The organism is Sphingomonas panni (genome assembly GCF_022664435.1).
In the GTDB taxonomy this organism is placed as follows: Bacteria; Pseudomonadota; Alphaproteobacteria; order Sphingomonadales; family Sphingomonadaceae; genus Sphingomonas; species Sphingomonas panni.
The window spans coordinates 1-230,686 of record NZ_JAKREU010000003.1 but is presented as its reverse complement, the minus strand read 5'-3'; the positions used below and the strand labels follow the sequence as shown (position 1 = coordinate 230,686).

The 230,686-nt window shown below is 66.6% G+C and carries 185 protein-coding genes, 3 tRNA genes, 2 pseudogenes and 1 riboswitch (1 of these 191 cut by a window edge); of the genes and pseudogenes, 94 read left to right on the top strand and 96 right to left on the bottom strand.

What is annotated here, in order from left to right:
* The 3 genes in view from MF609_RS08045 to MF609_RS08035 are tightly spaced (at most 22 nt apart) and all read left to right on the top strand, a layout consistent with a single transcriptional unit that may run on beyond the window.
* A protein-coding gene (locus tag MF609_RS08045) for an MFS transporter (protein WP_242415793.1) crosses the window boundary here: on the top strand, positions 1-30 show its final stretch. The gene continues 1,203 nt to the left of window position 1, outside the view; only the last 30 of its 1,233 coding nucleotides appear in the window; its start codon lies beyond the left edge, outside the window; its stop codon occupies positions 28-30.
* A gap of 22 nt (positions 31-52) precedes the next feature.
* A complete protein-coding gene (locus tag MF609_RS08040) occupies positions 53-1,063 on the top strand; it encodes a sugar phosphate isomerase/epimerase family protein (RefSeq protein WP_336944476.1) in 1,011 nt (336 codons plus the stop codon).
* An 11-nt stretch (positions 1,064-1,074) separates the two neighbouring features.
* A complete protein-coding gene (locus MF609_RS08035) occupies positions 1,075-1,449 on the top strand; it encodes a C-glycoside deglycosidase beta subunit domain-containing protein (protein ID WP_242415791.1) in 375 nt (124 codons plus the stop codon).
* A 257-nt stretch (positions 1,450-1,706) separates the two neighbouring features.
* On the opposite strand, the gene MF609_RS08030 is transcribed toward MF609_RS08035, so the two are convergent.
* The 4 genes from MF609_RS08030 to MF609_RS08015 form a co-directional block, all read right to left on the bottom strand.
* Positions 1,707-3,032 (bottom strand): MFS transporter, encoded by a 1,326-nt coding sequence (locus MF609_RS08030; RefSeq protein ID WP_242415790.1) that lies wholly within the window; start codon positions 3,030-3,032, stop codon positions 1,707-1,709.
* A gap of 140 nt (positions 3,033-3,172) precedes the next feature.
* Positions 3,173-4,867, bottom strand: a complete 1,695-nt coding sequence (locus tag MF609_RS08025) for a GMC oxidoreductase (RefSeq protein WP_277991132.1) — start codon at positions 4,865-4,867, stop codon at positions 3,173-3,175.
* The gene (locus tag MF609_RS08020; protein ID WP_242415789.1) at positions 4,867-5,496 is read right to left on the bottom strand and encodes a gluconate 2-dehydrogenase subunit 3 family protein; all 630 of its coding nucleotides are present in this window, start codon (positions 5,494-5,496) and stop codon (positions 4,867-4,869) included. The genes MF609_RS08025 and MF609_RS08020 overlap by 1 nt, the downstream gene beginning before the upstream one ends.
* A 176-nt stretch (positions 5,497-5,672) precedes the next feature.
* Positions 5,673-6,341 carry a TetR/AcrR family transcriptional regulator gene (locus MF609_RS08015; RefSeq protein WP_242415788.1) on the bottom strand — a complete coding sequence of 223 codons (669 nt, stop codon included), beginning with the start codon at positions 6,339-6,341 and terminating at the stop codon, positions 5,673-5,675.
* A 129-nt stretch (positions 6,342-6,470) separates the two neighbouring features.
* Here MF609_RS08015 and MF609_RS08010 point away from each other — a divergent pair, with 129 nt between their 5' ends.
* The 8 genes from MF609_RS08010 (at position 6,471) to MF609_RS07980 (ending at position 13,864) form a co-directional block, all read left to right on the top strand.
* The gene (locus MF609_RS08010) at positions 6,471-7,574 is read left to right on the top strand and encodes an LLM class flavin-dependent oxidoreductase (RefSeq protein ID WP_242415787.1); all 1,104 of its coding nucleotides are present in this window, start codon (positions 6,471-6,473) and stop codon (positions 7,572-7,574) included.
* 5 nt (positions 7,575-7,579) lie between these two features.
* Positions 7,580-8,146 carry an NADPH-dependent FMN reductase gene (locus MF609_RS08005; RefSeq protein ID WP_242415786.1) on the top strand — a complete coding sequence of 189 codons (567 nt, stop codon included), beginning with the start codon at positions 7,580-7,582 and terminating at the stop codon, positions 8,144-8,146.
* On the top strand, positions 8,143-10,488 hold the full coding sequence (locus MF609_RS08000) for a glycoside hydrolase family 3 protein (RefSeq protein ID WP_242415785.1): 2,346 nt from the start codon (positions 8,143-8,145) through the stop codon (positions 10,486-10,488). The genes MF609_RS08005 and MF609_RS08000 overlap by 4 nt, the downstream gene beginning before the upstream one ends.
* A gap of 61 nt (positions 10,489-10,549) precedes the next feature.
* The gene (locus tag MF609_RS07995) at positions 10,550-10,792 is read left to right on the top strand and encodes a hypothetical protein (protein ID WP_242415784.1); all 243 of its coding nucleotides are present in this window, start codon (positions 10,550-10,552) and stop codon (positions 10,790-10,792) included.
* A gap of 64 nt (positions 10,793-10,856) precedes the next feature.
* On the top strand, positions 10,857-10,979 hold the full coding sequence (locus MF609_RS19890; RefSeq protein ID WP_277991131.1) for a hypothetical protein: 123 nt from the start codon (positions 10,857-10,859) through the stop codon (positions 10,977-10,979).
* A gap of 146 nt (positions 10,980-11,125) precedes the next feature.
* Complete coding sequence (locus tag MF609_RS07990; protein WP_242415783.1) at positions 11,126-11,899, top strand: sugar phosphate isomerase/epimerase family protein; 774 nt, start codon at positions 11,126-11,128, stop codon at positions 11,897-11,899.
* A gap of 65 nt (positions 11,900-11,964) precedes the next feature.
* Positions 11,965-12,921: a sugar phosphate isomerase/epimerase family protein gene (locus MF609_RS07985; RefSeq protein WP_242415782.1), complete on the top strand. Its 957-nt coding sequence runs from the start codon at positions 11,965-11,967 to the stop codon at positions 12,919-12,921.
* A 19-nt stretch (positions 12,922-12,940) separates the two neighbouring features.
* Positions 12,941-13,864, top strand: a complete 924-nt coding sequence (locus MF609_RS07980; RefSeq protein WP_242415781.1) for a sugar phosphate isomerase/epimerase family protein — start codon at positions 12,941-12,943, stop codon at positions 13,862-13,864.
* A gap of 230 nt (positions 13,865-14,094) precedes the next feature.
* On the opposite strand, the gene MF609_RS07975 is transcribed toward MF609_RS07980, so the two are convergent.
* Positions 14,095-14,171 (bottom strand) — tRNA-Pro (locus tag MF609_RS07975).
* Between the two features lie 164 nt (positions 14,172-14,335).
* Here MF609_RS07975 and lepA point away from each other — a divergent pair.
* The 6 genes from lepA to MF609_RS07945 all read left to right on the top strand — a co-directional run bounded on the left by lepA (position 14,336) and on the right by MF609_RS07945 (position 19,924).
* The gene (lepA, locus tag MF609_RS07970) at positions 14,336-16,144 is read left to right on the top strand and encodes a translation elongation factor 4 (protein ID WP_242416007.1); all 1,809 of its coding nucleotides are present in this window, start codon (positions 14,336-14,338) and stop codon (positions 16,142-16,144) included.
* Between the two features lie 616 nt (positions 16,145-16,760).
* Positions 16,761-17,069 carry a phasin family protein gene (locus MF609_RS07965; protein ID WP_242415780.1) on the top strand — a complete coding sequence of 103 codons (309 nt, stop codon included), beginning with the start codon at positions 16,761-16,763 and terminating at the stop codon, positions 17,067-17,069.
* A gap of 37 nt (positions 17,070-17,106) precedes the next feature.
* Complete coding sequence (modA, locus tag MF609_RS07960; protein WP_242415779.1) at positions 17,107-17,865, top strand: molybdate ABC transporter substrate-binding protein; 759 nt, start codon at positions 17,107-17,109, stop codon at positions 17,863-17,865.
* Positions 17,865-18,554, top strand: a complete 690-nt coding sequence (gene modB / locus MF609_RS07955) for a molybdate ABC transporter permease subunit (RefSeq protein WP_242415778.1) — start codon at positions 17,865-17,867, stop codon at positions 18,552-18,554. The genes modA and modB overlap by 1 nt, the downstream gene beginning before the upstream one ends.
* Complete coding sequence (locus tag MF609_RS07950; protein ID WP_242415777.1) at positions 18,544-19,164, top strand: ATP-binding cassette domain-containing protein; 621 nt, start codon at positions 18,544-18,546, stop codon at positions 19,162-19,164. Before modB ends, MF609_RS07950 begins: the two co-directional genes overlap by 11 nt.
* Positions 19,165-19,222: 58 nt before the next feature.
* On the top strand, positions 19,223-19,924 hold the full coding sequence (locus tag MF609_RS07945) for a hypothetical protein (RefSeq protein ID WP_242415776.1): 702 nt from the start codon (positions 19,223-19,225) through the stop codon (positions 19,922-19,924).
* Here MF609_RS07945 and MF609_RS07940 read toward each other — a convergent pair.
* The 3 genes from MF609_RS07940 to MF609_RS07930 are packed head-to-tail and all read right to left on the bottom strand — an operon-like array spanning position 19,915 to position 21,310.
* Positions 19,915-20,334 (bottom strand): hypothetical protein, encoded by a 420-nt coding sequence (locus tag MF609_RS07940; RefSeq protein WP_242415775.1) that lies wholly within the window; start codon positions 20,332-20,334, stop codon positions 19,915-19,917. The two genes, MF609_RS07945 and MF609_RS07940, sit on opposite strands and share 10 nt — an antisense overlap.
* The gene (locus MF609_RS07935; RefSeq protein WP_242415774.1) at positions 20,322-20,771 is read right to left on the bottom strand and encodes a hypothetical protein; all 450 of its coding nucleotides are present in this window, start codon (positions 20,769-20,771) and stop codon (positions 20,322-20,324) included. The genes MF609_RS07940 and MF609_RS07935 overlap by 13 nt, the downstream gene beginning before the upstream one ends.
* A complete protein-coding gene (locus tag MF609_RS07930) occupies positions 20,768-21,310 on the bottom strand; it encodes a hypothetical protein (RefSeq protein WP_242415773.1) in 543 nt (180 codons plus the stop codon). Before MF609_RS07930 ends, MF609_RS07935 begins: the two co-directional genes overlap by 4 nt.
* 170 nt (positions 21,311-21,480) lie before the next feature.
* Between MF609_RS07930 and MF609_RS07925 the strand changes: the two genes are divergently transcribed.
* Positions 21,481-23,958 carry a PhoX family protein gene (locus tag MF609_RS07925; protein WP_242415772.1) on the top strand — a complete coding sequence of 826 codons (2,478 nt, stop codon included), beginning with the start codon at positions 21,481-21,483 and terminating at the stop codon, positions 23,956-23,958.
* A gap of 64 nt (positions 23,959-24,022) precedes the next feature.
* Here MF609_RS07925 and MF609_RS07920 read toward each other — a convergent pair whose 3' ends face one another.
* Positions 24,023-26,263 carry a TonB-dependent receptor family protein gene (locus MF609_RS07920; RefSeq protein WP_242415771.1) on the bottom strand — a complete coding sequence of 747 codons (2,241 nt, stop codon included), beginning with the start codon at positions 26,261-26,263 and terminating at the stop codon, positions 24,023-24,025.
* A gap of 487 nt (positions 26,264-26,750) precedes the next feature.
* Between MF609_RS07920 and MF609_RS07915 the strand changes: the two genes are divergently transcribed.
* The 3 genes from MF609_RS07915 (at position 26,751) to MF609_RS07905 (ending at position 28,785) form a co-directional block, all read left to right on the top strand.
* Positions 26,751-27,050: a PadR family transcriptional regulator gene (locus tag MF609_RS07915; protein ID WP_336944462.1), complete on the top strand. Its 300-nt coding sequence runs from the start codon at positions 26,751-26,753 to the stop codon at positions 27,048-27,050.
* Entirely contained in the window at positions 27,047-27,673 is a 627-nt protein-coding gene (locus MF609_RS07910) for a hypothetical protein (RefSeq protein ID WP_242415770.1), read from the top strand. The genes MF609_RS07915 and MF609_RS07910 overlap by 4 nt, the downstream gene beginning before the upstream one ends.
* A gap of 62 nt (positions 27,674-27,735) precedes the next feature.
* Positions 27,736-28,785 (top strand): alpha/beta hydrolase, encoded by a 1,050-nt coding sequence (locus tag MF609_RS07905; protein ID WP_242415769.1) that lies wholly within the window; start codon positions 27,736-27,738, stop codon positions 28,783-28,785.
* Positions 28,786-28,836: 51 nt separating this feature from the next.
* Here MF609_RS07905 and gspD read toward each other — a convergent pair whose 3' ends face one another.
* The 5 genes from gspD to gspG form a co-directional block, all read right to left on the bottom strand.
* A complete protein-coding gene (gene gspD, locus MF609_RS07900) occupies positions 28,837-30,882 on the bottom strand; it encodes a type II secretion system secretin GspD (RefSeq protein WP_242415768.1) in 2,046 nt (681 codons plus the stop codon).
* Between the two features lie 11 nt (positions 30,883-30,893).
* Positions 30,894-31,673 (bottom strand): type II secretion system protein N, encoded by a 780-nt coding sequence (locus MF609_RS07895; RefSeq protein ID WP_242415767.1) that lies wholly within the window; start codon positions 31,671-31,673, stop codon positions 30,894-30,896.
* Positions 31,670-32,062 carry a type II secretion system minor pseudopilin GspI gene (gene gspI / locus MF609_RS07890; protein WP_336944565.1) on the bottom strand — a complete coding sequence of 131 codons (393 nt, stop codon included), beginning with the start codon at positions 32,060-32,062 and terminating at the stop codon, positions 31,670-31,672. Before gspI ends, MF609_RS07895 begins: the two co-directional genes overlap by 4 nt.
* A gap of 98 nt (positions 32,063-32,160) precedes the next feature.
* Positions 32,161-32,661: a prepilin-type N-terminal cleavage/methylation domain-containing protein gene (locus tag MF609_RS07885; RefSeq protein WP_336944461.1), complete on the bottom strand. Its 501-nt coding sequence runs from the start codon at positions 32,659-32,661 to the stop codon at positions 32,161-32,163.
* A 56-nt stretch (positions 32,662-32,717) separates the two neighbouring features.
* Positions 32,718-33,203, bottom strand: a complete 486-nt coding sequence (gene gspG, locus MF609_RS07880; protein ID WP_277991129.1) for a type II secretion system major pseudopilin GspG — start codon at positions 33,201-33,203, stop codon at positions 32,718-32,720.
* A gap of 34 nt (positions 33,204-33,237) precedes the next feature.
* On the opposite strand from gspG, the gene gspL reads away from it, so the two are divergent.
* From gspL to glsA, 5 genes are all read left to right on the top strand, one after another.
* A complete protein-coding gene (gene gspL, locus MF609_RS07875; RefSeq protein WP_242415764.1) occupies positions 33,238-34,323 on the top strand; it encodes a type II secretion system protein GspL in 1,086 nt (361 codons plus the stop codon).
* Positions 34,320-34,817, top strand: coding sequence for a type II secretion system protein GspM (gene gspM, locus MF609_RS07870; protein WP_242415763.1), 498 nt, complete (start codon positions 34,320-34,322; stop codon positions 34,815-34,817). The genes gspL and gspM overlap by 4 nt, the downstream gene beginning before the upstream one ends.
* Positions 34,814-36,295, top strand: a complete 1,482-nt coding sequence (locus tag MF609_RS07865) for a GspE/PulE family protein (protein WP_419723071.1) — start codon at positions 34,814-34,816, stop codon at positions 36,293-36,295. The genes gspM and MF609_RS07865 overlap by 4 nt, the downstream gene beginning before the upstream one ends.
* Positions 36,296-36,476: 181 nt before the next feature.
* Complete coding sequence (locus MF609_RS07860; RefSeq protein WP_242415762.1) at positions 36,477-37,703, top strand: type II secretion system F family protein; 1,227 nt, start codon at positions 36,477-36,479, stop codon at positions 37,701-37,703.
* 142 nt (positions 37,704-37,845) lie between these two features.
* Positions 37,846-38,763, top strand: a complete 918-nt coding sequence (glsA, locus tag MF609_RS07855) for a glutaminase A (RefSeq protein ID WP_242415761.1) — start codon at positions 37,846-37,848, stop codon at positions 38,761-38,763.
* 190 nt (positions 38,764-38,953) lie between these two features.
* Here the strand turns inward: glsA and MF609_RS07850 are convergent, their stop codons facing one another.
* On the bottom strand, positions 38,954-40,282 hold the full coding sequence (locus MF609_RS07850) for an amidohydrolase (RefSeq protein WP_242415760.1): 1,329 nt from the start codon (positions 40,280-40,282) through the stop codon (positions 38,954-38,956).
* Between the two features lie 370 nt (positions 40,283-40,652).
* On the opposite strand from MF609_RS07850, the gene uvrB reads away from it, so the two are divergent.
* The 3 genes from uvrB (at position 40,653) to MF609_RS07835 (ending at position 44,115) form a co-directional block, all read left to right on the top strand.
* Positions 40,653-42,857 carry an excinuclease ABC subunit UvrB gene (gene uvrB / locus MF609_RS07845; RefSeq protein ID WP_242415759.1) on the top strand — a complete coding sequence of 735 codons (2,205 nt, stop codon included), beginning with the start codon at positions 40,653-40,655 and terminating at the stop codon, positions 42,855-42,857.
* A gap of 212 nt (positions 42,858-43,069) precedes the next feature.
* Entirely contained in the window at positions 43,070-43,594 is a 525-nt protein-coding gene (locus MF609_RS07840; protein WP_242415758.1) for a hypothetical protein, read from the top strand.
* Positions 43,594-44,115, top strand: coding sequence for a hypothetical protein (locus tag MF609_RS07835; protein ID WP_242415757.1), 522 nt, complete (start codon positions 43,594-43,596; stop codon positions 44,113-44,115). Before MF609_RS07840 ends, MF609_RS07835 begins: the two co-directional genes overlap by 1 nt.
* A gap of 477 nt (positions 44,116-44,592) precedes the next feature.
* Here the strand turns inward: MF609_RS07835 and MF609_RS07830 are convergent, their stop codons facing one another.
* The 4 genes from MF609_RS07830 to rpoB all read right to left on the bottom strand — a co-directional run bounded on the left by MF609_RS07830 (position 44,593) and on the right by rpoB (position 55,248).
* Positions 44,593-45,375, bottom strand: coding sequence for a formate/nitrite transporter family protein (locus MF609_RS07830; protein ID WP_242415756.1), 783 nt, complete (start codon positions 45,373-45,375; stop codon positions 44,593-44,595).
* Between the two features lie 57 nt (positions 45,376-45,432).
* On the bottom strand, positions 45,433-46,506 hold the full coding sequence (locus tag MF609_RS07825) for a DUF5694 domain-containing protein (protein WP_242415755.1): 1,074 nt from the start codon (positions 46,504-46,506) through the stop codon (positions 45,433-45,435).
* A 189-nt stretch (positions 46,507-46,695) separates the two neighbouring features.
* The gene (gene rpoC, locus MF609_RS07820; protein ID WP_242415754.1) at positions 46,696-50,976 is read right to left on the bottom strand and encodes a DNA-directed RNA polymerase subunit beta'; all 4,281 of its coding nucleotides are present in this window, start codon (positions 50,974-50,976) and stop codon (positions 46,696-46,698) included.
* A 126-nt stretch (positions 50,977-51,102) separates the two neighbouring features.
* A complete protein-coding gene (gene rpoB / locus MF609_RS07815) occupies positions 51,103-55,248 on the bottom strand; it encodes a DNA-directed RNA polymerase subunit beta (protein ID WP_242415753.1) in 4,146 nt (1,381 codons plus the stop codon).
* Positions 55,249-55,573: 325 nt separating this feature from the next.
* Here rpoB and MF609_RS07810 point away from each other — a divergent pair, with 325 nt between their 5' ends.
* The 3 genes from MF609_RS07810 (at position 55,574) to MF609_RS07800 (ending at position 57,568) form a co-directional block, all read left to right on the top strand.
* Entirely contained in the window at positions 55,574-56,746 is a 1,173-nt protein-coding gene (locus tag MF609_RS07810) for a hypothetical protein (protein WP_242415752.1), read from the top strand.
* Positions 56,747-56,819: 73 nt separating this feature from the next.
* Entirely contained in the window at positions 56,820-57,341 is a 522-nt protein-coding gene (locus MF609_RS07805; protein WP_242415751.1) for a DUF2975 domain-containing protein, read from the top strand.
* Complete coding sequence (locus MF609_RS07800; protein ID WP_242415750.1) at positions 57,341-57,568, top strand: helix-turn-helix domain-containing protein; 228 nt, start codon at positions 57,341-57,343, stop codon at positions 57,566-57,568. The genes MF609_RS07805 and MF609_RS07800 overlap by 1 nt, the downstream gene beginning before the upstream one ends.
* Positions 57,569-57,583: 15 nt before the next feature.
* Here the strand turns inward: MF609_RS07800 and MF609_RS07795 are convergent, their stop codons facing one another.
* The 3 genes from MF609_RS07795 to rplJ form a co-directional block, all read right to left on the bottom strand.
* Positions 57,584-58,678, bottom strand: a complete 1,095-nt coding sequence (locus tag MF609_RS07795; protein ID WP_242415749.1) for a TonB family protein — start codon at positions 58,676-58,678, stop codon at positions 57,584-57,586.
* 214 nt (positions 58,679-58,892) lie between these two features.
* Positions 58,893-59,270 (bottom strand): 50S ribosomal protein L7/L12, encoded by a 378-nt coding sequence (rplL, locus tag MF609_RS07790; RefSeq protein WP_055758810.1) that lies wholly within the window; start codon positions 59,268-59,270, stop codon positions 58,893-58,895.
* A gap of 48 nt (positions 59,271-59,318) precedes the next feature.
* The gene (gene rplJ, locus MF609_RS07785; protein WP_242415748.1) at positions 59,319-59,834 is read right to left on the bottom strand and encodes a 50S ribosomal protein L10; all 516 of its coding nucleotides are present in this window, start codon (positions 59,832-59,834) and stop codon (positions 59,319-59,321) included.
* Between the two features lie 378 nt (positions 59,835-60,212).
* Between rplJ and MF609_RS07780 the strand changes: the two genes are divergently transcribed.
* Positions 60,213-60,956 (top strand): copper homeostasis protein CutC, encoded by a 744-nt coding sequence (locus MF609_RS07780; protein WP_242415747.1) that lies wholly within the window; start codon positions 60,213-60,215, stop codon positions 60,954-60,956.
* Positions 60,957-60,979: 23 nt separating this feature from the next.
* Positions 60,980-63,871 carry a beta-galactosidase GalA gene (gene galA, locus MF609_RS07775; RefSeq protein ID WP_242416003.1) on the top strand — a complete coding sequence of 964 codons (2,892 nt, stop codon included), beginning with the start codon at positions 60,980-60,982 and terminating at the stop codon, positions 63,869-63,871.
* A 162-nt stretch (positions 63,872-64,033) separates the two neighbouring features.
* Here galA and MF609_RS07770 read toward each other — a convergent pair whose 3' ends face one another.
* The 8 genes and pseudogenes from MF609_RS07770 to MF609_RS07740 form a co-directional block, all read right to left on the bottom strand.
* Positions 64,034-65,932 carry an alpha-L-fucosidase gene (locus MF609_RS07770; protein WP_242415746.1) on the bottom strand — a complete coding sequence of 633 codons (1,899 nt, stop codon included), beginning with the start codon at positions 65,930-65,932 and terminating at the stop codon, positions 64,034-64,036.
* Positions 65,929-68,397: a hypothetical protein gene (locus MF609_RS07765; protein ID WP_242415745.1), complete on the bottom strand. Its 2,469-nt coding sequence runs from the start codon at positions 68,395-68,397 to the stop codon at positions 65,929-65,931. Before MF609_RS07765 ends, MF609_RS07770 begins: the two co-directional genes overlap by 4 nt.
* Positions 68,394-70,688, bottom strand: coding sequence for a GH92 family glycosyl hydrolase (locus tag MF609_RS07760; RefSeq protein ID WP_242415744.1), 2,295 nt, complete (start codon positions 70,686-70,688; stop codon positions 68,394-68,396). The genes MF609_RS07765 and MF609_RS07760 overlap by 4 nt, the downstream gene beginning before the upstream one ends.
* Positions 70,685-73,267: a glycoside hydrolase family 3 C-terminal domain-containing protein gene (locus tag MF609_RS07755; RefSeq protein ID WP_242415743.1), complete on the bottom strand. Its 2,583-nt coding sequence runs from the start codon at positions 73,265-73,267 to the stop codon at positions 70,685-70,687. Before MF609_RS07755 ends, MF609_RS07760 begins: the two co-directional genes overlap by 4 nt.
* Entirely contained in the window at positions 73,264-73,989 is a 726-nt protein-coding gene (locus MF609_RS20055) for a glycoside hydrolase family 2 protein (protein ID WP_422920701.1), read from the bottom strand. The genes MF609_RS07755 and MF609_RS20055 overlap by 4 nt, the downstream gene beginning before the upstream one ends.
* A gap of 894 nt (positions 73,990-74,883) precedes the next feature.
* Positions 74,884-75,783 (bottom strand): annotated as a pseudogene (locus MF609_RS20050) (glycosyl hydrolase 2 galactose-binding domain-containing protein); the annotation flags it as partial.
* Between the two features lie 92 nt (positions 75,784-75,875).
* Complete coding sequence (locus MF609_RS07745) at positions 75,876-78,164, bottom strand: beta-N-acetylhexosaminidase (RefSeq protein WP_242415741.1); 2,289 nt, start codon at positions 78,162-78,164, stop codon at positions 75,876-75,878.
* 139 nt (positions 78,165-78,303) lie between these two features.
* Positions 78,304-81,027, bottom strand: a complete 2,724-nt coding sequence (locus tag MF609_RS07740; protein WP_242415740.1) for a TonB-dependent receptor — start codon at positions 81,025-81,027, stop codon at positions 78,304-78,306.
* A gap of 425 nt (positions 81,028-81,452) precedes the next feature.
* Here MF609_RS07740 and MF609_RS07735 point away from each other — a divergent pair, with 425 nt between their 5' ends.
* From MF609_RS07735 to nagE, 5 genes are read left to right on the top strand one after another with little or no spacing between them, the layout of a single operon-like run.
* The gene (locus tag MF609_RS07735; RefSeq protein ID WP_242415739.1) at positions 81,453-82,247 is read left to right on the top strand and encodes a GntR family transcriptional regulator; all 795 of its coding nucleotides are present in this window, start codon (positions 81,453-81,455) and stop codon (positions 82,245-82,247) included.
* Between the two features lie 31 nt (positions 82,248-82,278).
* Positions 82,279-83,337 (top strand): SIS domain-containing protein, encoded by a 1,059-nt coding sequence (locus MF609_RS07730; protein ID WP_419723070.1) that lies wholly within the window; start codon positions 82,279-82,281, stop codon positions 83,335-83,337.
* Positions 83,334-84,461 carry an N-acetylglucosamine-6-phosphate deacetylase gene (nagA, locus tag MF609_RS07725; protein WP_242415738.1) on the top strand — a complete coding sequence of 376 codons (1,128 nt, stop codon included), beginning with the start codon at positions 83,334-83,336 and terminating at the stop codon, positions 84,459-84,461. The genes MF609_RS07730 and nagA overlap by 4 nt, the downstream gene beginning before the upstream one ends.
* A 59-nt stretch (positions 84,462-84,520) precedes the next feature.
* Entirely contained in the window at positions 84,521-87,025 is a 2,505-nt protein-coding gene (gene ptsP / locus MF609_RS07720; RefSeq protein ID WP_242415737.1) for a phosphoenolpyruvate--protein phosphotransferase, read from the top strand.
* Complete coding sequence (gene nagE / locus MF609_RS07715) at positions 87,022-88,695, top strand: N-acetylglucosamine-specific PTS transporter subunit IIBC (RefSeq protein ID WP_242415736.1); 1,674 nt, start codon at positions 87,022-87,024, stop codon at positions 88,693-88,695. The genes ptsP and nagE overlap by 4 nt, the downstream gene beginning before the upstream one ends.
* 6 nt (positions 88,696-88,701) lie before the next feature.
* Here the strand turns inward: nagE and MF609_RS07710 are convergent, their stop codons facing one another.
* Positions 88,702-88,875 carry a hypothetical protein gene (locus MF609_RS07710; protein WP_242415735.1) on the bottom strand — a complete coding sequence of 58 codons (174 nt, stop codon included), beginning with the start codon at positions 88,873-88,875 and terminating at the stop codon, positions 88,702-88,704.
* On the opposite strand from MF609_RS07710, the gene MF609_RS07705 reads away from it, so the two are divergent.
* On the top strand, positions 88,862-91,861 hold the full coding sequence (locus MF609_RS07705) for a TonB-dependent receptor domain-containing protein (RefSeq protein WP_242415734.1): 3,000 nt from the start codon (positions 88,862-88,864) through the stop codon (positions 91,859-91,861). The two genes, MF609_RS07710 and MF609_RS07705, sit on opposite strands and share 14 nt — an antisense overlap.
* Before the next feature lie 61 nt (positions 91,862-91,922).
* On the opposite strand, the gene MF609_RS07700 is transcribed toward MF609_RS07705, so the two are convergent.
* Together MF609_RS07700 and hemW are read right to left on the bottom strand one after the other, a co-directional pair.
* On the bottom strand, positions 91,923-92,918 hold the full coding sequence (locus MF609_RS07700) for a glycosylasparaginase (RefSeq protein ID WP_242415733.1): 996 nt from the start codon (positions 92,916-92,918) through the stop codon (positions 91,923-91,925).
* Positions 92,919-92,982: 64 nt separating this feature from the next.
* Positions 92,983-94,143, bottom strand: coding sequence for a radical SAM family heme chaperone HemW (gene hemW / locus MF609_RS07695; RefSeq protein ID WP_242415732.1), 1,161 nt, complete (start codon positions 94,141-94,143; stop codon positions 92,983-92,985).
* 20 nt (positions 94,144-94,163) lie between these two features.
* On the opposite strand from hemW, the gene MF609_RS07690 reads away from it, so the two are divergent.
* Positions 94,164-94,727, top strand: coding sequence for a CAP domain-containing protein (locus MF609_RS07690; RefSeq protein ID WP_242415731.1), 564 nt, complete (start codon positions 94,164-94,166; stop codon positions 94,725-94,727).
* A gap of 16 nt (positions 94,728-94,743) precedes the next feature.
* On the opposite strand, the gene MF609_RS07685 is transcribed toward MF609_RS07690, so the two are convergent.
* The 4 genes from MF609_RS07685 to rph all read right to left on the bottom strand — a co-directional run bounded on the left by MF609_RS07685 (position 94,744) and on the right by rph (position 96,864).
* Positions 94,744-95,049, bottom strand: coding sequence for a VOC family protein (locus MF609_RS07685; protein WP_336944562.1), 306 nt, complete (start codon positions 95,047-95,049; stop codon positions 94,744-94,746).
* Positions 95,050-95,193: 144 nt separating this feature from the next.
* The gene (locus tag MF609_RS07680; RefSeq protein WP_242415729.1) at positions 95,194-95,409 is read right to left on the bottom strand and encodes a hypothetical protein; all 216 of its coding nucleotides are present in this window, start codon (positions 95,407-95,409) and stop codon (positions 95,194-95,196) included.
* 112 nt (positions 95,410-95,521) lie between these two features.
* Entirely contained in the window at positions 95,522-96,151 is a 630-nt protein-coding gene (rdgB, locus tag MF609_RS07675; RefSeq protein WP_242415728.1) for an RdgB/HAM1 family non-canonical purine NTP pyrophosphatase, read from the bottom strand.
* On the bottom strand, positions 96,148-96,864 hold the full coding sequence (gene rph / locus MF609_RS07670) for a ribonuclease PH (RefSeq protein ID WP_055791268.1): 717 nt from the start codon (positions 96,862-96,864) through the stop codon (positions 96,148-96,150). Before rph ends, rdgB begins: the two co-directional genes overlap by 4 nt.
* Before the next feature lie 118 nt (positions 96,865-96,982).
* Between rph and MF609_RS07665 the strand changes: the two genes are divergently transcribed.
* The 5 genes from MF609_RS07665 (at position 96,983) to MF609_RS07645 (ending at position 102,315) form a co-directional block, all read left to right on the top strand.
* Positions 96,983-97,483, top strand: coding sequence for a DUF6438 domain-containing protein (locus tag MF609_RS07665; protein WP_242415727.1), 501 nt, complete (start codon positions 96,983-96,985; stop codon positions 97,481-97,483).
* A 176-nt stretch (positions 97,484-97,659) separates the two neighbouring features.
* Positions 97,660-98,697 (top strand): heat-inducible transcriptional repressor HrcA, encoded by a 1,038-nt coding sequence (gene hrcA / locus MF609_RS07660; RefSeq protein WP_242415726.1) that lies wholly within the window; start codon positions 97,660-97,662, stop codon positions 98,695-98,697.
* A 16-nt stretch (positions 98,698-98,713) separates the two neighbouring features.
* Positions 98,714-99,271, top strand: coding sequence for a nucleotide exchange factor GrpE (locus MF609_RS07655; protein WP_242415725.1), 558 nt, complete (start codon positions 98,714-98,716; stop codon positions 99,269-99,271).
* A 47-nt stretch (positions 99,272-99,318) separates the two neighbouring features.
* On the top strand, positions 99,319-102,051 hold the full coding sequence (locus tag MF609_RS07650; protein WP_242416001.1) for a [protein-PII] uridylyltransferase: 2,733 nt from the start codon (positions 99,319-99,321) through the stop codon (positions 102,049-102,051).
* A 39-nt stretch (positions 102,052-102,090) separates the two neighbouring features.
* Positions 102,091-102,315, top strand: coding sequence for a hypothetical protein (locus MF609_RS07645; RefSeq protein WP_242415724.1), 225 nt, complete (start codon positions 102,091-102,093; stop codon positions 102,313-102,315).
* A gap of 17 nt (positions 102,316-102,332) precedes the next feature.
* Here MF609_RS07645 and MF609_RS07640 read toward each other — a convergent pair whose 3' ends face one another.
* The 4 genes from MF609_RS07640 to MF609_RS07625 form a co-directional block, all read right to left on the bottom strand.
* Positions 102,333-102,779 (bottom strand): DUF1003 domain-containing protein, encoded by a 447-nt coding sequence (locus tag MF609_RS07640; protein WP_242415723.1) that lies wholly within the window; start codon positions 102,777-102,779, stop codon positions 102,333-102,335.
* 410 nt (positions 102,780-103,189) lie between these two features.
* Positions 103,190-103,723 carry a translation initiation factor IF-3 gene (gene infC / locus MF609_RS07635; RefSeq protein ID WP_242415722.1) on the bottom strand — a complete coding sequence of 178 codons (534 nt, stop codon included), beginning with the start codon at positions 103,721-103,723 and terminating at the stop codon, positions 103,190-103,192.
* Positions 103,724-103,786: 63 nt separating this feature from the next.
* On the bottom strand, positions 103,787-105,799 hold the full coding sequence (gene thrS / locus MF609_RS07630; RefSeq protein WP_242415721.1) for a threonine--tRNA ligase: 2,013 nt from the start codon (positions 105,797-105,799) through the stop codon (positions 103,787-103,789).
* Between the two features lie 87 nt (positions 105,800-105,886).
* The gene (locus MF609_RS07625; RefSeq protein WP_242415720.1) at positions 105,887-106,687 is read right to left on the bottom strand and encodes a hypothetical protein; all 801 of its coding nucleotides are present in this window, start codon (positions 106,685-106,687) and stop codon (positions 105,887-105,889) included.
* Positions 106,688-107,169: 482 nt separating this feature from the next.
* On the opposite strand from MF609_RS07625, the gene MF609_RS07620 reads away from it, so the two are divergent.
* Positions 107,170-109,167, top strand: coding sequence for a glycoside hydrolase family 3 protein (locus MF609_RS07620; protein WP_242415719.1), 1,998 nt, complete (start codon positions 107,170-107,172; stop codon positions 109,165-109,167).
* Positions 109,168-109,518: 351 nt separating this feature from the next.
* On the opposite strand, the gene uxuA is transcribed toward MF609_RS07620, so the two are convergent.
* The 4 genes from uxuA to MF609_RS07600 form a co-directional block, all read right to left on the bottom strand.
* Positions 109,519-110,697, bottom strand: a complete 1,179-nt coding sequence (gene uxuA, locus MF609_RS07615) for a mannonate dehydratase (RefSeq protein ID WP_242415718.1) — start codon at positions 110,695-110,697, stop codon at positions 109,519-109,521.
* Between the two features lie 45 nt (positions 110,698-110,742).
* Positions 110,743-111,003: a hypothetical protein gene (locus tag MF609_RS07610; RefSeq protein ID WP_242415717.1), complete on the bottom strand. Its 261-nt coding sequence runs from the start codon at positions 111,001-111,003 to the stop codon at positions 110,743-110,745.
* A gap of 302 nt (positions 111,004-111,305) precedes the next feature.
* Complete coding sequence (locus tag MF609_RS07605; protein WP_242415716.1) at positions 111,306-111,896, bottom strand: DUF1826 domain-containing protein; 591 nt, start codon at positions 111,894-111,896, stop codon at positions 111,306-111,308.
* The gene (locus MF609_RS07600) at positions 111,893-113,128 is read right to left on the bottom strand and encodes a GTP-binding protein (protein WP_242415715.1); all 1,236 of its coding nucleotides are present in this window, start codon (positions 113,126-113,128) and stop codon (positions 111,893-111,895) included. The genes MF609_RS07605 and MF609_RS07600 overlap by 4 nt, the downstream gene beginning before the upstream one ends.
* Positions 113,129-113,274: 146 nt before the next feature.
* On the opposite strand from MF609_RS07600, the pseudogene MF609_RS07595 reads away from it, so the two are divergent.
* Positions 113,275-113,370, top strand: a pseudogene (locus tag MF609_RS07595) (GTP-binding protein); the annotation flags it as partial.
* A gap of 92 nt (positions 113,371-113,462) precedes the next feature.
* Here the strand turns inward: MF609_RS07595 and MF609_RS07590 are convergent.
* The 6 genes from MF609_RS07590 to MF609_RS07565 all read right to left on the bottom strand — a co-directional run bounded on the left by MF609_RS07590 (position 113,463) and on the right by MF609_RS07565 (position 127,468).
* Positions 113,463-115,025: an alkaline phosphatase D family protein gene (locus MF609_RS07590; protein ID WP_242415714.1), complete on the bottom strand. Its 1,563-nt coding sequence runs from the start codon at positions 115,023-115,025 to the stop codon at positions 113,463-113,465.
* A 23-nt stretch (positions 115,026-115,048) separates the two neighbouring features.
* Complete coding sequence (locus tag MF609_RS07585) at positions 115,049-117,313, bottom strand: TonB-dependent receptor (protein ID WP_242415713.1); 2,265 nt, start codon at positions 117,311-117,313, stop codon at positions 115,049-115,051.
* Positions 117,314-117,975: 662 nt separating this feature from the next.
* Positions 117,976-121,359, bottom strand: a complete 3,384-nt coding sequence (locus MF609_RS07580; protein WP_242415712.1) for a glycosyl hydrolase 2 galactose-binding domain-containing protein — start codon at positions 121,357-121,359, stop codon at positions 117,976-117,978.
* Complete coding sequence (locus MF609_RS07575; RefSeq protein ID WP_242415711.1) at positions 121,356-122,657, bottom strand: sugar porter family MFS transporter; 1,302 nt, start codon at positions 122,655-122,657, stop codon at positions 121,356-121,358. The genes MF609_RS07580 and MF609_RS07575 overlap by 4 nt, the downstream gene beginning before the upstream one ends.
* Complete coding sequence (locus tag MF609_RS07570) at positions 122,654-124,156, bottom strand: tryptophan halogenase family protein (protein ID WP_242415710.1); 1,503 nt, start codon at positions 124,154-124,156, stop codon at positions 122,654-122,656. The genes MF609_RS07575 and MF609_RS07570 overlap by 4 nt, the downstream gene beginning before the upstream one ends.
* Before the next feature lie 228 nt (positions 124,157-124,384).
* Positions 124,385-127,468 carry a TonB-dependent receptor gene (locus MF609_RS07565; protein WP_242415709.1) on the bottom strand — a complete coding sequence of 1,028 codons (3,084 nt, stop codon included), beginning with the start codon at positions 127,466-127,468 and terminating at the stop codon, positions 124,385-124,387.
* A gap of 330 nt (positions 127,469-127,798) precedes the next feature.
* Between MF609_RS07565 and MF609_RS07560 the strand changes: the two genes are divergently transcribed.
* The gene (locus MF609_RS07560; RefSeq protein ID WP_242415708.1) at positions 127,799-128,107 is read left to right on the top strand and encodes a hypothetical protein; all 309 of its coding nucleotides are present in this window, start codon (positions 127,799-127,801) and stop codon (positions 128,105-128,107) included.
* Between the two features lie 176 nt (positions 128,108-128,283).
* Here the strand turns inward: MF609_RS07560 and MF609_RS07555 are convergent, their stop codons facing one another.
* Positions 128,284-130,242, bottom strand: a complete 1,959-nt coding sequence (locus MF609_RS07555; protein ID WP_242415707.1) for an ATP-dependent nuclease — start codon at positions 130,240-130,242, stop codon at positions 128,284-128,286.
* Between the two features lie 206 nt (positions 130,243-130,448).
* Between MF609_RS07555 and MF609_RS07550 the strand changes: the two genes are divergently transcribed.
* A complete protein-coding gene (locus MF609_RS07550; protein ID WP_242415706.1) occupies positions 130,449-130,745 on the top strand; it encodes a hypothetical protein in 297 nt (98 codons plus the stop codon).
* 166 nt (positions 130,746-130,911) lie between these two features.
* Complete coding sequence (locus MF609_RS07545; RefSeq protein ID WP_242415705.1) at positions 130,912-131,718, top strand: coiled-coil domain-containing protein; 807 nt, start codon at positions 130,912-130,914, stop codon at positions 131,716-131,718.
* 51 nt (positions 131,719-131,769) lie between these two features.
* On the opposite strand, the gene MF609_RS07540 is transcribed toward MF609_RS07545, so the two are convergent.
* The 8 genes from MF609_RS07540 to MF609_RS07505 form a co-directional block, all read right to left on the bottom strand.
* Positions 131,770-132,237, bottom strand: coding sequence for a hypothetical protein (locus tag MF609_RS07540; protein ID WP_242415704.1), 468 nt, complete (start codon positions 132,235-132,237; stop codon positions 131,770-131,772).
* Positions 132,238-132,364: 127 nt separating this feature from the next.
* Positions 132,365-132,985 (bottom strand): hypothetical protein, encoded by a 621-nt coding sequence (locus tag MF609_RS07535; protein ID WP_242415703.1) that lies wholly within the window; start codon positions 132,983-132,985, stop codon positions 132,365-132,367.
* Between the two features lie 142 nt (positions 132,986-133,127).
* A complete protein-coding gene (locus MF609_RS07530) occupies positions 133,128-134,006 on the bottom strand; it encodes a 3'-5' exonuclease (RefSeq protein ID WP_242415702.1) in 879 nt (292 codons plus the stop codon).
* Between the two features lie 57 nt (positions 134,007-134,063).
* Positions 134,064-134,600, bottom strand: a complete 537-nt coding sequence (locus MF609_RS07525; protein WP_242415701.1) for a hypothetical protein — start codon at positions 134,598-134,600, stop codon at positions 134,064-134,066.
* A gap of 90 nt (positions 134,601-134,690) precedes the next feature.
* A complete protein-coding gene (locus tag MF609_RS07520) occupies positions 134,691-135,626 on the bottom strand; it encodes an AAA family ATPase (protein WP_242415700.1) in 936 nt (311 codons plus the stop codon).
* Positions 135,626-136,240, bottom strand: coding sequence for a hypothetical protein (locus MF609_RS07515; protein WP_242415699.1), 615 nt, complete (start codon positions 136,238-136,240; stop codon positions 135,626-135,628). Before MF609_RS07515 ends, MF609_RS07520 begins: the two co-directional genes overlap by 1 nt.
* Before the next feature lie 84 nt (positions 136,241-136,324).
* A complete protein-coding gene (locus MF609_RS07510; RefSeq protein WP_242415698.1) occupies positions 136,325-137,140 on the bottom strand; it encodes a ribonuclease H-like domain-containing protein in 816 nt (271 codons plus the stop codon).
* A 47-nt stretch (positions 137,141-137,187) separates the two neighbouring features.
* A complete protein-coding gene (locus tag MF609_RS07505; protein WP_242415697.1) occupies positions 137,188-137,823 on the bottom strand; it encodes a hypothetical protein in 636 nt (211 codons plus the stop codon).
* 1,433 nt (positions 137,824-139,256) lie between these two features.
* On the opposite strand from MF609_RS07505, the gene MF609_RS07500 reads away from it, so the two are divergent.
* The 5 genes from MF609_RS07500 (at position 139,257) to MF609_RS07480 (ending at position 150,513) form a co-directional block, all read left to right on the top strand.
* Positions 139,257-141,329, top strand: coding sequence for a S8 family serine peptidase (locus MF609_RS07500; protein ID WP_242415696.1), 2,073 nt, complete (start codon positions 139,257-139,259; stop codon positions 141,327-141,329).
* A 23-nt stretch (positions 141,330-141,352) separates the two neighbouring features.
* A complete protein-coding gene (locus MF609_RS07495; RefSeq protein ID WP_242415695.1) occupies positions 141,353-141,931 on the top strand; it encodes a hypothetical protein in 579 nt (192 codons plus the stop codon).
* Between the two features lie 572 nt (positions 141,932-142,503).
* A complete protein-coding gene (locus MF609_RS07490; RefSeq protein WP_242415694.1) occupies positions 142,504-146,985 on the top strand; it encodes a HEAT repeat domain-containing protein in 4,482 nt (1,493 codons plus the stop codon).
* A gap of 275 nt (positions 146,986-147,260) precedes the next feature.
* Entirely contained in the window at positions 147,261-148,955 is a 1,695-nt protein-coding gene (locus MF609_RS07485; RefSeq protein WP_242415693.1) for an RNA-directed DNA polymerase, read from the top strand.
* Positions 148,948-150,513: a DNA polymerase gene (locus MF609_RS07480; RefSeq protein ID WP_242415692.1), complete on the top strand. Its 1,566-nt coding sequence runs from the start codon at positions 148,948-148,950 to the stop codon at positions 150,511-150,513. The genes MF609_RS07485 and MF609_RS07480 overlap by 8 nt, the downstream gene beginning before the upstream one ends.
* 211 nt (positions 150,514-150,724) lie before the next feature.
* Here MF609_RS07480 and MF609_RS07475 read toward each other — a convergent pair whose 3' ends face one another.
* Together MF609_RS07475 and MF609_RS07470 are read right to left on the bottom strand one after the other, a co-directional pair.
* Positions 150,725-152,761, bottom strand: a complete 2,037-nt coding sequence (locus MF609_RS07475) for a site-specific integrase (RefSeq protein WP_242415691.1) — start codon at positions 152,759-152,761, stop codon at positions 150,725-150,727.
* A gap of 146 nt (positions 152,762-152,907) precedes the next feature.
* Positions 152,908-152,981: transfer RNA gene (locus MF609_RS07470), tRNA-Gly, on the bottom strand.
* Between the two features lie 131 nt (positions 152,982-153,112).
* Here MF609_RS07470 and MF609_RS07465 point away from each other — a divergent pair.
* A complete protein-coding gene (locus MF609_RS07465) occupies positions 153,113-154,453 on the top strand; it encodes an FAD/NAD(P)-binding protein (protein WP_242416000.1) in 1,341 nt (446 codons plus the stop codon).
* Positions 154,454-154,521: 68 nt separating this feature from the next.
* Positions 154,522-155,820, top strand: coding sequence for a dicarboxylate/amino acid:cation symporter (locus tag MF609_RS07460; RefSeq protein ID WP_242415690.1), 1,299 nt, complete (start codon positions 154,522-154,524; stop codon positions 155,818-155,820).
* Here MF609_RS07460 and queA read toward each other — a convergent pair.
* A complete protein-coding gene (queA, locus tag MF609_RS07455) occupies positions 155,812-156,840 on the bottom strand; it encodes a tRNA preQ1(34) S-adenosylmethionine ribosyltransferase-isomerase QueA (RefSeq protein ID WP_242415689.1) in 1,029 nt (342 codons plus the stop codon). The two genes, MF609_RS07460 and queA, sit on opposite strands and share 9 nt — an antisense overlap.
* Positions 156,841-156,859: 19 nt before the next feature.
* Complete coding sequence (locus MF609_RS07450; protein ID WP_242415688.1) at positions 156,860-157,558, bottom strand: peptidylprolyl isomerase; 699 nt, start codon at positions 157,556-157,558, stop codon at positions 156,860-156,862.
* A gap of 250 nt (positions 157,559-157,808) precedes the next feature.
* Here MF609_RS07450 and petA point away from each other — a divergent pair, with 250 nt between their 5' ends.
* The 6 genes from petA (at position 157,809) to MF609_RS07420 (ending at position 162,572) form a co-directional block, all read left to right on the top strand.
* Complete coding sequence (gene petA / locus MF609_RS07445) at positions 157,809-158,393, top strand: ubiquinol-cytochrome c reductase iron-sulfur subunit (protein ID WP_242415687.1); 585 nt, start codon at positions 157,809-157,811, stop codon at positions 158,391-158,393.
* 11 nt (positions 158,394-158,404) lie between these two features.
* Positions 158,405-159,715, top strand: coding sequence for a cytochrome b (locus MF609_RS07440; RefSeq protein ID WP_242415686.1), 1,311 nt, complete (start codon positions 158,405-158,407; stop codon positions 159,713-159,715).
* 10 nt (positions 159,716-159,725) lie between these two features.
* The gene (locus MF609_RS07435; protein ID WP_242415685.1) at positions 159,726-160,592 is read left to right on the top strand and encodes a cytochrome c1; all 867 of its coding nucleotides are present in this window, start codon (positions 159,726-159,728) and stop codon (positions 160,590-160,592) included.
* Positions 160,589-161,140: an adenine phosphoribosyltransferase gene (locus tag MF609_RS07430; RefSeq protein WP_242415684.1), complete on the top strand. Its 552-nt coding sequence runs from the start codon at positions 160,589-160,591 to the stop codon at positions 161,138-161,140. The genes MF609_RS07435 and MF609_RS07430 overlap by 4 nt, the downstream gene beginning before the upstream one ends.
* Positions 161,141-161,218: 78 nt before the next feature.
* A complete protein-coding gene (locus tag MF609_RS07425) occupies positions 161,219-161,407 on the top strand; it encodes a hypothetical protein (RefSeq protein ID WP_242415683.1) in 189 nt (62 codons plus the stop codon).
* Between the two features lie 418 nt (positions 161,408-161,825).
* Positions 161,826-162,572: a peptidase gene (locus tag MF609_RS07420; RefSeq protein WP_242415682.1), complete on the top strand. Its 747-nt coding sequence runs from the start codon at positions 161,826-161,828 to the stop codon at positions 162,570-162,572.
* Positions 162,573-162,580: 8 nt separating this feature from the next.
* On the opposite strand, the gene MF609_RS07415 is transcribed toward MF609_RS07420, so the two are convergent.
* The 12 genes from MF609_RS07415 to MF609_RS07360 form a co-directional block, all read right to left on the bottom strand.
* Positions 162,581-163,039 carry a MaoC family dehydratase gene (locus MF609_RS07415; protein ID WP_242415681.1) on the bottom strand — a complete coding sequence of 153 codons (459 nt, stop codon included), beginning with the start codon at positions 163,037-163,039 and terminating at the stop codon, positions 162,581-162,583.
* Between the two features lie 66 nt (positions 163,040-163,105).
* Positions 163,106-164,371 (bottom strand): alkaline phosphatase family protein, encoded by a 1,266-nt coding sequence (locus MF609_RS07410; protein ID WP_242415680.1) that lies wholly within the window; start codon positions 164,369-164,371, stop codon positions 163,106-163,108.
* A 43-nt stretch (positions 164,372-164,414) separates the two neighbouring features.
* Complete coding sequence (ychF, locus tag MF609_RS07405) at positions 164,415-165,515, bottom strand: redox-regulated ATPase YchF (protein ID WP_242415679.1); 1,101 nt, start codon at positions 165,513-165,515, stop codon at positions 164,415-164,417.
* 65 nt (positions 165,516-165,580) lie between these two features.
* Positions 165,581-166,165, bottom strand: coding sequence for a TIGR02466 family protein (locus MF609_RS07400; protein ID WP_242415678.1), 585 nt, complete (start codon positions 166,163-166,165; stop codon positions 165,581-165,583).
* Positions 166,166-166,203: 38 nt separating this feature from the next.
* Positions 166,204-167,094, bottom strand: a complete 891-nt coding sequence (locus tag MF609_RS07395) for a CE1 family esterase (RefSeq protein ID WP_242415677.1) — start codon at positions 167,092-167,094, stop codon at positions 166,204-166,206.
* Between the two features lie 410 nt (positions 167,095-167,504).
* Positions 167,505-168,368 carry an AraC family transcriptional regulator gene (locus tag MF609_RS07390; RefSeq protein WP_242415676.1) on the bottom strand — a complete coding sequence of 288 codons (864 nt, stop codon included), beginning with the start codon at positions 168,366-168,368 and terminating at the stop codon, positions 167,505-167,507.
* 212 nt (positions 168,369-168,580) lie between these two features.
* Positions 168,581-169,147 carry an aminoacyl-tRNA hydrolase gene (gene pth, locus MF609_RS07385; RefSeq protein WP_242415675.1) on the bottom strand — a complete coding sequence of 189 codons (567 nt, stop codon included), beginning with the start codon at positions 169,145-169,147 and terminating at the stop codon, positions 168,581-168,583.
* Positions 169,148-169,516: 369 nt separating this feature from the next.
* Positions 169,517-170,194, bottom strand: coding sequence for a 50S ribosomal protein L25/general stress protein Ctc (locus tag MF609_RS07380; protein WP_242415674.1), 678 nt, complete (start codon positions 170,192-170,194; stop codon positions 169,517-169,519).
* A gap of 268 nt (positions 170,195-170,462) precedes the next feature.
* Positions 170,463-171,320, bottom strand: coding sequence for a TraB/GumN family protein (locus MF609_RS07375; RefSeq protein WP_242415673.1), 858 nt, complete (start codon positions 171,318-171,320; stop codon positions 170,463-170,465).
* Positions 171,317-171,763, bottom strand: coding sequence for a hypothetical protein (locus MF609_RS07370; protein ID WP_242415672.1), 447 nt, complete (start codon positions 171,761-171,763; stop codon positions 171,317-171,319). The genes MF609_RS07375 and MF609_RS07370 overlap by 4 nt, the downstream gene beginning before the upstream one ends.
* Positions 171,747-171,947: a helix-turn-helix transcriptional regulator gene (locus MF609_RS07365; RefSeq protein WP_242415671.1), complete on the bottom strand. Its 201-nt coding sequence runs from the start codon at positions 171,945-171,947 to the stop codon at positions 171,747-171,749. The genes MF609_RS07370 and MF609_RS07365 overlap by 17 nt, the downstream gene beginning before the upstream one ends.
* Positions 171,948-171,954: 7 nt before the next feature.
* The gene (locus tag MF609_RS07360; RefSeq protein WP_242415670.1) at positions 171,955-172,128 is read right to left on the bottom strand and encodes a hypothetical protein; all 174 of its coding nucleotides are present in this window, start codon (positions 172,126-172,128) and stop codon (positions 171,955-171,957) included.
* 214 nt (positions 172,129-172,342) lie between these two features.
* On the opposite strand from MF609_RS07360, the gene MF609_RS07355 reads away from it, so the two are divergent.
* From MF609_RS07355 to MF609_RS07340, 4 genes are all read left to right on the top strand, one after another.
* On the top strand, positions 172,343-173,209 hold the full coding sequence (locus MF609_RS07355) for a glycine--tRNA ligase subunit alpha (protein WP_242415999.1): 867 nt from the start codon (positions 172,343-172,345) through the stop codon (positions 173,207-173,209).
* Positions 173,206-175,434, top strand: a complete 2,229-nt coding sequence (gene glyS / locus MF609_RS07350) for a glycine--tRNA ligase subunit beta (protein WP_242415669.1) — start codon at positions 173,206-173,208, stop codon at positions 175,432-175,434. Before MF609_RS07355 ends, glyS begins: the two co-directional genes overlap by 4 nt.
* A gap of 101 nt (positions 175,435-175,535) precedes the next feature.
* Positions 175,536-178,196, top strand: coding sequence for a pyruvate, phosphate dikinase (gene ppdK / locus MF609_RS07345; protein WP_242415668.1), 2,661 nt, complete (start codon positions 175,536-175,538; stop codon positions 178,194-178,196).
* Positions 178,193-178,399 carry a hypothetical protein gene (locus MF609_RS07340; protein WP_242415667.1) on the top strand — a complete coding sequence of 69 codons (207 nt, stop codon included), beginning with the start codon at positions 178,193-178,195 and terminating at the stop codon, positions 178,397-178,399. Before ppdK ends, MF609_RS07340 begins: the two co-directional genes overlap by 4 nt.
* A 40-nt stretch (positions 178,400-178,439) precedes the next feature.
* Here the strand turns inward: MF609_RS07340 and MF609_RS07335 are convergent, their stop codons facing one another.
* Positions 178,440-179,048 (bottom strand): NAD(P)-dependent oxidoreductase, encoded by a 609-nt coding sequence (locus MF609_RS07335; protein WP_242415998.1) that lies wholly within the window; start codon positions 179,046-179,048, stop codon positions 178,440-178,442.
* Between the two features lie 50 nt (positions 179,049-179,098).
* Between MF609_RS07335 and MF609_RS07330 the strand changes: the two genes are divergently transcribed.
* Entirely contained in the window at positions 179,099-179,518 is a 420-nt protein-coding gene (locus tag MF609_RS07330; RefSeq protein ID WP_242415666.1) for a winged helix-turn-helix transcriptional regulator, read from the top strand.
* Positions 179,519-179,594: 76 nt separating this feature from the next.
* On the opposite strand, the gene MF609_RS07325 is transcribed toward MF609_RS07330, so the two are convergent.
* The 8 genes from MF609_RS07325 to MF609_RS07290 all read right to left on the bottom strand — a co-directional run bounded on the left by MF609_RS07325 (position 179,595) and on the right by MF609_RS07290 (position 187,372).
* The gene (locus MF609_RS07325) at positions 179,595-180,131 is read right to left on the bottom strand and encodes a hypothetical protein (RefSeq protein ID WP_242415665.1); all 537 of its coding nucleotides are present in this window, start codon (positions 180,129-180,131) and stop codon (positions 179,595-179,597) included.
* 87 nt (positions 180,132-180,218) lie between these two features.
* Positions 180,219-181,211, bottom strand: coding sequence for a type II secretion system F family protein (locus tag MF609_RS07320; protein ID WP_242415664.1), 993 nt, complete (start codon positions 181,209-181,211; stop codon positions 180,219-180,221).
* Between the two features lie 4 nt (positions 181,212-181,215).
* Positions 181,216-182,193, bottom strand: coding sequence for a type II secretion system F family protein (locus MF609_RS07315; RefSeq protein ID WP_242415663.1), 978 nt, complete (start codon positions 182,191-182,193; stop codon positions 181,216-181,218).
* Between the two features lie 17 nt (positions 182,194-182,210).
* On the bottom strand, positions 182,211-183,500 hold the full coding sequence (locus MF609_RS07310; RefSeq protein ID WP_242415662.1) for a pilus assembly protein CpaE: 1,290 nt from the start codon (positions 183,498-183,500) through the stop codon (positions 182,211-182,213).
* Positions 183,500-184,153, bottom strand: coding sequence for a CpaD family pilus assembly lipoprotein (locus MF609_RS07305; RefSeq protein ID WP_242415661.1), 654 nt, complete (start codon positions 184,151-184,153; stop codon positions 183,500-183,502). Before MF609_RS07305 ends, MF609_RS07310 begins: the two co-directional genes overlap by 1 nt.
* 11 nt (positions 184,154-184,164) lie before the next feature.
* Positions 184,165-185,814 (bottom strand): type II and III secretion system protein family protein, encoded by a 1,650-nt coding sequence (locus MF609_RS07300; RefSeq protein WP_419723069.1) that lies wholly within the window; start codon positions 185,812-185,814, stop codon positions 184,165-184,167.
* Positions 185,814-186,854 (bottom strand): Flp pilus assembly protein CpaB, encoded by a 1,041-nt coding sequence (gene cpaB / locus MF609_RS07295; protein WP_242415660.1) that lies wholly within the window; start codon positions 186,852-186,854, stop codon positions 185,814-185,816. Before cpaB ends, MF609_RS07300 begins: the two co-directional genes overlap by 1 nt.
* A gap of 44 nt (positions 186,855-186,898) precedes the next feature.
* The gene (locus MF609_RS07290; protein WP_242415659.1) at positions 186,899-187,372 is read right to left on the bottom strand and encodes an A24 family peptidase; all 474 of its coding nucleotides are present in this window, start codon (positions 187,370-187,372) and stop codon (positions 186,899-186,901) included.
* A 47-nt stretch (positions 187,373-187,419) separates the two neighbouring features.
* Here MF609_RS07290 and MF609_RS07285 point away from each other — a divergent pair, with 47 nt between their 5' ends.
* The 4 genes from MF609_RS07285 to MF609_RS07270 all read left to right on the top strand — a co-directional run bounded on the left by MF609_RS07285 (position 187,420) and on the right by MF609_RS07270 (position 191,379).
* Positions 187,420-188,379, top strand: a complete 960-nt coding sequence (locus MF609_RS07285; RefSeq protein WP_242415658.1) for an alpha/beta fold hydrolase — start codon at positions 187,420-187,422, stop codon at positions 188,377-188,379.
* On the top strand, positions 188,376-189,470 hold the full coding sequence (locus MF609_RS07280; protein ID WP_242415657.1) for an NAD(P)/FAD-dependent oxidoreductase: 1,095 nt from the start codon (positions 188,376-188,378) through the stop codon (positions 189,468-189,470). The genes MF609_RS07285 and MF609_RS07280 overlap by 4 nt, the downstream gene beginning before the upstream one ends.
* A gap of 73 nt (positions 189,471-189,543) precedes the next feature.
* Positions 189,544-191,121, top strand: coding sequence for an aldehyde dehydrogenase (NADP(+)) (locus MF609_RS07275; protein ID WP_242415656.1), 1,578 nt, complete (start codon positions 189,544-189,546; stop codon positions 191,119-191,121).
* A gap of 114 nt (positions 191,122-191,235) precedes the next feature.
* The gene (locus MF609_RS07270) at positions 191,236-191,379 is read left to right on the top strand and encodes a hypothetical protein (RefSeq protein ID WP_242415655.1); all 144 of its coding nucleotides are present in this window, start codon (positions 191,236-191,238) and stop codon (positions 191,377-191,379) included.
* 345 nt (positions 191,380-191,724) lie between these two features.
* Here MF609_RS07270 and MF609_RS07265 read toward each other — a convergent pair whose 3' ends face one another.
* Genes MF609_RS07265 through ispH form a run of 4 tightly spaced genes read right to left on the bottom strand, consistent with a single transcriptional unit; the run spans position 191,725 to position 194,757 of the window.
* Positions 191,725-192,390, bottom strand: a complete 666-nt coding sequence (locus MF609_RS07265) for a spermidine synthase family protein (RefSeq protein WP_242415654.1) — start codon at positions 192,388-192,390, stop codon at positions 191,725-191,727.
* Entirely contained in the window at positions 192,387-192,854 is a 468-nt protein-coding gene (rnhA, locus tag MF609_RS07260; protein ID WP_242415653.1) for a ribonuclease HI, read from the bottom strand. Before rnhA ends, MF609_RS07265 begins: the two co-directional genes overlap by 4 nt.
* A complete protein-coding gene (gene thrB / locus MF609_RS07255) occupies positions 192,851-193,804 on the bottom strand; it encodes a homoserine kinase (RefSeq protein WP_242415652.1) in 954 nt (317 codons plus the stop codon). The genes rnhA and thrB overlap by 4 nt, the downstream gene beginning before the upstream one ends.
* Positions 193,804-194,757 (bottom strand): 4-hydroxy-3-methylbut-2-enyl diphosphate reductase, encoded by a 954-nt coding sequence (gene ispH, locus MF609_RS07250; RefSeq protein ID WP_242415651.1) that lies wholly within the window; start codon positions 194,755-194,757, stop codon positions 193,804-193,806. The genes thrB and ispH overlap by 1 nt, the downstream gene beginning before the upstream one ends.
* 160 nt (positions 194,758-194,917) lie before the next feature.
* Between ispH and MF609_RS07245 the strand changes: the two genes are divergently transcribed.
* From MF609_RS07245 to MF609_RS07220, 6 genes are all read left to right on the top strand, one after another.
* Complete coding sequence (locus MF609_RS07245) at positions 194,918-195,568, top strand: hypothetical protein (RefSeq protein WP_242415650.1); 651 nt, start codon at positions 194,918-194,920, stop codon at positions 195,566-195,568.
* A 333-nt stretch (positions 195,569-195,901) separates the two neighbouring features.
* Positions 195,902-195,990: riboswitch (glycine riboswitch) on the top strand.
* 163 nt (positions 195,991-196,153) lie between these two features.
* Positions 196,154-197,359, top strand: a complete 1,206-nt coding sequence (gene gcvT / locus MF609_RS07240; protein WP_242415649.1) for a glycine cleavage system aminomethyltransferase GcvT — start codon at positions 196,154-196,156, stop codon at positions 197,357-197,359.
* Positions 197,360-197,374: 15 nt separating this feature from the next.
* Positions 197,375-197,746 (top strand): glycine cleavage system protein GcvH, encoded by a 372-nt coding sequence (gene gcvH, locus MF609_RS07235; RefSeq protein ID WP_242415648.1) that lies wholly within the window; start codon positions 197,375-197,377, stop codon positions 197,744-197,746.
* 146 nt (positions 197,747-197,892) lie between these two features.
* Entirely contained in the window at positions 197,893-199,251 is a 1,359-nt protein-coding gene (gene gcvPA / locus MF609_RS07230) for an aminomethyl-transferring glycine dehydrogenase subunit GcvPA (protein WP_242415647.1), read from the top strand.
* Entirely contained in the window at positions 199,248-200,822 is a 1,575-nt protein-coding gene (gene gcvPB, locus MF609_RS07225; RefSeq protein WP_242415646.1) for an aminomethyl-transferring glycine dehydrogenase subunit GcvPB, read from the top strand. Before gcvPA ends, gcvPB begins: the two co-directional genes overlap by 4 nt.
* A gap of 84 nt (positions 200,823-200,906) precedes the next feature.
* A complete protein-coding gene (locus MF609_RS07220) occupies positions 200,907-201,758 on the top strand; it encodes a formate/nitrite transporter family protein (RefSeq protein ID WP_242415645.1) in 852 nt (283 codons plus the stop codon).
* Positions 201,759-201,760: 2 nt separating this feature from the next.
* Here the strand turns inward: MF609_RS07220 and MF609_RS07215 are convergent, their stop codons facing one another.
* Positions 201,761-202,666, bottom strand: coding sequence for a DMT family transporter (locus MF609_RS07215; RefSeq protein WP_419723068.1), 906 nt, complete (start codon positions 202,664-202,666; stop codon positions 201,761-201,763).
* A 462-nt stretch (positions 202,667-203,128) separates the two neighbouring features.
* Here MF609_RS07215 and MF609_RS07210 point away from each other — a divergent pair, with 462 nt between their 5' ends.
* On the top strand, positions 203,129-204,661 hold the full coding sequence (locus MF609_RS07210; RefSeq protein ID WP_242415644.1) for an aminoacyl--tRNA ligase-related protein: 1,533 nt from the start codon (positions 203,129-203,131) through the stop codon (positions 204,659-204,661).
* 369 nt (positions 204,662-205,030) lie between these two features.
* On the opposite strand, the gene MF609_RS07205 is transcribed toward MF609_RS07210, so the two are convergent.
* Positions 205,031-205,489 (bottom strand): DUF3597 domain-containing protein, encoded by a 459-nt coding sequence (locus MF609_RS07205; RefSeq protein WP_242415643.1) that lies wholly within the window; start codon positions 205,487-205,489, stop codon positions 205,031-205,033.
* Between the two features lie 106 nt (positions 205,490-205,595).
* Here MF609_RS07205 and MF609_RS07200 point away from each other — a divergent pair, with 106 nt between their 5' ends.
* From MF609_RS07200 to MF609_RS07190, 3 genes are all read left to right on the top strand, one after another.
* Positions 205,596-207,830 carry a ribonuclease R family protein gene (locus MF609_RS07200; RefSeq protein WP_242415642.1) on the top strand — a complete coding sequence of 745 codons (2,235 nt, stop codon included), beginning with the start codon at positions 205,596-205,598 and terminating at the stop codon, positions 207,828-207,830.
* Complete coding sequence (locus MF609_RS07195) at positions 207,827-209,353, top strand: DUF389 domain-containing protein (RefSeq protein WP_242415641.1); 1,527 nt, start codon at positions 207,827-207,829, stop codon at positions 209,351-209,353. The genes MF609_RS07200 and MF609_RS07195 overlap by 4 nt, the downstream gene beginning before the upstream one ends.
* A 69-nt stretch (positions 209,354-209,422) precedes the next feature.
* Positions 209,423-210,691, top strand: a complete 1,269-nt coding sequence (locus tag MF609_RS07190) for a methyl-accepting chemotaxis protein (protein WP_242415640.1) — start codon at positions 209,423-209,425, stop codon at positions 210,689-210,691.
* Between the two features lie 173 nt (positions 210,692-210,864).
* Here the strand turns inward: MF609_RS07190 and MF609_RS07185 are convergent, their stop codons facing one another.
* Positions 210,865-212,643 carry an ABC transporter transmembrane domain-containing protein gene (locus tag MF609_RS07185; protein ID WP_242415639.1) on the bottom strand — a complete coding sequence of 593 codons (1,779 nt, stop codon included), beginning with the start codon at positions 212,641-212,643 and terminating at the stop codon, positions 210,865-210,867.
* A 217-nt stretch (positions 212,644-212,860) separates the two neighbouring features.
* On the opposite strand from MF609_RS07185, the gene MF609_RS07180 reads away from it, so the two are divergent.
* Positions 212,861-214,093, top strand: coding sequence for a polyhydroxyalkanoate depolymerase (locus MF609_RS07180; protein ID WP_242415638.1), 1,233 nt, complete (start codon positions 212,861-212,863; stop codon positions 214,091-214,093).
* A gap of 63 nt (positions 214,094-214,156) precedes the next feature.
* Here the strand turns inward: MF609_RS07180 and MF609_RS07175 are convergent, their stop codons facing one another.
* Positions 214,157-214,636 (bottom strand): pyridoxamine 5'-phosphate oxidase family protein, encoded by a 480-nt coding sequence (locus MF609_RS07175; protein WP_242415637.1) that lies wholly within the window; start codon positions 214,634-214,636, stop codon positions 214,157-214,159.
* 139 nt (positions 214,637-214,775) lie between these two features.
* Between MF609_RS07175 and MF609_RS07170 the strand changes: the two genes are divergently transcribed.
* Positions 214,776-214,850: transfer RNA gene (locus MF609_RS07170), tRNA-Gln, on the top strand.
* 230 nt (positions 214,851-215,080) lie between these two features.
* Complete coding sequence (locus tag MF609_RS07165) at positions 215,081-215,488, top strand: hypothetical protein (RefSeq protein WP_242415636.1); 408 nt, start codon at positions 215,081-215,083, stop codon at positions 215,486-215,488.
* Positions 215,489-215,649: 161 nt separating this feature from the next.
* On the opposite strand, the gene MF609_RS07160 is transcribed toward MF609_RS07165, so the two are convergent.
* Together MF609_RS07160 and rtcR are read right to left on the bottom strand one after the other, a co-directional pair.
* Positions 215,650-215,892: a hypothetical protein gene (locus tag MF609_RS07160; RefSeq protein WP_242415635.1), complete on the bottom strand. Its 243-nt coding sequence runs from the start codon at positions 215,890-215,892 to the stop codon at positions 215,650-215,652.
* A 545-nt stretch (positions 215,893-216,437) separates the two neighbouring features.
* Positions 216,438-218,030, bottom strand: a complete 1,593-nt coding sequence (gene rtcR / locus MF609_RS07155; protein WP_242415634.1) for an RNA repair transcriptional activator RtcR — start codon at positions 218,028-218,030, stop codon at positions 216,438-216,440.
* 257 nt (positions 218,031-218,287) lie between these two features.
* Between rtcR and MF609_RS07150 the strand changes: the two genes are divergently transcribed.
* The 3 genes from MF609_RS07150 to rtcA are packed head-to-tail and all read left to right on the top strand — an operon-like array spanning position 218,288 to position 221,373.
* Positions 218,288-219,514: an RtcB family protein gene (locus MF609_RS07150; protein WP_242415633.1), complete on the top strand. Its 1,227-nt coding sequence runs from the start codon at positions 218,288-218,290 to the stop codon at positions 219,512-219,514.
* 51 nt (positions 219,515-219,565) lie between these two features.
* Positions 219,566-220,363: a nucleotidyltransferase domain-containing protein gene (locus MF609_RS07145; protein ID WP_242415632.1), complete on the top strand. Its 798-nt coding sequence runs from the start codon at positions 219,566-219,568 to the stop codon at positions 220,361-220,363.
* The gene (gene rtcA / locus MF609_RS07140; RefSeq protein WP_242415631.1) at positions 220,360-221,373 is read left to right on the top strand and encodes an RNA 3'-terminal phosphate cyclase; all 1,014 of its coding nucleotides are present in this window, start codon (positions 220,360-220,362) and stop codon (positions 221,371-221,373) included. The genes MF609_RS07145 and rtcA overlap by 4 nt, the downstream gene beginning before the upstream one ends.
* Positions 221,374-222,025: 652 nt before the next feature.
* Here rtcA and MF609_RS07135 read toward each other — a convergent pair.
* Positions 222,026-223,129: an aldo/keto reductase gene (locus MF609_RS07135; protein WP_242415630.1), complete on the bottom strand. Its 1,104-nt coding sequence runs from the start codon at positions 223,127-223,129 to the stop codon at positions 222,026-222,028.
* Between the two features lie 95 nt (positions 223,130-223,224).
* On the opposite strand from MF609_RS07135, the gene MF609_RS07130 reads away from it, so the two are divergent.
* The 5 genes from MF609_RS07130 to MF609_RS07110 all read left to right on the top strand — a co-directional run bounded on the left by MF609_RS07130 (position 223,225) and on the right by MF609_RS07110 (position 230,550).
* The gene (locus MF609_RS07130) at positions 223,225-224,112 is read left to right on the top strand and encodes a LysR family transcriptional regulator (protein ID WP_242415629.1); all 888 of its coding nucleotides are present in this window, start codon (positions 223,225-223,227) and stop codon (positions 224,110-224,112) included.
* A 289-nt stretch (positions 224,113-224,401) separates the two neighbouring features.
* Complete coding sequence (locus MF609_RS07125; protein WP_242415628.1) at positions 224,402-224,941, top strand: RNA polymerase sigma factor; 540 nt, start codon at positions 224,402-224,404, stop codon at positions 224,939-224,941.
* A complete protein-coding gene (locus MF609_RS07120; protein WP_242415627.1) occupies positions 224,925-225,866 on the top strand; it encodes a FecR family protein in 942 nt (313 codons plus the stop codon). Before MF609_RS07125 ends, MF609_RS07120 begins: the two co-directional genes overlap by 17 nt.
* A 199-nt stretch (positions 225,867-226,065) precedes the next feature.
* Positions 226,066-228,879: a TonB-dependent receptor gene (locus MF609_RS07115; protein WP_242415626.1), complete on the top strand. Its 2,814-nt coding sequence runs from the start codon at positions 226,066-226,068 to the stop codon at positions 228,877-228,879.
* A gap of 24 nt (positions 228,880-228,903) precedes the next feature.
* Positions 228,904-230,550 (top strand): FAD-dependent oxidoreductase, encoded by a 1,647-nt coding sequence (locus MF609_RS07110; RefSeq protein ID WP_242415625.1) that lies wholly within the window; start codon positions 228,904-228,906, stop codon positions 230,548-230,550.
* Positions 230,551-230,686 lie beyond the last annotated feature (136 nt).

Here is a 230,686-nt window from a genome sequence, read left to right as displayed (position 1 = left end):
TCGACCGCCGCTGCGCCGGCGGTCGCCTGATCCCACCCTCATATCCAGGACGATGGTCATGACGATCAAGCGGGGCGTCAGCCTCTACAGCTATCAGAACGAAACCTTTCTCGGCAAAATGACGCTGGAGGACTGTATCCGCACCAGCGTCGAGCTGGGCGCGCCGGGAATCGAGGTGATCGGCGAGCAGAGTTTCTGGGGCTGGCCCGAAGTCGGCGTCGCCGACGAGAAGATTGCCGAATGGCATCAGCTGCTCGCGAAACATGGTGCGGTGCCGGTCGCGCACGACTTCATGCTCGATTACAAGCGCTACAAGGGGCGCGAGATGCCGTTCGACGAACAGGTCGCAAACATCCGCAGGGATATCGACTTCGGCGCGCGCCTGGGCGTGAAGTACCTTCGTGCGCTGGTTTCGATCGCGCCCGACGTGCTGGTCGCCGCCGCGCCCTATGCCGAGGAAAAGGGGGTCAAGCTGCTGATCGAGGTGCATGCCCCGCTTCATTTCGACCATCCCTGGATCGTCCGCCATGCCGAGGCTTTCGAAAAGTCGGGCAGCGATGCGCTCGGCTTCCTGCCCGACATGGGCATGTTCCTCGCCGCCTTTCCGCCGGTGTGGAAGGAGCGTTTCATCCGCAACGGCGTGCCGCAGCACATCGCCGACTATATCGTGCAGGCCTATGACGACCGCGTGCTCAGCGAATATGTCATCCTGAACGTGCGCGACATGGGCGGCACCGGGCCGGCGCTGGGCATGGCCGAGACGCTGCGCCACAACGCGGCGTACGAACCGAAGCGGATGCTCGATTACATGCACCGCATCCACCACATCCACGGCAAATTCTATCAGATGGATGCGGATCTGGTCGAACCATCGATCCCCTATGACAAGATCGTGGGAGTGCTGAAGCAGGGCGGCTATGACGGCTATATCTGTTCGGAATATGAGGGAAATCGCTGGATCGAGGACGCGCACGAAGTCGACTCGGTCGAACAGGTCCGCCGTCATCAGGAGATGCTGAAAGCCCTGATCGACGCTCCCGCCACCAACGCCATCGCCGCTTGAAGGACGCCGACATGTTCGACAACAAGATGATCGTGGACGACAGCCTGAAGGCCACCGATGACGGCTTCAGCATCGAGGCGCGGCTGCCCTATTATCGCGGCCTTGGCCTTTCGATGATTGAGAATGTCGCGGTGAGCGTCGATGGCGAGGCGGTGCTGCGCGAGGACATCACCGTAACCCTGCGCGGCCGGACCTGGACGCTCGACCAGATGGAAAGCGAATATGGCGACCGCTGGAATTTCGGCGAGAAGGCGGTGGTCGGCGTGAAGCGCGCCGGCGGGCTGGCGGCGGGCGAGCATCGCATCGAGCTGGCCGAGACGATGCGGATTTCCTACCTGCCGTTCGTGCCTACGACGAAGGATGCGAAGACGCTGACGCTGCGCTGACAGGGATTGGCGGAGCGGAAGAGGGGGGCGGTGTCCGAGAGGATGCCGCCCCTTCTGTACGTGGCCGTCGCGATGCCGCGCGGGTTGCGATGACGTGGCAACCGCCGCCCCACTGAGGTAGCCCCGCGCAGGCGGGGGTCCAGAGCCGAACACAACTATGGTTGCGCCTCTGACTCTGGACCCCCGCCTGCGCGGGGGTACGTCAATGCGGGGCAATCGAATGCTCGGCCACTCGCGTACCGTTCGAATAGCCCGGATCAGGCTGACCGCGCGATCGCCGGATAGCGCGCGATCACCGCCATCTGTGCGACCAGGCACGCGACGATCGGCGCGTAATAGAGCCAGCGCAGGCCGGAGACGACCTCCGCGCCGCCCTTGCCCGGCACATAGCCGATGCCGGCAAGGCCGAAGGCGATCAGCGCGCCGCCGAGCGCCATGCCGATCTTGGTCGACAGGCTGATCCCCGACGACAGCAACCCTTCGTTGCGGGTGCCGGTCAATTGTTCGTGATACTCGATCGACTCTGCCGCCATGGCGAAGATCGCGGTCATGGTGATGCTGAGCAGCACCGAGCCGAGCAGGTACAGCGTCAGGAAGCCGGCGGTCGATCCTTCCACCAGCGGCAGCGCGGCGAACAGCGGCAGTGCGGCCAGCAGCGCGATCAGGTTGCCGCGCCGCATCCCCAGCCGTTTGAAATAGGGCGGGGCGATGACCGATCCGATCAGCAACGTGCCCGACACCGCCGGCAGCAGGATCGAGATCATCCACGGCTTGCCCAGCACGTTGATCGCGAAGAACGGCGTGATCGCCAGCACCGCGCCGAAGCGGACGAAGTTGAGCAGCGCGAACAGGAACACCGTGTTCCATGCCCGGTTGGCGAGCATCGCGCGCACCTGCGGCCAGATCGCCTGTCCGCTCGGCGGTTCGACGGCATGGACCTGTTCGGGACAGCGCAGCAGGTTGAGCGTGGTGAGCGTCGTGACGAGGCCGAACAATCCGCCGACGATCAGGAAACCCAGTCGCTGGTCCCCGCCGCCCAACGCGCCGACCAGCGGCATGGTCGCGGCAGTCGCGACGATGACCGAGATCGCGGTGCCGGCGGCGCGCAGGCTGCCCAGCGTCAGCCGCTCGCCCTGGCGGTTGGTCATCATCGGCAGCAGCGCGCCGTACGGGATGTTGATCGCCGAGAACAGAATGCCGAGCAATGCGAAGGTGCCGATCGCCCAGACCAGCCGGCCGCTTTCCCCGACCGGCGGCATCCAGAAGGTCGCGGCGCATAGCAGCCCGAACGGGATTGCCCCCCATTTGAACCACGGCCGCGCCCGCCCGCTGCGCCCGTGCGTGCGGTCGACCAATATCCCGATCACCGGGTCGATCGCGGCATCGGCGAGACGCGACACCAGCAACAGCGTTCCGACCGCTGCCGCCGGCAGCAGCGCGACATCGGTATAGTAGAACAGCAGGAACGCCCCCACCATGTTCCACGACAGGCCGAACCCGAAATCGCCGAGCCCGTAGGCGAGCTTCGCCGACCCCCGGAGCGGCGGCGAAGCGGCGGGAAGCGTGTCCCTTACCCCCTCCATGACGTCAGATCCCCGGCGCGTTGCGGCCGCGGTCGGCAACGAACGGCCCTTCGATACAGGCGGTACGGTACATGGTCATTCACTCCGGGCGGTACCGACGCTGCGGCACCTGGCGGGATGTGCCCGCTAGCAGATCGGAATCAGAGCGCGCCTTCCTTCAGCATCGACACCGCGGTCGCACAGGCCCGCGCGGTCAGCGCCATATAAGTCAGCGACGGGTTCTGGCAGGCCGAGGACGACATCTGCGCCCCGTCGGTGACGAACAGGTTGGCGACGTCATGCGCCTGGCTCCACTTGTTCAGCACGCTGGTCTTCGGATCATGCCCCATCCGCGCGCCACCCATTTCATGGATCGCCGATCCGCCGGGGCTGGGCTGGTCGAGGCCCATGATGACATGGCCGCCGGCGGCGGTCAGCATCGCGGCGGCCTCCGCCTTCGCCTCGGCCAGCGCGGCATGTTCCTGCGCTCCATGTTCGAATGCGATGCGCAGCGCGGGCAGGCCGACCGAGTCCTTCACGACGGGGTCGAGGGTGATGCGGTTGGTCGCACGCGGGACCGAATCGGCAAAGGCGACCAGCACCATCCGCCACGGACCCGGCTCCCGCAGGCCGTTCTTGTAGTCGGCACCGATCCCGGCGTCGCGCTTGCCCCGCGTCCACGCCGCGCGGAACGCCCCGCCCTGATAGGAAAAGCCGCGCGAATGCCCCTTGCCGTCGATGGTGTCGAGGTTGCGGAAGCGGGGGATGACGACGCCGGTCGGGCGGTTGCCGAAATAGGTGTGCCCTTCGAACCCCGGCATGATCGCGATGCCGGCGACCGTTTGCGCATGGTCCATGATATGGGTGCCGAGCACCCCGCTCGAATTGGCGAGGCCGTTCGGGTTCGCCTCGGTCGCAGAGCGCAATAGCACGCCGACGCTGTTGAACGATCCCGCGTTCAGGAACACGATCCGCGCCGTCGCGCGCTTGCGCTCGCCGCTTTTGGTATCGATGAAGCGCACGCCGGTCGCGCGGCCGGTAGCGGGGTCGTGCTCGATCGCCTCGACCGCCGCATCGGTGATGAGCGTCAGGTTGCCGGTCTTCTGCGCGGCGGGCAGGGTCGAGCTCTGCGTCGAGAAATAGGCTCCGTAGGAACAGCCGCGCGGACAGATCGAACGATATTGGCACGCCGCGCGCCCCTGCTCGGGCTTGGCCTGCGTCAGGTTCGCATTGCGTCCGATCGTCAGCCGCCGGCCCGGCCAGCGTTCGCCGATCACCGACCGGACATGTTCCTCGACCGGGTTCAGCGCCATCGGCGGCAGGAAGCGGCCATCGGGCAGCTGCGGCAGCCCCTCCGCCATGCCGGCCACGCCGACGAATTCCTCGACCTTGTCATACCAGGGGGCGACATCGGCATAGCGGATCGGCCAGTCGGTGCCGTGGCCGTCGCGGCGATTGGCGTCGAAATCATAGTCCGACCAGCGATAGCATTGGCGGCCCCACGCCAGCGACCGGCCGCCCAGTCCATGGCTGCGCCACCAGTTGAACTGCGTGTCGCCATCGGTCGTGTAGGGATTTTCACGGTCGTTGACGAACCGGTCCTGGGTGAATTCGGTGAAGTGGCGGTTCTTGCGCTGGACCGCATAGTCGGTCTCGTACAGCGCGGCATCGCCCAGGCCTCGGAACTCCAGATCCCATGGCGCCTTGCTTTCGTTCACATAGCCCGCGCCATGTTCGATCATGGCACCGCGTTCGAGCATCAGGACCTTCAGCCCCGCCTCGGTCAGCTCCTTTGCCGCCCAGCCGCCGGTAATTCCCGATCCGATCACGATCGCGTCGAACAGTGCATCGCTCATCAGCTGAACTCCACCGCGGTCCAGTCGCTCGACCACGCGCGGCTGCCGGGAACAAAGGGAAGGTCCGGTTCCCATTTTCCGGGGACCAGTTCATATTGCAGCTCGCGCGAGCCGCCGGTTTCGGAGGTGTAATAGGCGGTGAGGATCAGCGCCTTCAGCTTCTTCCACGGCGATTCGGGGGCGTCGCGGTCGGTTTCGGCGAAGGCCGCCTGGTCGACCGCCGCGACGGCGGCCATGCGCCGGGCGGGGCTGGCACCCAGGAAATCGCCCCTGGCACTGGCATCGAGCTGCCATTCCAGCCAGTCGAGATAATCGAGCGTTCCGTCGCTGCGCAGGTGGCGGGTGACCGTCACCGGCAATGCCGCACTGGACGCCGGGGCGCGGGTGCCGTCCAGGCCGTGGGCGAGCGCGAGGATGACGAAATCATGCGCGCCGATATCGCCCGCGCCGGGCGTTGCGGTGCGCGGGATCACGGCCTGCGCCGTTTCGCGCAAGATCGCCCGCTGGCGATCGCTGACCGTATCGGACGTGTCGGTCGCCCGTACCACGGCGACGGGCAACCCCACCGCCAGCGCAAACAACGCCGCCCCGCCCAGCGTATCGCGCCGGGTCCAGCCCCTGTCGGCCATGACGCTCCTCATCCTTCGCTCATGCCGCTTGTCACGGTCATAATTAGAACTTTGGTTCTATTAACCGAGCATCAGCGAGCGGGCAAGAGCAAAGGCGATCGATGCCGGCAAAAGGATATGCACGGCCGAGCGGCGGCGGCAGCGCGCGGGCGGTCGCGCGCTGCCCGTCGGGTGAATCAGCGCGCCGGTCGCTGGCCTTTGGACGCCGTCGACAGATAGGCGGCCAGCATGTCGCCCAGATCGTCCTTCAACTGGTTCCAGTCGCCTTCGCCCGCCGCGTCCAGCGACGAACCGAAGCCCAGATAGCGGGCGATCGCGGCGTAGACGATGCGAAACCCGGCATTGGCGGCATGGCGCGGATCGGCATGGCGGATTTCCGCTTCGCAGGTCAGCAACGCGCCGATTACCGCGTCGCTGGTTCGCGAATAGCTGCGCTTGCCGATCGCGGCGATGACGGGGTCGCCGCTCGCCCGCAGCATCAAGGGCCGCATGACCGCCGCATAGCGCCGCAGCACGTCGGCGATCGCCTGTACCAGGTCGTGGACCATGTCGGTCAGGTCGCCACCGCGTTCCTGCACCGCCGCGACTGCCGCCAGCATGTCGGTGTCGACCCGCTCCAGCACGCGAAGCTGCACGACATGGACCAGATCGTCCTTGCTGTCGAAGCGGCAATAGATCGACCCGATCGACACCTTGCCGTGTTTGGCCACCTCGTTGAGCGTGAATTCGTCCGATCCACGCTGTGTCATCAGCTCTTCGGCGGTGGTCAGCATCCGTTCGAAGCTGGCCTTGCTGCGCCCCTGCTGCGGTGCGCGCGCCTTCGCCATGATCGTTTCGATATCCATTCGACACCCCATTGACAGCGGCCCGAGCGGCGGCATATCAAAATACAAGTTCTAATTTCAGTTTAGTCCACCCGGCAACGGGCGGCAACCGCGCACCGGGACAATCGGGCGCGAAAAGGGAGAGGTCGGATGCGTTTCTCGGTGTTCCTCAATGCACGCTCGATGGCGCCGGAACAGGACCGCGCGCTGATCCATCACCTGACGAATCATGCCGAACGCGCCGCCGCGCTCGGCTTCGATGCGCTGTTCCTGCCCGACCATCACTTCAACGGTTATATGCCGATCGCCAGCGACAGCTATATGTTCGCATCCTATCTGGCGGCGAAATTCCCGCACATGCATTTCGGCTTTTCGGTGACGTCGGTTCCGCTGCACCACCCGGTCCGCTTCGTCGAACGCATCAACATCCTCGACCAGCTGACCGACGGGAAGCTGCTGGTCGGCGTCGGATCGGGTACGACGCCCGAGGAGATGATCGGCTTCGGCGTCGATTATCGCGATGCCGGGGCGATTTCCGAAAAGAACCTCGCGCTCGCCGAACAGCTTTGGGCCAAGACGATGGACGACCCGGCGGTCGAGATCGACAACGGCCCGCACCAGGGCCGCGTGCTGCAACGCATCGCCCCTGCCGCCTATAGCGAGGGTCATGCCCGGTTGATGCCGGTCGCGATGAAGGAATCGAGCGCGCGGCGCGCCGCCGAGAATGCCTGGCCGGCCTTCATCCCGGCCTTTACCCCGCCGCAGATCGGCGGCACCGAACCGATGAAGCATGTGGCCAAGTTCTTCGGCATCTATCGCACGATGCTGGAGGCGGCGGGCCACAGTGCCGACAAGATCGCCCGCGCGCTGGACTGGACCACGCATACCTATCAGCTGGTGCATCTCGCCGACAGCGACGAACAGGCCCGCGACGAGATGATGGCGATCCTGCGCGCCTATCAGGACGCGATCGAGCGTGAGGCCGAATTCAACGCCCGCGCCGAATCGAACGACGCGAACAGGAAGACCGATCGCACACCCAATGCGCTGACCGAGGACTGGATCGGCACCTGGTGCCTGTACGGTTCGCCCGAAACGGTGGTCGAGCATCTCAAACCCTATGAAGAACTGGGCATCGGCAACATCCTGTGCGGCACCACCACCGGACCGCTGACCGACGAACGGCTGCGCCTGGGCGACCAGACGCTGCGGCTGCTGTCGGAAAAGGTCATGCCCGCGTTCAAGAAGGCGTAAGGGCGATGACCCGGCATATCGTGGGGATCGGCGGTACGTTCCGCCCGCGTTCGTCGAGCGAGATGCTCGTGCGCGCCGTGTTGAACGAATGCGAGCAACTGGGCGCGCGGACGACGATGTTCGACGGCCCGGCGCTCGCGGCGCTGCCGCACTTCAATCCGGAACGCCCCGAGCGGACGCCCGAACAGGCGGCCTTCGTCGCCGCATTGCGTGACGCGGACGCGCTGGTGATCGGCACGCCGGGTTATCATGGCGGGGTGTCGGGCGTGGTCAAGAACGCGATCGACCTGCTGGAGGACCTGCGCGGCGACGATCGGGTCTATTTCGACGGGATGCCGGTCGGGCTGATCGTGTCGGCGGCGGGATGGCAGGCCGGTGGCGTCACGCTGGCCGCGCTGCGCGGCATCGTCCACGCGATGCGCGGCTGGCCGACCCCGGCGGGGATCGCGATCAACTCGATCGCGCAGAAGCCGTTCGGCGGGGCCGGCGAACTGGCCGATGCCGGTATCGCCGGACAGGTCGCGACGATGGCGCGGCAGATCATGGCATTTCGACTGGAGGCGGTGGCATGAGCAAGCTGACGCTCGAAGAGGCGGCCAGCCTGACCGCAGGCGCGGCGATGTGGCGGACGGTCGCGATCCCGCATGCGGACGTGCCCGCGCTGCACCTGAGCGACGGCCCGATGGGCATCGCCAGCGGTCGGGTGGACGAACGCGACGTGGCGCGGCTGTCGCCCTGCGCCACCGCGCTCGGAGCCAGTTTCGATCCGGCGCTGATCGAACGCGTCGGCGCGCTGGTCGGCGGGGAGGCGGTGCGCTGCGGCGTCGACATGGTGCTGGCCCCCAACGTCAACCTCGCGCGCAGCCCGCTGGCGGGACGCGCCTTCGAATATTATTCCGAGGACCCGTTGCTGACCGGCATTGCCGGGGCGGCATGGACGCGCGGGTTGCAGTCGACCGGCACCGGCGCCTGCCCCAAGCATATGGTGTGCAACGACAGCGAAACCGATCGCGACCGGATGAATGCGGTCGTGGACGAACGGACGCTGCGCGAAATCTACCTGTTGCCGTTCGAATTCTGCGCGGCGGCCGGGGCGGGGGCGATGCTGACCGCCTATAACCGCGTGAACGGGACATGGTGCGCCGAACAGGGCCATGTCTCGACCATCGTGAAGCAGGAATGGGGCTTTGACGGTCCGCTCATTTCCGACTGGTTCGGCACGCATTCGACGGCAGGCAGCCTGAACGGTGGGCTCGACCTGGAGATGCCGGGGCCGGCGCGCTTCGTCGGTGCGAAGGCGGTCGGCGCGGTCGAGGCCGGCGAGGTGTCGGCCGACCGCGTGGCCGACGCCGCCGACCGCGTGGCCCGCGCCGCGCGGCGGTGGACCGGCGCCAAGCGTCCGCCGACCGAGGATGCCGATGCGCTGCTGGTCGAGGCGGCGGCGGCGGGCATGGTGCTGCTGCGCAACGAGGGCGAGCTGTTGCCGCTGGTGCCCGGTCGCGACGCGCGGATCGCGGTGATCGGCCCGAACGCGGCCGCCCCCTGCTATCAGGGCGGCACCTTTGCCAAGATCGCGCTGTCGCCCGACGCGGCACGTCCGCTGGAGGCGATCGTCGAGCGTTATGCCGGGGTCGAGGTGGTGTACGAACCCGGCGTCGATCCGCAGCCGCGCCTGCCGTCGATGCCGGTGGCGTCGATCGACGGCGAAGGGCGGGGGATGACCATCGACTATTTCGCCGATCCCGATCTGGGCGGCGAACCGATCTACAGCGAAGTGCGCGACACCAATTCGCTGGTGTGGTTCGTCGGCGTGCATGACGAAGGGGTGTTCGACCGCCCGGCCGCGGTGCGGGCTTCCGGCTGGTTCACCGCCGAAGCCGATGGCCCGCACCGTTTCTATGTCGGCGCGACCGGCGCGGTGCGGATGACCGTCGACGGCCGGGTCATCCTCGACCGGGCCGAGCGGATCGCGGCATCCGACGTCATGGGGTCGCTGAAGCGCGGCGATGCCGACAGCGCGGAAGTTATGCTGACCACCGGGCAGCGGGTGCGGGTCGAGGTCGCGTTCACCTATGACGGCGCTCGGGTCCATGGGCTGTGGTACGGGGTACGCGGGCCCGACAGCGCGGCGGCGATGCTGGCCCGCGCGGTCGACGCGGCACGTTCCGCCGATGCGGTGGTGCTGATCGTCGGCGAAACGTCGGATTCTAGCGTCGAGAGCAAGGACCGGCCCGACACCGCGCTCGCCGCCGAACAGGTGGCGCTGATCGATGCCGTCTGCGCGGCCAACCCGCGCGTCGCGATCGTGGCGAATATCGGCCATGCGTTCGATGCGCGCTGGGGCGAACAGGCCGCGGCATTGCTGTCGGCCTGGTATCCGGGGGAGGGCTTCGGCCCGGCGCTGGCGGCGGTGCTGTCGGGGGATCGGGAACCGGGCGGGCGCCTGCCGGTCACGCTGGCGCGCAGCGAGGCGGACTATCCCGCGCTGGCGCTGACCCCCGACGACAGGGGCGACCTCGCCTATGATGACGGCGTGCTGGTCGGCTATCGCGGCATGGCCGCACGCGGGGTCGCGCCGCTCCATGCGTTTGGTGCGGGGCGGGGCTATACCCGGTTCGACTGGATCGCGGCGGAAGCGGACGGCGGCGACGTGCTGGTCACGATCCGCAATGCCGGCGACCGCGCGGGCAGCGAGGTCGTGCAGCTCTATCGCCACGATCCCGAATTCGCGCTGGTCGGCTTTGCCAAGGTGCATCTGGGCGCGGGCGAACAGGCGGTGGTCCGCGTGACGCCCGAGCCGCGGCTGTTCCGGATCTGGCGCGACGATCGCTGGACGCAGCTCGACGGCCCGGTCCGCCTGAGCGTCGGTCCGGCGAGCGATCGCATGTCGTTCACGATCGACACCGACCGCTGAACGACGACGGTCCGTGCGCCGGCACGGCGGCGCACACGAACATGTGCCTTGGGAGAGACCGATGGCCTGGGTGTCCGAGATAGGTTTCGTCGCAGATGCCGTTCCGCATGGGGCGGCGGAGCGCCGCTGCCGTGTCGATATGTGGGGACTGGCCGAACTCCCGGGCGATGGCGGCATGGCCCATATCGCGGCCCACTGCGCCGACGAGGAATATCTGGCCCGCCTGCGCAGGGATGGCGCGCGCCGGCGCGCCGGTGCCGGATATCGGCTGCGCGTGGTCGAGGAGCGATCGCTGCACCGGTAGCTACAGGTAGATGAGGACACCGTATCCGCAGAAATAACGTGGGACGGCTTTACAGGAGAGAGACATGTTGCACCAATCAGGCAAGCATCCGGGACGTCGCTTCGACAACCTGCGTTGTTCGGCGATGGAGATAACTACCCTGACGATTTTCGTCGGATCGTTCTGGCTGGCGGGAATCCTGTTCTGATCGGTAGCGGCGGTGCGGCGCGAAGGTTGCCGCGCTTGCAAATCGCGTCGAACGTCGTAAACACTATCATACAAAATAGCGGAAATGAGTCCGCCAGGCATACGGATGCGACGCGCATCACGGGGCCGTAGAATGGGAAGGGTCCTATGTCTGCGGTCTACCAACTATCTACCTGTATCGAATGGCAGTTTGCCGAAGCAGGCGACCTTGCCGCGCGATTGCGCGCCGCCAGGGACGCCGGGTTCGACCTTGCCGAGTTTCATCTCTGGCGGGACAAGCCGATCGAGGCGATGGCCGAAGCATTGGCCGATACCGGCATGCGGCTGACCAGCCTGTGCGTCGATCCGCGCAAATCGATCGTCGATCCGGCAGAGCGCGACGCGATGGTCGCTGCCGTGCGCGAGACGATCGAGGCGACGGCGATCCTCGGCAAGCCCAACCTGATCGTTGCGTCGGGCTTTCGCGTCGACGGGCTGAGCGAGGAAGCGCATTTCGCCAACGCCGTCACCGCGTTGCGCGCTGCCGCTGACGCGGCGGAGGAAGCGGGCGTGATGCTGCTGCTCGAACCGCTCAACACCCGGTTGTTCGCGACCATGTATCTGGTCAGCACCAAGCTCGGCCTCGATCTGGTCGAAGCGGTGAACAGCCCGAACCTGCGCCTGCTCTACGACATCTGGCACAGTGCGGTGATGGGGGAGGACATGGAGGCGGTGCTTTCCGGCCGCATCCATCTTGTCGGCCATGTGCAGGCCGCCGACATGCCCGACCGCAACGAACCCGGCACCGGCACCCTCGATTGGGCCGAGGTCATGCGGACCCTGCGCGCGGTGGGATATGACGGGGCGATCGGCCTCGAATATTTCCCGACGATGCCGATGACGCAGTCGCTGGACCAGTCCCGGCGGATGCTCGCCGACTGAGACCGACGGGCTGAACGCCCATTTCCGGCGCGAACGACCGCGCCCCTCCATTGCGGAACCTATCCATGCACAGCGATCAATTCGCGGTCAGCCTAGACCTTATCAACCGGCATTACTCGGAACCCAATCGGAACCGGTACGAAAGCAAGTATTTCTGGGAGGAACTCTACCCGCTGATCGGCGCGGCAGGGTTCCGCTCGATCGAAATCCCCTATGAGCCGGTGTGGCAGTTCGGCGGGCGCAGCGGCGTGCCGATGAATCGCTACTGCATCAACACGAAATACGCGAATGCCGACAATTATCGCGCAGCATTGGCGAGGGGGGACATCGACCGGGTCAGCGGCGTGACGTTCGATCCGAACCTGTTCATGCGCAACGCCAACCTCGACTTCTATTTCGGGGCGACCGGCCATTTCGCGGGCGAGGCGCTGGCCCATGCCGCCGATCTGAAGGCAGCATATTTGGCGATCAGCCCGTCGGCCTATTACGGACGCATCCTACACTATCATCCCCATCTGGAGGACGAGTTGGGGGCGTTCACCGATCGGGTGGCCGACCTGCTGGGCGGTCTGGCGGCGAAGGCACGGGCGGCGGGCGTCACGCTGGTCCTGCGCAACGAATATTGGAGCGTGTTTCGTGGCGAACGCATCCTGCCGCTGCTCGAACGGCTGCCGGAGGACGTGAAGCTGGACGTCGATACCGCCAGCCTGACGATTGCCGGGATCGATCCGGCCGCGTTCATCACCGCGCAGCGTGACCGGATCGGGTGCGTGCATCTGACCGACACGGCGTTCGTCGACAAGGCGGAGACGTGGAAGACGCCCAACCCGGAATTTCCCGAACACCGCGCGACGCAGGTGTTTCGCGATCCGGGAACCGGCACGGTCGATCTGCCGGCCATCGTCAGCCTGCTCGATCGGATCGGCTATGCCGGACCGGTCATTTGCAGCGCCCGCCAGACGCGCGACCCATTCCGGGCGTTGCTGCGCACGCGCGCGCTGCTCAGCCACCTACAGAATTAAGTCGGACGGAGTCTCCGCCATGCCCAATATCCGCTATGCCAACATGTCTCACTGGAAGACCATTCCGTATCGGAAGATCGATAATTTCCGCGAATTCTATTACGAGGACAAGACCAACACGGCCTATTATTCGGATTGGGAAACGATCCTGAAATATCAGGTGGCGCTCGGCTTCGACGGGATCGAGATCGCGCCATGGGATCTGGCCGACATCCTGCCCCTGTTCGGATCGCCCGAAAATTTCACGGCCTTCGCCAAGGAACGCGGGGTCGAGGTGATCGGCATGTTCCACGGCGCGCACGCCTCGCACCAGGCCGACCATTTCGAGGAAGCGGTTCGTTCGGGGCGTGAGGCAGTCGATACCATCGTCAAGTTCGGCGGCCGCTACATGAACACCTGCCCCACGCAGAATTATTACGGTTCGGGTCCGCTGACCCGCGAAGAGGTGCAGCAATGCGCCAAGGTGATGAACGAGATCGGCCGCTATGCGACCGATCACGGGGTCAAGATCGGCCTGCACAACGAGTTCTTCTGCGCGATCAATCTGCCCAACCATCGCGAACTGATCGAATCGACCGATCCGCGCTACGTCCATTATTGTCTCGACACGGCGCAGGTGGCGATCATGGGCGAGGATCTGCTGACCTTCTATCGCGACTATCGCGACCGGATCAGCACCTTCCATTTGAAGGACACGGCATCGGAACGGCAACCCGACAGCGTGCGCTATGCGCAGGACCCGGAAATCACCGATGACGGAACGCGCTGGTTCTGGGAACCGGGGCTCGGGAACCTCGACCTGTCGGGGCTGTACCGGATGCTGAAGGAGGATCAGTTCAAGGGCTGGATGTCGATCGAATATGACGGGTCGCCCGATCTGCTCGCATCGATGGCGCTGACCCGCCACCATCTCGATACGGTATTGCGGCCGATCTACGACTGACCGGTTGGGGAGCGGGCGGCTTCCACACTGCTCCCCTTCGCTATGGCGTCACGCGCCACCGCGAGATCGACACCATCGGTGACGTCCGGCTCACCCGACTCGTCCATGCGAGGCCGGGTCTGAAGACGTGGCGTCAACCGATGCGCGGTGCACCAGCGATGTGAGCGGGGGCACCGGACCGACACCGGCGTAATCTTTTGGGGAAGCCGCCTGAAACGGCGGAAATCCAATGGTCGGGGAGAGAGGATTCGAACCTCCGGCCCCTGCCTCCCGAAGGCAGTGCTCTACCAGGCTGAGCTACTCCCCGACGGAGTATCGACCGGGCCGTTTCGGGCACCTGCCGTTGCTTGGAGGCGCGCCTATAGCGCTCGGATTCCGGGTCCGCAAGCGGGATTCGTACATGGGTCTGTTTGGCTTTGGCGGGGAAGCTGCTAGGGGCGCTTGCATCCTACTCTTTCCGAATGTGTGACCGTGGCCACTCCGCTCGACAAACTGCGCAATTTCTCGATCATCGCCCATATCGACCATGGCAAGTCGACGCTGGCCGACCGGCTGATCCAGCGGACCGGCGGCCTCGCCGAGCGCGAGATGTCGGCGCAGGTGCTCGACAATATGGACATCGAGAAGGAACGCGGCATCACCATCAAGGCGCAGACCGTGCGTCTCGAATGGAAGGGCCATGTCCTGAACCTGATGGACACGCCGGGCCATGTCGACTTCGCGTATGAAGTGTCGCGCAGCCTCGCGGCGTGTGAGGGCGCGCTGCTGGTGGTCGATGCGGCGCAGGGCGTCGAGGCGCAGACGCTGGCGAACGTCTACCAGTCGATCGAGCATGATCACGAGATCATTCCGGTCATCAACAAGATCGACCTGCCCGCCGCCGAGCCGGAACGGGTGAAGACCGAGATCGAGGACATCATCGGCATCGATACGTCGAACGCCGTGCTGGCATCGGCCAAGTCGGGCATCGGCATCGACGAGATTCTCGACGCGATCGTGGCGCATATCCCGCCGCCCAAGGGCGACGTGAACGCACCGCTCAAGGCGATGCTGGTCGACAGCTGGTACGACCCGTATCTGGGCGTCGTCATCCTGATCCGCGTGATCGACGGGTCGATCCGCAAAGGCCAGCAGATCAAGTTCATGAACGCCGACACGACGCACCTGGTCGACCGGGTCGGCGCGTTCCGCCCGAAGATCGAGCAGCTGCCCGACCTGGGGCCGGGCGAGATCGGCTTCATCACCGCGCAGATCAAGGAAGTGGCGCAGACCATGGTCGGCGACACGATCACCGACGCCAAGCGCCCGGCCGCCGAACCGCTGCCCGGATTCAAGGAAGTGCAGTCGGTCGTGTTCTGCGGCTTGTTCCCGGTCGATGCCGCCGATTTCGACAAGTTGCGCGAATCGATCAGCAAGCTGCGGCTGAACGACGCCAGCTTCACCTTCGAGATGGAAAGCTCGGCGGCATTGGGCTTCGGCTTCCGCTGCGGGTTCCTCGGGCTGCTGCATCTCGAGATCATCCAGGAGCGGCTGACGCGCGAGTACGACCTCGACCTCATCACCACCGCGCCGTCGGTGGTGTACCAGATCGAGCTGACCCATCCCGATCCGGCCGGCATCACGCAGATCGACCTGCACAACCCGGCCGACATGCCCGACGTCAACAAGATCAAGACGATCAGCGAGCCGTGGATTCAGGCGACGATCTATGTCCCCGACGAATATCTGGGCGGCATTTTGAAGCTGTGCCAGGATCGGCGCGGCATCCAGATGAACCTGACCTATGTCGGCGGGCGGGCGCAGGCGGTGTATGAACTGCCGCTCAACGAAGTGGTGTTCGACTTCTATGACCGGTTGAAATCGCTGTCGAAGGGCTATGCCAGCTTCGATTACGAACAGATCGGCTATCGCGAGGGGGATCTCGTCAAGATGAGCATCCTCGTCAACGAAGAGCCGGTCGATGCGCTGTCGATGATCGTCCATCGCGGCACCGCCGAGACGCGGGGGCGCGGCATGGTCGAGCGGTTGAAGGAACTGATCCCGCGCCACCTGTTCAAGATTCCGATTCAGGCGGCGATCGGCGGCAAGGTGATCGCGCGCGAGACGATCAGCGCGATGCGCAAGGACGTGACCGCCAAATGCTATGGTGGCGATGCCAGCCGCAAGCGCAAGCTGCTCGACAAGCAGAAGAAGGGCAAGGCGAAGATGCGCGAATACGGGTCGGTCAGCATCCCGCAGGAAGCGTTCATTGCCGCGTTGCGGATGGGTGACGACAACTGACGCCGCCCGGCGCGGCCGCCGCCCCGCCCATGACGCAAAAAGGGCCGACGCTGTGGCAGCGCCGGCCCTTTTTCTATCCTACGCTGGCGATATCGTCAGGCGAGGACGCCCATCACCATCTGAACGGCAAGGGCGACGCCTGCCCAACCCAGAACCGCCATGCCGGCGAGGGTTGCGATCGTCGTGCGACCCGAAACTTTGCTGTGCATCCTCTCAACCCTCCTGTTTTTCTATCTTGCGGCAAACTGTCCCAAAAAAACGACGATTGCAAATTTGGGAAAGGCCGAAATCGGGCAATTTATGCCACATTTCCGCGCCATTTTGCGCCGGGCAACCCGGTTTTGTTGCGATGCAAAACGGAGCATGTAAAGGATGTGGTTTCAAAATGGGACATTCCGGCTCCGCTATCTCGCAGCTGCGATGCGACGTTCGGTCATAGGGATGAGCCGAAAATATTTTTTCGCTCGAGTCAGGAAATTGTCAGAATCGTTGGGTTTGCGCCGGCCAACGCCTGTTCGCAGGGCGCGTATGGACCGAATCGCAACGCCATCGGGAACCATCGGCGGCTACGGGCGTCAGGCAATACGGGTAGTTTTGCCCGTCACAGGAGCAGCCGATGGCCGACACCGATTCGAATCCCGCCGCCCAAGCAGCCGAGCGGATGCGCGCCGCCGGTAGCGCGATGACCGAGCAGGGATCGCAGCTGGGACTGACCATCCTGTCGCAGGCGGAAGCGAACACGCAGGAAGCGTTCCGGGCGATGCGGGCGGCGGCGCAGGCCAGCGACGTCAACGAAGTGATGAAGATTCAGTCGGACTATATGCGCGAACAGGGTGCCCGATCGATGGCACAGGCCCGCGAGGTCGGGGAACTGATCGCGAACTTCGGCCGCAACGCCATCGGGCAGATGACCGGACGCGGCTGAACCGTCGACCGAAAGGCCGGCACTTATGGGGGGTATCATGATCCGGCGTCTGTTCTTGCTGCTGGCAGGCCTGCTGCTTGCCGAACCCGTGACTGCGCAGTCGCGCCCGCCGGTGGTACTGGCCGCAGCCAGCCTGCAGGAATCGATGAACGCCGCGGCCGACGCGTGGGCGAAGCGGGGGCATGTCCGTCCGACCCTATCCTTCGCCGCCAGCTCGGCGCTGGCTCGCCAGATCGTGGCTGGGGCGCCTGCGGACCTGTTCGTGTCGGCCGATGTCGAATGGATGGACGATCTCGACCGCCGCGGGGTGCTGGCGAAGGGGAGCCGGGTCAATCTGCTCGGCAACCGGCTGGTGCTGGTCGCACCGGCCGATAGCCGCGTGCGCGTCACGCTGCGCCCCGGCGTAGACCTGCGTCCGGCGTTGAACGGCGGGCGGCTGGCGATGGCGGACCCGGATGCGGTGCCGGCGGGTCGCTATGGCAAGGCGGCGCTGACCCGGTTGCGCGGATGGGACGCGGTCGCGCCATCGGTCGTGCGGGCGGAGAATGTCCGCGCGGCGCTGGCACTGGTCGAGCGCGGCGCGGCGCCGCTCGGCATCGTCTATGCCACCGATGCCAAGGCGTCGGCGAAGGTGCGGGTCGTGGGTGTCTTTCCCGCCGCCAGCCACCCGCCGATCACCTATCCGATCGCCCGGATCAAGGCGTCGCGCAGTGTCGAGGGCGAGCGGTTCCGGCGCTTCCTGATCAGCCCGGCCGGCCGGAAAATCTTTATAACCTACGGGTTCAGCCCCCGCTGATGCCCGACGGCGCCGAATGGGCGATCGTCCTGCTGTCGGTGAAGATCGGGGGCGTGGCGATGCTGGGCGCGCTGCCGCTCGCCTATGCGCTGGCGTGGGTGCTGGCGCGGGGGCGGTTTCCGGGGCGGGTGGTGCTGGACGGGATCGTCCATCTGCCGCTGGTGCTGCCGCCGGTCGTCACCGGCTGGCTGTTGCTGCTGGCGTTCGCGCCGACCGGGCCGGTCGGCCGCTGGCTGGAGACGTGGTTCGGCGTCAGCGTGCTGTTCCGCTGGAGCGGGGCGGCGATCGCGGCGGCGGTGATGGCACTTCCGCTGATGGTGCGCGCCATCCGGCTGTCGATCGAGGGCGTCGACCGGCGGCTGGAGAGCGTTGCCCGGACGCTGGGCGCCAGCCGGGCGCGGGTGTTCTGGAGCGTGACCGCACCGCTCAGCCTGCCCGGCGTGCTGGCGGGGATGGTGCTCGGCTTCGCCCGCGCGCTGGGCGAGTTCGGCGCGACGATCACCTTCGTGTCCAACGTGCCGGGTGAGACGGCGACGCTGCCGCTGGCGATCTACAGCGCGTTGCAGGTGCCGGGCAGCGAGGCGAGCGTCGTGCGGCTTGCCGGCATGTCGGTCGCGCTGTCGCTGGCGGCACTGGTCGTGTCCGAATGGCTGGCACGTCGCGGCGGGCGGAGGGTCCATGTCCTTTGACATCGACGTGACCGTCCGGCTGGGCGAGGCGGTGATCGGCGCAGTGGTGCCGGACGACGGACGGGACAGCGGGCTGACGGTGCTGTTCGGCCCATCCGGGGTGGGCAAATCGAGCGTGCTGAACATGGTCGCCGGGCTGCTGCGGCCGGCGGCGGGGCATGTCCGGGTCGGCGGCGTCACGCTGTTCGATGCCGCCGCCGGGATCGACGTCCCGGTCGCGGCGCGCTGCTGTGGCTATGTGTTCCAGGAGCCGCGCCTGTTCCCGCACCGCCGGGTCGCGGCCAATCTGCGCTACGGCATGGGGCGGGGGGAGCCGCCGATCGGGTATGACGACATGGTGGCGCTGCTGGGGCTGGGCGACCTGCTCGATCGCTGGCCCGCGACGCTGTCGGGGGGCGAGGCGAAGCGGGTGGCGATCGGGCGGGCGCTGCTGTCGGGCGCGCGGTTCCTGTTGATGGACGAGCCGCTGTCCTCGCTCGACCGGGCGCGGCGCGAGGAAGTGATGGCGACGATCGAGCGGCTGCGTGACGCGTTGCGGCTGCCGATTTTGTACGTCACGCACGACGCGGCGGAGGCGGAGCGGCTGGCGACGCGGATCGTCGCGATGTGACCATCATGCCGCCGCAATCCACAGGCCATGTCGTGCCCGAAACGATCGGGAGCTGGCGATGCGGGTTTTGATGGCGAGCGTGGGCGTACTGGCGGCGGTCCCGGCGATGGCGCAGGATGTCGAACCCAATGGTCCCGACATCGTGGTCACTGGGGGCAAGCCGCTGAAGCTGAACGCCAAGGTGTTGCGCGCCGCGCAGCGCCGCTTTGCCGCAGATCGCGCGGCGCTGTCGCCCGAGGGCAGTCTCCGCTTCGAATTGTGGCGTGGCGGGCGGCGGATACCGGCGGGAACGGTGCCGGTCGTGCTGAGCGACGGGGAGGGGCGGACCCTGCCGGTGACGATCGACGGCGACGGGCGAATGGTGTTCGCTACCCTGCCCGAGGGGCGCTGGTTCCTGACCGCGCCGGCGCAGGCGCAAGGGATGCGGTTGCGGGCAATGGTCCTGTCGCGGGGAACGACCGTGGAGGACCGGCGACTGGGCGACCTTCGCATGCAATGCCATGTCGCGATTTCAATGGCGAAGGCGCAAGCGTCGTTGGTGCAGATGCCACTGCTCGGGCTGCTCGACGCGATCGGCGGGTGCGAAAGCAGGCGGGTCGAGATGCTGCATCCGACGGAGCATCCCATCGCCAGCGCGACTGCCTTCGTGCCAGGTGGCGAACAGTCGTTGCAAGTGTCGAAGCAGGGCACGTCCTATGTCGCGCCGGTGTCGGACCGGACGCTGGGCAATGATGTGCGGGTGAAGATCGTCTATCGCTGATCGTCGTTGCCGGGCATGGGCACGCGTGCGCTCTGTCCGCCACGGGTAAAATAGGCGGCGTCGATGGCGAGGTTGCGCAATTGCCAGCCATCGATGCTGTCACCGGGCGACAGGGTACGCGTGCCCGCGCTGCCGCGCACCAGCGCGACCGCATCGCGGCCGAGGCGGCCGACCACGCCCAGCAACTGCGGCGCATCGGCGGGCAGCGCGTCGGCAGCGGGCGGGGCGAAGAGCGTGCGGGCGAAGGCGGCGCGCAAGGATGGCGGTGCGGCCGGCGCGGCGAGCGGGGGCGTGGCGACCACCGTGACCGTTGCCGGTGCCGGTTCGCGCAGCAGCCACGGCGGCACCGCCAGCGCGACCAGCACCGCACCGGCCAGCAACGCGTGCTGGCGCAGGCTCAGCCCCGCCATGGTGCCACCAGCGTCGCGTCGAGCCGGACGCCGCCGGGTGCGGCGGTCAGCCGCCATGCCCGCATACGGATGGCGGGGCGCGCACGCTCCAGCGTATCGGCAAAGGCGACGACCGCCTTTTCGGTACCCGAGGCGCGCAGCGTCAGGAGCGTGACCGGTGTCGGGGCGGCGGGATCGGCGGTGAGCGTTTCGATCAGCACCCCGCCGCGCACGGCATCGGCGCGAACCCGCGCGGCGAGACGCACGCGGGCGTCGGCGGCGCTGTCGGCGGGAAAGGCTGCGTCGGCGGTGGCCAGCGGCGGGGTGGGAGCGCTTGCCCCGATCCGGGCAGCATCGCGGGCGGCGCGGGCATCGGCCAGTTCGTCCAGCGCGCCATAGGCCGGAATCGCCAGCAGCGCGGCGACGCCACACGCAATCAGGGGCAGGCGGGGGATCACCGCGGCGGCTCCAACGTGATGCGCATCCGCCCGTCACCCTCCGCGCGCGCCTGCGCCGTCGCCCGCAGGCCGGGCAGCGCGGCGATCACGCGGTCGGGATCGGGGGCGACGACCTCCATCGACAGCTTGCCCGCGCCGTCGCGCTCGACCCGCAGAAGCGCGGCATCCTTCGGAAGATCGCGGGCAGTGTCCTCAAGCGTGGTGCCGAGCGTCGGCAGACTCCATGCCTGTTGCAGCAGGACGCGCGAACGCTGTGCCGCCGCCTGTTCCGCGAGCTGCGGCGCGGAGCGGCGGGCGATGGCGCGACCCTCCTCCTGCACCCGTGCGGTCAGGATCGCGGCCCCGCCCCAGGTCAGCAGCGGCGTGGCGAGGATTGCGACGGCCAGCAATAGTGCCGCCCGGTCGAGCGGGGGGCGGGGGGTGCCGGGCGTAGGCGGTGGTGGGGCAGGACGCTCCCGCCGGGCGGCGTCCACCGCCCGGTCGAACAGGCTGGGTCGGATCGGCGCGCTGTCATTGGCGGGGCGGGGGTCGGCGACCATGCCCATTCCCTACGCCCGGCATCGGCGACCGCACAAGCCGGTCATCGAACTGTCGTCGTTTCGCCACACGGACTTCATCGATCCGCAACCGCCCTGTCGCAGCGATGCGCCAACGAAAGGGGCAGGGAGGGTGCCGACACGCGCGGCGTCCAGATAAACGGGGAAATCCAATGGCGAATACCGACCTGACCATCGGCTATGACGATGGCGATATCGAAACCAACCCCAGCACCGGCCCCAGCCTGCAGGATCTGGTCGACCAGCGTTATTCGCGGCGGCAGGCGCTGCGCGGCGGGGCGTCGACGGCGGCGGTCGCGGTCTTTGGCGGATCGCTGCTCGCGGCGTGCGACGACAAGGTGCAGGGCATCGACAACACGCCCCCGGTGGTCGGCGGCACGTCGAGCGGCGCGACCAGCGCGGGCCGCGTCGTCACGCTGACCGGCACCGCCACCGACGACAATGCGATCGTCTCCCAGACCTTTACCCAGGTGTCCGGTCCGACCGTCGCGATCAGCAGCACGACGCCGGGCACCGCGACCTTCATCGCGCCCGCCGTATCGGCGACGACCGATGTGGTGATCCGCTATACCGCGACCGACGTGAAGGGTGCCAGCAGCAGCCGCGATATTACCGTCGCCGTGTCGCCGCCGACGCTGGGCTTCTCGGCCGTCGCGAAGAGCCTGGCCGATGTCGTGGTCGTGCCGACCGGCTATACCGCCAGCGTGCTGTATCGCCTGGGCGATCCGCTCAACACCGCGACCGCGGCCTTTGCCAATAACGGCACCGACACCGGCTATGCGTCGCGCGCGGGCGACCATCATGACGGCATGAGCTATTTCGGCCTGTCGGTCAGCGGCAACACGCCCGATGCGAACAATTCGACGCGCGGCCTGCTGGTGATGAACCACGAGAATATCTCGGAACAGTATCTGCACGTCGCCGGGGTGACGACGGTCAACGGCGCGCGGCCGACGTCGGAAGTCGTCAAGGAAATGGAATGCCACGGCGTGTCGGTCGTCGAGGTGACCCGCGGATCGGACGCCAAGTGGAGCTACGTCCAGGGGTCGTCGTTCAACCGCCGTATCACCCCCTATACCCCGACCGCGTTCAGCGGCCCGGTGAAGGGCAGCCCGCTGCTGTTCACCGCCTATTCGCCGGACGGCACGACCGGGCGCGGCACGATCAACAACTGCGCCAACGGCCATATGCCGTGGGGCACGTACATGACCTGCGAGGAAAACTGGGCGGGGTATTTCCGTCGCGACAGCGGCGACAATACGACCCGCACCGCGCTGCTGGGAGCCAAGTCGACCCAGGCGTTCACCCGCTATGGCCTGTCGCAGCGCACCGGCAATTACGGCTGGACCACGGCTGCCGAGGCAACCGCCGGTTCGACGCTGATCGGGAAGTTCAACGCGACGATCGACCCGACCAAGCCGGTCAGCGGCACCGGCGATTTCCGCAACGAACCGAACCAATATGGCTGGTGCGTCGAGATCGATCCCTATGACCCGACCTCCACCCCGCGCAAGCGCACAGCGCTCGGCCGGATGAACCACGAAGGCTGCTGCCCCGGCCGCGCCATCGCCGGGGTCAAGCCCGCCTTCTACATGGGCGACGACGCGCAGAACGAATATATCTACAAGTTCGTGTCGAACACCGCTTGGTCCGAAGCCGATGCGACCGCCACCAACCGCCTGGCGATCGGTGACAAATATCTCGACAACGGCACGCTCTACGTCGCCAAGTTCAACGCCGACGGGTCGGGCGAATGGATCGCCCTGGTGTTCGGACAGAACGGCCTGACCGCCGCCAACACGCTCTATCCCTTCGCCGATCAGGCGGATGTGCTGACCCATTGCCGCCTCGCGGGCGATGCGGTCGGTGCGACGCGGATGGACCGGCCGGAATGGACCGCGGTCAACCCGGCGACCGGCGAGATGTACTGCACGCTGACCAACAACTCGTCGCGCTCGCCCGAACGCGTCGATGCGGCCAACCCGCGGTCGTACATCGATCCGAAGGTCAACAGCACGTCGCGCTCGACCGGCAACGCCAACGGCCACATCATCCGCCTGCGCGAAGCCGGCGATACCACCGAAGCGACGCGCTTCGCCTGGGACGTCTATGCCTTTGGCGCGGGATCGGACCTCGACCCGACCAACATCAACCTGTCGGGCCTCGACGCGACCAACGACTTCTCCAGCCCCGACGGGCTGTGGTTCGGCAAGCCGTCGAACGCGTCGGGTCAGGTGACGCCGGTGCTGTGGATCCAGACCGACGACGGCGCGTACACCGACGTCACCAACTGCATGATGCTGGCGGCGATGCCGGGCAAGGTCGGCGACGGCGGCACGAAGACGATCACGAACACCGGCGTGTCGGCGACCAGCACCGCGACGACCCGCATCGGCAAGGCACCGGGCACGACGCTGCGCCGCTTCCTGGTAGGGCCGGTCCAGTGCGAGATCACCGGCATCGAATCCACGCCGGACGGCCGGTCGCTGTTCGTGAACATTCAGCATCCGGGCGAGGGCGGCAATTTCGACAAGCCGACCAGCAACTGGCCGTCGACCACCGCCGGCACCCGCCCGCGGTCGGCGACGATCGTCATCACCAAGGACGATGGCGGCGTGGTCGCGCTGTAACGCCGAACGCGACGACGACAGGGGGAAGGGGCGACGGTAAAGGGATCGCCGCCCCTTTTTCCGTTCAGAACCGCGCGCGCAATCCGGCCAGCACCAGCCGCGGCGCGCCCGGCCGCGCGCCGGCGGGCGAGAAGGCGACGTTGTACGTCGTGTCGAACAGGTTCTGCACCGTCGCATAGGCGCTGATCGCCGGGGTGACATCGACCTCCCCCGACAGGTCGAGCAGCGTGCGTGCATCGATCCGTTCGGCAGCGGGGATCGCGCCGGAGCCGGCAAAGCCCCGCGTCGCATCGACATAATTGACCGAGGCATTGATTTGCGCCGCGCCGGCATCGATCCCGCCGGTCAGCGTCAGCTGGTTCGCCGGCAGATAGGGCAGCCGGTCGCCCCGCGTCACGGTGCCGAAGAAGCTGCTGGCAAAGGAGGTGCCGAACCGCGCGCGGGTATGGGTATAGGCCAGCGCCAGCGGCGCGCGCCAGTTTCCGCCGAGCGGAACGGTGTAGCCGCCGGACACTTCCACACCGGTCGCGCGCGCCTTGCCGCCATCGAACTGTTCGCCCAGGTCGCAGGTGACGCCGGTCGACGCGGTGCAGGTGCCGACGAGATTGCGATAGTCGTTGAGGAAGCCGATCGCCTCCAGCCGCCAGTCGCCATCGCCCAGCCGGACACCCGCTTCATAGTTCCACGACGTTTCGGGATCGATCGTCGACCCCGGCGCGGGCGCCGCGAATCCGTGATGGGCGCCGCCGACCAGCCGCACCGTGTCGGTCAGCCGCACCACCGCGCCGATTCCGGGGATCAGCACATCGACCCGCCGCCGGGCGTTCGCGACCGGGGTGGCGCGGGTCAGGTCGCCCAGCGCCCAGCGGGTCTGTTCCAGTTCGATCGTTTCGTAGCGCAGGCCGGGGGTCAGCACGACCGGACCCGCTTCGATCCGGTCCTGTACGAAGAAGGCCCAGGCGCGGGCGTCGCCCCGGCGATTGTCCTGCGTCCCGCGCACGCCGGCGCTGGTCAGCACCATCCGCCCGTCGACCATGCGGTAGCGGTCCTCCTGCTGCAGCCGGTCCTCATAATCCGCATGGTACCGGGCGGAGAGTTCGAGGCGATGGGCAAGGCCGCCGGTGGCGAAGTCCGCGCCCAGCACCGACTGGACCCCGGTCGTGCGGTAGCGGCGGTCATTGGCCCGGACCCGCAGCGCCCCGGCGCGACCGGTATAGCCCGGCGCACCGACCAGATCGGCGAATTGCACCGGGTTCGCCGCCGGATCGGCCAGAACGTCGGCCATCGACGACCAGCCGGTGTTCGCGGCGTTGCGCACGTCCTGCAGCTTGTACCACAGCCGCGCGGTGTCGGTGCGATAGGCGATGGTGGTCAGGTCGACGGCATCGCCCAGTTGCGACCGCCAGCTCAGCTGATAGGTGCTGTGATCGACCGTCATCCGGTCGCGCTGGCTGGCATTGTAGCGGCGATGCGGGTTCGCGGCGAAATCGGTCAGGGTCAGGCCGAGATAGGTTTCGTCGCTATGTTCGTCATAGCTCTGGTATTTCAGCGCGACGACGTGGCGGCCATCGCCGCTGCGCAGGGCAAGCTTGGCGACCATGTCGTTGATGCGGAACCCGGTCGGGCCGCCGCTGTCGATCCGCTTGAACCCGTCCGACGCCTCGTACAGGCCCTCGACCATCGCGCCGATCTCGATGCCCCGGGCAAGCGGCTGCCACCCGCCGACCGCGCCGTGGAGGCGACGGCCGCCGTAATTGCCGGCCAGTGCCTCGCCCAGCGCCATCACCTCGCCCACGCCTTTGGTCGAGATCGGGGTCGAGAACAGGTTGATCGCGCCGCCGATCGTCGAGGGACCATATTTGATCGCCGCCGGCCCCTTGGCCACCTCGACCGCCGACATGCGGGCCATGCGCGGGAAATAATAGGCGGCCGGCGCGGCATAGGGCGCGGGCGCTGCAAGGATGCCGTCCTCCATCACGACGATGCGCGCGCTGCGGTCGGTACCCGACCCGCGAATGCCGATATTGGGGCGCAGGCCGAAGCCGTCCTCCTCCTGCAAGGCGACGCCCGGGATCGCGCGCAGCACGCGGTTGACGTCGGAATAGGCGAAGGTGCGCAATTGTTCGCTGTCGAGCCGCTGCACCGATCCGCCGGCCTGGTCGGCATCGTCGCGCGTGCCGGTCACCACGATCGCGTCGAGCAGGTCGTCGTCCTGCGTTGCTTTCGCTTGAGCGAACGCCGCATCGGCCGACGACAGCGCAGCGATGGCCGCGCAGAGAAATAGCGAAGTACGCGTGAATTGCATGATGTGCCCCCCCTGTTCGGCGGGCGCACTAGATAATGTTGATAGTAGTTAGCAATAGCGATTTGGTATCATAATATTTCCGTGTCGGATGTATGGGAAATTGCCGCGCAGGATCAGACTCTTCCATGCGCCTGTAGGAACGAAAAAGGCGCTAGAGGGGATGGCCGGCTACGGTCCTGGCCAGTCATTCGGCGACCGGTGTCGCGAATCGCCGGGACTTGGACGCCGACCAGAACGGTGCCTTGCCAATGCGACGCACCGGAACCGACTGACATTCAGTGCCCATCGCAACTTCCCGTCATTCCCGCGCAGGCGGGGATATGTAGCCACTGACGTTTCTGCCGGCGTCGTAACTCTGGCGCTTGTGAACTTAGGTCCGCGCGGAAGTGACGATCGAATGGAGCGGTCGTCCCGGGGGCTGAACCTTGATCGGCCTTGGATCACGGCGTCGGTTGACTCTTAAATCTACATATGTTTGATCTGCATCATGGTTCGCGAACGACGCCCTTCGAAACAGATGATCGCGCTGCTGCGGCTCTTGTCGGAGCAGCCGCAGCAATGGCGGCATGGCTATGACCTGATGAAGCAGGCGGGGTTGCTGTCGGGTACGCTCTACCCGCTGCTCATGCGGATGGGCGATCAGGGGTTGGTCGAGGCGCAGTGGCAGGCACCGACCCAGCCGGGGCGGCCACCCCGCCACGCCTATCGCCTGACCGGCGCGGGACTGGCGCTGGCGCGGGAGATTACGGACGGTGCACCCGATCCTTCGGCGGCGGTCCCGGCATGAGCGACGCGCTCGCCCGGTTGCTGATGGCGCTGGCGACCCGCTGGCTGGGCGACGCGCGGCGCGATTGGGCAGAGGCGATGAAGGCCGAGTATCACGAAGCGGCCGATGCGGGAGAGGGGCTGGGCTTCGCCGCCGGCTGCCTGTCGAGTGCGGCACGAGCGATGCTGGCGCGGCCCGAAGGGCGGTTTGCGGTGGCGACGCATGTGCTGGCGGTCGGGGTGCTGGTCCCGATGGCGGGGCTGTTGCTGGTCAGCGCGGCGCTCGGCTTTCCCTATCTGGCGTTCGAGACGGTCGGCGCGCAGGCCTTGGGCAGCGGTTGGCCGCAGGGGGCGGTCAATGTCGGCAACCGGTTCGGCGTGCCGTTGCTGGCGCTGCTGACCGGGGTGACCGGGATCGGCCATGTCGCCATCGCCTGGGCGTTGCTGGAGCGCGACTGGGAGCGGGTGGCCCGCTATGCCCGGATCGGGGCAGCGATGCTGGCGACGATTTTCGCCTTTTCGGCGGTGCTGTTCCTCTACAACCCGTGCGCCCTGCCGCAGCTGGCCATCGTCTGCGCAGAGCTGGTGCTGGTGTGGCTGGCGGTGCGCTGGCACGACGACCTGCCCGCCTGGTCCAGCGCCTGACCTGACCGGCCGCGCGGCCGACCCTTATCCATGACCGACCCTGTCCAACGGAGTGACCGACGATGATCGCCGCACGACGCCTGCTGCCCTTTGCCCTGCTGATCGGAGCGCCGGTCGCGCCGCTGTTCGCCCAGACCCCGCCGACCAAGGAGGCGGTGCGGATCGCTTCCGAACCCGGCGTCACATTGGCGGGCGAACTGCAACTGCCGCCGGGCGTGCAGCATCCGCCGGTCGTGCTGCTGCTGGGCGGAGCGGGGGAGTCGCCGCACGGCATCTATCCGCTGCTCGAACAGCGGTTGCTGGCGCGAGGGATCGCGACGTGCAGTTTCGACAAGCGCGGCATGGGCAAGTCGACCGGAACGTTCTTCGACGCGATCGACGTGGCGCAGCGCGATGCGGCGGCGGTGCTGGCGTGGCTTCGTACGCGGGGCGACGTGATCGATCCCGCGCGGATCGCGGTGCTGGGGATGAGCCAGAGCGGGGTGATCGGCCCGGCGCTGGCGGTCGCTACGCCGCGCGTCGCCGCACCGCCGATCGCGGCGGTGGTGATGCTGTCGGCCCCCGCGGGCGAGCGGGGCAAGTTGTTCCTCGATTCGATGCAGGAGCAGCTGGCGACGTCGGGAATGAAGCCCGTGGCGGTGTCGGACGTGATCGATGCGACGCGGCGCTATCTGGATGACCTGACCGGCGGCGGTGCGCCGGGGCTGGTCGCGACGGGCCGGGCAGGGGTGGTCGATGCGTTCGTCGCGGCGGGCTGGACGGCAGCGCAGGCTGAGGGGGCGGTGAAGACGCTGAGCGATCCGGCGACGTCGTCGCTCTACACGGTCGGGCCGGGCGCGGTGCTGCGGCAGGTGAAGGCACCCGTACTCGCGCTCTATGCTGCCGGCGATACGGTGATTAGCAACCGGCTGGCCATCCCCTCCGCATTGGGTGCGTTGAGCGACAATCCGGATGCGACGGTGGCGCGGATGCCGAAGGTCGAACACGCCTTCAAGCCGCTGATGATGACCGGCGACGGCACGGCGGAATATCGCGGCTGGCCGATTTCCGATCCCGATACGATCGACCTGATCGATCGCTGGCTGGGAAAGCGGTTGGGGGTTGGAGCATAGTCGCTCTCTGCTTCGTCACCCCGGGGCAAGCCCGGGGTGACGGTAGGGGCGTCAATAAATCCCGTCGATTTCCATGGTCAGACGCGGGGCGGGGGGATTGAGGAGCAGGCTGCGCTTGTCCCCCTGCAACACTTCCTCCCGCCGCAACCGGTCGTAACGCGTGCGCGCCGCCTCCGCCGCATCCGCGCCGTCGCGCAGGATGGTGGGTTTCAGGAACACGAACAGCGTGCGCTTCTGGCGGCTTTCGGTGCGGCCCTTGAACAGCTCGCCGACGATGGGAAGGCTGCCGAGGATCGGCACCTGGCTGCGCAGCCGCTGGTAATCGTCGCTGGTCAGACCCCCCAGCACGATCGTCTGGCCGTTGTCGGCGAGGACGGTGGTGTTGGCCGATCGCTTGTTGGTGATGATGTCCGCCGCGCCGCTGACCTGGGTCGGGGCGATGGAGGAGGCTTCTTGGCTTACCTCCAGCCGGATCGTGTCGCCGGCATTGATGCGCGGCAGGACGCGCAGGGTGATGCCGACGTCCTTGCGTTCGATGGTGGTGTAGGGATTGGCGGTGCCGTTGCCGGTCAGGATCGAACCCGTCACGAACGGCACTTCCTGCGCCACGACGAACTCGCCGAGCTTGTTGTCGAGGACGGTGATCTGCGGGGTCGAGAGCAGGTTTGCCTTTTGCGAGGTACTGAGCGCCTGTACCAGGATCGAGAAGTCGTTGCCGATGCCGATATTGGCGGACAGACCGCCGGACAGCAGCCCGGCCGCCGGCACGCCCAATACCCCCAGGATCTGCCCGAGGGAGCTGCCGGCATTCGTGAACGACGTACCGGCCCCGCTGACCTGCGTCAGCGCAGCGCCCGCCGTACCGATCTGTACCGCAAGCCGTTCGGCATCGTCGCCGGTGATTTCCGCGATCGCCGCTTCGATCAGCACCTGTGGGCGGCGGACGTCGAGGTCGGGGATCAGCCGTTCGATCTGGGCGATGGCGGTCGGCGTGCCGCGCACGACCACTGCGTTGATGTCGGGGGCGGGCTGAACGGTGATGTCCGGGGTGGTGAAGCCCTGTGCCGGGGTCGCCGTCTGGTTCTGGCCCACGGTGCTGATGCTGCCGCCGGTGCCGAGCCCTCCGCCATTGGCGGCGGCGGCCAGCGCGCCCGCATTCGCGCCGCCATTGGCGATCAGGCCCGACAGCGCCTGCCCGGCATTGTTGCGCTGGCTGACGGTCGAGAGGCTGCGGGCGACCGGATTGGTCGCCGACTGCTGCTGGCCGAGGATACCGCGCAGCACCTCGGTCACGCTTTCCGCATCGGCATAGTTCAGGCGGAAGACGCGGGTGGACATGGTCGCGCTGCCGCCGCGCGCGTCGAGCGACTGGGCGATGCGGCGCGCCTCTGCGACGCCGGCGGGCGTGCCGCGCACGAGGATGGTGTTGCTACGCGGATCGCCCGCGACGCGCGCGCCGCCCTCGCCTAGCACCGCCTGCATCGCCGTCGCGATATCGGCGGCGTTGCCGTTGGTCAGCGTGATGGTGGCGAAGGTCGAACCGCCGCCGCCGTCGAGCGAGCGGGCCAGCGCCTCGATCCGGCGGACGTTATCGGCATAGTCGGTGACGACGATCGCATTGGGCTGGGTCAGCGGCTCGACGCTGCCGAAGCTGGCGACCAGCGGGCGCACGATCCGCGCGGCATCGGCCGAGGGGACGTTGGACAGGCGGACCATACGCGTGGTCAGTTCCTGTCCGCCGACCCCGCGCGACCGCACGCCGCCGTCGCGCACTGCATTGGCCTGTGGGATGATGCGCCATGCCGAGCCGGAACGCACCGCCGCGAAGCCGTTGGCGCGCAGCACCGACTGGAACAACTCCCACACGCCCGCCGGTGACAGCGGTTCGGCCGAGGTGACGGTCACCTGCCCCTTGACCGTGGGGTCGAGGATCAGCGTGCGGCCGGTGATGCGGCTGATCTGATCGGCGACGTCGGCGATCTCCACGCCGCGCATGTTGACGACGATGTCGGCGGCCTGCGCTTGCGCCATGGCCGGCGACAGGCTGGTCGCGGCGAGCGCGAGGGACAGGAAGGCGGAGGCGAAGCGGTGGCGCACGGGGGAAAACCCTAACGAATGGGAATGGAGACGGTGATCGGCTTGCCGTCGCGAAGGATGGTGACCTGTGCCTGCCCCGATGCGGCGGCGCTGGCGATGGCGGAATTGACGGCGGACTGGTCGGTCATGGCGGCGCCGTTGACCGACTGGACGACATCGCCCTGCCGCATTCCCGGCGGGGCGTTGGCGCCGATCGCATAGCCCCCGGCTACGGGCGTGGCGTTCAGGCGCGACAGCACCGCCTGTGCGCTGGGGGGCGCGGGCGTGGTGGCGGGGGCGGGCTGCGCCATCGGCTGGCCCGGCGCAGGGGCGGGGGCGGCACCGGGCACGGGCGTCGCCTGTCCGAACGGATCGGGGAAGGCGAGATATTCGAGCCGCCCGCCATTGTTCAGGATGATGCGGTCGCGGCGAATCTCGGTCACCTGCGCCCCTGCCAGCGCGTCGCCGACCTTGTACGGCTTGGCTGGTTCGTTGCCGATCGACACGAACGAGATCGACAGTTCGGCGGGGCGGGCGAAGACGACGCCCTTCAGGACCGCTTGGATGCCGGTTGGTGAGGTCGCGTCGGCGGCGGTCGGGCTGCCGAAGGGGGACCAGGCGATGGCCGGGCCGGTGTCGACGGTGACCGCGCGGGCGCGGGCGTCGGAGGGCACGGTGATCGCGCCGGTATCGGCGTGACCGGCGATGCGCCAGACGACGCCGGCGAGCGCGAAGGCGACCGACACGATCGCGGCGGCGGCGAGCCAGTCGACCCAGCGTTCACGGACTTTCAGGCGTTCGACGACGATCATGCCGCGTCCTTGCGCAGGAAGCCGTCGAGCCGGGCCATGACCGCACTTTCCCCTGCCGGGGTGACGGTGATGGTCACCCGGTCGAGCGCGGGATCGCTGGTCGCGGTCCGGTTCACCGCCACGCTCCAGTTCCGTCCCAGCATGTCCACCGTTTCCCCATTCGCCTCCGGCGTCCCCACTTCCAGATCGGCCAGCCGGTTTTCGGCGACCCACATCGCGATCGCGCGCCGTTCGACGCCACGGGTCGAATCGATGTGCTGCTCGACCGCGCCGATCAGCCCTACCGTGGCGATCGCCAATACCGCCAGCGCCACCATCGCCTCGATCAAAGAAAAGCCGGAATCTGTATCCTCCCCGGCACGGGGAGGGGGACCGTCCGCGTAGCGGATGGTGGAGGGGGAGCGCCGCGCAACGCAACGGTCGCGTCTGGGGACAGCCCCCTCCACCATGCTGCGCATGGTCCCCCTCCCCGTGCCGGGGAGGATCTTCACTTCGTCACCTTCGTCGCCCGCGCCGTCACGCCGTCATATTGCACCCGCCACGTCTGGTCGCCGCCGGTCACCGTCGCGCCCAGCGGTTGCCCGGTGCCGTCGACGCCCAAAATCACCGGCGGTGCGGTGTCGAGCGCCATGACCATGCCGCCGGGCAGGGTGTGGAACGCCAGCGCATCGTCGGTGATCGGCGTCAGCCCGCGTGGGCCGACCCGGGCGAAGCCATAGCCGTGCGTGTCGGTGGTCAGCGCGATCAGCCGGTCGCCCAGCATCGCATCGTCCGCCGCCGCCTGCAGCCGGACGGCCAGTCGTCGCGCTTCCGTCTCGACATTGGGCGCGCGGGTGGCGGCGCCGATGCCGAGGCTGACCGCTCCCGCCGCCACGCCGACGATGGCAAGGACGATCAGCATCTCGATCAGGGTCATGCCGGACTGGGAATCGTCCGTCGCTCCCGCGCAGGCGGGAGCCCATCGACGCTGACGGTGCGAATCGCTCACAAACGTCGGCGGCAATGGATTCCCGCCTGCGCGGGAATGACGAAGCTGGGCGTGGATCAGCGCGCCGACCCGTCGATATCGGCGTCGAGGCCCTCGCCGCCGGGCTTGCCGTCCTTGCCGAGCGACTTGATCGTGAAGCGCCCACCGGTCGATTCGTAGACATAGGGATTGCCCCACGGGTCCTGCGGCATCTGCGACAGGTAACCATCGGGCGGATAGGCGCCGGGGACCGGTGGCTGGGTCGGTTTTTCGACCAGCGCCTTAAGCCCCTGATTCGTCGTCGGGTAATCGCCATTGTCGAGCCGGTACATTTTGAGGGCACCGGAGATCGACTTGATATCGGTGCCGGCGGTCGTCACCCGCGCCTGATCGGGGCGGTTGATGACGTTGGGCACGATCAACGCGGCGACCAGCGCGATGATCGCCAGCACGACGATCATTTCGACCAATGTTAGGCCGGCCTGGTTGTCAGGGACAGAAACCTTGCGGGCGGCGGGGTTCGCGGCCAAGGTGTCACGAAACTTTCGGAATAAGATGCGCATCCACGCCCCAATGCGTCCACACGATGAAGCCATTGTGACAATCGAACCCGCCCCCGCCGGTCCGGCCGCCGGCGTGTGGGCTGTCGCGGGCGGCGAAGCCATATTAGTCGATGGGACGGTCGCGGCAACAACCTTGCTCGTGCCGTCCGAATCGGTCCTTCTCCTCGCCGTCGATCTGCCGCTGCCCAGCCGGGCCAAAAGGCTGGCGGCATTACCCTTCGCGATCGAGGACCGGATCGCCGATCCGCTGGACGCGGTGCATCTGGCGCTGGGCGATACGGTCGGCGACAAACGCTATCTGGTGGCGGTGGTCCGGCACGGCGTGATGGCCGAATGGATCGCCATCGCCGAAGCCGCCGGGATCGGTACGTCGGCGTTCATACCCGATGCGCTGGTGCTGCCGGTCCCGGTCGAGGGGTGGAGCGTCGAGGTGACGGGCGGCCGCGCGCTGGTCCGCGCCGCCGACGGCACCGGATTTGCGCTGCCATTGCCCATGCTGGTCGCGGCATGGGAGGCGGCGGGGCGGCCCAAGGTGGCGGCGTCGGGCGATCCGCTGCCCGAAGCGATGGCGGGCGACGGCGCGGCCTTTCCACCGGCATCGCTGGCCGACCGGGTGGCGGCGACACCGATCGACCTGCGGCAAGGTGCCTATGCCCGCAGGCGTACGGCGTGGCCCAGCACCACGCGCAAGGTCGCGATGATCCTCGGGATCGCGGCGCTGGCGCATGGCGTGATCGCGGTGGCCGATACGCTGATGCTGCAACGCATTGCCGAGCGGCGCTACGACGCGCTGCAACAGCTGGTCGCGACGACCGCGCCGTCGGTGCCGACCGGGGGCGACGATTTCATGGTGCGGGTCGCCGACCTGCTGCCGCGTCCGACCGGGAGCAACCGGTTCGTGCCCTTGCTGTCGCGGGTCGGCGGGGCACTCAGCCCGATCGGGCCGGTCCTGGTGGTGCGGACGATGAGCTTCGAAGGAAATGCGCTGACGATCGAATGCGAATCGCCCGAGACCGGCATGGCCGACCGGGTGCGTGCGGCATTGTCGGCGGCGGGCGTCGCGGCACAGGTCGTGGCGGCCCCCGGCGGGACTTTGCGCATCGTGGCACGCGGCGCATGATCGTCCTGCTGAAACGCAACGCCCGCATCGAAGCGGCGCTGGGTCGCTTCGACAGCTGGTGGCAGGGGCTGACCACGCGCGAGCGGGTGCTGGTGGGCACGCTGGCGGCGCTGCTGGCCGGGGTGGTGCTGGTATACGGCGTGGTGAAGCCGGTGCAGGCGGCGCGGGCGCTGGCGCGTGCCGATATCCGCCAGGCCGAGACGCTGATGGCGCGGGTCCGTGCCGCCGGGCGGCTGGAGTCCGCGCCGCAGACCATCGCTTCCGGGCCTCCGCAAGCGGTCATCACCTCCATCGCGGCGACTGCCGGGTTGCAGCCGGTCGTGGCGGAGGCGAATGGCGCGATCACCGCGACACTGACCGATGCGCCCTATCCGGCGGTGGTGACGTGGCTCAGTTCGGTCGCGTCGACCAGCACCATCGACGTGCGGCGGGTGACGATGCAGCGGGGCGCTACCTCCGGCCGGGTCAATGCGACCGTGGAGTTCCAGCCGTGACCGACACGTTGCTCCATGCCGAACCGGTGCGCCTGCCCTATGGCTATGCGCGCAAGGGCGGCGTGCTGATCCGGTTGGGCAAGGCGGGCATGGAATGCGTCCACCGCGCCGACGCGACGCTGGACGCGATGCTGGAGGTGCAGCGGGTCGCGCCGGGCATCCCGTTCGTGGCGCTGGACGACGGCGCGTTCGATGCGGCGTTGCAGGCGAGCTATGGCGGTAGCGCCTCGACCGCCGCCGATATCGAACTGGCCGAAACCGATCTCGCGGCGCTGGCCGACAGCGCGGCGGCGGTCGACGACCTGCTCGACGCACGCGACGACTCGCCGGTCATCCGCCTGATCAACGCGCTGCTGCTGGAGGCGATCAAGGAAGGCGCGTCCGACGTCCATGTCGAGACGCAGGAAAAGCGCCTCGTCGTCCGTTTCCGCATCGACGGCGTGCTGCGCGACATCGTCGAGCCGCCGCGCGCGCTGGCCCCTTTGCTGGTCAGCCGGATCAAGGTCATGGCGAAGCTGGACATTGCCGAGCGCCGCACGCCGCAGGACGGGCGGGTGACGCTGCGCATCGGCGGGCACGACGTCGATGCCCGCGTGTCGACCATGCCGACCCAGCATGGCGAACGCGTGGTGCTGCGCCTGCTCGAACGTGGGGGCATGATGCTCGACCTCGCCGGCCTCGGCATGTCGGAACGGGACGAGACGGTGTTCGCGCGGTTGCTCGAACGTCCGCACGGGCTGTTGCTGGTCACCGGACCGACCGGTTCGGGCAAGACGACGACGCTCTACACCGCATTGACCCGGCTCAACGACCGCCGCCGCAACGTGATGACGGTCGAAGACCCGATCGAATACGAGTTGGCGGGAATCGCGCAGACGCAGGTTAATCCGCGTACCGACATGACCTTCGCGCGGGGACTGCGCGCGATCCTGCGGCAGGACCCCGACGTCATCATGGTCGGCGAAATCCGCGATCAGGAAACCGCGCAGACGGCGGTGCGGTCGTCGATGACCGGCCATTTCGTGCTGTCGACGCTGCACACCAATACCGCGATCGGATCGGTCACCCGGCTGATCGACATGGGGGTCGAGCGCTACCTGCTGGCGCCGATGCTGGTCGGGCTGGTCGCGCAGCGGCTGGTACGGCGGTTGTGCGTCGAATGCCGCTGGCAGGACCGCGCGACCGAGGCGGACAGTGTGCTGCTGGGCGGCGCGATCAAGCCGGGCAAGAAATTGTGGCGCAAGGGCGGCTGCGAGGCATGCCACCACGAGGGCTATCGCGGGCGTGCGGGCCTGTACGAGGTCGTGGCGGTCGACGACCGGTTGCAGGCGATGATCCATAACGGTGCGGCCGAGGCCGATCTGGAGCGCGCGGCGCGGGTGGATAATCCGGCGTTGCTGGACGATGGCGTGGCGAAGGTGCGTGCCGGAGTGACCACGGTCGAGGAGGTCGCGCGGGTCGTGCGGGACGAGGGGTGATTTTGCCCTCCTTTTCCTTCAACCCAGAAATTCCGTTTGGTTCGAGTAGCGATCGAGCTTGTCGAGAGCGCGTATCGAGAACGGGGTTCCGCTGGGCAGGCGTTCTCGACGGACGCTTCTCGACAAGCTCGAAGCTGCTCGAACCAAACGGATTTCGGGTGGGGATGGGGCGGGGGCTTCCATGACCGCCTACGCCTATCGCGCAGCTTCCCGCACCGGCGCGACCGTGAAGGGCGTGATCGAGGCCTCTAGCCCGGCCGCCGCCCGCGCGCTCCTCCGCGAACGCGGCGAGCTCCCGCTGTCGGTCGAGGAAGCCGCCGAGAAAGGCCCGAAGCTCGGCAGCATCCATCTCCCCCGGCTGTTCCGGCGGGGCGTGTCGGCCAAGGCGCTGGCGACCATGACCCGCCAGATCGCGACGCTGGTCGGCTCCGATATTTCGATCGAGGAATCGCTGCGGATCGTCGCGGGCCAGGCGGACAATGCCGCGGTCAACGCGCTGCTGCTGGACGTGCGTGCCGCGATCCTCGACGGGCGCAGCTTCGCGCAGGGGCTGGCGCGGCATCCAAAGGCCTTTCCCGAATTCTACCGCGCGTCGGTGGCGGCGGGCGAACAGTCGGGGCGGTTGCCCGACGTCCTCAATCACCTCGCCAATTTCGTCGAGACGCGGCAGGCCAATGGGCAGAAGATGCAGCTGGCGCTGCTGTACCCGGCACTGTTGGCCACCGTCAGCTTCGGCATGATGGTGCTGCTGATGGTCTATGTCGTGCCCGATATCGTCCGCGTGTTCGTGTCGCGCGGGGCGGAGTTGCCGTTCCTCACGCGGGCGCTGATCGCGCTGTCGGCGTTCATCCAGAACTACGGGCTGTATGTCGCGGTCGGCGGGCTGGTGCTGTTCCTAGTCGGGGCGCGGTGGTTGCGGGTGCCGACTAACCGGTTGCGGGTCGACCGGCGGCTGGCGACGCGGGCGCCGTTTCGTCGGTTCAGCCGCCAGCATAATGCTGCGCGTTTCGCCGGCAGCCTCGCGACGCTGGTCGGCAGCGCGGTGCCGCTGGTCGAGGCGCTGCACGCCGCCGCCGCCGTCACCCCCAATCGCTTCGTGCGCGACAAGGCGCTGACCGTCGCGGCGCGGGTGCGCGAAGGGTTGTCGTTGCGCGCGGCGATGGCGGAGGCGGAGATATTTCCGTCGATGCTGGTCGCGATCGTCGCTTCGGGCGAGACGTCGGGTCGGCTGGCCCCCGCGCTCGACCGCGCGTCGGGGGAACTGGAGCGCGAACTCGACGCACTGGTCGCGACACTGGTCGCGCTGGTCGAACCGATGGTCCTGCTGCTGATGGGCGGGCTGGTGCTGATGATGGTGCTGGCGATCCTGCTGCCGATCATCAACCTGAACAATCTGGTCACGATCTAGCGACCGTATCCCCGCGCAGGTGGGGATCCAGGGTCGCAGGCGCTGCCTTCGGTGGCTGTGGACCCCCGCCTCCGTGGGGGTACGGTTCGCCTTTGGCAGGAGCGCATGCTACCCTTCGTCTGTATCGCAACAAGGAAACACTATGACCGACCTCGCCCGCATCGTTGCCGAGGTAACGGAGGAGATCACCGCCAATGCCGCCGAGATTGAGGCGGCGGCGGAGGCGGGCCTCGCCTATTCGCCCGACTGGTTCGGCATGACGGTCGCGACCGCCGACGGGCAGGTGCATCATGGCGGCTATTCGCATATCCGCTTCCCGATCCAGAGCATTTCGAAGGTCTTCGCGCTCGAACTGGCGCTGGAGGCGTGCGGCGACAAGGTGTTCAAGCGGGTGGGGCGGGAACCCTCGGGCGATCCGTTCAATTCGATCGTCGACCTCGAACGCAACAAGGGCGTGCCGCGCAACCCGTTCATCAACGCCGGCGCGCTGGTCGTGTGCGACATATTGGTCGAGCATAAGGGCGACGATGCATCGGCGCGGGCGGTGGTCGAGTTCGTGCGGGCGCAGGCGGGGCTGAGCGAGGTCATCCTGAACGACGACGTGCTGGAAAGCGGGCGCAAGGGCGGCGACCTGAACCGCGCGATGATGAGCTTTGCCAAGCATCACGGCAATCTGCACAGCGATATCGACGAGGTGATGGAAGCCTATGTCCATCAATGCGCGATCGAGTTGAGCGCCCAGTCGCTGGCGAAGGCCGGGCTGTTCCTGACCCGCACCGCGCGGACCGGCGATGCCGAGGACGACAAACGGGCGAAGCGGACGCGGCGCTTGCTGTCGCTGATGACGACCAGCGGCCAATATGACGGTTCGGGCGACTTTGCGTATCGGGTGGGCTTGCCGGCCAAGAGCGGGGTGGGTGGCGGTATCCTCGCCATCGTGCCGCAGGTCGCGTCGATCGCGGTGTGGTCGAACAATCTCGACAAGCAGGGGAATTCGATTCTGGGGGTCCGGGCGCTGGAGTTGCTGGCGGACAAGGCGGATTGGTCGGTGTTCGGGTAGAGGGGCTTTCCGCCTCCCTTACCCTCCCGTCCCGCCCCCAACCCCACACCCCGTTTGCTTCGAGCGCAGGTTCGAGCCTGTCGAGAACCGTAGTCGAGAAGGGGGTGCCCCAAAGTCAGGGTTCTCGACAGACGCTTCTCGACTTCGCTCGAAGCTGCTCGAACCAAACGGGGTGGGTGAGGAGAGGGCGTCACCCCGCCTTTTGCGGCCCCAGCAAATCCAGCACCGCTGCGGTCATCGCGATCGTGCCGGTCACAATCGCCGGCTCCGGCGCGATCTTGAACAGTGGCGAATGGTGCGATGGGATCGCAGGCCCGCCATTCTTCGCCGCGACGATGTCCGCCATCGGGGTGCCGCCGACCGCGAAATAATATCCCTTCACCTTGGAATCCGGCTGGACCAGATAGGCGAAGTCCTCCGCGCCCATGCCGGTTTGTTCGAACGGCACGACATTCTTCGCCCCCAGCGTCGTCGCCATCACGGCGTTCAGGCGACGGGCGAGCGGGCCGTCGTTGATCGTGGTCGGCGTGCCCTCGATCACTTTCGCGGTCGGCATCCTGTCGGCCGGCATCCCGTTCAGCGTGCCGATGCCGGTGGTCACGCGCTGGATGCCGTCGAGCAGCTGCTTGCGCGTCGCTTCGTCATTGGCGCGGACGGTTACCTGCAGCTTCGCCATGTCGCTGATGATATTGTGTTTCAGCCCGGCGTGGAACGAGCCGACGGTGATGACGCCGGGGGCGAGCGGCTGGCGTTCGCGGCTGATAAGTCCCTGCAGCGCGATCACCAGCTGCGACGCCATATAGATTGGGTCCTTGCCGGCATGCGGGCTGGCGCCGTGTGCGCCGATGCCCGGCACGTCGATGTCGACCGAGTCCGACGACGAATATTGGATGCCCTCCGACGCGGATACCATGCCGGCGGGCAGCCCGGCGGCGACGTGGAAGGCCAAGGCATAGTCGGGCTTGGGGAAACGGCTGTAGAGACCGTCGGCGACCATCGCTTTCGCGCCGCCGACGCGTTCCTCGGCGGGCTGGACGATGAAGACGATCGTTCCCTTCCAGCGGTCCTTCAGCGCCGCCAGCCGGCGGGCGGTGCCGACCATCGACGTGATGTGCGTGTCATGGCCGCAGGCGTGCATTACCGGTGCCTCGACCCCGTCGACGCCGACCTGCCGCACCTTGCTGGCATTGGCCAGGCCCGATTTCTCCTCGACCGGCAGGCCGTCCATGTCGGCGCGGACCAGTACGGTCGGACCTGCCCCGTTCTTCAGCACGCCGACCACGCCGGTGCCGCCGACGCCGGTGGTGACCTGCATTCCCTGCACCTTGCGCAACTCGGTCGCCATGCGATCGGCGGTCTTCACCTCCTTGAACGACAGTTCCGGATTGCGATGGAACCAGTCCCACATGCTCCCCAGCGACGCGCTGTAGTCCGCGCGGACGGCGGGTGCCCAATCGGGTTCGGCGATGGCGGGCGTGGCGGCCAGCAGGCAGGCGGCGGTGGCGATCAGTGTGCGCATGTCATGGGTCCCCTTTGGGGGCCAAGCTATCGGGTTCGGGGCGGGTGTCGAGGGGGATTTGGTTTACGCGAAGGCGCGGGGACGCGGAGGAGGTCCGTGCGCAGGAGCGTCACTCTACCCCTCAGGCCCCCGGATCCCGTCATGCCAGCGAAGGCTGGCATCTCCCGCGACGAGGCGCGCGCTCTACTACCGGGAGACCCCAGCCTTCGCTAGGGTGACGTTTGTGGCCGATTCGGGTGTTGGTCGGTCACGCAACCGCTCCGCGCCTCCGCGCGAGCCAATTCCTTCTTCTTCGCGAACTTGGCGTGAATCACGAATCCGCCCGCTCCGAATGTTGCCGTCCCGTTCCGCGTCACCCATATTCCGACGCATGGCGATCATGATCCGCACCGACCTGTCCGAACCGGAAACCGGGCAGACCTTCATCCCCCACCGCCCGGCGCGTCCGGCGAAGGTGGATGCGGGAAAACGCTTCGTCATCAAGTCCGACTATGAACCCGCCGGCGACCAGCCGACCGCGATTGCCGAACTGGTCGCGGCAGCCAAGGCGGGGGAGAAGGATCAGGTGCTGCTGGGCGTCACCGGCTCGGGCAAGACCTTCACCATGGCCAAGACGATCGAGGAGCTGCAGCGCCCCGCGCTGATCCTCGCGCCCAACAAGATTCTCGCCGCGCAGCTCTACGGGGAAATGAAGTCGTTCTTTCCTGACAATGCCGTCGAATATTTCGTCAGCTATTACGACTATTATCAGCCCGAAGCCTATGTGCCGCGGTCGGACACCTATATCGAGAAGGAAAGCTCGACCAACGAGGCGATCGACCGGATGCGGCATTCGGCTACCCGGTCGCTGCTCGAGCGCGATGACGTCATCATCGTCGCGTCGGTGTCGTGCCTCTACGGTATCGGATCGGTCGAAACCTATTCGGCGATGATCTTCGATTTGAAGAAGGGCGATGTCGTCGACCAGCGCGAGATCGTGCGCAAGCTGGTCGCGCTGCAGTACAAGCGCAACGATGCCGCGTTCCAGCGCGGCAATTTCCGCGTCCGCGGCGACAGCCTCGAACTCTTCCCGTCGCATTACGAGGACAGCGCGTGGCGGATCACCTTTTTCGGGGACGATATCGAGGAGATCACCGAGTTCGACCCGCTGACGGGCAAGAAGATCGCGAATCTCAACTCGATCCGCGTCTATGCGAACTCGCACTATGTGACGCCGGGGCCGACGCTGAAACAGGCGGGCGAGGCGATCAAGCATGAGCTGGCCGAGCGGCTCAAGGAACTGGTGATGGAGGGCAAGCTGCTGGAGGCACAGCGGCTGGAGCAACGCACCAATTTCGACTTGGAAATGATCGCCGCCACCGGTTCGTGTGCGGGGATCGAGAATTACAGCCGCTTCCTGACCGGTCGCCTGCCCGGCGAACCGCCGCCCACGCTGTTCGAATATCTGCCCGAAAACGCACTGCTGTTCGTCGACGAAAGCCACCAGACGATCGGCCAGATCAACGGCATGTCGCGCGGCGACCATCGGCGCAAGATCACGCTGGCCGAGTATGGCTTTCGCCTGCCCAGCGCGATCGACAACCGGCCGCTGCGCTTCAACGAATGGGACGCGATGCGGCCGCAGACGGTGTGCGTGTCCGCGACGCCGGGCACTTGGGAGATGGAGCAGACCGGCGGCGTGTTCAGCGAACAGGTCATCCGCCCGACGGGGCTGATCGATCCGCCGATCACGATCCGGCCGGTCGAGGAACAGGTCGACGACCTGATCCATGAGGCGAAGGAGACGGCGAAGAACGGCTATCGCACGCTGGTCACCACGCTGACCAAGCGCATGGCCGAGGATCTGACCGAGTTCATGCACGAAGCCGGCCTCAAGGTCCGCTACATGCACTCGGACGTCGAGACGCTGGAGCGGATCGAACTGATCCGGGACCTGCGCATGGGGGTGTACGACGTGCTGGTCGGCATCAACCTGTTGCGCGAAGGGTTGGACATTCCCGAATGCGGGCTGGTCGCGATCCTCGACGCCGACAAGGAAGGGTTCCTCCGCTCCGAAACCTCGCTGATCCAGACGATCGGCCGCGCGGCGCGCAACGTCGACGGGCGGGTGATCCTCTATGCCGACCGGATGACCGGCAGCATGGAGCGCGCCATCGCTGAAACCGACCGCCGCCGCGAAAAGCAGCGCGCCTATAACGAGGCGCACGGCATCACCCCGACGACGATCAAGCGCCAGATCGGCGACATCATCGCCGACGTCGCCTCGCGCGATCAGGTGACCGTCGAGATCGACGAGGACGGACCGCGCCACATGGTCGGCCACAACCTGCGCTCGTACATCGAAAGCCTCGAAAAGCAGATGCGCGAGGCGGCGGCGAATCTGGAGTTCGAAACCGCCGGGCGGCTGCGCGACGAGATCCGGTCGCTGGAGAATGAGGAACTTGGCCTGCCGGCGAGCGAGCACAAGGCACCGATCATGGGCCGGTCGAACGAGGGCAAGCCGGGGACGCGCAAGACGCGCTATGGCAAGCAGAAGGCGATGCGGATGGCCGGCGGCGGCGGGCGCGGGCGGTAGCGGGCCATTTCGCCAATCCTGCCGCCGTAGGATTGGACCGACTTTCGTCATCCCGGCGAAGGCCGGGATCCATTTTGTCGGATGCGGTCGGCTCCATCGCGACGGCACCCCATCCGTGGATTCCGGCTTCCGCCGGAATGACGGGGGGTGATGGAAGGCATTTGGCCCCGTCCCCGGTTGAGGCTACCGTCCGCATCGCCCATAAGGGCGCCATGCGTATTCTGTTCCCCCTCGCCGCCGTCGTCCTGCTGGCCGGGTGCGTACCGCCCGGTGCGCCGCCCGCGACCGAAGAGGTGCCGGCCCCCGTCCAGCCGCCGGCGCCGGTCCGCCCGACACCGGTGGCACCGGTTGCCGACTGGCGCGACCTGCCGCGCACGCCGGGGGACTGGCAATATCGTGGCCTGGGCGGCGGATCGATGGCGACCTATGGTGCGCGCGGCGCTGCGCCGGTGGCGACGCTGACCTGTGACCGCGCCGCCGGACAAGTCACGATGACCTTCGCCACCCCGCGGCCGACCGCCGGCGGCGTTACCATCCGTACGACCAGCACGCAGAGGACGCTGAACGTTCAGCCGCTGGCCGGCGGGGTCGGCGTTTCGCTTGCCGCCAGCGACCGGCTGCTGGATGCGATCGGGTTCAGCCGGGGGCGGTTCGTGGTCGAGGGCGCTCCGGTCGGCCGGCTGGTCCTGCCCGCCTGGGCCGAAGTGCTGCGCGTGACAGAGGATTGTCGCCGCTGATGCGGGGGCGGGTGCCGGTCGTGCTGCTGGCGTTGGCGAGCTGTTCGAGCGAACCGCCGCCACCCGCTCCGGTGCCAACGGCCAGTCCTGCACCATCGCCAACCCCGGCGCCGTCGCCCCGCCCGCGAAAGCCCGGACAGTTGCCGACGCCCGAACTTGACGGAGCGGTGCCGCTGGCCGGTAGCTGGTCGGCAACGCGCGACGCCGCGCGCTACACCGCCGACGGGCGGATTGCCTTTGCCCTTCGGTGCGACCGCCCGGCCCGCCGCATCCTGGTGTCGCGCGACGTGGCGGACGGGGCGACGATCGCGTTGTTCACCGACGATGCCGCCGCGACCTTCCCGGCGCAGGTGGTCGATGGCGCGCTGGAAACGCCGGTAACGACCGGACAGACGTTTCTCGACGCGCTGATGCGGGCGGATGTTATCGGGGTGGCGGCGGGCAAGGGGCCGATCCTGCGCATTCCGGGCGATCCCGCCATCGGCAGGGTGGTGCGCGGCTGCCGACCGGCGGGGCGCTGATTCCCCGCGGTCAGGGGCGCGAAGTATGGCCGGAACCGTACGGATTACAAGTCTTGTACGTGATCGCCGGATGCCCCACGTTGCGGGTGCGCACCGGTCGGTGCGTAACGGCTTTAACTAGCGAAAGGAGGTGATCCGATGTCTCATGGTTCAGCAATGGGGTCGGTTCAGTTCGTTCGGGAGACGCGCCGCTAACGTCCCGTGCCGCGTGCGGGGGGTATCCTCCCCCAGTCAACGCCGTGGCCGGGAATAGAGCGGCTCGCATGGTCTCCCGGGCTGGAGCTTCCGGCCGCTGACCATGCTTGAGGTCGTCGGGCGTCGAGAGACCCCGGCGGCCTCTTTCATATTCGGGGATGTCTGGTTTGCCCTGCTTCCCGCAAATGACGCCTCAGCGCAGGCTGGGTTATAAGGCGGTTCCTGTTCCGTGCTTTCACAGGAAGACCAGTCTTCGCCAAGACGACGCTTCGATCGCGCGCGCTACTGTGCCTTCGTCAGCACCCGGTGCCCCGCTGCCAAGGTGATCGCGACCAGCGACCCGCCGACGATGTTCCCCGCCGTCACCAGCAGCAGATTGCCGAGCAGCGGCCCGAACGGCACCGCCGCCGGGTCCAGTCCCCAGGCGACCGGCAGCAGCGTCATGTTCGCGACCGAATGCTCGAACCCCGCCGCCACGAACAGCGTCACCGGGCCGATCACGGCGGCGATCTTGCCCGCGACGGTCTTGGCCCCCGTCGCCATCCAGACCGCGAGGCATACCAGCATATTGGCAAGCACGCCGGAGGCGAACAGTTCGATCCAGTCCTTGGCCAGCTTCGTATCGGCGGTCTTCAGCGCCGCCTGTTCCACCGCGCCGCCCACCGCATGGGGTGCGCCCGAGGCGACGAAGAGGGCGGCAATGACCAGGCTGCCGACCAGATTGGCACCCCACACGATGCTCCAGTCGCGCAGCGTCTCGCCGATGCCCAGCCGATGCTGGGCGGCGGGCAGGACCAGCATCGTGTTGCCGGTGAACAACTGCGTGCCCGTCACCATTACCAGCATCAGCCCGACCGAAAAGGCGACGCCCGACAGCAATTGCGTACCGCCGCCCGGCGTCATCCCCGCCTGCGCCACCAGATAACCGATCGCGCCGAACCCTATCTGTGCGCCCGCCGCGATGCCCAGCAGGACCATCGCGCCGACCGGCGGGCGGGTCTTGGCCAGCATGGCGTCGTCGACGCTGTCGGCCAGCGTATCGGCGGTTACGTCGTCCTGCGCCATGGCATGTCCTCCCTTGTTGTGCAGGAGAGAACGATCGGCCGCGCCGCCGGCTCCGGTTCAGCGCAGCAGCGGCATCACGTCGACCACATGGACATCGTGCATCTGGTGCAGATAGGCGTCCAGATAGGGCTTGTGCGACGCGCCGACTACGACCAATGCGCGCTGCCCCGGCCGTTCGCCCAGCATGTCGCGGATGTTCGCCGCCATCCGCAGATTGCGGGTTTCCCAATAGGCGACATATTGCCGGCCGAACCGCTGCGGTGAAGGCTCCTCCAATGCCGCGCCGAAGTCGCTGGCATAGACGATCGCCGCCATGTCCGGCGCATTGAAGGCGCGATACATCGTCAGGATGCCGGGACCGGTTGCAAGGTCGCGCTGGGCCGCTCCGTCCCGCACGCGCCGTTTCGCCCCGGCGGGATTGTCCCACGCCTTCTGGATCGCCGCGCCGTACGGGGCTTCGTCCGCCTTCGCCATCATCCGGTCGGCGCTGTGGTCGTCCATCGCATAGACGCGCTCCAGTCCCAGTCGAGCGGCGAGGCGTGCGGCGATCATCAGGCTTTCGTCATGCCGCGTTGCCAGCTTGGTCAGGCGTTCGACCAGCGTGGTGTCCAGCCCGTCGCCAGCGCGGCGTTCGGCGGGGGGCAAGCGCAGCCACTGGACGAGCGCGGACGCCTGTTCTCCTCCTGCCAGGAAGGTGGCGGCCAATCGCCTGCGCTGCGCGGCGGAAGGGGTGGCGGGCCAGTCCGCGAGGATCTTCGCGAAGGCGGCGTTGGCCGTTGGAACGTCCAGCCCGGTCGCGGCGCGCGCGGCGGCGGTGTCGGCGCAATAGGAGTCGATGGTGTCGGCGTAGCGATAGGGATAGCGGCGCAGTTCGTCGCACTGGGCGCCGGACAGACTCTCGATCGCAATGGCCTGCGGCTTCCACGCGGCGAGCCTGTCGAGCAGCGGGGCGAGCGCCTCAGGACGGAAGCCGTCGGGCAGTTGCGACAAATGGGGCGAACCAAGCACGGCGACCTCGTTCGGCGGGCCGGTTCGCGGACCCTTGTGCGCCGACGGGTCGGAGGGCGGGTGGTAGGTCTGGGCGGTTGCCGGCGCGGCGAGCAGCAGGAGCGCGAACAGGATGCGGTGCATGGGTCCCCCTTGGTTCGCGGCAGGGTAGGGCGGACGCGCGGGCGAGGGAAGGTGGCTCGGAACCATCGTCATCCGGGTCTAGCCGGAGGCGACGTGGTGGAGAGGGCGGTGCGTTGCTCTACCCCCAAAACGAAACCGCCGCCCGGTTGCCCGGACGGCGGCTCGTTCAACTCACGAAGACCCGAACGATCAGTCGTTCAGATACTCGCCCGCATCGGCGTCGGTGCCGGTGCCCGAGGGCACGACATCGGCCAGCGGATCGTTGGCACCCTGACCGTCGCGGGCTGAACGGGCCAGCTCGGCGGCATGTTCTTCCTCGGCCGAGTTCGGCGCGATGAAGCCCTGCAGCGCCCGCTGCTGGGCACGGAGCGCCGCATCGCGCGACGATGCCGCGACCCGCAGGCGGTTCATGCCGGCACCGGTGCCCGCCGGGATCAGGCGGCCGACGATGACGTTTTCCTTCAGACCGTTCAGACTGTCGATCTTGCCCTGCACCGACGCTTCGGTGAGGACGCGGGTCGTTTCCTGGAACGATGCGGCCGAGATGAAGCTGCGGGTCTGCAGCGACGCCTTGGTGATGCCGAGCAGCACCGGCTTGCCCTGCGCCGGGGCCTGACCCGGTTCGAGCTTCGCATTGGCTTCGTCCATCTCGTCACGGTCGAGCTGTTCGCCGGCCAGCAGGGTGGTGTCGCCACCGTCGGTGATCTCGACCTTCTGCAGCATCTGACGAACGATCGTCTCGATGTGCTTGTCGTTGATCTTCACGCCCTGCAGTCGATAGACGCCCTGGATTTCGCTGACCAGATACTCGGCCAGCGGCTCGATGCCGAGCGTTTCCAGAATGTCGTGCGGGTTCGGCGAACCACCGATCAGGTTGTCGCCGCGCTTGACATAGTCGCCTTCCTGAACGTCGATCACCTTCGACTTCGGGATCAGATACTCGACGACCTCGCCGCCATCCTCGGGCTGGATGCCGATCTTGCGCTTCGCCTTGTAATCCTTGCCGAACACGACGCGGCCCGAGACCTTGGCGATGATCGCCGCTTCCTTCGGGATGCGCGCCTCGAACAGCTCGGCGACGCGCGGCAGACCGCCGGTGATGTCGCGGGTCTTGGCCGATTCACGGGCGACACGGGCGAGAACGTCACCCGCCTGCACCTGTGCGCCGTCCTCGACCGACAGCACCGCGCCCGGCGCCAGCATGTAGCGCGCAGCCTCGCCCGAATTCGCGTCGAGCAGGGTCATACGCGGACGCAGATCCTCCTTCGACTTCGACGTGGCGCGATATTCGATGATCTCGCGCTGGGCGATACCGGTCGCTTCGTCAACGCGCTCGGTGACCGTCTTGTTCTCGATCAGGTCGATGAACTTCACGGTACCGGCGGTTTCGGTGATAACCGGCGCGGTGAACGGGTCCCATTCCGCCATGCGGTCGCCCTGCGAGACGATGTGACCATCGTCGAACAGCACATACGCGCCGTACGGGATGCGGTGGACCGACAGGTCGCGGCCGTCCATGTCGACGATCGCGATCTCACCCGAACGGCTGAGCACCACGCGGCGGCCACGCTGATCCTCGATCAGGCGCAGGTCGCGGAACTCGACCGTGCCGTCTACCGGCGCTTCGAGGTTCGACTGTTCGTTCAGCTGCGCCGCACCACCGATGTGGAAGGTACGCATGGTCAGCTGCGTGCCCGGCTCACCGATCGACTGCGCCGCGATGACGCCGACCGCTTCGCCGATGTTCACCGGCGTACCACGGGCGAGGTCACGGCCGTAGCAGGTGCCGCAGACGCCGACCTTGGCTTCGCAGACCAGCGGGCTGCGGATCTTCATCGCCTGAAGGCCCATCGCCTCGATCTTGGCGACCATGGCTTCGTCGAGCAGCGTTCCGGTCGGGAACACCACTTCGCCGGTCTTCGGATCGACCACGTCCTCTGCCGTGGTGCGGCCAAGGATGCGCTCGCCCAGCGACGCGATGGTCGCGCCGCCTTCGATGATCGAGCGCATTTCCAGCGCGCGCTGGGTACCGCAATCGTCCATGATGACGACGCAGTCCTGCGACACGTCGACCAGACGGCGGGTCAGGTAGCCCGAGTTCGCCGTCTTGAGCGCCGTATCCGCGAGGCCCTTGCGAGCGCCGTGGGTCGAGTTGAAGTACTCAAGGACGGTCAGGCCTTCCTTGAAGTTCGAGATGATCGGCGTTTCGATGATCTCGCCCGACGGCTTGGCCATCAGCCCGCGCATGCCGGCCAGCTGCTTGATCTGCGCCTGCGAACCGCGGGCACCCGAGTGGGCCATCATGTAGATCGAGTTGATCGGCTTCTCGCGGCCCTGCATCGGACCTTCCTCGTAGCGGCGAACCGCCTTGATTTCGTCCATCATGCTGGTCGCGACCTGATCGCCGCAACGGCTCCAGGCGTCGATCACCTTGTTGTACTTCTCCTGCTGCGTGATCAGGCCGTCCTGATACTGCTGCTCGAAGTCCTTCACCTGGTCGCGAGTCTCGTCGACCAGCTTGTCCTTGTCCGGCGCGATCAGCATGTCGTCCTTGCCGAACGAGATGCCGGCACGGAACGCGTGACGGAAGCCAAGTGCCATGATCGCGTCGGCGAACAGGACGGTCTCCTTCTGCCCGGTGTGGCGATACACCTCGTCGATGACGTCGCCGACGTCCTTCTTGGTCAGCAGGCGGTTGACCGTGTCGAACGGCACCTTGTGCGACTTCGGCAGGCATTCGCCCAGCAACATACGACCCGGGGTGGTCTCATAGCGCTTGAGATACTGCTGACCATTCTCATCGGTCTGCGGAACGCGGCTGACGATCTTGGTGTGCAGCGTTACGGCACCGGCGTGGAGTGCCTGATGCACCTCCGCCATGTCGCCCAGCAGCATCCCTTCGCCCGGCTCGTTCGTCTTTTCCATCGACAGATAGTAGAGACCCAGCACCATGTCCTGCGACGGCACGATGATCGGCTTGCCGTTGGCGGGCGACAGGATGTTGTTCGTCGACATCATCAGGACGCGCGCTTCCAGCTGCGCTTCGAGCGACAGCGGAACGTGGACGGCCATCTGGTCGCCATCGAAGTCGGCGTTGAACGCCGAGCAGACCAGCGGGTGCAGCTGGATCGCCTTGCCCTCGATCAGCACCGGCTCGAACGCCTGGATGCCCAGACGGTGGAGCGTCGGCGCGCGGTTCAGCATGACCGGATGCTCGCGGATCACCTCGTCGAGGATGTCCCAGACTTCCTTGCGCTCCTTCTCGACCCACTTCTTGGCCTGCTTCAGGGTCATCGACAGACCCTTGGCGTCCAGACGGGCGTAGATGAACGGCTTGAACAGCTCGAGCGCCATCTTCTTCGGCAGGCCGCACTGGTGCAGCTTGAGTTCCGGACCGGTCACGATGACCGAACGACCCGAATAGTCGACGCGCTTGCCGAGCAGGTTCTGGCGGAAGCGGCCCTGCTTGCCCTTCAGCATGTCGGACAGCGACTTGAGCGGACGCTTGTTGGCACCGGTGATCGTGCGGCCGCGACGGCCGTTGTCGAACAGCGCGTCGACCGCTTCCTGCAACATGCGCTTTTCGTTGCGGACGATGATGTCCGGCGCGCGCAGTTCCATCAGCCGCTTCAGGCGGTTGTTGCGGTTGATAACGCGGCGGTACAGGTCGTTCAGATCCGACGTCGCGAAGCGACCGCCGTCCAGCGGCACCAGCGGGCGCAGTTCGGGCGGAATGACCGGCACGACGTCGAGGATCATCCATTCGGGACGGTTGCCCGATTCGAGGAAGCTCTCGACGACCTTCAGCCGCTTGATGATCTTCTTGGGCTTCAGTTCCGACTTGGTCACGGCCAGCTCTTCGAGCAGGTCGCGCTTCTCGCCCTCGAGGTCGAGGTCGATCAGCATCTGCTTGACCGCTTCGGCGCCGATCCCGGCCGAGAACGCGTCCTCGCCATACTGGTCCTGCGCGTCGAGCAGTTCGTCCTCGGTGAGGAGCTGATACTTTTCGAGGGCGGTCAGGCCCGGCTCGATCACGATATAGGATTCGAAGTACAGCACGCGCTCGAGCTGCTTGAGCTGCATGTCGAGCAGCAGGCCGATGCGCGACGGCAGCGACTTCAGGAACCAGATATGCGCGACGGGGGCGGCGAGTTCGATATGGCCCATACGCTCACGGCGAACCTTCGACACCGTGACTTCGACACCGCACTTTTCGCAGACGATGCCCTTGTACTTCATGCGCTTGTACTTGCCGCACAGGCATTCGTAATCCTTGATCGGACCGAAGATGCGCGCGCAGAACAGGCCGTCACGCTCGGGCTTGAACGTGCGATAGTTGATCGTTTCGGGCTTCTTGATTTCGCCGAACGACCACGAGCGGATACGCTCCGGCGAGGCGATGCCGATCTGGATCTGGTCGAAGGTCTCCGGCTTGGCCACCGGGTTCGCGAAATTGGTCAGTTCGTTCATGATCTTACCTCATAGCCCTCTCTCCTTCAGGGGAGAGGGTTGGGAGAGGGGAAGTGCGGAGAGGGTAGTTGACTGCCCCTCTCCCCGACCCTCTCCCCGCACGCGGGGAGAGGGAGATTGGATCGCTTATTCCGCCGCCTCGGCCATGCCGTCGGTCTCTTCAATGCTGCTCAACTCGATGTTGAGGCCCAGCGAGCGCATTTCCTTGACCAGCACGTTGAAGCTTTCGGGGATGCCGGCCTCGAAGGTGTCGTCGCCCTTGACGATCGCTTCATAGACCTTGGTGCGGCCGACCACGTCGTCGGACTTCACCGTCAGCATTTCCTGGAGCGTGTAGGCGGCGCCATAGGCCTGGAGCGCCCACACTTCCATTTCCCCGAAGCGCTGGCCACCGAACTGCGCCTTGCCGCCCAGCGGCTGCTGGGTGACGAGGCTGTACGGCCCGATCGAACGCGCGTGGATCTTGTCGTCGACCAGGTGGTGCAGCTTCAGCATGTAGATGATGCCGACGGTGACCATCCGGTCGAACTGATCGCCGGTACGCCCGTCGAACAGCACCGACTGACCCGAGCTGTGCAGGCCGGCCAGCTGCAGCATGTCCGACACGTCGCTTTCGCGCGCGCCGTCGAACACCGGGGTCCCCATCGGGACGCCCGTGCTGATGTTCTGGACCAGCTCGGCCAACTGCTCGTTCGAGCGCGTGTCGAGGTCTTCGGCATAGTGATCGCCGTAGATCTCCTTCAGGCGATCCTTGACCGCCGCCGGCATTTCGCCCGCGACCGCATCCGGGTTCGCCTCGCGCCAGTCGCGAAGCGACCGTGCGACCTGCATCCCCAGGTTGCGCGCCGCCCAGCCAAGGTGCGTTTCGAAGATCTGACCGACGTTCATGCGCGACGGCACGCCCAGCGGGTTCAGCACCAGGTCGACCGGCGTGCCGTCCTCGAGGAACGGCATGTCTTCCTGCGGCAGGATGCGCGAGATGACGCCCTTGTTGCCGTGACGGCCGGCCATCTTGTCGCCCGGCTGCAGCTTGCGCTTCACCGCGACGAAGACCTTGACCATCTTGAGCACGCCCGGCGGCAGCTCGTCACCCCGCTCCAGCTTCTCGCGGCGATCGTGGAACTTGTCGGTGATACGCTTCACCGCCTCGTCATACTGCGCCTTGATCGCTTCGAGATTGCCCTGCGCCGCATCGTCGGCGACGGCAAAGCGCCACCATTCGTGCTTTTCGACGCTGTCGAGCAGGTCGCGGTCGATGACCACGCCCTTCTTGACGCCCTTGGGCGCGGCCGTCGCGGTCTGCCCTTCGAGCATCTCGCGCAGGCGCGACCAGGTCGCACGGTTGAGGATGCCGCGCTCGTCGTCCGAGTCCTTCTTCAGGCGCTCGATCTCCTCGCGCTCGATCGCCATCGCGCGCTCGTCCTTGTCGATGCCATGACGGTTGAAGACGCGGACGTCGACGACCGTACCCGACACGCCCGGCGGCAGGCGGAGCGAGGTGTCGCGCACGTCGCTGGCCTTTTCACCGAAGATCGCGCGCAGGAGCTTTTCCTCCGGCGTCATCGGCGATTCGCCCTTCGGCGTGATCTTGCCGGCGAGAATGTCGCCCGGCTCGACCTCGGCACCAATATAGACGATGCCCGCCTCGTCGAGGTTGCGCAGCGCTTCTTCACCCACGTTCGGAATGTCGCGGGTGATGTCTTCCGGCCCGAGCTTGGTATCGCGGGCCATCACTTCGAACTCGTCGATATGGATCGACGTGAACACGTCGTCCTTCACGATCCGCTCGCTGATGAGGATCGAGTCCTCGTAGTTGTACCCGTTCCACGGCATGAACGCGACGAGCGCGTTGCGGCCCAGCGCCAGTTCGCCGAACTCGGTCGACGGGCCGTCGGCGATGACTTCGCCGGCACGGACCACGTCGCCCACCTTCACCAGCGGACGCTGGTTGATGCAGGTCGACTGGTTCGAACGCTGGAACTTCATCAGCGTGTAGATGTCGACGCCGCTCTCGGTCGCATCGACCTCGCCGGTCGCGCGGATCACGATACGGGCCGCATCGACCTGGTCCACGACACCGGCGCGCTTGGCCGAGATCGCCGCGCCCGAATCGCGCGCCACCGTCTCTTCCATGCCGGTGCCGACGAAGGGCGCTTCCGCCTTCACCAGCGGCACGGCCTGACGCTGCATGTTCGAGCCCATCAGCGCGCGGTTGGCGTCGTCGTTTTCCAGGAACGGAATGAGCGAGGCGGCGACCGACACGAGCTGCTTGGGGCTAACGTCCATCAGCGTGACGTTTTCAGGCAGCGCCATCAGGAATTCGCCGGCCTGACGGGCCGACACCAGTTCCTCGGCGAAGCTGCCGTCTTCGTTCAGCGCGGCCGACGCCTGCGCGACGGTGTGCTTCTGCTCTTCCATCGCCGACAGGTACACGACCTCGTCCGACACCTTGCCGTCGATGATGCGACGATAGGGGGTCTCAATGAAGCCGTATTTGTTGACGCGGCTGAACGTCGCGAGGCTGTTGATCAGACCGATGTTCGGGCCTTCCGGCGTTTCGATCGGGCAGATACGGCCATAATGCGTCGGGTGGACGTCGCGGACTTCGAAGCCCGCGCGCTCACGCGTCAGACCGCCCGGCCCGAGGGCCGAGACGCGACGCTTGTGCGTCACTTCCGACAGCGGGTTGGTCTGGTCCATGAACTGCGACAGCTGCGACGAACCGAAGAACTCGCGAACGGCAGCGACTGCCGGCTTGGCGTTGATCAGGTCGTTCGGCATGACCGTCGACACGTCGACCGACGACATGCGCTCCTTGACCGCGCGCTCCATGCGCAGCAGCCCGACGCGATACTGGTTCTCCAGCAGCTCGCCGACCGAACGCACGCGACGGTTGCCGAGATTGTCGATGTCGTCGACTTCGCCCTTGCCGTCCTTCAGGTCGACCAGCGTCTTGACGACGGCCAGAATGTCCTCGCTGCGCAGCGTGGTCACCGTGTCCGGCGTGTCGAGGTCGAGGCGCATGTTGAGCTTCACGCGACCAACGGCCGAGAGGTCGTAGCGCTCGGGATCGAAGAACAGGCCGGCGAACAGCGCTTCGGCGGTTTCCAGCGTCGGCGGTTCGCCAGGGCGCATCACGCGATAGATGTCCGACAGCGCCTGCTCGCGCTCCTCGGCCTTGTCGACGTTCAGCGTGTTGCGGATCCACGGACCGGTCGACACGTGATCGATGTCGAGCAGCTCGATCCGCTCGATCCCGGCCTGGTCGAGCAGTTCGAGATTCTCGGGCGAAACCTCGTCGCCGGCTTCGATATAGATCTGGCCGGTCTGCTCATTGATCAGGTCATAGGCGCTGTAGCGGCCGAAGATTTCCTCGGTCGGGATCAGCAGGTCGGTCAGGCCGTCCTTGCCCGCCTTGTTGGCGAGGCGCGGCGAAATCTTGGTGCCGGCCGGGAACACCACTTCGCCGGTGTTGGCATCGACGATGTCGAACGCCGGCTTCTGGCCACGCCAGTTTTCCGGTGCATAGGGAATGCGCCAGCCGCCTTCACCACGGACGAAGGTCACGCGGTTGTAGAAGTGGTTGAGGATGTCCTCGCCGGTCATGCCCAGCGCATAGAGCAGCGACGTGACCGGCAGCTTGCGCTTGCGGTCGATGCGGACGTTGACGATGTCCTTGGCGTCGAATTCGAAATCGAGCCACGACCCGCGATACGGGATCACGCGCGCGGCGAAGAGATACTTGCCGCTGGCATGGGTCTTGCCGCGATCATGGTCGAACAGCACACCCGGCGAACGGTGCATCTGCGACACGATCACGCGCTCGGTGCCGTTGATGAAGAAGGTGCCGTTCTCGGTCATGAGCGGCATGTCGCCCATGTACACGTCCTGCTCCTTGATATCGAGGACCGAGCGGGCCTCGGTATCGGCGTCGACCTCGAATACGATCAGGCGGAGGGTGACGCGCATCGGGGCGGCATAGGTGATGCCGCGCTGACGGCATTCCTCGACATCGAACTTGGGATCTTCCAGCTCGTAGGTGACGAAGTCCAGCTCGGCGGTGCCGGCGAAGTCGCGGATCGGGAAGACCGAGCGCAGCGTCTTTTCGAGGCCGGAGACATAGCCGATCGACGGGTCCGACCGCAGGAACTGTTCATAGCTCTCGCGCTGAACCTCGATCAGGTTCGGCATCTGCACCACTTCGTGGATGTCGCCGAACACCTTGCGGATGCGGCGCTTGTGCGTGCCGGTTGCGGTTGCCTTGGTCGCCATGGGGTCGTGGGCCTCGCTTACAGTCAAATCTCGTGCCCGGTGGCCACCGGGCTGGCGTGCGGACAGGACGACGAAAGCCGCGTCACCCACTGGGGGCCGCAGCTGATCGAGCGTCCTGGAATGGCGACAGGCCTATGCATGCAATGCGCTGCGCGACGACGCATTCTTTCCCGGTCCTGTAGCAAGCCAGTCATATAGAAGCCGAGGCAGAGGCTGTCAACGCGAGGAAGGGCCGCTTTCGGTTTAGCGTGCGGATGGCTCGGTTCATCGTATATCGGGGCGGGGCAGGCTGACGCGGACGCAAAAACCCCGGTTGAGGGATGTCATGCAGTTCCAGCTTCCGCTCGCGGCCGTAGTCGCGATCCTCGCCGTGCCCGCCGCCGCGAAGCAGACGTCGCCCGGCGGGTCGATCCCGATCTACGACATCACGCCGCAGCCGCTGCCGACTCCGTCGCCGACCCCCAGTGCGACGCCGACCCCGCGCGTCACGCCGACCCCGACGCCCCGTGCGGCCGCGCCCGCGCCCCGCGCGACGCCGACCCCGACGCCGCGGGCGACGGCGACTCCGGTGCCAGTGCGGCCAACGCCTACGCCGACTCCGACCCCTGGTGCGCAACCGGAAGCCGTACCCGCCGCGGAGCCGACCTATGTCGGGCAACCCGTCCTGCCGCTGCCGACGCCCGAGCCCTCGGCCACGCCGTCTCCGGTCGCCAGCGCGCCGCCGGCCGCCGCCGCGCCCGCCACATCGGACGGCGAGTCGCTGCCGTGGTGGGTATGGTTCCTCGGCGGGATTGCCGTGGCCAGCGCCGTCGCCTTCGTCCTGACCCGGCGTCGCGCCCCGGAGCCGCGCTACGAACCCGCGCCGATGGAGCCGGCACCGCCCGCCCCGCCGGTGCCGCCGGTCGAGCCGGAAGTACCGCCCGTCGTTCCCGCGCCGCGGCCCGTTCGACCTCCCGTCGCGCCGCTAACGCCGCCCGCGCCGGCTCCGGTCGCGCCGACGCCCGGCCCGTTCCTCGAATTCCAGCTCGCGCCGCTGCGTGTGGGGCTGGAGGGTGACCGCGCGCTGCTCGATTTCGACCTGACCGTCGGCAATCCGGCATCGGCCGCCGTGTCCGAAGTCCGCATCGCGACGCTGCTGATCACCGCCAATGCCGGGCAGGACGAACAGCTCGCTGCCTTCTTCTCGGACGCCGACAAGCGGGGGCTCGATCCGTTTCCGCTGGCCGCCGGTGAGCGCCGGCATCTGGAGGCGACGATGGCCCTGCCGCGCGCTGCGGTGAATATCGTGCAAGCCAATGACCGCGCGTTCTTCGTTCCCATGATCGCGATCGACGCGCGCTATCGCTGGGAGGATGGCCGCGAGTCGCGTACCACCGCCGCCTTCATGGTCGGTCCGGCGGCCCCGCAGGGCAAGCTCGCCCCCATCTTCGCCGATCGCGGCGATCGCATGGTCGATCGGCTGGAAGTACGATTGCACGGTCAGGTCCGCCGGACGTAAGTCGATCGGCGACGGCCCTTGTCGATTATCGATAACCGGCTTAGCGTCCGACGAGGGCGAGGAAGAGGACTGCATGGCGCGGCGTGACCGGATATTGCGATTCACCGTCGCGGTGCTGCGGGTGCTGTTGGTCCTGAACATCGTCTTTGCCGCCGTCTTCCTGCTCGGCACGCTGGCAAGCTTCCCGTTCCACGACATGCTGGCCGGGCGGATCGCGACGAAATATCCGGCGATCGATGCCGAACGTGTCGTCGGCGGCATCCGCGCGTTGCTGCTGCTGGGCGTTGCGGCGTCGGGTCCCGCACATATCATCTTTTCGCGCCTGATCGCGATCAGCGCCACCGTGCTGGCAGGGGAGACCTTCGCGTCGCCCAACGCGCGGCGGGTGCGGGCGATCGGGTGGGCGCTGCTTGCTATTCAACTGCTCGACGTGCCGCTGCTGCTGATCGTGCCGAGCTTCGAGGGGATGGGCGTGCGGGTCGACGGATCGTCGATTTCGATCGGCGGGTGGCTGTCGGTGCTGGTCGCCTTCATTCTTGCCCGCGTCTTTGCCGAAGGCGCGGCGCTGCGCGAAGACCTGGAGGGAACGGTCTGATGGCGGTGCTGGTCCGCCTCGACGAAGTGTTGCAGGCCCGGCGCATGACGTTGACCGAGCTGGCGCAGGCGGTCGACATTACGCTCGCGAACCTGTCGATCCTGAAGACCGGGAAGGCGCGCGCGATCCGCTTTACGACGCTGGACGCGATCTGCCGCGTGCTGGAATGCCAGCCGGGCGACATCCTCGTCCATTCGCCGGCCGATATGGACGAGAGCGACGACTGACGCCCGCCCCGGAGGTTACTGCGGCGGCATGTCTGCTTCGGCGGCCTCGGCACCAAGCTGTTCGTCGGGGCGGATGGCGAACCGGACTCGCTTGATGCACCCGCTGGCCCCGGTCGGCGAGGGCGGTCGCTTGGCCGATCGCACGACCTGCATCGCGCGTTGGCCGAACGCCTCGGCCGGTTCGCTCGCCAGCACACGGGTATTCCCGACCTCGCCCCAGGGCGCGACATCGAACTGGACGACGGCCCATCCCTCGATCCGCCGGCGATTCCATGCTTCGGGGTAAGTCAGGCGCGGCTGCTGCGCCCACTCCACCGCCGGACAATGCGGCGTCGGTCCGAACTGGGCTTCGTCGGGTGCGACCGGCGCGGCAAGGCGCAATGCGGCGCGCGAATAGGGATAGAGGCAGCCTTGACGCTTGCCTTCGGTAAAGCGCGAGGTCGACACCGCCTTGCGCGCGGCGGCGTCGAGCGCGGTATTGCCGGTTCCGCTGGTTGTGCGGACGGCAACGGGGCGCCCCTTCGCGTCGAGGTCGTAACTGGTCATCGACCATTGCCGCTCTCCCGGCGTACCGGGAAGCTTGCGGAAGTCGGGATAGGCGCGCAGCAACGCCGCCGGTCGCGGCTGACGCAGGCAGTCGGTATCCGCCGGACGGATTCGTTCCCATCCCTCGGGCCGCAACGGGCCGCTGGTCGGTGCCAGCGAATAGGCGATCAGGTCGGCCGGGTCCGCTTGCGCCAGCGGGACCACCTGCTGACGATAGTCGATGCGACAATCGGTGTGCGGGGTGCCGGGCGCGAAGGTCGATGCCGCCAGCGCCGGCGCGATATCTTCGCTATTCGGTACGAAGGACGTGCCTTCAGCCCGGATCGACAAGGGCCGTCCATCGCTATCGATGCGGAACTGCAGCGTGACCGTGGTCGGTTCGCCCGGACCCCAGCGCAGCCATGGCTGGACGGCGGACAGCCGGACCGGCGCGACGACGGTTTCACCGCACCGCACCGGTCCCGGATTCCATCGGCCCAGGGAATGAGCGGTCGAAGCCGTCGTGACGACAGGCTGCGGCACGGTGTTTGCCGCCAGAAGCAGCGCGAGCGAGGCGATCGACATGGTGCAAAGGATGACCGCAGTTCGCGACGGGGGCAAGACGGATCGGAAGCGATCGTCGCGGCATGAAAAAAGGGGCCGCCCGTCGCCGGGCAGCCCCTTCTTTCTGGTGGAGCCGGGATGGAAGTGAATTCCATCCCGTCGGTCGGGCCTTGCGGCCCGCCGGCCGGCCTTGACGGAGATAGCGGACCCTTGGGTCCGCTGTCCCATCTGCGGCTTACTTGACTTCGACGGTCGCGCCGGCGCCTTCGAGCTGCGCCTTGATCTTGGCAGCTTCGTCCTTGTTGACGCCTTCCTTGACGGCCTTCGGCGCGCCTTCGACGAGCGCCTTGGCTTCGGTCAGGCCCAGGCCGGTGATGGCGCGGACTTCCTTGATGACGTTGATCTTCTTGCCACCGTCGCCGGTGAGGATCACGTCGAACTCGGTCTGCTCTTCAGCAGCCGGGGCAGCGGCGCCACCGCCAGCGGCCGGAGCGGCGGCAACGGCAGCAGCGGCCGAAACGCCCCACTTTTCTTCGAGCAGCTTCGACAGTTCAGCCGCTTCGAGGACGGTCAGCGCGCTCAGCTGTTCGACGATCGCGTTCAGGTCAGCCATGATATTCTCCGTAAATCAGATAGGGTTGTGTCAGTGGGAAGCGCCAGATCAGGCTGCTTCCTTCTCCGCATATGCCGACAGCACGCGCGCGACCTGGGCCGCGGGTGCCTGCGTGATGGTCGCCAGCCTCGTTGCCGGGGCAACGATGAGGCCGACCAGCTTGGCGCGCAGTTCGTCGAGCGAGGGCAGCGAGGCAAGAGCCTTCACGCCGTTCGCGTCGAGGATCTGGCCGCCCATGGCGCCGCCGACGATCTCGATCTTGTCCGTCGTCTTGGCGAAGTCGTTGATGACCCGCGCCGCAGCGACGGGATCGGTCGACGTCGCCAGCGCCGTCGGGCCGGTCAGCAGGTCCGACAACACCGAGTACGGCGTGCCTTCGGCTGCGATCCGGGCAAGACGGTTCTTCGAGACCTTGTAGCTCGCGCCGGCGTCACGCATCTTGTTGCGCAGGGCCGTCGACTGGGCGACGGTCATGCCGAGGTTGCGGGTGACGACCACCACGCCGACCTCGTTGAAGGTGCGGTTCAGCTCGGCGACGGCTTCACTCTTCTGAGTGCGATCCATGCCGTTCTCCTTTACTGGGGCGTGTCCCGGCAGAACCGGAAACGCCCGCGAACAATCCGCCCGTCGCGGGTTGCGACGACCGGGGCGAAAGTCCGTGAGGGGCATGGTCGCCATACGGAGCCTCGCGGGTGCGAGAGTCGCTGCATGGCCGGCCCGGCGTGCCTCGGCACGGTCGGGCGGAAAAACACATTCCCCGTCTCGGCAGGGGATTAAGCGGGAAACCCGCACCTGCTGTCTCGGACGGACGTCGCACGACGGACGAATCCCCATGCGACGGCTGGCCGCGCGCTTACGCGTGCGTGCCGGGGGAGTCAAGCACGCGAACCGGCTTGACCTTGGCCGTCCACGCTTCATTAGTCGGATAATTCTGGAGGGGCCATGCCGCGCACGACGTTGGAAATCTGCATCGACAGCGTCGCGGGGGCCGAGGCGGCGATCGCCGGGGGGGCGGACCGGATCGAGCTGTGCGGCGCGCTGTCGGTCGGCGGGCTGACGCCTTCGGCGGGGCTGGTGGCCGAGGTCGTGCGGCTGGCGCGTCAGGCCAGCGTCCGCGTCCACGCGATGGTCCGGCCGCGTGCGGGGGACTTCGCTTATGATCCCGCCGAAGTTTCAACCGCAATGTCCGAGGGGAAGGCGCTGGTCCTTGCCGGTGTGGACGGGCTGGTGTTCGGTGCGGTGCGGGACGGCAACCTCGATCGCGACGTGCTGGCGCAGTGGGTCGGGGCGATGCGGTCGGCACGCGCCGATATCGACCTGACGCTGCACCGGGCGGTCGACCTGCTGGCCGATCCGGTCGCGGCGGTCGCCCCCGCCATCGCGCTGGGGTTCGGTCGCATCCTTACTTCGGGCGGGGCTGTCCGCGCTGTCGAGGGTGCGGACGTGATCCGGGTGATGCACGAACGGGCGGCGGGGCGGATCGTCGTGATGCCGGGATCGGGCGTCCGGCCCGACAATGTAGCGGCGTTGCTGGCGGAAACCGGGGCGGGGGAAGTCCATGCCTCGGCCAGCGTGACGGTAGTGCAGGACGATCCGCGCGTCGTCGCGCTGGGCTTTGCCGGACCGGGCCTCGTCCGGACCGACCGGGCGACCGTGCGGGCGCTGCGCGACGCGATCGACGCCTGACAGGGGAGGGGAGAATGAATGTGATGCCGATCGATCGCCGGACGCTGCTTGCAGGGACCGCCGGCACGCTGGCGGCCGGGGCGCTGCCCCTGCCCGCACAGGCGGCGCGGGCGGAGCCAAGCGGGCTGCTCCAGGGCCTGTCGCCACGCCCCGGCCTGCCCGAACGGCTGCCGGTCGAGGACCCGTCGCGCATCCTGTTGTCGCAAGGCTGGCTGTTCCATGAAGGCGACATCGTGCCGCCCGCGCCGACGACGCATGACGAAACCTATACCAATGCCAAGGCGGGTAATGCGCGCGGCGCGGCGGCGATGGACTATGACGACAGCGACTGGACGCAGGTCAGCGTGCCGCACGACTGGGCATCGGCACAGGGGTTCGTCGAGACCGCGAATGTCGCGCAGGGGTATCGCCCGCGCGGGATCGGCTGGTATCGCCGCACGCTGCGGCTCGCGCCCGAGGATCGCGGCCGGAAGCTCGAACTTCATTTCGGCGCGATCGCGACCGCCGCGACGATCTGGATCAACGGCAGCGTCGTCGCGCGCAACTTCTCCGGCTACAATGCGATTACCGTTGATCTGACCCCGTTCGCGCGGTTCGGCGATGAGCTGAACGTCATCGCGATCCGGGTCGATGCGAATGCGATGGAGGGATGGTGGTACGAAGGTGCCGGCCTGTACCGCCATGTCTGGCTGGCGAAGCGGTCGCCGGTATCGATCGCGACCGATGGCGTGCATTGCGATCCCCGCCTTGGCAGCGACGGGCGGTGGCAGGTGCCGGTCACGGTCGCGCTGGAGAGCATCGCGCGGACGGTGGCGAGCGCGACCGTTATGGTCGACCTGATCGATCCAGCCGGCAAGGTCGTCGGCAGCGCACGCGGACAGGCGGACGTCTCGCCACTGGGAACGGCGCAGGTCGCGCTGTCGCTCCCCATCGCCGATCCGCAGCGCTGGTCGATCGAGACACCGACGCTCTACGCCGTCCGCGTCGCGACCGATGCGCCGGGTGGCGGGGACGAGCGTCGCATCGCCATCGGGTTCCGCACGATCCGGTTCGATGCGCAGGCGGGCTTCTTCCTGAACGAACAGCCCGTGAAGCTGAAGGGCGTCTGCCTGCATCAGGATCATGCCGGCGTCGGCGTGGCGGTGCCCGACGCGTTGCTGGCGTGGCGGTTGCAGCGGATGAAGGACACCGGCGTCAACGCGATCCGCTGTTCGCACAATGCGCAGGCCGAGGCTTTCTACCAGCTGTGCGACCGGATGGGGTTCGTCGTGATGGATGAGAACCGCATCTTCAACCCGGCGCCGGAGAATATGGCGCAGCTGGAATGGCTGGTCCGCGCGCATCGCAACCATCCCAGCATCATCCTGTGGTCGGTGTTCAACGAGGAACCGATGCAAGGTACCGAAGCGGGTGTGGAAATGGTGCGGCGGATGGCCGCCCATGTCCATGCGCTGGACGACAGCCGCCCGGTCACGGCGGCGATGAACGGCAGTTTCTACGACCCGCAGAATGTGTCGAGCGTCGTCGATGTGATGGGGTTCAACTATTATCAGGGCGACTACGACAAGTTCCACGCGCTGAACCCCGCCAAGCCCAGCACCTCGTCCGAGGATACGAGCGCGTTCATGACGCGCGGTGCCTATGCCACCGACCAGGCCGCGCATGTCATGTCGTCGATGGATACCGAAGCCGCGCCGTGGGGCGCGACGCACCGCAAGGCATGGGCGGAGATCGCCAAACGTCGCTTCGTCGCCGGCGGGTTCGTGTGGACCGGGTTCGACTATCATGGCGAGCCGACGCCCTTCGCATGGCCGACCATCGCCAGCTTCTTCGGCATCCTCGACCTGTGCGGCTTCCCCAAGACCGCCTACGACATCCATCGCGCACACTGGATCGACGACCGGGCGGTGGTCGGCATCGCGCCCCACTGGACATGGCCGGGCAGGGAAGGGCAGCCGGTCGAACTGCTGGTCACCAGCAATGCCGAGCGGGTCCGCGTCGTGCTGAACGGGCGGATGGTCGGCGAACAGGCGGTCGATCGGATCATGGGCAATGCCTTCACCGTTCCCTATGCGCCGGGCAGGCTGGAAGCGGTCGCGCTCAAGGGCGGGCGCGAGGTTGCGCGCGCGGTACACGAGACGGCGGGACCGGCGGTCGCGCTGCGGCTGACCCCGGCGCGGGCCCAGATGCTGGGCGATGGCGAGGATGTCGTGCCGGTCACGATCGATGCCGTCGATGCGAAGGGGCGGCATGTCCCGACCGCGAACCGGATGACCCGCTTCACGGTGGATGGCGCGACGCTGATCGGGGTCGGCAATGGCGATCCCAACAGTCATGAAAGCGAGAAGGCACCGCAGCGTTCGCTGTTCAACGGCCTCGCGCAGATGATCGTGCAGGCGGGCGAAGGGCGCGGCAAGGTGACGATCACCGCGACGGCCGACGGCCTGCGGCCCGCGCGGCTGGTGATCGACCGGGTGGCGGCGACCCCGCGTCCACAGGTCGAGGTGACGCCGCCGGGGGCGTTCATCCTCGGCTGGCGCCGGTCGAAATCCTTCACGACCGCGCCCGATCCCGGCCTGACCCCGCCGGTCAACGACAACAACAGCTGGGACTTCACCCGCAGCGGCACGCCGGCTTCTCCGGAAGCCGGGCCGTCGTTCCGTCTGTATCGTGCCGCCCTGCCCATGCGACGGCGGGTGGTGGCCGAGGGCGGCACGCTGACCTTTGCCCGGATCGACGGGCGGGCCAGCGTCTATGTCGATGGCCGGCCGGTCGGGGCGAAGGTTGATCCGGCAGCCGGCGCGCTGGTGGTGCCGGTGCCGGCAGGGGCGAAGGATGTGGCGGTGCTGGTCGAGGCGACGCCCGGCGCGCGGTCGGGGATTACCGGGACGGTGCGGCTGGCGCCGAAGGGGTAGGGCGCGACCTCCCCTTACCCACCGCCCGTTCGGTTCGAGCAGCTTCGAGCCTGTCGAGAAGCGTCCGTCGAGAACGTGGTCGCTTGGGGCAACGCCTTCTCGACTTCGGTTCTCGAAAGGCTCGAAGCAAACGGGGAGGGGGACGGGGAGGGGGCGGCTATCCTACCGGAACGCCCCGATCTCCGCGACGGCGATCGCCGGGGCCGGCACCGCCGGTTGCGGGAAGGCGAAGCGCAGGTAGCGCGCCGAGCGCGCGGTGGTGAAGGGCAGGCGCTGCGTCGCGCGGGCGTAGTTGATGTTGGGGAACTCGCCCTCGCCACCCGGCGTCCACGTTTTGCCGTCGACGCTGGTTTCCACGCGATATCTCATCGGCGGCGCGGCGTTCGGGTCGACATGGCGGGTCGGTGTCAGGGTGAAGCCGGCGAGCTTTTCCGCACGGCCCATGTCGATGGTCAGCGCGGCCGGTGCCGGGCTTTGCCATGCGGTGCGCGGTGAGGCGTCGAGCAACGCTTCCCCGCCGGGCGCGCTGGCGGCGGTCACTTTCCAGCCTGCGCGGTCGATGATGCTGGGATCGCTGACCTTCAGCGGCGGCAGGTCGACCGGCGCGACCGAACGGAACAGCGCGAATTCGCGGATCGCCGGACCGGCTTCGGCAGCGACGGTGCGAAAGCGGACGCGGCGCGGAGCGATCGGGGCGGGCAGCCGGACCAGCCGCTGCGGGCCGACCATGTCCTTTTCCGCGACCGTGGTCCACTGGTCGCCGCCGTCCGATACGTCGATGGCGAAGCGGGTGACGCGGAGACCCAGCGGCAGCCATTCCTGCAACCGCACCGTGTCGAAGCTGCGGCCGGGCGGCAGGTCGAGGATGATCGTCGCGTCGGTCGCCTCCGGCGGGGCGAGCCAGAAGGTGTCGAGGTTGCCGTCATTGACGTTGCGGGCGGTGCTGCCGGTATCAGCGCTGGCGGTCGTCACCGCACCGGCCGCCAGATCGTTGGCGAAGGTTGCGCGGAGCGCGTTGCCGAAGGCGGTCAGGCTGGCGACGTCGCGGTCGTGGATGCGGCCGCGGCGGTCGGGGGGCAGGTTGAGGTGGAAGGTGGTGCCATGGCCGACCGACTGATCGTACATCTCCATGATTTTGCTGGGGTTTTTTACCTGCGCATCCTCATCGGCATGGTAGAACCAGCCCGGCCGGATCGACACGTTGGTTTCCGCCGGCCACCACAAGGGCGCACCGCGCACGCCGGTGTTACCTTCGGCTTGGTCATAGGGGTGGTTGGGCATGGTCGGCCAGCAGGGGTCGGCGGCGTGGCCGTCCTCGTTCCCGACCCAGCGAATGTCCGCGCCCAAGGGATCGAAGGTGCAGGCATCGGGTTGCAGCCGGTGGACCAGCGCGATGATCGACGGCCAGTTATAATATTGAACCGCATCGATTTTCCGCGTCTCGCGCGCGCCGCCATAATAGCCGTCGCCGCCATTCGCGCCGTCGAACCAGACCTCGAACAGCTTGCCATAGCGGGTGCAAAGCTCGGTCAGCTGCGCGCGGTAATAGGTGATGTAGCTGGGCGTGCCATAGTCCGCGCGGTTGCGGTCCCATGGTGACAGATACACGCCGAAGTTGATCCCGCCGCGCCGGCACGCCGCCTCCAGTTCGCCGACAATGTCGCCTTTCCCGCCTTTATAGGGCGAATTGCGGATGCAATGTTCGGTGAGCATCGTCGGCCACAGGCAGAAACCGTCATGGTGCTTGGCGGTCAGGATCAGGCCGGTCAGGCCCCCGGCCTTGGCCGCCGCGACGATCTGATCGGGGTCGAAGTCGGTCGGGTTGAACAATTTGGGGTCTTCGTCGCCGTAACCCCATTCCTTGTCGGTGAAGGTGTTGATCGAGAAATGGATGAAGCCATACTGGCGATGGTCATGCCATTTCAGCTGGCGCGGCGAGGGCGTGGCCCCCCATGGCGCGGGCAGCGCGGTCGGTGTCGGCGTGATCGCGGCGCGCGGGGTGCAGGCGGCGGCACCGGCGATCAGGCTGCTGCCCATCAGGCTGCGGCGGGAAAGGGTCATTGCGATGCTCCGGGTGCGGTTGGTTCAGGGAAAAGGGGGGCGGGGATCAGCCAGGTCTGGGCGATCTGATGACCGCGCCCGCCGCCACCGATGCCGGGCGGGCGGTGCCATTCGAGGGTGAGCGTGCCGTCGGCGGTGAGGGCTTGCGGGATGGCGGTTTCGACCGTCTCGCGGTCGCCCTTGCGCGGGCGGGGACTGTGCAGTTCGACACCATTGCCGGTCAGCCGCATCGGCAGGGCGTAATCCTCCCCCGCCCAGCGCGCGACCAGCCGGTAGCGGCGATTTCGCTCCAGGCCCGTATAGCGCAGCCGCACCGGGGTTTCGTACAGTCCCTCGGCATAGCTCAAATCCGCCATGCGCCAGCCTTGATCCGGGTAATGATCGGCGACGCCGTCGATTGCGCTGACCAGCGATTGCGGATCTGCATCGAAGCCGGGGCCGCGAACCAGATGCGGTTCGGCGGTCGGATCGCCCAGATCGTCGTAGAGCGCCATGTCGCGGGTGCGCCACGGATCGCCGATCATGGCGAGGCGGGCGGCGGCGTCGGGCCGGGTCAGGGCGTCGGCGATGTCGGCCTCTACCGCCGTCCGGTCGTTCAACTGGATGTCGGCACGGTCGAGGTTCGCGCCGCGTTCCCAGTTCGACGCGCCATGGCGCGGCACCGACAGCTGCATCCGCGCGCGCGTCCATAGCCGGTCGGCAATGGCGGTCAGGTCGGCGCGCAGCGGCGCGACCATCGCCGGTTCGGGGCGGGCATAGGCGAAGCGCGCGGCGACGGCGGCGGCCTGTGCGCCGGTCGCCGGGGCCTGTCGCAGCGTGTAGAGCGCCTCTGCCTGCGTGGCTTTCGCTGCGATCAGCCGGTGGCGGACCAGCGCGTCATAGGTGGCGCGGTAGCGATAGAGGTCGATCCGCCAGTCGGCCCAGCGCGCGGGACGCAGGCCGTTTACCAGCGCCAGCGTCGCATCGATCCCGGCATTGGCCGACGGGTCGCCGCGCCAATTGCCCTCCAGCGCCTGTGGCACGGCGGCAAAGGCCCGGTCGCCGACGAACATCCGTGCATATTCGCCGGCGATCTGGGCGACGGGGGTCGCCGGGTTCCAGCCGAGGCGGAACCACTGGGTCACGTTCCAGTCGTCGTTCACCCCCTCGCTATAGGTCACGAAGCCGCGCGTAGCGGGGGCGAGATAGGCGAAGATGCGCGTCGTCGCGGCGGGGCGGGGGTTCACCGGCTCGCGCCCTTCGGTCAGCGCGAACGCCGGGTGCCAGTCGGGGATCGGGAATTGCGCGTGCATCGTGTGCGCGGTGTCCGGGTAGGTTTCGATCGGGTATCGGCCGGCGATGCGGCGGCGATGGTCGGCGATACTGTCGCGGGTCTGCGGGCCGACGAAGATCGCGGTCAGCCAGCGCGGGCGCTTCGCCAGTTGCGAGTGGAAGGCATCGAGGCCGGCGGCGTCGAACCCCTGCGTCGACAGCAGCACTTCGGCTTTTGGGAAACGCTGGCGCAGCGCGGTCGCGACGCTGCCGGCGACCGGGAACAGCCGGTCGGGCGCGGTATGCCCCGGATCGCCGCCGGGAATGTAGAGTGCGTCGAGCGCCGGGAGTTTTGCGGCAAGGGCGGTGAAGTCGGCGACTTCGGCTTCCGCGCTGCCCGGTTTCCCGTAATCGCGCAGCAGGGGGTAGAAGAGCGCAACGTCGATGCCAAGCCGATGCGTGGCCTGCGCGACCGCGATCAGCGTCTCGGTCGCGGGCAATGGGGAGAGGGGCGAGGAGGCCGCATCGTCGGACACGGGTGCGACGAACTGGATGCGGTTGCCGCCCAGCAGCGCGAAATCCTCGATCCGCCGGGTGAGCATGGACACCGTCCATGCATCATAGCTGTTGTTCTTGGCGCGATAGCCGATCTGGGTGCCGCGGATCGCCATTGCCGGGGCGTCGGCGACATGGGCGGGCGCGGTGAGGGTCAGGTTGTCGAGATGGCGCAGCAGGTAGCCGGCGGCGAACATCCGTGCGCGGGTGGTGGCGGCGCGGATGGTGATGGCGGTGCGGGTCGTCGTGATGGCGAAGGCTTCAGGAGCGAGCTTTGCTGGCAGGAAGCGGATCGCTACGACTCTTGCTGCGCAAACGCCGTATTCCCGCGCAGGCGGGAATCCAGGGTTCGGGTCGCAACCGTTCGGTTTGTGCGGCTCTGGACCCCCGCCTGCGCGGGGGTACGGGTGGAGCGTTGCCTGTCCTGACACTCCGTCATTCCGGCGAAGGCCGGAATCCATTGTGTCGGGTGCCGCAGGAGCCGCGGGAGACCCCAGCCTGCGCTGGGGTAACGTTGTGGGGCGGGGGCGACACACCGCCCCGCGCTCCACCAGCCGTTCGCGCAGGACCTGCGCCGCCGGGTCGGTGCCGACGACGCAGGCCGCGTCCAGCGGCACGACGACCGGCGCGGCGGTGGCGAGGAGCGTGGCGAGGATCACTTGTTGCCCGGCCGGTCCTGCGGAGCGCGGCCGAATGCCTTGTTGGGGGTGGCCGACATTTCGAACACCAGACGCCCGCCCTTCACCAGATCGGCGTGCGCGATCCAGCTTTTGGTCCAGGGCCGCCCGTTCCACGTGACGCTGCGGACATAGGGGCGGTCGGGCGCGTTGCCGCGTGCCTCGACCACCAGTTCCCGGCCGCCGCCGACCTGTACGGTCGCCCGGTCGAACAACGGGCTGCCCAGCACATAGGTCGCGCTGACCGGATCGACCGGATAGAAGCCGAGCGCGGAGAGCAAATACCACGCGCTCATCTGGCCGCAATCGTCGTTGCCGATGATGCCGTCGGGCCGGGCGTGATACATTTCGGTCAGCAGCCGGCGGACCATCGCCTGCGTCTTATACGGCGCGCCGCAATAGGCGTAGAGATAGGCGACGTGGTGGCTGGGTTCGTTGCCATGCGCATATTGCCCGACCAGCCCGGAAATGTCGGGCGGCGCGTCGGCGGGCAGTTCGGACGAGGCGGTGAACAGGCCGTCCAGCTTCGCCTCGAACGCGGCATCGCCGCCCATCGCCGCAATCAGGCCGTGGACGTCGTGCTGGTTGAGGAAGGTCGCCTGCCAGCTGTTGCTTTCGGTATAGTCGCGCCACTTCTTCGAATGGCCGATGCCGTTCGGGGCAAAGGGTTCGGCCCAGCTGCCATCGGCTAGCCGGGCGCGGGCGAAGTTCAGTTTGGTATCGAATACGTTGCGCCAGTTGCCCGACCGCTTGCGCAGCCGTGCCGCGCCGACGGCATCGCCGGCCGCATCGGCGATGAACGCACCGGCATAATCGTCATAGGCAAATTCCAGCGTCTTCGACACGCTTTCGAAGATGCGGTCGGCGGGCGCATAGCCGAGTTCGTCATAGGCCTGCACGCCGATGCTGTTGTCGAGATTGGGCGTGGTCCAGTCGAACGAGCGCTTCTTCACGCCCCCCCATGCGGCGGCATAGTCGGCGACGATGCCCTTTGCCCGCGCCTCCGCCATCACCGGCACCGCGTGCCAGCCGATCATGCAGCCGGTCTCCACCCCCTGCAGCGGCCAGACCGGTGGGCCGAACGGGCTTTGCTGCGTCTGGCGGATCAGGTCGCGGGTGAATTGTTGCGACCGCGCCGGACGGATCAGCGTCTGGAGCGGGTGGAAGGCGCGATAGGTGTCCCATAGCGAATAGGCGCTGTACGCCGCCTCGCCCTTCGGCACGGTATGGGTCTGGCGATCGAGGCCGATATAGCGGCCATCGATGTCGGAGAAGAGCGTCGGTCCGATCGAGGCGTGGTAGAGCGCGGAGGCGGCGACGGTGCGCTGCGTTTCGGTGCCGCCTTGGAAGTGGATCAGGTCCAGTTCGCGCGCCCATGCACCTTGGGCTTCGTTGGCATAGCGATCGAAATTCCAATGCGTCGCCTCGGCGGCGAGGTTCGCTTTCGCGCCGTCCAGGTCGACGGCCGAGATGCCGGTGCGGATCACGACCGGCGCGGCGCTGCCGTCGTCATAGTGCAGGACCGCCTTCACCCGTTTGCCGGTCACACCCTTCGCACCTGCCGGGGCATTGCCGTCGCCGAAGAACTCGACCCGGTCGGGCTTGCGCGACAGCTGCATCGCAAAGAAGATTCGCCGCCCCTTGGCCCAGCGGAACACGCGGCGGGTGCCGGTCAGCGTGCCGTCGGCCTCCAGCGTCAGCGCGGCATCGTCAATATAGGGGCGCTGGTTCGGCCCCTCCATCACGAGGTGCGATAGGTCGATCAGGATGTGCGCGGGGCCGGCTGGGAAGCGGTGACGCTGAATGCCGGTGCGGTCGGTGACGGTCAGTTCGGAGCGGACCCCGCTTTCGAGCGTGACGGCGTAATAGCCGGGATCGGCGACCTCGTCCTCGTAGCGCTGGCGATAGCCCTTGTCCGGGTCCTCCAGCGGCCCGCCGTCGAGCAGTACCGGCCCCCGCGTCGGCACGACAAGCACGTCGAGCATGTCGCCGATGCCCGTGCCCGACAGATGCGTGTGGCTGAACCCCAGGATCGAGCTGTCGCCCTTGTGATAGCCCGAACAGGTCGCCCAGCGCGCGGTGTCGGTGTCGGGCGACAGCTGCACCATCCCGAACGGCATCGTCGCGCCGGGAAAGGTATGGCCGTCGCCACCGGTGCCGATGAACAGGTTGGGGCGAGCAGGGGGGGGCGTGACGGTCGTCGCCGGCAAGGCGGCGGCGACCGCGAGTCCGGCGCTGCTGCCGAGCAGTGCGCGGCGGGAAAGCATCGTCATTTCGGCAACTCCTGCGTGCCGGTGATGGTGAAGGCGACTTCCTGTCCGGGCGTGTCCCCCGGCTGGCCGCCGCCGACGAACAGGCGGTAGCTGCCCGGTCGCACGGCGCGGGTGCCGTCGAGCGACACGGTGCTGAGCAGGCGCGAGTCGAGGGTGAAGGTCACGGTCCTGCCCTGTCCGGGCTCGAGCGCGACCCGCTGGAAACCGACCAGGCTGTGGCGCAGCACGGGGTCGTTCCATGCACCGATCTTGTTGAGTTCGGCTGGCGCGATCAAATAGGCCTGCGCGACTTCCTCGCCGGCGCGCTTGCCAGTGTTGATGACGCGGGCGGTGACGGTCAGCGTCTGGCCGGCGGTCAGCGTCGTCGGCGCCTTGGCGTCGGCATAGGCATAGCTGGTGTAGCTCAGGCCATGGCCGAAGCCCCAGAGCGGGGTCCCGTCGAAATAGCGGTAGGTGCGCCCCTTCATATTGTAGTCGACGAAGGCCGGCAGGTCGCTCGTCTTCGCATAGAAGGTGACCGGCAGGCGGCCCGACGGATTGGTCGTGCCGTCGAGCAGGTCGGCGATGGCGGTACCGCCGACCTCGCCCGGATACCAGCCGGCGACGATCGCGTCGGCGTGGCTCTTGGCCCATTCCATCGCGACGGCGCTGCCCGAGAGCAGGACGACGACCAGCGGCTTGCCCGATGCCTTGACCGCTTCGAGCAGTTGCTGCTGCGTTTGCGGCAGGGCGATGTCGGTGCGGTCGCCGCCCGAGAAGCCGGCGACTTCGAGGCGGAGAGCCTCGCCCTCGACCGCGGGGGACAGGCCGACGAAGGCGACGACGGCATCGGCATTGCGTGCCGCGGCGACGGCTTGTGCGCGCTGCGGATCGGCAGGGGCGATCCAGGTCAGGCGGATGCTGTCGTCGGTGCTGGCATGGGTCAGGTCGAGGCGGAAGGGCTTGGGCGACGTGTCGGCGAAGTCGAGGACCGCCTCCATCCGTTCCGACTTGCTGTCGTTCGCTGCACCTTCGACCGCAGCGGTGCCGGTGGCGCTCAGCACGTCCTTGCCATCGACCCACAGCTTGACCGCATCGCGGCCCGAGCATTTGTCCCAGCAGCGGTTGATGTCGATGCGCAGCGTATAGCGGCCCGGCCCCGGCGGGGTCAGCGTGCCGGTCCAGCGGACGCCGTAGCGGTTCACGGGCAGGCTCGCGGCGGGGCTGGTGCGCGCCCAGTTGAAATCGATGGTGCGGTCGGTGCGGGTCAGGACGGGCGTGCCGGTCATCGCCGGGTCGGCAAAGAACTCGGCCTTCAGCCCCGCGCCGAACGCCGTCTGCGGCACGGGTAGCGGCACGCCGTCCGCCAGCGTTGCCCCTTGTGCATAGGCAACGGCGAAGCGATCGGCCAGTGCCTTCAGGGGCGTTACCGGATCGGCGGCGGTGCCGTTGTAATTGGCCTCCAGCACGTCGAGGCTGTCGGCATTCGGGCCGACGACCGCGATCTTCGCACCGCGTTTCAGCGGCAGGACGCCGTTATTCTGGAGCAGGACCAGCGACTTGGCGGCAGCCTCAAGCGCCAGTGCGCGGTTGGCGGGGGTGTGGAGGGCGCTGGCCGGGATCGTATCCCAGCGGCTCTTCGCGCCGAACGCATCGCCCAGCCGCTTGCGGGCTTCGAAGGCGCGGGTGAGTGCGCGATCCACGACGGCCTGGGTCGTCAGGCCGCGTTCCAGCGCCTTGGGCAGCGCGGCGTAGGCCGATCCGCAGTTTACATCCATGCCGGCATTGATCGCGGCGGCGGAGCCGGCGGCATTGTCGAGGGCGTAGCGTTGGTAATGGGCGATGTTGCCGATCGCGTCGCAGTCGGACACGACCAGCCCGTTCCAGCCCCAGTCGCGGCGGATGCGATCGTTGAGCAGCCAGTCGGCGGCGCAGACCGGCACGCCGTGGACGCCGTTATAGGCGCACATCACCGACTGCGCCTTCCCCTCGGTCAGCGCGCGGCGGAAGGCGGGAAGGTAGGTCGCCTCCATGTCATAGGGCGCGGTCTGCACGCTGAACGCGTCGCGCCCCGCCTCCGGCCCGCTATGCGCGACCAGATGCTTGGGGGTCGCGATGACGCGGGGTTGCAGCGGGTCCGGCCCTTGCAGCCCGCGCACATAACCGACCGCCATCGCGCCGGTCAGTACCGGGTCCTCGCCATAGGTTTCCATGCCGCGGCCCCAACGGGGATCGCGGAAGATGTTGATGTTGGGCGACCAGATGGTCAGCCCTTCATAGCGCCGCCGGTTCTTCCCCGGCAGGGCGTTGTATTTGGCGCGCGCCTCGGTGGAGACGACGGTGCCGATCCGCTCCATCAGCGGCGCGTCCCACGTCGCGGCGAGGCCGATCGCCTGCGGAAAGACGGTGGCGACGCCGTTGCGCGCGAGGCCGTGCAGTGCCTCGTTCCAATAGTCATAGGCCGGCAGGACCTCGCTCTGTGCTGGGGCGGTGCTTTGCAACTGGGCCGCCTTTTCCGCAGGGGTCATCGCGGCGATGGTCGCGGCGATCTGCGGATCGGGTTCCGCTGCGCCTGCGAGCAGGGCGAGGAGGATGCTCACTTGGCGGCTCCCAGCGTCTGCAGGCGCAATGCCTTTTTGAGTGCGCCGGCCGATGCCTTGCCCGCGATCGTCACCGTCACGCTTTCGCCCGGCAGCAGGTCGAGGAAATTGTCCGATGCCTGCACGTCCAGCGTGCCGAAACCGATCCACAGCGCACGGGCCAGCCGCTGCGCGGTGATCGTCAGCGCGGGCTTGCCACCGACCGTCGACCAGCGGGTGGTGAGGCCCGGATCGGGCAGGGTCATGTCCTTTTCCGGCAGGGCGGTGACCAGCGCACGCGACGCCACCGCGCCGTCTACGATCAGCTCGACCACGGTCACGCTGCGCTTCGGATCGGCACCCTTGAACAGGTCGGCGTCGGTCATCGTCACGACCTTCGTCGCCGACAGTGCGGGCAGCTGGATCGCGGCTTCATGCGCCATCGTCACCTTGCCATCCACATCCATCGTCCGCATCCGCCAGCGTGCGGTGACCGGCACGGTCCGGTCGGAGATCAACGTGATGTCGGTCGTACCGGTCGGCTTGCGCGCCGCCGACACGGCAAGCGGGGCGTAGAAGCGGCGGGCGGCGAAGTGCAGCGCCTTCCACCGGCCATAATAGTCGATGCTCGACCACGACGCGCCGGGCCACACGTCGTTCAGCTGCCAGTAGAGCGAACCGCTGGTCACCGGGCGGCAGGCGCGATGGTGGAGCGCGCCGAGCTGGATGCCGTCGGCCTGCATCACCTGGCTGAGATAGACGAAGTCGGCGAAATCGCGGGGTTCGCGGTAGCGCATCCGGATATAGTCGAGCAGCCGCTGCTGGCCAGCACCCTTCAGGAATTTCTGGTGCGCGGTCATGACGGGGGAGTCGATGGCGTAATCCGCAGGCTTGGCGAACTTCGCGATGGTCGCCATGTCGGGCATCGCCTGCAGCCCATATTCGGACATGAAGCGCGGGCAGCTGTCGAGATAGGCGGTGGCGGGCTTCTTGCCGCCCCACACGTCCCAATAATGGCGGTCGCCATTGCCGTCCTGATCGGGCTTGCCCTCGTAATTGGCGCTGGGGCTGCCGGGCCAGTAGGGGACGTCGGCGTCGCGCCGTTCGGCGGCATCGCGCAGCACGCGGTCGAACAGGATCGCCATGCCGACCCCGACACGTTCCTGTTCGTCCGCCCCGACACGCTTCTTGAAGGCGGTGCGGTCGCTCCAGCCCTCCCAACCCGACAGCACTTCGTTATTGCCCGACCACAACACGATCGAGGGATGCGCCTGCACCCGTTCGACCTGTTCCTCGGCCTCGATCTTCACGCTCTCCCGATAATCGGGGTCATAGGGGGTGATCGCGCCACCGAACATGAAGTCGGACCAGATCATCAGCCCCAGCCGGTCGGCGGTGTCGAAGAAGCTGTCGGGCAGGTACATGCCGCCGCCCCAGATGCGGATCATGTTCATGTTCGCCGCCTGCGCGTCGCCCATGATCCGGGACATGTACGCATCGGTGACGCGCGGGCCGAAGCTGTCGAACGGGATCAGGTTCGCGCCCTTGGCGAACACCGGAATACCGTTGATGCGGAACAGGAAGCCGCGACCGATCGCGTCCTTTTCCCGGACCAGTTCGACGGTGCGGATGCCGGTCGAGCGTTGCTGCGTGTCGACGACTTCGCCGTCCAGACGGGTTTCGGTGGCGACGGTGTAGAGTGGCTGCGCGCCATAGCCGGCCGGATACCAGAGTTGCGGCTTGGCGATGGCGAGGGGGACGCTGACCCGGTTCTCACCCGCCGTGACGGCGACGGTGCGGGTGGCGCGGACCTTGGTGCCGTCGGGGGCGGTGACGATCGCGTCGACCTGCACGGTGGCGTCGCGGTCGGCGACCAGCGTCACGTCGGCGGACAGGCGGGCCTCGGTCGGGGTCACCGCCTCCTGCTGGACGCGCAGCGTATCGATGCGAACGTCGTCCCACGCGTCGACCTTCACCGGGCCGTTGGGACCGACATTGATGATGCGGGGACCCCAGTCCCAGCCATAATGATATTTGGGCTTGCGGATGTACGGCGAGGTCTGCCGCCCTTCCGGTTCGTCGCCGGCGGTCGAGTCATATTCGCCGGGGAGCGGGTTTTCGAGTCTCGCGACCATGGGCTTCAACACACCCAAGGGCGACTTGAACGCGATGCGGATCTCGTTCGCGCCCGCCTTCAGCAGCGGCTTGGCGTCGGCGCGCCAGCGGCGATGGGCATTGTCGGCGGCGAGCAGCTTCGTGCCGTTGACGAACACCTCGGCAAAGGTGTCCAGCCCGTCGAACACCAGGTCGACATGCCCGCGCGCGAGCAGGGTGGGGGAGGCGTTCAGCGTGCCCTTATATTCCCAGTCGCTGCGCCCGACCCATTGGATCGTCGCTTCGTTCAAGCCCGTGAACGGATCGGGCGTGACCTTGGCCGCGATCAGGTCGGTCTGGACATAGCCGGGCACCTTGGCCGGCAGCCAGCGCGCCGCCTTCGGATGCGCCTTCGCCGCCGCATCGCCGGGCGCCAGGCGCACCTGCCACCCCTTGTCGAGCGTCACCGTCTCGCGCGGCGCCGCCCACAGGGCTGCGGGGGCGGCGGCGAGCAGAAGGAACAGCGCAGGCTTCTTCACTTCGCGTCTTCCAGTTGCAGCGTGTCGACGGTGTAGAAGGGGTCGGATAGCGGGGAGGTGAATTGCAGGCACACGTCCGTATCGCCCGGCTGCTTCGCGAAGCTGCCCTTGAAGGCGAACCGGTTGGGTGCGGTGTCGGGATCGGGCAGCGGGAAGGTCGCGGCGATGGTCCCGTCGCAGCCGCCGGTCCGCATGACCAACTCGCCATATTGCGTGACCGCGAAATGCTCGCGCAGCGCCTTGTAATCATGCGCCAGGCCATAGTGGCGCGGCAGGCGGGCGACGGTCACCGTGAACGCCTGCGCCACGTCGAGCGGCATCTTCGGTGCCTGGGTACAGGTGTCGAAGATATTGACGTTGTACGCCGGGGCGTCGCCCGACTGGCCGGACACCAAAGGCACGCGCAGCCCCAGCGCGCCCTTCGGGCACGCCACCATGTCCGCCGTGCCGGTCGCCCGCAGCAGCGCGGGCTGAGTCGCGTCGAACGCGCGGGGGCGGGCGAGGGCATGGCCGTCCTTCGCAAAGGCGGCGGCGGTGATCGTCTGGCCCGGCTTCACCGCGATCGGCGCGGCATAGGCGCGCGAGCGAGCGGTCGGCTGGCTGCCGTCGGTGGTGTAGCGGATCGTGCCGGCGCCGGTCTGCGTCGTCATCGCAAGCTTGGGAAGCTTCTGGCGCAGAACGTCGCCCTTCGATCCATCGAGCGCGTAGGTCACCGCGAACGCCGCATCGGCCGCCGCGATCCCCTGCCGCTCATAGCGCAGCATCTGCGGCTGGAGGCGTTCGACGAACCCCTTCCAGTCGCGCTTGTCGCGCGGGCTCCAGGTGAATTCGGCGATGGCCGACAGGCGCGGGAAGGTGGCGTGTTCCTTCTGCTTCGCGGTCGCCAGATATTCGGACCACGCATTGCCCTGCGCGCCCAGCACATGCGCCGCGGCCTCCGCCGTCACGCCGGGGCGGACGGGTTCATAGCCATAGACCATTTCCAGCGTCTGCAGCCCGATGCGACCGGGCGGCTCGTCGCCGGCAGCCGACTGGATATTGTCGAGATAGAGATTGGGCGCGGGCGACATGACGACGTCATGCCCCTTGTTCGCCGCCTCGACCGCGCCCGCCTCGCCGCGCCACGACATGACCGTCGCGCTGGTCGGTACGTCGCCTTCGAGGATTTCGTCCCAGCCGATCAGGCGGCGGCCCTTGCTCGCCAGATGCTTGCCGAGTTCGGAGATCATCCAGCCCTGCATCTGGTTCTCGGTCTTCAGGCCCAGCGCCTTCATCTGCGCCTGCACTTGCGGAGAGCGCTGCCACTGGTCCTTCACCGCCTCGTCGCCGCCGACATGGATGAACTGGCCGGGGAAGATGTCGATCAGCTCGTCCAGCACGTTCTTGATGAAGGTCATGCTGCGCGGGGAGGGGGAGAAGAGCCACGGATTGACGCCCCAGTCATGGCCGACCGGCGGGCGGTCGCCCAGCACGCCGACCTCCTCCGGATAGGCCGCGACCGCCGCCTGCGCATGGCCGGGCATGTCGATTTCGGGGACGATGGTGATGCCGCGTTCCGCCGCATAGGCGACCAGCTTGCGCAGCTCGTCCTGCGTATAGAAGCCGCCGACCTTCGGCCCCGGCTGTCCGCCCGCGACCGGGGGTTCCCGGAACCCGCCGATTTCGGTCAGCTTCGGGTATCGCTTGATCTCGACGCGCCATCCCTGATCGTCCGTCAGGTGCATGTGCAGCGTGTTGAGCTTCTGCGCGGCCATCGTGTCGACGATCGGATAGAGGGTGTCGATCGGCTGGAACGAGCGGGTCACGTCGACCATCAGTCCGCGCCAGCGGAAGCGCGGCGCGTCGTTGATGGTGGTCGCCGCGACGCGGACCGGCTTGCCGAACTGCGTATCGGGGCTGAGCAGCTGGGCGAGCGTCATCGCGCCCCAGATCAGGCCCCGGTCGCCACTGGCGGCGATGGTGATGCCGCTGGAAGTGACGGTCAGGCGATAGGCTTCGTCACCGGCGATCGCGGCGTCGCGGACGAAGCGGATCTTGCCCGTAGCGCCGGGCGTCAGGGTCAGGCCGCGGTCGACCTTCACCCGGTCGGCCAGCAGGCGTGCGGCGGTCGCGGCGCCCTTGTCAGCGGTCGGGGCGACGATGCCGGCGCCGTTGGCGATGGTGATCGATCCGCCGGCCGGCGTCATCTGCGCCGGCAGCGGGAGCAGGGGGGCGGTCTGTGCGGATGCGGGCGCGACGATCGCGGTTGCGGCGGCGAGGGCGGCCCAGGTCAGACGATGCTTCACGCGATACTCCCCTTGGATGACCGGTCGATTCGACCGTGCCGGAACTTCTAGCGGCCCGAACGAAAAAAGGCCCCGGCAAAGCCGGGGCCTTCGGGCAAAACGGAGGGCACGGGCCGCACCCCCCGGATCACCGGCCCCTTCACATACGGAAGGTGGCGTTGAGCGAGAACACCCGGCCGTTCTTGTACACCGAGGTCGGCGCGTTCGGGGTGCTGCTGTACTGATAGTAGGTTTCATCGAGCAGGTTCGATGCCTGTGCCGTGATCGACACGCCTTCGGTCAGCGCATAGCTGATCTGTGCATCGAGCTGGCGATAGGCATCGGTATAGTCCTGCGACGACTGGCGGCCGAAGCGATAGAAATACTTCGAACGACGGTTGTAGCTGACCCGCGCCTGGAACGGACCATTCTCGTAATAGGGCGAGAGCTGGAGCGTGTGGCGCGACAGGTACGGCAGGCCGGTCGCCAGCGACGCCTCGGCATCGGCGAAGGTGTAGCTGCCCTGGAAGCCGAAGCCCCAGATCAGGTTGGTATTGCCCGACAGCGAGAAGCCGGTGACCTGCGCCGTACCGCCATTGACCGGCCGCGAGACGGCATAGGTCGCATTGCGGGCGAGCAGGACGTTGAACTGCGTCTCGTTGTTCACCTGGTTGACGGTGTAGTTCGAAATGTCGCGGTAGAAGAACTCGGCCGCCAGGAAGCTGGCCGGCGCGAAATACCATTCCGCCGACAGGCCGTAATTGGTGGCTTCGTAGGGCTTGAGCGCCGGGTTGCCGCCGCTACCGCTCAGCTGGTTGTCGTCGAGCGACAGGGCGCCGGCGAGGTCGCTGTAGCGCTGGCGGGCCAGCACCTTCGCGGCCGAAGCGCGCAGCACGACGTCTTCACCCGCCTGGTAGATCAGGTTCGCCGACGGCAGCAGGCGGTTATAGTCGTTCTTGACCGGCGTGTAGGTGTAGACCGGGAAGGTCTGACCCGAACGGTTGCTGGCGGTGTAGAACTTCGCTTCGTCGCTGGTGTGGGCGAAGCGCACGCCGACGTTGCCGCGGAACTTGCCGGTTTCGAAGTTCGCTTGGGCATAGGCGGCCGCGATCTTTTCGTTCACGCCGAAGAATTCGTTGAACGAGAAGCCACGGTCGATCTGCTTGTTGCCGTACTTGGCAAGGGCGGCGATGATGCCGTCCTTGTCCAGCGTGGCGTACGGGGTGCCGTTACCCGACACGCCGAGGCCGTTATAGAGACCGCCCGGCAGGACGTAGTAAGGCAGGTCGGCCAGCGTGAAGTTCTGGTTGGTGAACACCGCGTTGCTGTAGGTCGTCTGCTTGTTGTCGTGATCGACATAGCGACCGCCAAACAGGATTTCGGTCACCGGACCGAAAGCGACCGGGTGCTTGAAGTTCACTTCGGCGAACTTCTCCTGGTCCATCGTGAAGCCCGACTGGAGCGGGATGCCACCGATCTGGCGACCGAAGAACTGCACGCCGCCGTTGCGCGCCAGATCCTGCGCGCCGAGGTTGCTGCCGCCCGACGCGGTGAAATTGCTCAGCCACATCGTCGGGTCGCTGGCCGGCTTCGCCCAGTTGACGACGGTGTCCTGGCCGTTCGCGCCGGCAGTGAAGCCCTGCTGCGTACGGAAGTCGAGCAGATATTCCGGGTCCTTGCCGCCGGTAGCCTTGGTGCCGCCGACATTGCCGGTGATCGTCCAGTCGCCCGGCTTCCAGTCGACGAGCAGCGTGACCGAGTCGTTCTTCAGGCGGGTACGGCGATAGTTGGTGTCGAGCTGGCCGGTGGCACCGGTCTGGCCGGCGGCGATGCCCGCGAAGGTCGCCGAGGTGACGAGGCCGTTCGACGACTGTGCCGAGACCAGACGCGAACCTTCGAAGCCATAGGTATAGGCCGAGTTCGACACGTTGTCGTAGTTGCCGCGGATGAACAGGCCGGTCGCGGTCACCGTCAGGTTGTCGGTCGGACGAGCCTGTACCGCACCCGAGAAACCGATGCGCTCACGCTCCTGCTTGAAGAATTCGCGGGCGAGGAACGACGCGAAGCGCGCGCTGCTGAAGCTGGCGCGTTCGGCGGCGGTCAGCGCGGCGATGTTCTTGCCGTTGATCGTCGCGGTGGTCGGTGCGTTGGCGAGCAGCGCGTCGCCGGTGCGATACCAGTAGACCGCCGAACCGGCGCGGCTCAGCTGTTCCTTGTCGTAGCTGACCGAGCCGAGGAAGCCGATCGTGTCGTCGGCATTGTGCCAGCTGTACAGCGCCGACCCACGGAAGCTTCCGCGCTTGGCACGGTCGTTATATTCGCCGCCGGCGGTGGCCGCGATCGTGCCCGACTTCAGGTCGAGCGGCTTGCGGGTGACGACGTCGACGCTGGCGCCGATCGCGCCTTCCTGCAGGCGGGCTTCGGGGGTCTTGTACACGACCGCCTGGCTTATGATCGTCGGCGACAGCAGCGAGTAGTTGAACGAACGGCTCGAACGGTCGGACGGGTTGCCGCCCCAATCGGCCGAGGCGACCGAGTGGCCGTCGACGGTCAGGCGGTTCAGCGCCGGCTCGACGCCCGCGATCGACAGCTGCTCGCCTTCGCCGAACTGGCGGTCGACGGTGACGCCGGGCAGGCGGGCCAGCGAGTCGGCGACGTTCGCGTCGGGGAACTTGCCGACGTCTTCGGCCGAGATGACGTCGACGATCGAGCTGGCGTCACGCTTGGTCGCAATCGAGTCGGCGATCGACTTGCGGATGCCGGTGACGGTGATCGTATCGCCCTCGTCCGCCGTCGTCGGCGCGGGCGCTTCCTGTGCGAAGGCCGGCGTGGCGAGTGCCACCAGCGCCGTGGAAGCTAGATATGCGAAGCGCGAAAAAGCCATGGATCCCTACCCCTTAACTCCGAGCGCAATATGCGCTCCCCCGATGTGGCCGCGACGGGCAAGACGACTTGCGTCGAGCATTGGACCTGTATTGGTTCCATGCCGGCTCGTTTTGGTCGATTGCAATGTGACCAATCGCAATCATAAAATCTACATAAAAATGAAAACATTATGTACTGGTGGAAAAATAGCCGGATTTTGGCGCGGAATTTTGCCGCAGGCGGTCCATATTTGCGCTTTCAGGTAATATAATTACTCAAACGGTCTTGGCGCTCCGCCGTCACCCATCGTTCGATGCAAGGCCAAAATGCGATGCTGGGGTAGTCCAATCGCAGCCCTGATGCTTCGATGAACCCGCAAATCGCCCCTGGGTCAGAGGTCGAATCTGCATTGCACAATACCAAAAACATACCTATCCAGAGCCTATGTCCGCGCCGTCCGCCCTTTCGATCGACCGTTCGCCGGCCTTGCCGGTTGCCGGGACGACGTTCTCCGAACGGGTCGGGCAGTTGCGCGGCGACGCCCATGCGCCGCTGTACGTGCAGCTGCAGCAGCTGGTCCGCAGCGCGATCGAACGGCGCATCCTGCAGCAGGACGACGCGATCCCGCCCGAACGCGACCTCGCCGCCGAATATGCCGTGTCGCGCATCACCGTGCGCAAGGCGATCGAGGGGCTGGCGAACGAGGGGCTGGTGGTGCGTCGGCGGGGTGCGGGCACCTTCGTCGCGGCGCGGGTCGACAAGAGCTTTTCGAAACTGTCGTCCTTTTCGGAGGACATGGTCGCGCGGGGGCGCGTGCCGAGCAGCAGCTGGGTGTCGAAATCGGCCGGACTGGTGACGCCCGAGGAATCGATGTCGCTGGGCCTGTCGCCGGGAACGCCGGTCTATCGGTTCCAGCGGATGCGCTTTGCCGACGACGTGCCGATGGCGGTCGAATATTCGGCGATTGCGGGCCATTGCCTGCCGAATGTCGATGCGGTCGGTGAATCGCTCTATGCCGCGCTGGAAGTGACCGGGTGCCGCCCGGTGCGCGCCTTGCAGCGGCTGCGGGCCATGGCGTTTCCCGCCGAACAGGCGAAGCGGCTGGGCGTCGAGGTCGGCCATGCCGGGCTGTTCATCGAACGGCGCGGCTTCCTGGCCGATGGCGACACGGTCGAGTTCACCCAATCCTATTATCGCGGCGATGCCTATGACGTCGTCGCCGAACTGAACGCAAGCTGATCCGGCGCTGGCCGGGACCAAGAGGGGGTTCATGACGTCCATAGTCGAAGCCGGGCCGAAGCCGGTCCTAGCCGAGCATACCGCCATGCACCGCGAGGCGGGGGAGGGGGCCGCGTCGGTCGCCCGGTTCCTGTCGCGCAATGCCGCCACGCTGAAGGCATTGGGTGAATCGCTGCGCGCCGATCCGCCGGCACTGGTCGTCACCTGCGCGCGCGGGTCGTCGGACCATGCCGCGACCTATGGCAAATATCTGGTCGAGACGCTGTGCGGCGTGCCGGTCGCGTCGGCGGCGCCGTCGGTCGCGTCGGTCTATGCGACGCGGATGGAGCGGATGAACGCGCTGGTGATCGCGGTGTCGCAATCGGGCCGCAGCCCCGACCTGCTGCGCACGGTCGAAAGCTACAGGGCGGCTGGGGCGCGCGTCGTGGCGCTGGTGAATGTCGAGGATTCGCCGCTCGCCGCCTTGGCCGACACGGTGCTGCCGCTGTCGGCGGGGGCGGAGACGTCGGTCGCCGCGACTAAGTCGTTCATCGCCTCGCTCGCCGGTCTTGCCGCTATCGCTGCACACTGGAGCGGGGACGCCGACCTGCTCGCCGCGCTGGACGGCCTGCCCGCGCAGTTGGAAGAGGCGTTCGCGCTCGACTGGACGGCGGTGGCCGATACGCTGGTCGATGCGCGCAACCTGTTCGTGATCGGGCGCGGCTACAGCTTCGGCGTGGCGCAGGAAGCGGCGTTGAAGATGAAGGAAACCTCCGCGCTCCATGCCGAGGCGTTCAGCAGCGCCGAGGTTCGCCACGGGCCGATGGCGATCATCAATGACGGCTTTCCGCTGCTGGGCTTCGCCACCTCCGACGATGCCGGCGACGACGTACGTGCGGCGGCGGCGGAGTTCGCCGGGCGCGGCGCCGCGGTGCATCTGGCCGATGCGGCCGATGGCGACAGCCATCCGCCGGCGATCCGCAGCCACCCCGCGATCGAGCCGATCCTGATGATCCAGAGCTTCTATCGCATGGTCAACACGGTGTCGCTGCGGCGCGGGCTGAACCCCGACCAGCCGCCGCACCTGCGCAAGGTCACGGAAACCCGATGAGCAGTTTCGTCTTTCGCGGCGGGCGCGTCCTGGCCGATCACTGCACGCAGGACAGCTGCGCGTTCCGGGTCGAGCATGGCGTTATCGCCGACTTCCACGCCGGGGACGATGCGCAGGTCATCGACCTCGACGGCGGCTGGCTGGTGCCGGGCTATGTCGATACGCAGGTCAATGGCGGCGGCGGGGTGTTGTTCAACGACCACCCGACCGCGGAGGGCATCCGCGCGATCGGTGCGGCCCATGCACAGTATGGCACGACCGCCTATCTGCCGACGCTGATCAGCGATTCGCTGGAGATCGTCGCGGCGGGTCTCGACGCGGTGGATGCCGCGATCGAGGCAGGGGTGCCGGGCGTGGTCGGTATCCATGTCGAGGGGCCGTTCCTGAATCCCGCGCGCAAGGGCATTCACGACGCGAAGCATTTCCGCGCGCTGGACGATGCGGCGATCGACCTGCTGACCGCCCCGCGCAAGGGCGCGGTGATGGTGACGCTGGCGCCCGAGCGCAACGATGTGGCGGCCATCGAGCGGCTGGTCGCCGCCGGCGTGATCGTCAGCATCGGCCATAGCGACGCGACCTATGAACAGGCGCGCCGCGCGATCGATGCCGGGGCACGCGGCGTCACGCATCTCTATAACGCCATGTCGCCGCTCAAGCATCGCGATCCGGGCGTGGTCGGTGCGGTGCTGGAGGACCGCACGCTCTATGCCGGGCTGATCGTCGACGGCGCGCATCTCCACCCGGCGGCGATCCGCGTCGCGCTGGCGGCGCGGCCGATCGACCGGTTCATGCTGGTGACCGATGCGATGCCGACGGTCGGCGCGGCGAGCAAGGAATTCATCCTCAACGGCCAGCCGATCCATGTCGAGAACGGCGTGTGCGTCGACGACAACGGCACTCTTGCCGGCTGCGACCTCGACATGGCGACGGCGGTTCGGAACACGGTCGAACTGGGCGTATCGTTCGAGGATGCGGTGGCGATGGCATCGGGCAATCCCGCCGCGTTCCTGCGCCTGTCGCATCGGATCGGCAGTATCGATGTCGGCCATAGCGCCGATTTCGTGTGGCTTGCCGCCGACCTGACCGTGCGCGGCACGTGGATCGCGGGCAACCGCATCGTCTGACAGATCCGGCCCGGCGGGCGCAGCAGGCGCGGCCGGGCCTTCTACTCAAGGGGGCATTGATGACCGCCATCCAGCTGACCGCGCCGCTTCACGGTTGGGCGGCCGCACTCGACGATGTGCCCGATGCGGTGTTCGCGGGAAGGATGCTGGGCGATGGCGCGGCGATCGACCCGCTCGGCACCACGCTGCACGCACCGTGCGACGGACAGGTGCTGACGCTGCACGCCGGCGGCCATGCCATTACCCTGCGCGGGGAGGGCGGGATCGAGCTGCTGATGCATATCGGCATCGACACGGTGCAGCTGGGCGGCAGCGGTTTCACGGCGAAGGTCGCGGTCGGCGACATGGTGACGCGCGGACAGCCGTTGATCGACTTCGACCTCGACGCGCTGGTACAGGCCGCGCCATCGCTGATGACGCCGGTCATCGTCACCAATGGCGACCGGTTCCGCATCATCGATCGCTCTGGTGGCAAGGTGGTCGCGGTGGGCGAGCCGCTGCTGATGCTGGAGCCGCTGGACGCGGCGGCCGTCGTGCAGGATGCGTCGGGCGAGCGGGTCGTGGCCGACGTCGGCGTGCCGATGGCGCACGGCATCCATGCCCGTCCGGCGGCGCGCATCGGCGAGGTCGCGCGCGGCTTTGCTGCGACCTGCTGGCTGGCGAAGGGGGACGCGGAGGCCAAGGCATCGGGCGTGGTCGGGCTGCTGGGTCTGGGCATCCGGTTCGGCGACACGATCCGCATCAGCGCCAGCGGTCCCGATGCGGCACGGGCGGTCGGCGCGCTGGTCGCGTTGATCGAAGGCGGCATGGGCGAGGGCGTGGCGGAAGCGCCGGCCGCGCCCATCGCCGCACCGCCGCCGGTGCAGCCGGTCGAACTGCCGGAAGGGCAATTGGCCGGCACGCTTGCCGCGCCGGGCTTTGCGATCGGCACCGCCCGCTGGCTGCGGGTCGCCGACATTCCGGTGCCGGTCGACGGACAGGGACCGGGCGTCGAAGCCGCGCGGCTCGACAGCGCGCTGGCGGCGGTGCGCGACCGGCTGTCGTCGCAGGACGGCACCGGCGCAGGTGCTGCGATCCGCGCGGCGCATATCGCGTTCCTCGACGATCCCGAACTGCGCGAAGCCGCCGATCAGGATGTGGGTGCCGGGCGCGATGCCGGCCATGCGTGGCGACAGGCGACGCGGGCACAGGCGGCGACGCTCAGGTCGCTGGGCGATGCGCGGCTGGCCGAGCGCGCCGACGATCTGCTCGACCTGGAACGGCAGGTGCTGCGCGAACTGACCGGTGCGGCCGACGATGCGATGAGCTTCGCGCCGGGCACGATCCTGCTGGCCGACGACCTGTTGCCGTCGCAGGTGATGGCGCTCGATCCGGCCTGCGTTGCCGCCCTGGTGGTCGAGCGCGGCGGTCCGACCTCGCATGTCGCGATCCTTGCCGCGACGATGGGCCTGCCGGCGCTGGTCGCGGTCGGCGCGCCGCTGACCGACGTGGCGGATGGAACGACGCTGATCCTCGATGCCGACAATGGCGTGATCCACGTCGCGCCCGACGATGCCACGCTGGACCTTGCCCGCATTCGCATGGAGCGTCGCGCCGCCGATCGCGCGGCGGCGCTGGCGCAGGCGGCCGAGCATTGCGTCACCATCGACGGCAAACGCATCGAAGCCTTCGCCAATCTGGGGTCGCTGGAGGACGCGGTCGCCGCCATGGCCAATGGCGCGGAAGGATCGGGGCTGCTGCGCACCGAATTCCTGTTCCTCGATCGCGACACCGCGCCGGACATCGCCGAACAGGCTGCGCTCTATGGCGATATCGCTGCCACGCTGGAGGGACGGCCGCTGATCGTCCGCCTGCTCGACGTGGGCGGGGACAAGCCCGCACCCTATCTGCCGATCGCGCCGGAGGAAAATCCGGCGCTGGGCCTGCGCGGTATCCGCGTCGCGCTGGCGATGCCCGACATCCTCGAAGCGCAGCTGCGCGCGATCCTGTCGGTGCAGCCGGTCGGCCAGTGCCGGATCATGGTGCCGATGGTCGCCAGTGTCGACGAGATCGCCGCCGTCCGCGCGGTGGTCGACCGGTTGCGCGGCGAGCTGGGCATTGCCGATCGGGTCGAGGTCGGCATCATGGTCGAAACCCCGGCGGCGGCGGTGACGTCGGCGACGCTGGCCGCCCATGCCGATTTCCTGTCGATCGGCACCAACGACCTGACCCAATATGCGCTGGCGATGGACCGCGGCAATCCGGCGGTCGCGGGTGGCGTCGACGGGCTGCATCCGGCGGTGCTGCAACTGATCGCGCATACGGTCGAAGGGGGCAGGCGCCACGGCCGCTGGGTCGGGGTGTGCGGCGGGCTTGCCTCCGACCGGCTGGCGGTCCCGCTGCTGGTCGGGCTTGGCATTACCGAATTGTCGGCGTCGCCCCGGTTCGTTCCCGAATTGAAGGCGCTGGTCCGCCGGCTCGACACCCTTGCCTGCCATCGGCTCGCGATCCGCGCGCTGGCGGCATCCTCGCCGCGCGAGGTCCGCGCGATGGCACGCGAATTTCTGCAGGAGCTGACCGCATGAAGTCGATCGTCGAAGCGCTGCAACCGATCGGCCGGGCGCTGATGCTGCCGATCGCGGTCCTGCCGGTGGCGGGGCTGTTGTTGCGGTTGGGCCAGCCCGACCTGCTCGACATCGGTCTGCTCGCGGCGGCGGGCGATGCGTTGTTCAACAACCTCGGGCTGTTGTTCGCGATCGGTGTCGCCTGCGGCATCGCGCGCGACGGCAACGGCGCGGCGTGTCTTGCCGGAGTCGTCTGCTACCTCGTCATCAAGAATGGCGGGCCGGTGTTCCTGGCCGTTCCCCCGGAAGTGACCAAAGGGTTCGACGAAGCCACCGCCGCGACCCTGTCCGCTGCGTGGAAGATGAAGGCGTTCGCCAAGCTCGACGTGCCGATCGGCATCGTCTCCGGCCTGATCGGTGGCAGCTTCTACAACCGGTTCGCGACGATCAAGGTCCCGGAATATCTCGCCTTCTTCGGCGGACGCCGCTTCGTGCCGATCGTCAGCGGCGTGGCCGGCATCGCGATTGCGGTGCTGGTGGGCATGAGCTTTGCCGGGATCAGCGCGGCGCTCGACCTGACCAGCCGGGGGCTGGTGGCCTCGGGAAGCTTCGGGCTGTTCGGCTTCGGCCTGCTCAACCGGCTGCTGCTGGTGACCGGGCTGCACCATATCCTGAACAATGTCGCATGGTTCGTGCTGGGCGACTTCAACGGCACGACCGGCGATCTGCGGCGCTTCTTCGCGGGTGATCCCCATGCCGGGGCGTTCATGGCCGGCTTCTTCCCCGTCATGATGTTCGGCCTGCCCGCCGCGTGCCTTGCCATGTACCGCTCGGCGCTGCCCGACCGGCGCAAGGCGGTGGGGGGAATGTTGCTCAGCCTGGCGCTGACCAGCTTCCTGACCGGCGTGACCGAACCGATCGAGTTCTCGTTCATGTTCCTCGCCCCCGTCCTCTATGCGATCCATGCGGTGCTGACCGGCGTGTCGATGGCGGTGATGGACGCACTGGGCGTGCGGCTGGGCTTTGGCTTTTCGGCGGGGCTGTTCGACTATGTGCTGAATTATGGCAAGGCGACCAAGCCGCTGCTGCTGCTGCCGATCGGTGCGGTATATTTCGCGCTCTATTACGGGGTGTTCCGCTTCTTCATCGTGCGGTTCGACCTGAAGACGCCGGGCCGCGACGCCAGCGTCGCGCCGATGACCGGCGCGCCGGCGGCGGCCGGAGAGCGGGGGCGGGCGTTCCTGACGGCGCTGGGCGGCAGCACGAACCTGGCGAGCATCGGTGCCTGCACCACCCGGCTGCGGCTGGTGGTCGCGGACCAGGCGCTGGTCGACGAAGCGGCGCTCAAGGCGCTGGGTGCGATGGGCGTCATCCGCCCGTCCGACCGTGCGGTGCAGGTCATCGTCGGGCCGATCGCCGATCAGGTCGCGGAGGAAATCCGCGCGGCCGGGGCCGGAGTGCCGATGGCCGGCGTCGCGGCGATATCGGCGGAACCGGCCGGGGATGCGGCCGATCTGTCGCCGGCGCTGGTCGCAGCATTGGGCGGGGCAGGGGCGATCGTGCAGGCGCGGACGCTGGCCGGACGCGTCCGGGTCGAATTGCGCGAACCGCGGACGGTCGACGCTGCGACCCTGCCGGGCGTGCGGGGCATGGTACAGCTCACCCCGACCACCTTGCACCTGCTGGTTTGAGAACGTTCACGGTGTGTTGCGTAAACAGCACGCCGTGAAAGCAATACGGTTGGCATGGGTGAAAATCGGTTTCAGCTGATATTGACGCGACTGCTCGCTGACGGAAAACTGTCTCACAGGTGAAATAATCGCGCCTTGGGACGCGACACCGACAAGGGGGACATTCATGAAGCCGATCACCAAGCTGCTGGCAACGTCGTGCCTTGCGACCATGCTGGCGGGGACCGCCCATGCGCAGGTCGTGCCGGTCGAGGCTCTGCCGGATACGAACACGGCATCGACCAATAACGACGATGACAAGGCGATCGTTGTTACCGGCACGCGGATCGTCCGCCCCAACAACAAATCGGCCGCGCCGATCGCGACCGTGACCGCGCAGGAGATCCAGGCGCAGGGCGCGACCACGATCGAAGAGGTGCTGAACCGCCTGCCGCAGGTCGCGCCCAACGCCGAACAGAATTACGCCGAATCGAGCGGCCGCCAGCGCATCAAGCTGCGCAGCCTCGGCTTCGAGCGCACCCTGACGCTGGTCGATGGCCTGCGCCTCGGCATCCAGAACGGCATGGACGTCGGCATCATCCCGGCGTCGCTGGTCGAACGGATCGACGTGCTGAGCGGCGGTGCATCGTCGGTCTATGGGTCGGACGCGGTGTCGGGCGTCGTCAACTTCATCTTGAAGAAGAATTTCGACGGCGTGGAGTTGAACGCCAATTACAGCTTCTACAACCACCAGAACCGTGAAAACGCGGTGACCGAGGCTGCGCGGCGTGCCTTCTTCCAGACGCCGCTGGGCATGACCAACGACGGTGCCCGGATGGACGTCACGATGACGGCGGGCAAGTCGTTCTTCGACAATCGCGTCAACCTGACCGGCTTCTTCAGCTATCGCCAGTCGGACATTCTGCCGCAGGGTTCGCGGTCGTGGTCGGCGTGCGAAGTGACCCAGCCGACCAAGGACGCGGCGCTTACCTGTACCCGCAGCCAATATACCCAGGTCGGTACGATCATTCCCGGCAGCGGCGCGAATGCCGGCCGGGTGCTGGTCAACAATCCGAACGGTTCGGGCAACCTCATCCCGTGGGGTTCGGTCGCCGGTGCCGCCGCCAATCCGTTCGACGAATTCGCCGCGCAGCGTGAGTTCAACCGCATCAACGCCGGCGGTTTCCTGACCGTCGACCTGTCGGACGCGGCGGAAATCTATTCGACCTTCCTCGCCTATCGCGACCGGTCGCAGAACCCGACGCCGCTGCGCATCTATCCCTCGGGCGTCTATGGCGCGACCCCCTATCAGGTGAACTGCAACAACCCGTTCCTGTCGGCATCGCAGGGGCAGACGCTGTGCGGTAACGCGGCCGGCACGAACACGCTGGTGCCGTTCAACCTGCTGTACCGGTTCGACGGGCTGCCGCCCGCGTACAACAAGTTCGAAAATCTCGGCTACCGCGTCACCGGCGGCATTCGCGGCGACGTGCTGAAGGCATGGCATTACGACATTGCGGGCGTCTATTCGGCGAACCGTTCGACGCTGACCTATCCGGCATTCCCGGATGAGACGCGCCTGCGCCAGTCGCTGATCGTCGACAACGTCAATGGCGTGCCGACCTGCCGCACCGGCGGCTCGGCCTGCGTGCCGTTCAATCCGTTCCGGCCGTATAACAATGCCGCCGCCTTTGCCGACTATGCCTTCCAGTCGGTCGACGGTGCGCAGATCAGCAAGCCCAGCATGTGGCAGGTGCTCGGCACCGTGTCGGGTGACCTCGGCGAATATGGCATCAAGTCGCCGCTTGCCGATCAAGGCATCGCGATCGCCGCCGGCGTCGAATTCCGCGCCGAACGCTATATCGAGACCGCCGACGCCCTGTTCCGCGAAACCAATGGCGGCACCGACGCACGCTATACGCAGAACATCCTCGAAGGGAACGTCGAGGCGCAGCTGCCGCTGGTCGAGGACCAGAGCTGGACCCAGCTGCTGCAGATCAACGCCGGCTATCGCCGGTCGAAGTACAACCGCCTCGGCGGTGCGTTCGACACGTGGAAGGTCGAGGGGCTGTGGGCACCGGTCGACGACATCACCTTCCGTGCGTCGATCAACAAGGCGCAGGCCGCACCGACGCTGACGCAGGCGGTGTCGGCCAGCAACATCAACTATGTCACGGTCGGATCGCGCAACGATCCGTGCGCGACCACGCCCGATCCGCAGAATCCGGGCCGCTTCCTGGCCCCCGTCGCCAGCATCGCGGCGTGCCGTGCGACCGGCCTGCCCGACAATCTGTACGGCAGCCAGACGCTCAGCTGCCCGGACGGGCTGTGCACGATCCGCAACGGCGGGTTCAACCTGACCCCGGAAACCGCCTATACCAAGACGTTCGGCATCGTGTTCCGTCCGCGCTTCGTGCCGGGCCTGACGGTGTCGATCGACCGGTTCCTGATCGATCTGGACGATTCGATCAGTTATTTCAGCGCGGGCGATTTCGTGAACGGCTGCGTGCAGACGCAGAATCCCTATTATTGCCGCGGCATTGTTCGCAATCCGAACACCTACACGCTCTACAGCCCGGCGGCGAGCAACCCGACGACCGGCTTCATCATCCAGGGCACCAGCAACGGCTATAAGAGCGATTCGCACGGCTGGGATTTCCAGGGGCAATATGCGCTAAACCTGCAGACGGCCGGGCGGCTCGACCTGAGCTTCAACGGTACGTTGATGACCTCGGTCGGCGGGCAGGAATCGCCGACCGTCACCGCGCGCCAGTGCGTCGGCTATTATGGTCCGTTCTGTGGCGAAGGCTTCCCGAAATGGGTCCATGGCCTGCGCACGACGTGGTCGGATGCCAGCAACGTGGTGAACGTGTCGCTCAACTGGCGTCACCAGGGGCCGATGACGATCACCTTCAATGCAGAGGAAGGGTTGGGCATTCCCTATGGCCCGGCGAACCGTCGTTCGACGTACAACCGGATCGGCGCGTACAATTATTTCGATCTGGCGACGACGTTCAATGTCGCCAAACGCTATGTGCTGCGCCTTGCGGTCAACAACCTGTTCGATCGCGATCCGCCGCTGATCCCGAATTCGCGGTCGGAACTGGGGCTGCTGCGCAACAACACCGTGTTCCGCTACGACCTGCTGGGTCGTCAGATCGTGGCCGGGGCGACGGTCCGCTTCTGATCGGCACGGTCCGGTAGAACGAAGGGTCCGCTCCCCCGGTCGGGGAGCGGGCCTTTTCGCGTCAGGCGGTGCGCAGGCTGGCGGATTTGATGATGGTGCTGCGTCCGTCGTCGCCGGTTACGGCATAGGTGAAGCCCGGCAGGATCGCGAAGGCACCGACCTGTCCGTTCCGGTCCATGGCGAGGAAGCCGACCTGCACCCCGTCGAGCGCCTTGCCCCGCAGCTTCGCGATATGCTCGACCGCCTCGCGACAGGCGTTCATCGCCGTGATGCCGGCGCGCAGCGACGAAACCACGCGGGCGGTGCCGGCGATGCGGGTGACTTCCTCGCCCAGCCCGGTGGCGGTCGCCGCGCCCACGCCCGCCTCGACGAACAGGCCACTGCCGACCTGCGGTGAATCCCCGACGCGGCCGTGCAGCTTGAACGCCATGCCCGACGTCGTGCACGCGCCCGCCAGTTCGCCGTCGGGCGCGCGGGCGATCATGCCGATCGTGTCATGGTCGAGCGGTCCGCCCAGCGGCGCACGCGCATTCTCGCTATTGGCGACGGGGCGATATTGCGAGGTCTTGAGCCATTTGCGCCACTCCGCCTCGGCCTCGGACGTCAGCAGTTTTTCGGCGGAGAAGCCGTTGGCCAGCGCGAACTGCCGCGCGCCGTCCCCGACCAGGAAGGTGTGCGGCGTCCGTTCCATCACCGCGCGCGCGACCGAGATCGGGTGGGCGATATCCTCCATCGCCGCCACCGCGCCGACATGGCCCTTGTCGTCCATGATGACCGCGTCCAGCGTCACCCGCCCGTCGCGGTCGGGATAGCCGCCCTTGCCGACCGAATGGTTCGACAGGTCCGCTTCGGGCACCTTCGCCCCGGCTTCCAGTGCATCGATCAGGCTGCCGCCGCTCCTGAACCGGGCGACGGCGGCGTCGTTGGCGGCGGCGCCGAAGTCCCAGGTCGATGCGACGCGCAAGGTCCCGGGCGATCTCGGCTGGGCAGGCAGGGTCGCCGATCCGGCGGCGACGGCGATGCCGGCAAGGGCGGTGCGGCGGGTAATGGTCGGCATGGATGCCCCTTTTTTCATCGGTGATGCGCGGTTGTGCGCACTCCCGGCCAAGGGGGCAAGAGGATCAGACGGCGATCTCGCGCAGCACGGCGTCCAGCACCGGTATCCCCGCCGGGGTCAGCGCCAGCCGGTCGCCGTCGCGGGCCAGCAGCCCCTGCCGCGCCAGCAACGTCACCGCATCCGGCCGGACCACCGCATCGATCGGCCGTTCGCCGAGCGTGGCGATCCGCGCCAGGTCGACGCCCTCGCGCATCCGGAGGCCCATGACCAGCGCCTCGGTCACCCGTTCGTCAGGGGTGAGGGCGTCTTCGCGTTCGATGCCATGCCCGTTCCGGTCGACGGCGGCGATCCAGTTTTCGGGCTTCTTGCGTCGGACGGTCGCCATGCCGCCGCGCCGGCCATGCGCGCCCGGACCGATGCCGGCATAGTCGCGGTAGCGCCAGTAGGTGAGGTTGTGGCGGCTCTCCGCGCCCGGTCGGGCATGGTTCGATACCTCGTACAGCGGCAGTCCGGCGGCGCGGGTCAGCACCTGTGTCGTTTCGAACAGGTCGGCGGAGAGGTCCGCGTCGGGCAGCGTCAACTGCCCCTTGGCCGCCAGCGTCGCGAAGCGGGTGCCCGGTTCGATGGTCAATTGGTAGAGCGACAGATGTTCGGTGCCGAACGACAGCGCGCGGGTCAGTTCCGCCTCCCATGCCGACAGCGACTGGCCCGGCCGGGCATAGATCAGGTCGAAGCTGACCCGCGCGAAATGACGCTGCGCCACGTCCAGCGCCGCCAGCGCCTCGTCCACGCCATGCGCGCGTTCGAGAAAGGCGAGCGCGTCGTCGTGCAGCGCCTGTACGCCCAGCGACACGCGATTGACCCCGGCGGCGGCGATATCGGCGAAGCGTGCCGCCTCGACCGAGGACGGGTTCGCCTCCAGTGTGATCTCGATATTCGCGGTCGGCGGCCAATGGTTGCACGCCGCCTCGATGATCGCCGCCACGGTCGCGGGCGGCATCAGCGAGGGCGTGCCCCCGCCGAAGAAGATCGACGCCAGCCGCCGGTCGGGCAGGGCGGCGGCCTCATGCGCCAGATCGGCCAGCAAGGCCTGCAGCCACGCCGCCTGGTCGACGCCGTCGCGGACATGGCTGTTGAAGTCGCAATAGGGGCATTTCGACACGCAGAACGGCCAGTGGACGTATAGGGCTAAAGGATGAGGGTCGGGCGATTGGTCGGGCTGCATCGCCGTGCCATATGGTGCCGATGCGAGCGATACAAATGCTGTTGGCGGCGATCCCGCTGATCGCCTGTTCCGTTGGTACCCATCCCGCCCCGGGACGCGTCGTCGAACCCCGTGCGTCCACGGGAAGCGCGGCACATGGGCCGTCCCCGTTGCGGCAGGCGATGGAGGAGGGGCACCGCGCCGCGCGGGCCGAAAAGGGGTTGCCGCCGCTCAGCTGGGACCTGGCACTGGCGCGCGATGCGCAGGCCTATGCCGACACATTGGCCGCCACCGGCAATTTCGAACATTCTGAGCAGCCGGACGGTGACGCCGTGGAAGGCGAGAATCTGTGGAGCGGTACGCGCGGGGCCTATCGCTATGCCGAGATGGTGGGGCACTGGGTCGAGGAGAAGCGCGACTATGTGCCGGGCATCCTGCCGGACGTGTCGCGGACCGGCCAGTTCGAGGATGTGGGGCATTATACCCAGATCATGTGGCGCGCGACCCGACGGTTCGGCTGTGCGCAGGCGAGCAGCGCGGAGGACGATTACGTCGTCTGCCGCTACGCCCCCGCCGGCAACTATATCGGACAGCGCGCCTTCTGATCCGGCCGGGGGGCGGTCAGGGGTTGTGGACCACCGCCAGCTTGTTCCCCGCCGGATCGCGGAGATAGGCGGCGTACCAGTTCGGTCCATAGGGACGCAGGCCCGGTGCGCCTTCGTCACTGCCGCCATGCGCCATCGCCGCGGCGTGGAAGGCGTCGACCTGAGTCTGGCTGTCGACGAAGAAGCCGATCATCGCGCCATTGCCGGCGCTGGCCGGCGCGCCGTCGAACGGCGTACAGGCCCACAGGACGAACCCTTCGCCGCTGCCGCCCTTCGAATAGCCGCGCCAACCGGGAAAGTCGGCATGGCTGCTCCACCCGATCGTCGGCAGTACCGCGTCGTAAAAAGCGTGGGATACCGCCGGATCGAGCGCGCCGACCGTCGCCTATACCGTCATCGTCCATCCTCCCGTTCTTATGCCGGGAGAATAAGATGGTTACGCGAACGTATCAAGAACGAATGTGGATCAGCTTCGCGCGCCGGCGATCATCTTCGCGGCGATGTGGCGGACGGCATCGTCGTTCTTGTCGCCGCCATGGGTCGGGTCGCCCAGCTTGTCGAGGCTGGCTTCGAGCGAGTCGAGCAGGCCGGGATGCTGCCCCTCGACATAGCGCATCGTCCAGAACAGGAGATGTTCGACCGCGATCTCGCGGTGGCGGGTTTCGGTGATCGCGTCGGACATGGGCAGTTCCTTTCGGGCGTCCAATGCCTGGGCGGGGAGGGGTGTTCCGTTTGGTACGCTGGTCCCAATGCAACCGTCACCCCGGGTCAAGTCCGGGGTGACGGGAGGTGCTTCAGAACACCGCCTTCACCAGCTGTGCAAAGGCATCGGCGCGGTGGCTGATCGAATGCTTGTGGTCGGGATCGATCTCGCCATAGCTCTGATCCATGCCGTTCTGGACGAACATCGGGTCATAGCCGAAGCCATGCTGCCCACGTGGCGGCCAGACCAGTTGCCCGTCGACGCGCCCCTCGAACCATTCGACATGACCATCCGGCCAGGCGAGCGCCAGCGCGCAGACGAAGTGCGCCGCGCGGCTATGGTCGGGGCCGGTCGCCTGCATCCGCTCCTCGACCAGTCGCATCGCCGCGTCGAAATCCTTCGACGGCCCGGCCCAGCGGGCGGAGAAAATGCCCGGATCGCCGTTCAGTGCCTCGACGCACAGGCCGCTATCGTCGGCCAGTGCCGGGAGGCCCGACAGGTCGGCCGCCTGCAACGCCTTCAGCTCGGCATTGGCGACGAAGGTCGTGCCCGTCTCCTCCGGCTCCGGCAGGTCGAGTTCGCCGGCCGAGATCGGGGCGACGCCATAGGGACCGAGCAACGCCGCGATCTCGCGAATCTTGCCCGGATTGTGGCTGGCGATGACGAGCTTGCCGGGGGTGAGCTTGCGGATCGCCTGCGGCTCCTTGCCTTCGCCGCTCATCGCCCGGTCGCCCGCAGCTGTTCGGCGAAGATGCGGCCGCAACCGATGCGGGCAAGGCGCAGCAGGCGCAGCAGCGCCTCTTCGTCATAGCACGCGCCCTCGGCGGTGGCCTGTACCTCGGCGATGTTGTTGTCGCTGGTCAGCACGAAATTGGCATCGGCATCGGCGGCCGAGTCCTCGATATAGTCGAGGTCCAGCACTGGCGTGCCGTTGTGGATGCCGCAGCTGACGGCGGCGACCTGCCGGCTGATCGGATCGACCTCCAGCTTGCCTTCGCGCATCAGTCCGTCGACCGCGAGGCGCAGCGCCACCCATGCGCCGGAGATCGACGCGGTGCGGGTGCCGCCATCGGCCTGGATCACGTCGCAGTCGAGCGTGATCTGGCGTTCGCCCAGCGCCTTCAGGTCGACGACCGCCCGAAGGGAACGCCCGATCAGCCGCTGGATTTCCTGCGTCCGGCCGGACTGCTTGCCCTTGGCGGCTTCGCGGCTGCCACGGGTATGGGTGGCGCGGGGCAACATGCCATATTCGGCGGTGACCCAGCCCTCGCCCTTGCCGCGCAGCCATGGCGGCAGGCGTTCTTCGAGCGAGGCGGTGACCAGCACCTTGGTATCGCCGAAGCCGATCAGGCACGAACCCTCCGCATGGCGGGTGAAGTTCGTCTCGATCGTGATGGGGCGCATTTCGTCGGGGGTGCGGCCGGATGGGCGCATGGGAATCTCCTGAAATTTGCATCAGCACTAGCCGCCCGTTCATCGCCGCGCCAGCCACGGCGCGGTACGCCCATGGAATACGGGACCGAAACGACCGATGGAAAACAGGGAGACGATGATGAAGAGGATGGCTTTGGCGATGGTGCCGCTGCTGGGCGGATGCGTGATGGCCGTGGGCAATACGAACACGCCGCCGCCGCCGCCGGTCGCGATCGAGCGCGAGACGATCACCTATGAAACGTCGCGCTGCTTCGGAACCTGCCCGGTGTATCGCGTCACGGTTCAGCCCGACGGGACCGGCGTGTTCGAAGGGTGGCAGTTCACCAAGGTCGTCGGCACGCGGAATTTCCGCGCGACCCCTGCCCAATATCGCGCCTTCGCTGCCAAGCTGCAGCGTTATCGGCCGCAGGGCGAGCAATTGATCCAGCCGGGACAGCCGGGGTGCGGGCAGGTGGCGACCGATATGCCCTCGGTCGACATCCGCTGGAACGAGGTTTCGGGCGCGTCGCAGCACCTGTCGCTCTATTATGGCTGCCGGATGCACGATCAGGCGATGAACGAGGCGCTGCGCTCGGCACCGTATGAACTGCCGATCCGGGGGTTCCTCGAGACGCCGTAAGTTCCTCCCCGGAACGGGGAGGGGGACCAGCCACAGGCTGGTGGAGGGGGCTGTCGGCATAGGGCACGGTTGCGTTGCGCGGCGAACCCCCTTCACCATGCTGCGCATGGTCCCCCTCCCGATGAATGGGGAGGAACTGGGTTCCGCTCTCGGCTTGGTCGCCCTACATTCCTGCCATGGCCCAACCGATCCATGAATTGACCGACCGCGCCCGCGACGTGTTTCGGATCGTGGTCGACAGCTATCTCGCCACCGGCACGCCGGTGGGATCGCGGACCATTGCGCAGCTGTCGGGGCTGAACCTGTCGCCCGCCTCGATCCGCGGCGTGATGCAGGATCTGGAAGAGGCCGGGCTGCTCGCCGCGCCGCATGTCAGCGCGGGGCGGATGCCGACCGAGACGGGGCTGCGCCTGTTCGTCGACGGCATGATGCACGCGATGGAGCCGTCGGCACAGGAGCGCGCGACGATCGAGGCGCAGGCCGGCAATGCCGGTCCGGTCGAGGAGGCGCTGGCCGGCACTGCTGCCGCGCTGTCCGGCCTGTCGGCCAGTGCGGGCGTGGTGCTGGTGCCCAAGCGCGAGCCGGTGCTGCGACAGGTGTCGTTCGTGCCGCTGTCGGGCACGCGCGCGCTCGCGGTGCTGGTCGGGGCCGACGGATCGATCGAGAATCGGGTGGTCGAGACGCCCGGAGCCAGTCCCGCCGCGCTGGTCGAGGCCGGTAACTACCTGACCGCGCGCCTGTCGGGCCTGACGCTGAGCGAGGCGCGGGCGCGGGTCCTGCGCGAGATCGGGCAGGAACGCGCCGAACTGGACGTCGCGGCGCGCGCGCTGGTCGAACGTGGACTGGCGATGTGGAGCGAGGATGGCGACCATCGCCCGGTGCTGATCGTGCGGGGGCAGGCAAGGCTGATCGACGATGCCGCCAGTCATGATCTCGACCGCGTTCGGCAATTGCTCGACGAACTGGAGGGCAAGGAGGAAATCGCCCGGCTGCTCGAATCGGCGCAGGACGGCGATGCCGCGCGCATCTTCATCGGGTCGGAGAACAAGTTATTCGCATTGACCGGATCGTCGGTCATCGCCAAGCCGGTGCGTGCGCTGGACGGGCGCGTGGTCGGCGTGGTCGGCGTGATCGGGCCTGTCCGGTTGAACTATGCGCGCGTCGTGCCCATGGTGGATTTTACCGCAGCAACGCTGGCCCGCCTGCTGGGCTGACAAAGAAGAGACTGGAATGAACGACATCCCCGCCAACGACGATACGAACGACCTGCGCGAAGCCACCGCAGAGGCCGCCCCCGAAGTCGCCGAAGCGGATCGCAGCGCCGAACTGGAAGCGAAGCTGGCCGATGCGCAGGCCGAAGTGCTGTACGCCCGTGCCGATCTGCAGAATGTCCGCCGCCGCGCGGAAAAGGAAGTGGCCGACGCCCGCGCCTATGCCGCGACGGCATTCTCGCGCGACATCCTGTCGGTCGCCGACAATCTGTCGCGCGCGCTGTCGGCGATCCCCGACGAGCTGCGCGGCGACGAGCGGATGAAGGGGCTGGTCACCGGCCTGGAAGCGACCGGTCGCGAGCTGGAAAGCGTGTTCGGCCGCCACGGCATCACCAAGCTCGTCTCGGTCGGTGAACCGCTCGACCCCAACAAGCATCAGGCGATGTTCGAAGTCCCGTCGAGCGATGCGAAGCCCGGCACCGTCGTGCAGGAAATCCAGACCGGCTACATGATCCGCGACCGGCTGCTGCGCCCGGCGCTGGTCGGCGTGGCCAAGGCACCGGAGGGCGGCGCCTGAACGACCCTGCCCGGCCCGACCTCGCCACCCCGCCGCGGTTCGAGCGGATCGTCCACCCGGAGGCGATCGTCGATCCCGCGGCGCTGGCGCAGGCGCTTGCCCTCCTTCCCGTCGAAGCCAGCGACGGCGTGGCGCTGCGCCGCGCCGCGACCGCCGTTTTGCGCGACGCGATGGCACGCGGGCGCAGCGAGATCGAGCGACGGCTGCGCGCCAATCCCAGCCACGGGCTGGAGACGGCGGCGGCCTATGCCTATCTGACCGATGCGATCCTCGTCGCGCTGGCCGGCTTCATCGTCGAGCGCGTCCACCCGAACCACAACCCGACCGCTGCCGAGCGGATGACGCTGATCGCGGTCGGCGGTTATGGCCGGGGGGAGATGGCGCCGCATTCGGACGTCGATATCGGCGTGCTGACCCCGTGGAAGCAGACGCCATGGTCGGAACAGGTCATCGAATCCACCCTCTATGCACTGTGGGACCTGGGGCTGAAGGTCGGCCATTCGTCGCGTTCGCTCGACGAGATGGTGCGACAGGCCAAGGCCGACGTGACGGTGCGCACCGCGCTGGTCGAGGGGCGCTATGTCTGGGGCGATACCGCGCTCTATGCCGAGGCGGCGCAACGGTTCCGGAACGAGGTGCAGGAGGGGACAGCGCGGACCTTCATCGCCGAAAAGCTGGCCGAGCGCGACGCGCGGCACAAGCGGCTGGGTGACACGCGCTATGTCGTCGAACCCAATGTGAAGGAGGGGAAGGGCGGCTTGCGCGATCTGCACGCCCTCTTCTGGATCGGCAAATATGCCTATAATGTCCGCCGCGCCGCCGATCTGGTGCCCGCCGGACTGCTGAGCGCGCCGGAACTGCGCAAGTTCAACCGGGCCGAGGATTTCCTGTGGGCGGTGCGCTGCCACCTCCACCTCATCACCGGTCGCGCCGAGGAGCGGCTGACCTTCGACGTGCAGACCGAGATCGCGACGCGGATGCGCTACAGCGACCGGGTCGGCAAATCGCGCGTCGAACGCTTCATGCAATATTATTTCCTGCAGGCGAAGCGGGTCGGCGACCTGACCGGCATGTTCCTCAGCCATCTGGACGAAACCTATGCCGCGCGGGGCAGCCGGTTCGGCTTTCCCCGGCTGCGCCGTCGTCCGCGCCGGTTGCATGGCTTCGTGCTGGACCGGGGGCGCCTCGCGCTGCCCAAGGATAATTTCTTTGCCGAGGATCCGGTCCGGCTGATCGAGATGTTCGCGCTGGCCGATCTCCATGGGCTGGAGATTCATCCGCTGGCGATGCGCGCGGCGTCGCGCGATGCGCGGCTGGCGGCACAGGTCCGCTCGCACCCGCGCGCGAACCAGCTGTTCCTCGACGTGCTGACGTCGCCGCGCGATCCCGAACTGGTGCTGCGCTGGATGAACGAATGCGGCGTGTTCGGCCGCTTCATTCCCGATTTCGGCCGCATCGTCGCACAGATGCAGTTCGACATGTACCATCATTATACGGTGGACGAGCATACGATCCGCATGATCGGCCTGTTGTCGCAGGTCGAACGCGGCATCTGTCGCGAGGAGCATCCGCTCGCAACCGCGCTCTTCGGCGGCATCGTACAGCGGCGCGCGCTGTTCGTCGCCGTGCTGTGCCACGACATTGCCAAGGGGCGCGGTGGCGACCATTCGATCCTGGGCGCGGAGGTTGCCGAGCGGCTGTGCCCGCGGCTCGGCCTGACCCCGGCGGAGACCGAGACAGTCGCCTGGCTGGTCCGCTATCACCTGTTGATGTCGGCGACCGCATTCAAGCGCGACCTGTCGGATTTCAAGACGATCCTCGACTTCACCGGCATTGTCCAGTCGCCGCAGCGGCTGCGGATGCTGCTGGTGCTGACCGTCGTCGATATTCGTGCGGTCGGGCCGGGGACGTGGAACGGGTGGAAGCGGCAGCTGCTGACCACCTTGTTCGAAACCGCCGAAGAGGTGCTCCGCCTCGGCCACAAGCAGCGCGGGCGCGACGAGCGCATTGCTGAGAAGCAGGAAACGCTGCGCGCGGCGCTGGGCTGGGACAAGGAGACGCTGGCCGCCTATGTCCGCCACCTGCCGCCGGCTTATTGGATCGCCGAGCCGGACGATGTGATCGCCGCCAATGCGCGGATGGTCGACCAGTCGGGCGACACGCGCCTGACGATCGATACCAGCGTGGACGAGGATCGCGGCGCGACGCTGGTTACGGTCCATGCCGCCGACCATCCGGGGCTGTTCTATCGCATCGCCGGTGCGATCCACGCGGCGGGCGGCAACATCATCGACGCACGCATTCACACCACGCGCACCGGCATGGCGCTCGACAATTTCCTCGTTCAGCATCCGTTGGGCGGGCCGTTCGACGAGGAAGCGCAGTTGCAGCGGTTGAAGACCGCAATCGCCGATGCGCTGGCCAACCGGATGAAACTCAACGACCGGCTGGCCGCCAAGCCGCTGTCGCGGCCCCGCGCCGACGCCTTTCCGATCGAGCCGAACGTGCTGATCGACAATGCCGCGTCGAACCGCTTCACCGTGATCGAGGTCAATGCCCGCGATCGCCCGGCGCTGCTCCATCATCTGGCGCAGGCGCTGTTCCAGTCGAAGGTGACGCTGCATTCGGCGCATGTCGCGACCTATGGCGAGCGTGCGGTCGATACCTTCTATGTCACCGACCTGACCGGCGACCGGATCACCGGGCAGCTGCGGCTGAAATCGCTGGAACGGCGGATGCTGGATGCGGCGGCGGGCAAGGAGTTTGCCGGCTTCGTTTAATTCCTTGCGATCAGGTGGGGATTGAAATAGATTCCGGCCATGGGTCTGCTGATCTTGCTGCCTTGTGTAGCCTTCATCGTGGTGGCGGTCGCCGCCATCATCGCCTTCGCCAACAGCCGGCATCGCCGGCGCGCCGGGGAAAGCGGCGGCGGGTATATCGGCGATGGGGGAGGGTGGTTCGACTTCTCCTCCACCGACGGATCATCGGATTGCGGCGGCAGCGACGGCGGTGGTTGTGATGGTGGGGGCGGCGGCGGCGATTAATCGCCCACCGCCACCGGTCAGGCGACCTGCCGCACCCGACCTTCGCAGGACAGTTCGGCGCGGATCGCCGCTACCTCCTCGAGCAACCGGTTGATCTGTGCCTCGGCACGCAGGTTGGTTTCATAATCCATCCGCGCCTCCAGCCGGTCCTTCGCCGCCTGCCGGTTCTGGCTCATCATGATGATCGGTGCCTGCAACGCCGCCAGCATCGACAGCATCAGGTTGAGGAAGATGAAGGGGAAGGGGTCGAACGCCCGCGTGCCCAGCACGAGGGTGTTGAGGACCGACCAGCCGACCAGGAACAGGCAGAAGGCGGTGATGAAGCCCCATGAGCCACCGATCGCGGCGACGCGGTCGGCCAGGCGTTCGCCGAGCGACATCGTGTCGTCGAACGCGGCATTGGGGTCGCGCACCGATGCGGTGCGACGGAAGGGATCGGTCAGAAACCGGATGGTGGTGTTCATGCTATGCACCTCGCGCGATGCGACCGGCCGCGCCGGCCGATCCCCCGCGAAGTGCCCGAACGATCAGGCGATACGCGGTGACGGCCGGTGCGGCACGGTCGATCGACTGGAATCGTTATCGGACATGGACCCTGTCTCGGGACGTTGGCGGAAATGGGCGGTCGGAACCGTCCGACGGCGCGGATGCGCCCGCCGGGCGAGTCGGTCAAGACGGAGAAACATGAAAAAGCCGTCATGTTCGTATGCGAACATGACGGCTTTCTGTGTCGGCAAACTTGCCCTGTTCGTCACTCCCGCGAAGGCGGGAGTCCATAAGCACTGCCGTCGCAATTCCTGCCGAACCGCTGGCGTGTATGGATTCCCGCCTTCGCGGGAATGACGAACGGAGGTCCGCTAGGCGACGCCCACCGTTACTTCGGCGAAAGCACCATCAGCATCTGACGGCCTTCCATGCGCGGATAGGCTTCGACCTTGGCGATTTCCTGCGTCGCTTCGGCGACACGCTGCAACACCGCCATGCCGAGCTGGCCGTGGCTCAGCTCACGACCGCGGAAGCGCATCGTGACCTTTACCTTGTCGCCTTCGGTGATGAACTGCTCGACCTTCTTCATCTTCGTATCATAGTCATGATCGTCGATGTTCGGACGCATCTTGATCTCCTTGATCTCCTGCGTCTTCTGGGTCTTGCGGGCGAGGTTCGCCTTCTTCTGTGCCTCGTACTTGAACTTGCCGACGTCGAGGAACTTCGCGACCGGCGGGTCGGCGTTCGGCGACACCTCGACCAGATCGAGTCCGACCTCGGCCGCCTGCGCCATCGCTTCGCGCGTGAACATCACACCCAGATTCTCGCCCTCATGGTCGATCACACGGACCTTGGGGCTCTGGATGAACTCATTGAATCGGGGGCCGTTCATCGGCGGCGGCGCATTGGGGCGACGCATCATGGGCGGACGGATAGGTGCTGCTCCTGTAGTTATCGAAAGTCCTATATAGTCAATCTTGTGCGATTACGAAAGGTTCCGCGCAAGATCGGGGGCGAGTGCCTCGGCCTTCAACATCGCGACCAGTTCGTCGAGGGCGATGACCTGCTGCCCCTGGCTGCCCAGACGGCGCAGCGCGACGGTGCGCTCCTCCGCCTCGCGCTTGCCGACCACGACCAGTGCCGGGACCTTCGCCAGCGAATGTTCCCGCACCTTATAGTTGATCTTTTCGTTGCGCAGGTCGGTTTCGACGCGGATTCCCGCCGATTTCAGCGCGGCCATGACCTCGGTCGCATAGTCGTCGGCATCGGACACGATCGTCGCGACCACCGCCTGCACCGGCGACAGCCACATCGGCATCCGCCCGGCGTGATGCTCGATCAGGATGCCGAGGAAGCGTTCGAACGTACCGAGGATCGCGCGGTGGAGCATGACCGGGCGGTGGCGATTGCCGTCCTCCCCGACATAGGTCGCGTCGAGTCGCTCGGGCAACACGCGGTCCGACTGGATCGTGCCGACCTGCCACGTCCGCCCGATCGCATCGGTCAGGTGGAATTCGAGCTTGGGGGCGTAGAAGGCACCTTCGCCCGGCAGTTCCTCGAACTTGTCCTTGATGTCCTGCGACAGGTTCGACGACAGCACCGCCTCGCGCAGTTCCGCCTCGGCCTTGTCCCACATCTCGTCGCTGCCGAAGCGCTTGTCGGGGCGCAGCGCCAGCTTCACGGCATAGTCGGTGAATCCGAGATCCTGATAGACCGAGTCGAGCAGTTCGCAGAAGTCACGGACCTCCTCGATCAGCTGGTCCTCGCGGCAGAAGATATGCGCGTCGTCCTGCGTGAACTGGCGGACGCGCATGATGCCGTGCAGCGCGCCATGCGGTTCGTTGCGGTGGCAGCAGCCGAATTCGGCCATGCGGATCGGCAGGTCGCGATAGGACTTGATCCCCTGACGGAAGATCAGGACGTGCGCCGGGCAGTTCATCGGCTTCAATGCCATCATGTCGGCATCGGCGCTGACGATCGCGCCCTCATCCTCGGTGTTCGGGATTTCGTCGGGCACCACGAACATGTTCTCGCGATACTTGCCCCAATGGCCCGACTGTTCCCACTGCCGCGCGTCCATCAGCTGCGGCGTCTTCACTTCCTGATAGTCGTGCGCGTCGAGCCGGCGGCGCATATACGCCTCCAGCTGGCGCCACATCATATAGCCCTTGGGATGCCAGAAGACCGACCCCTGCGCTTCGGACTGGAGGTGGAACAGGTCCATCTCCGCGCCCAGCTTGCGATGGTCGCGCTTGGCGGCCTCCTCCAGCCGGGTGAGATGCGCGTCGAGCTGCTTCTTCGACAGCCAGCCGGTGCCGTAGATGCGGCTGAGCATCGCGTTCTTCTGGTCACCGCGCCAATAGGCGCCCGACACGCGGGTCAGCTTGAACGCCTGTGGGTCGAGCTTCGCCGTCGATTCGAGGTGCGGCCCGCGGCACATGTCGAGCCACTGGCCCTGACGATAGATGGTCAGTTCCTCGCCCTCGGGCAGTTCGGCGGCCCATTCGGCCTTGAACGTCTCGCCCTGCTGCGTCCAGCGATCGATCAGCTGCTGGCGCGTGACGACCTCGCGCTCGAACTTCTCGCCCTTGGCGATGATCTTGCGCATTTCGGTTTCGATCAGCGGCAGGTCTTCATCGGTGAACATGCCGCGACCCGGCGCGGGCGCGAAATCGTAATAGAAGCCGTCATCGGTCGCCGGACCGAAGGTGATCTGCGTGCCGGGATAGAGCGTCTGCACCGCTTCGGCGAGGACGTGGGCGAAGTCGTGGCGATGGAGTTCCAGCGCGTCGGCCTCGTCCTTCGCCGTTACCAGCGCCAGCGACGAATCGCCCTCGAACGGCCGGTTCAGGTCGCGCACCTGCCCGTCGACCCGCGCGGCGATCGCCGCCTTGCGCAATCCCGGCGAGATCGCGGCGGCGATGTCGGCGGGAGTAGTGCCCGGCATCACCTCACGGACGGCACCGTCGGGAAGGGTGATGCGGAACATTGCGGACATGAAGGAACACCTGGAATGTCGGAGGATAAACGCCCGTCGGTTAGCGGGTGGGCGGGGCGAGGGCAAGGATATGCCGTATCCGGCCGCTCACTCCACCGCCGCGCCGGCATCGGTATAGGTGATGCGGATACGGACCCAGCTGCCGATCAGCGGCTTGCCGCCGACGCGCGGAGGCACGATGCGGAATTGCCATGCCGCCTGGCGCACCGCGCCGGCCAGCCCCGATCCGCGTGCCGACTGGCCGATCTCGCGGCAATCGGTCACCTGGTTGTTCGGGATCGTGCGGCATGCGACCTCGCCCCAGCCGGGCCGGGCATTGCGAGGGAGGTAGGTCGACAGCTCGGCATGGGTCGGGCGGCGATACCAGTCGGCGGCGTAGAGCCGTTCCCCGCCACCGCTGCCGCCACCGGCGTCGCTGTCGGCATCGCCGTCGCCGCTGTCGCCCGCCGCGCTGCCACTGCCGACGCCCTCGACGCTGCGCGTGCCCGGCGTGATCGCGGCGCGCGCAAAGTCGCGGCCGGTCATCGGAATGACCTTGGACCACGCATCGTTCGACGGCGTGACCGGCACCGGCGGCGGGGGCGGCACATCGGGCGGCGGCGCGACGGTCGCTACCGGTTCGGCCGTGCTGGCGCTGCCGGCGGCCGCCTTGCGCTGGACCTGTTTCGCGGGCGCGGCGGCGGGGGCGACCCGATCGGCGGGCAGCATGTCGACGACCAGCGGCGATTTCTCCCCCGGCGGCGGGGACATGATCGTCGGTGCGATGCGCAGCAACAGCCACAGGATCGCGACATGGATCGCAACCACCACCGCCAGCGTCGCGATACGACGCGGCAAGGGCACCGGGCGACGCGCGGAGAATCGTTCCTGATACACTACCGACGCCACGCCCGGCCTCTAGCGCAGCCAAGAGGCGAGCGCGATGGGAAACACGCTGCCCCGCGCCATCGATCAGGGTTTCGCTGTTCATGCCGGCCGGTCGCCCCACGAGCCGAAGCGACGGTTGCGCGCCGCGCCACAGGCGCTTGGCTGGACCGCGGCCGCGGTCGTACTTTTACCTCGTCCAGCCAGGACGCCCGAAGTTCCGGCATCGCTTCACATGATCGGCGATCGCGACCAACGCGTCGTGATGCGTCATCGGTTTGGAATGCAAATGATAGCAGTATTATATTGTCAGAAGGTGCCTATCTTTCGTGGCCCAAAGAAATCGATGTCGCCAACCAAGGTATCGGCGTTGCTGATGCGCAGTCATCAGCAATAACGATTTCTGTCATTCCCCCCGATTTGACATAGCACGGCGACAGCACCCGGATCACGGGTCAGGCGTGGGAGGGGATGGGAACATGCGCGTATGTGAGCGACTGGCAGCGATGCGACGCAGTCACCCCGGCGGACATGGGGGTCGATTGGCGCTGGCCGCGTCGCTCGCCCTTTTCGGCATGGCCCCGGCGGCAATTGCGCAATCCGGTCAGCCGGCCATCACCAGTCGCGCTGTCCCGGTCATCACGGTCGAAGGGCGGCGCTTTCGCGATCTCAATCGTAACGGCACCCTCGACCGGTACGAGGACTGGCGGCTGACACCGGCGGAGCGGGCGGCCGACCTGGTCGCGCGCATGACATTGGATGAAAAGGCGGGCCAGATGGTTGTCGCCGAAGCCCCTAACAATGCGCCCTTCGGTCAGCCGGCCACGGGGTATGCAATGGACGTGGTAACCGGTCTGGTGAAGGGCGGTCACGTCACCAGCTTCAATTCGCGGCTGGTGCTGGACGCCGGCGCGCTCGCGAAGGTTCACAACGACCTGCAGGCGGCGATGGAGCAGGGGCGTCTGGGCATCCCTGCCGTGATGACGACCGATCCGCGGCATCATTTCCAGACGACGGCGGGCGCAAGCGTAGCGGCGGGATCGTTCAGCCAATGGCCGGAGTCGCTCGGGCTCGCAGCGATCGGGGATCCGGCGCTCGTCAAACGGTTCGGCGACACGGTGCGTCGCGAATTTCGCGCGACCGGCTTCGTGCAACTGCTCGGGCCGCAGATCGACCTGGCGACCGAACCGCGATGGGCGCGTATCAACGGCACGTTCGGCGAGGATGCGGCGCTTTCGGGCCGGCTGGCGGCCGCCTATGTGGTCGGGCTTCAGGGCGGGGCCGACGGCATCGGCGGCGATGGTGTCGCAGCCGTCGTCAAGCATTTTGCCGGCTATGGCGCAGCGAAGGATGGGTGGGACGCGCATAATCGCTACGGCCGGATGGGCGATTTGGGCAACGATCGCCTGGGCCTGCACCTTCGCCCGTTCGCGGACGCGTTCAAGGTACGGCCGGCCGGCGTCATGCCCGCCTATACGATGCAGCGCGGCCTGATCGTCGACGGCAAGCCGGTGGAGGAGGTGGGCGCGGCGTACAGCAGGGTGCTGATGTCCGACCTGCTGCGCGGCAAAATGCGGTTCGACGGCGTCGTCCTGTCCGATTGGGCGATCACCGAGGATTGCGGCACGATCTGCATGAACGGCTTTCCGGCCGGTCAGCGTCCGACGTTCGACGGCATCTCGACCGCCTGGGGCGTCGAGCGCCTGACCAAGCCGCAACGCTTCGCGCTGGCAATCGGCAATGGCGTCGACCAGTTCGGCGGGGTGATGGATCCGTCGCCGATCGTAACGGCGGTGAAGTCGGGCCTGCTGGGCGAAGCGGCGATAGATCGCGCCGTCACGCGCATCCTGGCGCAAAGCTTCGCGCTCGGCATCTTCGAGCATCCCTTCGTCGATGCCGATGCCGCCGTGCGCAACGTCGGCACCGCCGCCGATCGCGCGGCGGCGCGCGATGCACAGGCGCGGGCGATGGTGGTGCTGGAGGCGCGACGCCCGCTCGCGCTGCCCGCCGGTACGCGGGTCTTCCTGCGCAATGTCGATGCCGCGGCGGCCCGGGCGGCCGGGTTCACCGTCGTCGATCGGGCGCAGGACGCCGATGTCGCGATCGTTCGCACCGCTGCGCCGTTCGAGACGCTGCACCCCAATTATACCTTCGGCTCGATGCAGCATGAGGGCAGTTTGGCCTATCCCGACAATCACCCGGACGTGGCCGCGGTGCGGGCGCTGCCGGCGAAGCTTCCGGTCGTCGTCGACGTCTATCTCGACCGACCGGCGATCCTGACCCCGTTCAAGGACCGGGCGACGGTCCTGCTTGGCAATTTCGGCGCGACCGACGCCGCGCTGTTCGACGTGCTGTCGGGCAAGGTGACGCCGGTCGGGCGGCTGCCGTTCGAACTGCCGTCGTCGATGGCGGCGGTCGTGGCGCAGCGGTCCGACACCCCCGCCGACAGTGCCGCGCCCCTCTATCCGCTGCACTATCGCGCGCCGATACCGACGCAGAAATGATCGTGACCCGCGCGAACCGGCATGAGACCCACGACCAGACCGCCGTTCCTTCGTCGCCGCCGGGGCCGTGTTGGGAGTGCAGACCGCCGATGGTCCGGCGCGCGCGGGCTGGTTTGAGACCTGCTGCTGCGGACCGACTGTCCGTTCTCGGGGCTATATAGTCACGCGCGGCGCGACATCGATTTGGGAGCGCTGGAACGGCGATGTCGCGATGAACTCCTTCATCACTATGCGCTGGGGACAGTGTGCGGCTTCCTGTACCGCAGTGTCGCCGGCATCGCTTCCGCCGTGCGCCCCGCTCCGAACCGAAAGCACCTTCGTGACGGCAATCCAGTCGGGCCGGAAACCGCGCTAGCCGTGGACTACTGTTGCGCCGGCAACTGAGATCCCGCGTTCGAGGCCGCGCAGTTCAGCCAGACCGCGCATCCGGCCGATCAGCGAATAGCCCGGATTGCATTGGCGCTGCAGGTCGTCGAGCATTTCGTGTCCGTGGTCGGGACGCATCGGGATGGAACGACCTGTGTGCTGCTGGAGCGCATGGACCGCCGCCACGATCGCGGGCATCGCCGCGTCGCCTTCGAGATGGGCGGCTTCATGGAAGGCCCCGTTGGGTTCGCGCTGGACGGAACGGAGGTGGAGGAAGCCGATGCGGTCGCCCAGCCGGCGGACGATGCCCGGCAGATCGTTGTCCGCCCGGGCGCCGAGCGACCCGGCACAGAAACACAAACCGTTGGAAGCCGCCGGTTCCGCCTCGAACAACGCGGCGATGTCGGCTTCCGTGCTGACTGCGCGCGGCAGGCCGAAGATGGGAAAGGGCGGGTCGTCGGGGTGGACGACCAGCTGGACGCCTAAGGCATCGGCCACGGGACAGACGGCTTTCAGGAAGGCGATGTGGTTCGCCCGCAATGTCGTGACATCGACGTCGCGGTACAGCGCGATCGCCGCAAGGAATTGCGCGACGCTGAAATGTTCTTCGCTGCCGGGCAGGCCGGCGACGATCGTGCGTTCGAGGCGGTGGCGCTCCGTCTCCGACATGGCTGCAAAGCGTGCGTCGGCAGCGACGATCGTCTCTGGGGTATAGTCCTGTTCCGCGCCCGTCCGGCGCAGGATATGCAGATCGAACGCCGCGACCGCTTCCATCTCGAAGCGCAAGGCGCGGGCACCGTCGGGCAGCTCCCAGGCGAGGTCGGTACGCGTCCAGTCGAGCAACGGCATGAAATTATAGGTGACGGTCCGGATGCCGCACGCCGCCAGATTGCGGAGACTTTCGATATAGGTCTCGATCCATTGTGCCGAGGTCGGCGCGCCCCGCTTGATATCGTCGTGGACCGGGAGGCTCTCGACTACTTCCCAGGTCAGCCCGGCCTTTTCGATCATCGCCTTGCGTGCCGCGATCGCCGCCTGCGGCCAGACCGCGCCGTTCGGCAGTTCGTGCAGCGCCGTGACGATGCCGGTCGCGCCGCACTGGCGAATGGCTGCCAACGACACCGGATCGGCAGGGCCGAACCACCGCATCGTCTGGGTCATCATTATAGGGGCCATGAGAGTCCTGGATAATAGAAGGGGAAGCGGGGGTCAGCGCATGATCTCGATCACCGGAACGATTGCCTTGCCGTTCCGGGGCACGAACTGAAGGTCGAGCAAGTTGCCGCTGACATCAACGGGCAATTGCCGCGTGAGGGCGAAGAGCGGCTTTCCGCCGGCTGCGGCGACGTCGATCGCGGTGATCGCGTTCTGGCCGTTCGCGACCACGTCGAAGCGGCGTGCGACGGGTGCTGCTGCGGGGTCCGCGAACGTCGCGGTGACCGTGTCGAGACCGTTCGAAAGAGGCTGCAATATCCGAAGGCCTCTTTGCGATAGGTCTGGACAACGGCCTGGTCCGACGTGCCGGCGATGACTTTCGGCGCGCGGCGGGGGCCTTGGGCGGGCACTTCGTTCAGGTTCGCGCCGCGCTTATGATACCACGCTTATTGTTCGCCAGAGTGCCGATGATGAGCGAGAGGCTGAGCCCGCCTGCCCAGTCTGTCGATCCCGCCATGCCGGTTGCGGTCGCTTCCCCGGCACGGAAACGATCCGATCCAGTCGGTAACCGCTTCAACGCGGCTGGTAGCGACTGACGGCAGGGCGACGTCCGCCCGTTACCCAATGGCCCGACCGGGCAGCGGATCGATCGCCAGCACGAGACGGCGCTCGCCGGTCGCCTTGATCGGTGGGGAGCGATGAAGAAGGGGAGGGGGGTCGAGCAGCAACCGGCCTTTGAACACGCCCACCGCGCCGGTCGGGACGTCGCGGACCGCATCGGTGGCATCGGCGCGGCACCATTGCGTGCCCGGCCCGACATAGGTGCACAGCAGCCGGAGCGTCACGAAGTCGGCGTGGAAGCGGCGGCAGGCATCGGTTTCGATCACGTCCAGTCGCAGCTGCAACCGGTCCTCGCCGGTCAGTGCGGCATGGCGTCGCGCCAACAGTCCGATATCCTCGGCAAGGAGGATGGCGACGGGATCGGCATAGCCTGCGTCGACAAGCGCGCCACCGATCGCTTCGTCGGCGGCGATGTCGAGCGACACATCGTCGACCGTGTCGAGGTCGAGGGACGCCAGCGCGGCGCGCAGCGTATCGGGCAGCGACCGCGACCAGATGGCCAGGGCGGCATCGGACCGGGCAATGGCGTCCAGCGAAGCGCACTCGTGGCCGAACGCGACGATGGCAGCGGGCATGGCAAGGCTCATTCGGCTGCCTCCAGCCGCTGCTCGCCCCACGCGGGGAAGGGGTCGCGCAAGCCAGTCCACAGCGCCGGGGTGAAGGCGGCGGCGGGCACGAGGCAGGCGTCCAGTCGCGCGCGGATCCTGGCCTCGTCCATGCCGATGCCGATGAAGACCAACTCCTGCCGACGGTCGCCCCAGATCATGTCCCAATGCTTGGCGACGAACGCCTCGAACCGGCCGTCATCGGGCCATTGGTGCTTGGGGATCGACGCCCACCAGCGCCCCATGCGCGCGGTTTCGGTCTGGCTGCCCGCCACCGCCAGCTCGCCCACCCAGTCCGGGCGCGTCGCCAGCCAGAAATGCCCCTTGGCGCGCACCACATGGTCAAGCCCGCCGTCGGTCAGAAAACCGTGGAATTTCGCCGGATCGAACGGCTGAAGCGCGCGATAGACGAAGCTCTCTATGCCATATTCCTCGGTCTCGGGCTGATGATGGGCATAGCCATACAGCTCCTTGGCCCAGAGCGGGTGGCGCGAGGCCTTCTCCTCATCGAACAGCCCGGTGGCGAGCACCAGATCCAGATCGACGCGCGAATGATCGGCGGGCACGATGACGGCATCGGCGTTGAGGCTGGCGACCAGCTTCTTCACCACGGCCAGTTGCTCGGCCGACACCGACGACGCCTTGTTGACGACGACCACATCGGCGAACTCGATCTGCTCGACCAGCAGGCCGACAAGGCTACGCGTATCCTCCTCGCCCATCGTCTCACCCCGGTCGGCGAGGAAGTCCTGGCTGGAATAGTCGGCGAGCAGGTTCACCGCATCCACCACCGTCACCATCGTGTCGAGCCGCGCGACATCGCCCAGTGACACCCCGGCCTCGTCGCGGAACGAGAAGGTGGTGGCGACGGGCAAGGGCTCGGAGATGCCGGTGCTCTCGATCACCAGATAGTCAAACCGCCCCGCCTCGGCGAGCGTCCGCACCTCCGCCAGCAGGTCGTCGCGTAGCGTGCAGCAGATGCAGCCATTGGTCATCTCGACCAACGCCTCCTCCGACCGCGACAGCGCCGCTTCGCCGCCGCGCACCAGATCGGCGTCGATGTTCACCTCCGACATGTCATTGACGATCACCGCGACCCGCCGCCCCTCGCGATTGGCCAGGATGTGATTGAGCAGTGTCGTCTTTCCGGCACCCAGGAAACCGGACAGCACCGTCACCGGCAGGCGATTATCGTGCGGGGAATGGCTTGCCATGTCTGTCATCCGATGTGATACGTTACAACATCACATAATCATGAGTTTTAGCTGATGTCCAGTAGCTTCCCGATCACGGGCGATCACCCACCTCGCTGGCTCGAAGGGGGCGCCGCAGCCCCCGTCTGCCCGATGGAGGAACAGGCATGAGCGGCATTCTGGCGGAGGTTGGCGCGCGTATTCCCGTCTCGGTGCTGACCGGCTTCCTGGGCAGCGGCAAGACGACCGTCCTCAACCATCTCGTTCGCTCGCCGGGCATATCTTTCGACGAGGGATACCCCCGTTCGAGAAAGCTCGGGCGTGCTCCCGACGGCGATCCGTGCAGCTTGCCCCGTCAGGCAAATCCCGGTCGCCCGGCGGCCACCTCCGCCCGGTGCAGGACCCGGACCTCGCTGCGCGGATCGCGGCGGTCGTTGATGGCCATGCAGCGGACGTCGAGCCGTTCCGGTGTCAGGTCGATGGAGGTGTAGCCGCGGTTCGCAGCGTCGAAGTAGCGGATGTGGGGATTGGCAGGCAGGGCGGCGATGATGCCGTCGGCGGGCGGACCGTTCGACGTGATCGAGGTGACGACGATCTCGCTGGCCACGGCGGGGGTGTTCGGCCGGTCAAAGTCCTGGCGCAGCTCGGTCAGCCAAGCCGAATGATAGTCGCCCGCCAGGGTCACCGGGTTGGCGAGCCGCGTGTCGACCATCGCATCGATCAGCCGCCGCCGCGCCGCGCCGAAGCCGTTCCACGTATCGGTCCACAACAGGGTTTCCGTCGGGGTCGCGACCTTCAACGGGGCGACCAGCAGGTTCTGGACCAGCAGGTTCCAGCGCGCTCGGCTGCGCGCGAAGCCGTCGTAGAGCCAGCGTTCCTGAGCGAAGCCCAGATAGGTACGCGACGGATCGTCGAAGTCCGGGCAGTTGAGCGGTGCCATCCGCCCACGCCGGCTGGCCACTCCGTCGACACAGGCCTGCGGCGAACGGAACTGCCGTCCGTCGAGCGCGTCGAACTGGGCGAGCCGGCCCCAGTGCAGCCGGCGGTTTAGCCGGAAGCTGCCGTCGCCGCGCATCACCCGCGACAGGCGTACCGGCATGTTCTCGCAATAGGCGCGGTATGCGGCGGCGCGGCGGCGCAGGAGTTCGGGTACGGCGGTCGCGCGATCCTGCGACCAGATTCCCGAATAGTCGTTCTGTACCTCATGATCGTCCCACACTGCGACGCACGCGGCGGCGGCGTGCAGCGCGCGGAGGTCCGGGTCGGTCCGGTGCAGGGCGTAGCGGCGGCGATAGTCGGCGAGCGTCCTTGCCTCACCCATGCCATAGCTGCGCACGGTCTGGGCGCGCCGTTCGGGGGCGACGCCGTCTTCGTAAATATAGTCGCCCAGAAACAGGGTCAGGCGGCTTTCCGCGTCTTCGGCCATATGGCGATAGGCGGAGAAATAGCCGAGTTCCCAATGCGAGCAGCTCGCAGCCGTCATGCGCAATCGCGCGGGCATTGCATCGGGGGCGGGGGCGGTCCATGCCCGCCCGACCGGACTCTGCACGCCCAAGGCGGTGAAACGATACCAATGGGGGCGGTCCGGGCGCAGGCCGGTGACCTCGACATGCACCGCGCCGCCATGGGTCGGTAGCGCTTCGGCCGTGCCGTGCGCGACGATCCGCGCGAACCGGTCGTCGGCGGCGACCTCCCAGCGGACCTGCACCGCACCCGATAGGCCGCCCAGGCCGTCGATGGCGAGCGGATCGGGTGCGATGCGGGTCCACAGTACGAAGCCGTCCTGCTCCGGCTCGCCTGCCGCCACGCCCAGTGCGAAGGGATCGGACCGCGTCGCGGCGTGGGCGACCGACAGGATCGCCGGGGCTGCGGCGGCCCCGATCAGGAAACGGCGACGATCGATCGGGGCGACGGGCATGGGCATGTCCTTCGAGAAGGCGGTCAGTACCGGTACGACAGGCGCACGCCGAAGGTGCGCGGCGGATGGATGCCGACGGTCCGCGCGGAAATGAAGCGGTTGCGCGTCTCCTCGATCCGTTCGTCGAACAGATTGTAGACATAGGCCGCGATCGTCAGCGGCGTACCCGGCGGCGAGATGCCGAGATTGGCATTCGCCAGCCAGAAATGGGGAATGCGGGAGGCGTCCGACACGCTGAACCGCTCGGCGCGATAGGCCCAGTTCACTTCGGGTTCGATCTGCCACCCGCCAGCGGGCACATGCAGGGCGACGCGTCCCTTATAGTCGAGATCGGGCAGGGGCAGGCGCTGGCCGGCATTGTTCACATATTGGATGTTCGAATAGGTGCCGGTGGACGGGTTCAGCGTTGCGTTCGATTGGCTGACAAATTCGTCATACTGGCCGTATTTATAGGCGATCGCCTGATCGATGCTCAGCATCGGGACGGGGTTGAAGCTGATTTCCGCTTCGGCACCATACAGGTGCGACCGCGGCACGTTCAATATGCGGCCGACGCGGGTCGTCGTGGTGTAGAGTACGCCCTGCAACTGCTGGTTGAGATAGTCGTAGTAGAAGGCCGCCAGAGTCAGCCGGAGCTTGCGGTCGAACAGTTCGGATTTCACGCCCACCTCGTAGGCCTTCAGCACTTCGGGATCATAGGGGTCCAACTGCGCGGGCAGGCCACTGTTGTAGGTCGTGAAACCACCCGACTTCACCCCGCGCGAGACGCTGGCATAGGCGTGCGCCGTATCGCCGAATTGCCAGTCGAGCAGCGCCTTGCCCGACCATTCACGCATCTGCAGCAGCGGATTGGCGGTCGCTCGCAGCGTGTATGCCGGCGCGATGATCTCACTGCGGAAGTCGCTCAGCTCGCGCCGTTCATATTCGTACCGCGCGCCTGCTGACAGGCGCAGGCGGGGCGTCAGATACTGTTCGACGTTGCCGAACAGGCTGACGGATTCGACATGCTGATCGTAGCTGGTCTTCCAGAAATTGCGAAGCGACCGGAAATCGGAAAAGTCCGAATAGAATCCGCCGGTGACCCGTTCACGCGAGACGTACAGGCCACCCAGCCAGCGGAAGTCCCCGCGGTCGGGGGAGGCGATCCGCAGTTCGCCGGAATCGGTCCTGATGCGGTTGAAGAAATACGTGCCCGCTTCGTTCGATGCGGTCGCATCCCAATCGTTGAATTCGCGCCGGGTGAAATCCTCATGGGCGTAGATACCGATCAGCTGCATCGTGCCGAGGTCGCTGGTGACATGGACGCTGCCGCCCTTGCCGATATTGTCGCGAAACGGTTTGGCGTCGGTCCCGACACCCATGATCCGCGCGAACGTCGGGCTGACGCCCCATCCGGTCGTGCGGATGTCGGTATCGGCCTTGTAGGTGGCACCGCGTGCGGAGGTGAAGTCGGTCAGCAGCTGCAGGCCCAGCCCGTCCGACCGGTCGCGGGTATAATGACCGATCAGGTCGACGGTCGTCACCGCATCCGGTGCCCAGCGCAGGCGCAGGCGGCCGGAGGTCTGGTAGCGGTCGCCGAGGGCTTCGCCGGTGTCGCGGTTGCGTTGCCACGCCCCGCCCCGATCGGCCGACAGTGCGATGCGCGCCGACAGCGTGTCGGTGATCGGCCCGGTTGCATAGCCCTGGGCCGAAACGGCATCGAAGCTGCCATAGGACAGATCGATCCCCGCGCCTAGCTGGTCGCTCGGGGCGTTGCTGATGACGTTGATCGCGCCGCCCGTGCTGTTGCGGCCGTAAAGGGTTCCCTGCGGCCCGCGCAACACCTCGATCCGGGCGATGTCGAAGAACGCGTTCTGCGTGGTCACGCCGTAGGGAAAGGCGACCTCGTCGACATAGACGCCGACGGTGTTGGTATTGTTGGCGGCATAGTCGGTTCCGCCGACGCCGCGCAGCCGGAATTGCGGCTGTCCGCCGCCAAGCTGGCTGTCGACCTCCAGGCTCGGGACCGCGTTTTCGAGGTCGGTGACGTTCTGCAGGTTGCGCTTCTCAAGGTCGGCCCCGTTCAGCACGGTCAGCGCGGCAGGCACGTCCTGCGCCTTCTCCGTACGGCGTTGCGCCGTGACGACGATCTCCTGTCCGTCGGTCGCGGTCGGTACTTCGTCCAGTGCATCCTTTGCCGACGCCGACGCGCCGATCAGCAGCGCCCCTCCTGCTGTCGCGCTAAGAAGCAGATTCCGAAACGCCAGCCCATGCTTCCGTTCTTCAGCCGAACTCTGCAGATTACCCACGACTTGCCCCCACAAAATCAAAAGATCGCATCCGGCACGGGACGCGCGAAGACTGGCCCGACGCAGGCGCGCCAGGGTCAAACGGTCTGTTATCGGTAGTACGACACCTCTCCGGCGCCGGTGGGCGGCAGCTAGACGAGCGATGTGATCCTTTTGTTATTCGGATGCGACAGGTCGATTACGCCTGCGCATTTTCCGATGGGACATTCACGCTGGGGCCGCGGAAGCTTCCGCCCTCGCGAAATCACTGCCGGTAAGGCGCAGGATGCGAGATATGTCTGCGTTCAAAGCCCGCGAACGCGCGGTACGGATGGCCTTCGCGGCGCAATCCCGCAATCGGCCATGTCCGTCCGATGCGCTCGTGCCGGGCGGAAAGCCCGTGCGATCCGTGAGAGCATAGCGATACCGAATGTGCCGTCTTCGGGTTGATCCCAATTCCCGGCTCGGCCTCGCCAGCCAAGTTCGACAAGCCGTATCGCTGCTGGGACGATGCGCGCGGCCGTCGCGTGCGCGCCGAACCTGTCCCAGACAGCCTCCTTCGATTCCGACGAAAGGATCACATCATCCAAATATCGGGATCGAGCACCCGGTCTCCGATCTATAGCCAGCGATCGGAACCGGGTGCTTCTCCCAACAGATTTCCTCTCCGTCGAGGATCGGGATTATCGGCGAACTTCCGTTTCCGAAATATTCCACCCGCGCAAGGTTACGGTCGGCGCGACGTTCTCCAGCGATGCGGGATAGCGGATGGTGACGGTGCGGTTCTCGCCCGGCAGGAGGGAGATATAGTTGTCGCTGTAGAAGGAGGGGAGTATTCGCTTGCCGTCGGGGCCGAGCAACGTCAGCTTTGCGTTGAGCGCTGGAACCGGTCCGTCGTTGGAGAGGGTGACCGTTATGGTGCGATCGGCACCGTCCACCACGGGCGCGGCCATCCGCGTGGTTAGCTTCGCCGGGGCGAGGCCATTCAGTGCTTGATAGGATGCGGCATCCCGTCCCCGCCAATAGAAATTGTCCGACACCAGCCGACCCGCCGCATCGCTGAGGGTCAGGCGAACCAGCACTACCGGATGCGCGGCATATAGCGGGTCGAGTGGAACGGCAGCCAGCGGGGTCGCCCGGTTGGCGAGCGCGTCGACCGGTACGGTGCGGGTGAACAACTCGCTATTGTCCAGCCCGACGACCCGCACGGTCGCGGTCAGCCCCTTGGCATCGGACTGCGTCGTGTTCAGCACGACCAGTTCGTTGCCTGGCAGGTTCAGCTGGACGTGGAGCGGCTCCGCGGCCTTCTTCGCCCCGTAATAGGCGGCGTGGGTGTCGTAATCCCACGAATAGAGCTGCCACGCATTCGACGGCCATGCCGGATGCGTCATCCACAGCAACCGGCCGCTGTTCTTGGTCCACAGATGGCCCAGGAACCCCTCGTACATCGCCTTGTGCGTTTCGAGGTTCATCATCTGCGCCTTGCGTTCGAAATCGGCAAAGTCCTTGCCGGGGCCGAACATCGTGGCCAGCGTCTGCATGAAGGTCTTCGTGTCGCCGTTCCCGGCGAAATGCCAGTCGTGATAGGCAAGCACATCGCCCAGCGGCCAGCGATCCGCCGGCGGCACGTAGGAAGCGATCGATTCCGCGGTCGAGAAGGACGGCGTGCCGGTCTCGACCGAAAAACCGGTGGCGAGATCGGTGAAATAGCCGACCGGCGCACGGTAATTGTATGGACCCGACCCCTGCAGATTGACGACGTTCGAGCTGCCAGTGAACCAGCGGGTGCCGTCCAGCTGGAACACGGCATCGTCCAGCCCTTCGTTCAGCGTCGGATAGGGCACGCCTTCGTTGCGGCCGAACCACAGGATGATCGACGGGTGGTTGCGATAGCGGGCGATGGTGTCGCGCGCATTGGTCAGGAACAGCGCGGCATCGTCCGGCTCGATCTGGAAATTCTGGGTCGATTGCCAGAAATCGTTCAGGACCATCATGCCGTTTTCATCGGCCAGGTCGTAGAACTCCTCCTCGGTATTGGTCCCCATCCAGTTGCGGATGACGTTCATGTGCGCCTCGCGCTGGAGGCGGAAGAAGGGGGCGAGCCAGTCGTAGCTGACCCGCTTCATCGCATCGTCCATGCCCCAGTTACCGCCGCGCGCGGCGATGCGGACGCCGTTCACGCGGATGGTGAGATGCGGTTCGGGCAGGGTTTCCGCAATCGGGGTAACCGCCTTCGACACCTCACCCGCAGCGGTCAGCGATTCCGCCCATCCGGTCGGCGATTGCTTGATCGCACCGTGGCGGACATCGATCAGCTTCTGGCCCGACAAGCCGCCATCGGTGGTCTGCACATTGACGCGGCGAAGCGCGCCCTTCGCATCGAACAGCGACAGGTCGTAGCTGACTTCGCGAATGCCGAAGCGCTGCGCCTTGCTGTCCGACACGCCGTTCGCGTCGCTGACCTGATAGGTCGCGTGATAGAGATGCGGTTCGCCATAGCCGTTGGGCCACCAGAGCTTCGGGTTGGCGACACGCAGCGCGGGGAAGTCGGCGGGGGTGAAGCGCACCTCGCTGCGCCCGGTCGGCGCGGTCACGGCCTTTTCGACCGACACGCCCTCGAACGCGACCTTCACCGTCACCTGGCGCGCGGGGCCGCTATTTTCGATCGGCACGGTGACATGCACGTCGGCGCGGTCGGTGCGCGGCAGCGGCAGGTCGGTGACGACATGCGGGTCGAGGATGCGGACGTTCCCATGCGCCACCAGCTCGACCGGCCGCCACAGCCCGGTATTGCGGTCGCGGATGCCGGGAATCCAGTCCCACCCCTCGGTCGCGACGAAGGTCGGGCCATCGATCGCCAGCTGCCCACCATTCTCGCCGACGCCGCCTGCCACCGATTGTTCGTGCGGGATGCCGGGGTGGGGCGGGGGTGAGACCTTCACCGCGATGACATTTTCACCGGCGACCGGCACGATGTCGAACTGCCCGCGGATGAAGGCACCGCGCGTGCTTCCCAGCTTCGCGCCGTTGAGCCAGATGTCGGCGGCATAGTTGATGCCCCCGAACACGATGGTCAGCTTCTTGCCGGCAGCTTCCGCCGGCACGGTAAAGCGGGTGCGGTACCAATAATCCTGCCGCGCCAGCTTTTCCGGGATCTTCAGGTTGTTGAGGCCGTAATAGGGATCGGGATAGACGCCGCGATCGACCAGGGTCTGCAACACCGTGCCCGGCACTGTCGCCACGCGCCATTCGCCCTTCGGATTGCCCGGCCGCGACAGCGAGGCGCCGTCGCCCGCCACATCGGGCGCGGCGGCGAGCTGCCAGCCATTGATCTGCCACCGGCCTGGCGCGGTCGCTTGAAGCGCAGGCGCGCTCGGCAGCGGTTTGGCGACGGGCGCGGTGTACGCGTCGCCCTTCGACTGCGGCAGGGTCCATGGGTCCTGCTGCTGGGTCAGGCCGATATTGGCCTGTTTCTGGAACGGCCACGCGACGCCGACCTCCCACAGCTGCACATTGGCGAAGTCGGGGCGCGGCATCGCGGCGATGTCAGTAGCCGACAGTTCACGGTCGTGCAGCGTCACGCCGACCAGCGTACCGCCGAAATGGGGCTGGCCCGGCACCGCGCGCGCGACGTGCAGCACGCCGGTCGTCGCGGCAGAGCGTGCCGCCCCGGTCGCGACGCGGCGGCCATCGACATAGAGCGTGGCGCGGGTGCCGTCCGAAACGGCGGCGACCTGCGTCCAGCGGCCGGACGCGATGGCGGGACCGGTCAGCGTGGCGCTGCCGTCGGTCAGCATCAGGCGTCCGTCCTTCAGCGCAAGCACACGTGCATCGCCGAGCGCCACCAGCGGCACCATGCCCGCCTGTCGCGTATCGCCCTTAACCCACAGGGTAACGCTGTACGGCGCACCGGCCTGCGTCACCGGTCCCTCGACCGGGCGTTCGATGCCGATCCCGCCGGTCAGGAAGCTGGCATTGTACGGCCCGCCATTCACCGGCACCTGTGCGCCGACGACGCCTGCCCCCGCGACGCTGGCCAGCAGTGCGGCGATCATGCCCAGTTTCATGCAATCGTCCTTTTCGTCAGGTCGGCGCTGATCGCTTCGAGATCGCGGCCACGGGTTTCGGGAAAGAAGCGCCACACCAGCAGCGCCTGCAGCAGCATTGCGGCGGCAAAGCCCCAGAAGGGCAGCGCGCGGTCGAACTGCGCGATCAGCGGGAAGGCGAAGGACAGGACGGCATTGGCGACCCAATGCGTCGCGCTGCCGATCGCCTGTCCGCGTGCGCGCACGTCGGTCGGAAAGATTTCGCTCAAGTACACCCAGATCACCGCGCCCTGCGACATGGCGAAGGCGGCGATGAACAGGATCAGCAGCGGCAGCAGCAGCGCGGGCGATGCCGCGCCCATATAGACCAACGCGACCCCGGCGAGTGCGATCGCGGTGACGATGCCGCCCCCGATCAACAGCGGCTTGCGCCCCACCCGGTCGATCACGCCCATGCCGATGACGGTCGCGATCAGGTTCGCGACGCCGATCGCGATCGCCTGCACATCGCCCGACACGCCGGTAAAGCCGGCCGCGGCAAAGATGTCGTTGAGGTAATAGAGGATCGCGTTGATGCCCGACAGCTGATTGAACAGGCCGATGGCGACGGCAAGCAGGATCGGGGTCGCGTGCAGCCGCCAGTCGAGCCGGCCGGTCCCGCCACTTTCCCCCGCCGGAATCGCGTCGAGGCCGAGGCGCACGGCGGCGCGGTCCGCTTCGTTGCTGCGCCCGCGTGCGGAGAGCCAGCGCGGGCTTTGCGGCAGGCCGGTCAGCAGGATCAGGAACAGCGCGGCGGGCACCGCCGCCACGCCCAGCTTCCACCGCCACGCGATGTCGGGGGCGATCGCCTGCGCGACCAGATAATTGCTGAGATAGGCGATCAGGATGCCCGCGACGATGTTGAACTGGAACAGCCCGACCAGCAGCCCGCGCCGCTTCGCCGAACTGATCTCGGCGATATAGACCGGGACCAGCACCGACGACGCACCGATGGCGAGGCCGCCCAGCAGGCGGAACGCGACGAAGCCGGTCAGCGTCGTGGCGACCGCGCAACCGATCGCCGAGACGACATAGAGGAAGCCGATGACGCGTAGCACGGCAAGGCTGCCCCAGCGGTCGCCCGGCGCGCCGCTGAACAACGCGCCGACCAGCGTCCCCCACAGCGCGGCGGATACGGCAAGGCCCAGCCCCGCTTCGGACAGGCCGTAATTGCTGCGCAGTGCGTCGGTCACGCCCGAGATGACGGCGGTGTCGAAGCCGAACAACAGGCCGCCGAGGCTCATCGCGACGACGGCGCGGGTGTGCGTCGCGCCGCTCATGCGCCGGTCACCCGGTTCAGAAAGGCGCCATGCGGTTCGGCATGGGCCAGCGTCTTGCCGATCGCGTCCCGCATCCGTGCAAAGCTGTCGGCGAGGGTATCGTCGGGGATCGCATCGGCCAGCGGCGAATGGCGCGCGGGCAGGTCGCCGAACCCGGCATAGAGGCTCAGCCAGCTCGGGTCCTGGAACGTATCCCACTCGTTGCGCACGAATTCTCCTCCCGAACGCCATGCGTCCAGCTTGATCTGCAGGGGTTCGGGCGGTTCGACCGCGCGGATCGCCTGCCAGAAGGGTTCGTCCCGGCCATTGGCGAGGTAATGGAGGAACAGGAAGTCGCGCAGCCGTTCGAACTCCAGCACCGATTGCCGGTTATAGGTCGCGGCAAGGCGCGGGTCGCAGTCGCGATCGGGGAACAGCGCGACGAAGCGTTCGAGGCCGGACTGGATCAGCGAGATGCTGGTGGATTCGAGCGGTTCGAGGAACCCGGAGGCAAGGCCCAGTCCGACGACATTGCCCGACCAGAAGCGTTCGCGATGGCCGGTGACGAAGCGCAGCCTGTTGGGATCGGCGAGCGGTTCGCCCTCCAGACTAGCGAGAAGCGCGTCCTCGGCCTCGCCGTCCGTCTGGAAATCGCTGCAATAGACCGAACCGTTGCCGATCCGGTGGCGCAAGGGGATGCGCCATTGCCATCCCGCCTTGTGCGCGGTGGCGACGGTATAGGGGACAGGATCGCCGGGCGCCGCCTTGCACGGGATCGCCACGGCGCGGTCGCACGGCAGCCAGTGGCGCCAGTCGACATAGGGTACGCCCAGCGCCTCGCCCAGCAACAGGCTGCGGAAACCGGAGGCGTCGATCCACAGGTCGCCAGCGACCTCACGCCCGTCGTCGAGCGTCACCGCCGTCACATGCCCACGCGCCGGATCGGTCGCGACTTGGGTGATCCGCCCGTCGACATGCGCGACACGATTGGCGAGCGCCAGACGGCGCAGCAGCGCGGCGAACTTCGCCGCATCGAAATGCAGCGCGAAGTTGAACACGCCCAGGTCATTTGCCGGCCGCTCGGCGGGCGGCAGGAACAGGCCGTTGCGCGCCAGCTGTGTCGCGAGACAATAATCGCCGATCGGCCCGGCACGGCCGGCAGCGTTCAGTTTCAGCCAATATTGATGGAACGCGACCCCGCCCGCGCCGACGCCGTAGAGGCCGAAGGGGTGGAAGAATCGGTGATCCGCTCCACCCCAGCCATCGAAGCGAATGCCGTATTTGATCGTGCCGCCGGTTTCGCGCAGCACATCCGGCTCACCCAGTTCGATCGCCGACAGGAAGTCGCGGATCGCGGGCACCGTCGCCTCGCCCACGCCGACCGTGCCGATCGCCGCGCTGTCGACGACGGTGATCGAGAGGTTGAGATGCACGAGCCGTCGCGCGAGATAGGTCGCCGCCATCCATCCGGCGGTGCCCCCGCCGACGATGACGATCGAGCGGACCGGTTCCTGTGGCATCGTTCCCCCCTGTTGGTGCGTCTCGTCCGTAGCGCTCACCACCGTACCCCCGCACAGGCGGGGGTCCAGAGCCAAGCAGGACAGCGTTTGCGTATGTGGCACTGGACCCCCGCCTGCGCGGGGGTATGGCCGGATGCTGCAAACGTCCTGCCCTTACGCCTCACCCCGGCCTGCGCTCGGCTCAGGCGTGGCGACGTGGCGACGATCCGCCCCGCCGCCGCCCGGTCATCAGAACTTCGCCCGCACACCGGCGATAAAGCGGCGCTCATAGATGTTCTCGTTGAACACCTGATCGGGCCAGGTCAGGTAATAGCGTTCGGTCTCGCCGGTCAGGTTCGATGCCTGTCCATAGAGGCTGAACTGCGGCGTCACGTCATAGCTGATCGACGCATCCAGATAATTGGTGGGTTGCTGATACTGGGCGAGGCCCCGGATACCGCCATAGTTGGACGAAGCGAGACGCTTCGAACGATAGTTATAGGCGACGCGCGCCTGCAACCCGTATTTCTCGAACCACAGTGCCGCGTTCACCTGATGCTTGCTGTTGTCCTGGAACGGCTGGTTGTTGCCCGCCAGATCGACGAGGCCGGCGTCGCCGAGCGACAATGTGTAGTTGGCATCGACACCGAACCCGCCAAGGAAGCCGTTCACGCCGTAATCGGCCAGCGACTGGCGCGCCGATGCCTCGATCCCCTTCAGCGTGCCGCCTTCACCCTGCGCCAGCGTGTTGGTGATGACCGGACGACGGATCACGCCGTCATTGTCGGGAATGTCGTTGCGCGTCTCGGTCGTGGTCGTGATGAAGCTGTCGACCGAGATATAGAAGGCACCGACCGCGACCAGGCTGGAACGGCCGGTGTAATATTCGAGGCTCGCCTCGGCATTGGTCGCGCGCCATGGATTCAGGTTCGGGTTGCCGCGCGAATCCGCGGTCCGCGCCTCGAACCGGGCCGGGTTCACCTGCGTGTTGATCGCATAGTTGACGTTCAGGCCGCCGCCCCATTGCAGGAAGTCGAGCACCGTCATCGTCTTCGAGAAGGCGGCGCGGGCGCGCAGCTTGTCGGTGATGTCGAACGCGACGTTGAACGCGGGCAGGAAGTCGGTGAACTCGCGCTTGGTCACGACGTCACCGGCATCGACTCCGGACACGCCGTAAGGCTGCGGCGCACCGACGATGTTCTGGCGGACGTTCAGGCGGGTGTTGACCACCTGCAAGCCGCCATTGGCGCGGAACGGCATGCCGAACAGCACCCCTTCGCCCGATACCTGGCCGTAGCCCGAAATCTGGCTGACATTGACGGTGAAGCTGTCGGCCGGGTTCACCAGATTCTGGCTGCCCGGGTAGAATTTGTTCTGCCACGCCTCGCTGTCGTCCATCGCGTGCGGGTCGAGCGCATACAGGGCAGGGGCGCCGCCGGCGGGCAGGGCATATTGCTTGATCAGGCCGGCAAAGATCGGGTCGTTGGCCTGTCGGGTATAGCCCGCGGTATAGGCATTGCCCTGCGCATCGCGCACCGCGCACTTGTTGTCGTTCAGGTTGACGTCGAACGCCTTCCACTTGACCAGGCACCCGCCCGCCGGATTGCCGGGATTGTCGGTATTGCCGGCATAGAAGGGCGAGACGCGATCGAAGGTGAACTGGTCGACGCTGCGTTCGCCGTAGCGGCCGCCGAACGACAGCTTGACGCCATTGTCGGCGGTATATTCGCCATCGGCGCGCACCGCCCACAGGTCGCCATTCTGATACTGGTTGCCCTCCGACGAAATCGTCTTGAGACCATAGCGCGACGGATCGGACGCCTGTGCCAGGAAGGCGGGCGAGAAGCCGAACACCGGCGCGCCGCTCGAATAGTCGACGGTCGCGGTCTGGCTGTAGATCTGGTAGCCGGTCGGATTGAACTGGCGGTCGCCACCGACCGACGCCGGATAGTTGCCGACGCCGTTATAGGCCCATTGCGTGCCGTTGGTCAGGCTGAACTGGGTATAGGCCTGGTCGCGCTTGCGCGACGCCTTGCCGTAGATGCCGCGGACCGTGCCCTTGAACTGGTCGCTCGGCTGCCAGTCGAGCTGGACATTGTAGTTCTGCGATTCGCTCTTGGTGCGGAAGGTTTCCGAATAGCTGTCGAAGCTCGGCAGACTATAGGTGTACTCCTGCACCGTGTTGACGTTGTAGCCGTTCACTACCGCGCCGGTATCGCGCGACTTGGTCGGCAGGAACGGCGACGACAACCAGTCGACATTCTGGAACTGGAACCCGGCGGTGCGGTCATATTGCGTCTGGCGGGTGTAGAAGACGTCGGCGGTCAGCTTCAGCGCATCGTTGATCTCGAACTGGAGCGAGGCGTTCGCCCCGAAGCGTTCGCGGTTGGTGATGCGGTTCCACGCGGTGTGCGATTGTGGCGTGATGAAGGCGTCATTGGCATCGCCGTCGCCGTTCACGTCATAGCCGATGATCGTGCCGGCGCCGTTCCGTACCGGGCGACCGCGGCTGACGCCGTTGTTGCCGGTCGCGAACGCGCCCTGGTTGGTGGCGCTGCCGCCTTCGTTGTTCAGCGCGACGCCATAATCCTGAATGCCGCGGAAGCTGTTGCCGAGCGTCAGGTCGCTATAGGCCGCCGAAACCAGCACGCCGAAGCGGCCGCCGTGATAGGCGATCAGGCCGTTGGCCGACGGGCTCCATTTCTCGGTCTTGTCGCCATATTGGCCTTCGGCAGCGGCCGACAGGGTGAAGCCCTGCTTCAGGTCCATCGGCCGGCGGGTCAGCAGGTCGACGGTGCCCGACAGGCCCGCCTGCTGCAGCGATGCGGTCGGCGACTTGAACACGGTCGCGCCCGAAAACAGCTGCGACGGAATGTCGGTGAAGTTGGGCTGCACCGTCGTCACCGAATTGGCGCCGAGGAACTGTTCGCCGTTCATCAGGGTCGTGACCTGCGGCAGACCACGGATGTTGACCGCGCCGCCTTCACCCGCCTCGCGGCGAATCTGCACGCCGGGGATGCGCTGCAACGAATCGGAAATGGTGACGTCGGGCAGCTTGCCGATGTCCTGCGCGCTGATCGCTTCGACCACGCTGGCGGCGTTGCGCTTGATTTCGACCGAGCGGGCCTGCGACGCGCGAATGCCGGTGACAACGATGTCGTCACCGCCGCCGTCGACCTGGGCGGGAGCTGCGGCGGCATCGGCCGGAGTCGCCGTGGCGGCGGGAGTGTTGCCGGTGCTGGTCTGGGCAAAGGCGGCACTCGGTGCGGCGAGGCCGATAATCGACACTGCACCGAGCAATGCCGAACGGACAGTAGACGGATCATAGCGCATGAAAATTCCCCTCCTTGACGTCCAGGCCATCGATCCGTGACCCGATTCAATTAATTAAAGTAATTATTCTTTTATCTGGGCGGTCTGTCAATCTGGTTTCGCTCGAACGCTCTGGCCTGATGACGGCGTCGCGGGGCGCGCTGAGGGAGTTCTACGGCATCGCGCTGGGCGATTTCGTATGAAGATCGGCCGCAGCGGGACGTTTTTCCGAAGCGGTCGGCGATCGTCATCGAGCGTAACCGGCTTTCGGAGGTGCGCGGCGCGATACGCCCGGACCGGGGCTTCCCTCGCGAGATGCAAGGCGCCGGCGGCAAGGACATTACGTCGGAGGTGACAAGCGTCCGCAGCACCCCCTCGGTCCCATCGGTCACGGTCGCCACTGACTATCGCGCGCAGGTCGAACGGCTGAACGAAGCGCTCGCCGATCCCGAGGCCCGGCTGGAGGCAATCCCGGCGCTGCGCGAACTGATCGACCGCATCGTCCTCACGCCCAATCCCAACGGGAGTGGTGTACTGCTGGAGGTCGAGGGACGGCTGGCCGCGATCTTCGATCTTGCCAGCGGCAAGTCGGCTCTGGAGGAACGGCTGTTTGTTATGGAGCGGGTGAAGGGATTCCGTTCCACGATTTGGCCACACTGAAACCCGCAGAAAACTGCGGTTTCTAGATCGTCCGAAAGGCTATGTGCTACAGTTTGGTGCCCAGTTCAATGCACCTTCCATGCGGTAAGCTCGCGCTCCGGGAGGTCCCTTGCTGAGCGATGCGATTGTCGGTCCAAGTTGATCTGAACAGTCTCACGCTGCCTAGCCAACATCGATCAGTCAGCGGCCGGCGCTGGCGCGAGACACGTTTCAAGCAGTTGTTTCAGATCAGGCGCGACCTCGTAATTTGGGGAGATGCGGTACGCATTCAGCAACTTGTCGTCATGGCCATCCGCCTTCACGACCACCTTCAGCGCCGCCAGCAGCTTCTTGCCTTTGACCGTCTCGGGCTGTGCGCCTCCGGCGGCGTTCCACAGGTCATCCGAGCCCGGCGAGCCCCCATCCGGATAGAGCTCGCGGTTCACCAACTTGCGCTTAGCGAAGAACGTATCCTTGGCCTGCCCTATCTTGGCCGCCGCTGCAACGCGCCAGCCCTCGGCAACTTCTGGCGCTACGCCATAGAGGGCAGAGAGATGGGCGGTCGAGCAGAAGTACGCCTCAACATCGCATCCGGTTGTAACCCATGGGAAAGTGCCATCGGTTTTAAAGCGGTCGGCCCACATGGTCGCCTCGTCGGCCGACATGAAGTCGCCGTCCCGATGTATGATAGCTTTGATCTTGAGCTGCCCATCCACGAGCAGCCCGCTCAGCAGCTTGTCTTTCGGCAGATTCTCTATGCCAAAGCAGCGGCACACGACGAGCTGCCGGGACAATTCGGGCCACTGACGGAGGATCGCGCGAAGTGCGGTGTCGTCCTCGTCCTCGACGAAGAAAAGCGCCGATTTGTCGAGACCACCCCACCCGAGGAGACGACGGATAGCTTCGCCATCATCGGTTTCGATCCGTCCGTCGTTCATCCAGACAAGCTGAACCGCAGGGCTGGCACTTCGCGCGATGTGCGGACTGTGAGTGGTCAGGATGATCTGAGTGTCGGTTTCTGCAGCAGCGAGTTCGAGCGCCTCGATGAGCCGCTCTTGCTTGTCTGGATGCAGGTGAGCATCGGGCTCGTCGATGAGCATTATCTTTGGTTCGAAGAGGATTAAGTAGGCGAAAATCTGAATGACCTGCAACAGTCCGGTCGCCGCCGTCTCCAAGGGGCGGTCCTGGTTGCCCAAGCCTGGCGAGGTGTAGGTAGCCGAGATGTGGTAATCCTCGCGTTCGTCGAAGGACACATCGACCTTGATGCCCGGATGAACGGTCCCGATGTAGACGTTCAGTTGCGCGAGCCGCGCTACGCCTCCGCTCTCATCGGTTTCGTTGACCCGGCGGCTGCGCAGGCTCAGCAGTACGTTTCTAAGTACGCCGCCAGCGTCGCCGCTCGCTGCCTGCCGACGCAGCGATGGCTGTGCGAGAATGCTCTCGCGCTCCGACAGTCCCGCGAGGCCGGGGATGTAGGCAGTGATGAACTGGAAGCGCTGCTTGTACGGAGTTACTGCCGCGCCCCCCTCCATGTACGCGGTGATACCACCGCGGTTGCGGGCCGCTCGAATCTTTACTGTTGCTTGGGAACGCTCCTCGCCGATGGGGAGGTGACCGAAGACAACCTCAACCGGTGTGGACGTTTTATCCGTCTTCAGTTCGCTTTTATGGGCCGTGCGCAGGGGTTCGCTCGACGGCACGTAGTCGAGTCGCTCGAACGAGATCATCTCCGTCGTGTTCTTAGGGGCGATGTAGCTGGCGGAACGTGCGGCCCAATGGACCGCCTGGAGGACAGACGACTTGCCCGAGCCGTTCGGGCCGACGAGGATCGTGACCTGTCCCAGCGGGATTACGGCTTCCTGCGTCGCCTTAAAGTTCCGGACAGTGATCGACTCCAGTCGCGTCCAGCGTCGGGCGCGGATGGAGCGCGTGTCCGCGACGCCGATGACAGGCTGCCCATCGCCAATTTCGGTTTCATAGGTTGGCTCCGGTATGTCGCTCACGAAGGCGACCGCGCTCGTCAAATCGCCGGCGTCCTTCAGAATCTGCACTGCTTCACCGGACTCTTCAATCGGAGCGGTGTCCAAGTGCTGCACCGTTGCGATTTCGGCGACAGCAGGTTCGATCGCAGTTTCAGCAAGGTCGTTGTCGTTCAATTCGGTGCCCCTTCAACAGGAAGCATAGGACCCGAGGACGCCAGTGATTACAAGCGCCAACGGGATCGACAGCGTTGCTCATGCCCGTTGGGGGGATTGGGATTCGTCTGGAGCGGAAAGGCAGATAGGGAAGGTCCGCCATCCGCCGACAAGCTTATGCTGCCAGCGACTTGGTACCTCGGACTTGCTTGCATATAATGGGTGCGATGGACGCTGCAGCCCCTTCCCTGACCGGCACGGTACCGCTGGAAACCGAGCGATGTGATGTAATCGGGACGCTGCTTGCCATTGTGTCACGCATCGTCAGTGCGAGTGCTGACCGCCATCGCGGCGGCGCCGGTGTATATCGTTGCCTGCAGTCGATCATCGTGACGCTGTTTTCGATCGGCGTTCTGGTTTGGCTGCGTCTGCAATCGGGCATCCGTCGTATCAGCGCTGCGTTCGACCCACTTGCGCTGCAACGGTTGTTGAATCGTCCGCCCCAACGCTGGGCGGCACCATAACCGCCGTTGTCATCAAATCCCGCGCCTGACCTAACTGGTTCTGGCGCAAGATGACAATGTGCCAGCCGGATCGACCTGTTGAATGCCTTCTTCTGCGAGACCTGCGATATCGCAGGTCTCGCAGGTCTCGCAGGATCAGTCCGGCTCGCCGATGGCGAGTGATACCATGAAGAAGAGTGAGGAATGGCTTCGTCCCAACGTCTTGGCGGGGAAGCTGGAAAGCCTGGTCAAGTCCGGACAGTGGAAACCGGATGGCTGTATCAATCAGGCGGCGGCTCTGTTGGGCGTCGAGCCCAATGGCCTGTTCTATAAAAACGTGAGGCTCTGGAAAGCGGCCGTTGCCGAGAAGGACGCTCCGCCAGTACTCGAAGTCCCGCCCGAAGTCCGCGCGGCGTTTCAGGGCCTTTTCGATCGCTTCACAACGGATGGGATGAATACCCTGCTCAACGCCTTCCGGGACACGGTCAATGCTATACATCGCGGCGCTTCGCTTCGGATAGCGACGGCCGAGCAGGACCTCGACAGGAGCAAAGCCGAGGTAGAGATGCTGACCGATCGATGGATCGAAGCGGAGAAAGAACGCGATGCCGCGAGAAGCCAAAGCGATCAGCTCAGGGCTCAGCTCGATGATGCCCGTCGCCGTGAAGATCGACTGACCGGACGGCTGGAGCAACTTTCCATTCAGGCGGATAAGCCCGCGATCACCAAGGTCGGCGGGGTCGAACTCGGTGCGGGCGATCAGCCTTCGGCTGAGATCAAGTCGAATGACAGGCCGGACGGCAACCATGACGATCGCGAACCCGTTGCTGACACCGACGCCGACATCCAAATACGCAGCGAGCAGCCCGAGACGATAGAAGGGTCGCACAGTAGCGGGGCCGTATCGGCGGGCGATGCTGAACCCGATAAGATGCCGATGGGTGAAATCTGGAGCGGCGGCACCGCTGACGAGCAGGGTAGAATGGAAAGCTGATCCAACAACGCCCGTACTGCCGCCGGCGGCGTCAGTACGGGTTCCATACGCTCACATCCGCTCGAGATTATAAGCCTGCGTGGTCGTCATCCAATCTACCCGCAACAGGAACTCCACCGCGCTCTTTTCCAAATTCCTTGCTCGGATTATCTTGGCATTGGCGAAGGTAACGATGAAATGTTCGGGCAATTCCACGACATCTCTGAGCGGTGTGGCCGATCTGTAGAGCTTGGCGATAGCGGCTTCGGAAAGGATATTTCCTCGAACGACCAGCTTAGCACGCCGATTGCGCATCTCGTCATAAGAAATGCCATTGCACATTTGATACGTCAGCCAAAATCCACAATGATATATGATGCTGCCGTCAGGAAAATCTTCATCTCTACAATCTGGATTTTGATCGGATGATGTGCGGCGAGGTGTGACGCCACGGCCATTTTTCCATCGATCCATCATCGAATCAATGTTCAGGCCGTACCGTGCCAGCCACGCGAGGCCCGCTAGCGAAATATATTCCATTCACCTCTCCTTGCTGATTTTTACGTGCAGCCATCTTGACAGCAGATCTTGCCATCTCGTCCGCGGCCAGTGCCGCGCCACCTTGGATTACGCAAAAGGTGGATAGAAGCCCGCGCGGCTCCATCTTCTACTGTGCGCCGGCTGACGCCTCGGATCGGAAGATCTGCGTATCGACGTCGATCCACAGACGTTGTGCATGACGCTTCAGCGCGCGACGCACGGTGGCGAGATCCTGCATGGACAGGCCAAGGTGGTCGGCAAGCGCCTGCCCGCGCAGCCCGAGGCCGATCCCGTCGATCAGCGCGGCCTGACGCGGCGAGGCAGCGCTGAGCTGGTCGAGGATGTGCTCGCACAGCAGCCGCACGCGTTCGATCTCGATGACGTCGTCGGCCGCCATGACGGTATAGCCGCCCATCGCCATCTGTTCGGCCAGGACCTCGACTGGCAGCGACACGACGTCCTCGCCACGCCGTTCACGCGCGCGGCGATGGGTCGAGGCGATGCTGCGCATGATGCCTGCCAGGAACCGCTCGCCCGACACCCCTTCACGACACGTCCGCGTCGTCAGCGCACCGACGATTGCCGTCTGAAGGAGATCACGCCCTTCACCCGGATAATCGGCGGCGAATTGTTCGGCGCAGCGCGTGATTACGGTGCCGGGTGTCATATCGATCCTGACCAGCTCGGCCTTGATTTCGTCGCGGGTGAGTTGGCGGGCGTCCTCGGCAGGAACGAAGGGCTTGGACATGACGGGTCCTATTTCCTCATGCGCCAATACAAGAATCCGCAGACAGGCTGTCCGCATTTTCCCAGATCGGCGCATGTGAGAGTAGGACCAGCCTTGTCATGACGGCGAGGCTAACGCAGGTTGGTGAAGCAAGGGTGAAGGATCAGGCCGCATCCTGATCCAGCCACGGTGCCAGGACCGCTGCATCATTGGCGGCCTTCGCATATTGTGCGGCGAAGCGTCGATCACGATGCGCCTGCAACGCGGCGATGTACCCCCGTCCCGGTCGCTGTTCGATGACGCGGCGAAGGATGCGATCCTCGACCGCCTCGGCTTCGGCGCGAGGGTCCGTCAGGCGCCGCCAGCGGGCCAGCAACAGTGCGGTCGAGATGACGTCTACCTCGCAGGCGGACGCCACCTCATCCCATCGCCCCGTCTCGATCAGCCGGGGGACCGCGAAGGGCGGACAGGTCAGCTTGCCCGGCAGGTCCATCGCGGCGAGAACCTCGGCCAGATGGATCGGCTTGATCTTCATGCCTGCGGTCAGCGCGCGGGCCAGGTCGATATGGCGGTCGCGGTGGAAACCACCATGCGATAGCCAGCCCCAGCTTCGTGGTAGCGACAGACCGTGCCGCATCGCGGCCGCAATCAGCAGCGGGATGTCATGGACCAATCCCATCCAGGTGCAGAGTTCAGCCTCTGGCGGGGCGTCGGCCAGCACGCGAAGAACGCCGGCCACAACACCGCGTTCATCCAATTCCGGGGCGGACAACGTCTCGAAGCTTCGCACATCAAAGCCGCCCTCAGCATCCTCGACCAGCACCATGATCGACGCGACGCAGAGCGTCTGGAAAATCCATCGCGGACAGGTCAGCGGGTCTTCGCTGCGGGTGTAGCCACGGCGGATTGGTTTGTTCGGCGACGGCGTCCAGCGCTCCATCTGCTGGTAGCGCTGGTGGGCGGTATGATCGAGAACGGCGGACTCAATATCGAGCACGATCCAGCTGCGTCGTGGGCGAGGCGTTGTGGCTTCGAGGGGCATGTAAGGTCTCCAGAACAATCAGGAATTAGCGGCCATCAACTGGTGCCGCCGGGTAAGTCAGGCGAAGCGGACGATCGTCTCGTGCAAGGGCTGCGGGCAGGTAACGGCGGCACCGGTGGCAACGAACTGGTTATCCGGCAGCAAGTCGCCGCTGCGGGTGGCGGCCACCGCCTTGATCCGCGACATCGCCAGCGCACGGCCGTCGCGCACGGCCTTCGGCCGACCCGCCATGCGGATCAGCGAACCCCGCGTGTCGATCGCGAAATGCTCGTCGGTGGAGGTGCTGACCAGGATCACGCGTGCGCGATCGTCCGCAGCGAAGGGAACAAGCCGATCGATGATGTCGACCGTGACCAGATCGCGAAAGGCCACCGCGAAGCCATCCGGTTCCCTGGCGGTGATGGTCGACCATCCCGAATAGACAAGGTCCTTGTTCAGCGCCTGTGCGATACGGCCAAGCTCAACGCCAACCGGCGCTGACATCGTCTGGCCCGAGGTAAATGCGATCGCGTTGTTCACCGGCGCGAAGGTGGGCCAGCCCATCAGCTGACGCAGCGCGAGCATAAAGTTCTGGTGGCGGACAGTCGTTTCCATGGGTACATTCCTTTCTGGTGACGGCCGCTTCCCGGCCGGAGCATTTTTTCCCGTTCCTGACGGTGCTCACCGCACCGCCTTCGATGACCATCAATGGACTTCGCGAAGCCGATGGCGTGCCGACACGGCGACCAGCGTCTCGATCGCCTGGCGCAGGCGGCGTATGGAGCGCGTCCGTCGGAACAGACGCAGCAGCGCGGTCTCGGCGGCTTGCTCGATCTGTGGCAGTGCCGATGGTGGCAGGCCGAGTTGATGGGCGACGTCCCGCCACAGGGCGGGCAGCAACTGCTCGGCATCTTCCGGCCGCGGCCCCGACACGTCGATGACCTCGACCCGCGACAGGAGGGCTGCGGGCAATCGGTCGATGCGATTGCCCGTCATCACCCAGTTAATGTGCGACAAGTCGATCTCGGCGGCGAGGCAGCCGTCGAAGTAGCGGCAGGCACCGGCTCCCTCCAGCATGCCGATCAGCGTCGCGACCGCGTCACCCAGATCGCTCGCGATGGCCTTCTCCACCTCGTCGATGACGATCACCGGATTGGCGGTGTTTGTCCGCTGCATGACCATTGCTGGCAGGCAGGGCTGCGGATGACGAAAGCCCCTCGGATTGCCTGCCAGGACCGCGTTGCTGTTGACCCCGGCGAAGGACAGTACCGCATCGCCACAGCCAGAAAGGACGCCCAACCTGCGCGCCAAGTACGTCTTGCCCGCGCCCGGCGCTCCGACCAGCAATATGGGGCGCAGCGCCAGCCATGGCCGCCCCGCCCAGAGACTCAGCGCGGCGCGTTCGGCGATCCGGTCGGCGAATGCCGCCATCCACGGTGCCTCGGCGCGCAGCGTTGAAGCCAGGCGTGCCTCGCCGCTGCTGCCAGCGCGCTCCAGCATTCCGCCGCCGGCGAGCGGCAGCGGCTGGGTGAGCGACGTATGCTGGGTGGGGATCGAGGTGCTCCATTCGTTGTCCGCCAGACCGTCCGACGGGATCGACCGGCAGGGACGGACATGCGGCATGCCATCGATGATCATCATCACGACCGCACCTCCGTATCCGGGGTAGCGAGCCAAGCTTCGGTGGCGGCACGGACCGGGCCAGTGTCCGGCTGGCCGTCCAGCCACATCCGCCATGTGGCCTTGGCACGGGCGGCAAGATGATCTTCGATATCACCGTGATTGCCGGTCTGGTGCGCGTCGGCGAGCGTGGTGGCCGTCATCGGCACGAACGGCAGACTGGCACGATGGGCGACGGCGTCGAACGAGGTCGCGGCCGAACCGCCAAAGGCGTCGGCGACGTCGACCATTCCGTTCTCCAGCGCCGCGTACAGCCCGCGCAGCATCCGGGCGGCGGCGACCGCGTTGCGCGCGGTGCTGGCGCATTCGATCAGGGCGGGAACGACGATGTCCTCGGCGCGCCATAGCAGCAGCCGTCCGGGCGGATGGCGTAGGCGGTCGGCCAGCCAGGCGATCGTCTGGGCCGGATCATCGGTGACGGTGGTGCTGTCGGCAACGAGATCGAAGCCATAGGTGCCGAAGCTGCGGCGTACCGCGAGCGTCGCAGCGCCGATCAGCAGGGTGCGGGCCGGTCGTTGCGCCAGGGCCGGTTGGCGGATGCAGGCGACGGACAGGACGAGGGTGTCGGTGGTCATGACGGGGGTCCTTGAAATGACGACGGCCCGGCCATCTGCGTTGATGGCCGGGCCGTCCGGGAGGCTTGGTGGTGATGGTCGCGGTCAGGCGGCGGCGAAGGCCCGCTCATCGGCTTCGCGGCGGAGCGTCGCAGTGACGCCGTCGAGCGCGGCGCGCACATCGGCGGCGAGCGCTCGCGGGCGCGACCAGCGCATCAGCGGACAGTCGACGAAGGCGTGGAGATGATGAAGCTCCGGCGTCGCCTCGATCCGTCTCGCAAGGGCCGCCAGCGGTCGCGTCACCAGCGACTCGTCAGCGTGGCGCGCCGCCGCCCAGGCGAACCACAGGACGAGCGTCGCGACAGCATCCTCCATCACATAGCGACGGATGCGGTCATGCTCGCCCGCCTCCCACAAGGCAGCGACATCGCCACCCGCCACATCGGTCTTCACGGGGATGCCGATCTGGTCGCACAGCGCTGCCAGCCCGACCTTGCGACCGAAGCTCGCATAGCGGTCGGCGAGATCGAGATGTTCGCCGCCATAGCGATGCGCAGCAGCGTGATCGGCCAGCGCCGGCAAGTTCCATAACCGGCAGCGCTGGGCGGCCAGCCGCAGGACCAGCGCATCGAATTGAGTGGAGTTGTAGCCGGTCACGACCTGCGCCCGGGAGAAGCGCTCGTCGGCGGCGCGGATCAGATCGGCCTCGTCGGTATCGCCGGTTGCGACCAGCGCCTCGATGTCGAACCTCCATTCGCCATTCCATATGGACGCGGCGGCAAAGCCGATCGCCACCGGCCGGTGCAGCGGCCAGGGCGGGAACGCGCCATCCGGCGTCGCCGGGGCGATCGTCTCGATGTCATAGGCCACGACGGAGCCCGGAACGCTGGCGTGGCTGGACGGGCGCTGTGAAGAGCGCATAGGTCACCTCATGCTGTGGAAAGCGGGACGATGTCCCGCGGGCATGATCAGCGCGGCGGCGGGGTCGGTGTGCCTTTCACCTTTTCCTCACCATCCACCTGATCAACCGGCATGCGGTAACTGTTCCAGAACGGATGAAGCCGCCCATCCGGCGTAAGGGTTTCCTGGTATGTCCGAATGGGCGGGACGTTGCGCAGGCGGGCCGCGACCCTGCGGCGTATGTATTTGGCGACGACGGCCCAATCCTGCTCGGTCATGACCTCATGATGGCCACGCACGATACCATGGTTGTGCATGGCGCGGATGAAAGGACCGTAGACCTGGTCCGTCTTTTCGATCTTCTTCGCAGCTGCAGTTTCGCGCTTACGTTGGCCTTCCGCATCGTCCAACGCCCTAAGCATCTCCTCGGCGAACTCGATCGTGATAATATGCCCTAGCGCCTCGCTCAGCGGTTCGCCCAGCGCCCGCATGGCGTTTAGCCGGTCGGTCTGCAGTGTCTCGCGAATGCTGTCCGGGTAGGTCTGCACCCGAAAGGCGTTGAGGAGCATCCGGCGGGTGCGTTCGCCTTCGCTAGTTTTCGCGCCACTGGTCGATCGAATGAGGGTGAGCGCGTCGTCGAGCCTGCTCCAGCGGCCATGGAAACGGCGGGCTAGATGCTTAAAGGCGGCGTAGAGTTCGTCCATGATGATGTCCCGACAGTGTCGGTGGTTATATGTTGGTCGGGCGTTTGCGACAAACGAACGCCCCAGCCCCGATGCGGTCGAAGCCGCATCGGGGCGCCCGAGGACGCCGCGCGTCCGACCCGAGGCGCCCCGCGCCGAGCACAAACGAGCGTATGCGAGCCAACCGCCCCCGAAGCTCGGGGGTGGCGCAGCAAACGTGATGGCCTGCCACACGTTTGCGGTATTGCGCCTGACATGAATTTGCCCCTTCACCCGTCCGACCATGGGGGTCGGCGGCTCAGGTGCGAAATTGTACCAATCTGGTTATCCGGAAAATGCCGGATGGTGTCCGCGGAGGCGGCTTTTCGCCCTATTCTGCAAAAATAGAGCATTTTCCGGATAGGGTTTCCGGGCTTGTCCCAAAAATCGGTATTTTGGTTTGACCCAAAATACCCCATTTTACGGATAGACGTAAAATCAGGGGTTTATGGGCAATTTGGCTGTGGATTGCTGGTAGTCGATCGCCCACCGGGATGACCTGATGTCAGAGCGAGGCCTAGGAGAAGCCGGGTTTGTCCCGAAAATCGGCGCAGCTGCAAAATAGGGCTTTCTGAGCCGTTGCAAGGATCGACAGCGAATAGCCCCAAAAACGCCTTGTCCCAAAAATCAGGTATTTTGCGGATAAGCGATTTGTCCACAAAATGGGCTATTTCCCGGATAATCTCGATTTTTGGGTCAAGAGCCCAGTTTGGTACCAGTTCGGACGACGCGGCAGAGGCGTATGCCGAATGGGGTCAGCTGTCAGGTAAGACCACGTCCATCTGGACGACTAGGAATTTGTTAACGATCCGGCTATAGCCTGAGGTGGCCTGCGAGACTTTCAGTTCCGCAGGCCGGGGCGTCGAAACCCTGTAGCGAAGCCGGTCGCAAGACCACCATCGGTCGAAAGACCAACACACGGTCGCAAAGCTCTTTGTGACCGGGTGGCGGACGCGTATGTCCAGGCCACCCGGCTAAAGGCGCCCGCGCCTGTTCGCTACAGGTTTCGAACATCCGGTCTCCAGAGGGCCGGCACCCCGTCATTCAACGGGGTGCCGCCGGCTGGCGTGCATCCCTTCGAGGGGGATGACATGACGAGATTACGGGGGATCAAGGCAGCGTCGGCGAGCCTGCTGACGCTGACGATTGCAGCCTGCGGCGGCGGTGGTGGTAGCTTAGCCAGCTCGGGTAGCGTGCCAGTGCCGGCACCGACGCCAACGCCCGCGCCAAGCCCAACGCCTGCGCCGACGCCAAGCCCGACGCCGTCTCCGTCGCCAAGTCCTACCCCGTCACCAACACCCACTCCGTCACCGACGCCCACGCCATCTCCAACACCTACGCCAACCCCCAGTCCGACGCCGACACCGACGCCCACACCTACGCCCACACCAACACCGCCCGTATATTCGGCGCCGGTGCCACCGCCGGCTGGCTACATCATCACGCCGTCCAACCTGCAGCCGACCAGATCGGCTGCGGACACGGCCGAGTTCCGCCGCAACTACGGCGCGAATGAATTCGTCAACGCGCTCTATGCGCTGGACAGTGGCAATGATGGCCACGGCGTGACCGTCGCGGTCATCGACGACGGCGTCGTCAACGTGAACGGCGAACTCGATGGTCGCATCGACGCGTCACTGTCGAAGGACTTCGGCTACGTCACCAAGGGCGGGGTCAAGACGAAGCGCGATGTCCTGGGCGACGACCAGTCCGATCACGGAACCGCGGTCGCCAACATCATCGCGGGTAACGCAAACGGGCAAGGCGCGGTCGGCTATGCACCGGGCGCCAGGCTCGCGGTGCTTCGCGTCTCGGACTGGGATGAGGATACGAAGACCGAGGCGATCTTCCGCGCCGTGGAGGCGCTCGACTATGCGACGGCGCAGAAGATCAAGATCGTCAGCAGTTCGCTGAACCAGGGCGGCAGCACCACCTGGGGCCAGGCCGTCACCCGGTTCGGCGCGACCGGCGGCCTGATCGTCAATTCCGCTGGCAACAGCGCCGCGGCCAATCCTGCGGATGCCGCCGCCATCGACGCATCCAACGTCAACGCGATCATCTTCGTCGGCGCGCTGAGCCCCAACATCCAAGCCTACACCATCGAGTCCTATTCGAACCGCGCCGGGACCATGAAGGACCGCTATGTGGTGGCCGTCGGCACGAACGTGACCACCTTGGTCAACGGCACCGTCGGACTGTTCAGCGGCACCAGTTCGGCGACGCCGACGGTCGCCGCGCTCGCCGCCGACATCCTGTCGAAATGGCCGCAACTGACCGGGCAGCAGGCAGGCCAGGTGATCCTGACGACCGCGAAGGACATCGGCGATCCAGGCGTGGACGACGTGTTCGGCCACGGGTTGGTCGACTTCAAGGCCGCGCTGGCTCCGGTCAATCCGACGCTGTCGAACGGCGCGACGCAGACGTCAGTGCGTAATTCGGTGATGGCGCTGCCGGCACCGATGGGCGCGGCAGCGATCCAGACGGCGCTGTCCAACGTCACGATCCTCGACCAGTTCGGCCGCGACTATGCCGCATCGCTCGCCGGGTTGATCGTCAAGCCGCAGGTCGGTGCCGATCATCGGATTTGGCGCCGCGTCGCCCAGATGGGCCACCAGTCGGCGCTGTCCTTTGGCGGCTTCACCGGGACGATGGGATTCGCCAGCGCGCGGGTCGGCCCCGCCGGCGACCAGCTCGTCACCCAGGCGACGGCCGGCACTATCGACTATGTCAGCGACGGCCTCGGCATTCGTGCAGCGTGGAATGCGGCGGACTCGCTTCAGTCGGACGTGATGGGGCTTGCCCCCTTCGCCGACGGAGTCCTGGCGTATGTGCCGCAGGCTGGCACGAGCATGGGCGTCGATCGGTACCTGACTGGCGGGCGCCTGGGCATCACCATCGCCAGCGGTCGCACACGGGAGAGTGCGGCGAGCGCCGTGACCCTGGGTTGGTCCGGCCGGGTAGCGGATATGCGGGTGTCCTTCATCGATGAGGTGGGCACGTTGATGGGCATGCCCACGGGCGAAGGCGCGTTGCGTCTCGGTGGCGGCGCCCGCACCGTCATGATCGAAGCACATCATGGGTTCGGCGTCGCGCCCGGCTGGAGCATCGAGGGCTATGGCTCGCTCGGCCTGACGCGAATGAAGCCGGTCACGGCGTCCCTCGTCACCGGAACGACACCGCTGGTCGGCAGCCGCCTCGGCTTCCAGATGACCGGCACGGCGCTGGGCGGGCTCGTCAGCCTTGGGGTCGCACAACCGCTGACGATCGAAGCCGGCGCTGCGCGACTGACCTATGCCAGCGGCTACGATCTGGCGACCCGATCCCTGATCTATCAGTCGATCAGCGCCAGCCTCGCCGGGCAGCGCCGCGTGCAGCTGACCGCCGGCTATTCGACCGGCGGCCCCCGCTCCACCGTCCGGATCGGCCTCATGCAGGACCTGACGGACGGCTCACCCTCCATGCTCGCCCACTGGGTGGCCCGCTTCTGAACCCCGGACACAGGAACACGACCATGAAGACATTCCCGATCTCCGCCGCTGTCATTGTCGCCATGCTGCCGGCTGTCGCCCCCGCGCAGAATGGCCTCCTCGGCCGCGTGCTGAAGGCGATGACCGTGCCCGCCGTACAGGGCGCATCCGCACCGACACCGGTTCGCCCCATCGCGGTGGTCGAGCCGAGCGCCGAGCAGGCCCGCGCCATTCACGAAGCCGTCGCAGCCAGGCAGACCAACCCGGACATCGCCAAAGACATGGCAGCGGCAGCCCCACTGATCGAACGCCTCATCCGGACCAGCGCCTGCGGCGTCAACGACACCGCCTGGAGGGCACTGAATCGCGACGCGGTGACCCCATCGAATTTCGGACCGTCGCAGGGCTATGTCGCGCGGGGCGAAGACCAATATCACGACCCGCGCTACTGCCAGGACGTGCTGCGCCTCAGCGACGTCCGTAAGCCTGCCGCCAACGCGCTGGCTTTCACGGTCTATTACATCTCGCCGCAATCACAGGCCGCGCACCATCAGACGTTCGAACTGCTGCGGACGCCGGAGGGCGTGTGGATGGTAAAAACGATCGGCATGGTTTGCAGCTAATTGTAGATAGGCGCACGGATCAACCTGACGGCGACCGTCAGGTTGATTAGGGGGCGGACATTCTGAACTTCTCGTACTGGTGGAAAGCCGGCCGTGCGATTTGGGGACGGATCATTCGGTAACTGACCCTTCGTTTACCGGCCCCAACGTGGGCTCACGACCAGAGCCGGTCGTTCGCACCCCCTCCCTATGATCGTCCGAACACGACAATAGCTGCCGCTTGCCCAATCACATCCATAGTCGGCAACGCAGCGATTTGACGATTATCTGCGCTTTTGCCAGTCACCGGTCTGGCTACGTCAGACCTTGGGTGAGGAACGGATCGTCCGTTTTCGCGCTCTGGTTTACCGAAACCAGCAGTTCGTTTAGACTCGTCATGCTGGTAGCTCGACGCCTCATTCCGGCCGTTCAGTTAGTCGATCGCGCGAACGCGTCGACGCTGGCGCGTGCTGCCGTGTCGCTGCTATCCCCGAACCGCGGAATGGTCCGCGAAATCATCGGCGGCCGCGGTCATTCCAAACGACGTTCCATCTCCACGATCAAAGTCCCGTCCCACCGGCGGGCAACTAGCCTTGGCCGGGTTCCTCTTTCAAATCCTTCGCAGCCTCCAACTGGGGATGTCGCTGAGCGCATCCTTCGCGCTCGACGGCGGCGACGGGTCGACGATGACGCTAACGCTCGAGCCGGACGATGCGGGGGACATCCGCATCGACGACCGGGGCGTGCCGACGATTGAGCAGGTCAAGATCCGCGCATTGCACCGGCGCTGGACCACCGGGACCGTTTCGCGGGAGGTCCTTCCGGACCTCGTCGCCGGAGCGCGGCCAGGCGAAAAGCAGAGATTCCGGTTCACCACGAACAACCTCCGCGGGTTGGAGGCACTGGCGGCATACCTGCACCACCGTGCGCGGTCGAATACCCCGCAAGCGACCTTCGCTTGGGGCCAACGGGAACTATCGCCGGAGGCATTCCTGGCCGGGATTGCCGACGCGGCGGGGATGTCGCCGTCCGACCCCCGCCTGCTCCATGTTTTAGACAATTTGAAGTTGGTGCACATTGACGTGATGACGGCGGAACGCGAGGTCGAGGCCCGCTTGGCACCTATGCTGGGGCCGGGAGAGGACGTCGTGGAGAAACGGCGCGCGCTTATGGGGCGGCTATTCGAGGAAGGAAGCGCTGGTCGGACGCTCAACGCGGCCGAGTTGCTGCGCCTCGTCGGTCCGGACGCACCGCTGCGGCTGCGGCATACGGCAACCGTGCCTGCGCTCTCGCTCACCGCCGTGCGGCGCGACTGCGTTACGCTGGGCTACGATGCAGACGCTCAGGCGAGGCTTACGCCGATAGAGGCGGCGGACTGGTTCATCGTGCTGTCCGGCGATTCCGGTCAGGGCAAGACTTGGTCGCTCTGTCAGGCGGCACTGAACGAGGCGGAAGGTCGCGCCGTGGTCGTGGCGACTTCGGCCAACTCGGTCGCCGACGTGATTGACGCGGTTAACGACCGGCTATGGCGGCCGGCCTTCGAAACCGACGTGCCGCTCAGGGTCATGGCTAGGCGTCTAGGGCGCGACCTCGCGCCGGACGGTGGCCACTGGCTCACCGTCTATGTCGATGACGTGCAGGATCGAAACTTCGCCCGCAGCCTAGCTCGGCAGGATTGGACGGAGTTGGGCGTGCGTGTCGTGTTGACCTGCCAACCACGGATCACACTCGAGATCGTCCGCTCGCGTCCGAATACGCGTGTGGTGACGGTGTCGAACTTCACCAGCGCCGAACTGCGCCGCTACCTAAGGCACCACGGTCGGCAAGATTCCCTCGAGATGATGCCCGATGATGTCTTCGAGCTGCTGCGCAAGCCGGTCCACGCACGGGTCTACGTCAAGCTGCCCGCAAGCGAGGGCTGGGTCGACGCGACGGAATACGAGCTTTTCAAGTCCTACTGGGACGAGGCCACCGGGATGGTCCGCGAACAGTACGATCATCCCTACGATCGCCTTCGCCTAACGAACCTGTCGGGCAGCCTCCTTGGGGAACGCCCCGCTTACCCCTGGAACTGGCGCAACCTCGAGGACGCGGGAATCGCCGAGGAAGCGATCCGCCGCCTGGAGGTGGTGGGCCTTCTCCGCCGTCCGGCGTCGGACCAGGTCGTCTTCTCGACCGACCGCATGCTGAACTGGGCTGTCGCGGAGTACATTGTCGCGCGAGTCGCTGCCGGCGAGTTGGATGCGCTTGCGGTCGACGCGATCGTCGGTGGCTTCGATAACCTCGTCGACGCAACCGGCACGGCGATCGGCCGGCGGCTGGGATACGTTTTTCATGATCTCGTCTGGCTGCTGCTTCGCAAGGTCGGGCCGGATTTCGTCGCCGACCTGATCTGCGCCCACGTCACCGACACCCCGCACGAGTGGCGCGGCGAGAGCCGGTGGCGGCAGCTCGGCACCGTCGGGCCGGACCTGCTCCCCGTGCTAGAGAACCTCGCTAGGCGTGAGTATGACGAGGACCAGGACTGGGACATCCCGCACCACATCCCCGCTGCCATCGTCGCTGCCGCCATGGGCGCACCGGCGAAGGTCGAAGACATGGTGCGCCGGCTCCTCGACGCTGGTCGCGAGCGCGAGACCACGATCGCGCTGAAGGTCGCCGCCCGAATACCGCTGCCGGGTGTGCTCGACCGCCTGTTCGAGGTCCATGTTCAGCGGACAATCGATCTCGACTCGGCAAAAGACGTCGATGGCAGGAGTGACGCCATCTCTCGGTACAACCTCAGTATCGACGCGCTCAAGCGCGCCGCAGGCGCATCGCCGATCTGGCTCGACGCACGGATCGGCGCGGAGACGCGGGTGCCGGCGCTAGAGCAGTTGCTGTGGTGCCTGAACGACGACGCCTATGTGGCGGGCGGCGACGCCAGACCAATCTGGGTGCGGCGACAGGATCACGTCCTGGCAATGTTACCGAGCGACAGCAAGGCGCTAATCGGGTCGCTCGGGCACTTCGACGCCGTTGATCGCCGAGGCCATCTGGACGCGGTGTTGCCCACCCGCGACGACTGGATGTCCTCGCGGCTGCTCAAAGCCCGTGCGCGGATCGACCCGGAGGCCGCGCTGGAGCAGGTGAGGACCAGCACGGACGAGTATGGCTGGAGCGCATCCGATTGGTGGCTTCCCGAACTCCACCGCTACGATGCCGAACGCCTCTCACAGGCGTTGCGGGAGAACGTCGCGGGGCGGCGCGACCGGGGCGGTCAGCTCATGCACTACTACTACAACCAGCCCGAACTGATGGACCGGGAGACACTCGAGATCGTACTGGACGACTGCACGGAACAGCTGCGCCGACACAACAAAGCCAACACCCTGGACGACCAATCGCCACCTCCACCAAGGCGGATTATCGGCTTCCTCTGTAGGCTGCCTGAGCCCTTCCAGTTCGAAATGCTCCACCATCGGGCCGGGACGGATCTTGAGTGTGAGTTGCTGCGCTATGCATCAAGCCGCTCTGGACGCTCGTCGCGGCTCACCGACACCGAGGGCAACGAGTGCGAACGCGTACTCGCGATGATTGACGGTGCCGGCCATGCCGAGCTGGTAGTCGCCGAACTTCGGCGGCCGGACGGATTCGGTCGCGAGGATGGCTACATATGCGCACACTGGAGCGACGCAGATGCGGTATCGGCGGCCCTGGACGCAGAACAGGTGGATGATGGCGCAGACGGCTACCGCCAGGTGCTCCGGATGGAGGCCCTCGCCATTCACTCCCTGGACGCGGCGATCGAGCGCATGCTTTGGCGCGACGCACCTGTCTATGTCGCGCCGGCGGAGATGCGGAGTTCGGCCGGACGCGATCTCGGGGGTCTGCGCGCTCGCGTCGCGGAATTGCTCGCGGCCGGAAGGGGGGAGGACCTCGCGATCGCCGCCGATCTGGCGGGCTTCCTCCGCGATCCGGAGGACGCGCGGCCTCTGCTCCGACCGCTGCTCGACTCCACGACGCCCGCGGATGTGAGGCAGTCGATCGTCGGTACCATGAAGGCCCTCGAGTTCTACGACCCCGCGCTGCTGCCCACCATCCGTGGAATGCTGTCCGACCGCGATGACAACGAGGCGTGGTTCCTGACCGCCTACCTGTCGGAGTGCGGCGACGCCGAGGCGCGCGCCGCGGTCGCCGTCTGGCTCGACGCGCTCGACCTCGCCGCGCTCTCGACCACACACACGCCTACGCTCCATGCCTTATTACGACACGCAGATAGCCGCAGAAGTGCGATCCGCTTCCATCGCCGCATGAGCGAGCGCGGCCATAGGTTGCTGGACACGGACGCCATCGTCCTGCTTGCAAGCGATGGCGACGAACTGGCGCGCGAAATGCTGGTCAACGCTGCGTATCGCGGTCCCGACGGGTTCGACATCGGACCCGTCAGCGGGATACTGCACCTGCTGGAAACCGATCCAGACGAAGCCTACTTCGCGTCGACCAGGCTTCTCGCCCGCCATCGGAGGCCCGAGGCGGTGCGGCTGCTGTTCAGGATCGACAAGGACCGTGCGTGGGGCGAGTTGCTGCCCCGGTATCGTCGCTTCTCGCCGTCGCTGCGGGCCGAGATCGGCCGCAATGTCCGGGCGCATGTGTCGGCGGATACGGTCGAGCAAGCGCTCGGGGCGCTCGCGGTGTCCGGCGAGGCGGCCGACCGGCGGACGGCGGCAGAGCTGGCGGGATGGATGCCGCCAGCGACGCAATTGCCCTGGCTTTCCGGCCTGGTGGACGACGAGGATGCGACGGTGCGCAACGAGGCGATTGATGCGCTTCGCCGCAGGCGGCTCGAACTTGCCGCCCTCGGCCACCTTGAGATTCTGCCATCGTCCGCGAAGCACCTGCAGTGGGCGCGGCTGCAGACGCTGTTCGACCTCGTCGATCCGCGCTTCCTATGGACGCAGAGCGACCAGCTGAGCCTAGGCCCGTTCCTAAAGGACGCACCCTATGAGTTCTGGGTTGAGGCCAAGAAGCTGAAGGAGAAGCGCGAGAAGGCGGTCGGCGAGGCTGAAAAGAAGGCGGACGATAAGGCTGGCTGATGGGCTCGGAATTCAATGATGTTTATGGGGCTTGTATTGGCTGCTCTGGCTCAGCTCTGCCGGGTGTCGACCAGAATACGTCGTTCGGCGATCGGGCTTGAAAACGGCAGCTTCCACCGGAACCTGCCATTCTCTTCGCGGGGAGGTCTGGCAGCGATTCGCCGTAAAAATAATCGTCCGGACAGCGAGATTGCTCCTCTGGCGTATAGAGGATCGATAGCTATTATGAGGCGATCAAATACAAGCTGTTCATCGGCTATCGGGGGCGGTTTAGAGTGTCGATTGATAAAAAGAGGGAGGGGGACTACTTCCTGACCTCCGCATTCTGGGAGAACGGTCAGGCGCTTGGCTTCCCGATCCAATTCGGTTCGGTGCTCAAGCATCTTCGCCAAGACATGCGTGACGACTGGTATTTCGACTGCCTGCAATACGATGACCTATTCAATGATCCCGAGGAATCGAAACGGATCATCATCGCGATGCTCCAAGAGTGGAACGGCGTATATGCTGGAACACGCAGCGTCGTTCGCAACATTCCGAAGAAGGGATTTGGCGAACGATACGGACTGGAGACTGATTTTTTCGATAGATTCATCTATCAGTCGATCTGCAGCTTCCTTATTCCGTACTACGACAAGCTGCTTAGTCATCGGGTTCTCAGCTACCGACGCGAGCCTCACCCCCAAAATAAAAAATATCTTTTCAAGAACAAGATTGATCGATGGTTCACTTTTGAAGGTGTAACTCTGACGTTCGTCCGATCTAGCAAGTTCCTTTTAGTTACCGATCTCAGCAACTTTTTCGAGAACATCGCCCGAGAACAGATCGTGACGGGGCTCGAGAGTGTCATTCCTGAAATCGAGGCGACCGGGTCGGAGAAGCTTCAGATTAGGAATGCGATCGCCACCCTCGACAGGCTTCTCGAACGGTGGACGTTCAGCGGAAGCCATGGCCTGCCACAGAACCGGGATGCTTCATCGTTCCTCTCCAACATGCTCCTGTCCCGTGTCGATAGAGCGATGGCGGAAAAGGGATATGACTATTACCGCTACGTCGACGACATCCGGATCATCGCCGAAAGCGAGGTCCACGCCCGACGCGCCTTGCAGGACCTTATCCGCCTACTCCGAACGGTGGGTCTGAACATCAACGCGAGCAAGACAGCGATCCTGTCCCCCGAGACGTCGCAAAAGGATCTGGCCGAATTCTTTCCATCGCAGGACAGCACGACGACCGCGATCAACCAGATGTGGCAGTCACGGAGCCGGCGAATCGTCACGCGATCCGTAACCTACATCTTTGAAATCCTAACCAAGTGCATCGAAACCGGAGAGACGCAGTCACGCTCTTTCAGGTTCGCAGTCAATCGCGTCGCCCAGATTGTGGAATCCGGCCTTTTCGACGTGAGTGACGCCCTTTCTACTTCTCTGCTCGATACCCTCTCGGCGTCACTTTCGGATCATGCCGTATCGACGGACCAATATTGCCGGCTCATATCCATCTTGGATCGCGAAGGCAGGTGCCTGCCCGCGCTGGAGGCGTTCCTGCTAGCCGAGGACGGTGCCATCCACGATTGGCAGAACTACAATATCTGGCTGCTTCTCGGCACACGCAAGTACCGATCGGACGGCCTCGTTGCTCTTGCCGACCGCAAACTCGAGGAAGACATAAAGTCAGGAGAGGCGGCAGCCATCCTCATCTGGTTGCGATGTGTCGGCGAGAATGGCCTGATCGAAAGAAGCATAAGCGGCTTCGAAGGCTTGCCGTATCAGAACGCCCGGTATCTGCTCATTTCGTCTACAGTGCTAGACGATGACAAGCTGCGTTCGCTCTATGGAAGGGTGCCGACAGGCCTGAAAGCGACTAGAGACCGGGCGGGTCGTTACGAAAACGAGGATGGCTTGCCCTTCGCTGTCCGCGAGCGGCCGGACATTCTAAATCTCGTGGACGAGATTAACGAATATGATTGATCCAGTTTCCAAGCTGCTAATTTTCATCAAAGACTTCACTGGCAGAGGTGCAGATTGCTTCTATTGGTTTATCCATGATCGTCTCGTGGAGACGAACCCTGCCGAGATCATCGCATACCCCGGTCCGGTCGTCTGCCACGACTTCTGGATGATCCGCGACCTGCTCTACGACAGGACTGGCGACCTTCCAGCAGTCGTACTGGACATCGACGAATTGCGGATTTCCATCGGGGGCAATCCCGACGACCGGCTAAATCGCGAGAAGAATGACATAAGCGCTCATCTCGGTCCTTGCGGAGCATCCGAGGAGGTTTGCTCAGCATACAAAAGAATGTTTAATCGGGGCATCCCGTTCGATGCTGAGATCGCTACAAAGGCGGCGGGAGCGATCGCGAAGCTCTACCTCAGGCTCTGCGCCCAAGCCGCCGCTACGCATGAAACGGAGCGTTTTTTTAGCGTTGAAATGCCCGTCTACCGTTTGCTCCAGAAGGCGATGTCTGCGGGAATTACGATCAATGCGGCTAATCTTTCGGCAAAGCGCCGCGAAGCTGAGCACGACTATTTTTACTGCCTGAAGAACTATTCAGCCAAGCACGACATGCCACTAGAGTCTCCGTCACGGACGTCAATTGAGCGGAAACTTTACGCCTTGGGTTTCGAGTTCGAAGGCGTATCCACAAGATACGTCCTGGAGTTTGTTCCCCATCCCGACGATTTCGGAGGTGATACCCTCGCCCTTCAAGAATTCGACGCCGCCAAGCGCGTGCTCTCCTCCCTGACCTTGGCTGGCGGGCTCACGCGCCCCATCGTGGACATCTTCGGGTCCCGCACGTCGCGTATAGTCCTGCGCAATCCGCCGCTCCAAAACATGTCCAAGAAGTATCGGCCGATCGTCTGCGCTCGCGAAGGCGCGGAATTGAGCTACGTGGACTTCGATCAGTTCGAAGTCGGGATCATGGCTGCCCTCTCGGGCGATCACCACCTCGCCGCGCTCTACGCGGCGGGAGACATGTACGACCTGTTCGCGGGGCGCCATCTCGGACTCACAGGCAACCGGAAGGCCGCCAAGCAGCTCTTCCTTTCCTACGCTTACGGGATGAGCCGTAAGGCACTGGTGGACGCCGCTGTCGAACTAGGAGCCGAGCGCGATAAGGCTAAGGATGCCTTTAGGATCTTCGCACGATACGAGGAGTGGAAGAAGGAGGTTTGCGCGGAATTCCAGCGCACGGGACGGATCGCCACCGCGATGGGCAATCACTACGCCCGGAAAAACTCGGGAGCGCTCACCGGAAAGGAGCGGCGTTCTGCGGTGAGTCAGGTCGTTCAGGGCACGGGATCGCTGATCTTCAAGAAGGCGCTCCTTGAAGCGGGCAGCATCCAGGACGTCGTCATTCTGCTTCCGATGCACGACGCGCTGTTGTTCGAGCACCGCCTCGCCGATACGCCATCGAAGGTGATCGCCGCATTCGAGCGCGTGATGACGGAAACTCTGGGAAACCGGGTCGCCGGGAAAGCGTCGGTCGGGAACTTCGCACCGGGCAGACTGACTGTCGCCTGAAGGTATCCGGCTTAGCTAGCAGTGCGGAGGGGCAACTGGACGTCCGCTGCTGACGAAAACCGTCGTTCAACGTGTCGCGTTACAAGGGCAGGAATGTCCCACTCCCAGCCCTTCGCTGTGCCCTTCGGCGACGGCTCTTTGGCATACCTAGTTGACACGAACGCACGCACGCTTTCGGGCTTAGGCGCTACCCGCGATGACCAAAATTTGGTCATCGGGCCTTCCGCCGCGATGCGCATTCCTTGTACGATCCCGTCCGCGACCGTTCCTCGAGCGGCAGCAGGGCCAGCGGTGCAGGCGTGAGATGCGCCGTCAGGTTCGGCGTTGCGTCGCACATCAGACCCAGCCGCTTCTGAATGATCGCCGCACCGCCCTTCACGAACCATGCCTTGCAGTATTTGCGCGGCCCCGTTCCCTCACGGACATGGCCCAAGATGTCATCCATATAGACCTGCTTCGCGTCTGAATCTTCGAGGAAACTCGCCCCGGCGGTACGCATCGAATGGAGGTCTGCGCGCTTGCCCGAGGAGGTTCGCAGGAGCGGTACATTCTGATCGACATAGTCGAGCAGGTACCGACCAGCGCCCGCGTAGAAGCGGGTTCCACCACGCTTCTTGAGATCACCCCGGTACAATTCCGGGAACAGCATACAGTGACCTTCTGCCTCGATCGCTGTGACGTACTCCTGGAAGCCGAGCCGCAGCAGTTCCGGATGCAGAGGGATGATACGGTGGCGCGAACGGCGTTTCAGGCCCGCCGCGGTCTCGCCATTCTTGCTTTTCGTCATGTTGGCTTTGACGATTAGGAAGGGCGTCTCGACGTCGAACACGATCTCGCTGCACTCGAGCCCGCACGCCTCTTCGCGGCTCATGAAGGTGTAGGCCAGCAGCAGCGGAACCCAGTATGCAGCGTCCTGCCACACCTTGTTGTCGGAACCGGTCTTGAACCGTCGGCTGCACCCGCCGCCGCCCGTATAAATCGGAGCCTTGAAGGCGCAGACCAGTTGCTCCTCCGTCCACGGCATCCGGTCAGGATCGGTGGGATCATCTTGGACCTTGGCGGTGTGCTCGTTGAAGTCGACGATGAGGTCCTTGCCGAATCTCGGCCGCCACGACGCCTTGGCCAGTTCCCGCGAGAAGCGCGCCATGATCGTCAGATCGCGATTGTACGTGCGATCGCTGCGCGGCGTCTTCTTCGCCATTGCATCGACCTCCGCAAGTACCTCCTTCAGCGGACGACTCATGGCGCCCGCCTCGGGCGTTCCCCAGCGAAATTCGGTCGGTAGCTTCCTGAGGGTCTGGGCGTAATGCAGGGCATCGGCGGGGCCATAATCGCATAGGCGCTTGTCGCCGGTGATCCACCCGAAGCTGCGTATCACACGCCGGCGCTGATCGAGATCCTCGTCCCAGTCGCCCGCGCTCTGGATCATCTTGATGGTGTCCTCGATGATCTCGCTGAACCGTCGGGTGTCTTGGGTGAGGAACGGGGAGTCGACCGGCGTTGCGCTGGAGAACCGATGCGGATCAGCCTGATCGGATGGCGCTAGGGTTGAAGGCGCAACCGGCTGGCGCCGGATCGCTCCGACGACATCGTCGTCGAGCAGTGCCGTGTACGGATCACCCCGGCTAGATGCGAGCGGGTGATCGGCAAGCGCTGCGCGCGCCTGCGCTTCTGCCCGTGCCCGGAGGAGTTGGACGCGCGCGTCATCGATCGCGCGCGGGGTCGTCGGTGCCGACATCGCCGTCAAGGCGCTCTCCGCGTCACGTTGGGCGCTCTTATGGGGCGCCAAAGAACGGAGCATCATCACGACGGCTGCGCGATCCTCCTCCGAGAAGCCGTCGGTCAGCTCGTTGACGATGGTTTCCGGCACGCTGTCCGCATCGGCAGGCAGACGCGCCGCGATCCGATAGGCCGCCTCCAGCACCCGCAAGGTGCGGCGGTTCCCTTCCAGCGCGTCGGGGGCATCGAAATGGGAGGCCATCGCCAGCCCTAACTCCTCGTCGAGCCCTGCGCGGAAGATGCGCGTCAGTTCCTGCGCCTGGAGGAAACCGCGGCTGGTCCGGTTGAACATCTGCATCGCCATCATCTCCCATCGGGCGGACAGCCGGGGGACGAGGCGACGCGCCTCGACCGGATCGGCCGTACCGAGCGAGACGCTTATAGGATGATTGACGACGCTCCGCTGGTACAGGCGGCGGCGGTAGTAATAGCGCGCACCACGCCGGCACAGATAGGTGATCGAGGCCACGTCCCACGTCTCGTCCGATCGCCGGCACGGGCTTGGATTGCGGGCGGACGACGGCGGCGTGTGCGCAACTTGGTGCTACAGCCAGGTGTCCCGCAAAGCGCGGCCGGACGCCGGAATGGCGGAAATCCGTGGGTTCAGTGCGGAGATGGAGCGGGTGAAGGGAATCGAACCCTCGTCGTAAGCTTGGGAAGCTTCTGCTCTACCATTGAGCTACACCCGCACGCGGATGCTGCCCTTACCCAACTGCTCGGGCGGGTGCAAGCGGTGGGTGCAACTTCCCAATCCGTGCGGCTGTGGTATCGCTGCGGCATGACGCCAGCCGACCCCATCGCTGCCGAGGCCGTGCCCGGCATGATCCGCCATGTCGCGATCGTGGGGGCCGGATTTTCCGGCACGCTGCTGGCCATCAACCTGCTGCGCCATGACGGGCCGGCCGCGACCCTGATCGAGCGGGGTGATGCGGCGGGGCTGGGCGTCGCCTATGGCACGCGGCAGAGCGACCACCTGCTGAATGTCCGCGCCGCAAATATGAGCGCCTTTCCCGACCGGCCCGATCATTTCGCCGCGTGGCTGGCCGGGCGGGGCGGGGCGGCGGGGCCGGCGGATTTCGTGCCCCGCGCGCTGTACGGAGTCTATCTGCGCGAAACGCTGGCGGCGGCGCAGGCGGCGGCACCCGGCCGGTTGACGGTGGTCGATGGCGAAGCGGTCGACATCGACGGTGCGACGGTGTTGCTGAAAGATGGTAGCCGGGTTGCCGCCGATGCGGTGGTGCTGGCAGTCGGCAACCTCGCGCCGCAGGTGCCGCCGGGGCTGGAGCGAATCGCGGAACTCCCTGGCTTTGTGGGTAATCCGTGGGCCGCCGGAGCGACGACCGGGCTGGCACACGGCGATACGGTGCTGCTGATCGGGACCGGTCTGACGATGGTCGACGTCGCGCTGACGCTGGAAGCGCAGGGCTTTGCCGGGCGGATCGTCGCGCTGTCGCGGCGGGGGCTGTTGCCGCATCGCCATGCCCCGGCCACGCCGCCGGCCCAGCCACTGCGGGAGCGGCCGCGTCCGCCCCTGTCGGCGCTGGTACGCACCGTCCGGGCGCGGGGGGAGGCGATCGGGTGGCGTAGCGCCATTGATGAGTTACGTCCGTTTACCCAAGGAATATGGGCTGCGGCCGAGCCGGGCGAGCGCCGCCGCTTCCTGCGCCATTTGCGGCCATGGTGGGATATCCATCGCCACCGCCTGGCCCCCGCCGTTGCCGACCGGGTCGAGTCGATGGTGGCGAGCGGGCGGTTGACGCTGCTGGCGGGCAAGAGCTGCGACGCGCAGGCGGTGGAGGGCGGCGTGATGGTCGCATGGCGTCCGCGCGGTGAATCGGCGGTGCGGCAAATCCATGCGACGCGCGTGATTTCGTGCATCGGGCCGCAGGGCGATGTCGCGCGCACCGACGATCCGCTATTGTCTGCGCTGGTTTCGGCGGGGCGCATCCGGCCGGACAGCGAACATCTGGGCATCGATGTCGAGGTGACCGGGCGGGTGTTGCACGCGGACGGGGAGAGCGACGAGCGGCTGTTCGCGATCGGCCCGATGACGCGCGGTGCGTTCTGGGAAATCGTCGCGGTGCCCGATCTGCGGCGACAGGTGTGGGACGTCGCCCGCTATCTCTCCAACGCGCACTGGGTCGGGGGCGAGGGATTGTAACGCGGCATTGGGGCGTTCGTAGAAATGCTTCGTTGTGGGGCGACCCCAGCCACCCGAAGTGTTCGCACATGCAAAAATCCCGGAAGTTCCTGCCGTCCTTCGGCATTCAGGTCGCGATCGGCATGGTCGCGGGCGTCGCGCTGGGCCTGATCGCGGCGCAGGCGGGCGGGGCGGAGGGTGCGCTCGGCGCGGCGCTGCACACCGTCGGTCAGATCTTCGTGCAGTTGCTCAAAGTGCTGGTGCCCGCCTTGGTCTTTACCGCCATCGTCGGATCGATCGCGGCATTGCGCGACCTGCCCAATGCCGCGCGGCTCGTCGGACAGACATTGCTGTGGTTCGCGATCACCGCGTTGATCGCGGTGTCGATCGGTATCGTCCTGGCGCTGGCGCTGCAGCCCGGTCTCCACAGCAACGTCGCGCTGGCCAGCGCGGCGCAGCCGGGCACGGTCGGGACGTGGCTCGATTTCCTTAAAGGGCTGGTGCCGGCCAACCTGCTCGGGCTGACGGCGTCGACCAAGGTCGCGGACGGGAGCGCGACGACCACCCTCGGCTTCAACGTGTTGCAGATCATCGTCGTTGCTATCGCTGTCGGTGCTGCGGCCGTGCGGGTCGGGGCGGCGGGGGAGCCGTTCCTCGCCTTCAATACCTCGGCGTTGATGATCCTTCGGCGGCTGCTGCGCTGGGTCATCGCGCTGACGCCGATCGGGTCGGCGGCGCTGATCGGCGATGCGATCGTGCGCTATGGCTGGGGCACGCTGTCGTCGCTCGGCGCCTTTGCCGCGACGGTCTATATCGGGCTGGGGCTCGTGCTGTTCGTCGTGTACCCGGCGTTGCTGGCGCTGCACCGGATTTCGCCCTTGTGGTTCTTTCGTCGGGCGTGGCCGGCGATCCAGCTGGGCTTCGTCACCCGGTCGTCGGTCGGCACGCTGCCGGTGACGCAGGAGCGGACCGAACAGGCGCTGGGCGTGCCGCCGGCCTATGCCGCCTTTGCGGTGCCGCTGGGGTCGACGACCAAGATGGACGGATGCGCCGCCATCTATCCGGCAGTGTCGGCGATCTTCGTCGCGCAGTTCTTCGGCCTGCCGCTGCACGCGGGCGATTATGCGCTGATCGTGATGGTATCGGTGCTGGGATCGGCGGCGACTGCCGGGCTGACCGGGGCGACGGTCATGCTGACGCTGACGCTGACCACGCTCGGCCTGCCGCTGGAGGGCGCGGGGTTGTTGCTGGCGATCGACCCGATCCTCGATATGGGCCGCACCGCCGTCAACGTCGCGGGGCAGATGCTGGTGCCGACCATCGTCGCCAAGCGCGAAGGGCTGCTCGCCGCGCCCGACGAGGTTCCGGCGGAAGTTGCGTTAGGGTAGCAGCAGCGAGGCGTCGCCATAGGAATAGAAGCGATATTCCTCGGCAATCGCATGGGCATAGGCGGCAAGCATCCGCTCGCGGCCCATCAGCGCCGATACCAGCATGAACAGCGTCGATTTGGGCAGGTGGAAATTGGTCATCAGCCCGTCGATCCCCCGGAACCGATAGCCGGGGGTAATGAAGATGGCGGTGTCGCCTTCGAACGGCTGTACCTGCCCCTGCGCGTCGGTGGCGCTTTCGATCAGGCGCAGGCTGGTGGTGCCGACCGCGATTACCCGGCCCCCGGCCGCGCGTACCGCGTTCAGCCGGTCGGCGGTGGCGGAGTCGATCCGCCCCCATTCGGCGTGCATCGTGTGGTCGTCGGTATCGTCCGCCTTGACCGGCAGGAAGGTGCCCGCACCGACATGCAGCGTCAGCGTGGCATGGCCGATCCCCGCCGACTCCAGCGCGGCCATCAGGTCCGGCGTGAAGTGCAGCGCGGCGGTCGGCGCGGCGACCGCGCCGGCTTCGCGCGCGAACAGCGTCTGGTAATCCTCGGCATCGCGCGCGTCCGCCCCACCGCGCTTCGACGCGATATAGGGCGGCAGCGGCATGCGGCCGGCGCGCTCCAGCAGCAGTTCGACCGGTTCGTCACCCGCAAAGTCCAGCGCGAAGCTGCCGTCCGCGCCCTTGTCACCCGCGGTCGCAGTGACGCCTGCACCGAAATCGATCGTATCGCCGTCGCGCAGCCGTCGTCCGTTGCGCACGAAGGCCCGCCAGCGGCGCGGCCCCTCGCGCTTGTGGAGTGTCGCGCCGATCGTGGCATCGCCGCGCCTGCCCTCCAGCTGTGCCGGGATGACGCGCGTGTCGTTGAAGACGAGCAGGTCGCCGGTCCGCAGGCAGGACGGCAGGTCGCGCACGCCCATGTCGAGCGTCCGGTCACCGTCCAGCACCAGCATCCGCGCCGCATCGCGCGGGGCGGCGGGGCGCAGCGCGATGCGGTCGGTCGGCAGTTCGAAGTCGAACAGGTCGACGTGCATGAGGGTAAGCGGACCCTGTTTAGCGGGCGCGAGCCGGCTGCGGACGCTTGGCAGCGGGCGGGGTTGCGGCGGGCTTGCGCGGCATGGTCGCGGGCAGTGGTGCGACCGTCTCGGGCAGCGCGACCGGTGCAGCGGCCTGATAGGGCGGGGGATTGTCGCTGGCGATATAGGCATGGTCGATGCGCGACGGGTTCGCCGGCGGCTCGCCACGTTCGATCGCATCGACATATTGCATCCCGTCGATCACCCGGCCGAACACGGTGTACTTCTTGTCGAGCGAGAATTTCGGGGCGAACATGATGTAGAACTGGCTGTTCGCGCTGTTCTCTTCATTCGCACGCGCTGCTGCCACCGCGCCGCGGACATGGGGGAGGTAGTTGAACTCCTTTTCCACGTTCGGCAGCTTCGATCCGCCGGTGCCGTCGCCGTCCGGGTCGCCGCCCTGCGCCATGAAACCGTCGATCACCCGGTGAAAGGCAAGGCCGTCGTAGAATTTCTCGCGGGTCAGCGTCTTGATCCGTGCGACCATCTTCGGCGCGACGTCGGGGCGCAGCCAGATGGTGACCCGCCCGCCGGTCGACAGGTCGAGAATCCACAGATTGCGAGTGTCGGTGGTGGCGGGCGGCGGCTCGCGCCCGGGCACGTCGATCACCTGCGCAAGCGCGGGGAGAGCGAAGAACGAGGCGATGACAGCGAGCAAAAGGGCAAGACGACGCATGAACTTCCCGAAACGCGCGAGGAAACCAAAAGGCAGATGTTGCGCCGCATAGACCATGTGATCGCTTGCGCCAATCTGAACATGACTGGGCCGTTGTGCGCGGAAACGGCAAAAGGGATTGGCAAACGGTCGGGCGCGCGGCTATCACCCGTGCGACTGGACGGAAAACCGATCGGTCCGGCGTCGCTTCCCAAGAAGGCGACCGGAGAGGGGCAGGGCGCGAAATGCGCCCGACGACAAGGGCTGTTGAATGGCGACTGACGAAGATCAGCACGTACCCGCAGGCGGCGCATCCGCGCTCGACGGTGGGCCGGACAATCCCCGCAGGCGCGACTATCTGTCGATCGGCGCGGTGGCTTTCGCCGGGGTCGGCGCGGGCGTGATCGCGCTGCCGCTCATCAACCAGATGTCGCCCGCCGCCGATACGCTGGCGCTTTCGACGACCGAAATCGACCTGTCGGCGATCGAGCCGGGGCAGGCGATCAAGGCGACGTTCCGCAAGCAGCCGCTGTTCGTGCGCAACCTGACGCCCAAGGAAATCGCCGAGGCGAATGCCGTGCCGGTCAGCGAGCTGCGCGATCCGCAGACGCTGGCGGAACGCACCAAGACCGGCAAGGCGAACTGGCTCATCACGCTGGGCGTCTGCACGCACCTGGGCTGCGTGCCGCTGGGCGCGGGCGAGGGCGAGAACAAGGGTCCGTTCGGCGGTTATTTCTGCCCGTGCCATGGCTCCGCTTACGACACCGCCGGTCGTATCCGCTCCGGCCCCGCGCCGCAGAACCTGCACGTTCCCGAATATGCATTCACGTCCGACACCGTCGTGACGGTTGGCTGAGGAGAGAGACGATGAGCTTCCCCTGGGCCAAGCATTACGAACCGAAGCAGCCGCTGATGCGCTGGCTGGACGAGAAGCTGCCGCTTCCCCGGTTGGTCTATAACGCGGTCGGTGCCGGCTATCCGGTGCCACGCAACCTCAACTATTTCTGGAATTTCGGCGTGCTGGCCGGCGCGGCGCTGGCGGTGCAGATCATCACCGGTATCGTGCTGGCGATGCATTATGCGGCCAATGGCGCGGTGGCGTTCGATTCGGTCGAACGCATCATGCGCGACGTGCCGTCGGGCTGGTTCATCCGCTATGCCCACGCCAACGGCGCATCGATGTTCTTCATCGTCGTCTACACCCATATCGCGCGCGGCATCTATTACGGCTCGTACAAGGCGCCGCGTGAGATGGTGTGGCTGCTGGGCGTCGTCATCTTCCTGCTGATGATGGCGACCGCGTTCATGGGCTATGTGCTCCCCTGGGGACAGATGAGCTTCTGGGGCGCGCAGGTCATCACCGGATTCTTCTCGGCGATACCGGGGGTGGGCGAAACGATCCGCGTGTGGCTGCTGGGCGGCTATGCGCCGGACAATGCCGCGCTCAACCGCTTCTTCTCGCTCCACTATTTGCTGCCCTTCGTGATCGCCGGCGTCATCGTCCTGCACATCTGGGCGCTGCACATTCCGGGATCGAACAACCCGACCGGCGTCGAGGTGAAGGGGCCGCAGGATACCGTGCCCTTCCACCCCTATTACACCGCCAAGGACGGGTTCGGGCTGGGCGTGTTCCTGATCGTGTTCGCGTCGCTGATCTTCTTCGCGCCGAACCTGCTTGGCCACCCGGACAACTACATTCCGGCCAACCCGCTCTCCACGCCGGCGCATATCGTGCCCGAATGGTATTTCCTGCCCTTCTACGCGATCCTGAAGGCGTTCACCGTCGACTTCATCTTCCCGGCGAAGCTGTGGGGCGTGCTGGCGATGTTCGGGTCGATCCTGCTGCTGTTCTTCCTGCCGTGGCTGGACAAGTCGCCGGTCAAGTCGGCCAATTATCGCCCGACCTATCGCATCTTCCTGATCGTACTGCTCGTCGACGTGCTGGTGCTGGGCTATCTCGGTGGGGCGGAGGCGACGCCGGTGACGGTGCTGCTCAGCCAGATCGCGGCGGGATATTATTTCGCGCACTTCCTAGTCGTGCTGCCGATCGTGTCGGCGATGGAGCGTCCGCGTCCCCTGCCGAACTCGATCACCGAAGCGGTGCTGAAGGGCGAGGGCGGCACGTCGCCCGCGCAGACCGCCGCCCATGGTCACGCCACCCCGGCCGCGGCCGAGTAAGGGAATAACGATGCTCTCCTTCGCTTCCCGCTTTCTCGCCCGCAACCTGAACCTCGTCGTCGGCGCAGGCTTTCTGTTCGCGCTGCTGCTCGGCATCTTCTCGACCGTCAGCGGCATGATCCATGACGAGCCGGTCCATTCGGCGGAGCATGAGTTCCACCTGAAGCCGCGCGATGCCGGACTGCAATCGGCGGGCCTGTTCGGCACGTTCGACAAGCAGCAGCTGCAGCGCGGGTTCCAGGTTTACAAGGAAGTCTGTTCGGCCTGCCATTCGATCCGGCTGGTCTCGTTCCGCGACCTAGAACAGCTCGGCTATGACGAGGGTCAGGTAAAGACGATCGCCACCGACTGGCAGATCGAACAGCCGAGCGTGAACCCGGAAACGGGCGAACCGGCGACGCGCAAGAATCTGCCCTCGGATCGCTTCCCGCTGGTGTTCGCCAACGACGTCGCCGCGCGTGCCGCCAACAACAATGCGGTGCCGCCCGACCTGTCGCTGATGACCAAGGCGCGCGACGACGGCTCGGACTATGTCTATTCGCTGCTGACCGGGTATAGCGATCAGCCGGCCGAACTGCTGAAGAAGTTCCCGGACGCCAAGACGCCTACGGGTCTGTATTTCAACCGCTATTTCGCCACGCTGAACCTCGCCATGGCGCCGCCGCTGACCGGTGTCGATCAGGTCCAGTATCAGGACGGGACCCGCGCAACGGTCGACCAGATGGCGAAGGACGTCGCGGCGTTCCTGACCTGGACCGCCGAGCCGAACCTCGAAACGCGCCATGCGGCCGGTGCGGCGGCGGTGATCTTCCTGCTGATCTTCACCGCGCTGGCCTTCGGTGCCTATCGCAACATCTGGCGGGGCATGAAGCATTGAGCGGTACGGATGGCGTTGGGCGGGCGGAGATCGCCCGGCGCATCCGTACTATTTCGGATTTTCCGAAACCCGGCATCCAGTTTCGCGACATCACGACTCTGATCCTCGATCCGGAAGGGCTGCGACTGGCGGTCGAGGGCATGGTGGAAAGTGTCAGCGGCCCGATCGATCTGGTCGCCGGGATCGAGGCGCGGGGTTTCGTCTTTGCGCCTGCCGTCGCGCTGGCATTGAACGCCGGGGTCGTGCTGATCCGCAAGGACGGCAAGCTGCCCGGCGCGACCATCGCCGAAGACTATGCGCTGGAATATGGTACCGACCGGATCGCGATCCATGCCGATGCCTGCACGCCCGGCGCGCGGGTCCTGCTGGTCGATGACCTGATCGCGACCGGCGGCACGGCACGCGCGGCGGTGCGACTGCTGCGCAAGGCGGGGGCGACGGTCGAACAGGCTAGTTTCGCGATCGACCTGCCGGACCTGGGCGGCGCGGAAGCACTGCGGGCCGAGGGGATTGCGGTGTCGGCGCTGGTAGCGTTTCCCGGGCATTGAGCGGGGCCGGGCATGACCGGCTGGTTACCGTTACGCTCCGTACCTGCGCCGCATTGCCCCGCTCGCCAGGTTGATTGCATGTTGATCCTGACCTTGCTCGCGGCGACCGGCGTGACCGTACCGGATGAACCGCTGGCAGGACGATTGCGCGCGGCGATCTGGGACGATCTCCAGCGCTACGCGATGATCGGCAGCGGCAATGTATTGGCCGCGTCCATGGTACGAGGCGGGACAGGACGAACGCCCTGCGCCTCGCCTCCACATTAAAGCGCTGGACTGTTTCGAGACTAAGGTGGGGCCGGGCTGCTCCTTCACCTTCTGGCGTGAGGGTGGAATGCGGCGGGTTCCGGGCGGACTAGCCCCGGACCGGCTGTCCTGCCGTGCGCAGTTCGTTCGCAGCCCCGAGTCCGAGGGGTGGAGCGTCCTGCATCGGCTGCCGCGGCGCGCAGGGCATAGCCGGACGGATATGCGATGCCGGTTGTCGCGGGGGCCTGATCCGCCCGAGGGCGCGTCACTTCGGACTTCCGCGATTGCCGCAATGGGGAAAGGTCGACCGGGGACAGCTTCCGTTCAGCCTGCGCCGCCGATGGTGCCCGCCGGACAGGAACCGGCGGTCGCTGCCGACCGTTGCTTCTCATCATCACCGGCGTCGCGGCGCAGGCCCGTCGCCTGCGGGAGCATTCACATGTTTAACCGGTTGCGCGCGATCGTGTTGACCCTCGCGGCGGGGGCGGGCGTATCCGCCTGTGCCTATGGCGATTATGGCTATGGCGGAGTCGGTGTCGGCTATGCCTCGCCCGGCTATTATGGCGGCGGCTATGGCGGTTATTATGACGGCTATGCCGGCGGGTTCGGCGATCCCTATTGGGGCTGGTTCGGCGACTATTATTATCCCGGCACCGGCTATTACGTCTATGATCGCTATCGCCGGCCGTTCCGCTGGAACGATCGCCAGCGCTATTACTGGCAGCAGCGGCGCGGGCAGTGGCGCGGCGGCTGGGGCGACAACCGGCCGCGCTGGGATGGCTGGAACCGGCCCGGTTTCGACAACCGGCCCGGTTTCGAGAACGTCCCGCGCGGTAGCAGCCAGTCGCCACTGCCCGGACGCCGCGATGGCTGGCGGGGCAATCGGCCGGGATTCGACGATCGGCGCGGGTTCGAGAATGTACCGCGCGGGAACGGTCAAGCCCCCAGCGGCTGGCGCGAGCGGCGCGAGTCCCGGCCGGACGGTCGTCCCGGCTTCGACGGGCGTCCGGGGTTCCGCAACGTCCCCCGCGGCAGCAGCCAGTCGGCGATGCCGCCGCGCCGCGAACCGCCTGCCGCCGGTGCGGTGCGTGGCTTCGAGCGGCCCGAGGGCATTCGTCCGGGCGGCGGCCGGTTTCGCGGGCCGGACGGTCGGGGAGCGGGACGGCGCGCGCCTCGACCGCAATAACCGGCGGTTCAGACTGCGGGCGTAGCGGCGCGGGTGGCGATCAGCGCCTGGGAGATGAAGGTCATCACGACCTGATCGTCCTGGTTGCGGACCGTCACCCGGCTGGCGACGCTGCCCATTTCGGGGCGGCTGGACGACGGCCGGGTCGAGAGCACTTCGGTTTCGCACTGGAGCGTATCGCCGGGATAGACCGGGCGACGCCAGCGCAGTTCGTCGATCCCCGCTGCGCCCAAGCTGGCGACCGGGTCGTGCCGCCACTGTTCGACCAGCATGGCCATGGTCATGGCGCAGCTATGCCAGCCGCTGGCGGCGAGCCGGCCGAAATGGGTCTGCGCGGCGGCTTCGTCGGACAGGTGGAAGGGCTGCGGATCATATTGCCGCGCGAAGTCGATCACCGCCTCACGTTCGACGCGGTAGGAACCGAAGCGGGCGGTGTCGCCGACGGCGATGTCTTCGAAATAGCGCATGCGGCCAGTTTCAACGCGAAACTGGCCGGGGGCAAGCCCCGACAGGGTCCGGAACGGAGAACGATCCTATCGCAGCGCCGCGTCGCCGATCCCCGCATCGCCATCGAGGGTCGGGTCGGGCGCGATACCCAGCATCCGGCGCAACAGCGGGTGGATCGCGGTGTTGCGGAACGGGGGCAGCTTTACGCCCGAACGGAAGGCCGGGCCGCTGGCGACGAACATCGCCTGCATATCCGGCGCGGCATCGTCATAGCCATGCGCACCGCCGGTAAAGGGACGGGTGGGCGGCTTCGGCATGATGCTCCAGCCGATCTCGGCAAGGCACAGGAACGAGGCGGCGCGCGGATTGGTGCCGTAGCGCAACCGGGCGGGGATGGCCGCCTTGGGCCAGCATTGCATGTGCGGATGCGGGCGGGCGAGCGCGGCGGCCAATGCACCTTCGCGGCCGGGCATCGGCTCGATCGCGGCATAGGGTCCGGTTTCGATCAGGCGATAGCTGTCGGCGGGGGCAACGCCGTCGAATGCGATTACCCGCTCGCTGGAGGTCGCGGCCATGCCGTGATCGGCGACGAAGATCAGGTTCGCTGGCTGGCCTAGCGTCGCCAGTTCGCGCTGCAACCGCCCGATCGCGGTATCGACATGGGTCATGGCAGCGCGCGTTTCCGCCCCTAGCGGGCCATGTTCATGGCCCGCGGTGTCGACGTCGTCGAAATATAGCGTGACGAAGCGCGGCCGGGTGGCGGCGGGGCGACGCAGCCAGTCGATGACCGCATCGACCCGGTGGTCGGCGTCGATCGCCTGGTTGAATGCCTGCCAGTCGGAGGCGTGCGCTCCGCCGGCATAGACGCCGTGGTCGGGTTTGCCGCTGCCGCCCCAGGCGACTTCGCTGCCCGGCCAGAACATCGTCGCGCTGCGGATGCCGGCCTGTTCGGCGGCGATCCAGATCGGCCGGGCGGCATTCCACCAGAAGGGATCGGTGCTTTCCATAGTGAAGGTTTCACCGGGGCGGGCCGGGTCCTCCATCCTGTTGCCGACGATGCCGCTCTTGTCGGGACGCACGCCGGTCGCGATCGTCCAGAAATTGGGGAAGGTCTTGGTCGGGAAGGAGGGCTGCATCGTGCCCGACACCCCGTCCGCCGCCAGCCGCGACAGATTGGGCGTTGCCGTCGGCGACAGATAGTCGGGGCGGGCACCGTCGATCCCGATCAGGATCGTGACCGGCGTGCGGGCCTCCGCGACCGGAGCGGGGGCGGGCACCGCGGCAACGGGCGCGCGCGGGGTGGTGCACCCGCCGGTGAGGGCGAGTGCGGCGAACAGGATCGGGATACGCATCGCTGGACCTGCTAACGCCCTAAAATGACGGCGCGATGAACGGTCAGACGTTGAAGCGGAACAGCATCACGTCGCCGTCCTGCACGACATATTCCTTGCCCTCCGCGCGCAGCTTGCCCGCGTCGCGCGCGCCGCTTTCGCCCTTGCAGGCGATATAGTCGGGGAAGGCGATGGTTTCGGCACGGATGAAGCCGCGTTCGAAGTCGCTGTGGATCTCGCCTGCCGCCTGCGGTGCCTTGGCCCCGACCGACACGGTCCAGGCGCGGGCTTCCTTCGGGCCGACGGTGAAGAAGGTCAGCAGCTGAAGCAGCGAATAGCCGGCGCGGATCACGCGGGCTAGGCCGGTTTCGGACAGGCCCAGGTCGGACAGGAATTCGGCGCGGTCGGCAGGGTCCATCGTGGCGATTTCCGCCTCGATCGCGGCGGAGACGACGACCGCCTGCGCGCCTTCCGCCTTCGCCTTTGCAAAGACCTTGGCCGACAGTTCGTTGCCTTCCGCCGCGTCCTCTTCGTTGACGTTGCAGACATAGAGGACCGGCTTGGCGGTCAGCAGCTGGGCCTGCGCGAAGAGGCGTTCCTCCTCCTCGTCCTTGATCTCGGTCAGGCGGGCAGGCTTGCCGTCGCGCAGGAGGTCGAGCGCGCGGCCGAGAACGGCGGCGGCGACCTTGGCTTCCTTGTCGCCCTGCTGCCCCTTCTTGGCGAGGTTGGGCACGCGCTTTTCGAGCGATTCGAGGTCGGACAGCATCAGCTCGGTCTCGACCGTATCGGCGTCGGCGATCGGATCGACGCGGTCGTCGACATGCTGGATGTCGTCATTCTCGAAGCAGCGCAGGACGTGGACGATCGCGTCCACCTCGCGGATGTTGCCGAGGAACTGGTTGCCCAGCCCTTCACCCTTCGACGCGCCGCGCACCAGCCCGGCGATGTCGACGAACGCCAGCTGCGTCTCGATCTTCTTGGCCGATCCGGCGATCTCCGCCAGCTGGTCGAGCCGGGGGTCGGGCACCGCGACGTTGCCGACGTTCGGCTCGATCGTGCAGAAGGGATAGTTGGCCGCCTGTGCCGCCTGGGTCTGCGTCAGCGCGTTGAACAGGGTGGACTTGCCGACATTCGGCAGCCCGACGATACCGCAGCGAAAACCCACTTGGCGCAATCCCGGTGATGATGGAAAGCCCGCCCCTTAGCCGCTGGCGGCCGGCATTGCAAAACCTACCAGCGATAGTTGAAGCTGACGCTGATCCGTTCGCCCTTGCCGGCGTGCGGCATCACCTCGTGTCGCAGCCAGCTTTCCCACAGCAGCAGCGTGCCGGGTTGCGGCGCGACGGTTTCGAAGGTGCCGGGACGGGTGGGGGCGGCCATCAGCATCGGCAGGCGGGGGTCTTCGAACCGGATGCCGCCCGCGCCTTCGGGAACGGCGACATAGACGGTGCCGGACACCACGCTGTGCGGGTGGAGGTGTCCCGAATGGCCGCCGCCGGGTTTCAGCAGGTTCACCCACAGGCTGTCGAGCTTCAGCTTGCGGCCTGCCAGTTCCATGCCGCAGGCGGCGGCGAACTTCGCGACATGGCGGTCCAGCACGCGCTTCAGGTCGGCGAAGACCGGATCGCGCAAGGGCAGGTCGTTCAAGGAGGCGTAGGAGGTATAGCCGCGATAGCCATGCTCCTTCGACCAGCGGCGTCCGGCCATGTCCTCCTCCGCCAGCGCGCGGACCGAGGCGTCGAGATCGTCGACCAGCGCGGCATCGGCGAGGTCGGCTTCGTAGAGATGGGTCGGGAAGAGGGTGCGGACGGTCATGGGTGCGGCTTGGCGGATCGGCGGCGCTTTGGGAAGGGTCAGCGGCGATGCTGCGACAGGAATGCCCAGAGCGCGTCATTGTCGACGACCCAGCTATGCCCGCCGCCGATGGTGATCCGGCCTGCCACGTCCGCACCGTCTCGGCAGCCGGTATAGCGTTCCTCATAGACCTTCGGCGCGACCCAGCGGGTGGTGGGCGCGGCGGTGCAGCCGTTGAGGGCGGCCCAGCGCATCTCGGCGGCGTGCATGGTGTAGGACCAGTATTTCGCGCCGCCGCCCTGGATCGGGTTGGTGGTGTCGGCGTCGCCGGCGAAGGCGATGACCGGCAGCGGGCGGGACGGACGGCAGGTGGCGGGATCGGGGCGGCTGGGGTCGCTGACAAGCGGATTGCCGGCGCGCAGGCCGACGACCGGCGCGATGGCGGCGAAGCGGTCGGCGGCGACGCAGCCGAGCCATGACGTCATCCGCCCGCCGCCCGACAGGCCAGTGGCGTAGACGCGTGCCGGATCGGCGCAGCCGGCTTTGGCAAGCTGCTCGATCAGCGCACCCATGAACTTCACGTCGTCGGGGGCGTCCGGGCCGGGAATGTTGCCGGCGACGGTCGGCACGCCGGGAATGTTCCAGACATAGCCCTTGTCATGGGGGATGCCGGCATCGGGCGCCGCGACGACGAAGCCGTGCCTGTCCGATGCCTCGGCCAGCTTCGAATCGCGCAGCATCGCCGCGCCGGTCCCGCCGCTGCCATGGAGCAGGATCACGAGCGGGGCCGGCGTGGTGGGCGTTTGGCCCTGCGGCAGGTGGAGCAGGACCGAGCGGTCGCCGACCGCGACACGCATGTCGCCGGCAAGCGTACAGCGCGGTGCCGCCTGCGCGACGGTGCCGGTCAGCAGCAGGAACAGGAAGGCGAGCAATTGCAACGGTTTGGCCATGGGATGCTTCCTATCGGGCGAGGGCGGCGCGGCGCAAGGCCCGGTCAAAGTTCACAAAGTTCACACTAGTGGCGTAGTTGCGTTGCGTTCGGTCTGGCGGCGGAAGGATGGGGCAAAGTTCACAAAGTTCACACTCGTACGAGGTTTGCGTTGCGTTCGATCCGGTGCGTGGCGGTACATCGGATGGGGATCGGATCCGGTCAGCATGGCGATGGCGGGGCGTGTAGGAAAGCCGGTTTTCCCCAAGGCGGACCGGGAGGCAGGCGCTCCTGTCGACGATGACGCGCGCGAAGATGATTTTCGGTACTCCGGCCCTGCGCCGGTGCCCTTTTTTCCAGGCCGTATGAAGGAAGAAGCGGGACCCCGGATCAAGTCCGGGGTGACGGTGCGAGGTGGGTGCGGTTCGCCGTCTAGCGTAGTGGCAGGAACAGGTCGGTGATCGCGTCGTGTTCCGCCACCTCCGGAAAGAAGCGGACGCGTTGGCAGAAGAGAGGGAAGTCGCGCGGTTCTTCTCCGCTGGTCGGCAGCCAGTCGCGATAGAGGTGCAGTGCGGGGGCTTCGAGATCGTCGGCGCGGCCGGTTACGCGGATGACGGCGCAGCGTCCGCCGGGGATCAGGCCCATGGCGATACCGTCTTCGGCGGGAAACGCGCGATCGGTGGCGACGCACAGGTCGATGCGGACCGGTCCTGCCGCCAGGTCGTGCGGGTCGCTGTGGAAGATGTTGAAGGTCGCCGCGTTCGACGGGGGCAGGCGGTTCGCGCGCCGCCAGTCGATGAAGCGGCGGATCGTGTCGCCGATGCTGGCCATGTCGCCGTCATGCGACAGATAGGCGATCGGCGTGTCGGGGAAGTGGCGGATGGTGACGTCACAGGTCGGCATGAATCGGTTCCTCGCTTGGTCGAGCGGCAGGAGCGCCGCGCGCCACGGTGCCCAGTCGGGCGCGGAACGGAAGGCGGACGGCGACTGCCCGAATTGCCGGCGAAAGGCGCGGGCAAAGGCGTCGGGGGCATCATAGCCGGCATCCAGCGCGACATCGGTCACGCGACCGGCGTGGAACGCCAGCCGGTGCGATGCGCGTTGCAGCCGGGCAAGCTGGACGTAGCGATAGACCGGCAATCCGAAGGTCGCCACGAACTGGCGATGAAAGTGATATTTCGAAAAGGCCGCGACCGCGCTGATGCTGGCGAGGTCGAGATCGTCGTCCAGATGCCGGTCGATATGGTCGAGCGCTCGCATCATCCGGTCGTGATAGGGTGTGGCGGTCGCCGTCATGTCCGTTCCCTGTGTGGCATGGGCGGTATGCGCTGGGGAAGGGCGGAGGCGCTCGACCGATCTTGCGGAAGTCGATGCTTCCAGTCTCGTTCGTCACTCCTGCGAAGGCGGGAGTCCATAGACGCTGACGTCCGCGATGGTGCCGCAGCGTCGGCGCATATGGATTCCCGCCTTCGCGGGAATGACGATGGGCGCGCGGAGGCCTCGCTCCTTCACCCCATCCGCCGTGCTACCTCGTTCATGAAGCGCACATCGTCGTTCGCCGCCAGCCACGGCGCTTCGGCGGCGACCGCGCCCAGCAGGTCGGTCAGGTCGTCCAGTTCGGCCTTCGCGAAATTGCCCAGCACATAAGGCGTCACCCGGTCCTTGTGGCCCGGATGGCCGATGCCGAGGCGGATGCGACGGAAGTCCGGCCCGATATGCGCGTCGGTCGAACGCAGGCCGTTATGCCCGGCATGGCCGCCGCCGACCTTTACCTTCAGCTTGAACGGCGCGAGGTCGAGTTCGTCGTGGAACAGGGTCACGTCGGCCGGGGTCAGCTTGTAGAAGCGCATCGCTTCGCCGACCGAGCGGCCGCTTTCGTTCATATAGGTGCCGGGTTTCAGCAGCAGCACCTTCTGCGTGCCGATCCGCCCTTCCTGCACCCAGCCCTGGAACGCGCGTTTCGGCGCGGCGAAGCCATGGACCTCGGCGATCGCGTCCACCGCCATGAAGCCGATATTGTGGCGATGCATCGCATATTGCGGGCCGGGATTTCCCAGGCCGGTCCAGAGCTGCATTGGGGCGTCCTTCGGGTGGCGGGTGAGGGGCTGTAGCGGGTGCGGGCGCGCACCACCACTATCGTCATTCCCGCGAAGGCGGGAATCCATATGCGCTGGCGTTAGGCATGGAGTCGCTACGTTGCGTTTATGGGTTCCCGCCTTCGCGGGAACGACGAGGCGGGGCAGGGTTTTCGCCTCGCTACCGTCGTCATTCCGGCGGAGACCGGAATCCATCGTGTCGGGTGGTCGCGATCGAGGCGCGGGCTGGCCGTGTCCATGGATCCCGGCCTGCGCCGGGATGACGTGGGGAGTGCGCACCCCCAAACGCAAAGGGGAGCGGGACGGCATCGCCATCCCGCTCCCCAACGCAGCACGAGGCGGGGCGGATCAGCCCTCGGCCTTGTCCTCGCCTTCCTCGGCAGCGGCTTCGGCTTCCGCCTCGGCAGCCTGCGCCTCGGCGACTTCGGCGTCGAGCGCTTCGTCTTCGGCGGTCAGCGTCGTCGGCTGGGTGATCGTCGCGACGGTCACGGTTTCCGCATCGGCGGCGGTTTCGGCGCCGTTCGGCAGCTTCACGTCCGACAGGTGGATCGAGTCGCCGACTTCGCGGCCGGTCAGGTCGACGACGATCTCGGTCGGGATGTTCGACGCTTCGACGGTCAGTTCCAGCTCATGGGTCACGACGTTCAGCACGCCGCCGTCCCGCTTGATGCCGGGCGCGTCGTCTTCGTTGATGAACGACACCGGCACGGCGACGGTCACGGTCGCGTTCTTGGCGATGCGCAGGAAGTCGACATGGATCGGCTGGTCGGTGACGACGTCGAAGGCGACGTCCTTGGCCAGGGTGCGAACCTTCTTGCCGCCGACATCGACCATGATGACCGAGTTCATGAAGTGGCCGGTCATCAGCGCCTTCATGAGTTCGCGGGCGTTCAGGTGAATGCCCTCCGGGTCCTGCTTGTTGCCATAGATCACGGCGGGGACGCGGCCATCGCGACGCAGGGCGCGGGAGGCTCCCTTGCCTACCCGATCGCGCGTCTCGGCCGACAGATTCAGCGTGTCGCTCATCATGTCTTCCTTGAATGCTTGGTTTCTGTGTCTTGCACGGCCGGGCCTCCAGGGATGACCCCGGCACGAACAAGCGCGGGCGCATAGGGGAGTTCGGGGCGAAAGGCAAGGTTGCTGCCCTTGTCCGATCCCTCTCCCCGTTTGCTTCGAGCTTGTCGAGAACCGAAGTCGAGAAGGGGATGCCTCAAACGGGGCGTTCTCGACGGACGCTTCTCGACAGGCTCGAAGCTGCTCGAACCGAACGGGGTTGGTGGCGGGAGGGCGGAGGCTATCGCACCCGCTTCACCTCCACCCCCCGCGCCCGCAGCCGCTCCTGCACGCTGCCCGGCCCGGTCAGATGCCCCGCTCCGACCGCGACGAACCGCGTGCCGGGCCGATCCATCCACCCGGCAATCGTCTTCGCCCAAGCGGCGTTGCGCCGGTCGAGCAGCGCGGTGCGTACCGCCGGTCCGGCCTCCGCCATATCCTCGCCCAGTAACCGGTCGAGCGTCGCCATGTCGCCCCGGCCCCAGGTGGCGACCACCCGGTCCATCGCCGGCACCGGATCGCGCTCGGCGAGGGTGCGCTCCAGCATCGTCCGCTGCGCGCCCTGCGGCAGGGCGGCGAAGATGCCGAGCTGCTGGCCCAGCGTCTCGAACGCCGTGACCGGCTTGCCGCTTCGCTCGGCCAGGGTCGTCAGCAGGGTTTCGGGGGCGGGATCGCTGCGATAGCCGGCTTGCGCGAGCGGCTGGGCGGCGAGGACCGTCGCGGCGAACCATGGGGCGGTGGCGTCGAAGGCGTTGCGGGGAAAGCCCAGCTCCGCCGCCCGCGCGCGCAGCCGGCGGTCGAGTTCGCCCGGCAGCGGGGCGGGGCGGGGCGGCGTGACCTGCACCACCGCGGCGGCCATCTCGTCCGGCGAGGGTTCGACGATTTCGAGGACCAGCGTGTCGCTGCCGGCGAAGGCGTCCGCCACCGCGCCGCTCAGCCACGGCGTACGGGGACGCAGCTGATGCACCGTGCCGAACAGCCAGATGGTCGTGTCGGCATCGCGCGCGACCCACAGGGCCGGTGCCAGCACCGCCGGAGCCGCGACCGGGCTGGCCAGCGACAGCCAGCCGAGCAGCGCGGCGACGATCCGCGCGATCATCCGCGCAGGCGCTGGACGATACGGGTCGCGACCAGCGCGGCGATGGCGATGCCCCAGCCGATCATCGCCGGGTTGGGCAGGGCCAGCGGCTTCTGCGCCAGCGATAGGACCGGCAGCGCGATCAATGCGGCGATCCCCGTCACCGCGGCGGCGGCGGTCAGCTGTTGCCGCTCGACCTCATCGGCATTGCGCCAGATGCGGAGGTTGAAGACGAGCGCGCCCAGCATCGCGATGCCGATGGCGATGTAGCCGGCATGGTCGCGGGTGCGGATCGCCCGCGCAGGGTCGGCGACCTCGCTATACTCCTCGACGATGCCCAGCACGAAGGTCGTGACCAGCGGAGTCAGCGCGACGACGGCGATGGCCGCCGCCACCCATTTCCATCGCCGCCGGCGGCGCTGTCGTTCGCGGGCGGTGCCCCAATCCTCAACCATCGACGTCATCCTTGAAAATCGCTTCGATCGGCAGGTCGAACAACCGGCTCATGCGGAAGGCCAGTGGCAGCGACGGGTCGTGCTTGCCGGTCTCGATCGCGTTCACCGCCTGGCGCGACACGTCGAGCCGTCCGGCCAGTTCGGCCTGGCTCCAGTCGCGTTCCGCGCGCAGGATCTTCAGCCGGTTCTTCACGAACCGCTCAGCGCCACGATAGCGACACCGCCGCGTCGCCGAGCTGCGCGGCGAAAGAGATGCCGCTGCTTGGCGCGGGGGGCGGTGTGGGCCGTTCGTTGCGGTCGGCGGCCATTGCGGCGACGGCGGCGCATAGCGCGACGACGAACAGCGTGGAGCCTTGGGTGCCGGGACGGGGCATCGACGAAGCCTTCCATGTCAACGATCAGCGACAATGTGTCGTGTTTACCTGACTATATATCTGTAGATTCGTGCTTTGTGTCAATACTACCTGACATGATGTCGTTCGAACCTGACATGCGGTTCGCTTGACCGGCGATTGGCGATCCGGCTAGGCGCGGGACATTCCTGCATTCAAAGGCGAAACCATGTCCGCCCCGCTCAGCTTCCAGAAAATGATCCTGACGCTCCATGACTATTGGAGCGACAAGGGCTGCGTCATCCTGCAACCCTATGACATGCGGATGGGGGCGGGGACGTTCCACCCGGCGACGACGCTGCGCGCGCTGGGGCCGGAGCCGTGGAACGCCGCGTTCGTCCAGCCGTCGCGCCGGCCGACCGACGGGCGCTATGGTGAGAACCCGAACCGGTTGCAGCATTATTACCAGTATCAGGTGATCCTGAAGCCGTCGCCGCCGAACCTGCAGGAATTGTATCTGGGGTCGCTGGCGGCGATCGGGATCGACTTCACCCACCACGACATCCGTTTCGTCGAGGACGATTGGGAATCGCCGACGCTGGGCGCATGGGGCCTCGGCTGGGAAGTATGGTGCGACGGGATGGAAGTCACCCAGTTCACCTATTTCCAGCAGATGGGCGGGTTCGACTGCAAGCCGGTCGCGGGCGAGCTGACCTATGGGTTGGAGCGGCTGGCAATGTATATCCAGGATAAGGACAGCGTGTACGATCTGGCGTTCAATGACGCCGGCGTCACCTATGGCGACGTATTCCTCGAAAACGAGCGCCAGATGTCGAAATGGAATTTCGAGGTCGCCGATACCGACGGCCTGTTCGACCTGTTCAGGAAGGCGGCGGCGGAGTGCGAGAATGCGCTGGCGAACGACGTGCCGATCGCGGCCTATGAACAGGCGATCGAGGCGAGCCATGTGTTCAACCTGCTGAACGCGCGTGGCGTGATCTCGGTCGCGGAACGGCAGGCCTATATCGGCCGGGTGCGCGATCTGGCGAAGGCCAGCTGCGCGAAGTTCATCGAGACGCAGACGCCGACATGGCAGGCGAAGTATCCGGGGTGGGTGGCATGACCGATTTTCTGCTCGAACTGCGCAGCGAGGAAATTCCCGCGCGGATGCAGGCCAAGGCTCGTGAGGATTTGGCCAAGCTGTTCGTCGGGGAACTGGCGAAGGCCGGGATCGCCGCGCCGCGGATCACGACCTATGCGACGCCGCGGCGGCTGACGCTGATCGCGCACGACTTGCCGGATGCGACCGAGCCGGTGCGCGAGGAAGTGAAGGGGCCGCGCGCCTCGGCGCCGCCACAGGCGCTGGAAGGGTTTTTGCGCAAGACCGGGCTGACGCGGGAGGCGCTGACCGAGCGCGACGGCGTGTTGTTCGCGGTGACCGAGGTGCCGGGGCGGGAGACGGCCACGGTCCTTGCCGCCGCCATCCCCGCGATCGTGCGCGCGTTCCCGTGGTCCAAGTCGATGCGGTGGGGCACGGCGTCGCTCAGCCCGGAAAGCCCGCGCTGGGTACGGCCGTTGCAGGGGATCGTCGCGCTGTTCGGCGGCGCGGTGGTGCCGTGCGAGGTTGCCGGCGTGGTGAGCGGTACGGAGACGATGGGGCATCGCTTCCACCACGATGGGCCGGTGACGATCGCTTCCGCCGACAGCTATGTCGAGACGCTGCGCGACGCGCATGTCATCGTCGACCAGAATGAGCGCGCGGCGATCATCGCGGTCGGCGCCAAGATGGCGGCGCAGGGTGCCGGGCTGACGCTGGTCGAGGATGAAGGATTGCTGGCGGAGAATGCCGGGCTGACCGAGTGGCCGGTGCCGTTGCTGGGGCGGTTCGACGAGGCGTTTCTGGCCGTGCCGCCCGAGGTCATCCAGCTGACCGCGCGGGTGAACCAGAAATATTTCGTCTGCCGTGATGCGGACGGCAAGCTGGCGAATGCGTTCGTCTGCACCGCCAATATCGACGCGGCGGACGGCGGTGAACGGATCGTCGCGGGCAATGCCAAGGTGCTGGCGGCGCGGCTGTCGGATGCGAAATTCTTCTACGAAACCGATCTGAAGACGCGGCTGGAGGACCAGTCGCCGAAGCTCGAGAAGATCGTGTTTCACGAGAAGCTGGGCACGGTCGCCGACAAGGTCGAGCGGGTCGCGAAGCTCGCCCGGTGGCTGGTTGAGAGCGGCGTAGTAAAGCCCTCTCCCCTTCAGGGGAGAGGGTTGGGAGAGGGGGCTTTCACCGAAGCTTCGACTCTCGCGGACACGCCCCTCTCCCCAGCCCTCTCCCCTGAAGGGGAGAGGGAGCGGTTGGCCGACATGGCCGAGCGTGCCGCGCGACTGGCCAAGGCCGATCTGGTCACCGGCATGGTCGGCGAGTTCCCCGAATTGCAGGGGCTGATGGGCGGCTATTATGCCGCCGCGCAGGGCGAGCCGGTCGAGATCGCTGAGGCAGTGCGTGACCATTACAAGCCGGTCGGGCAGGGGGACGACGTTCCGACTGCGCCGGTGACGGTGGCGGTGGCGCTGGCGGACAAGCTGGACAGCATCGTCCAGTTCTTCGCGGTCGGGTTGAAGCCCAGCGGGTCGAAGGACCCGTTCGCGTTGCGGCGTTCGGCGTTGGGCGTGCTGGCGCTGCTGCTCGACAATGGCGTTCGCGTGTCGCTGTCGAAGGCAGCGTCGGCTGCCGGGGCGACCGCGCATGAAGATGTCCTCGACTTCTTCGCCGACCGCCTGAAAGTCCAGCAACGCGAAGCGGGCGTCCGCCACGACCTGATCGACGCGGTGTTCGCGCTGGGCGGCGAGGACGATCTCGTCCGCCTGCTGGCCCGCGTCCATGCCCTCCAAGCCTTCGTCACGACCGAAGACGGCGCGAACCTGCTCGCCGGGTACAAGCGCGCGGCGAATATCCTCAAGAAGGAAGCGCCCGGCGCCAGCAAGCATATCCCCGAAACCGGCGAAGAGGACCCCCTCGCCATGGTCGAGGACCCCGACTTCGCGCCCGTCGTCGCCGAATATGCGCGGACCGAGCGCGAGGCGCGCGACTATGATCGCGAGCCGGCCGAAGCCGCGCTGATCGCGGCGCTGGATGCGGCGGAGCCGCAGGCGGCCGCGGCGGTCGAGGCGGAGGGCTTCGCCGGGGCCATGGCGGCGCTCGCGACGCTGCGCGCGCCGATCGACGCCTTCTTCACCGACGTCACGGTCAACGATGCCGACCCGCACAAGCGCACCGCGCGGCTCGCGCTGCTGGCACGGGTGCGCGACGCGGTACACCGGGTCGCCGATTTTTCGAAGATCGAGGGCTGACCAATCGGTTTAACCCGTTTAACGGGGTTGGGAGCGGAGGGTGATTCGTCACGCTCCGGTGCTAACCCCGTGGCCGTCGGCCCGGATGGAAGGGAACGAGCATGACGCAGTATGTCTATCGGTTCGGCGGCGGGGTTTCGGACGGAGGCTCGGGCGACAAGACCCTGCTGGGCGGCAAGGGCGCGAACCTGGCGGAGATGGCGTCGATCGGCCTGCCGGTACCGCCGGGCTTCACCATCGCGACGACGATGTGCACCCGCTATTACGAGGATGGCGAGCGCTTCCCCGACAGTCTGCGTGACGAAGTGGCGACCGGCATCGCCCATATCGAGGGGATCACGGGCAAGAAATTCGGCGACGAAGCCGATCCGCTGCTGGTGTCGGTCCGTTCCGGCGCGCGGGTGTCGATGCCGGGCATGATGGACACGGTGCTGAACCTCGGCCTCAACGACCAGACGGTCGAGGGGCTGGCGGCGGTGTCGGACGATGCCCGCTTCGCTTGGGACAGCTATCGCCGCTTCATCCAGATGTATTCGGATGTGGTGCTGGAACTCGACCATGGCCGGTTCGAGGAAGCGCTGGAGATCGCGAAGGAAGATCGCGGCTATTATCTCGACACCGACCTGACCGCCGATGACTGGCGCGCACTGGTCGGCCAGTACAAGGACATCGTGGTCGAGCTGTGGGGCAAGCCGTTTCCGCAGGACGTGCACGACCAGCTATGGGGCGCGATCGGCGCGGTGTTCGGGTCGTGGCAGGCGGACCGGGCGAAGGTCTATCGCCGGTTGAACGACATTCCGGGCGACTGGGGCACGGCAGTCAACGTGCAGGCGATGGTGTTCGGCAATATGGGCGACACCAGCGCCACCGGCGTCGCCTTCACCCGCGATCCGTCGACCGGGGTAAATGCCTATTATGGCGAATTCCTCATCAATGCGCAGGGCGAGGACGTGGTGGCGGGCATCCGCACGCCGCAATATCTGACGACTGCCGCGCGCGCGGCGGCGAACGCCAAGCCGCTGTCGATGGAAGAGGCGATGCCCGACGCGTACGCCGAACTGGCGGCGGTGTTCGACCGGCTGGAGCGGCATTACCGCGACATGCAGGACATCGAATTCACGGTGCAGCAGGGCAAATTGTGGATGCTGCAGACCCGGTCGGGCAAGCGCACCGCCAAGGCCGCGCTGAAGATCGCGGTCGACATGGCCGAGGAAGGGCTGATTTCGCGCGAGGAGGCGATCCTGCGCGTCGACCCGCAGGCATTGGACCAGCTGCTCCACCCGACATTGGACCCCAAGGCACCGCGCGACGTGCTGACCAAGGGGCTGCCGGCATCGCCGGGGGCGGCCAGCGGCATCGCGGTGTTCGACAGCGACACCGCCGAACGCCGCGCCAATGCCGGCGATGCGGTGATCCTGATCCGCACCGAAACCAGCCCAGAAGACATTCACGGGATGCACGCGGCGCGCGGCATCCTGACCGCGCGGGGCGGGATGACCAGCCACGCCGCCGTCGTGGCGCGCGGCATGGGCCGGCCGTGCGTGTCGGGTGCGGGCAGCATCTCGATCGATGCCAAGGCGGGGGTGATGAAGGTCGGTTCGCGTGAGATTCGCGAGGGCGATATCGTCACCATCGACGGCGCGACCGGCGAAGTGATGGCGGGTGCCGTCGCGACGGTGCAGCCCGAACTTGCCGGCGATTTCGGCACGTTGATGGAATGGGCCGATGGCGTCCGTCGCCTGAAGGTGCGGACCAATGCCGAAACCCCGCTCGATTGCCGCACCGCGCGCGATTTCGGTGCGGAGGGGATCGGGCTGTGCCGTACCGAGCATATGTTCTTCGAACAGTCGCGCATCACCGCCGTGCGGCAGATGATCCTTGCGGAGGACGAGGCCGGGCGGCGCGCGGCGCTCGAGCGGCTGTTGCCCGAACAGCGCAGCGATTTCGTCGAGATCTTCGAGGTGATGGTCGGGCTGCCCTGCACCATCCGCCTGCTCGACCCGCCGCTGCACGAATTCCTGCCGCATCAGGAGGCGGAGTTCGCCGAAGTCGCGCAGGCTGCCGGCATCGCCGTCGACCAGCTCAAGCGCCGCGCGGCAGAACTGCACGAGTTCAACCCGATGCTGGGCCATCGCGGATGCCGGCTGGGCGTTACCTACCCTGAAATCTACGAGATGCAGGCACGCGCGATCTTCGAAGCGGCGGTGATCGTCGCCGAGAAGTCGGGCGAGGCGCCGATCCCCGAGGTGATGATCCCGCTGGTCGGCACCAGGCGTGAGCTGGAGCTGATGAAGGCGGTGGTCGACAAGGCGGCGGAAGCCGTGTTCGCCGACAAGGGCCGGCGGATCGAATATCTGGTCGGTACGATGATCGAACTGCCGCGCGCCGCGCTGAAGGCCGGGGAGATCGCCGAAGCCGGGCAGTTCTTCTCGTTCGGGACCAACGACCTGACCCAGACGACGCTAGGCGTCAGCCGCGACGATGCCAGCCGGTTCCTGGGGGCCTATGTCGAAAAGGGCATCTATGCGCGCGATCCGTTCGTCTCGATCGATGTCGAAGGCGTGGGCGAACTGATCGAACTGGCCGCCGAACGCGGGCGCAAGACGCGACCCGATATCAAGCTCGGCATCTGCGGCGAGCATGGCGGCGACCCGGCGTCGATCGCCTTCTGCGAGAAGGTCGGGCTGGATTACGTCTCGGCCAGCCCGTACCGCGTGCCGATCGCCCGGCTGGCGGCGGCGCAGGCGGCGCTCGCCAAATGAAGGCCGCACCGTTCAGCGACCGCCCGCGCATCACCCGCGACGGCTATGACCGGATCGGTCCGTTCCACCCGGCATTCGTGTGGGGCGCGGTGATCGCGTTCGACCTGATCGTGATCGTCGCGCTGCTGCTGGCCGTGACCAAGATCGGCGACAAGGTCGAGGATGTCGTGTTCCCCGGCGGGACCGAGTGGGTGACGTTCTGATCCTGCCCCGCCCCGGTCGGTACCGGGGCGGGTCGCAGCATCAATAGGCGGCGGTGAAGCGGGCGCGCGGGTGACGGTGCGCCTCCAACTCGTCGACCATCGCGATCGCGAAATCGGCGAAGCTGATCCGACTGACCCCGGCATCGTCGGTGACGAGCGTGTCGGTGCCGAGCCGGAAGCGGCCGGTCCGCTCGCCCGGCTCGATCAGCGCGGCCGGCGAAAAGAACGTCCAGTCGATATCCTCGACCGACCGCAGCGCGTCGAGAAAGGCGATGCCGCCCATCGCGATCTCGCGCCATTTGGCCGGGAAGTCGGGCGAGTCGATCAGCCGCTGGCCCGGTGCGACCTCCAGGCTGGCCGCGCCGCCGGTGACGAGCAGCCGGGCGACCTTCGCTTGGCGCAGGGCCGCCAGCAACGTGTCGGCGGTAACGTCGAAGTGCAGCGCGCTGATGACCGCGTCCGACCCGGCGATCAGCGGAGCGAGGGCTTCGGGATCATGCGCGTCGCCGGCGATGGCCTGCACGCCGGGCAGCGCGGGGATCGCATCGGGCTTGCGCGCAATAGCCCGAACCTTGTGCCCGCGCCGGGCCAGTTCGCGGGTGATTTCTGACCCGGCATTGCCGCTCGCGCCCAGTACCGCAACATCCATCATTCGTCTCCTGTGGTATCCAATGGTGACTACGTGCTATCGGGATACCGATGACGCAAGACGGTACTTTTCCGATACCCGGTAACGCCGGGGGAACCCCGTGGTTGAAGGGGGATGTGTTCGACCCGGCGTGCCCGACGCGACTGCTGCTCGACCGGATCGGCGACAAATGGAGCGTGCTGGTGCTGCTGTTGCTCGGGGAAGAGGCGCGCCGGTTCAACGAGTTGAAGCGGCGGATCGCCGGCGTCTCGCAGAAGATGCTGAGCCAGACGCTGCGCATGTTGGAGCGGGACGGCCTGGTGACGCGGCAGGTGATTGCGACCAAGCCGGTCAGCGTCCGCTATGCGATCACGCCGCTGGGCGCGGAACTGCTGGACGCGTTGCGGGCGCTGATGATGTGGTCCGAACAGCGGATCGGTGCCGTGCTGGCCGCACAGCGTGCCTATGACGGGCGGGAAGCGTCGGCCTAGGTCGATCTGTTCCTATCGTGACAGACGTCAGCCCAGTCCTGACCCGCATGCGCGTGTTCGGTCGCCCACACCGCTCTTATCCCCAGCGGCTGCGATGTTCGTCGTCGTGACCGGCGCGCAGCATCGCCGCCTGTTCGCGCCAGCGTTCGCTGTCGATCGTGCCCGGGCGTAAGCGCAGATCGTCTTCCAGTGCGCGTTCGTCGGCTTCGCTCAACCCCTCGATCGCGCGATAGGTCTTGATGCCGCGCTGGCTCAGCGCGCGCTCCAGCTCGGCGTCGATGCCGCGAATGCGCGACAGATTGTCGCCGCCCCAGCCGAAGAAGCCGCTGCCGCTGCTCGCGGCGGCGCCGGTGGCGGCTGCCGCTGCGGTCGTGGTCGCGGTGCTGCGTTCATGGGTCAACCGGTCGCGTTCGGCTTCCACTTCGCGCAGGCGTTCGTCGCGGGTCTTCAGGTCGGCGGCGACTTCGGCGCGATAGGCCTTGTGCGCCGCTTCCTCGTCGCGATAGCGCTGCTTCCACTTCTTGCCGCCCGAGGAGGAGGCAAGACCGAACAGCCACCCGGCCAGCAGGACGAGGGCAAGGACCGCGAACTGGGTCGGCGTCTGGAACAGCATCGTGCAGGCCCCTTTGCATTGGTTACGGGGCAATAACGGACGGGGGCAGGGGGCGTTCCCCGCCCGCTCCCCCGGCGCGTCGGCGGGCTATTTACCGAACGCGTCGCTGATGCTGCAGGCGGCCGGACCCAGGATGACGACGAACAGCGTCGGCAGGATGAACAGGATCAACGGCACGGTCATGATCGCGGGCAGGCGCGCGGCCTTTTCCTCGGCGCGCATCATGCGTTCGTTGCGGAATTCGGCCGACAGCACGCGCAGCGCGGAGGCGAGCGGCGTGCCGTATTTCTCGGTCTGGATCATAGTCGTCACCACGCCCTTCACCGCGTCGAGATCGATGCGCATCGCCAGATTTTCGAACGCCTGCCGCCGTTCGGTCAGGAAGCCCAGCTCGATCGCGGTCAGCGAGAATTCCTCGCCCAGTTCGGGATAGGCGCGCCCCAGTTCGCGCGCGACCCGGGTAAAGGCGGCGTCGACCGTCAGGCCGGCTTCGGCACAGATCACCAGCAGGTCGAGCGCATCGGGCAGCCCCTTGCGGATCGCATCGGTGCGCTTGGTGATCTTGTTCTTCAGATAGATGTCGGGCGCCTTGTAGCTCAGGATGAACGTCCCGGCGACGAGGCCGTAAGCCTTGAGCGGCGACCAATCGGCGAAGGTGTCGGTGCCATAGACGATGTAGAGCATCGGCAGGCCCAGCACGATCGGCAGCACCAGCCGCCCGAAGATGACCGCGACCGCCCAGTCCTTCGACCGGATGCCGGCCTGCATCAGCTTGCGCTGCGCGACCTGCAGCTGCGAATCCTGCAGCATCTTCATCGATGCCAGCAATCCGCGAATGCGATCGGTCGCGTCGTTCTGCTGCACCAGCTTCGCGCGGCGCTTGCTGGTGGAGGCGGTGATGCCGGCCTTCAGCTGTTCACGACGGTCGTTCAGCGCCTTGACCCGGCGGGTCATCGGATCGCGCGAGGTCGTGGCGACATAGATCGCCAGCAGGATCGACAGGACGGCGATGGCCGACAATGCGGTCGCGACGTTGACGACGTCGAAGCCGAGCAGCGTGGGATTGGGGCCGGTTACCATCGCATCAGATCTCGAAATTGACCATCTTGGCCATGATGAACGCGCCGATCGCCATCCATAGCGCCCCGCCAAGTCCTGCGATCATCAGCCGCGGATCGATGAAGAAATTCTGCATATAGGTGTCGTTGATGACCCAGATCATGCCGAACACGATGAAGGGCAGCGACCCGACGATATAGGCCGATGCCTTGGATTCCGACGACATCGCCTTGATCTTCAGCTTCATCTGCGACCGTTTGCGCAGCACGTCGGCGAGGTTGGCGAGCGTTTCGGCCAGGTTGCCGCCGGTTTCGCGCTGGATGGCGATGGTGATGATGAAGAACTGGAATTCGGGCGTGCCGAGCCGGTCGCCGGTTTCCTGAAGCGCGGCGTCGAGCGAACGGCCGATCTTCATCCGGTCGCTGACCAGGCGGAATTCCTCGCCCACCGGGCCGTCGACTTCCTGTCCGACGACGGTCATCGTCTCGGTGATCGGCAGGCCGGAGCGCAGGCCGCGCACCAGCAGCTCGATCGCGTCGGGGAATTTGGCGGTGAAGCGCGCGATGCGCTTCTTGATGACGAAGCTGACTACGAAATGCGGCACGCCCATCGCCGCGACCAGCCCCAGCAACACGGCAAGAACCGGCGGGAAGCCGCGCAGCATCAGCAGCGCGACGACGCCGATCAGGATGCCCAGCGACACCTTGCCATATTGGGCGAGCGTCCAGTTGCGGCCGGTCTTTTGCAGGCGCAGCTGCAGCTGTTCGACATTGGGCAGGAAACGCGCGGCGGTGCGGTCCGCCTTCGACGTGCCGCGATTGCCGATGCGGCGCATCTGCGCCTCCATCGCGGTCGTGCTGGCGGCAGAGGCGTGGCGCTCGCGCACCGCCAGCAGCCGCCGATTGCGCGCGCGGTCCCCCGTCGGCCCCGACAGGGCAAGGGCGAGCAGCACCAGCGTCATCGCCGCGCCGGTCGCGAGCAGGAGGAGGGGGAGCAGGTCCATCGCCGGGCCGTCCGCGCCTATTTCTTCGCCCGCGCGGGCAGGCGCGTGCGCAGGCCGGCAAGCTTGCCGATCAGCGACGTGCCGCCCTTGCCCTTGGCCTTTGCCCCGTCCGCCGCGTCGTCGTCGGTGGCGTCGTGCAGCTTGCACAGGTGGCGCGACAGGTCGATCAGTGGCGTCAGGGCGCGGTTGCCCTTGCCCGCCTCAGCCAGCGGCTTGCCGAGCTTGGCCGCCTGCGCCGCCAGCTTGCCGTCCCACGGCAGCAGGAAGTCGAGCTTGCGTTCGACCGATCCTTCGAAATCCTTGCGCGTGATTTCCTGGTTCGCCGCCGGCTGCACCTTGTTCCCGACCAGCACGACCGTGACGTGCGGCGCGTTGGAGCGGAACCACGACAACAGCCGGATCGTGTCGCGCGCGGCGGCCAGCGTCAGTTCGGTGACGATCACCGCGGTCTGCACTTCCTCCACCAGATGCGGGTAATTGACCAGCATGGTACGCGGCAGGTCGACGATGGTGCATTCGAACGCGGCGCGCATCTCCTCCTGCAACTGATAGAAGGCGCTGCCATCGGTCTGGATTGGCGCGTTGATCGGCGCCTCGGCCGACAGGACCGACAGCCGTTCGCCGGCGCGGACCATGGCGCGTTCGATGAACAGCCCGTCGATGCGGCTGGGATTCTCGATGGCGTCGGTCAGCCCGCGCCCGGGTTCGAGGTCGAGGCCCAGCGCCCCGGTGCCGAAATGCACGTCGAGGTCGAGCAGCGCGGTGCTGCGCTGTTCCTGTTCGCCGCTGAGCCAGGCGAGGGATGTGGCGATGGTCGACGCGCCGGCCCCGCCGCGCGTGCCGATGACGGCGATCGCGCAATGCGGGCGCTCGACGCTCGCCTCCGCCACCTTGGGCGCGTGGAGCAGCGCATGAGCCTGCGCGATCGATTCGCGCACCATGTCGGGGTTGAGGGGTTTCAGCAGATAGTCGTGGATGCCGCTGGACAGCAGGTCGCGGTACAGGCGGACGTCGTTCACCTGCCCCATGGCGATCACGATCGTGCCGGGTTCGCATACCTCGGCCAGGCCGTTGATGTCGTTGAGCGGATCACCCGATTCGGACAGGTCGACGAACAGGACGTGCGGGCTGGCCGAGACGGACAGCGTCTGCACCGCATTGCGCAGGCCGCCCTTCATGACCTTTTCGACCGGCCAGCCATGGTCGTTGGCGACGCCGCGCAGGGTTTCTGCCGAATTCTCGTCGCAGGCAAAGGCGATGAACGCATCGCGCTGCGCCGATCTGGCGAGGGAGAAGGGGGCGTTCATTACTTGCTGCTCCCCCCGCTCGAACCGCCTGCGCTGCCGGCGGAACTGCTCACCTGTCCGCCATTGCCGCTGGGCGTCGCGCGGCGAAGCGCCCCGACCGCCTTGGTATTGACCATGGTGTCGGTCGTGTCGGCATTGCCGCGGCCCAGCACCATGTCACCCGGACGGGCGACCATCGCGGCCAGGTTCGAATTGATCGAACAGCCGAAGTCGGACGAGGTCTGCGCCGCGTAATTCGGCTGGTAGGTGCGCGAATTGTCGGGGCAGCCCGGCACCCGCGCCGTCATCCGGGACACGACGACGCGGACGGTGCCCGGTGCCACCGCGCCCGGCGTCGGCGGCACGGCATCGGCCAGCAACAGGCCGACCCGCGCGGCTTCGGCGGCGATGTCGCCGCGCACCGCATCGTCGCCGGCCCCGGCGTCGTCGACGCCGATCTCGTCGCCATAGCGCAGGTGCATCGTCTCCAGCCAGCCGGCGAGGCGCGCGCGTTCGCCCGGTGCCAGCCCTGCAGGGCCGGTCGCCATGTCGAAGGCATAGGCGGAGCGGCTGACGACCGGCTGATGCACCGATTCGACGCCGCGATTGACGGTGCCGGAGCAACCGGCGACCGCGATCGTGGTGCCGAGCGCGAGGATACGGAAAAGGGTCATCGGGGCGTGCCTCACTGAATGCTGAAACCGGGGGCGACGCTCTGGGCGTCGCGGCCACCCTTGCGCGGGGGCGGTGCGGCGGCGGTGGCGGCGTCGGGAACGACCGGGGCGGGCGCGGTCAGCCCGATCGCGGGCCGGGCGGGCGGTTGCGGTGCCATGGTCGGGACGGGCCGCGGCGTCGGTTTGCGCTGTCCGGTCAGCTGACCCATCAGCACGCGTTCGACATCGTCCGGCGTGGAATAGGCATCGGTCGGCAACGCGATGCGCGACTGGCTGTCGACCGGCTTCACCAGATACGGGGTGATGACGATGACCAGCTCGGTTTCGTTGCGGGTGAAGGCGTTCGACCGGAACAGCGACCCCAGGATCGGCAGGTCGCCGAGGCCCGGTGCCTTGTCGATCGAATTGTCATGGCTGTTCGACAACAGCCCGCCGATCATCATGCTCTGTCCCGACCCCAGTTCGACCGTGGTTTCGGCACGACGGGTGGTGAGCGCCGGGATGGTCGTGCCGTCGATCTGTACCGCGCCGGCCGCCGACAGCTGCGACACTTCGGGACGGACGCGCAGCGAGATGCGGCCATCGGCCAGCACGGTCGGGGTATAGGCGAGGCTGACGCCGTACTGCTTGTACTGCACCGATACCGCGCCGAAGCCCTGGCTGATCGGGATCGGGATTTCGCCGCCCGCCAGGAACGATCCGGTCTCGCCGGACAGGGCGGTCAGGTTCGGGTTGGCGAGCGTCGTCACCTGTCCGATCCGCTCGCCAAGGTCGAGTGCGCCGAGCAGTTCGAGGCCGAGCAGCTTGCCGGCGAGGTTCAGCGTCGTGCCGCTGGTGCCCTTGGTCGGAGAACCATAGGCGGTCGCGCCGGGACGCAGGCCGTTGACAAGGAATTCGGGGTTGGTCGGCAAACCGGGAACGGTGGTGATGGTCCCCTGACGCCCCTGCGCGATACCGACCAGCATTCCGCCCGACAGGTCGCGCGAGGTCAGATTGACGCCGATATTCTTGACGAAGTTGCGGCTGACCTCGGCGATGCGGACCTGCAGGTTGACCTGCAGCGGGGTGGCTAGCTTCAACCGGTTGACCACCGCGACCTTCAGCGCCGCATTCGGATCGCTGGTCGACATGCCGGGGTTCAGCAGCGCGGTGACCAGCCGTTCGGCCTGCGCACTGTCGGCGGGGGAGGCGATCGTGCCGTTGAGGACCGCGATCTGCCCGACCGTCGTCACGCGGATATCGGCCTCGGGCATCGCGGCCTTCATCATCCGGTCGAGCGAGGTCAGGTTCTGGCCCACCCGGACATTGGCCGAATAGACGACGGCACCGCTGGCGTTGGTGGCGAAGATGGTGGCCTCGCCATCGGTCTTGCCGAACAGGTGGATCTGGCGCGGATTACCGACATAGACATCGGCGACCGCCGGGTTCGACACCCAGACATCGACGACGTTGGACGGCAGCGTCACCAGTTCGCCCTGGCCGATCGACAGCTGGACGTCGTTGGTAGGACGCAGCGTGCCGGTAGGCGTGCCGACCCGCGCTGCGCGGACGGCGGCCGTGCCGGGGGCGGCGATGGCCGCGGCGGGCAGCGCCGAGCCGGCGACCAGCGCGACCGACAGGGTCGCGGCCAGCGACCGGTGGATGAGCTTCATGCCAGACATTATTTGGTTCCTCCGACCGGCACGGCGGTCACGTCATTGCCGCGGGTGATCCGCACGACCGGCCCGGTGGCGGCGGCAGGCGCGGTCGGCCCGGCGGGCACCATCGTCGTGGCAGGCGGTCCGACACTGCCCGACGTCGCCATCATGCCGGCCTTGCCGGGTACCGAGCTGCGCTGGAACCGCGAGACGTCGGCACCGGTCGAGAAGGTCGACGCGCCATCGATCGGGCGGCTGGCGATATGGTCGAGCGCGGCCTTTTCCGCCTTCGGGTCGCCATTGGCGGGCAGTTGCACGTCGCCGCTGGCGATGGCTTCCTCCAGTTCGGACCGGTTGTCGGCGATCGAACGGAGCGACAGCGACAGCGTGCCGACGGTCTGCGCCACCGCGATCTTTTCGGCGATGCGCGGCGTCGCCTCGACCGTCACGGTCGAATAGGTCGATACCAGCGTCTTGCCCTGATCGTCGGTATTCTTGTCGGTGCGCTGATCGGTCGCCAGGACGCGCAGGTTGCGCAGGAAGGTCTCCGCCGCCTTCAGCGGGGCACCGTCACCGCCGCCGGGGACGTTCTGCGTCAGGACCAAGTCGACCCGGTCGCCGGGGAAGACGAAGCCTGCGACCGCGCTTTGCGCCGATACCGGCACGGTCACCGCGCGCATCCCCGGCCCGAGGGCGGCGGCAAGGAAGCCGCGATCACCCGGCTTCACCAGCGCCCCTTGCGTGATCGGCTGGCCTGCCGGAATGGCGAAGCGCACGACGGTGCCGACCAGGTTGCGCGATTCCGGCATGGCTTCGAGGAAATAGGCGTTTTCCACCAGTTCCTTGGGCCAGGGCTGGAACCGCAGCGCCGTCGCATCGATGATGGTGCCGACCGGCAGCGCCTTGGTCGCGACCAGCACGCGGGGGCCATCGATCGGGGCCGCGACCGGCGCGGCGGTGGCCATCGGCGCCGATGCGCCGGCCATCAGGCTGCGCGCCATGAACGCGGTCAGGCCCGCCACGAACAGCGCTCCGATCAGCAGGAACAGTTTGCGAGAATCCATGACGTTCGTGGCCCTTCCAATTCGTCTGGCCGGTTGATTCGCCGTTAAACATCACCGAAATGGGTTAAGAACGGGTTCGCGATGGCGAGCATCCCGGCGATGGCGATGGCGATCCCGTAAGGAATCTCCGGCACTTGGGCCGTGCGCCGCCACCATCGGTCGGCGAGGAACAACAGGGTCAGCACCCCGCCCAGCAGCGACATCACCATCAGCATCGACAGGACTGCGCCCGGCGGCAGCCACAGCGCGAGCGCGGCGATCATCTTCACATCGCCGCCACCCATCTGTCCGGCGACGAATGCCGCGAAGAACAGCGCGAAGACGATCAGCGCGACGCCGACCTGCCATGCGATGTCGACGGCGCCGAGGCCATTGGCCCACCACCATGGCAGCGCCAGCAGCGCGATGGCCGCGTTCTTGCCGTTCGCGATCTCGCGGGTGCGCGCATCCTCGATGCCGGCGAACAGCAGCAGCAGCAACAGCGCGAGCGCCAGCCAAGGAACGACGATACCCCCCATGGCGTTAACCCCTAGACGTAAGGGGTTGCGAAACCGTAACCGGACCCATGGCCGCCCACGCCCTATATCGCCGCGCGATTCCCGCCGCCGCCGCCATCACCCGGTGGCAGGCACCCGATGGCTGGTCGCACCGCCGGTTCGACTGGGCCGCGCCGGCCAATGTCCGCCCGCGCGGCAGCCTGTTGTTCCAGACCGGGCGCGGCGACATGTTCGAGAAATATCTGGAGGCCTTTGCCCATTGGCATGTGCGCGGGTGGAGCATCACCGCGTTCGACTGGCGCGGGCAGGGCGGGTCGGGGCGCTGCACCCCGGCGGGGGATTGCGGCGACATCGACCGGTTCGAAACCTATCTCGACGACCTGACCGCCTTCTGGAGCCAATGGACCGGCGAGGGACCGCGCGTGCTGATCGGCCATTCGATGGGCGGGCATCTGGCGCTGCGCGGCGTCGTCGAGCAACGCGTCGATCCGGCGGCCTGCGTGCTGGTCGCGCCGATGCTGGGGCTGCGCTCGCCGATCGGGCCGCGCTTCGGCGAGCGGATGGCGCGGGTGCTGAGCGCGATGGGCAGCCCGCTCCGCCCGGCATGGAAAGGCAATGAACGTCCGCACACCGTCCGCCCGCGGGAGGCGATGCTGACACATGACCCGGCGCGCTATTCGGATGAGCTGTGGTGGCAGGGGACCGACGCGGCGCTGCGCACCGGGCCGCCCAGCTGGCGCTGGGTGATCGATGCGTTCCGGTCGACCCGCGAACTGCGCGCCGATCCGCGACTGGCCGAGGTGCAGGTGCCGATCCAGATGCTGGTCGCCGATGAAGATGCGCTGGTCGACGCGCGGGCGGCGGTCGAGGTTGCCGGGCGGTTGCCCGATATCGAATTGCTGCGCTTCGGCCCCGAATCGGCGCATGAGATATTGCGCGAGGCCGATCCGGTCCGCGCGCGCGCCATCGCCGCGATCGATGCTTTCCTCGACGCCCGCGCGCCCGCGCCGCACCGGACCCACGCATGACGCGCAGGCGGGTGGCGATTATCGGCGCAGGCATGGCGGGGGCGAGCCTTGCCGCCGAACTCGCCGCGACCGACGACGTGGTCCTGCTGGAGGCGGAGGATCAGCCCGGTTTCCATGCCACGGGGCGGTCGGCGGCCTTCTGGTCGGAAACCTATGGTGGGCCGCTGGTCCAGCCGCTGACGACCGCATCGGGACCGTTCCTCCATGCGCCGCCCGCCGATTTCGCGCCACGCGGGTTCCTGCGCACGCGGGGCGAGTTGCTGCTCGCGCGCGACCGCGACGTGCTGGAGGCGATGGCGGCGGACTTTGCGGCCAGTGGCGTACCGATCGCATGGCGCGATCCTCACGCGGTCGTCGACGGCCTGCGCGGGGAGTGGCACGCGCTGTGGTCGCCCGGCTGTGCCGATATCGATGTGGGGGCGCTGCACGCCGCCTATCTGGCCAAGGCGCGGCGGGGCGGGGTGGAGTTGCGCTGCGACGCGCGGGTGGCCGGCGCGCGCCGCGCTGGCGGACGCTGGTTGCTGACGACCGCGTCGGGCGACGGGGTGACGGCCGATATCGTCGTGAACGCCGCCGGTGCCTGGGCAGATTCGGTTGCCGGAATGCTGGACGCCGCGCCGCAGGGGATACGCCCCTATCGCCGGACGGTGGTGCAGGTCCGGGTCGATCCGCCGGCATCGGCCGACCTGCCGCTGGTGATGGATGCCGCCGGCGGATTCTATTTCAAGCCCGAGCCGGGCGGTCGCCTATGGCTGACCCCGCATGACGAGACGCCGGACCGCCCGCATGACGTGGCGGCCGAGGAGATCGACGTCGCGCTCGCTATCGACCGGTTCGAGGCGGCGGTCGACTGGCGGGTGCAGGCGGTCGAGCGGCGCTGGGCGGGGCTGCGCAGTTTCGCGCCCGACCGACTGCCGGTCTATGGCTTCGACCGGCAGGTGCCGGGATTCTTCTGGTGCGCGGGGCAGGGCGGCTTCGGCATCCAGACCGCACCGGCCGCTGCACGCCTTTGCGCCGCGCTGCTGGGCGTCGGGAATGTGCCGCAGGGGGTCGACGCGGCGGTCTATTCGCCGCATAGATTGTCGGAGTAATTCGCGACACCCATTTACGTTAGCGCTATCAGTTCCTATCTGGGCGCCAACACTTTGCGCAAAGAGGATGCACATGACGATCACCGGCGAACTGTTCCTGGGTTCGAAGCGCGTCGCCCGCGACGACCTGTTCCAGGCCTATGACCCCGCGACCGGCGCGCTGTTCGGCGAAGGCTTCTCGAAGGGCACGAAGGAAGATGCCGAGGAAGCGTGCGCACGGGCGGCCGAGGCCTTTCCGATCTATGCCGCGCTGCCGCTCGAACGGCGTGCCGGCTTCCTCGACGCGATCGCCGAAGAGATCGAGGCGCTGGGCGATGCGCTGATCGAACGCGGTGCCCGTGAGACCGGCCTGCCGACCGCCCGCCTGACCGGCGAGCGCGGTCGCACCTGTGGCCAGCTGCGCCTGTTCGCGAAGGAAGTGCGCGACGGCGCGTGGCAGCAGCTGCGCATTGACCATGCCGACCCGGCGCGCGCTCCGGTGCCCAAGCCCGACCTGCGGCTGCGCACCATTCCGGTCGGCCCGGTGGTGGTGTTCGGCGCGTCGAACTTCCCGCTCGCCTTCTCGACCGCCGGTGGCGACACCGCATCGGCGCTGGCCGCCGGCTGCACCGTGATCGTGAAGGCGCATCAGGCGCATCCGGGTACCGCTGAACTGGTCGCATCGGCGATCATCAAGGCGGCGGAGAAGACCGGGATGCCCGACGGAGTGTTCTCGATGGTGTCGGGCGCTGGCCAGACGATCGGCACCGCGCTGGTCGCCGATCCGCGCGTGCAGGCAGTGGGCTTCACCGGCTCGCGCGCCGGCGGCACCGCGCTGATGAAGGTCGCGCAGGACCGTCCGCAGCCGATTCCGGTCTATGCCGAAATGTCGTCGATCAACCCGGTCGTGCTGATGCCGGAAGCGCTCAAGAACCGCGGCGAGGCGCTGGCCAAGGGCTATGTCGGGTCGCTCAGCATGGGGGCGGGCCAGTTCTGCACCAATCCGGGCCTCGTCCTTGCCATTGCCGGGCCGGAACTCGACGCGTTCCTCGACACGGCGGGCGAAGCGCTGGTCGGCACGCCGGCACAGGTCATGCTGACCGACGGCATCCACAAGGCCTATGAGGAAGGGCGCGCCAAGCTCGCTGCCAGCCCGGCGGTGACCGTCATCGGCGAAGGACAGGAACCCGAAGGCCCGACCCGCGGCCGCGCGGCGATCTTCGCCGTGTCGGGCAAGGACTTCCTCGCCGATCCCGCCCATGCACACGAAGTGTTCGGCATGACGTCGGTCGTGGTGAAGTGCGCCGATGCCGACGAACTGGCCGGGGTGCTGGGCAAGCTGGAAGGCCAGCTGACCGCGACGCTGCAGATCGACGAGGGCGATTACGAAGACGCGCGCAAGCTGATCCCGGTACTGGAGCGCACCGTCGGTCGCATCCTGTGCAACGGCTGGCCGACCGGCGTCGAAGTGGGCCATGCGATGGTCCATGGCGGGCCGTTCCCGGCGACGTCGGACGGGCGCACGACCTCGGTCGGCACGCTCGCCATCGACCGCTTCCTGCGGCCGGTGTCGTATCAGGACTTCCCCGAAGCACTGCTGCCCGACGCGCTGCGCGAAGGGAACCAGCAGGGTGCGCTGGCCCGGATCGACGGAGCGTGGACGCTCGGTTGATCGGCGTTCGACGCGATGCGGGCCTGAGGGAGCGGGCCGGCATCGCGTCGGACAAGGGAGACAAGGTGGCGGCGGGTCGTTGATCCGCCGCCGCTTTTCGTTTTGGATGCTGTGATGGACGACGACACGATCATCGATACCCCCGAAGGACCGAAGCGCTGGGGGGATTGGAAGAAGAAGAACCCGGTGCAGCTGCCGTCAAGGCGCACCAAGGGGAAGGACTTGCCGAACAAGGTGAAAATTCGGACGGATGAGTGATCTGAGCCACTTCCGTTCGTCCTGAGTAGCCGCTGAGCCTGTCGAAGCGGCGTATCGAAGGACGGTAGCAGGTGCTTCGTTACGGGCCTTCGACTTCGCTCAGTCGCTGCCCGGCACGGACGGGGGCGGCCTTTCCCCTATCCCCACCCACCCCGTTCGGTTCGAGCAGCTTCGAGCTCGTCGAGAAGCGTCCGTCGAGAACGGGTTGTTTGGGGCGGGCGGGTTCTCGACAGGCTCGAACGGAACGGCGGTAAGGTAGGTTCATCCGCCGCCGGTGCTACCCGTGCGGAACCCCGTTCTCGACAAGCTCGAACCAAACGGGAAGGGATAGGGGAGTGTTGCTCTCTACCGCCGCCCGGCAAGCCAGATCACATGGCGGGCGCCCTTGGTCCCCCGCGCCCGCACGACCTGTTCGTCGACCAGATAGCCGCAATCCTTCAGCCGCTTGGTGAACGCCGCATCGGCATAGGCCGACCAGATCGCCAGCACGCCCGCGGAGCGCAATGCGCGCTGCGTCACCTGTAGGCCGCGCGTCGAATAGAGCTTGTCGTTGCCGGCATGGGTCAATCCATCCGGCCCGTTGTCGACATCGAGCAGGATCGCATCCCAGCCGCCTTCCTCGATCGCCCAGGCGACGTCGCCGACAGCGATCCGCACGCGCGGATCGTCGAGGCAGCCGTCGAAGATATGCGCCAGCGGCCCGCGTGCCCATTCGACGATCTTGGGCACCAGTTCGGCGACCACCACCACGGCATCGGCCGGCAGGATCTTCAGCGCGCGGCGCAGGGTGAAGCCCATGCCCAGCCCGCCGATCAGGACGCGGGCGCCCTTGCACCCGGCCAGATGCGCGCAGCCGAGATCGGCCAGCGCCTCTTCCGATGCCGACATGCGGCTGCTCATCAACTCGTTGCGGTCGAGGACGATCATGAAATCGTCGCCGCGCTGGACGAGGCGCAGTTCGACATCGTCGCCGGGCACCTGCGCGGTGTCGATCAGGACGCGTGGGATCATTGGTGTGCCCCCGTCTGGTTCAGGGCTGCATCGCTGGCGAGCTTGTCGGCCCGCTCGTTATCGGGATGGCCGGCATGGCCCTTGACCCATTTCCATTCGATCCGGTGCGGCTTGGCGGCGGCGAGCAGCGCCTGCCACAGTTCGGCGTTCTTGACCGGCTGTTTCGCGGCGGTCTTCCAGCCATTCTTCTGCCAGCCCTTGATCCACTTGGTCAGGCCGTCCATCACATAGCGGCTGTCGGTCGACAGGATCACGCGGCACGGGCGCTTGAGGGCGTTCAGCCCCTCGATCGCGGCCATCAATTCCATGCGGTTGTTGGTCGTCTCGCGCTCGCCGCCGGACAATTCGCGTTCGCGGCCATCGGCGGCGCGCAGCACCGCACCCCAGCCGCCGCGCCCGGGATTGCCCTTGCACGCGCCGTCGGTCGCGATTTCCACGCGGGGGAGTTCAGGCGTTTCGGTCATGCGAAGGCGGTCGGGTTCGTGTCGTACCAGTCGAGCCGGCGGAGATAGGCGAGCGGGTCCTTCCGCGTCACCAGCGCATCGGCGGGCGTGTTGATCCAGTCCCACGCGCGGGTCAGCAGGAACCGGATGCACGCGCCCTTGGCCAGCAGCGGCAATGCCGCGACCTCCGCTTCGGACAGCATCGCCTGCGTTCGATAGCCGGCCAGCAGCGCCTGTCCGATCGCGGGGTCGAGCGGCGCACCGGTCGCATCGAAGCTCCACGCCGAATGGGTGATCGCGACATCATAGGCGACGATGTCGGTGCAGGCGAAATAGAAGTCGATCAGCCCGGTGACGGTGTTGCCCAGCATCAGGACGTTGTCTGGGAACAGATCGGCATGAATCGCGCCGGTCGGCAGATCGGCGGGCCATGCCGCTACGACCGCGTTCAGCGCACTGCCGACACGCGCGCGCAGGCCCGGCTGGATCGAATCGAGCTGGGGCGCACAGTCGGCATATAGCTTCGGCCATATCGCCACGCCCATCGAATTGGCGCGGGTCGGTGTGAAATCGGCCAGACTGCGATGGAGCGCGCCAAGCGCCGCGCCCGCCGCATGGGCCTGTTCGGCGGTCGGGTGGCTGACCGACACGCCCGACAGGAATTCGATCAGGCAGGCGGGACGGCCTTCCAGCGTCTGGATCACCTGTCCGTTGCGGTCGGGCAGCGCGCGCGGCACCGGGTTGCCGGCATCGGCCAGCGCATCGGTCATCGCGAAGAAGAAGGGCAGGTCGGCGAGGTCGACCCGCTTTTCATACAGCGTCAGGATGAAGCGGCCGGTGGTGGTATCGACCAGATAGTTGCTGTTCTCGACCCCCTCAGCAATTCCCTTGGCCGAGACCAGTTCGCCATGGTCATAGCCCGACAGGAAGCGCGCGAGCGCCTCCGCCGACACCTGCGTATAGACGGCCATCAGGCGGCTTCGAGACCGCGCGGCAGCTTGAACGCGATCGTCTCGCGCGTCATCTCGACCTCGCGCTCGGTCACGTCGAAGCGGGTGGCGATGCGGTCGACCAGTTCGCGCACCAGCACTTCCGGGGCGGAGGCACCGGCGGTGATGCCGAGCGTGCCGACGCCGTCCAGCCAGGCGAAGTCGAGATCGGCGGCGCGCTGGATCAGCTTGGCCGAGGTACCTTCACGCTCCGCCACCTCGACCAGCCGCACCGAATTGGACGAATTGGGCGCGCCGATCACCAGGACCAGGTCGCAGCTCTGCGCGATCGCCTTGACCGCGCTCTGTCGGTTCGACGTGGCGTAACAGATGTCGTCCGCCTTGGGCGCGACGATGGTCGGGAAACGGGCGATGGTCGCTTCCACGATGGCGCGGGTGTCGTCGACCGACAGGGTCGTCTGCGTCAGGAAGGCAAGGTTGTCGGGATCGGCCGGCGTCAGCTTCGCGACATCTTCGACCGTCTCGATCAGCGTCATCTGTCCCGCGGGCACCTGACCGAACGTCCCGATCACCTCCGGGTGGCCGGCATGGCCGACGAACAGGATGTGGCGGCCCGATGCGACCAGCCGCTCCGCCTGGCGATGCACCTTCGACACCAGCGGGCAGGTCGCGTCGAGATATTCGAGGCCGCGCTCGCTGGCCGCCGCCGGCACCGACTTGGGCACGCCGTGCGCCGAGAACACGACCGGCACGCCGTCGGGCACCTGGTCCAGTTCCTCGACGAAGATTGCGCCCTTGGCCCGAAGCGAATCGACCACGAACTTGTTGTGGACGATTTCGTGGCGGACATAGACCGGCGCGCCGTGTTTCTGGATCGCCAGCTCGACGATCTGGATCGCGCGGTCGACCCCGGCGCAAAAGCCGCGGGGGGCGGCGATGAGCAATTCGATGGCGGGGCGTTGGGTCTCGGTCATGGCCACCGCGCTTACAGCTTGTTGGGGAACACGCCAAGTGAAGCCGGTCGACGCGACCCCAAACACGCGATTGCTTGCACGCGCGAAAGCCGGTTCCTATGAAGCGTGGCTATTCAGGAGGCGCGGCATCGCCGCACCCGTGCATAAGGTACAGATTTCCGTGACCCTCCGCAAAACCGCCGCCGTCGCCACGATCGCCCTTGCTGCATTGTCGGGGTGCAAGCGCACCGGCGAGCTGGACGTGACGCAGGGCGTCGGCATTTCGGCAGTACGCTCGGCCTGCCCGGTGGCGGGCGTGCCGGCCGGAACCGGCGACATCACGCTGTTCGACCCCGCCGGCAGCACCGATGCGAAGGCGATCGACGTGGTGGCGACGCTGACCAACGTCCGCGCGAACTGCGTCGAGGGCAGCGATACGATCAACAGCACGATCAGCTTCGACGTGCAGGCGCGGCGCAACCGCACCGATGCGGCGCGCACCGTGACGTTGCCGTACTTCGTATCGGTCGTGCGCGGCGGAACGCAGGTCGTGTCGAAGCGAGTGGGACAGGTCACGCTGAACTTCGCGGCGGGTGAGGCGCGGGCCTCGGCGCAGGGGCAGGGCACGGCGGTCGTCGACCGCGCGGCGGCCACCCTGCCGCAGGAAACCCGCGACCAGATCAACCGCCGCCGCAAGCCCGGAGACCAGGACGCGGCGATCGATCCGCTGTCGGACCCGGCCGTGCGTCAGGCGGTGCTGGCGGCCACGTTCGAAGCGCTGGTCGGATTCCAGCTGACCGACGCGCAGCTGCGGTACAACGTCACGCGTTGAGGCGGGGCGGGCAGTCCTTTGGGTCATTCCCGCGAAGGCGGGAATCCATAGCCGCTGCCGTTTGAGCAAGAGTTACTGCCGTTGCGTGTATGGATTCCCGCCTTCGCGGGAATGACGAAGTGGGTTGGGATAGGCGCGCCTTTGTCATCCCGGCGAAGGCCGGGATCCACGGACAGGCGACGTCACGGCGCCATCGATACGGCCCGTATCCATGGATCCCGGCCTGCGCCGGGATGACGAGCGGGGGGCTTCCGTCCGCCGCCATCGCCGCTTTCCCGATTGACTAATTCCCACGCCCAAGCCAGAGCTTCGGCCATCACAGGCTTGCAGCCGACGCCACGCGCGGGAGAGTGCGGAGCAATCCGCCGCCGAAGGAGCAACCGCCCCGGAATCTCTCAGGCAACAGGGACCGCGCGAGGCAGTAAGATACTCTGGAAAGCGTCGCGGCCGAAATGGTCGGACCACCGAAGGGGTAAGCAGGTTCGCCTGCGAAAGCTCTCAGGTTCCGTGACAGAGGGGGCGATGGTCGTTGGGCGCGGTGCGTCCGTGCGACCGTCGTTGATCCCATCACGAAGGACGTGGCCCATGAGCGACATTGCCCCCGAACCCGCCCACGAACTGCGCGCCGACGGCACCGATCCGGTCGAGGAACTGCCGCCGGAGCTGCTGCCGCTCGACGCATGGCACCGGGCGAAGGGCGGGCGCATGGTCCCGTTCGCGGGCTACACGATGCCGGTCCAGTATGAAGGCATCATGGCCGAGCATCTGTGGACGCGTGAGAGCGCCGGGCTGTTCGACGTCAGCCATATGGGCCAGCTGCTGATCCACGGGCCGGACGCGACCGGCGCGCTGGAAGCGCTGTTGCCGGGTGACCTGCGCATCCTGAAGCCGACGAAGATCCGCTATTCGCTGCTGCTGGATGAACAGGGTGGCATCCTCGACGACCTGATGGTTACGCGGGTCGATGCCGCCGGCCCGGAAGTGCCGTTCCCTCTAAGTGAGGCAGCCGAAGGCGAAGACGCCTTCTACATGGTCGTAAACGGCGCGACGAAATATGACGATATCGGCCATCTGCGCGAGCATCTGGCCGACGAGATCACGCTCAACCATCTCGATGACCGCGCGCTGCTGGCGGTGCAGGGGCCGAAGGCGGTCGATGCGCTGGATCGCATCCTGCCGGGCGTCGCCGCGCTGACCTTCATGACCGCCGGCAGCTTCGACTGGAACGGCCATGCGCTGTGGGTCAGTCGCTCGGGCTATACCGGCGAGGACGGCTATGAAATCTCGCTGCCCGAGGACGCCGCCGCCGGTTTTGCCGATGCGATCTGTGCCGAACCGGAGGTGAAGCCGATCGGCCTGGGTGCGCGCGACTCGCTGCGCCTCGAAGCCGGTCTGCCGCTCTACGGCCATGACCTCAGCCCCGACACGACGCCGGTCGCCGCCGACCTGGGCTTCGCGCTGTCGAAGCGTCGCCGCGAGGAAGGGGGCTTCCCCGGTGCCGAGCGTATCCTGGCAGAGCGCGCCGCCGGTCCCGTGCTCAAGCGGATCGGCATGATTGTCGAAGGCCGTCAGCCGGTGCGCGAAGGTGCCGATGTCGTCGACGCGGACGGCAATGTCGTCGGCCACGTCACCTCGGGCGGGTTCGCGCCCAGCGTCCAGGCACCGATCGCCATGGCCTATTGCCCGCCGGCGCTGGCGGAAACCGGGTCGCTGACCCTGCGTCAGCGCGGCAAGCTGCATACGGCGCGGGTCGTGCCCATGCCGTTCGTCCCCCATCGTTACGTCCGTTAAGAGGGAGTTGCCCCGATGAGCCGTTTTTTCACGCAGGAACATGAGTGGATCGAAGTCGACGGTGAAGTCGCGACGGTCGGCATCACCGAATATGCCGCCGGGCAGCTGGGCGACATCGTGTTCGTCGACGTGCCCGCCGATGGCCGCGAACTGACCAAGGGCGACGACGCCGCCGTGGTCGAATCGGTCAAGGCCGCCTCCGACGTCTACACCCCGGCATCGGGCACCGTGATCGAGGGCAATGCCGCGTTGGCCGACAACCCCCAGCTGGTCAACGAAGACCCCGAAGGCGATGGCTGGTTCTTTAAGCTGACGCTGCGCGACGACAGCGAGCTGGGCGAGCTGATGGATGAAGAGAAATACGCCGCATACATCGCGCGGCTGTAAGGATCGCGCCTGACACCATCGTCGTCCCGGCGCAGGCCGGGACCCATGGATACGGGCCGTTCCGACGTTTCGATGCCGCCCGTGTCCATGGATTCCGGCCTTCGCCGGAATGACGGACGCAAAGGCGGTTCTGCAGTAGGACCATCATGCGCTATCTTCCCCTGACCCCGACCGACCGTGCGGACATGCTGTCCGTGATCGGTGCCGACAGCATCGACGACCTGTTCGTCGACGTCCCCCAATCCGCCCGGCTCGACGGGCCGGTGCCCGGCCTGCCCAACCATGCCAGCGAGCTGGCGGTCGAGCGGCATTTGTCGGCGCTGGCGGCGAAGAATGTCGCGGCGGGGTCGGTGCCGTTCTTCCTCGGCTGCGGCGCGTATCGCCACCATGTGCCGGCCAGCGTCGATCACCTGATCCAGCGCGGTGAGTATCTGACGGCCTACACGCCCTATCAGCCCGAAATCGCGCAGGGCACGCTGCAGATGCTGTTCGAATTCCAGAGCCAGGTCGCCCGGCTGCTGGGCTGCGACGTGGCGAATGCGTCGATGTACGACGGCTCGACCGCCTGCTGGGAAGCGGTGACCATGGCCCGCCGCGTGACGCGCAAGGCGAAGGCGGTGTTCTCGGGCGGCGTGCATCCGCACTACGTCTCGGTTGCGAAGACGATGGCGAAGTACACCGGCGACGTGCTGACGACGGCGCTGCCGGTGCTCGACGCCGCGACCGACGACGACGCGGTGATCGCCGGGATCGATGCCGATACGTCGTGCGTGGTCGTGCAATATCCCGACATTCTCGGCCGCATCCCCGACCTGCGCCGCATCGCCGATGCGGCCCATGCCGCCAAGGCGCTGCTGATCGCGGTCGTGACCGAACCGGTGGCGCTCGGCGCAATCGAGGCGCCGGGCAATCTGGGCGCGGACATCGTGGTCGGCGAGGGCCAGTCGCTCGGCGTCGGCCTGCAATTCGGCGGTCCCTATGTCGGGTTGTTCGCCTGCTCGGAAAAGCTGGTGCGGCAGATGCCGGGCCGCTTGTGCGGCGAGACGGTCGATGCCGAAGGCAAGCGCGGCTTCGTGCTGACGCTGTCGACCCGCGAACAGCATATCCGCCGCGAAAAGGCGACGTCGAACATCTGCACCAATTCGGGGCTGTGTGCGCTGGCCTTCTCGATCCACCTGACGCTGCTGGGCGAAAAGGGGCTGCGGCAGCTGGCGGAGGTCAACCACGCCAAGGCCTGCGCCGCCGCCGCCCGTCTGGCCCAGGTGCCCGGCGTCGAACTGGTCAACGATACGTTCTTCAACGAATTCACGCTGAGGCTGCCGACCGAAGCGCGGCCGGTGGTGCGTGAACTGGCGGATCGTGGCGTGTTGGCGGGCGTGTCGCTCGGCCGGCTCTATCCGGGCGAGGACGCACTGGCGAACGGACTGGTCGTGGCGGTCACCGAAACCGTGACCGAGGAAGATATCGAGGCGCTGGCAGCGGCGCTCACGGAGGTACTGGCATGAGCGTGAACCAGAGCGGCTGGCGTCCCGAAATGGGCGATACTTCGCAGGCGGCGCAGGCGACCTTCACCGGCAATCGCGCGCTGATGCTGGAAGAGGCGCTGATCTTCGAGATCGGATCGACCGAAACCACCGGTGTCGACATCGACGAAGCGCCCAAGGTCGCGTCGCGTCTGGGCGGCCATGCCCGCAAGGGCGCGATCGGCCTGCCCGGCCTGTCGGAACCGGAAGCGGTGCGCCACTATACCCGGTTGTCGCGGCAGAACTACGCCATCGATCTCGGGCTGTTCCCACTGGGCAGCTGCACGATGAAGCACAACCCGCGCCTCAACGAGCGGATGGCGCGCCTGCCGGGCTTTGCCGATCTCCATCCGCTGGGTCCGATCGACACGGTGCAGGGCGCGCTGGAGCTGATCCATCAGCTGGCGCACTGGCTGGTCACGCTGACCAACATGGATTCGGTCGCGATGTCGCCCAAGGCCGGCGCGCATGGCGAGCTGTGCGGCATCCTCGCGATCAAGGCGGCGCTGGAGAAGCGCGGCGAGGGCCATCGCAAGACGATCCTGGTCCCCGAATCGGCGCACGGCACCAACCCGGCGACGGCGGCATTCGCCGGCTTCACCGTGAAGGCAATTCCCGCCACCGCCGAAGGGCGCATCGATACGCAGGCGCTGAAGGACCGGCTGGGGCCCGATGTCGCGGGCGTGATGATTACCAACCCCAATACCTGCGGGCTGTTCGAGCGGGACCTCAAGGAAATCTCCGACGCGGTCCATGCGGCGGGCGGCTATGTCTATTGCGACGGCGCGAACTTCAACGCGATCGTCGGGCGGGTGCGGCCGGGCGATCTCGGCGTCGATGCGATGCACATCAACCTGCACAAGACCTTTTCGACCCCGCATGGCGGCGGCGGTCCGGGGTCGGGGCCGGTGGTGTTCTCCAAGGCGCTGACCCCCTTCGCCCCGCTGCCCTTCGTGGAACAGCAGGACGGCCGCTTCGTGCTGGTCGAGGAAGAGACGGCGGGCGAACATCATGCCGACAGCTTCGGCCGCATGGTCGCCTTCCATGGGCAGATGGGCATGTTCACCCGCGCGCTGAGCTATATCCTCAGCCACGGAGCGGACGGCCTGAAGCAGGTGGCAGAGGATGCCGTGCTGAACGCCAACTATGTGCTCCGCAGCCTCGACGACACGCTCGACGCGCCGTTCGGCAACAGCGGGCCGTGTATGCACGAGGCGCTGTTCAGCGATGCGAACCTCGCCGAGGGCTTCTCGACGCTGGACGTGGCCAAGGGGCTGATCGACGAGGGCTATCATCCGATGACGGTCTATTTCCCGCTGGTCGTTCACGGCGCGATGCTGGTCGAACCGACCGAAACCGAGAGCAAGGCCGCGCTCGACCAGTTCATCGGCGCGCTGAAGTCGGTCGGCGAACGCGCCAAGGCCGGGGATCAGGCGCTGAAGTCCGCGCCGCACTTCGCGCCGCGCCGCCGTCTCGACGAGACGCTGGCCGCGCGCAAGCCGGTGCTGGCGTGGAAGGACAGCGCCGCGCCGGTGCCCGAAGCCGCCGAGTAGGCACCGCCGCCCCGCCCGGTCGCCGGGCGGGGCGGGCAGGGGCGCGGCGGAACCGCGCCCGTTGCGGCGGGTTGAGATCGGCACATGTCCGAAACAAACGCCCCCGCCAGCGATCCGACCGACGAGGAAAGCAAGGTCGCGCTCGACCCCGAACAGGAGGAGGTCGTCGACGATCGCCGTGCCGCGTCGGCGCTGATCGTCCATGAAGTCGTCCGGCGGCAGGGCATCGAGGAGCTGGAACGCCCCGCCGCGTCGCTGATGTGGTCGGGCATTACCGCCGGCCTCGCCATCGGCCTGTCGCTGTTGGGCAAGGCGGTGATGGAAACGGCGGTGCCGAGCGGCGCGTGGACCCCACTGCTCCAGGCGCTGGGTTACGCCATCGGCTTCGTCGTCGTGATCCTCGGGCGGATGCAGCTTTTCACCGAAAGCACGCTGTCCGCCGTGCTACCGCTGGCGACCGAACCGAGTGCCAAGAATCTGGCGCGGACCCTCAGGCTATGGGCGATCGTGCTGGTCGCGAACCTGATCGGCACCTTTGCCTTTGCCGGTTTCGCGATGCTGGGCGGACTAGGCGTCGAACAGGCCAATGAACTGGTCGAGGTCAGCGGCGTGGTGCTGGAGCATCTCGGAATGCACGGGTTCCTGGCGGGCATACCCTCCGGCCTGTTGCTGGCGAGCGTGGTGTGGACCCTGCCGAGCGTCGAGGGGCAGAAGGTGACGCTCATCATCCTGTTGACCGGGTTGATCGATCTCGGCGGCTTCGCGCATGTCGTCGCCGGATCGGCGGAGATGTGGGTGCTGCTGCTGCACGGCGACATGGGTTTCGGACAGGCGGTGGCGTTCTTCTTTCCGGTGCTGCTCGGCAATATCGTCGGCGGCAGCGTGTTGTTCGCGTTGCTGGCCCATGCGCAGGTTCGGGGGGAGATCGAGGAGTAGGATCAGTCCTCCTCGACCATCGCGCGCACCTTTTGCCGGCCGAGGCGATGTTCGCGCCACACGATGAACAGGCCGCTGGCGATGATGATCGGCGCCCCGGCCCATGTCATCGGTGTCGGCAACACCCCGAACAACAGCCAGCCATAGACGGTCGCCCATAGCAGCCCCGAATAGTCCATCGGCACCACCACCGCGACCGGCGCGGCGCGCGAGGCGGCGGTCAGCGCGATCTGCCCCATGCCGCCGACCATGCCGATCGCGATCAGGTTCACCCAGGTCAGCCAGTCGTGCGCACGGATGTCGAAGGCATAGGCGGTTGCGATGAACGGCAAGGTGAGCGTCGAGAACCAGAAGACGGTCGTTCCCGCCGGTTCGTCGCGCAACTGGCGCAGCGCGATCGCGACCAGCGCGACGAACAGCGCCGCCATCAGCCCGACGAACGCACCGAACAGCGGGACGTGCGAACTGCCCGGCTGCGACACGACCAGCACGCCGACAAACCCCAGCAACACCGCGCCCCAGCGTTGCCAGCCGGTCGGCTCGCGCAGCACCAGCGCGCCGAGCAACGTCGCGAAGATCGGCACGGTGAACTGGAACGTCGTCGCCTCCGCCAACGGCAGCAACAGCACCGCGCCGAAGGTGAAGACCATGCCGACCAGCCCGATCATCGACCGGGTCAGATGCTTTTTGAACCGCGTGGTCCGCAGCGAGCGGAGGCCGGGGCCGGCGGCGACGAAGCCCAGTACGATCGGCAGCGCGCACAGCTGGCGGTAGAACATGGTTTCGGGCAGCGACGCGCCACGCGTCTCGGCCAGCTTCACCAGTGCCGACATGGTGGACAGGAAGAAGATCGCGAGCAGGCGAAGCGCCAACCCCCTGAGGATACGGTCGCCGGGCATGGGGGGCATCTAACGCGTGCGGCGCACCGGCGCTACCCCGCGCAATATTCGCGTGGGCACTGCGGCATCGGCATGACGCATTGCTAACCATTCGTGTCCGGACCAGCGGCGCCCACACCCGTCGCGCCCATGATCGACGCCGCTCCCCGCGCGTTTTCGCTTCGGCGGCGGTGTGCAGTATCGCAACGAAAGCGTCGATAAAACAACGCGGTAGGATTGGATCGCTGGAGCTTATCGATGCAGCATGACCCGCATTCCCACCGTCTTGATCGCGTCGAGACCGCGTCGATCGATCGGATGACATGGCCCCAGCGCCCGTTACGCCCTCGGCCACGGGCGACCATGTGGTACTGGCTGGCCATGGTAATCGTGCCGTGGGCGGCAATCATTGCCTATGCATGGCGCAGCGGATGATTCGCCCTGCGCATCCTTGGCTGGCGAACCGCCCCCTTTGCCGCTATCGCCGCACCCATGAAGCACGCTCTCAACGTCACGCGCGAACAGGATTTCGCCGCCTGGTATCAAGCCGTCATCACCGAGGCCGATCTGGCCGAGGAATCCGGGGTGCGCGGGTGCATGGTCATCCGCCCGTGGGGCTATGGCATCTGGGAACGTATCCAGCGCCTGCTCGACGACCGGATCAAGGCGACGGGGCACGAGAATTGCTATTTCCCGCTGTTCATTCCGCTCTCCTATTTCGAGAAGGAAGCCGAGCATGTCGACGGCTTCGCCAAGGAGATGGCGGTCGTCACCCACCACCGGCTGGTGGCGGACGGCAAGGGCGGGCTGACCCCCGACCCGGAAGCGAAGCTGGAGGAGCCGCTGGTCGTGCGCCCGACCAGCGAGACGGTGATCGGCACCGCCTTTTCGCGCTGGGTCCAGTCGTGGCGCGACCTGCCGGTGCTTATCAATCAGTGGGCGAACGTCGTCCGCTGGGAAATGCGCACCCGCATGTTCCTGCGCACCGCCGAATTCCTGTGGCAGGAAGGGCATACCGCCCATGCCACGGCGGAAGAGGCTCGCGAAGAGACGCTCAAGATGCTCGAAGTCTATCGCGAGTTCGCCGAAACCTGTCTCGGCCTGCATGTGATCGCGGGCGAGAAGCCGGAGAATGAACGCTTCCCCGGCGCGGTCGCGACCTACAGCATCGAAGCGATGATGCAGGACGGCAAGGCGCTGCAGGCGGGCACCTCGCACTTCCTCGGCACCAATTTCGCGCATGCGCAGAACATCCGCTTCCAGAATGCCGAGGGGCAGTTCGAACATGCCAACACGACCAGTTGGGGCGTGTCGACGCGGATGATCGGCGGGGTCATCATGGTGCATGGCGACGACGACGGCCTGCGCGTGCCGCCCGCGATCGCGCCGTGGCAGGTGGTGATCGTGCCGATGCTGCGCGACGCGCCGGAGGATGAGCCGCTGATCGCCTATTGCCGCGAATTGCAGGCTGCGCTCGCGAAGCAGTCGGCGCTGGGCGAACCGGTCCGCGCGCTGCTCGACCTCAAGCCGGCCAAGGCGGCGAACAAGCGCTGGGGCTGGGTCAAGAAGGGTGCTCCGATCATCATCGAGGTCGGCGGGCGCGACATGGCCGGCGGCAATGTCTCGGTCGTCCGCCGGGATCGACTGTACCGCGCCGACGGCAAGCTCGACAGCGCGATCGTCGCGAAGGACGATTTCACGGGGCAGGTCGGCGACATGCTTGCCGATGTTCAGGCGACGCTGCTGGCGCAGTCGACCGAGAAGCTGCGTGCCGCAATCGTGCCGGTCGACGACTGGGCCGGGGTGGAGGCGCATTTCGCATCGGGCGTCAAGAATCCCGGCTGGGTCGATGTCCGCTGGTCGAAGCCGACCGGCGACACGCTGGAGGCGGTCGTGCAGCGCTTGAAGGCGCTGAAGCTCACGATCCGCAACGCGCCGCTCGGTCAGACCGGTTGCGACGATGGGCCGTGCGTGTTCACCGGCGCGCCGGCGGTAGAGCGGGTGCTGATCGGGCGGGCGTATTGAGGCCTACCGCATAAGCAACGTCACCCCGGGCTTGATCCGAGGTCCCGCTTTCTGTCCGGCGGTTGGGAAGAAGCGGGACCCCGGGTCAAGCCCGGGGTGACGATAGGGGTTGGGCTGGTCGTTCTTCATCCCAATCGCGAGCCGTATCCCCGCGCAGGCGGGGATCCAGAGCCGCAAGCGGTACCGTGCTTGACATGGTCCCCCGCCTGCGCGGGGGTGCGCAGAGGGTCAGGCATCGGCTACGGCCCACGCCATACCCCGGCGAAGGCCGGGGTCCAGTTGGGGAAGGTGCGTGGCTGACAACGAACGGCCCGCAACTGGACCCCGGCTTCCGCCGGGGTACGGTGGATAGGGGACGTCCGGGCCGCCTCAATCCTTCAGCTTGCCCGGCACCTGACCGCCGGCCTTGCCCAGTTCCTGCAACACCGCGCGGTGCAGCCAGATGTTCATTTCGGCACTGCCGTCCTTTGCGCCGGTATAGCCAAGCTCGGTCGCCAGCTCCTTGCGGTTGTCGAGGCTGGAGTCCAGGTCGAGCAGCTTCATCAGGTCGACGATCGACGTGCGCCAGTTAAGCGGCGGATTGCCCTTTTGCTGGGCGATGCGCTCGATCGCGGTCATCGGGTCGACCGGCTGCGGTGCGGTGGGGGCCGCTGGTGCGGCAGGGGCCGCGGGGGCAGGTGCGGCGGGCGCAGGTGCGTGTTGCGCGGGGGCGGATGCTGGCGTCGGCTGCGGTGCGGGTGCGTCCTTCTTCTGGCCAAAGTAGTTGTCGCCGAACGGGCCGCCGTCCTTGCCGAAAATCTGTGTCTTGATGCGTTCGAAAATGCCCATGATCGTCTCCCTTGGGGTGTTCGACCGTTCCAACGGGCGGACGCCGGATCGGGTCCTTGGGCGTTTGCCATTGGTCTGATGGGCAGGGCGCTCTATGTCATGGCCGATGGTACGCACCAAAACGCCGCCCGGCCTGCCCACGCGTGAGCAGATTCTCGATTTCATCCAGTCGTCGGACACTCCGGCGGGGAAGCGCGAGATTGCCCGCGCCTTCGGCCTGTCGGCGCAGCAGAAGATCGCGCTGAAGGCGCTGCTGAAAGACATGGCCGATGAAGGGCTGATCGACAGCGCCCCCGGTCGTGCCTTTCACAAGATGGGCGGCCTGCCCAAGGTGACGGTGCTGCGCGTCGCCGATGTCGATGACGGCGGCAATGTCTGGGCGGTGCCCGAACGCTGGGAAGCGGACACGCCGCCGCCGAAAGTCCGGGTGCGCGAGCGCGGCCGGCGCAGCGCGCTGGGCATCGGCGACCGCATCCTCGCGCGGACGGAGGAGGCGGGGAGCGGCTGGGCCGCCTACCCGATGAAGAAGCTCGACCGCGCGGCCGAAGCGGTGCTGGGCGTGCTTCGCGCCGAGGGCGACAAGCTCTGGCTGCAGGGCGTCGACAAGAAGGAACGGCGCGAGGTGCCGGTGTCCGATGCCGGCGGTGCCGCGCCCGGCGACCTCGTGCTGGCGGCGATGGCCGGCCGCCCGCCGCGCATCACCGCGCGGGTGGTCGAACGGCTGGGCGATCCGTTCGAGGCGCGCAGCTTCTCGCTGATCGCGATCCACAAGCACGGCATTCCCGACGTGTTTCCTGAGGAGGTGCTGGCGGAGGCACGGAAGGTCGCAGGGTATCCGGTCAAGGATCGCGAGGACCTACGCCATCTGCCGATCGTCGCGATCGACCCGATCGACGCGCGCGACCATGACGATGCGGTCTGGGCGAAGGCCGACGATAGCGCCGACAACGATGGCGGCTGGCAGGCGATCGTCGCCATCGCCGACGTATCCTTCTATGTCCGCCCCGGCTCCGACCTCGACAAGTCGGCTCGGTCGCGCGGCAACAGCGTCTATTTCCCCGACCGGGTGGTGCCGATGCTGCCCGAAATCCTGTCGGCGGACGTGTGTTCGCTGAAGGCGGGGCAGGACCGGGCCGCGCTGGTCTGCCATTTGACCATCGCAAAGGACGGGACGCTCAAGGGATGGCGCTTCACCCGCGCGGTGATCCGCGTCGCGGCGAACATCGCCTATGAACATGCCCAAGCCGCGTTCGACGGCGTGGAGGCGGCCCCGGTGCCGGCCGAACTGGTCGAGAGCGCGCTGAAACCGCTCTGGGCCTGCTGGGCGGCCCTGGCCAAGGCGCGGGCGAAGCGTGAGCCGCTCGACCTCGACCTGCCAGAACGGCGCATCGTGCTGGACGACAAGGGTCGCATCCTGTCGGTCGCGCCGCGCGAACGGCTGGATTCGATGCGGCTGATCGAGGACTACATGATCGCTGCCAATGTCGCGGCGGCCAAGGCGCTGGAGGCGAAGAAGGCACCGGTCATGTACCGCGTCCACGAACCGCCGACGCGCGAGAAGCTGGTGGCGCTGAAGGACTATCTCGAAACCTTCGACGTGCCCTTCGCGCTGGGGCAGGTGGTCCGCCCGGCGACGTTCAACCACATCCTCGACCGCATCGGCGAGGCGGATTTCCGTCCGCAGGTGATGGAGCAGATCCTCCGCACCCAGACGCAGGCATTTTACGGCCCGCAGAACCATGGGCATTTCGGGCTGGGGCTGGGGAGCTATGCGCACTTTACTTCGCCGATTCGACGCTATGCCGACCTGATCGTCCATCGCTCGCTGGTGGGCAGCTATGTCCTGGGCGAAGGGGCGTTGCCGGCCGAGGATGCGGCGAACATGGAGCGGGTGGGCGAGGCGATCAGCGGCCTCGAACGCCGCGCGATGGAGGCGGAGCGCGAAACCGTCGACCGCTATGTCGCCGCCTATCTGGCCGAACATGTCGGCACGGTGATGGAGGCGCGGATCACCGGCGTCGCCAGCTTCGGCTTCTTCGCCACGGTCGAGGGGGTGGGCGGCGACGGCCTGGTGCCAGCACGCGACCTCGGCACCGAATATTTCCGCTTCGACGAAAGCTCGCAATCGCTGATCGGCGACCAGAGCGGCGAGACCTTCGCCGCCGGACAGCGGCTGCAACTGCGCCTGGCGGAGGCGAACCCGGTATCCGGCGCGCTGCGTTTCGAACTGCCCGATGGCAAGGGGTCTGCGGGAAGCGATCGGCGCAAGGGACCGCCGCCACGGGTGCTGAAGCGGCGCGGGCGCCCGGCCAATATCCGGCATAACGGGCGCAAGCGGTGAACGTCGCGGTGCAGGAGATGGCCCCACGCAGCAGGCGGGGGCGGTTTCGGCGCTGGTGGCGGATCAACGTCATCGGATCGGTCGACCATGACGCGGTGTTGCGGCAGGTGGCGGAGGAATCAGGCTGGTCGCCCCGCTACGGGCTGATGATCGTGCTGTCGATGGCGCTGTCGCTGCTGGGGCTGTTGATGCCGTCGGTCGCCGTGCTGATCGGCGCGATGCTCATTTCGCCGCTGATGATGCCGATCATCGGCCTCGGCTTCGGCATCGCGGTGCTCGACGTGCCCGACATCCGCAAATCGCTGATCGCGCTGGCGATCGGCGCGGGGCTGGCGGTCGGCCTGTCGGCGCTGCTGGTCGCGCTGTCGCCGATCCAGACGATCACGACCGAGATTGCGGGACGAACCCGCCCGACGCTGTTCGACCTGCTGGTCGCGTTCCTGTCGGCGATTGCGGGGGGCTATGCGCTGATCCGGGGGCGGGGGTCGACGGTGGTCGGCGTCGCCATCGCCATCGCGCTGATGCCGCCGCTCTGCGTGGTGGGCTTCGGCATCGCGACGCATAACGCGACGGTGGCAGGCGGGGCGCTGCTGCTGTTCTTTACCAACCTCATCACCATCGCGCTGACTGCGGCGGCAATGGCGCGCCTCTATGGTTTCGGCCGGCACCTGACGCCGCGCAATACGACATTTCAGATCGTGCTGTTCGTCGGGGCGATGCTGGCGCTGGCCGTCCCGCTGGGCGCGGCGCTGCGCCAGATCGCGTTCGAATCGGTGGCGCAGCGCCAGGTGCGTGGTGCGATCCTGTCGCGCTTTCCCGACGAGGCGCGTTTGAGTCAGCTCGAAATCACCTATGACCGCAACGCCATGCGCGTGCGCGCCGTGGTGCTGACCCCGAAGCTCGATGCGAAGGCGGACGGCGCGCTCGCCGCGGAACTGGGCGAGCGATTGGGACGGCGGCTGGACCTGCATGTCGACCAGATCCGCAGCTCGATGGACCAGCAGGCGACCGAGGCGGCGCAGATCGCCAAGGTCAACGAGCGCGCCGGCGCGACGTTCGGCCCGGTGCGCGAACGGATCATGGCGCAGGTCGCGCTGGTGACCGGCGCGGCGGTCGATGCGATGCAGGTCGACGACGCCAGCCGCAGCGTCCGCGCGACCGCTGCCGAGCTGCCGGGTCTCCCCCCGCGCGGCTATCGCGCGATCGAGGCCCGCGCCCGCGCCGCCGCTCCGGGATGGCAGGTCGATGTGGTGCCGCCGATCGCCGGCGATGCGCCGCCGCAGATCGCTTATGAAGCGGGCGTGGCCGATGCCCGCGCGCTGGACGATGCGGCGTGGCTGTCGGCCCGGCTGGGCCGTGGGATCGTGGTCGGTGGCGGGACCGCGACACAGCGTGCGGCGCTGGTCGAGGGGATCGGCGCGCGCGGTGGCCGGGCGGCTGCCGGGCCGGCAGCGGGGGCATTGGTATTGACCTGGGCACCGGTGGAGAGCGGACAGGCAGAGGTCGTTCCGGCAACAAAATGATCGTTGTCACGGGACTGTCACGCCCGGTTAGGTGCTGCTTTACCCTCCGAGCCTAACGCTTGGGCGGTAATGGCACCGCCTTCTCGCCTCGATCCGGCCGTGATGGCCGAGCATCTGACGATCCGTCATGACGCGACCCTGGTCGATGTCGTCGATCGATTTCGGCGTCATCACGACCTGCGGTTGCTGGCGGTGCTGGACGACCGGCGGCGGCCGGTGGGCCTGCTGCGTGAAGTCGATGTGCGCGAACTGCTGTTTAATCCGTTTGGCCACGCGCTGTTGCGCAACCCCAGCTTCGGGAGCGGCATGGCGCAGCTGATCCGGCCCGCCACCCTCGCCGACCATGATACGCCGTTGCCCGACCTGCTGGCGCTGCACGGCGACAATGGCGTGGTCCTGACGCAGCAGGGTGCCTTCTTCGCGCTGCTCGATCCGGTCCAGCTGTTGCGCATGGCGAGCCGGTGGCATGGCGACGAGTCGGCGCTGGCCCGCGCCCGGTCGCAGCGAGTCCATAGCGCCGCCAATGCATTCGAGGCAGGGATCAAGGCGCTGGCAGCCGATATCGGCACCGCTTGTACCGCGATCGGGCGGGTCGCCGCCGAGCTGGACCAGCGCGCGACCGCCACCCATGACAGCGCCGCATCGGTCGCCTCGGCAGCGCATCAGACCGCGGTCGGCATGGTCGACCTCGAACAGCGTGGTCGGGCGTTGGCGCTGTCGATCGAGCGCATCACCCGCGACGCGGGCGAGGCGCTACGCCTGCGCGAACAGGCCAGCGCGGCGGTCGAGCGCACCGGGACACAGGTCCAGTCGCTCTCCGAAGTTGCCACCACGATCGAAGCGATGCTGGCATTGATCCGCGGCCTTGCCAAACAGACTAATTTCCTGGCGCTGAACGCCGGGATAGAGGCGGCGCGCGCCGGGGCGGCGGGCACCGGCTTCGCGGTGGTCGCGGGCGAGGTGAAGTCGCTGGCGCGCCAGACCGAGACGGCGGCCGGCGATATCGCGCGGCGGGTGGATGCGGTGCATGCGCTGCTCGGCGATGTCGGGCACGGGCAGATGGCCGTGCAGAGTGCGATCGCCGCGATCGGTCAGATCACCACCACCATCGGCACCGCCGTCGCGGCCGAGCGCGATACTACGCAGGCGATCGCCGAACGGGTCGAGGAAGCCCGCGGCGCCGGCGCCGACATCGACGCCCGCGCTGGCGCCATCGCGACGGCGGCCGACAGTATCGGCGACCGGGCGGGGATGCTGGCGCGGCTGGTCGACGGGCTGTCTGGGCTCAGCCGCCAGTTGCAGGGTCGGGCGAGCGAGTTGGTATCGGCGGTGGCTTGAGGCGCGCGCTTCCCTATCGCCAACTCCCTGACCCCGTTCGCTTCGAGCGCACGTTCGAGCCTGTCGAGAACCGAAGTCGAGAAGGGGTTGCCCCAGGCGGGGAGTTCTCGACGGACGCTTCTCGACAAGCTCGAAGCTGCTCGAACCGAACGGGTTGCTGGTTGAAGTTTCCCTCAACCCCCTTCGTGAAACTGCAGGTTCGCCAGCCGCGCATACAGCCCGCCCTGCGCGATCAACTCCGCGTGACGCCCGCTTTCGACGATCCGCCCCTGCTCCATCACGATGATCCGCGATGCGGCGCGTACCGTCGCCAGGCGGTGGGCGATCACCAATGTCGTGCGGTTCGCCATCAGCCGGTCGAGCGCGTCCTGCACCAGCCGCTCGCTTTCCGCATCCAGCGCGGAGGTCGCTTCGTCGAGCAACAGGATCGGCGCGTCGCGCAGCAGCGCTCGGGCGATCGCCACCCGCTGCCGCTGCCCGCCCGACAGGCGCGCGCCGCCTTCGCCGAGATAGGTGTCGAGCCCCTCGGGTAGTTCGCGCAGGAACGCGCTGGCATTGGCAGCGTCGGCGGCGGCCCAGAGCTGCTCATCGCTCGCGTCCCAGCGACCATAGCGCAGATTGTCGCGGGCCGACGCGGCGAAGATCACCGTTTCCTGCGGCACCATCGCGATGCGCGCGCGCACCGCCGCCGGATCGGCGTCACGGACGTCGACGCCATCGACCGCGATCACGCCGGCTTCTGGGTCGTAGAAGCGCTGGATCAACTGGAACAGCGTCGACTTGCCCGCGCCGGACGGCCCCACCACCGCCACCGTTTCACCGGGCGTCACCGCCAGCGTGAAGTCGGACAGCGCCGCCACGTCCGGCCGGGTCGGATAGTGGAACGTGACCCCGTCGAAGGCTACCGCGCCCCGTGCCGGTTCGGGCAGTACGACCGGGCTGGCGGGTGCGGCGATGACCGGGCGCTGCGCCAGCAGGTCGGCGAGCCGCCCGGCGGCACCCGACGCGCGCAGCAGGTCGCCATAGACTTCGGTCAGCGCACCGAACGACCCCGTGACCAAAGCGGCAGTCAGCACGAAGGCGGTGATCGCCCCGCCGGTGGTCCGCCCCGCCGCCACGTCGCTGACCGCGTCCCACATGATGAGGGTGATCGCGGCGAACAACATGCCGATGACGAAGGCGGTCATGATCGCCCGCGTCGCGAACCGCTTCTTGGCGGTGGCGAAGCCGCGATCGACGGCGGCTTCGAACCGCTCACCCTCGCGCCGCTCCTGTCCGAACGCCTGGACAATCTTCATCGCGCCCAGCGTTTCCGACGCGACCGATCCGATATCGGCGATGCGATCCTGGCTGGAACGCGACAATTTGCGCACCCGCCCGCCCAGCCACATGATCGGGAACACGATGACGGGGATGCCGACGATCAGGTACAGCGTCAGCTTGGGCTGCAGGCTGAACAGGTAGATCACCCCGCCGACGCCCACCAGCAGGTTGCGCAGCGCGACCGACACGGTGGTGCTGACGATCCCTTCGACGATGGCGGTATCGGCGGTCAGGCGGGAGGCGATTTCCGACGGGCGGTTCTCCTCGAACCAGCCGGGCGACAGGGTCAGCAGGTTGCGATGCACCGCCATGCGCAGGTCGGCGACGGTCCGCTCCCCCAGCCATGACACGAAATAGAAACGTCCCGCCGTCGCGATCGCCAGTACGACGACGACCCCCAGCAGCCCCTCGAAATAGACGCCGATCTCGTTGACGCTCGCTCCTTCGGCAAAGCCGTTGTCGACCACCTTCTGAAAGGTGCGCGGAATCCACAGCGTCGCGATGGCGGCGGTGACGAGCGACAGCAGCGCGCCCGCCAGTTGCAGCTTGTAGCGAAAGGTGAAGCGCCAGATCAGCCGGAGCGCCGGCAGCATCTTCGCACGATCGGGGGCGGGGGGCGTGTCGGCCATGGTCCGCTGCCTAGCGCCAGTAGCGGGCAACCGCAAAGGGAACCTCCGGCCCGCTTCGTTGCTTCAACGTATCGAAGGATGCGATCGGTGTCCGCCCATGTGCTTTCAGCTCCGGGACAGGTTCGAGCTACGACCTTCGAAGCGTTGCCGATGGCAACGAATCGCTATATTTTCACTGGTACGGGTAGTTCCCGTCAGAAAAGGTCCGGGGATGCCCATGTTGTACGACGCTTATGAATGGCAACGCTCGCTGCTCGCCGGGGCCAGCGCGATGGCGAATTTCAGCGCGGGGCTGTTACAGAATCCGAGCAATCCCTTCGCCTATTTCGGCGGCGGCCCGGTGTTGGGATCGGCATTGCAGGTGTTCGCCCATGCCGCCGCGCCGCGTGGCAAGCCGGCCTTCGGCCTCACCAGTACGACGATCGACGGCAAGCCGGTGGCGGTGCGTGAAGAGATCGTGCTGCGCCGTCCGTTCGGACAGCTCAAGCGCTTCGTCCGCGAAGGCGTGGAGGGCGGACCGAAGCTGCTGATCGTCGCGCCGATGAGCGGCCATTATGCGACGCTGCTGCGCGGTACGGTCGAACGGATGCTGCCCAGCGCCGATGTGTACATCACCGACTGGCGCGACGCGAAGCTGGTGCCGGTGGCGGACGGTCGTTTCGACCTCGACGACTATATCGACTATGTCGTCGCCTTCCTTGAAAAGATGGGGGAGGCGGGCGATGCGCGCTCGCATGTGCTGGCGGTGTGCCAGCCTTCGGTCCCGGTCTATGCAGCCACCGCGCTGATGGGGGCCGACAAGCATCCCAACCGTCCGCGGACGCTGACGATGATGGGCGGGCCGATCGACACGCGCGAGGCGCCGACTGCCGTCAACACGCTGGCGACCGAACGGCCGCATGCCTGGTTCGAGCAGAATGTGATCGCGACCGTGCCGATGACCTATCCGGGGGCCGGCCGCCGCGTCTATCCGGGCTTCCTGCAGCTCGCCGGATTCATGAGCATGAATCTGGGCAGCCACATGATTTCGCACTGGGAGATGTTCAAGCATCTGGTGCAGGGCGACGGCGAAGGGGCCGGTTCGACGCAGCGCTTCTATGACGAATATCGCGCGGTGTGCGACATGACCGCCGAATTCTATCTTCAGACGATCGACCTGGTGTTCCAGACCCATGCCCTGCCCGAGGGTACGATGAAGCATCGCGGGCGTGCGGTCGATCCGGGTGCGATTACCGATACCGCCATCCTCGCCATCGAGGGCGAACGCGACGATATCTCTGGCCTGGGTCAGACCCGCGCCGCGCTGACGCTGGCGACGGCGTTGCCCGAGGAACGGAAGCACTATCACATGGCTTCGGAAGTCGGCCATTACGGCATCTTCAACGGCTCGAAATGGCGGACCCGTATCGCGCCGGTGCTGGAGCAATGGATTGCCCGTCACGACGGTTGATCGACCGCCGGATCGGTTCAAGGGAAAAAGGGGCGGGGGCGCGAACCCCCGCCCTTTTTCGGTTCAGACGTCGACGACGGCGTGGCTGCCGGCTTCGTCCCCGCCCTTGATCGTCTGGCCGGTGAACATCTTCAGCTTGCCGAGCAGCGACTGGTCGGTTTCCCACACTTCGGCATCGTCCAGCTTGAAGCGCAGCATCAGCAGCGACGGGTCCTGTCGGCCCTGTTCGTACCAGGCCTCCACCTGCTTCGACCAGTATTTGTCGATGATCGCCGGATCGGTTTCCTCGGTCAGCGTGCCCGCGATGCAGGCGAACAGGTCGTGCCCCTTGGCAACGAACTGCACCATCGCCGGACCGCCCGATGCGGCGCGATTGTCGCGCTTGGTGTAGAACCAGAATTCGCTATGGGCATCTTCGTCCAGCACCGCGTACATCGGCTCGCTATGCTGCTGCTTGCCGGTCAGGCCCAGCATCACATAGGGGCTCGCCGCCATCGCCTTCCACATGGCGTCACGGATTTCGGCTGGGCTCTTGGTCGACATGGATGTTCCTTCCTGGACAATGCCCGTCCTCAACGACCCAGAGCCGACAGGTTTCCCGACGATGTCGGCGCGGAAAGCCATTGCGAATCCCGCTGGTTCCTCCTAGTGCCTCCCCTCCACCGCGCCACCGCGCGGCTGCTGGGGCGTCGCCAAGCGGTAAGGCACCGGTTTTTGGTACCGGCATTCGTAGGTTCGAATCCTGCCGCCCCAGCCAATTCGCACCTAAGGACTTGATCTCGCTGGCTTCTCGCTCGTGAGACGGAACGATTGTGCATCGGATTGTGCCAATGCGCTGGCCGGGAAGGCCGCGGTTTTGGACTGTCTTCAACACGTTTACCGGCGCGGACACATTTTCTGGTGGCGCCGAATTCACCGATTATTGGATAATGGCATCCTAGATGTCCGGCTGTCGCTGCGGACCCCGACCGGAAGGCAGCGCGCAATATGGGGGCGGCGCTCACGGCGGTGACGCCGAGGGTGCTGGAGATGCTCGACAGGCGGGCCAAGCAGAAGACCGATATCACCGAGCAGGAACTCCAAGCGATCGCCAAGGCGATGTACGAGGAGCGTCTGGCGGAGGTCTGCACCCTGCAGCGATCGACGCCGTACGATGTCGAGAACCACTCGGCCGCCAATCTGGCGTTCGTCGACTATTTCGAGCGGCTGAAGAACCAGGGCGGTCGCATGTCCTTCCTGCCGGCCGAAGAGCGAAAGTTGCAGGCGGAGGGCTGGAGCGCAGCGGATCGCCGACCTGCGCAGGATCATCGCCATGCGGGAGGAGCGCGGCATCGACCCGATCCGGCAGGACGAGATCGATCGCCATCTTGCCGCCGCCGGTTTCGCGGTCGATGACCGGCTGCGCTGGATGCTGGAGCTAGCCCTCTATCCGGCGTACCGCGATGTCTATGCCGCCGCAGAGGCGCAGCTGCGAGGTGCGGCCACCCCAGGGCGGTGGCGCCTGGCAGTACGGCCACGCCTACACCGGCACCGTTCCCCATTCCGGTCGCTGGCGTTCATCCGGCGCCGGTCGGTGCCGCACCAGCGGTGGCGGACGACTGGCTGCATTGCACCCCGACCGAGGCAGCGGAGCGGATCATCGCCACGACGCCCCGACTGCTGTAGCATCGCAAGGGCGGCAAGCGTGAGAAGGACAGCGTCGGCGAACGGACTTTGCGCCAGATCCGCTGGGCTGCCGTGCTGCCGCAGAAGTCGTTGCCGCCCGGCACGCCGATGTGGCGTGTTACCAAGGCGGACATCGTCAAGCTCGACAAATGGTTCGATCAGCTCTCCGTCAACTATGGCAGCCGTCGCGTCCGCAACCAGATCATGCTCTCCCTGAGCGAGTTGCCCCACCGGCAGCTGCGGCCGTTACTCCGTCGCAATCGCCCGTCCCGACGAAGCATCAGGTTCAAGGTACGAAGGACAAGGTGCCCGCTAACCCGGTCGAGGCTGTTCCCGCGGAATCACCATCGGCAAATGTGATCAAGCGACCGATGGTCCAAACGGAATCGCCCGCCGTGTCGGAACCCGTGCGGCACGCGACGGTGCCTCATCGTGCTCTCGCTAGGCGAGTGGCACGTGCCCGGTGACGGACTGAGCACCGCCCGACAGCATGTCCACCTCTGCGTGTTGGCGCGACAGCACCTGCCGAGCGGACGGGCCGGTGAGCATCCCGATCTCGTGGATACGGCCCATTGACTCTGGGCGGACGAGATCAGCGCTTTCCGCACGGGTTGGAGCAGGGGCACAGCGGCGGCCTGAGCGGCACGGGGCGGCATCGGCCGTCCCGTATCCTACAGGGTCAGCGATCGCCCATCACGTCGGTCCAGCTCAGATCGAACCGCGCCAGATATTTTCGCAGGCGATCGGCGTCGTTGGTCGAGGTGCGCTGACGGCGCGATGCGGCGAACAGGGTGCGGCCGGCTTCGGACAGCGAGCGGCTCTCGCGACAGGTCTCCACCACATGGGCCAACTGGACCCGATCGAACGGGTCCAGCGCGTCCAACTGCTCGGGTGACAGCAGATCGGCGAGTACATCGAGCGCGTCCGCCCCGCCCGCCCAAAGTCGCTTGAGCCGCGCGATCTCGGCGGTGACGCAGTCGACGTTGATCCGTCCCGACGGACTGAAGGTCGCCATGCGGGTGACGCTGGCGGCAAGGTCGCGGAAGTTGCCGGGCCAGCGTGCCTCGGCACTGGTCGCGAAAGTAAGATAGCGGTCGCGGGCTTCCTTGTTGAAGGTGATGCGGTCGCCCTCGCGCTCGGCGTGGCGATCGAGCTCATAGTCCAGGTTGGGCGCGATATCCTCGCGGCGCTTGGCCAAGCCGGGCAGCGCGAAGGTCCAAAGGTTCAGCCGCGCATACAGGTCGTCGCGGAACGTCCCCGCCGCTACGCAGGCGGCAAGGTCGCGGTTGGTGCCGGCGATCAGTTGGAAGTCGCTGTCGACTTCGCGATCGGCACCCACCGGCAGGAACCGCTTGTCCTCGATCGCGCGCAGGATCATCGCCTGTTCGTCCAGGCCGAGTTCGCCGATCTCGTCGAGGAACAGCACGCCGGTGTCCGCCGTGCGCAGCAGCCCGGCACGGTCCGCAGCGGCGCCGGTGAAGGCGCCCTTGCGGTGGCCGAACAGGGCCGACATCGCGCTGTCACCCTTCAGCGTTGCGCAGTTCACCTCGACCAGCGCCCCCTTCACCTGTCGCTTGACCCGCTTCAGTTCGTAGATGCGCCGGGCGAGCTGGCTCTTGCCCGCGCCGGTCGGTCCCATCAGCAGCAGGGGCGCGCGGCTGCGAACGGCTACCTGCTCGATCTCGTCGATCATCGCGTTGAAGGCGGCGTTGCGCGTGTCGATGCCGGATTTCAGGAAGCTGGTGCTCTCGGCGCTGTCGGCGGCGAAGCGCGTGGCGATGCTGTCGTAGCGCGACAGGTCGAGGTCGATGATGCTCCACCCCCCTGCGACGCCGCCAGACCCACGGGCAGGCTGTGTCTGAAGCAGGCGACCCGGCAGATAATGCGCCTCGGTCAGCAGGAAGAGGCAGATTTGCGCGACGTGCGTGCCGGTCGTGATGTGGACGAGATAGTCCGCCGCATCCGGATCGAACGGATAGGCCCGCGCGAAGTCGAGCAGCTTTCCATAGACCTCCTCGAAATCCCATGGGTCGGCGAAATCGAGAATGTGTGGCCTGACCTGCGTTTCCGGCGACACCGAGGCGATATCCTCTGCCACGTAGTGCGCGAGCCGCTGATGCTGGGAGCCGTGCAGCAGGACCAGCTGGTCGACCCGCAGGTCCTCGTGCATCGTCAGGCCGACCGTCGGTCGCCACTTCGACCAGCGCGACGGGCCGAACTTGCTCGCATCGAGGGTGGAGCCGAGGAAGCCGATGACGACGGTTGGACGCATGGCGATACCATAAGATAAATATCGATCCATGTCGATCGCATCTCATTACAGTGGGGCTTCCTGAACCTCCCGCTTCATTTTGTAAAAAATTGTGTTCTGTCAAATGATTAGGTGAGTTTTATAGTCGGCTTGCGGCAATTGGCACGTCCCTCGCAATGCAATGCTCGTCGGGTCGCATGGTATCGAACGGTCCGACACGCGGCAGAGGCGGCCGGAATAGGCCGGCCGCCTCAAAGGTAAGTCCGAGGAGTTAGACGATGACCGCCACCGCTTACGAATACACCGACGTCCCCGGCGGCGTGCCGATCAAGGCCTGGACGCGTGGCGTGCCGGTCGAGGACGGCGCGCGGGCGCAGCTGGCCAAGGCGGCGCAGATGCCGTTCATCTTCAAGCATGTCGCCGCCATGCCCGATGTCCATGTCGGCATCGGTGCGACGGTGGGGTCGGTGATCCCGACCAAGGGCGCGGTGATCCCGGCGGCGGTCGGGGTCGATATCGGCTGCGGCATGATGGCGGCGCGGACCTCACTGATGGCAAGCGACCTGCCCGACCATCTGGAGGGCGTCCGCTCGGCGATCGAGCAGGCGGTGCCGCATGGCCGCAGCGTCGGCAGGGGCAAGCGCGACAATGGAAGTTGGGGCTCGCCGCCGCCCGCGATCGTCTCGGCCTGGGCGACGCTCGTCCAGCGCTTCGACCGGATCTGCGAGAAGCACCCGCGGCTCAAGAACACGAACAATCTCGTACATCTGGGGACGCTGGGCACCGGCAACCATTTTATCGAGCTGTGCCTCGATGAAGAAGCGCGGGTGTGGGTGATGCTGCATTCGGGTTCGCGTGGCGTCGGCAACGCGATCGGCACCTTCTTCATCGAGCTGGCCAAGCAGGACATGCGCAAATGGCACCTGAACCTGCCCGATGAGGATTTGGCGTACTTCCCGGAAGGGACCGACCATTTCGACGATTATGTCGAGGCGGTCGGCTGGGCGCAGGATTATGCGGCGCTCAACCGGCGGATGATGATGACCAACGTCATCGCCGCCCTGCGCAAGGTCATCGCCAAGCCGTTCGAGGCGGAATTGGAGGCGGTCAATTGCCACCACAATTACGTCACGCGCGAAAACCACTTCGGCGAGAACGTGCTGGTGACCCGCAAGGGCGCGGTGCGCGCGGCGAAGGGCGTGATGGGGATCATCCCCGGATCGATGGGCGCCAAGTCGTTCATCGTCCGTGGCCTAGGCAACCCGGACTCGTTCGATAGCTGCAGCCATGGCGCAGGCCGGGTGATGAGCCGAACGGCCGCCAAGAAGCTGGTGACGCTCGACGAGCATATCGCCGACACCGCCGGCGTCGAGTGCCGCAAGGACGAAGGCGTGATCGACGAGACGCCCAAGGCCTACAAGCCGATCGAAGCCGTGATGGCCGCGCAGGCCGATCTGGTCGAGATCGTCCACACGCTGAAACAGGTGGTGTGCGTGAAGGGCTGAGGTGGCGTTTCCGCCGCCTCATCCATCCCGCCGCCGCTCGAGGAATATCTGATGACGATCCTGCATAAAAACGCGATTGCCCCAGCGATCCGTAGCGACATCGAGAGCCGACTGGCCGTCGTCGAAGCGAAGGAGGGCGTGCGCCTGCTGCTCACGGTCGAGTCCGGTTCGCGGGCGTGGGGCTTTCCCTCGCCCGACAGCGATTACGATGTGCGGTTCATCTATGTCCGGCCGCGCGACTGGTATCTGTCGCTGACGCCCGGCCGCGACGTGATCGAGGCGCCGATCGTCGATGACATCGATCTGAGCGGCTGGGACATCCGCAAGGCGCTGGGCCTGTTGCTGAAGTCGAACGCCGTGGTCAGCGAGTGGATTGAAAGCCCGATCCGCTACCGCGCCGACGACGAGATCGTCAGCGACCTCGCAGCCTTGGCTGACGGGGTGATCGATGCCCGGTCGATGGCCTATCATTACGCGAGTCTGGGGCGAAACGCAGCCGATCGGTGGCTGGACGGTGATGGCGCAGTGCCGGTGAAGAAGTATTTCTACGCGCTGCGTCCGGCGCTCGCGATCCGGTGGTTGCGGCGTGAGGGTGGACGCCGTCCACCGATGGATCTGCAATCGCTGGTCGATGCCGTGGACCTGTCGGACGGCCTTATGGACGACATCGCCGCGCTGGTGGCGGCGAAGCGACGGAGCAACGAGCGGAGCAATACCGCGCGCATCCCTGCGCTCGACGCGCTGATCCGCGACGAACTGACCCGCGTCGACGAGGTGCGGGGTGGCCCCGTCGATCCGCGCTCCCGCGAGCGGGCGGAGGCGCTATTTTTGCATTTGGTGAACACATGATCGAAATCGATGGAGCGGAAGGCGAGGGCGGGGGACAGGTGGTGCGCAACGCATGCGCGCTGTCGCTCGTCACGGGAGAGCCGGTCCGCATCACCAATGTCCGCGCCAGGCGGTCGAAGCCGGGGTTGATGCGCCAGCACGTCACGGCGATCGAGGCGGCGTGTGCGATCGGTGGCGCTACCTGCGAGGGGCTGGTCGTCGGATCGTCCGACCTGACCTTCCGTCCCGGCCGGGTGACGGCCGGGGAGTATCGCTTTTCGGTCGGAACGGCGGGATCGACGGGGCTGGTGTTGCAGACGGTGCTGATGCCGCTGCTGCTCGCCGACGGTCCGTCGCGGCTGGTGCTGGAGGGCGGGACCCACAACATGCTGGCCCCGCCGTTCGAGTTCATCGAGCGCAGCTTCTTGCCGATCGTCCGGCGGATGGGCGGGCAGGTGGAGGTGCGGCTGATCCGGCATGGTTTCTACCCGCGTGGCGGCGGGCGGATAGAGGCGGATATCACCCCCGGTCCGCTCCAGCCGATCGAGTGCCTGACGCGGGGAGGGGCGCTGGGCGTGTCGGCCTGCGCCTTGTTCGCCGGGCTACTCATGTCGATCGCCGAACGCGAGATCGCTTTTGCCCGCAAGGCGTTCGACTGGTCGGAGCGCGAATGCTTCATGCGGGAATTGCCGGTCGATCAGGGGCCGGGCAACATCCTGCTGCTGGAGGCCCGGTTCGAGCATGTTACCGAGATCGTCAGTGGTTTCGCGCAACTGGGCGTGACGGCGGAGCGGGTCGCGAAGACGGCGGTCGGGCGGATGCGCGGCTATCTGGCGTGCGATGCCTTTGCTGGGCCGTATCTCGCCGACCAGTTGCTGCTGCCGATGGCTCTGGCGGGCGGCGGCATGTTCACCACCGTCAAGCCGAGCGAGCACGCCCGCACGGCGGCGATGGTGATCGAGCGTTTTACCGGGCGGCGTACCCGGTTCGAGCAGCAGGCGGCAGGGGCGCATGTTGTGACGATCGCGTGAGCGGGTCGCATTCCGCAACGGATGGGAACAGGTGTCCGCCGCAGCATGACGCGTAGACGGGGCGGCGGACAGCGCCGCCCCGTCTTTTCGCTACGGGCGATCTGCAGATCGCTTTTAGAACGAGGATTTGGAGGGCAGCCCGCCAGTTGCGACGCCTTGGACGTTTGCGTCCCACGCCTGCTCGATCTCAAGCCATTCCAGCAGATCGATTTTCAGCTTGTGATAGGCGTCCTCTTCGGCATGTAAGGCTGGCTTTGCTCTGGCGAGAGCAGATCGGCAATTCTCGCCGGGCGCGCACTAATTCATGTTTATTGGAGATTGCGGTGGCGACGCGAAGCCGGGTGTTGCGTAACGCTGAACGAGTTGTGCTCGCACTTGGTCGGGCGAGCGCCCTGCCATGGGCGCGCTGTAGTAAGCAGCCTTCACGGTCGCACCTGAGGGTATAGGGCGGAAAAGCAGCAGAAGCTCTTCATCGTCTTTTTTGCCCGCAAACCCTCGATCCCGTTGCGTGGCAGATCATGCAGCTTGCCATTGCGCTGGCGACGAACCTGTTCATCGACGGTCGTCGCCCAGTCGAAACCGGGGAACGTTTCGACAGTCCAGCCGACCGCGCGCAGATTTCGTTTTTGGCGAGCGGCTCCAGAATGACGGTTCAGCTTCGAACGTCTCCGCCGCCGAAGACGACCTGGTTGCGCATGGCGGGGGCGAACAGGCCGTATAGAAACGAAAGGTTGCCACCGCTCACCGCATCGAGCGCCGCATGGTGATCGGGCGACAGGGTAAGGCCAAGGGCGGCGACATTGTCGGTTACCTGCTCCGCTCGACTCACGCCCATCAGCGTCGATGTGACGCCAGGCTGTCCGATCACCCACGATAGCGCGACCCGCGCCGGTGTCTCGTCAACCTCTGCGGCGACGCGTTTCAGTTCGTCGAGGATCTGCCAGTTGCGCTCGGTGAACAGCGTGTCGCCGAACGGATTGTCGCCATCGAGCCGCTTGTCGTTGGCGGGCCGCGCCGTATCGTCCTGCCCGGCTTGGTTGGGGACGCCGCCCGCGCGCTTCGGACCTGCCTCGACGGTCGCGCGGTCGTATTTGCCGGTGAGCAGGCCATAGGCGAGGGGGCTCCAGGGCACGAGACCCATACCCGCCGACCGCGCGAGCGGCAGGTGCTCAGCTTCGACTCCGCGTTCGACCAGCGAATAGAAATATTGCAGGCCGATCGGCGCCGGATCGCCCTGGACCCGCGCCAGCGTCGCGAGTTCGGCGACGTACCAGGCCGGAGTGTTGGATATGCCCCAGTAGCGGATCTTGCCCGCTGCGACGAGCGCGGTCATCGTCCGAAGCAATTCCCCGGGCGGGGTGATGCCGTCCCAGACATGTACCCAGTACAGGTCGATGAAGTCCGTCCGGAGTCGGCGGAGCGATCCGTCGACGGACGCCAGCAGGTGGCGCGCGCCATTGCCGCCTGCATGATAGCTGCGGCCGGTCGCAAACCCCGATTTCGTCGCGATCACCAGCCGATCGCGCGACGATTGCGCGGCGACAAAACTACCGATCATCTCTTCCGATCGCCCGCCTGCATAGACGTCGGCGGTGTCGATGAAATTGCCGCCAAGATCAGTGTACCGATCGAACACCGCGCGGCTTCCGCGCTCGTCCAACCCCCATCGCGGCGTGCCGAAGGTCATCGTACCGAGTGCCAGCGGGCTGACGAGAAGGCCGGAGCGGCCGAGCGGGCGATAGGTGTCGAGTTTCATGATCGCATCCTGCAGTGTGTTGTCTGCAGATGGACGCCGGACGGCGCGAGGATTAGATCATCTGCGGCGCATGGGTTGCTGAAGGATGTTCAGGAATGGATCGCGATCTCTGGTCCGGTCTGGCGGTGTTCGAGACGATCGTCGAGGCCGGCAGCTTCGCGCGAGCGGCGACGCGGCTTGGATTGTCCGCCTCGGCTTTGAGCCATGCGATGCGGTCGCTCGAAACGAAACTGGGCGTCCGGCTGCTCGACCGTACCACGCGGTCGCTGGCGCCGACGCTTGCAGGTGAGGAACTGCTGGCGCGGTTGAGGCCGGCGATCGCTTCGGTCGCGGACGCGCTGGCCGACCTGGACAATGCCCGGGAACGACCGGCGGGGCGGATCCGGGTCAGCGCGCACCGGGTCGCGGCGCTCTACGCCATCCTGCCGCGACTGGCCGACTTTGCGCTCAACTATCCCGACATCGCGGTTGAGCTGGTGGTCGACGACGGGTTCGTCGACATCGTCGCGGACCGTTTCGACTGCGGGGTACGGCACGCGCAGACGCTGCAGGCCGACATGATATCGGTGCAGATCAGCGCGACGGTGCCACTCGTCTTCGTTGCCGCCCCGACCTACCTTGCCGACCATCCCGCACCGACAGGTCCCGACGATCTCTCTGCGCATCGGTGCCTGTGTTACCGGTACACGTCGTCCGGTGTCGTACACCGATGGGAATTCGAGCGGGACGGCCGGACGGTGGAACGCTCGGTCCGCGGCGACTTCATCACCAACGATATCGACGTGATGCGCGACGCTGCGGTGGCAGGGCTGGGCGTGACTTGCCTGCCGCTGCCGCACGCTGCACAGGCACTGGCAGACGGGACGCTGGTCGAAGTGCTCGCTGGCTGGGCGCCCATATTGGCGCCGAACCACCTCTATTATCCGAGCCGCCGCCAACCGACTGCTGCTTTCCAGGCGTTCGTGGCGGCGATGCGCGTCTGATCGCAAGCGTGCCCTAGAGCGGTTTCCGGCCTTTTTTGAATCGTCGAGGATTCACACGGGCGCGGTTTTCTGATTCAGGCTCGGAGCCGGGTCAGGAGGCCGGCACATATGCCGCGAGTGCTGTCACAGGACCTTCGGGAGCGGGTGCCTGTTGCGACCAGCTGCACAGATCGGACAGAGTAGGCTTACCCGATTGCTCGACGGCAGCAAAATCTCGTCATCCTTGAAGGAAAACATTGGCTCGGCGCTCATATAGCCGGAAGGGAGAGACGAGACGGAACGCGTAGCATTGGCGCAGTGGGTTGGACGTGAAATCCTGCCGCATGAGCGAGACCTTCGGGTCTGGCTGCGGTCGCGGGTGTTCGCCGCCGACGATGCGGAGGACATCGTGCAGGAATGCTATTGCCAGTTGGCGAAATTGCAGGACGTGTCGCATATCCTCGCACCGCGAGCCTATCTGTTCACGATGGCGCGCCACCTGCTGCATCGTCAGCGTCGTCAGGCGCGTATCGTCCGTTTCGAGCCGCTGCCGGAAGATGCCGACGCAGAACCGGTCAGCGATGCGGCCTCTCCCGAACGTGCGGTCGCTGCTCGGCAGGAACTCGAACGGGTCCGCGCTGCGCTGGCAACGCTTTCCGAGCGGGCGCAGCGCATCTTCATCATGCGCAAGGTCGAGGGACTGAGCCAGAAGGCCATTGCCGAGACACTGGGCGTATCCGAAGCGGTCGTGGAAAACGACGCCAGTCGCGGATTGCGTGCGATACTGAAACATCTGGGCGGAGTGCCCGATATGAACCTTCCGGAGCCAGTCCATGTTCGACGCCGCTGAGGACGAGGCGGCCCGGTGGGCGCTGCGCCATCCGTTGGGCCCGGACGAGGAAGACGCCCTGCAACGTTGGCTGGCGCTCGACCCTCGTCATCCGGGGCAGTTGCTGCGAGCGATGGCCGCGCTTGCTGCTGTCGATCGCGCTCTGGTTCCGGCTGATGTCGAAAAGAATCACGGCGACACCCGGTTCAGCCGTCGCCGTCTGTTTGTCGGGGCGGGAGGCGCGATCGCCGCGACGGCAGTCGGTACGATCGGCTGGTCGATTCTGGCGGGCGAGCAGGTGACGACGCGCCGTGGCGAAATTCGCCGATTGCCACTTCGGGACGGATCGGTCGCGACGATCAACACGGAAAGCGAATTGCGTGTCATCTTCGGACAGGCCGATCGCAGGATCGTGCTGGATCGGGGCGAGGCATGGTTTCAGGTTGCCAAGGACCGCAAGCGTCCCTTCGTCGTCGACGCCGGCATCGCGCAGGCTCGAGCGGTCGGTACCGCCTTTTCCGTCGAGCGCGAGGATGATGGTGTCCGCATCCATGTGACGGAGGGCGTCGTCGCGGCGTGGGCCGCCAGTGCCAGCGGCGCGGTCACTCTGTTGAAAGCGGGACAACAGGCCTATTTCCCGGACGCTGCATCACCGCCGAAGGTGACGACGGCACCGGCGGCAGTCGAGCGGACGCTGGCATGGCGTAACGGCGAGATCGCGCTGGAGAATGAAACGCTGGCGCATGCCGTAACGCAGTTCAACCGCTACAATCGCCAGCAACTCGTGATCGACGATCCCACGCTTGGCGAAGAACGGTTGGTCGGGCTGTTCCAGATCGACAAGCCGGCCGACTTCGCTGCCACTCTCGCTGCTTCGCACGATGTTTCCGTCACGGTTACCAGCGGCAGCATTTCGCTGCGGCGTAGAATTCGCGAGCGGGACTGACGGAAAGCGGCCACGCCGGCCTCTTATCTATCGAACGCCGAAAATGGCGTCATGGGGGAGGACAGGGATGGGTAAGGCGCGATTCCGGCAGTGGGCAAGCGGTGCGGCAATCGTCGCAAGCATCGGAGGCGCCGGCTCCGCCCTGGCACAGACCCGTCGGTTTGACGTGCCGGCGCAATCCGCCAGCTCAGGCATCCCGATGTTTGCCCATCAGGCGGGCATCCAGATATTGGTCGGCGCGCCAGCGGTCGAGAGGCTGCGGACCAATCGTGTGCAAGGCACGATGGAAGTCGATACTGCGCTGCGCACCTTGCTGGCCGGGACCGATCTGGTGCCGGCACGCGTGGGTAACGCGGTGGTATTGCGGCGGCGCGAACCTGTGTCGATAACGTCGACCACGGCGTCTTTCGCGCCTCTCCAGGACGGATCGGCGCCTGCCGGCGGCGCTGGCTTCGTACCGGACGAGCCTCCGGCGGAAGATATCGTCGTCACGGGGATTCGCCAGTCCGTGCAGGAATCGATTAACGTCAAGCGGTCGGCGGCGTCGATCGTCGACGTCATCAGTGCGCAGGATATCGGGAAATTGCCCGATCAGAATGTTGCTGAAAGCCTGAGCCGTGTGACGGGTGTCCAGATCGGCCGCCGCGAGGGGGACGGGTCGACCTTCACGGTGCGCGGCATTTCGCAGAACCGATTGGAAATCAACGGCCGGACCTTCATCGGGCCGAGCAATGGTGGCGGTGCCGCCCTGGAGGCGATCAGTCCCGAAATCCTGTCCAGCATCGTCGTCACGAAATCGCCTACGGCGGATATGCCTGAAGGGGCGTTGGGCGCAACGGTGAACCTGCGGACCAAGCGGCCGTTGGCGCTGAAGGATTTCGTTGCCGCCGGCCGCATCCAAGGCGCCTATGCCGATCAGGCGAACCATGTCGGCTATCGGACCTCCGGACTGATTTCCAAGAATTTCGGCGATCGGTTCGGCGTTCTGGCCAGCGTTGCCTATCAAGATACCAAGACGCTTGGCTATTCGTTCGAATCGGGCGGATGGACGCGGACCAACGCCATCGACGGGAATGGCGACGGCATCGACGATGCCAATCTGTTTCGTCCCAATCGGCTGATGGCGCGGATCTACGACCGGGCGGAGCAACGGCTGACCGTCAATGGCACGATGCAGTTCAAGCCGACCGACAATCTCGAACTCATCCTCGACGGTACGTTCAATCATCTCAAGCGGCAGCGCAATTCGGTTAATTACCAGATACTGCTCAACAACAACGACGTCGGTGCGGTCGCGAACCAAAACGGGACGGTCGTGGCTGGCACCTTCCGCGGCGTTACACTTCGTCCATTGATCTACGACGAGCCGACGGACCTCAAGTCCACGACCCTGGGCATGTCCGGCAAATGGGAGGAAGGGCGCGGTCAGGTGACCTTCGACCTGTCGTACAGCAAGGGAGAGGGGAGCGACGGCTTTCCGGGCGCGTCGTTCACCTATGTCATCGTACCGCGCGCGGGGCGGACCGTCGACGCCAGCTACGATTTCCGGCCGGGGAACGCCTTTCCCAACCTGTCGCTCACATCCAACTTCAATCGAGACGATCCGACAAACTATCAGTTGCTGTCGGTATTCGACGCGGACACCAACACCAGCAATGTCGGCTATGAAGGGCGTGTCGACTGGACCTACAGGACGGATTGGGGGCCGCTCTCCTCGGTACAAGCGGGTTTCCGCTACGAAAAGGTCGACCTGTTCACCGCCGACCCGCAGAATCTCCCGGTCGCGGCGGCGTTGCTGGGCAGGGGCGATCGCAATGGCGACGGGATCATCACGATCGATGAACTGGGCGGCGTCACCTATGACCAGCGTTACGGTACCTTCTATCCCGGGGTGCCCGGTGAATTCCCCCGCAACCTGCTGGGCGGCAGCATAGACAAGAACGCGGCACGCGCTTCGCTCGGACTGGTTCGGCCGACACCCTTCGGGTCGGGGATCACCGTGGGTCCGACGTCGGTCAAGGACGTGACTCAGGACACACTGGGTTTCTATGGCAAGGTCAACGGCGAAACCGAGTTCGGCGGTGTCGTCGTTACCGGCAATGCCGGTCTGCGCTACATAACGACGCTGCGAGAATCGACCGGATACCTTTCGGCAACGCAAAGAAACCCGTCGAAGGCCGAGTTCAACTATCTCCTTCCCAGTGCCAATATGGCGGTCAACCTGACCAACGACCTGACGCTCCGTCTTGCCGCCGCAAAGGTGGTTGCCCGTCCGAGCCTGGGCGAAGTGAGCACCAGCTTCGTGCCGAATACCGTGGCCTTCACCGGATCACGCGGCAACCCTAGCCTGCGCCCGTTCGAAGCGACGCAATATGATGCGACACTGGAATGGTATTTTGCGCCGGCCAGTTCGATTACCGGCGCAATCTTTCGGAAGAACGTCAATTCCTTCACGGTCGTAACGGTGACCCGCGAGTTCGTGCCCGGCTTTTCCGAACGCTTCGGTCTGTTCGATATCAGCCAGCCGACCAACGGCGCGAACGGCACAATCCAGGGGTTCGAACTCGCGTACCAGCATGCGCTACGCTTTCTGCCTGGCATCCTGCGCAACCTGGGCGTGCAGGCGAACTACACGTTCGTCGACAGCAGCACTCCGTTGGTCGACTCGATCACTGGCGCGCGCCTGCCGCTGCCCGGCCTGTCGCGCGACAGCTACACACTGATTGGCTATTATGAGGATAAGGGTGTGTCACTACGCGCGGCATACACCTATCGCAGCGCGTTCCTGAGCACGGTGCAATCGGCTGCCAGCGGCGGCAACGCCTATTCGATCGGGCGTGGCCAGCTCGATGCCTCGGCGCAGATCAACCTCACTCGTAACGTGCGCCTGACCGTCGATGCGATCAACCTGACCAAGGAGATCGCCGGCCAGTATCTGCAGACGCCCGAACGGCTTTCGCTCACGACGCGCGAGGATCGCCGCATCTTCTTCGGCATCGCCGCCGCCTTTTGACGTCCACCGACAGGAACGCGCATCATGAAAATCAAGGCCACGCTGCTCACGCTCGTACCGGCACTGTTCGTCGCGCCAACGTTGGATGCCCGTCCCGCACCACAGCGTGCCGACATCGTCATCTACGGCTGTACGTCGGCTGGGGTCGTCGCCGCGATCGAGGCGCGGCGACTGAACCGCGGCGTGCTGCTGGTCTGCACGGGGAATTATCTGGGCGGGATGACCACGAACGGGCTTGGATGGTCGGATACCGGCAATCATCGCGCGATCGGCGGATTGGCGCTCGACTTTTATCGAAAGGTAAAACGCCATTACGACAACCCAGCAGTCTGGATCCATTCCAAGCCGCCCAAGGCCGGGTCGGAGAATTTCGCCGATGACGGGGCGATGTGGATGTTCGAGCCGAAGGTTGCGGAGAAGATTTTCGAGGACTGGGTGCGCGACGCCGGGGTCGATGTCGTACGCAACCAGCCGCTCCGCCGCGATGCGCAGGGTGTGGAGCGCAAGGGGCAGCGGATCGTCGCGTTCACGTCGAAGAGTGGCCGGCGCTTCGCAGGCGAGGTTTTCATCGACGCGACTTATGAAGGCGACCTGATGGGCCTGTCCGGCGTGAGTTTCACGACGGGCCGCGAAGCGAACAGCCGGTACGGCGAAACGCTGAACGGGGTGCAACTGAAGAACACCACGAATCACCAGTTCACGCTGCCGATCGATCCCTATCGCATCAAGGGAGACCCGAGCAGCGGCCTGCTGCCTCGCATCAGCGCTGCAACGCCCGCCGCCGATGGAACGGCGGATGACAAGATCCAGGCCTATACCTTTCGCCTCTGTATGACCGACGTTCCGGCGAACCGCCTGCCGTTGCCGAAGCCTGCCGGCTACGATCCGGGGCAATATGCGTTGCTCAAACGGTACATGGACGCTGGCTATCGCAATTTCTTCGGCAAGTTCGATCGCATCCCCAACGGGAAGACGGACACCAATAATTTTGGCGCGTTTTCCACCGACAATATCGGCATGAACTACGGCTATCCGCTGGGCAGCGATGCCGAACGGGCCCGGATTATCCGCGAACATGTCACCTACCAGCAGGGGCTGTTCTACTTCATGGCCAACGACCCGAGCGTGCCGGCGGAAACGCGGGCGGAAATGTCGCGCTGGGGGCTGTGCAGGGATGAATTCGTAACCAGTGGCGGCTGGCCGAGAGAATTCTATGTCCGGGAAGCACGACGGATGGTGTCGGACTTCGTGATGGCCGAACCGCATCTGCGGGGCAGCAAACCGACGCCACGACCGATTGGCATGGGCTCGTACAACATGGATTCGCACAATGTGCAGCGCATTGTTGATGCCAATGGCCATGTCCGTAACGAGGGCAATATCGAAGTCAGTCCGGGACGCGCCTACCCGATCAGCTATGATGCGATCGTTCCGAAGCGTGGGGAGGCGCCCAACCTTCTGGTTCCGGTGGCATTGTCGGCATCGCACATCGCTTACGGATCGATACGGATGGAACCCGTGTTCATGATCTTGGGCCAATCGGCCGCTGCTGCCGCGGACATTGCAATCGACGACAGGGTTGCGGTCCAGGATGTTGCATACGACAAGCTGGCATCACTCCTTCGCTCCGAAAAGCAGGTGCTGGATTTGACCCTCGAAGCGGAGAATTAACTACGTAGTTAGGCAGCGTGGACAAATTGGCACGCCTGTTTGTTAGGGGACGTGCACCGACTGAACCTCAAGGCGTGCCTCTGGCGCATCGCGCAATCGTGCGTGGAGGGTAAGGTCGCTGACTTCTTCATCAACG

What these genes read in the sequence shown, in the direction of transcription:
- MF609_RS08040 (WP_336944476.1), top strand. Translation starts at nt 53, where the DNA reads ATGGTCATGACGATCAAGCGGGGCGTCAGCCTCTACAGCTATCAGAAC.
- MF609_RS08035 (WP_242415791.1), top strand. Translation starts at nt 1,075, where the DNA reads ATGTTCGACAACAAGATGATCGTGGACGACAGCCTGAAGGCCACCGAT.
- MF609_RS08030 (WP_242415790.1), bottom strand. Translation starts at nt 3,032, where the DNA reads ATGGAGGGGGTAAGGGACACGCTTCCCGCCGCTTCGCCGCCGCTCCGG.
- MF609_RS08025 (WP_277991132.1), bottom strand. Translation starts at nt 4,867, where the DNA reads ATGAGCGATGCACTGTTCGACGCGATCGTGATCGGATCGGGAATTACC.
- MF609_RS08020 (WP_242415789.1), bottom strand. Translation starts at nt 5,496, where the DNA reads ATGGCCGACAGGGGCTGGACCCGGCGCGATACGCTGGGCGGGGCGGCG.
- MF609_RS08015 (WP_242415788.1), bottom strand. Translation starts at nt 6,341, where the DNA reads ATGGATATCGAAACGATCATGGCGAAGGCGCGCGCACCGCAGCAGGGG.
- MF609_RS08010 (WP_242415787.1), top strand. Translation starts at nt 6,471, where the DNA reads ATGCGTTTCTCGGTGTTCCTCAATGCACGCTCGATGGCGCCGGAACAG.
- MF609_RS08005 (WP_242415786.1), top strand. Translation starts at nt 7,580, where the DNA reads ATGACCCGGCATATCGTGGGGATCGGCGGTACGTTCCGCCCGCGTTCG.
- MF609_RS08000 (WP_242415785.1), top strand. Translation starts at nt 8,143, where the DNA reads ATGAGCAAGCTGACGCTCGAAGAGGCGGCCAGCCTGACCGCAGGCGCG.
- MF609_RS07995 (WP_242415784.1), top strand. Translation starts at nt 10,550, where the DNA reads ATGGCCTGGGTGTCCGAGATAGGTTTCGTCGCAGATGCCGTTCCGCAT.
- MF609_RS19890 (WP_277991131.1), top strand. Translation starts at nt 10,857, where the DNA reads ATGTTGCACCAATCAGGCAAGCATCCGGGACGTCGCTTCGACAACCTG.
- MF609_RS07990 (WP_242415783.1), top strand. Translation starts at nt 11,126, where the DNA reads ATGTCTGCGGTCTACCAACTATCTACCTGTATCGAATGGCAGTTTGCC.
- MF609_RS07985 (WP_242415782.1), top strand. Translation starts at nt 11,965, where the DNA reads ATGCACAGCGATCAATTCGCGGTCAGCCTAGACCTTATCAACCGGCAT.
- MF609_RS07980 (WP_242415781.1), top strand. Translation starts at nt 12,941, where the DNA reads ATGCCCAATATCCGCTATGCCAACATGTCTCACTGGAAGACCATTCCG.
- MF609_RS07965 (WP_242415780.1), top strand. Translation starts at nt 16,761, where the DNA reads ATGGCCGACACCGATTCGAATCCCGCCGCCCAAGCAGCCGAGCGGATG.
- modA (WP_242415779.1), top strand. Translation starts at nt 17,107, where the DNA reads ATGATCCGGCGTCTGTTCTTGCTGCTGGCAGGCCTGCTGCTTGCCGAA.
- modB (WP_242415778.1), top strand. Translation starts at nt 17,865, where the DNA reads ATGCCCGACGGCGCCGAATGGGCGATCGTCCTGCTGTCGGTGAAGATC.
- MF609_RS07950 (WP_242415777.1), top strand. Translation starts at nt 18,544, where the DNA reads ATGTCCTTTGACATCGACGTGACCGTCCGGCTGGGCGAGGCGGTGATC.
- MF609_RS07945 (WP_242415776.1), top strand. Translation starts at nt 19,223, where the DNA reads ATGCGGGTTTTGATGGCGAGCGTGGGCGTACTGGCGGCGGTCCCGGCG.
- MF609_RS07940 (WP_242415775.1), bottom strand. Translation starts at nt 20,334, where the DNA reads ATGGCGGGGCTGAGCCTGCGCCAGCACGCGTTGCTGGCCGGTGCGGTG.
- MF609_RS07930 (WP_242415773.1), bottom strand. Translation starts at nt 21,310, where the DNA reads ATGGTCGCCGACCCCCGCCCCGCCAATGACAGCGCGCCGATCCGACCC.
- MF609_RS07925 (WP_242415772.1), top strand. Translation starts at nt 21,481, where the DNA reads ATGGCGAATACCGACCTGACCATCGGCTATGACGATGGCGATATCGAA.
- MF609_RS07920 (WP_242415771.1), bottom strand. Translation starts at nt 26,263, where the DNA reads ATGCAATTCACGCGTACTTCGCTATTTCTCTGCGCGGCCATCGCTGCG.
- MF609_RS07915 (WP_336944462.1), top strand. Translation starts at nt 26,751, where the DNA reads ATGGTTCGCGAACGACGCCCTTCGAAACAGATGATCGCGCTGCTGCGG.
- MF609_RS07910 (WP_242415770.1), top strand. Translation starts at nt 27,047, where the DNA reads ATGAGCGACGCGCTCGCCCGGTTGCTGATGGCGCTGGCGACCCGCTGG.
- MF609_RS07905 (WP_242415769.1), top strand. Translation starts at nt 27,736, where the DNA reads ATGATCGCCGCACGACGCCTGCTGCCCTTTGCCCTGCTGATCGGAGCG.
- MF609_RS07895 (WP_242415767.1), bottom strand. Translation starts at nt 31,673, where the DNA reads ATGATCGTCGTCGAACGCCTGAAAGTCCGTGAACGCTGGGTCGACTGG.
- gspG (WP_277991129.1), bottom strand. Translation starts at nt 33,203, where the DNA reads ATGCGCATCTTATTCCGAAAGTTTCGTGACACCTTGGCCGCGAACCCC.
- gspM (WP_242415763.1), top strand. Translation starts at nt 34,320, where the DNA reads ATGATCGTCCTGCTGAAACGCAACGCCCGCATCGAAGCGGCGCTGGGT.
- MF609_RS07860 (WP_242415762.1), top strand. Translation starts at nt 36,477, where the DNA reads ATGACCGCCTACGCCTATCGCGCAGCTTCCCGCACCGGCGCGACCGTG.
- glsA (WP_242415761.1), top strand. Translation starts at nt 37,846, where the DNA reads ATGACCGACCTCGCCCGCATCGTTGCCGAGGTAACGGAGGAGATCACC.
- MF609_RS07850 (WP_242415760.1), bottom strand. Translation starts at nt 40,282, where the DNA reads ATGCGCACACTGATCGCCACCGCCGCCTGCCTGCTGGCCGCCACGCCC.
- uvrB (WP_242415759.1), top strand. Translation starts at nt 40,653, where the DNA reads ATGGCGATCATGATCCGCACCGACCTGTCCGAACCGGAAACCGGGCAG.
- MF609_RS07840 (WP_242415758.1), top strand. Translation starts at nt 43,070, where the DNA reads ATGCGTATTCTGTTCCCCCTCGCCGCCGTCGTCCTGCTGGCCGGGTGC.
- MF609_RS07835 (WP_242415757.1), top strand. Translation starts at nt 43,594, where the DNA reads ATGCGGGGGCGGGTGCCGGTCGTGCTGCTGGCGTTGGCGAGCTGTTCG.
- MF609_RS07830 (WP_242415756.1), bottom strand. Translation starts at nt 45,375, where the DNA reads ATGGCGCAGGACGACGTAACCGCCGATACGCTGGCCGACAGCGTCGAC.
- MF609_RS07825 (WP_242415755.1), bottom strand. Translation starts at nt 46,506, where the DNA reads ATGCACCGCATCCTGTTCGCGCTCCTGCTGCTCGCCGCGCCGGCAACC.
- rpoC (WP_242415754.1), bottom strand. Translation starts at nt 50,976, where the DNA reads ATGAACGAACTGACCAATTTCGCGAACCCGGTGGCCAAGCCGGAGACC.
- rpoB (WP_242415753.1), bottom strand. Translation starts at nt 55,248, where the DNA reads ATGGCGACCAAGGCAACCGCAACCGGCACGCACAAGCGCCGCATCCGC.
- MF609_RS07810 (WP_242415752.1), top strand. Translation starts at nt 55,574, where the DNA reads ATGCAGTTCCAGCTTCCGCTCGCGGCCGTAGTCGCGATCCTCGCCGTG.
- MF609_RS07805 (WP_242415751.1), top strand. Translation starts at nt 56,820, where the DNA reads ATGGCGCGGCGTGACCGGATATTGCGATTCACCGTCGCGGTGCTGCGG.
- MF609_RS07800 (WP_242415750.1), top strand. Translation starts at nt 57,341, where the DNA reads ATGGCGGTGCTGGTCCGCCTCGACGAAGTGTTGCAGGCCCGGCGCATG.
- MF609_RS07795 (WP_242415749.1), bottom strand. Translation starts at nt 58,678, where the DNA reads ATGTCGATCGCCTCGCTCGCGCTGCTTCTGGCGGCAAACACCGTGCCG.
- rplL (WP_055758810.1), bottom strand. Translation starts at nt 59,270, where the DNA reads ATGGCTGACCTGAACGCGATCGTCGAACAGCTGAGCGCGCTGACCGTC.
- rplJ (WP_242415748.1), bottom strand. Translation starts at nt 59,834, where the DNA reads ATGGATCGCACTCAGAAGAGTGAAGCCGTCGCCGAGCTGAACCGCACC.
- MF609_RS07780 (WP_242415747.1), top strand. Translation starts at nt 60,213, where the DNA reads ATGCCGCGCACGACGTTGGAAATCTGCATCGACAGCGTCGCGGGGGCC.
- galA (WP_242416003.1), top strand. Translation starts at nt 60,980, where the DNA reads ATGCCGATCGATCGCCGGACGCTGCTTGCAGGGACCGCCGGCACGCTG.
- MF609_RS07770 (WP_242415746.1), bottom strand. Translation starts at nt 65,932, where the DNA reads ATGACCCTTTCCCGCCGCAGCCTGATGGGCAGCAGCCTGATCGCCGGT.
- MF609_RS07760 (WP_242415744.1), bottom strand. Translation starts at nt 70,688, where the DNA reads ATGACGATGCTTTCCCGCCGCGCACTGCTCGGCAGCAGCGCCGGACTC.
- MF609_RS20055 (WP_422920701.1), bottom strand. Translation starts at nt 73,989, where the DNA reads ATGCAGGCCGACGGCATCCAGCTCGGCGCGCTCCACCATCGCGCCTGC.
- MF609_RS07740 (WP_242415740.1), bottom strand. Translation starts at nt 81,027, where the DNA reads ATGGCTTTTTCGCGCTTCGCATATCTAGCTTCCACGGCGCTGGTGGCA.
- MF609_RS07735 (WP_242415739.1), top strand. Translation starts at nt 81,453, where the DNA reads ATGTCCGCGCCGTCCGCCCTTTCGATCGACCGTTCGCCGGCCTTGCCG.
- MF609_RS07730 (WP_419723070.1), top strand. Translation starts at nt 82,279, where the DNA reads ATGACGTCCATAGTCGAAGCCGGGCCGAAGCCGGTCCTAGCCGAGCAT.
- nagA (WP_242415738.1), top strand. Translation starts at nt 83,334, where the DNA reads ATGAGCAGTTTCGTCTTTCGCGGCGGGCGCGTCCTGGCCGATCACTGC.
- ptsP (WP_242415737.1), top strand. Translation starts at nt 84,521, where the DNA reads ATGACCGCCATCCAGCTGACCGCGCCGCTTCACGGTTGGGCGGCCGCA.
- nagE (WP_242415736.1), top strand. Translation starts at nt 87,022, where the DNA reads ATGAAGTCGATCGTCGAAGCGCTGCAACCGATCGGCCGGGCGCTGATG.
- MF609_RS07705 (WP_242415734.1), top strand. Translation starts at nt 88,862, where the DNA reads ATGAAGCCGATCACCAAGCTGCTGGCAACGTCGTGCCTTGCGACCATG.
- MF609_RS07700 (WP_242415733.1), bottom strand. Translation starts at nt 92,918, where the DNA reads ATGCCGACCATTACCCGCCGCACCGCCCTTGCCGGCATCGCCGTCGCC.
- hemW (WP_242415732.1), bottom strand. Translation starts at nt 94,143, where the DNA reads ATGCAGCCCGACCAATCGCCCGACCCTCATCCTTTAGCCCTATACGTC.
- MF609_RS07690 (WP_242415731.1), top strand. Translation starts at nt 94,164, where the DNA reads ATGCGAGCGATACAAATGCTGTTGGCGGCGATCCCGCTGATCGCCTGT.
- MF609_RS07680 (WP_242415729.1), bottom strand. Translation starts at nt 95,409, where the DNA reads ATGTCCGACGCGATCACCGAAACCCGCCACCGCGAGATCGCGGTCGAA.
- rdgB (WP_242415728.1), bottom strand. Translation starts at nt 96,151, where the DNA reads ATGAGCGGCGAAGGCAAGGAGCCGCAGGCGATCCGCAAGCTCACCCCC.
- rph (WP_055791268.1), bottom strand. Translation starts at nt 96,864, where the DNA reads ATGCGCCCATCCGGCCGCACCCCCGACGAAATGCGCCCCATCACGATC.
- MF609_RS07665 (WP_242415727.1), top strand. Translation starts at nt 96,983, where the DNA reads ATGAAGAGGATGGCTTTGGCGATGGTGCCGCTGCTGGGCGGATGCGTG.
- hrcA (WP_242415726.1), top strand. Translation starts at nt 97,660, where the DNA reads ATGGCCCAACCGATCCATGAATTGACCGACCGCGCCCGCGACGTGTTT.
- MF609_RS07655 (WP_242415725.1), top strand. Translation starts at nt 98,714, where the DNA reads ATGAACGACATCCCCGCCAACGACGATACGAACGACCTGCGCGAAGCC.
- MF609_RS07645 (WP_242415724.1), top strand. Translation starts at nt 102,091, where the DNA reads ATGGGTCTGCTGATCTTGCTGCCTTGTGTAGCCTTCATCGTGGTGGCG.
- MF609_RS07640 (WP_242415723.1), bottom strand. Translation starts at nt 102,779, where the DNA reads ATGAACACCACCATCCGGTTTCTGACCGATCCCTTCCGTCGCACCGCA.
- infC (WP_242415722.1), bottom strand. Translation starts at nt 103,723, where the DNA reads ATGATGCGTCGCCCCAATGCGCCGCCGCCGATGAACGGCCCCCGATTC.
- thrS (WP_242415721.1), bottom strand. Translation starts at nt 105,799, where the DNA reads ATGTCCGCAATGTTCCGCATCACCCTTCCCGACGGTGCCGTCCGTGAG.
- MF609_RS07620 (WP_242415719.1), top strand. Translation starts at nt 107,170, where the DNA reads ATGCGACGCAGTCACCCCGGCGGACATGGGGGTCGATTGGCGCTGGCC.
- uxuA (WP_242415718.1), bottom strand. Translation starts at nt 110,697, where the DNA reads ATGATGACCCAGACGATGCGGTGGTTCGGCCCTGCCGATCCGGTGTCG.
- MF609_RS07605 (WP_242415716.1), bottom strand. Translation starts at nt 111,896, where the DNA reads ATGAGCCTTGCCATGCCCGCTGCCATCGTCGCGTTCGGCCACGAGTGC.
- MF609_RS07600 (WP_242415715.1), bottom strand. Translation starts at nt 113,128, where the DNA reads ATGGCAAGCCATTCCCCGCACGATAATCGCCTGCCGGTGACGGTGCTG.
- MF609_RS07590 (WP_242415714.1), bottom strand. Translation starts at nt 115,025, where the DNA reads ATGCCCGTCGCCCCGATCGATCGTCGCCGTTTCCTGATCGGGGCCGCC.
- MF609_RS07580 (WP_242415712.1), bottom strand. Translation starts at nt 121,359, where the DNA reads ATGAAACTGGGCATGATCGCCGCACTGCTGGCCAGCGTCGCGGGGGCA.
- MF609_RS07575 (WP_242415711.1), bottom strand. Translation starts at nt 122,657, where the DNA reads ATGAGCGGCGCGACGCACACCCGCGCCGTCGTCGCGATGAGCCTCGGC.
- MF609_RS07570 (WP_242415710.1), bottom strand. Translation starts at nt 124,156, where the DNA reads ATGCCACAGGAACCGGTCCGCTCGATCGTCATCGTCGGCGGGGGCACC.
- MF609_RS07565 (WP_242415709.1), bottom strand. Translation starts at nt 127,468, where the DNA reads ATGCGCTATGATCCGTCTACTGTCCGTTCGGCATTGCTCGGTGCAGTG.
- MF609_RS07550 (WP_242415706.1), top strand. Translation starts at nt 130,449, where the DNA reads ATGGACGCTGCAGCCCCTTCCCTGACCGGCACGGTACCGCTGGAAACC.
- MF609_RS07545 (WP_242415705.1), top strand. Translation starts at nt 130,912, where the DNA reads ATGAAGAAGAGTGAGGAATGGCTTCGTCCCAACGTCTTGGCGGGGAAG.
- MF609_RS07540 (WP_242415704.1), bottom strand. Translation starts at nt 132,237, where the DNA reads ATGGAATATATTTCGCTAGCGGGCCTCGCGTGGCTGGCACGGTACGGC.
- MF609_RS07535 (WP_242415703.1), bottom strand. Translation starts at nt 132,985, where the DNA reads ATGTCCAAGCCCTTCGTTCCTGCCGAGGACGCCCGCCAACTCACCCGC.
- MF609_RS07530 (WP_242415702.1), bottom strand. Translation starts at nt 134,006, where the DNA reads ATGCCCCTCGAAGCCACAACGCCTCGCCCACGACGCAGCTGGATCGTG.
- MF609_RS07525 (WP_242415701.1), bottom strand. Translation starts at nt 134,600, where the DNA reads ATGGAAACGACTGTCCGCCACCAGAACTTTATGCTCGCGCTGCGTCAG.
- MF609_RS07520 (WP_242415700.1), bottom strand. Translation starts at nt 135,626, where the DNA reads ATGATGATCATCGATGGCATGCCGCATGTCCGTCCCTGCCGGTCGATC.
- MF609_RS07515 (WP_242415699.1), bottom strand. Translation starts at nt 136,240, where the DNA reads ATGACCACCGACACCCTCGTCCTGTCCGTCGCCTGCATCCGCCAACCG.
- MF609_RS07510 (WP_242415698.1), bottom strand. Translation starts at nt 137,140, where the DNA reads ATGCGCTCTTCACAGCGCCCGTCCAGCCACGCCAGCGTTCCGGGCTCC.
- MF609_RS07505 (WP_242415697.1), bottom strand. Translation starts at nt 137,823, where the DNA reads ATGGACGAACTCTACGCCGCCTTTAAGCATCTAGCCCGCCGTTTCCAT.
- MF609_RS07495 (WP_242415695.1), top strand. Translation starts at nt 141,353, where the DNA reads ATGAAGACATTCCCGATCTCCGCCGCTGTCATTGTCGCCATGCTGCCG.
- MF609_RS07480 (WP_242415692.1), top strand. Translation starts at nt 148,948, where the DNA reads ATGATTGATCCAGTTTCCAAGCTGCTAATTTTCATCAAAGACTTCACT.
- MF609_RS07465 (WP_242416000.1), top strand. Translation starts at nt 153,113, where the DNA reads ATGATCCGCCATGTCGCGATCGTGGGGGCCGGATTTTCCGGCACGCTG.
- MF609_RS07460 (WP_242415690.1), top strand. Translation starts at nt 154,522, where the DNA reads ATGCAAAAATCCCGGAAGTTCCTGCCGTCCTTCGGCATTCAGGTCGCG.
- queA (WP_242415689.1), bottom strand. Translation starts at nt 156,840, where the DNA reads ATGCACGTCGACCTGTTCGACTTCGAACTGCCGACCGACCGCATCGCG.
- MF609_RS07450 (WP_242415688.1), bottom strand. Translation starts at nt 157,558, where the DNA reads ATGCGTCGTCTTGCCCTTTTGCTCGCTGTCATCGCCTCGTTCTTCGCT.
- petA (WP_242415687.1), top strand. Translation starts at nt 157,809, where the DNA reads ATGGCGACTGACGAAGATCAGCACGTACCCGCAGGCGGCGCATCCGCG.
- MF609_RS07440 (WP_242415686.1), top strand. Translation starts at nt 158,405, where the DNA reads ATGAGCTTCCCCTGGGCCAAGCATTACGAACCGAAGCAGCCGCTGATG.
- MF609_RS07435 (WP_242415685.1), top strand. Translation starts at nt 159,726, where the DNA reads ATGCTCTCCTTCGCTTCCCGCTTTCTCGCCCGCAACCTGAACCTCGTC.
- MF609_RS07425 (WP_242415683.1), top strand. Translation starts at nt 161,219, where the DNA reads ATGTTGATCCTGACCTTGCTCGCGGCGACCGGCGTGACCGTACCGGAT.
- MF609_RS07420 (WP_242415682.1), top strand. Translation starts at nt 161,826, where the DNA reads ATGTTTAACCGGTTGCGCGCGATCGTGTTGACCCTCGCGGCGGGGGCG.
- MF609_RS07415 (WP_242415681.1), bottom strand. Translation starts at nt 163,039, where the DNA reads ATGCGCTATTTCGAAGACATCGCCGTCGGCGACACCGCCCGCTTCGGT.
- MF609_RS07410 (WP_242415680.1), bottom strand. Translation starts at nt 164,371, where the DNA reads ATGCGTATCCCGATCCTGTTCGCCGCACTCGCCCTCACCGGCGGGTGC.
- MF609_RS07400 (WP_242415678.1), bottom strand. Translation starts at nt 166,165, where the DNA reads ATGACCGTCCGCACCCTCTTCCCGACCCATCTCTACGAAGCCGACCTC.
- MF609_RS07395 (WP_242415677.1), bottom strand. Translation starts at nt 167,094, where the DNA reads ATGGCCAAACCGTTGCAATTGCTCGCCTTCCTGTTCCTGCTGCTGACC.
- MF609_RS07390 (WP_242415676.1), bottom strand. Translation starts at nt 168,368, where the DNA reads ATGACGGCGACCGCCACACCCTATCACGACCGGATGATGCGAGCGCTC.
- pth (WP_242415675.1), bottom strand. Translation starts at nt 169,147, where the DNA reads ATGCAGCTCTGGACCGGCCTGGGAAATCCCGGCCCGCAATATGCGATG.
- MF609_RS07380 (WP_242415674.1), bottom strand. Translation starts at nt 170,194, where the DNA reads ATGAGCGACACGCTGAATCTGTCGGCCGAGACGCGCGATCGGGTAGGC.
- MF609_RS07375 (WP_242415673.1), bottom strand. Translation starts at nt 171,320, where the DNA reads ATGATCGCGCGGATCGTCGCCGCGCTGCTCGGCTGGCTGTCGCTGGCC.
- MF609_RS07370 (WP_242415672.1), bottom strand. Translation starts at nt 171,763, where the DNA reads ATGACGTCGATGGTTGAGGATTGGGGCACCGCCCGCGAACGACAGCGC.
- MF609_RS07360 (WP_242415670.1), bottom strand. Translation starts at nt 172,128, where the DNA reads ATGCCCCGTCCCGGCACCCAAGGCTCCACGCTGTTCGTCGTCGCGCTA.
- MF609_RS07355 (WP_242415999.1), top strand. Translation starts at nt 172,343, where the DNA reads ATGATCCTGACGCTCCATGACTATTGGAGCGACAAGGGCTGCGTCATC.
- glyS (WP_242415669.1), top strand. Translation starts at nt 173,206, where the DNA reads ATGACCGATTTTCTGCTCGAACTGCGCAGCGAGGAAATTCCCGCGCGG.
- ppdK (WP_242415668.1), top strand. Translation starts at nt 175,536, where the DNA reads ATGACGCAGTATGTCTATCGGTTCGGCGGCGGGGTTTCGGACGGAGGC.
- MF609_RS07340 (WP_242415667.1), top strand. Translation starts at nt 178,193, where the DNA reads ATGAAGGCCGCACCGTTCAGCGACCGCCCGCGCATCACCCGCGACGGC.
- MF609_RS07335 (WP_242415998.1), bottom strand. Translation starts at nt 179,048, where the DNA reads ATGGATGTTGCGGTACTGGGCGCGAGCGGCAATGCCGGGTCAGAAATC.
- MF609_RS07330 (WP_242415666.1), top strand. Translation starts at nt 179,099, where the DNA reads ATGACGCAAGACGGTACTTTTCCGATACCCGGTAACGCCGGGGGAACC.
- MF609_RS07325 (WP_242415665.1), bottom strand. Translation starts at nt 180,131, where the DNA reads ATGCTGTTCCAGACGCCGACCCAGTTCGCGGTCCTTGCCCTCGTCCTG.
- MF609_RS07320 (WP_242415664.1), bottom strand. Translation starts at nt 181,211, where the DNA reads ATGGTAACCGGCCCCAATCCCACGCTGCTCGGCTTCGACGTCGTCAAC.
- MF609_RS07315 (WP_242415663.1), bottom strand. Translation starts at nt 182,193, where the DNA reads ATGGACCTGCTCCCCCTCCTCCTGCTCGCGACCGGCGCGGCGATGACG.
- MF609_RS07310 (WP_242415662.1), bottom strand. Translation starts at nt 183,500, where the DNA reads ATGAACGCCCCCTTCTCCCTCGCCAGATCGGCGCAGCGCGATGCGTTC.
- MF609_RS07305 (WP_242415661.1), bottom strand. Translation starts at nt 184,153, where the DNA reads ATGACCCTTTTCCGTATCCTCGCGCTCGGCACCACGATCGCGGTCGCC.
- MF609_RS07300 (WP_419723069.1), bottom strand. Translation starts at nt 185,814, where the DNA reads ATGTCTGGCATGAAGCTCATCCACCGGTCGCTGGCCGCGACCCTGTCG.
- cpaB (WP_242415660.1), bottom strand. Translation starts at nt 186,854, where the DNA reads ATGGATTCTCGCAAACTGTTCCTGCTGATCGGAGCGCTGTTCGTGGCG.
- MF609_RS07290 (WP_242415659.1), bottom strand. Translation starts at nt 187,372, where the DNA reads ATGGGGGGTATCGTCGTTCCTTGGCTGGCGCTCGCGCTGTTGCTGCTG.
- MF609_RS07285 (WP_242415658.1), top strand. Translation starts at nt 187,420, where the DNA reads ATGGCCGCCCACGCCCTATATCGCCGCGCGATTCCCGCCGCCGCCGCC.
- MF609_RS07280 (WP_242415657.1), top strand. Translation starts at nt 188,376, where the DNA reads ATGACGCGCAGGCGGGTGGCGATTATCGGCGCAGGCATGGCGGGGGCG.
- MF609_RS07275 (WP_242415656.1), top strand. Translation starts at nt 189,544, where the DNA reads ATGACGATCACCGGCGAACTGTTCCTGGGTTCGAAGCGCGTCGCCCGC.
- MF609_RS07270 (WP_242415655.1), top strand. Translation starts at nt 191,236, where the DNA reads ATGGACGACGACACGATCATCGATACCCCCGAAGGACCGAAGCGCTGG.
- MF609_RS07265 (WP_242415654.1), bottom strand. Translation starts at nt 192,390, where the DNA reads ATGATCCCACGCGTCCTGATCGACACCGCGCAGGTGCCCGGCGACGAT.
- rnhA (WP_242415653.1), bottom strand. Translation starts at nt 192,854, where the DNA reads ATGACCGAAACGCCTGAACTCCCCCGCGTGGAAATCGCGACCGACGGC.
- thrB (WP_242415652.1), bottom strand. Translation starts at nt 193,804, where the DNA reads ATGGCCGTCTATACGCAGGTGTCGGCGGAGGCGCTCGCGCGCTTCCTG.
- ispH (WP_242415651.1), bottom strand. Translation starts at nt 194,757, where the DNA reads ATGACCGAGACCCAACGCCCCGCCATCGAATTGCTCATCGCCGCCCCC.
- gcvT (WP_242415649.1), top strand. Translation starts at nt 196,154, where the DNA reads ATGAGCGACATTGCCCCCGAACCCGCCCACGAACTGCGCGCCGACGGC.
- gcvH (WP_242415648.1), top strand. Translation starts at nt 197,375, where the DNA reads ATGAGCCGTTTTTTCACGCAGGAACATGAGTGGATCGAAGTCGACGGT.
- gcvPA (WP_242415647.1), top strand. Translation starts at nt 197,893, where the DNA reads ATGCGCTATCTTCCCCTGACCCCGACCGACCGTGCGGACATGCTGTCC.
- gcvPB (WP_242415646.1), top strand. Translation starts at nt 199,248, where the DNA reads ATGAGCGTGAACCAGAGCGGCTGGCGTCCCGAAATGGGCGATACTTCG.
- MF609_RS07220 (WP_242415645.1), top strand. Translation starts at nt 200,907, where the DNA reads ATGTCCGAAACAAACGCCCCCGCCAGCGATCCGACCGACGAGGAAAGC.
- MF609_RS07215 (WP_419723068.1), bottom strand. Translation starts at nt 202,666, where the DNA reads ATGCCCCCCATGCCCGGCGACCGTATCCTCAGGGGGTTGGCGCTTCGC.
- MF609_RS07210 (WP_242415644.1), top strand. Translation starts at nt 203,129, where the DNA reads ATGAAGCACGCTCTCAACGTCACGCGCGAACAGGATTTCGCCGCCTGG.
- MF609_RS07205 (WP_242415643.1), bottom strand. Translation starts at nt 205,489, where the DNA reads ATGGGCATTTTCGAACGCATCAAGACACAGATTTTCGGCAAGGACGGC.
- MF609_RS07200 (WP_242415642.1), top strand. Translation starts at nt 205,596, where the DNA reads ATGGTACGCACCAAAACGCCGCCCGGCCTGCCCACGCGTGAGCAGATT.
- MF609_RS07190 (WP_242415640.1), top strand. Translation starts at nt 209,423, where the DNA reads ATGGCACCGCCTTCTCGCCTCGATCCGGCCGTGATGGCCGAGCATCTG.
- MF609_RS07185 (WP_242415639.1), bottom strand. Translation starts at nt 212,643, where the DNA reads ATGGCCGACACGCCCCCCGCCCCCGATCGTGCGAAGATGCTGCCGGCG.
- MF609_RS07180 (WP_242415638.1), top strand. Translation starts at nt 212,861, where the DNA reads ATGTTGTACGACGCTTATGAATGGCAACGCTCGCTGCTCGCCGGGGCC.
- MF609_RS07175 (WP_242415637.1), bottom strand. Translation starts at nt 214,636, where the DNA reads ATGTCGACCAAGAGCCCAGCCGAAATCCGTGACGCCATGTGGAAGGCG.
- MF609_RS07165 (WP_242415636.1), top strand. Translation starts at nt 215,081, where the DNA reads ATGGGGGCGGCGCTCACGGCGGTGACGCCGAGGGTGCTGGAGATGCTC.
- MF609_RS07160 (WP_242415635.1), bottom strand. Translation starts at nt 215,892, where the DNA reads ATGTCCGCCTTGGTAACACGCCACATCGGCGTGCCGGGCGGCAACGAC.
- rtcR (WP_242415634.1), bottom strand. Translation starts at nt 218,030, where the DNA reads ATGCGTCCAACCGTCGTCATCGGCTTCCTCGGCTCCACCCTCGATGCG.
- MF609_RS07150 (WP_242415633.1), top strand. Translation starts at nt 218,288, where the DNA reads ATGACCGCCACCGCTTACGAATACACCGACGTCCCCGGCGGCGTGCCG.
- MF609_RS07145 (WP_242415632.1), top strand. Translation starts at nt 219,566, where the DNA reads ATGACGATCCTGCATAAAAACGCGATTGCCCCAGCGATCCGTAGCGAC.
- rtcA (WP_242415631.1), top strand. Translation starts at nt 220,360, where the DNA reads ATGATCGAAATCGATGGAGCGGAAGGCGAGGGCGGGGGACAGGTGGTG.
- MF609_RS07135 (WP_242415630.1), bottom strand. Translation starts at nt 223,129, where the DNA reads ATGAAACTCGACACCTATCGCCCGCTCGGCCGCTCCGGCCTTCTCGTC.
- MF609_RS07130 (WP_242415629.1), top strand. Translation starts at nt 223,225, where the DNA reads ATGGATCGCGATCTCTGGTCCGGTCTGGCGGTGTTCGAGACGATCGTC.
- MF609_RS07120 (WP_242415627.1), top strand. Translation starts at nt 224,925, where the DNA reads ATGTTCGACGCCGCTGAGGACGAGGCGGCCCGGTGGGCGCTGCGCCAT.
- MF609_RS07115 (WP_242415626.1), top strand. Translation starts at nt 226,066, where the DNA reads ATGTTTGCCCATCAGGCGGGCATCCAGATATTGGTCGGCGCGCCAGCG.
- MF609_RS07110 (WP_242415625.1), top strand. Translation starts at nt 228,904, where the DNA reads ATGAAAATCAAGGCCACGCTGCTCACGCTCGTACCGGCACTGTTCGTC.